This window comes from Peribacillus sp. NPDC097264 (assembly GCF_050277925.1).
GTDB lineage: Bacteria > Bacillota > Bacilli > Bacillales > DSM-1321 > Peribacillus.
This window is the reverse complement of record NZ_JBNNSR010000001.1, coordinates 115,344-346,029: the sequence shown is the minus strand read 5'-3', so window position 1 is coordinate 346,029 and position 230,686 is coordinate 115,344. Positions and strand designations below refer to the sequence as shown.

The following is a 230,686-nucleotide window of genomic DNA, read 5'->3' as shown; positions in this document are numbered from 1 at the left end:
TAACTTGTTGGTATGATATACTCAATTTTGTTCAAAATATTAGGTTATTGTAAAAAATATATGAATATTATATAAGATTATTTCAAGATAACATTATACAATTGGATATTGGCTTATGAAAAAAGCAACCCTTTTAATATATTCCCAGCATATGAGTCTCTTACGAATTTTATCAAAACTTATAAGTTTAGAGACTATTTTTAATATTTTTATACTCATACTACGTGAACATTTAAATTTTTTTCACAAACAACAGAACCTTGTGAGTTAAAAACTCATTATATTTTTTGATTGAGAGGTGCAACATGAAGGTTTTAGAATTATTATGGCTTCCAAAGGAACAGTCAGAGTGTTCTTTGTTTGATATCAAGTACCAAGGTGAAATATTAAACATCATATTGAAAACAGACGAAATAGTAAAAGAAGGAACAAATTTTTTCACATTAATTGAGAGATCATCTCAACAAATTTTGAAATTTCCAGTAAATGAGTACGGAGAAACTAATATTTTAAGTATAGATATTTCTATAGATAATTATATTAACTACCTTACAATGGGAATCTGGGATGCATATCTACAAAATGAAAAAGAAGGAAGAGTAAGTAAATTTCGAGTCAAAAATAAACTTACAGAATCCATTGAATTACCCCCTTTTTATTTAACAAACTCAAATATTTCGTTAGTTCCTTACTCTACCATCAAGGGGAATTTATCTTTTAAATGTGAGGAAAGTAAAGCTATCCTTAAGATAGAAAACATTGTCCTTGAAGAAAACGGAAGTTTAATGTTAAATGGATATTTTTTAGTCCCCTCTTGGAGTGTAGAGAAGTCTGAAGATGTACGGAAGCAGCTTATTCTTCGTTCAGGGAATAATGAAATTAATATGGATATTTATAATGTGGTGCGTCAGGATGTTTCAACATTTTTCGGACGAACAGACAATAAGTATGATTGGACGGGGTTCGATATCCATCTTGACTTCTCCAAAAATTCTTATGAGTTATTAGATGAAAAATCAACAGAACTCCATATTAAAATGACCTTTAAAAATCAAGAGATGATTCTACCGATTTTGATTTCACCGGCCATAGATTTCAATAAAACAGCCGTTTTTCAGTCTTCTGACGGGATTAAGAATATTTATATTAATATAGATGAAAATTCTCAAAGAATTGCTTTATTAGTGACTAAAGAAAACTTACAGGCTGAAGTTGACGCAATATATTCTGAAAATGGAGAAATCATCTTGTTAGGCAGTGTCATTTCACGTGATAAGGCAAAGAGATTTTCCTATAATAACACCAATATTGTTGTGAAGGAGCGTCAGTCTGATAAAGAATACCATTTCGCTGTTGAAATCTATCAATCTTGTTTTACTCATACATTCAAAGTAAAAGAACTTTTAGAAAAGGGTATTTTCACAGCCGGAGTTTGGGACTTATACCTTTTGATAGAAGGCCAAATGTATCGTTTAGTGACCCGTTTGGACGGCATTATGAATAAACAAAAGTTAGTGTCAATACCACAACAGATGTTTTCTAATAAAGAAGGAAAAATATTAGATATAAAGCCCTATTATACCCTCCATGAAGAAGTTTCTATATTTTCTAGAGACCCTATTGCCGTAAAGTCCATTGAAAAAGTTGCAATAGAAAAAGGGGTTCTTTCTATAGTTGGAAAGCTAAATATTCAACCACCTAATCTCTACTTCCCTACAGTTACTACAGGTAGACTTATGATTAAAGGTAAATTTGGTAAAGTATATAATTTACCCACTACATGGCAAACGGAAAAGACGGGAAAAACTAATCTTGAGTTCCAATTTAGGGCAACCGTAGATTTAGTTAACCAAGGACATAAAGAATTAAGCGATTCCTTGCTCAAGGATATAAACTTTGACTTAATTCAGTGTGAAATATTTCACGAATTAGGTATTATCCCATTTACCATGAATATTGACCCAACTAAGGTAATCGTAACCTTAGAGGATCATTTAAGACAATCTAGTAAGTATAAAGAACTTCTGACTAAATGGGGACTTCGCTTTTATAAGGCTTGTAATAAATTTCTTCCTATTAAAAAGAAGAATGTCGTCTTCCAAAGTTTTCATGGGAAAAGCTATTCTTGTAGTCCGAAAGCCATCTACGAAGAAATGCTTGAGCAAAAACGTAATATAAAACCTATATGGGTCTTAAATAATCTTAAACAAGAAGTGCCTGGAAATCCAATTCTAGTACGACCTCATTCCCTCAAATATTATTATTATATGGCTACTTCTAAATATTTCGTAAATAATGGAAACTTCCCTGACTTTTATGAAAAAAGAGAAGAGACAGTACATCTACAGACTTGGCATGGTACACCATTGAAAAAGCTCGGATTTGATATCGACCCTAACTCTCCATCATATGCAGAAAACACATCCCCTCAGATATGTAGACGAAATGCAAGGTGGGATTATCTAATAGGACCAAATGAGTACACTTCTACCATATTAAAGAGAGCGTTCAAATTTGAAAAGCAGATGTTAGATGTTGGATACCCTCGTAATGATATTTTCTATAAGCCAAACCTTGAAGGGAAAGAAGAGCAAATTAAAGAGATGCTTAATATTCCAAAAAGCAAAAAGGTTATTCTGTATGCTCCCACATGGAGAGACTATGATTTTCATAACGGAAATCAACATAAGCCATATGAATTTAAATTCAACCTAAATAATTTCAAAGAACAGTTTGGAGAAGAATATGTATTACTGCTTCGTTTACATTACCGGGATGCCACACGTATTAAAATTGAAGAATTTGAAGACATTATCTACAATGTTTCAAGTTATGATGATATTCAAGAATTGTACTTAATTTCTGACTTGTTAATTACAGATTATTCATCTGTCATGTTCGATTTTGTAAACTTAAACAGACCAATCATTTTCTTCACCTATGATTTATCACGTTACGGTTCTCAGGTCCGTGGTTTCTATATGGACTTTCAGACAGAAGCTCCAGGACCGATTGTCCTTAATGAACAGCAGCTATTTCATGCAATTAAAAATGTTAACAAATTAGAGACATTATATAATCAGAGATACAAAAGTTTCAGAGATAAATTCTGCCATTTAGAAGACGGAAAAGCCTCTAAAAGAACGGTAGAAGCTTTATTTAAAAATGAATAGAATTGGAGAGATCGATGTGAAAATTCGATTCTTAATGTTTGATATTTATGGAATGGGTGGCACAGTACGGACTGTTCTAAATGTGACGAACTATTTAGCTCAATCTGGTTATGATGTAGAAATCATTAGTGTCTTTCGATTTCGTAAAGTACCCTTTTTTGAAATTGATCCCAGAATCAAAATTATTGTCCTTCACGATATAGCAAGTAGAAGAAAAGATGATACAAGTTTGAAAACAAAAACAGCTAATAAGTTAGGTGAAATGAAAAGCAGACTTATTCATTCTGATGACGAGGGGTATCATTTCTTTTCGTTACTGACAGATATAAAGTTGTATAACTTTATAAAAACGATTAATTCAGGGATTTTAGTCACCACAAGACCAAGCTTCAACATCTTTGCTAGTAAATATGCGAATAAAGATGTTCGTATTATTGGACAAGAGCATTTAAATTTCTCCATCTATCCTGAAAAAATGAAGAAATCTATTTTGAAACATTATGGTAATCTAGATTATTTGGCCACATTAACAGATGAGGATACCATGGATTACACACAACTTCTAAAAGGTAGAAAGGTGAAAGTAAAGAAAATCACCAACTCTATTCCAAATTTGCAAGGTGTGATATCTCCTTTGAATTCCAAGACTATCATTGCAGCTGGTCGTTTAGTGCCACAAAAAGGATTCGATTTATTAATTGAGGCATTCAAAATAGTAAATCAAAAATATCCAGATTGGAAGCTGAAAATTTTTGGAGATGGCCGTGAGAAAAACAATCTTTTAGATCTAATTACAAAGTATAAACTTTATAATCATGTAATATTAATGGGATCAACCCAGCATATTGATATAGAACTGTCTAAAGCTTCTATTTATGCATTAAGCTCTAGGTTTGAAGGGTTTGGAATGGTCATAGTAGAGGCTATGCAATGTGGTGTGCCAGTAGTGAGCTTTGATTGTCCGAAGGGACCGAGTGAAATCATAACTCAAAATGAAGATGGGATTCTTGTAGAAGATGGAAATGTTGAGAAATTTGCAGAGTCCTTAATGGAGCTAATGGATAACGCAGAGAAAAGGAAATATTTTGCGAAAAATGCTATTGAGAATGTTAAGCGATATGAAATAGAAAATATTGGCAAAATATGGGAAGAGACAATCAACGAAAATCCATACCAAAAGAATAATCAACCAGTAAATTCGTTAGTTTAAACAAAGTATTCTTAAGGAGGATAATATGAGTGTGTTAATAACTAATTTGGGATACAGCAATGGGGTATTATCCCTGTATGGTAAAGCAGGAGCTACATTAGAAGATAACTATTTCCTTTGTATTAGAAGAAGAGAAATAGAACATGGATTAGAATATCCAGAAGAATATACATTTCCGCTCATGATTAACGGTAGTGAATTTAATTTTCATAAAGATATGAATGATTTACTACAAGGAATTTCCCTAGATAACGGAATGATTTGGGACTTTTTTTTGTTGGCTGGGGATAGTTATTTCAAGCTGGAAGCAAATACTTCATTAACTTTAGACAGAAGTGACTATGTAAGCTTAGATAATAAGCTGTTTAAAGTAAAACCATACATTACTGGGGAAAACGGCATATCAATATATATATTAAAAAATGAAATAACAGCAACTATTGGTCATGCCACTTTTGATGAGGGTGTCTTTAATTTATCAGTTCAGTTGAGCAATTCAGCCATTTCGAATTATAAGGATTGGAACTGCTATTCCATTCTATTAAAGATTAAAAAAAGAGAGCAAGAACGGCTTTTCGAGTATTACGAATCTATGGTGTTTGAATCTCTTTCAGAAGTAAGCACATTAAATTTCTCTCTAAATATTAATGATATATTTGAGAACTATAACTTGAATAAGAATATTATATGGGACCTATTTATCGAAGTGAGAAGTAAAGATGGGTTAATAGTTGAGTCTCCTTTGATATGCTCAAGCGGAAATAAAGGACTTTTTAATTTCAATTATTTTAAGTTTGCACATAATGATTTATATAGAGTTAAGCCATATGTTACTGGTAAGAATTCCATTTCCCTATTTATAAGAAAAAACGAATTAAAAGTAAACCTTTCACAGCTCAAATTTGAAAATAATAGTCTACAGCTTACCGGGACAATTTATTCTCATGAATATGATATCTGGAATTTTAATGAATTCGAATCGTATATAGTTTTCAAAAAGCGGTATACGGTTGGGAAAGAAAATATATATTATATAGAAAAAGCAATTGAAATCCCATTATTAAACGGTCTTTTTCAAGCAGAATTATCAATGTCAGAGCTTCTAAACGAAGAAGTGATTCGTCATGGAGATGTATGGGATATGTTTGTACGTTTAACTACGTTGGATGGTAGAATCACGGATGTAATTGTAAATCCTTCTGAAAAACTAAAAAAAGAGAAATATTCGTACGAAATCATGAGTACGAATCCATCCTTTAAGTTTAAACCTTATGTAAACGGACAAGGTCATTTCTCATTCTATTTCATAGACTCTAATAAACATCAACATGATGCAGTGAAAGTTGCGGTATTAGGCTCATGTTTTAGTCGAAATCCTTTCAATTCGACAAGTTATTTTAATCCAGGTTATAAGAAGAATTACAGTTGCGTGTTGACACAATTCCATTCATCTATTGTTAGCATGGTTTCTTCCCCTAGGGAAATAGATATTGATAAGATGAATGATGTAACAGCTTACAACAAGTACTTTATTCAAAATGACTTTGAGAAGAACTTCTTTGATCAGGTAAGCGAAATGAATCCGGATTACTTGATCATCGATTTATATGCGGATGCTGCACGAGACCTAATTAAAATAAATGATGACACATACGTTAGTGCAAGTCTTGCTTTAAGACAAAGCAAGTACTTTAAGGAATTCATGAATTATGAAGTCGTTACACATGACAATAATGAAGCCTACTTTGACTTATGGAAGGAAGCCATGCTTCAATTTGCGAAAAGGATTAAGGAGTACCTTCCTGAAGATCGAATCATCCTTAACGTTGGAGGCTTCACTTCCAAATATGTTGATGCAGATGGATTCATCAAGAAGTACCCACGGGAGAATATCATACAAAGAAACAATTATTTCTGGGATAAGCTTAATTCTTGGTTCTTACAATGTATTCCGGGCTGTAAGGTAATTAGCTTAAAAGATACAAAGTATATAGGACAACATGATCATCCATTCGGGAATACGTTCTCCCACTATCAGTCAGGTTATTACAAAGAGTTCATGAATAGATTGAATAAGCTTGTAATGAAAGATCTACAAATTGAGAGACACCAACAAGGAAAGGAACTGTTGGTGTAATATAGCTATCGTCTTTGTTGAGTGAGCCCCTTCAATGGGTTAAAAGAGCAATAATTTGTTCAGCCTGAGTCATAGAATCATAAGGACTCAGGCTATTTGATTTTTCTGGATACGGGGTAAACGTTCTATAGTTCGTCATGAAAAATATTCTAACGTTCTAACTTGAATAAAATTATTGATAATATTAATCAGTCAAACCAGCTAATAGTATTCAATATTTTTCACCGTTTACAATATAAGAGAAATCCCAGAAGGGGGCTTTCTAATTCGCATTTTCCCTCCATCTTTAAACCTTGCTATGTAATATAAATCATTTCCCTCGACCCGTACGGATAAAAATGGATTCACACGTGACTTTAAAATTTATGAATGTGAGGATTGTACGGATTGACCATTAAAATTGCAATGTACAAAGGCGGCAGGAAATCTCCTAGTGCATGTTAATCCAGTTTATGAAGAACTAAAAGCGAAAATAAAAGTGAACCTTTGGTCTGAATTGAATGAACAAATTTAGGCTTGACGAAAAATCGAGGTAGAGAGTGTTTTTGGTCATATCAAGGGCAATAGGTCCTTCCCTTTTCGCTTCGTGGCTTAGCGAAAGTCCAAACGGAGTTTGGCATCGTAGCCATGGCACATAATTTACTGAAGATAGCTGGCTTGCGTCAGCTACTTTCAGTAAATTATTATAAAAATAAAAAAACAGGTAAAGAAAAACGAATCTTTTTTCTTCACCTGTTTTTATTTTAAGGTTATAAGAGAGCCCCTTTTATGGAATCGATCATAAAGGTTCAACAGTTATGAATTAAGAATACTTAGGGGTTTTTAGGTTGCCGTTTTTTGGGCTTGAACTCCTTTAACCTCCAAGGATTTCAAGGGTAATAGCTAGTTATCTCCTTTACCGGTATGTGGCAGAGTTAATTCAAAAGGAATTAAAGTGAATTCTTCTTCCGTTTCAGGAATTAGATAGACACCTTTAATTTGTCCATATTTCTTCATGTCTAAAGCGAGAAGGGAGGGTACTAAGAAGAAAAGAACTACCACTACATACTTTGGATTAGGAGGATGCCTATAGAATGTCGATTATTAGCCGTTACTATCCTATAGAATCCAAATAAAGAATGATTGAAGGCCTTAATGATTTAATCAAACGTTTGATTAAATTAGGGGAAGTCTTACCTGAGCTTGTTGTTTGGAAAATGAGGGAGCGGCTCCCTCATTTCCTTATATGCCAAGATGCATCTTCAAACGATATTGTGCTTCGGTTTTTGTTTCATCGGATACAATGTTATACCAAAGTCCATCAACTCGTTGGTTCTCTCCTGCAAGTGTAAATTGTTCAATATTATTGAGGGAAGACTTGTAGTTTTTCTGAATGCTTAACATTTCATTGAATGTTAAATTAGTTTCTACATTTTTCCCGATGGCTTTAAGGATATCATCATAGTTGGTCAAAGTGGACAAGCTTGCGCCTTCTTTAATGACCGCTTGTATCACTTGTCGCTGTCTCATTTGTCGACCGAAATCACCGCGAGGATCTTCTTTTCTAATGCGGGAATATATCAAAGCTTCTTTACCATCTAAATCAATTGTTCCTTTTGCAAAGCTGTAATTTTTATAGTTGAGATTCATATCATTATTGACTGTGATGCCGCCAACAGCGTTAACAATGTCCTGGAAGCCTTTCATATTCATTTTTACGTAATAATCTATTGGTATATCTAAATAGGCTTCGACCGTATTGATAGACATGGTAACCCCACCGTATGCATAAGCATGGTTCATTTTTTCCGTCGTGCCTCTCCCGATAATTTCTGTACGCGTATCCCGGGGGATGCTTAACAATTGAACCGATTCTTTTTTAGGGTTTACTGTCATGACAATCATCGTGTCTGAACGCCCACTATCATTCTTCCTTTCATCTACTCCTAGTATCAGTAATGAAAAGGGATCCTTGTTTTTAAACGTTATATCTTCGACGCGTTTATCTGTTTTATGCTCGGTACCCTGCATAGTATTTATGGTTCCTAATAGGGACTGATATATAGATGTTGCATAAGCTCCTCCACCAATGAAAAGAATAAGAAGGATGACTCCCACTACTTTTAATGATTTATGTTTTCTCTTCTTCTTTTTACGTTCTGATCTCATTTGCGTTCCTCCTCGAGCCATTCCACTTAAATGGAAAAGTGTGAAAAAATACCTAGATGGTATGTCTAATATACCTTTTTTTTACTAAAAAAAGAATAGTTTCTTTTTGTACATGCAGTACATATTTACCTTTTCAAATAGAAAAAGCGAGGGAATCTACATGACAAAGATTCCTTCGCTCACTGGGATTGGTGGATATTCTTATTTAGCGTCTGAGCCGTCTTTTGGCACTTCAGGATCTGGGGCCGGAACTTCCGGGTCTTCAAGTGGCGTAGGCTGTTCAGGTACTGTCGGGACATCTGGTTCTAGCAGATGAAGCTGATCTTCAATTGCTCTTAGCCGATTTTTGAACATCGTCTCTAGTTTTTTGTAGGAGTGGGTAGACTTTAATTTTTTATATTTCGTAATATTTTTTTTCACTTCATCGTATTGTCTATTATCGACTTGTTCTTCCATATCCAATAATAATTCATATCTTGCTATATCATAGTCTGTATTTTTCTTGTTGGTTCTAGAAGGAGTGACATATTTGAGTGTGGCCAATTTTTGAACACTCTTACTGAACATTATTTTGATTTTATTTTCGGTAGTGATGGTCTGTTTGACCAATTTATCATAGGTAGTAAATGTTGCACTATTTAGTTTTCCTGCTGTTAGGTAATCCTTTAATTTCTTATTTGTTTTAATAAGGTCGTCTCCAGCTTGAATAGCTTTCATAAAGGCCAGAGAGTTATCACGATATGATTTGGTCGTTTTTAAGGCTGCATTTGGCTTTGTACGATATTTAGCGGGAAGCTTGGCGATTGCCTTTTCTTGTTTTTTAATTTCTTTATTCGTCTTGTTATATAGGGACAGATGTGCCCTGGACACTTTTAATTTACTTTCGCTTGTAATGTCGGTAGAGTAATAGTTTTTCAGTCTAGCGGCTGTCTTATTGTATGTTTTGATTTGCGTGGTCACTTTATCGCTAGCTGCATTGTTGCGAGTATCGTAAAGCTTGAATCCTTCTTGTGCTGTATAAAGACCAATGCTTGCATTTTGACTCCATATTTTGGCGTAATTCCTAAGAGGGACATGTGTTTCCCCAACAGCAGGAGATACCTCGATGGTGAAGGCTGGTTTCTTTTCTAAAGTAGAGAACCAGTCACTGAAGCCACCACCGAATGATTTTGATTTAACCAGGCTATAGCCGGTGATTTTACTCAGTTTGCTTGCATAATGGGCGTCTTGTGTATAGCGACTTCCCGTTTGCTGATACTTCCAGAAGATGATTTGTCCACTCGAATGGTAGGAAATCGCGATTTCTGAATCGATTTTATCAATAAAGGAAAGGATGGCTTTCGTTTCGGATGCGGCCGCCACCTTTGGTCCATTGTAATTTTTATAGTAGGGCACCTTAGGACCGCCAAGGTTTTTCCAGTTCGGACTATATTGGCGGTTTAAATCGACGCCTTTTCCGTTGGCTTTCCAGCGTTTGAAGTTATTGCTGCCACCATTCATTTTAAGGATTCTTGCATGATCCTTGGCTGGAAAGCTTTTCAGGCCGGATTGCTGTAAGGTCACTCCATCCGGGTTGACCATTGGCACGAACCAAATCGTTGTATCATTCAGGATCTTTTTGACATTATAGCCGTTGATGCCGGTGTTGCTTTTATAGGCTGCTGCATATTTATCTATCATATTCATAGTAAGGTTGGTTGTAATCCACTCACGGGCATGGTGGGACCCATTGATGAAGACCGTGGATTCTCCTTTTCCAAGAGAGACTGCATAAATGTTCCGGCCATACTCGGATTTCCCGATGATTTCTTGTTTGATGAGACCAGGATACACCTTTTCTAGTTTCTTAATATCTTTTTGCATGTTGGCATAAGAGTAGGTTTTGTTAGGGTTAACAATAGATGATTGTGCGTAAGTAGTTTCGGAAAATGCGAAAGTCCCAAATAGTAAGAGGAGATACAGTAGAAATATATGAAATTTGTTCATGATACGCCACCTTTATGGTTAATATTACCTATAGTATCATAAAAATATGCAAAAAATCATAAAAATACCAGACTATTTAAATTATAGTCTGGCAAAAAGGGGCTATAAACTTCTGTAGCCTATAAGTTTGCTTTTGTAATAGGAGTTTGAAACATTGTTAATTTCTATTCCATTGCTTGAAGAAGCATGGATGAATTGTCCATTTCCTAAATAGATACCCATGTGACTGACGATGGATTTACTTGATCCAGTTGCAAAGAAAACGAGGTCGCCTGCTTTTGGCGAAGACACTTTTTTGCCCATATCATAATAGGTGGAAGATGAAAGTCTGGATATTTCATAGCCTGCTTTTTTAAATGTGTAGTAAATGAATCCACTGCAGTCAAATCCAGAAGGGGATGCTCCTGCCCAGGAATAAGGGGTGCCGATTAACTTTTTTGCTTCAGAAATGAGTGTATTCACTTTGTTATTTGAGTATGTCACTTTTTCAGGAGTTCCCACTGTAGAAGCTGGAGTTACCGATTTAACCAGGGATAATTTCTGACCGATTCTAATGATGTCGGAGGTTAAGGAATTGTATGATTTAAGTTCAGCTACTGATATGTTTGACTGTTTAGCGATTTTTGATAGAGTGTCGCCCTTTACAACGATATATGTATTCGAAGTGAGATTGACTTTAGGTGTTGAGATATTCGCTGGCTTGGCACTGCTGGGTAAATCAATGGTGGTGGTCGTTTTAGAGCTAGAAACAATCAGCTTATTACCGGCATATATCAAGTCGGATTTCAGGTTATTTAGTTTTTTTAATTCAGCAAGTGTAAGATTATGCTTGTTGGCGATTTTTGATAGAGTGTCGCCCTTTACAATGATGTATGTATTCGAAGTGAGATTGACTTTAGGTGTTGAGATATTCGCTGGCTTGGCACTGCTCGGTAAATCAATGGTGGTGGTTGTTTTAGAGCTAGAAACAATCAGTTTATTACCGGCATATATCATATCAGATTTCAGGTTGTTTAGGTTTTTTAACTCAGCGAGTGTAAGATTATGTTTGTTAGCGATTTTTGTTAACGTATCCCCAGGAACGATGGTATAAGTGGAGTTTTTTGTTTTTTCTACAGACACTGACGATGTTGTAGCTTTTGTTTTAGTTGTTGTTGTTTGAGATTTAGACGTAATAATCTTTTGATTAATCTTTAACATATCTGATTGTAAGTTATTAAGTAGTTTTAACTCTTTTACGGTCGTCTTGTGTTTTTGGGCGATTTTGCTTAAGGTATCACCGCTTTTTACTGTATATGAGTTGGCAAGGGCCGGAGAAACAAAAGTCGAAGATAGGACGGCTAATGTCGAAATTGCAACGATACTCTTTTTCACGTATTTCCACCTCTACATATCTTTTTCCCTATTCTAACAAACTAAATGGAATAAAATATATTACATTTATATTACATGGATAAAATGGTATAAAATAACTGTTTTATTGTGTTGTAAAATAGTTGTGATCTCTGTCTTTTTCTCCTATATTGTGAGTGTTTTTTCAACAAGGGAGTTGTGTCTCACTCACTTTCCTTTTCTTTTGTCGACAACTTTAAAAGGGGTGCTTGTTAATATGCGGGTGTTTCCAGCTGTGTCGGATAACTTTCCTTTAAACTGATAGGTTCCTTCTTTTGTATAGACATTATTGGATATCTTTCCATCCCAGGTAATTGTATGACTTCCTTTTTGATAATGCCGCAACGCCTCTAGTTTTTTTATAGTGTCACCTTTTGAATTGATAATGGAAATAGTAGAAGCAACCGATTCATTCTTGGTGATGGTTGTGGTGATTGTAGAAGCCCCAGTCACTTTTAAAACTGTGCTTGAATTTTTCATGGTTGCTTTAGGGGCTTTAGTATCCACGACTACCTTAAGTATCTTCTTTTTTCCTTTATGTTTATCCGTATCAAGTAGTGAAGCTTGGAGCGAATAAATCCCATCCTTCGCCTGCTTATTGCTATTAGTTTTTCCATCCCAGAAAAGTGTGTTCTTCCCACCTTTGAAAGTCTTGGATTTTGATAGGGTATCTATTTTCAAACCGGTGCTATCCACTAGAGTTGATGTTAATACAGCAACCTTGTTCAGATGAAAAGGAACTTCCAATTGATCGCCTCCAAGTGGGGAATAACTAATTGATTTCTGATTGAAAGTAAGCTCAGGTGTTACATCTTCTTTTACCATGACATACGTGCTTTTGGAAACACTATGTTTCTTGTTGGAAATCTTCACAGTGACTTTCACTTTCCCGGAAGGAGCATAGGAGCCATTATCCAATTTCCCGTCCCACTTCGTTGAAAAGGCCTGCCCGTCCGACTTTTTATTCGTCACAAGTTTCCGGATGGGTTTATTGTTGGCATCATGAATGAAAATGGATATACTCGTTCCCTTTTTTGCCTTGAACGAAAGGGAAAGGGAAAGGGAATTCGTTCCGTCTTCGATCAGTGTTTGGCTGGATGTCGTCAGCTTTGATAACGGTGCCGGAGTATGGGTCAATGCGTTATAGGCATCGACACGGCCATATCCATAGAAATCATCTCGGCCCATTACTCCAAGGTCCTTACTGGATGTTTGTAAGATATCCATCACTTCTGTTGGAGTGAGAAATGGGTTCTTTGATAAAACCAATGCAGAAACGCCACTGACTACTGGAGCAGCCATGGATGTCCCGCTCATGACATCATAGGAATTCCAAGGAACAGTGGAGTAGATATCCAGACCAGGTGCAGCTAAATCGATAGATGTACCATAGTTGGAGAAATCAGCTTTCTTATCTTGTTTTGTTGTGGCGCTGACGCCTAATACATGATCTAAAGCAGCCGGATACTGTTCGGTCTTTGTGTCCTCGTTGCCGGCTGCAGCCACGATGAGAATCCCTTTCTTCCACGCGCTCTGTATGGAGTCATCCAATACCTCTGTATAATCTTCCATTGTCAGGCTCAGATTGATGATATCGGCCCCTGATTTAACCGCGTAATCGATTCCATCGATAATCGTGAAAATATCCGCCTCATTTTCACTGAATACGTTGACCGGAATAATCTTGACGTTGGGAGCGATTCCAGCGATTCCCTTTCCATTTAGGGAAGCACCGATAATGCCGGCAACATGGGTACCGTGGTCATTCGAAGGGAGCGTTTTGTGGCTCCCGGTAACAGCATTGAATGGATAGATGATGTGGTCTTTCAGTTCAGGATGAGTGGCTTGGATGCCAGCATCAATGACGGCCACTTTAATGTCTGGCGATCCTTTGGTGAGGTCCCACGCTGTATCCATATTTATTTTCTTTGCGTACCATTGTTTGGAGTTACCCGAATCTGTAGGAATATAGCTCGTCCTCACTTTATAGTTGGGCTCTACCACCTCTACCTCATCCCACTTTTTAAGAGAGCTGATAGCCTCTTGCCTATCCATTCCTTCATGGAGGGAAATGAGGGTGAAGTTTCCATCTTGGACGGTTTGGAGTTCTTTTGCTTGAATGCTCTGTAATATGGATTCTTTTACGTTATAGGTAGTCTCCTTATCGAACTTAATGATTAGTTGTTCAGTTTGATAGATTGTCGTGGAATGTTTATCATTCGGCTTCGCATTCATTTCGGAGCCATAGGCATGTGACCAGTCCGTCGAAAAGAATAGAAGGATAAAGAGCATGGGAATGCATTTTTTCATTAACATATTCCTCCTGAGTTGTTCTAGAAGATTCATATCTAAATAGTATCATGGATTGAAGGGTAACCTAGTATTTTCCTTTTAAGAAGTATGTCGAATCACCTCTAAAAATGTCTGTGAGTGATTTAACCTAGGTCGTTAGTACCTTATTTTATGCTAAAATTACTCATTTTTATTAACAATTTATGTATATATGCGATATTATTAACAGTATATCGATAAAATTGGACTAGGGGTGAGTTAATTATCAAAACGAAGTGGTTAATGGTTGGCGTAGTTACCTTAGGATTGGTGTTATTTTCAAGTGGAGGACTTCCAGTGACGACTGCTGAGGCCAGCAGTGGTAAATGGAGCGTAATGTATTATCCGAAACTTGACTTCAAAGGAACCGCCGTCAAAAAGACGGTAAGTGATATCAATTTTGCCTGGGGCACTAAATCCCCGGCAGCAAAGATTCCGGTCAATATATTTTCCGCTAAGTTGACGAAAACGCTTACGGTCAAAGAGGGCGCGAAATACCGTATCTCCGGAAAAGCGAATGATGGTGTCAGAGTCTATGTAAATGGTAAGAAAAAAGTAGACTATTGGAAAGAGGGGTCTCATTCATTTAAGAAGGACCTTATGTTGGCAAAAGGAAATCATAAGGTGGAAGTGCAATATTATGATCAAAAGGGCAGTGCCTACTTGAATTCCGACGTTGAAAAGGTACCGGAGACCATTCCAACAGACAAATGGACAGGCTTGTTTTTTCCAAGTTCTAACTTCACGGGAACACCAGTAAGTACCACGGCTAGTAATCTGAAATTTTCTTGGGGTTCAAAAGTACCCGTCGGTAAAATAGCAAAAGGTACATACTCGGCCATCTATCAAAAGAAAGTGGTCGTGAAAAAAAATACGAAATACGTATTGATGGGGAAAGCGAATGATGGCATCCGCATTTATGTGGATGGAGTAAGGAAAGTGAACGAATGGAAGGACGGCACGCGCAACTTCGAAAAGAACCTTACGTTGAAAAAAGGGACTCATACGATAAAAGTAGAATACTATAATAAGAGTGGCAGTGCGCAATTACAAGTCGATCTTAAGGAATTGGAAAAGGTTACACCGTTAGAAAGATGGGCAGTGACCTTATATGGTAACCAGGACTTGACGGGGAACAAGGTCTATCAAAGTGCCGCTACATTGGATTATGATTGGGGCACGAAAAAGCCAGCCACTGGAATCCCGACGAATCATTTTTCAGCGATATTCGAGAAACGGACAAAGCTGACGAGCACGGGTACGTATATCTTATCAGGCGGTGCTAATGACGGGATACGGGTATATGTAGATGGAACGAAAAAAGTAGATCAATGGAAAAATGGAACACATCCTTTTAACATAGAGATGAAATTGGATGCAGGCATTCATGTCATCAAAGTGGAGTACTATGACAATACGGGGTTTGCTAAAGTTAAGGTTGATTTAAAAGAGGAAACGAATATAACCAGGGCAGCTGAGACGGGGTATAATGTGACCTTTGCTTCGGCCTTGTCGAAGCAAATGTCGACTAACCCGCAAACGGATAAAAAATATGAAGCATTCATTCCTGCAAGCAGTGTGAAACTTGCCTCGACGAAGACGAGCGGGACAACGAAGGAAAAGGTAAACATCATTACAATCGACTCCAGGAAATTAGGTTCGTTATCGAAGAACGCGAAGGTGACGATCCAAGACAATAAAACGATCGATAAGAAGAAATATTATAAGATAGCAACGGGATGGGTTAGTGCTTCCCAAGCTGATACGAAGTATTATATGGATCCGAGTAATTTTACGAAATCAGATACGTCTTATTATCAATTTGCTAAACTATCAATGTTTTCTGCACTGAATGAAAGTGAAATCAATCAAAAAATCCTCCAAGATAAGGGGATCATGAAAAATCAAGCAAGTTCATTTTTAGAGGCCGGATTCAAGTATGGCGTGAACGAAATCTATCTCATCTCCCATGCTAACCTTGAAACGGGAAGAGGGTCCTCAAGGCTGGCTACGGGAATTAAAGTGAAAACGAAAAAGGATAGCAAAGGCAACATCGTTTATGCAGCCAATAAGGAAAAAGAGATTGTTGTATTGGCGGATGATGCGAAGGATTATGAAGCCAGGGTCTACAATATGTACGGAATTGGCGCCTATGATAGCTGTGCTTTGGAGTGCGGTGCAAGAAGGGCATTCAATGAAGGCTGGACAACACCAAGCAAGGCCATTGTGGAAGGAGCGCAATTCGCGGCGGAAAACTATATTTATGCTGGTCAGGATACGCTTTATAAAATGAGATGGAATCCAGATCAGTTAGTGGAGAAAGGCTATGCCACCCATCAATATGCCAGTGATATTGGCTGGGCGGTTAAGCAAACGGATAATTACGCAAAGCTATATTCTCTACTCAATAGTTATACGGTCTTATATGATGTTCCAAGTTATAAATAAACGAAAAAGGTACCCGGGCGGTACCTTTTTTTCGTTTATTGAACATTGGATGAGGCGATATACCAAGTCGTTTTCGAACCTGATACTTGGACCTTGTACCAATTGAACAAGTTGGCGGCATTGTTGTCCTCTATGGAGCTTTCTACAATCTTGAATGTCGTTCCCTTTTTAAATGTTTGCTTTTTGGAACTGGTTGTCGAAGGCTCATTTCTAAATAGCGTATCCTTCTTTAACGTGAATGAAGCTCCTTTTTTATAGAGCTGAGCGGATTGTATTTGTTTAGGTGTTTGATAAGACAGCTTATTTTGGAAATTCAGGATGTTGTCGTTCACCTTGATATCTACATCATCTTTGGTGAAGACATAAGGATTTACAAAGGCTTGTTGATTAATTAAATGATAGACCTTCGCCTGATAGGGAGCATTTGCAGCCGGGTGGTTCCGTTCGGATAGACCGTTATAGGCCATGATGGCAAAGTACCAGTTTTCAAGAATGTCTGTTTTATAGTGATTGACCTTAGGCAAAACAGGCCTCTTCGCATTAGCATAGTCCCATTTTTTTAATAGAATCTCCACGCCGGCCTGAATATTATACTCCGTATCATACTTTACTTTATCCCAGTCATAGCTTTTATCTTCTTTGGATTGGGGCGTGATTTGCATGATTCCATACCCATTATCCGAACTTGTGAATACGTCGCCGGCATTCGTGAATTGGTGCCACTTTCCATTCTCCGTTTTGGCAATGGCTTTAACAACCTCAGGTGGAATGTTCTTTTCGATTGCCTTCTTCGTTAGTAAGGTTTTTAATTCTTTCGTGCTTAGAAACATGTCGGACATGATGGTCGTTAGTTTTTGCTCCAACAAGTTTCTTTCAGAAGGAAGGGCTTTTATCTTTTTCATAATGGAATCACGAATTTGCGGGACCTTTGCATCTGACTTTCCCCGAGAGATAAGGCCATCTACCTTATCATAGTCAGATTGAAGGGCCATCCATTCGCCAAGTTGATCTTTCTTAGAGAATTCCTTCTTGGCAAGGTCCTTCTGAATGGCGCTAAATTCCTTCTTCAGCTGTGCTTTTTGTTTTGCATTGGAAATCGTATCGATATGCAGAATCACCTTTTTATAATTTGGGAGGATCTTTGCGCTAGTAGCATTCATATGTTTCTTGGTATCGTTAATGGCCTGTTTCACGGTCGAAACCGTTTGTAGCGTACTTTTATGCTGTTCGACAGGCTTGATATACAGTGACTTCATTTTTTCTTTTGTCTTGGTTCCTTTTACCTGAGTGACCTTACTGGATTGCTTATCGAAGGTGGCTACAAGGGAAAGGTATGCTGTATGAGCGGATTGAGAGTAGGGGCCGGTTTTCAAAGCCTTTTCTAGGTTCACCCTTTTTTTGTCTATTTCTTTTCCGGCTTTAACTGCAGTGATATATACCTTTCCAATGTCTACTTTTGTCTTCACTTTCTTTAGACGGTTGTTATACTTGGTTTTCGCCTTGCCATTGGATAGCTTATTGACTTCCTTTTGAGCGATTGCATACTTGCTGTTTGCCGATTTATATTCTTTTTCGGGTAGGTTTTTCCCGGTCGCTTTACCAGGGAGATAACTCAGCGTATATAAAGTGGACGCTGCCTTTTCCGCATTCGTAACAGCGGTCTCCGTTTTGGAAACGGCATGCGTTGAACTTGGCTGTAGAATGGCAACGAAGAGAAAAAGGGTACAGAGGGTAAGAAAAAGTTTTTTAGCTTGCATCAAGAAATGGAACCTCCTAGTAAAATAGTCTGTGTTACTAGTATTCTACCAGAAAATATATGAATTTACATAAAAAACCACCACGTATTTAATGGAGTGGTTTAAAGAGTCTATTTTCCAGAGGAAAAAAGGAAGTCGACCAGTTTTTTGCTCGAATTCCCGGTTGAATATTGATTCCATTTTTGCTTGAAGGGTTCGACTTTTTCTAACTGGTAATCAGCTGTACGAATTTTCTCGAGAAGTTCTTCTGTTGTTTCGACGATGGGTCCTGGCATCGAGGACTCATAATCTTCCCAGAATCCACGCTCTTCTTCGTATTCTTGCAAGTCATAGGCAAAGAAGATCATGGGCTTTTGTAAAAGGGAAAACTCAAACGGAATCGATGAGTAGTCCGTTATGAGAAGGTCGGTGCTTACGAGAAGCTCGTTCACGTGAAAATCGCCGGTAACGGGATACACGAATCCAGGAAACTGATGCATGACATTATGTTCAGCTGTTACAGCTGGATGAAGCTTGAGCAATAACGCGTAATTTTCACTTTGTAACTCTTTGTAAAGCAAAGCTAAATCGAGTGCAATCTTTCCCGAGACTAAGTCGGCATTTCGAAAAGTTGGAGCATACAAGATGATTTTCTTATTCTCAAGTTCGGGATATTTAGTTAACAGTGCCCGTCTTGCGTCCTGCTTTGCACCTTCATTAAAAAAGAAGTCGGTACGCGGAATTCCTGTTCTGATTATATGGGAATCCGGTAACTGAAAACTTTCCTGATAAATCCCGGCCATTTTATCTGAGCCGGTCGTGACATAATCGAATTGTTGATAGACGCTTAAAAAACGTTTTCTGGCCCTAGCTGAACGATCTACAATCGAAGGGTCCTTGGCGCCGAATTTCTTGACGGCACCGGCCGCATGCCAGACTTGTACAAGGCTTACAGGCTTTTTGAAGGTTACTGTCGAGAGAAAACCAAAATAGTTATCCATAATGATCCATTTGGATGTAGCCAGATGATAAATGGACCGGATTAAGGCAATAATATTCTTGGTCTCAAACGGAAGGACGATGGTTGTCCCATCGTCCTTTACTTGTATATGGCTGCCTGCCTTCGTTAGAATAACTTTTCGGGAAGAAATGTTTTGCTTGTCCATTTCATCTTTAATGTACTGGCAGTTATCTCCGAATGTAGTGACGAAAGTTGTTTTATTTCTTAATGGAAATAGCTTGAAAAGTGAGAATAGAACTTTGAAACCTAATAAATAAATCTCTATCGCAATTTCCCTAGCCATTTGTAACTTTTAAAAGGTCATCTTTGATTTGGGAAGTAGATATTCCGATAGTTCTTGGCAAGTATACGACTTCACAAACTTCAGCTAATTCATCGAATTTGCCTTTCCAATCATCGCCCATGACAAAAACATCTACACCTTCACGAATGATATCTTCTCTCTTTTGTTCCCAAGTATTTTCCGGAATGACTTCATCTACGTATCGTATGGATTCAAGAATCATTTTCCTGTTTTCAAAGCTATGGTAAGATTTTTTATCTTTTAATGCGTTAAATTCATCCGTGGAAATAGCAACGATTAAATAATCTCCTAAATCTTTAGCGCGTTTAAGTAGATTAATATGTCCCCAATGAAGTAAATCAAAGGTTCCGTAAGTTATAACTTTTTTCATGATTTTCTCCTCCTGTACTTGTGAATTTATATATTTAGCAGAAATCTGAATGGTCAAATAGTAAGGAATCAATAGTAAAGCACTATTCTTAAACTTTTTAGATAGTAAGCAGTACACCTAATTATACCTTATTAAATTTACAATTGAACCACAAAATTTTTACAATCTTGTTGAAGATATAACATATCTAATCAACTTGGATATAATTTTACATTTTTTCCTGACGTAATTCAAAAATTTCTATTTCTAAGTTATGATGGTATTACTTGAAAAGTGGATTTTAAGTATTTCTTAAGTGGAAGAATTATGGGGACTGCTTCGTTGAACTTCGTGTTTTTATAATAGTCGCAATATTCTTTATATTAGTTTGGGAGGAGAAAAGATTACGGATGCAGAATAGTTTACTAAAAAATAGAAAGATAATTAGTGTGCGCTTAGATAAAGATGCTTATTGCATTGAAGTGGTCATTAAGCAGACGTACTTGGAAGGTGTGGAAGATTTCTTTTTTGTTATAACGAATAGATATAATGAAGATAATAGTATGTACTTGGATTTTGTGAAAAAGGATCAACTAAATGACTTTGATTTGTTTGAAATAATGGTGCCATTCAGTTCAGATATAGAGAAGCTCGTTGAAGGCGAAATATGGGACCTTCATATTTTAAGGATATTGGATAATAACGAGGTTAAGTCTAGAATTAAAAGCAAAGGGCACGAGTTAAATCTGTATTCCATTGTACAAGAAGACCTAGAAAAAATGGTTTATCCTTATACTACTAAAAAGGGGAATTTTTCTTTTTGTGCGAGTGATTATAAACTATTTTCTATGTTCGATGAATTACATGTAAAAAAGGATGGAACTATTCAATTTTCTGGTTATTTTAATTATCCACCATTATTTCAAATAAACGGTTATGAGTTTGGTCAGATGACGCTGCTCGTTAAGGATAATTTAACGGAAAATGAAAGGATGGTTCCTTTAAAAAGCGTAAATCGCGCTGAACAGGGCAAAAAGTATATCGGAAGTAAATTACCCGAAAATATAGGTTTTCAAGGTGAAGTTAATCTCCTGGAGGAATTAGAGTTAGAACAAGTTAAGCACTTTTCGTTTTACATGGTGCTTGATTATAAAATCAATGGTGTTCAGAAACAGCTGTTGAGTTTAAGAATGAAATGCAATTCGGTTCAAGGTCTTCCTGTTAGATATATTTTAAAGGTGAAGGACAAAAAGGTACAGCTGCGAATTAAATCGACAAAAGTCTCAGAGTACTTATCTCTTTCCGTTTCCCGTTATAACCTCAAAGCTGAGGTTGTTCAAGGGATTAAAAAGAGATGGGTGAAAATTCGTAGAAGCAAGCGGCTTATAAGCTGGTACAAAGCTGCTTTCACAGTTATCGGGATGTTGGTGCCAACCAATAAGAAGCTGGTGGTATTCGAGAGTTACCACGGAAAGCAATATAGTGATAGTCCAAGGGCTATTTACGAATATATGAAGGAACATTGTCTGGATTATAAGCTGATTTGGAGTGTGAACCGTGCTTCTATGAACTATTTTGCTCAAAAAGACGTCGAGTATGTTAGACGATTTTCAATACGTTGGCTTCTAATTATGACGAGGGCGAAATATTGGGTGAATAACGTTCGGTTTCCGATATGGCTTCCAAAGCCGAAGCACACGATTTACGTGCAAACATGGCACGGTACGCCACTTAAACGCCTAGCTATGGACATGGACGCAGTACATATGCCTGGAACAAATACCAGTAAATATAAAGTGAACTTCTTAAAAGAGGCAGGTAAATGGGATTACTTAGTGTCACCAAATGCCTATTCAACGGAAATTTTCCAACGGGCGTTTCAATTTAATAAGGACGTGATTGAATCAGGTTATCCGCGTAATGACTTCCTGAAGAACTCTAATAACGAAGAAACAATAAATGATCTTAAAAGGAAATTCAATCTGCCACTTGATAAAAAAATTATTTTGTATGCCCCTACGTGGAGAGATAATCAGTTTTACAGGAAAGGGAAATACAGATTCAATCTAGAGTTGGATTTAATGCGAATGCGTGAAGAGCTGGGCGACTCCTATATTACTATTATGCGTATGCATTATTTAGTGAGCCAAAATATGGACCTTACTGAATTTGAAGGCTTTGCGTATGACTTTTCCCACTTAGAAGATATTCGAGAATTGTATGTAATATCGGATATCCTTATAACTGATTATTCATCTGTATTCTTTGATTATGCAAACCTAAGAAGACCGATAATCTTCTTTACATATGATCTTGAAGATTACCGTGATAACTTAAGGGGATTTTATTTTGATTTTGAAGAAAAGGCACCGGGCCTTCTGACAAAAACGACAGAAGAGCTTATTGCCGGTGTGAAAGATATTCAAAGTAGGCAATTTAAGGTAAGTGAACGATTTGAAGAATTTTATGAGAAGTTTTGTTATCTTGAATGTGGACAATCAACTAAACGTGTCGTAGAGGCATTTGTGCAAACGGAGAAAGTGACCATGGATGTGGAACGTGAATGACCCCGCTGTTTTGACAGCGGGTCTTTTTAATTTGAAAACAATGTCCTTTCGGTGGATTATTACATAGTACGTGTTTTGGTGATACTTTCTGATTTCTACTTTAGTATGTACAAATTTTATTGAGTAATTACTTTAAATGTCTGTCTTAGTGATTTACATTATATAATGTACTCTTCTGCATAGAGTTAATTACTTAGAAGGCAAACGACATATCTTAAATGAGGATCCGCCTGGCTAATTGGACCTTATTATCATCAACATTGAGAAAAATATGAAAAAAGTTTATGATTTTAAAGTATATATTTTAAAATAGTTCTTTTTAAATAATAAATTATAGGTGGTTCGCCATGATAAACAAGCTTTTTAGAATAGGGAAAGCAAGAAAATCTCCTAAAATTAAATTAAAACAAAGTCTGACCATTACCCAAGATAAAGATTTTGTATTGATCAAAGGGAAGTTCTCTAAAGAATATTATTGTGCAAAAGAACTTTGGCTTTTTTCTAGAGAAGATGAAGAAAAAAAAGTAAAAATAGCTGAAACTGTTATTTCATCTGACTTTAACTTTGAATTGAACCTGAAACATTTAATCCAAAGTTTACAAGAGGATGAACCAGCTGTTTATGACTGTTATATAAAGGTCACCGTTCCTGTTGAACTGATTGGAGAAAAGACATTATTCAAAGTGCAGCATGGGGCCGACTGTGTAGAAGTTGATGGGCATTTAAATATTGAATATCTTATTCGACTTGGCCGTTTCCAGGAGACGAACATTGGTCAATTAGATTTTTATAACAATAAAGATAGACAATGTATATTCTCTATAACTAAAAAAGGGAATTTGTCTCTTTATATGAATGTCACACCTAATACTTCGATAAAATCTCAAATTGAAAAAATAATCAATAAACCAAAAATGATGCTTATCGATGGTCAAATCTTCACTAGACATTCAAAAATTTTATCTGGAGAAGGTGTAATCAAAGGACGACAAAGCGATCAAGAGTATAAGGCAGATATTTCTTTTATATATAACCAAGAAATGAATATAAAGAAGTTTGGTCTGAATCGCTATATATATAATATTAAATTAGATCTGGAACAAATAGTAAGTGAATCCTTAGAAGATGATGTATATGATATTTATATGAGGCTGCAGTTACATGATCAGGAAGAACCGAAGCTGGTCCGTATTGGGAGACCAACGACTCGAGCTAAATTATTTACTAAACAGACCAACGTTAGTAGAAATCGTACCGTTGCGATTATCAATCCGTACTATACGTTTAAAGCTTCCAATCTGTCTTTAGAAGTGTTTAACTTCCCGAAAGATACGTATGAATATCTAAGAAGGAAAATGGGATGGAGAAGATTCCTGAATGTATTTAAACAGAAGAAAGATGTCTGGCTGATTGGTGAAAGAATTTATAAAGCACAGGATACAGGATATCATTTCTTTAAATATATGAGAGAGAATCATCCGGATAAAGAAGTTTATTATGTGATTGAAGAAGGCTCTGTTGAAGCTAAGAACGTAGAGCCACTTGGAAATGTACTCTACTTCAAATCCAAGGAACATATTAAAAAGACATTGGAATCGACACGTGTTATTTCTTCACATCATCCAGATTATTTATACCCTCTAAGAACGTCTACCTTTAAAAAGCGGGTTAAGTCGATTAAAGTCTTTCTTCAACATGGTGTAATGGGCACAAAAAATATGGTGGCTAATTACGGGAAGAACTCAACATCTGGTTTCAAAACGGATATTTTTCTAGTGAGTTCAGATTTTGAAAAGAATATGATTGTTACAGATTTTGGCTACAATGAAAAAGAAGTGTTTGCTACGGGTTTATCTAGGTTTGATTCCCTTTTTAATAATGATGTATCAGTAAAACGACAACTGTTGATTATTCCAACTTGGAGAGATTGGATTACATCCGATGAAATCTTTTTGGAAAGCGAGTATTTTGAGCGTTATCAGGAATTAGTAAATCATCCGTTTTTACATGCTCTTTCTAAGAATTTCGGCTTTGAAATCATATTTTGCTTGCACCCCAATATGCAGAAATTCACTTCTTATTTTAAAGATGCCCCAGTAAGGGTGATTAGTCAGGGAGAAGTGGACGTTCAAAGGTTAATTAAGGAAAGCTCGATTATGATAACGGATTATTCTAGTGTGGCCTTCGACTTTAGCTTCCTTCATAAGCCAGTGATTTACTATCAATTTGATAGAGATCGTTTCATAGGGAGAAGACCATCGCATTTGGATTTAGATAACGATCTTCCGGGTGAAATCAGTAATGAATTGGATGAACTGCTTGCTATACTTGATAAGTATGTCAAAAATGATTTTACAATGGAGAATAAGTACATTGACAGAGCCAACCGCTTTATTAAATATCGTGATGTTCATGCTAGTGAGAGAATCTTTGAAGTCATTCAAAATGTAGGCAAAGATGAAAAGACGGCAGTGAAAATTTACAATCATCCGGTTAGCAAGCTCTTAATGAATCGTTTTAGAAAGAGTAAATATTACTTCCCTGTTATGAAGAAAGTATATAAAATCATGTCTAAAACCATTCCAGTTGATCAAAATCTTATTCTTTTTGAAAGTGGAATCGGGAAGCAATATTCCGATAGTCCTAAGTACATTTTTGAAGAACTAGTGAAAAGGGATAATAACTATAAAAAGGTTTGGGTTTACAACAGTAATTTACCTCTGAAGGATAAGAATACTATACGGATAAAACGTTTAAGTCCGGAATATTATTATTACTTAGCGAAAGCAGGCTATTGGGTAAATAATCAAAACTTCCCTACGTATTTAAGTAAAAGGAAAGAAACTACTTATATACAGACATGGCACGGTACACCTTTGAAAAAAATGCAATTCGACATTGAAAATATTCAAGGTAGAGATGATGGATATTTAAATCGAGTGCACAGTGCAACAAAGACATGGGATTACTTAGTGTCACCAAGCTCGTATGCCTCTAATGCCTTCAGGAGTGCATTCCGTTATGAAGGAGAAATATTAGAAACTGGCTACCCGAGGAATGATCTGTTTTATAGAGAAGACGTTTCAACGATTGCTAATGTTGTAACAGATAGATTGAAGTTACCGAAAGGGAAAAAGGTTATCCTGTATGCTCCTACTTTCCGGGATAATCAAACCTCAAAAAATAATAAATTTACATTTGATTTAAATTTAGATTTAGAGAAAATGAAAGAAGCACTTGGGGATGAATATGTTCTATTACTAAGAATGCACGTAGTGATTAGTAACAAGCTCAAAATTCCAGAAGGGTATGAAGATTTTGTTATAAATGTGTCCAAGTATTCAGATATACAGGAACTTTACCTAATTAGTGATATATTGATAACTGACTATTCATCAGTCATGTTTGACTTTGCTAATACGGCTCGTCCAATTTTGTATTACACCTATGATCTGGAAGATTACAGAGATAATATCCGTGGATTCTATATTGACTTTGAAGGTGAAGCACCAGGGCCATTCCTTAAAACGACTGAGGATATTATTGAATCCATTACCAATATTGATGAAATCAATAGGCAATATGAAACAAGATATAGTTTATTTAGAGAAAAGTATTGTGGAATAGAAGATGGACAGGCAGCGAAAAGAATCGTTGATAAATTCTTTGATAATTGATTCCTTAAAAGGGTATATAGTACAATAGCTGTTTTATTGAAATATGTACTTTAGACTTAAAAGGAGTGTATCGAATGAATTTTTTGGTGCGTCAAAAAGCGAGGGAACTTCTAAAGAGCGGTAATTTTCTTATAAAAAATAATCCTTCAAGCTTAAGAAATAAATTTTTAGGAAAAGTTAGAAAAGTTACTGTAGTTACTGCTGCTTATAATGCCGAAAAATTCATAAGAAAAACGATTGATTCAGTAGTAAATCAATCCATAGGTATAGATCAGATCGAATATATCATTATTGATGATTGTTCGACAGATGGGACTAATAAAATCATTCAAGAGTATACAGCTAAGTATAAAAATATCTGTTCAGTTACCCTACAAGAAAATAATGGGTCACCTGGGACCCCCAGAAATATTGGAATAGAATTGGGGACATCCAAATATATAACTTTTTTAGACGCGGATGACTGGCTTGCTCATGATGGATTGGAAACCCTCTATAACATCCTCGAAGAAACAGGCGATGATTATGTAGTGGGGAAAACGGTAAAAGTCGAATCTAAGTCAGAGAGTGTTATAGGTGAGTTTGCTTCCATTAAAGAAAGAAGAAGTATTACCCCAATGGATGTTCCACACTTTTTTTATCATATGGGTCCAACGGCTAGAATGATGAAACTGCCTATGGTTAAAGAAAATGAAATTGGTTTTCCTAATTTGAAATTTGGTGAAGATAAATGGTTTTTTACGGATGTTTTCTTTAAAGTGAGAGCAGTATCAACTACTAAAAAACCTATTTATTATGTCAATAGAACTTCTGAGAACCCATCGTCCTTAACACGTGCTACGAATGTGTTAGATAAAAGAAAAGCGGATCTAGAGGTAATAAGATATATTCAATCCAAGGATATTGCCAATGAATTGAAAAAGGCGGCTCTTAACCGGATTTATGAGTACGATATTGTAAAAACGTTCGATAGTCAAACTTTTGTGAAATCTAAGCATAAAAATGATTTTATAGAAATATTAAGGGAAGCTGTCGAAACAACGAAAGCTCTGTCATATGACTTTAAGAATGAATTTAAAGAACCTATTTATAAATGTGCCATTGATTTATTTATGGAGGATCGTATTGATGATTTCGTAAAGTTATTTGAATGGTTAAAACGAGATCCCAATAAAAAATATCATATTATAGATGGTTTACCTTATTATGAACTTCCATTTCTGAAAGATGATTATCGCTACGTAAGGATACCGATGCTAGCTCGTGCAATAGATTCCTTTGTTATGGATAATGTCTATCATCAGAGTTTTGAGATCTATGGTGATGATCTAGATAACATAGACTCTGTATTGATACGTGATAGAAAAAGAATTGACAATGAAATCAATTGTGAAGTCCAAATAGAAGATAATAGAGGTCATTTCACTGTTTCTTTAGATAAAATTGATCGAATGGAAAAGTCATTATTTGCAGTATTCATTCGCTATAATGATTATCAATTGGTGAATATTAAAAGGATCCTGAAAAATAAGATGATCTATAATAATAAAAATGTGGAGTTTTATACAACAGTGGCAAATAATTTAGGACTAGCAATAAAGTCTTTGGAGTAGCTGTTACGTGTACACGGAAATAAGCTCTCCCTGATATGGGCGAGCTTATTTTTAGTTTTGAATATTTTAAAGAAGTAGGTTCTATTCTCTGGGTTAAAGCATTCAATCACCACCACTACTACTACTCAATAAACAGGGAGAAAATATATGTCAATTGAAAAACCGAAAACGCCGAATAAACCTTCCTTGCTATCCATATTGAAAAAAAGTTTGAAAGCCATCTTTTTTAGAGCATATAAAATGGCATTCAGCATGGCAGGGAAAGTGTTGCCCGTCAATCACAAGCTTGTTGTTTTTGAAAGCTTTTTAGGAAAACAATACAGTTGTAATCCACGTGCGATATATGAATACTTGCAGAGTAACCATCCTGAATATAAAATGTATTGGAGTGTCGACAAAAGGTATACGGCGCTGTTTGAAGAGGCGGGCATTCCACACCTCAAACGATTTTCGGTAGGGTGGTTGCTTAAGATGACGCGTGCCCATTATTGGGTGACGAATAGCAGGATGCCGCTATGGATTCCCAAGCCAAAGCATACCGTATATTTACAAACCTGGCATGGTACACCATTGAAGAAACTTGCGTCAGACATGAAGGAAGTCCATATGCCTGGGACGACGACGGAGAGTTATAAAGAGAATTTCCATGCTGAATCAAGCAAATGGGATTATCTGATTTCTCCGAATGCCTATTCCAGCGAGATTTTTGCGCGCGCTTTTAATGTCGACCCCTCTAAAATTCTAGAAACCGGTTATCCACGCAATGATTTACTGTATAATGGGAATAATCGTGTTACAATCGACTCATTGAAACAGAAGATCGGGATACCGGTCGAGAAAAAGGTCATTTTATATGCCCCTACTTGGAGAGACGATGAGTTCTATAGTAAAGGAAAATATAAGTTTGAAATAAAGCTGGATTTGGATCAAATGAGACAGGAATTAGGGGAGGAGTATGTCATTTTACTCCGTCTTCATTATTTAATTTCCGAGAACTTGGATTTGTCGGCTTACCAAGGCTTTGCCTACGATGCATCGAGTTATGAGGATATTAGCCATTTGTATCTCATTTCAGATTTATTAATAACGGATTATTCATCGGTTTTCTTTGATTACGCAAATTTACAGCGACCGATGTTGTTCTATGTATATGATATTGAAAAATACAGGGACAAGCTTCGCGGGTTTTATTTCGATTTTGAAGGGACCGCACCAGGTCCGTTAGTAAGGTCGTCGGATGCTGTCATTGAAAGCATCAAGGCGATGAAATTGGAGAAGCCCGTAGAGTTGGATCAGTTCCATGAGAAGTTTTGTGCACTCGAGGATGGTCAGGCTTCACGCCGTATCGTAGAAAAAGTGTTTTTAGGAAGGTCTGTGTAATATATGAGTTCAGCTTTGACCGTTTTAAAAGAACAAATCAATAATTTTTATTTGGTTAGACGCTTGTCAGCCTATGAAATGAAAAGCGCCAACAGCAATAACTACCTGGGGATCCTCTGGGAAATCATCAATCCGATGATTCAGATTGCGATTTATTGGTTCGTGTTCGGATTCGGGATCTTCAATCGTAAAGATGTAGATGGCCATCCATTCTTACCATGGCTGATGGCGGGGATTGTCGTCTGGTTCTTCGTGAACCCAGCCACGACCCAGGCGTCCAAATCGATCTATTCGAGATTGAATATGGTGTCCAAGATGAACTTTCCCATGAGTGTCATTCCTTCTTATGTCATTTTTGCGAAGTTGTATCAGCACTTTATGTTACTAGCAGTCATCATCATCCTTTTAGTTTTCACGGGATATGTCCCGACGTTTTACATCGTTCAACTGCCATATTACATCGTTGCAACGGTAGCGTTGCTGTTTTCGTTCGGATTGATCACGTCGACGTTATCGACTGTCATCCGTGACGTACACAATATGATCCAGTCATTGATGAAAATCTTGTTTTATTTAACACCCATCCTTTGGATACTAAATGCGACCCAGCATCCGACGATCGTCAGTATTATGAAGCTAAATCCCCTATACTATATAGTGGAAGGGTATCGCGCTTCGTTGTTGGGGGAATCATGGTACTTCATCGGTCATTGGGAATACACACTTTATTTCTGGGCAGTCGTACTCGTCTTCTTTTTGATAGGTTCCTCGCTGCATGTTAGATTTAGAGATCGCTTTGTTGACTTTAAGTAAACTGGAAGTGAGATATTGGAAAAATCGGTAATTGTCAAAAACGTAACGAAGAAATATAAATTATATAATAAAAACTCGGAAAAGCTTCTCGACCTCCTTTTGCCCAAAAGCTATGGGGAAGAGTATTATGCGCTGAGAAACGTTAGCTTTGAAGCGGAAAAAGGTGACGTCATCGGATTTGTCGGGGTCAATGGCTCAGGGAAATCCACGTTATCGAATATCATTGCCGGAATCGTGCCGGCAACGGATGGAAACGTCGTGACCAATGGTAAGACGGCGTTGATTGCCGTTTCATCCGGTCTTAATAATCAATTGACCGGGAGAGAAAACATCGAATTGAAAATGCTGATGCTCGGATTCGATAAAAAGCAAATCCGAGAGCTGGAGCCTGAAATCATCGAGTTTTCGGAACTGGGCAAATTCATCAATCAACCGGTAAAATCCTATTCAAGTGGGATGAAGTCACGACTTGGATTCTCCATTTCGGTGCATATCGACCCGGATATCCTGATCATTGACGAGGCTTTATCGGTCGGCGATAAAAACTTCGCTGAAAAGTGCTTGGAAAAGATGAATGAATTCAAGGAAAAAGGCAAAACGATGTTCTTCGTCAGCCATTCAATCGGTCAGATGAAGAAGTTCTGTTCGAAGGCATTGTGGCTCGAATATGGGGAAGTTAAAGCATATGGCACGATGAAAGAAGTCATGCCACAATATGAAACGTTCTTGAAGGAATATAAAGCGATGTCCAAAAAGGAACAAAAAAAATATCGCGAAGAGCAAATGGAAAAACGCAGTAAAGCAACAGTATAAAAAACAGGCAGACTCAAAACTTGGGTCTGCCTGTTTTTGTGTCGAGCACTTCTTGATAGACGTCCATAAAATGCTTGGCGGCTGCCAGATGAGAGTATTCCAGCTCGATTTTTTCTCTGGCTTTTATGGCGAGCCTCTCGCCTTGGGAGGAATCGTTAAGCAGCATTGTAATGGCTTGAGCGAGTTCCACGGGATTCTTTTCCTCCACTAGCAGTCCGTCTTCCCCATCTGTAATGATTTCTTTAAGTCCGCCGATCCTGCTGGCAATGACGGGTGACCCGGAGCCCATCGCTTCTAAGGCTGAAATGGAGGTGGCTTCTTCCACTCCGTGTGAATGGACACTCGGGATAAGGACGATATCAGAAGCGCCATACACGTTATTCATTTTCTCATAGGGAACAGAACCGAGGAAGAGCACGGACTCTTGTAGACAAAGCTTTGTTGCCGTTTCTTCAAGCTTGCTTTGTTGCTCCCCTGTCCCGGCATAGACTAACACCGTATCAGGATTCTTTTTCAGCACTTCTGGAAGAGCAAGAAGGGGGTAGATGACACCGTTTTTTTCCGTCATCCGCCTTGGGACGAGAAGCATCCTTTTATGTGAAGGAATTAGGAATCGTTTTTGCGTTTCTTCCCGGTTGGTGGTTTTGGGTTTGAAAGCAGTGACATCAATGAAGTTTTTGATTGTGGTGGCCTCGACATGTGCAGCATGGCCGATGTATTCCTTGATGCGCCGGTCGACCGTCACGACTTTTGCCGCTGAACGATAAGCTTTTCTTTCATACTCTTGAAGCAGTAAGTCCTCCTCGCTGTTCTCGAAAATGGCGCCCCTGCTAATTGCCTCAAATGAATAATATCCATGCACCGTTTGGATCGTCGGGATTCCGGCTTCAATGGAAGCAAGGGTCGCAAAGATATCCTGGGCATGGATGATGTCGTACCTTTTCGTGGATTTCTTAATGGTTGCAGTCAATAATTTCATCCGTTGCCGGTCGTTAAACAGCTGTCCGCTTCCTTTTTTCATTGAATTCAATAGAAAGCCAGGGGCTTTTGCAAGAAGCGTTTTCCTGAATGGCGGCAAGTGCGAGAAGGATAAAACATCCACCGTATGTCCCATCGATTCTAAGCCGCTTTTCAACGTCGTGATGTGACTGGACAAGCCTCCCTCATGGGGATAGGAAAATATCGTTGTCATCAAAATGTTCATACGATGATCCTTTCTTTTGAATGGTGAGTATCCAAATTCTTTAATTTCTTGAACGGATGTTTCTTAAAATCTGCAGGCTGCTGCTTTTAAAAAGGAAGGATAGAAGGAGATAACCTCCGAATACGAGAGCGGTGATCATACTCAATTCAAGGGAAATCGGAAACTCTATACTATATGGATGAAGCCATGAAGCGATTCCATAGAGGATGCTACCCATGACCAAAAGCTTGCCCATCTCTTGAAGAATGTCAGTGAATAAGGATGCATCCGCTTTTGTCGTGTTCACGTGTAGCAAGCTGAACAGGAAGATACATTGGAGGAGCATCGAAAGGCCTGTTGCAAGGGCGATTCCTCCGACACCGAGAAAACGCGATAGCACCCAGCTGAGCAGGATATTCAGTAAAACGGCACTCAAGCAGGAATACATCGCCATTTTCGTTTTTTTCAAGGCGTAAAAGGCATTCATCAAATAATCCCTCGCTGCAAAAAAGGGAAGGGCTGCCGCATAAAAGAAGAAAGCGGCATAGGTGGTGTCTGTTGCGGACGCATCAAAGGCACCACGTTGAAAGGCAAGTGCGATCAAGCTTTTCCCACTGACCAACATGACGATCATAAAGGGGACTGATAAAAAGGCAAGTGCCTTCAGCCCTTTTAAGGTAAGAGTGAGAAAAGCACGATAACTTTCAAGGGCACGACCGACGATGGAAGGATACAGTACGGTAATGATGGGTGTAAGGACAATGCTCAGTGGCAGCCAAAGCAGCCGGTTTGCATAGTTAAGGGCCGACACGCTTCCTGACTCAAGTGAGGTCGCGATGATCCGGTCGACGACACTATTCAGCTGGAGTGCCAATGCCGCGATGATGATCGGGTAAAACATCGACAATGCCTCAATGATTTCCCGTTTATGTGATTTAAAAGAAAACACCAAGTGAAAATGGTCCTTTTTTAATGCCGGGAATTGAATCAAGAATTGACTGGCGGCCCCGATTAAAAATCCCCAGGCCAATCCTTTCACACCAAAGGGTGCTGCAAATAAGACCGTGGCTACAATGATCACCATATTGTGGGCCGTTGACGTGAAGGCGGGAAGCAGGAAACGTTGATTGGCTTGCAGGATTCCTGTTGCCATGTAGGCAAGTGTGAAAAACAGTAAACTTGGCAGCATGATCCTAGTCAATACTTCCGTTAATTCGAGTGCAGAACCCGTGAACCCTGGGGCTACCATCCAGACGAGCGGCTTTGTGAAGAGAAGGCAGAGGAGGGTCAGGATGATGGCAACCATCACGAAAAAGGAGCCCAAAACACTGATGAATTCATCGGCTTTTCTTGGGTTTCTCTCTTTTTTCTCCAAATAGATAGGGATGACACCCGCTTGAAGGCCACTGCCGAGTGCGGTAAATAGCATGGTCGGAATAAGGCTTGCGACAAAGAAGATGTCGGCCGTCGATGATGCACCGAAGTACGCAGCGATGATGGATTCCCGCCCAAAGCCCAGGACTTTTCCAATGGCACCGATGATGGTGACGATTCCTACCGATTTAACAACATGTGAAAGTGCAGGCATAGGTTCAACCCTTTGAAAAGATGTCCTTTTGTAAACAAAAGCCTAAACAACTATAAAAGAAGAGCGTAAATGTCTTATCTTCAAGGATATTGTAAAAAAGTCCGGCTATAAGCGCTGCCAGCAATAGGCAGATGGTGAAAGTGGCCGCCGACCGGTTGCTGCTGTGAAGTAGTGTGCGATAGGTTAAAAAAACAAATCCGAAAACGGCCGCCAAGCCGAGCAGGCCGGTCTGGACCAAAACCTGGATGTATTGATTATCTGTATACATGTTTTCGCCAATTCCGTATTCCTGATAAATCGGCGATGAAAAGGAAAGGGTGGCGGAATCTCCGAAAGTCGCAAGCCCTGTACCGATTATAGGATGGTCCCTGAAAATTTCCAATCCTTTGATCACCACATATAACCGACCCCACTCTGTACTCTGGCTTAAGCTCTCATCAGAATAAATCTCTGAAAACCGCTTGGAGAGGGCCTGATCACCTTCGGGAGCTAGGCTCCCTATCATCATCGTGTCGACAGGAACGGAGGCGGACAGATCATCATTGCTTGATGTGAATGAAATGGGAAAGTAAATGAGAAGCAGGCCACAAAGGAATGAACCCAATCCATATAGAAAAAGCGGTTTGTTTTTTGTCAGGATGATGTACAGGAGAGAGGCCATCCCGAATGCAATCATCGTACCCCTGGAATAGGTGAATAATAAGGTCCCGAATATCAGGGCGGACGAAAGAAAAATCCAGACTTTATGTTTTTTGGCAGCTTGGAAGAGAAAGAAACTAAAAAAGAACTGAATCCCTAAAAATAAGGCAAATACATTGGGATTGGCTGCTGCTCCATAAATTCTCATGTTGTTTATCGGAGGGAGATCCCATGCGCCCCAACTGTCAGGAATGAGAATCGTGCGCGAGAAACCTTTCTCGATTAAACCGTGAATGCAAAGTGCGACCGCAAATAGGAGCATCCCCTTTAAAAAGAGTAAGATATCCTTTCTTTCTAGATGTAGTTCACCGATAATGTAGAGGAGCAAGAAGGTCACGAGCAATGCCCGTAGTTCAAATAAAATCGGAATGAGATCCACACCGGTCATGAATGCGGCGATCACACCGACTAAGCAGAACAACAAAAATGGAACTGTAAAATGATACTTTGCGGTGGACCACTCTTTATTCTTCACTTTTTCAATCAGCACAGAAAGAAATAAAATGAGGATGATGAGGTCCCCGGTATAGGTTAATCCGTTATTTAGTTCCATGAATAAGGGTCGGGCAGGGAAGTACATGAATAGAATGAATAGCAGATGTTTTTTATGGATGAATGCAAAAACGACCAGCGTTGCGGTTGCGGCGTAGCCGACAATCGGATTAGGCATGGCTAATGGGAAGAGTAGGCACGCGATCAGAATGGGCAGTGAATATTTTTCAAGAAGCTTCAATGACGATAAACCACCTTTGCATGAAGGTTCCGTTATAAGATGTGTATGAGAAAAACCTTGAATAATTCCTGACCCTCTAAATATATAGTACATATGAAAGGCTGAAAAAATATGAGCGAGAAGTTTGTGGAAATCTTAACGATTCCCTTTATAGATACGAATATGGATGAATTTATAAATCAGATGCTGTATCCAAGAATGAGAAATCAAGAAAAAACGTTTGTCGTAACGGCAAATCCCGAAATTGTGGAGTATGCAAATGAACATCAGGATTATAAGGACATCATTACGAACGCGGATTACATTACCCCGGATGGCATAGGTATCATTATGGCGTCCAAATGGCTGGATCAGCCACTACAGGAGCGAATTACAGGGTTCGACCTGATGAATGAACTTTTCTCCATTGCCAATGAACAAGCACTTAAGGTGTATTTATTGGGGGCGGAGGAATCCGTGATTGAAAAAGCGGCCGCCAAAGTCCAACAGCAGTATCCTGGACTAAACCTGGTCGGCCATCATCACGGTTATATTGATATTGAGGATGAAACTTTGGCGAAATCGATAGCGGATCTTGAACCGGACATCGTTTTGACGGCCTTAGGCTTTCCACGGCAGGAAAAGTGGACATCGCTCCACTATCCCTTGTTTAAGAAAGGGCTTTTCATTGGAGTCGGCGGAAGCTTCGATGTTCTCGCAGGGAAGGTGAACCGGGCTCCCGTTGTGTGGCAAAAAATGCGTCTTGAATGGATGTACCGGCTGATTCAGGAGCCTTCCCGATGGAAGCGGATGCTGGTGTTGCCACAATTCGTATGGAAGGTCAGGCGGATAAGGAGAAAGGTACAGCGTTCCTAAACAATAAGGAGTGGACTGGATGAAAATCTTGCACCTAAACGCTGGAAATGAAACCGGCGGTGGTATGTTTCATATTCTGTCCTTGCTGAATCAACTAAATAAAGAAGAGTGCCTGCTTGGCGTGTTTGAAGAAGGGGAATTGTATCGTCAGGCAGTGGCCTCTGGCATTCAAACCGAAATTTTCAGGCAGCGATCCAAATTTGATCTGACCATATTGAAACCTTTACGGAACTTTATCCGTCTACATCATATAGACATCATTCATACACATGGACCACGGGCTAATATTTACGGGGTGCTTTTAAAGCGGTTAGTAAAATGTCCGTGGGTCCTTACTGTACACAGCTCCCCTGCTTATGATTTTTTAGGGATGGGGCTAAAAGGGAAGCTCTATACAAGCTTGCATCTATTGTCATTAAAGCAAGCGGATCATCTATTGGCGATTTCCAATGAATTTAAAGATGAATTGACTGGTCAGGGAATATCACCCACCAGAATCACGAAAATCATGAATGGCATAAATTTTGAACAGAAGATAGACGAACCTTATCAAAGGGCGGAATTCGGTTTGGAAGCGGATGATTTCGTCATGATCATGACAGCCAGGCTTGAACCGGTGAAAGGGCATGAATTCGCCTTGGAAGCAGTAGCTGACATGGTTTCTGATTTTCCTCATATAAGGCTCTTGATTGTTGGAGATGGCAGAAGAAGGCGTGCATTAGAACAGGTGGTTTTGGATAAGGGATTATCTGACCATGTGTTCTTTTTAGGGTACCGTGATGATATGGAAAGGCTCTATCCTTTGGCAGATCTGACCTTGCTGACTTCGATAAGCGAGAGTTTTCCGCTTGTTTTATTGGAAGGCGCGAGGGCTGGATTGCCAGCCCTTACGAGTGATGTCGGAGGAGTGAAGGAACTCATACCCGATAGAGAACATGGTTGGATTACCCAGGTGGGCAATGTCCAGGAAATCACGGAAAGCATCCGCGAGGCCATCCTCCTGAAAAAAGACGGAAAGTTGACAAAGATAGGAATTAACTTACAAAAATTTGCAAAAAACAACTTTCCTATAGAGATTTTAGCTGAAAACATATATAATATTTATTTGAGGATGAATAAAAATTAAGTAATGACATATATAGTTTGTTTTATAGATTATTAGGGTATTAGATTTTAAGTTGAATAGAGGTGGTTCTTGATGTTAATAGGGGCCTTATTTGTAGCATTCTTTTTATCTCTTCTTTTGACTCCATTTGTCGGGAAACTCGCCTTTAAACTTGGAGCAACCGATAAACCGAATGAGCGGAAAGTTCACGTAAAAATTATGCCACGCATGGGTGGTTTGGCGATATTCTTGAGTTTTTTAATTACTGTACTGGTTTTCACGGATGATTTTTTAGGGCAGTTGCCACTGTTGGTCGGCGCCCTTGTCATCATTTTGATTGGTATTGCGGATGATATATATGAATTAAGGGCTGCGCCTAAGTTTTTAGGCCAGATTTTAGCTGCTCTCATCATCGTGTTATGGGGCGGGCTTGAAGTGGAATTTATTAATCTTCCATTTTTCACGGATAAGCTTGAGTTTGGGATCTTCAGTATTCCCATCACGATTTTATGGATTGTCGGCATCATCAATGCCATCAATTTGATTGATGGCCTAGACGGACTTGCAGGTGGGGTCTCGACGATCGCTTTGGTGACCATCGCGACGATGGCCCTTATCAAAGGAGATTTATTTGTTGCGACGATTGCCTTGATTGTCATTGGTAGCACACTTGGGTTCTTGAAATACAATTTTCACCCAGCTAAGATTTTCATGGGGGATACAGGTGCCCTGTTCCTGGGGTACATCATCGCGGTACTTTCCTTGCTTGGATTCAAAAACGTCACGATGATTTCCTTGATTGTCCCGATCATCATCTTGGGTGTTCCCATTTCGGATACATTCTTTGCGATCATTCGCCGGCTTGTCAATAAGCAACCGATTTCGGCAGCTGACAAATCGCATCTACATCATTGCTTATTGAACTTAGGTTTCACTCATAAGCAGACGGTTATACTCATTTATGCATTAGCAGCATGCTTTGGACTCGCTGCGATCATCTTCTCCTTTGCGACATTATGGGGAGCGTTGATACTTGTAGCCGGTATCCTCGTGCTCATTGAGATATTGGTCGAGAAAATCGGGCTGGTCGGTTCCAATTACCAGCCACTGTTGAAAATGCTTAATGCACGTAATATGAAAAAATAAACGAAAGGCTGTTCCTGATTTTTCAGGACAGCCTTTTCTTTATTTTACGCTTTTTACAAGCTTGTGATTTATGGAGTTTAAAGGGCAGATGGGGGAGGAATCTCTAGCTCAGTCAAATGAAAAAGGGACTCGAGGTCGAGTCCCTTTTTCATTATTCAATCTGTGATTCTGCGGCATCTGCTTGACTGCTAGTCTTTGTCGGTCCCAGGTTCATGTGGGATTTTAAAAGCAGCTTAATGTTTTCAACGGAGGTTTCATTTAATTGATAATAGTACGTTCCGTTAATGTTCGAATCGGTACCCTCAAGCTTGACCGTTTCGAGGTTAAGGCCATTATCCGTCGTCACATATTTGATGAAGCCTCTAATTTGTGAAAATTGAAGGTTCGTTGTCATGTTGTCGCCTACAGCCTCCATTACATCGGTATACTTTGATATGGCGCCAACCGTAGTTGCTTTGGAGATGATGGCTTTCAAGACTTCCTGTTGACGTTCACCACGTTGGATATCACTGTCCTGCTTACGTGTCCGGGCAAAGGCCAATGCTTCTTCACCATCGACTGTCTGTAATCCTTCTTTTAAATGAATGGCGTTCTTTTTGTCATGAGAATCCATTTCATGCATTTCATAAGGCACATCGACTTCGATGCCATCTAAAGAATCGACAACATCAATGAAGGCGTTAAAGTTCATTCTGACATAATAATCAACCGGGATATCAAACAACTCTTCCACTGTGTCCATCGTAGCTTTTGGCCCACCTGCTGCATGTGCCGCATTGATTTTCGTGGTCACGCCTTTTTCTGGGACGTACACATATGAATCACGTGGGATGCTCAAAAGTTTAATAGATTTTTGATCTTTATTGAATGTAGCCAAAATCAGGGCATCCGATCGTGAATTTCCTTGGTAGTCCCGTTCATCACTATCGTCGATTCCAATAAATAGGATAGAAAAGTTGTCTTCGAGCGGGTCTATTGCTTCATCCCGCTTCGCTGAAGCTTCAACAGGGTCGTAGGAACCATCGAAAACGTTCTGTGCTTTCGCATATAAACTAGCGGCATACGTTGTGGCGCCTAATACGAGAACCAACAGGGGGACTAGAACTAGCCAAAGTCTTTTACGTCTTTTTCTCTTTGTTTTTTTAATTTTATAAACACGTCTAGTAGTAGACATCTTTTCTTCTCCTTTTAAATAGCAGATTTAACCCGCTATTCTTCGAATCCTTCAATATATATCGTCAAGTATTACAGTTAATTTTACATGGATATCATGAATTCGTAAAATAAATATTTCTTTTTCAAGTGAAAAATAGTAAAAAAAGGAAATGACACGTCCTACAGGAGTTCCTCTTCCAGATATAGAATCTCGCCTTCTGCTATACTTCCCTGGCCATTCGTCAGCTCAGTCATCCAATTTACATACGCCTGCTTCTGTCCTTCCTCCACATAAACAAGGAGAATGACTTGATCAAGATATTGGATATCTTTCATTTGATAAATAGAGGAGCGTAGTGCATTTTCCACTTTTCCGAGCCACGTATACTCGATGCTTGTGGACATCACACGCATTAGTTTCCGAACGACCACACCTGTTGTATTGATTCCTTCTGAAGTGGCTTTGCTATAAGCGCGGATGAGGCCGCCTGCACCGAGCTTGATGCCTCCGAAATAACGGGTAACCACAACAGCCGTATCTTTGAGGTCTTTCTTCTTAAGGACTTCAAGGATGGGTACACCTGCTGTTCCGCTTGGTTCGCCGTCATCAAGGGCTTTTTGGATTTGATTTTGTTCGCCAATCATATAAGCTGAACAATTATGAGTTGCATCTTTGTGTCTTTTCTTTACTTCCTGAATAAAGGCCTGTGCTGCTTCTTCTGTTTCGACTCGGGCGACATGGGAAATGAACCGGGATTTTTCAATGACGATTTCGTGTTCCCCTCGTCCTTTTACCGTTAAATAATGAGGGAGCATGACTTTTCCACCTTCGTTCTTTCTATATAATCGATTAATTATAAATCTTAGCTTGAATTGTGGCAACGAAGTTTGACGTAAATTAAACATGTGTAAAGAAACTTTAATATAAGAAAAATTTGTACGTGTTATAATTAATTTTATTGACTGTAAATCTTTCGTAGTTGTATTTTTATGCTTAAAAGAATATCTTTATGGCTAAATCAATGCGTTTTGGACTATATTCCTGACTCTTCCTGATAGAGTTCATGCATATAAGGAATTATGCCATTTTAGTAATTTTCTGTTTCGTATAATAATTAAGGGTGTAGAATATTCAATTTTGTTTGATTAGGATAAGTTGTATGGGATAATGAGATTTCTTATCTATACAAGTGGGCCGTTCATCCTCAATTCTGTATCAGCCCAGTGAGCTCGAAGTATGCTAAATATGTATATTTTGTGTAAATCCATTATTGAAAGTAACGTATTTTTCTTCTTTTTTTGGTACAATATGTTCATGAAGGTTTCTTCTTAAATGTTACCTGCTGTAATATAAACATTCATGAATTAGGAAAAAGAATATTTTTCCGTATACATAGTCTAAATGACAACAACATGGTTAAAGTGTGTTGATTTAAGTGGAGGGATCTTGATGTCCATACACAAGGTTGATGCTAAAGCATTGGACAAGATCTTAGAAACAATGGTAAGCACGGTTAGTGAAAGCAGGAATGAAGTCTTTGATATTGAAGAGCAATGCCGCAAAGATTTCGAATCACTGACAAAAGAGCTTGAAGATGTGAAAGTAAGAGTTGCGATAATGATAAATGACAGCGATTCACTGGATTCTAAAGCAAGATTTGCTCGAAAGAGGCTTTCTGAAGTCAGTATGCACTTCAACCATTTTTCTGAGGAACAGGTGCGCGATGCGTATGAAAGGGCTCATAAGTTGCAAGTCGATTTACAAATGAACAGGCAGCTTGAAAAAGAGCTTCGTAATAGACGGGATGAACTTGAACTCAGAATAAAAGGATTGCAACACACGATTGATAAAGCCGCACATCTTGTCTCGCAAATCTCTGTTGTACAGAATTATTTAACCCAGGACTTGAAATTTGTAGGGGAAGCCCTTCAAGAAGCTAAGCGTAAGCAAGACTTCGGCTTGAAGATCATCGAAGCCCAGGAGCAGGAGCGGAAAAAACTTTCACGGGAAATTCATGACGGTCCGGCACAAATGCTCGCCAACGTCATGATGCGTTCGGATTTAATTGAACGTGTCCAACGGGAGAGAGGTCCTGATGAAGCACTTGTGGAAATCCGGAGCTTAAAAGTCATGGTGCGTAATGCATTATATGAGGTGCGCAGAATCATTTATGATCTTCGTCCTATGGCGCTTGATGATTTAGGACTAGTTCCTACCCTCAGAAAATATCTACAAACAACCGAAGACTATAATATCAATAGCGGCGTGCGTCTGAATTTTGTCAATATGGGCCAAGTCATAAGGCTTCCCTCCGATATGGAAGTCGCTTTGTTCCGTCTGGTTCAAGAGGCCGTGCAGAATTCATTAAAACATGCTCAGCCCAAACATATTAGTGTCAAACTATCCATTTCCAAAGAGCTAGTGACCGTCGTCATTAAAGATGATGGAAAAGGGTTCGATGCGGCCATCCAAAAAGAGGGTTCTTTCGGCTTAGTCGGAATGAGGGAAAGAGTCGAGCTCCTCGAAGGAAGCATGACGATAGACTCGCAGCCGGGGGCAGGAACGTTGGTATTGATCCAAGTCCCTTATCAATTAAAATAAACATCCAAATGCAGAGGCATTTAAATAGAAATTAGGAGGAAGAAGCCGTTGAAGACAAGTATCATCATTATCGATGACCATCAGCTTTTCCGCGAAGGCGTTAAGCGTATTTTAGATTTTGAATCATCCTTTGACGTTGTCGCCGAGGGCGATGACGGAAGCGAGGCTATGGACCTCGTAGAAGAGCACAAGCCAGACGTTGTTATCATGGATATCAACATGCCGAATATGAACGGGGTAGAAGCAACGAAGATGCTTGTACAACGTTATCCTGATACAAAGGTCATCATTTTATCGATTCATGATGATGAAAACTATGTACAGCATGCATTGAAAACAGGAGCACAAGGATATCTGTTAAAAGAAATGGACGCAGATGCATTGATTGATGCGGTTCGTGTTGTCGCTGAAGGCGGTTCATACCTTCATCCGAAAGTGACGCACAATCTGGTCAAGGAATATCGCCGTTTGGCCGCTGAAGAAGGCGCCGATCGCGATTCCCTATACGCTGTGGAAATCAGAAGACCTCTTCACCTGTTGACTCGACGCGAGTGTGAAGTCCTTCAACTTCTGGCTGACGGAAAAAGTAACCGTGCCATCGGTGAAACGCTTTATATCAGTGAGAAAACCGTCAAGAACCACGTAAGTAACATTCTTCAGAAAATGAATGTAAATGACCGTACGCAGGCTGTTGTCATGGCTATCAAAAACGGCTGGGTCGAAGTGAAATAAATAAATTCATGATTTTGTCCGGTTCTTCCGTTACGCAACGCGTAGGGAGGGCCGGCTTTTTTGTTTGACTTATCAGGATAATCATAGGAGAAAGGAAAGCTATTTAATGCAAATAAAGGCTTTTTCCTATAGAATGTTGAATAAGTACAGAGAGTAAATATGGTTAAGGATGGTACTATACTATGAAAACGGCAGTCGTAACAGACAGCACTGCATATATACCTAAGGAAATGCGTGAACGATTACATATACATATGATGCCGCTTAATGTGATTTTCTCGAATGAGGCATACCGGGAAGAAGTGGATATTACCGCAGATGAATTTTATGAAGAAGTTAAAAAGCAAGAAAAGTTGCCGACCACTTCACAGCCTCCGATTGGTTTGTTTGTCGAGAAGTTTGAAGAACTGAAGCAGAATTACGATGATGTCATTTCGATTCATCTATCGAGTGGGATAAGCGGGACGTACCAAGGGGCCATTGCAGCCGGTGACATGGTTGAAGGGATTCGGGTCCATGCCTTTGACTCCGAAATCAGCTGCATGGTCCAAGGGCTTTATGTTCTTGAAGCAGCACAGATGGCCCTTGATGACAAATCTGCAGACGAAATCATGGCGAGGCTCCGGGAAATGAAGCAGTCCGTCCGGGCCTATTTCATGGCAGATGATTTATCCCATCTGCAACGTGGCGGACGACTTAGTAGTGCTCAAGCGTTGATCGGAAGTCTACTTCAAGTGAAGCCTCTTCTTCACTTTGTCGACAAGGTCATCGTACCGTTTGAAAAAATCCGTACGAGAAAGAAAGCGATGAAACGGATTGCGGATTTACTTGGGGAAGACGCGGCAAGCGGGCTACCGTATAGAGCGGTCATCATCCATGCCAAGCGGGAAGAGGAAGCGACGGAATGGAAAACGGAACTTGAAGCGCGGTTCCCGAATGTGGAGTTCAGCCTTGGCTATTTCGGCCCTGTCATCGGGACGCATCTGGGCGAAGGTGCAATGGGAATGGGCTGGTATAAAATCTAAAGGATGAACGTCTTTCCAGAGGAGAGGCGTTTTTTTTTGCGAATAAAAAAGGATTCATTTATAGAATGCGAGAATTCTAATCAAGAGCCATCAGTTTACAAGAAAGAAGGTAGGAATGTGAATACTCTCCCCTTTTCAAAAGAACTTCAGAAACACCTCGCTGGACGGCTGCTGTTGGCAGCGGAAATTCCCTTCCCCAAAGAAATCCTGACTGAACATATTACAAAAGGCCATGTTTCAGAACTAAATGGCGTACGGCGCGAGAATGGGCGCTTCACATGCATCCGCTGTGGGAACAAGGATCCTTCCTTGTTTTATACGTTTCCATGTAAAGTGTGCCATCAAGATTGTACGTACTGCCGGTCCTGCATCATGATGGGGCGGGTCAGTGAATGTAGCAAATTATACAGCTGGAGTGATCCTCCACTCGCGTTCCCTATTCCGGATCAGGTCATGGGCTGGGAGGGAACACTTTCGGCAGGGCAGCAAACGGCCTCGGACTGTGTCGTTCAAGCCATCCAAAAGAACGGGGAATTCCTCGTATGGGCCGTGTGCGGTGCCGGGAAGACAGAAGTCCTGTTTGCAGGAATCGAGGTAGGCTTGCTAGCTGGGAAGCGGATTTGTATCGCGACACCCCGTACCGATGTCGTACTAGAACTAGCTCCCCGGTTAAAAAGGGCTTTCCCGACAATCGAAGTATCCGCCCTCTATGGGGGGAGCGAAGATCGACATAAACCATCGCCCCTTACCGTTTCCACTACCCATCAGCTTTTTCGCTTTTCCGAAGCATTCGATGTCATCATCATTGATGAAGTCGATGCATTTCCGTACTCCATGGATAAATCGCTGCATTTTGCGGTTCAGAAATCCAAGAAACCATCCTCTACCACCATCTACTTAACGGCGACACCCTCCAAACCAATGCAACTAGCTTACCAAAACGGAAAACTGCAAGCGGTGACGATTCCAGCACGTTATCACCGGCAGCCCATACCTGTACCTGAAATGAAGTGGGCTGGCAATTGGCAAAAGCAATTTCTCCAAAAAAAGATTCCTTCTGTGATCAAGAAGTGGGTAAGCGACCGCCTACAGAAAAAGACGCCTCTATTATTATTTTTTCCGAGCATACAAGTGATGGAGCAGGTGCTTCCTCTGTTTCAAGAGCTGGACCCGAAAGTGGAAGCCGTTCATTCAAAGCATCCGGAGCGAAAGGAAAGGGTGCAGGCTCTGAGAAATGGTGAGGTGCCAGGGTTGTTGACGACGACCATCTTGGAGCGTGGCGTCACGATCGAACGTCTGGAGGTGGCGGTGATTGGTGCCGAACACGAGGTGTTTTCCGAGAGTGCCCTCGTCCAGATTGCCGGACGTGTGGGCAGAAGCTTTGTTTATCCAAGGGGCACCGTCACGTTTTTTCATTATGGAAAAAGCCGGGCGATGCTAGAGAGCATTCACCATATTGAAAGGATGAACCTGGAGGCTAGGAAAAGGGGGCTGCTGGATGCGTAGATGTTTGTTTTGTGATGAAGAGATGAAGGACGTCCTGACATGGAGGAGTTTATTGCTGAAAGTTGAAGTGAAAGTCTGCGAGGAATGTGAATCAAGGCTTGAGGTGATAAGTGGCGAGACCTGTTCGATGTGCTCTAGGGAGCTAGATGAGAAGTTTCGGGTGGGGGACCGATGTTTAGATTGTGTGAGATGGGAAAAAGATGAAAAGTGGAAAGGGCATTTAACGCAGAATATCTCGCTATTTCATTATAATGAACACCTGAAAGATATCATTGCGAAGTATAAGTACCGAGGAGATTACGCATTGGCTGAAGCCTTCGTCCCCTTTTTAAGAGAAAGAATGAAGGAACTGAAATTTGATATTGTGACGGTGATTCCGCTTAGCGGGGAGCGGTTGAAGGAGCGCGGGTTCAATCAGGCACAAGCCTTAACAGATCTATTGGGTCTTGAAACAATGGAGCTCCTTACACGCCTTCATACCGAAAAGCAATCGAAAAAGTCACGTGAGGAGCGGATATCATTGCCGCAGGTCTTTCGAGTTATCGAGCTGGACGCGATACAGAACAAATCGATTGTAATCGTGGATGACATTTACACGACGGGATCTACGCTAAGGCACGCAGCCAAAGCCTTGAAACTTGCTGGTGCGGGAGACATTTCCTCGATCACGCTAGCTAGGTAAAAGTGAGTATTTTTACAAACATCCTAAAGTATCGCTTTTTCCATTCGATATATACAGTATAAGAATATAGTCAAGGGGGACACCCGAAATGGATTTATTCAACTGTCCAAACTGTAACTCGTTATTTGTTAAAACGAAATTCCGCGATGTTTGCGATGCTTGCTATAAAGAAGAAGAAGCACAATTTGATAAGGTGTATGATTACATCCGGAAGAAAAGCAATCGTACGGCCTCCATGGTACAGGTGGTGGATGCGACAGGTATCGAGGAAGAACTAATCATTAAGTTTGTGAAAACGGGAAAGCTGAGAATTGCTCAATTTCCGAACCTGGGCATTCCCTGTGAAAAGTGCGGGACAGTCATCCGGAGCGGGAGATTATGTGATTCATGTAGCCAGTCCATTCGTTCGGGTCTAGAAACGTATGAAAATGAAGAAAAGCGTCGCCTTGAGATTGAAGAACGCGATAAAAAGAATACATACTTTACGAAAGATCTATAAAGTGTAAATCTTAGCTTCTTGGCTGGAATTTTGTTAGAATATTCTGTATTGAGAACAGAATTCGACAAAGGATGTCGAAGGAAAGATTCCTGGAAATCATCAAATAAATCTATTCCTTGTCGATAATACTAGTATGGATAATAAACACAGCCGTGAGTCTTTCTCATCGCCTGTTAAAGGAATCGTAAATATGTGGATGTTGATAAGAATAGATAAAAAAAATCGACCGAAGGAGAGGATCTGGAATATGAAAATCAATAACGTCGGTGTAACGGGTGTGAATCCCTATAATACTCAAATTAATAAAGTGGGGAATGTCAAAGAGTCCAAGGTCAACCCCTCAGACAAAGTGGAAATATCTTCAGCCGCAAAAGAGATGCAGCAATTATCACCCATTCCAGCTGCTAGACAGGCGAAGGTGGATGAACTGAAAATCCAAGTGGAAAACGGAACTTATAAGATAAATGCAGAGGCAACAGCCAAGGGATTAATCGATTTCTACCGAAAATGACCCTTAATCAAACGTTTGATTAAAATGGACGGAACCGCATTCCGTCCATCATCTATGAGCAGAGGAGGCAGCGAACATGTCTGCACGACAGATCATCGACTCGCTTGAAAAATTGGTTGCCCTTCATAAAAGCTTCAACCAATTATCGCAAAGAAAAACAAACATCTTGAAAGCCGGCGACACGGAGGCTATCTCCGCCCTGCTGATTGATGAACAAAAGCATATTAAAGCGATCAGCCAAACGGATCAAGAAAGAGAAGCAGCTGTGGAAAGATTTCTTACGAAAAATGGTGCAGCGAATCAGGAGGCTTCCATTTCCACTGTAACGAAATTCACAGATCCACTTGAAACGGTTGCGCTTGAACATTTAAAAACGGAACTGATTGAAGAGGTAGCTCAGTTGAAAGAGCAAAACAGTTTAAATCAACAGTTAATCTATCAATCTCTTCAATTCATAAATGTCTCCCTGAATATGCTACGGCCGCAAAATCAGAATATGAATTATGGCAAAACGGCCAAGAAGGCTACGAAAAGTGGTTTAGGCATGTTTGATTCGAAAGCGTAAGATAGAGAAAATAGATGGAGGTTTGAACTTATGATTTCAAGCTTTATGGGGCTCGAAACAGCAAAGCGTGGATTATCCACCTCGCAAGGTGCCTTGTATACGACAGGAAATAACGTGTCCAATGCTAACACGGTAGGCTATTCAAGGCAGCGGGTCAACTTGGAGCAAACATCCGGTTTCCCTACCGTCGGGATGAACAGCCCCCGTGTAGCGGGTCAAATCGGAACGGGTGTAGCGGCAGAAACGGTGCAACGAATCCGCGACAGCTTTTTGGATGCGCAATACAGAACGCAAAGTAATAAAATCGGTTATTACGGTTCCATGAGCGAATCGCTAACGAAAATGGAAGGCATCATGAACGAACCAACCGACAGCGGCTTGGCTGCCACGATGGAGAAGTTCTGGAACTCGTTACAAGGATTAACGGCCAATACGGAGAACTCCGGAGCCCGTGAAGTCGTGGCCTCCACAGGCGTGATGGTTGCTGATACATTGAATTACTACTACAACTCATTAACAAGCGTGAAAACGGACATTGGCAACCAAATCAATGTCAAAGCGAACGAAATCAACACGATCATCGACAGCATCGATCAACTGAACCAGCAAATCAGTAAAGTCGAGCCGCATGGCTATATTCCGAATGACCTTTACGATAAACGAGACGTGCTCGTGGACAACCTATCACAGCTTGTCAGCATCAATGTAAAAAGCGTCAAACCAAGCGCCTACGGCATAGCAAGCGACGTTGCGACAGGACTATACAACATCGAGTTAATGAATAAAGACGGCTCCTCTTATGTACCGCCCATCAATCTAGTCAGTGTGAACAAGACGGGGATGCTCGGGACGGCGAAAGTTGAAGTGAGTTTTGATGATACGTCAGGTGCGGTAAACGGAGTGAAGTTCGGTTCGAAAACGATCACGGACTTCAATTTTTCTGGAGAACTGGCTGGGTTGATTGAAAGCTTCGGATATAAAAAGAGTGACGGCACGACGGGGGGCTCTTATCCTGATATGTTGCAAAAGCTCGATAACATGACAAAGGCCTTTGTGAATGAATTTAATGCGATCCATCAAGAAGGATTTGCTTTAGGTGCTGGTGCAAAATCAGGGCTCAACTTTTTTGAAATCAATGCTAGTGGAAGTGCTGCTCAAAGCATCAAGGTAAACAGTGCCATTTTGGCTGATTCTTCTAAAATAGCAGCTGGAAAAACGAGTGGAGCTTCTGGGGATAACGAGAATGCTAAGATTTTGGCTGATTTGAAAAAGAAAGCGTTTAGTGATTACACTACTTCACCGGACAGCTCTTTAACAGGAACATTTGACACCTATTATTCTGGTATTATCGGAAATCTGGGTGTTGATTCACAAAGTGCTCAAAAGAACCTTTCTAACTCGGCGGTACTTGCTGCTTCAGTGGACCAAAATAGAGCATCCGTTAGTTCCGTATCCTTGGATGAAGAAATGACTGATATGATTAAATTCCAGCAGGCCTATAATGCATCAGCAAGAATGGTGACGATGGTCGACGAGATGCTCGATAAAATCATTAACGGAATGGGAACTGTAGGCCGATAATAGGAGTGAATATAGATGCGTGTAACGCAATCGATGCTAACCAATAATATGTTAACCAACCTTAGCAGTAGCTATGAAAAGTTAGGCAAACTGCAGGAACAAGTCTCATCACAAAAGAAATTCACGAAGCCTTCCGATGATCCGGTCGCAGCGATGATGGGGATGGGGTACCGGACCAACCTCAATCAAATCCAGCAGTATAAGAGTAATATCTCCGAAGCGGAAAATTGGATTGATAGTACGGACGATGCGATTACTGAAGCCGTTTCAGCTTTACAAAGGATTCGGGAGATAACGGTACAAGGTAGTAATGGGACGTATGAAGAAAATCAGAAGAGTAATATTTCAGAAGAAATCAAGCAATTAAAGGAACATCTCGTCAGTATCGGTGATACACAGATTGGCGGGAAGTATATTTTTAATGGGCAAAATACGAATGTGAAACCTTCATCTGTGACTGATCCTACTACTGGGAAAATCACATACGGTTCGGAACCTATTAACCTTGAAGTGTTTTCTGGAATTTCGATTCAAATCAATACAGATGGATCCAAGGTTTTTGGAGATGCTCTTGCCAAGGATGGTAGTATTCAAAAAACGATTGATGCTCTCGAAAATAACGGTGATGTTGGTGCGATGTTGGCAGAACTTGATAAAACGATCGACAGCTTTCTATCTACACAGGCCCAAGTGGGTGCGAGACAGAATCGAGTTGAGTTGATGACGGACCGCTTAAGCCAGCAAGAGGTTTTCGCAACCGAGATCCTTTCGAAAAACGAGGATGTCGACATTGAAAAAGCCATCATGAATTTAACGACACAAGAAAGTGTTCACAGTGCTTCATTAAGTATCGGTGCGAAAATCATGCAACCGAGTTTACTAGATTTTCTTCGCTAAGCTATTCGTAACCGGATAGCTTTTTTCTATAAAGAGAGGTGTGATGAAGATGCAAATGCCACAAATTCGCATGCAGTCTACAGCGATGCAAATTGGATTGAATATTGAACAACCGGTACAGCAACTGGAACAGAAGGCAGCGGATTTATCTATTGAACAGCCAAAAGCTATTTTAGAGATTCAGACAACTCCTGGGAAGCTAACGATTGATCAATCAAAGGCTAGAGAAGACATGGATTTAAAAAGCCTCTCCAAGCGAGTGGAGGAATTTGCCCAGCAGGGTTATCAAGATTGGCTGGCTGGTATGGCAAGAAGATCACAACAGGGGACGGAATTGAGGCATATTGAAAATGGAGGTAATGCGATAGCTTCTCAGGCGAAACAGAACGGAAAAGGTCCGGAGAAGCAATTCAATCTTGGTTGGATTCCTTCGAATTTCAGTGTGAAGCTAGAATTTCAACCGTCTCAAGTTGATATTGAAGTAACTCCGCAAAAACCAAACATTGATGTTCAAATTAATAGACCGACCCATGAATATACGCCAGGTAATACGGAAGTAGAAGTTCTACAAAAAAATTCGCTGGATATAAATTTTGTTAACTTATTTCCAGATGAGATAGGTGAGTGAAGATATTTATGATTAGATCAACAAAATTTCATGGAGAAATAGAAATAGGGCAGGAAGATATTTATACGTTTGAAAGCGGGATACCGGGATTTTTAGAAGAAAAGAAGTTTTGTTTATTACCGTTGGAAGAAACACCTTTTTTCGTTCTGCAATCAATTGAAACACAAGAACTTGCTTTCATTGTTACGAATCCTTTTGATACTTTTCGTGATTATGAAGTAAAGCTGACTGATGAAGTACTTTCTACTTTAGAAATAGAAACAGAAAAAGAGGTCATAACGCTTGTTATTTTAACAATTCACGATCCTTTCAATCAAACAACCGCCAATCTTCAAGCTCCTATCATTTTAAATACTCATAAAAAGACTGGAAAGCAGTTTATCATGAATGGGAGCGGCTATATGAATAAGCATTTGCTAATCTACCCTCTAGAAGTAGGACAGGGGGAATACTAATGCTTGTATTAACGAGGAAGCCAAATGAATCGATCGTAATAGGAAATGATATTGAAATTACAGTGCTAGCAATAGAAGGAGAACAGATCAAACTGGGTATCAATGCACCAAAAAATGTGGATATACATCGTAAGGAAGTCTATCTATCTATTCAGGAAGAGAATAATGAAGCGACTAAAACAGAAACCAATATTCTGGAAACAATAAATGAATATTTTAAGAAAAAACCTTGAAAACCCCTTAATATGTTTCTAAGCCTGTCGATATTATATATACAACGATAGATAGTGAAATATGCGGCCGACTTATTCACTGCTTATCGTAAAAAACCACATGGACGTGGGAACTTAAAACTCAAGGAGGAAACAAAAATGATTATCAATCATAATATCGCAGCTCTTAACACACATCGTCAGTTAACAAGTGCTTCAAACGCACAATCTAAATCAATGGAGAAATTAGCTTCAGGTCTTCGCATTAACAAAGCTGGAGACGATGCAGCTGGTCTAGCAATCTCTGAAAAAATGCGTGGACAAATCCGTGGATTGGATCAAGCATCTAAAAACTCACAAGATGGTATTTCTATGATTCAAACGGCTGAAGGTGCGTTAAATGAAACTCACGATATATTACAACGTATGAGAGAGCTATCAGTACAATCTTCGAATGATACAAATACTGCTGAAGATCGTAGTAATATACAAGATGAAATTAACCAACTTGGAGAAGAAATTCAAAGAATTGGTGAGCAAACTGAGTTTAATACAAAGAAATTACTAAATGGTGATATGGGAGCTGGGCAAGCTACAGCTACTCAGAAAGTGTCTAATGCTATGGAAGGCACAATGACAGAAGATACTACATTAGATGCGGTAAAAGATGCGAATGGAAATAACGTTGGACTAGCTAATGGAGATGTAATTACTGCTTCTTGGTCAGTTGGTGGTACACAATATTCTCAAACTTTAACAATTGGTTCAACAGTAGGTACTAATTCAGCAGCTGATTTGACTTTAAAAGATATCGCTGATGAAATTGCTAAAGATGGTACAGTTGATTCTGCTGCTTTTACTGACAACACATTAGATATTACAGCAAAATCTGCGGGTTCTGCTGGACAGATTAATGGACTAACTATTGAAGTTAAGAGTTCAGCAGGCGTTCGTAAAGAAGCAGCTTCTAATGCTTTATCCAACTTCTCAACTACTACAGAGGCTAAGGATGTCCGTGCAGATGGAAGTGCTGATTTCCAAATTGGGTCTAATCAAGGGCAAACATTGAACCTTTCTTTTGAAGACATGAGAGCTGATACATTGGGAGTAAGGAATTTACAAGTAGGTACAAAAGCCCAAGCAGGAACAGCAGTTAGTGTTTTAGACGAAGCGATTCAAAAAGTATCTAAAGAACGTTCTAAACTTGGGGCAACTCAAAACCGTTTAGAGCACACAATCAATAACTTAAACACATCATCTGAAAACTTAACTGCTGCGGAATCTCGTATCCGTGACGTAGATATGGCGAAAGAAATGATGACCCAAACTAAGAACTCTATTCTTTCTCAAGCAGCACAAGCAATGTTGGCTCAAGCTAACCAACAACCACAAGGCGTTCTTCAATTACTTCGTTAATCTTCGCCCCACGGCTTAGATTAGCTAAAAAAAGAGACTCTAGGGATTTTCCTAGGGTCTCTTTTTATGCACTCTCAATCTCTAAGACGGGCTGTCTATAAGGTGTTTTATTCTTCATAATACTAAATACTATGTTTACTAATCTTCTTTCTACATAAACCATAGCTTGTTTCTTCTTGCGTCCCTCTTTGATTTTACTTTGATAGTATTCATACATGATGGGGTTCATATTTTTTCTTATTTGTGTTAAGGCAAGGGAGTAGAAGGCTTTGTTAAGTTCTCTGTTACCTAATTTATTTGAGTAATTTCTTTGGCTCTCCCCCGAACTGTGTTCAAGTGGAGCTATTCCAGCCAATTTAGCTAGTTTATTTGCCTTAGGAAACCTAGTGACATCTCCAATGTTGGCTATGAAGGTAGCTGCCAGTACTGTATCAATTCCATTTATAGTCTTAAGCGGATATCCTGTTACTTCGATTAAATAATCAAGGGTTTTATCAAGACTAACAATCTGACTTTCTAGATGTTCGAGGGAATTTATGAAAGATATAACACTTTCATTTTGTTCCTTCTGATAATCTGTCTTATTCCAGCCGTTACTATCAACAGCTTCTAATATCTCTTTTGCCTTCTTTTTAGGTACTGATTTATTAAATTTTTTCAGGACTTCCATCAATTCCCCCTCAGTAACCTCTTCAAGTAAGTTTGGTGAAGGATATTTCTTGAAGAAACCTTTTGCCGTTTTACTCTCCAAATCCTTAAAAAATTCTTTATGCATGGGGTAATGATGAACAAGGATATTTTGAAGTGACATTTTAATATTAGCTGTCATTTGAACATAATTGTTTCTAGTATTAAGTATTTGTTTTATGGCAAGATATACATCTTGAGGATCGGCAAAAGGGAGATGTTTAAATTCAAAGATAAGAGTTTTAGCAACTGCAAGAGCATCAAGCTCATCAGATTTATTGTGATTAGTTCCAATACTTCTTTGTTTCTTTGTATAAGAAGAATTGCCTTCCTTTACTATGAAACCTGAGTCAAGTAGGTATCTGGCAAGGCTTCTACCATAAAAATTAACATCTTCTAAACCAAATACAATTTCTTTCCCGTCTGACTTCTTCTTCACTTGTTTAACGAATGCAGGGAAAGCAGAGAATGCATTCTTTAGGTTAAATGTCTTAATTTTATCTCCAAACAGTCAGTTAATACTGCGACATGATTGTTTTTATGTAGGTCTACTCCTACAAATACGCTTTTAGTTCTGTCTAACTGGTTCATTCAAATGATTCTTCCTAAGTAATTTCTATTTATTTAGGTTAATAAGAGAATGTGACAGCGTCAGTTATAGCGTTAGCCCGCCAATAAAGGAGATTCGCAATGTTACGTTAGTCTAACAATCTCTTATCTACCAAACTGAAACTTGGATTACAAAATGGCTTTATGCTGACCACGTAAGTTCGTTACATCTCCATATTGATAGCTACCTTTGTAAGAGTTTGATTCACCTAGGGAATACTACTACGAGCAGGAAGTGTTTAGAGAAAAGGAATTAATCGAGAAGCCTATGGAAGCGGCTATCGAAGCGGCGTTCGAAATGGATGAGGAGGAAATTAATCATGTTGTTAGGAGCATTCCAATCCTGATTCAGTGTGAAAATTAGATTTCCTGTGTATTAACACTGTAAAGTTCTATTGTGAAACCGATATAAAAATAAAGATATCTTATTGGGGGGCAATAGAGATGTTGGAGAGCTTATCTACTAATATTCTTTCCTCGCAACTTAGAACAGCAATCTCAGAAGGAATCAGTACGTATTATCAGAGAGAAATCAATACAGTAGCATATTCAGAACAAAGTGTAGAGTCAGATGACAAGCCAACGAAAGAAAAGGTTCAGGAGGTAACTGAAAGTTTAAATACCTTTCTAAATCCAACACATACAGCGGTACGCTTTGAATATCATGAAAAACTGAATGAGTATTATGTTAAGGTCGTTGATGACATAACGAATGAAACAATTAGAGAAATTCCTCCAAAAAAGCTTCTAGACTTTTATGCGGCAATGACAGAGTTTGTCGGGATAATGGTGGATGAAAAAATATAAGTAGGTGATGAATATGGTACGTGTCAGTGGATTAGCGAGCGGAATGGATATTGATGAAATAGTGAAAAGTATGATGCAGGCAGAACGAGTGCCTTTGGATAAATTAACGCAGAAGAAGCAATATTCTGAGTGGCAACGAGATGATTATCGGTCGGTAAATACCGCCTTATCTGAGTTAGATACGCTGATTAAGGATGGAATAGGGAAACAATCTTCGTTTATTAAAAAGACAGTGACAGTTTCGAATCCTAATGCAATTAGCATTAAAAACATAAACTCAACTACAGATTTTGCCGGAACGATAGAGGTGAAAAATTTAGCCGTTGCGGCTACTATGAAAAATCACACTTCACTTTCCCTAAATTCTACAGATAAACTTATAGCTGAAGGAACAGCCGAAAAAGAAATTTATATCCAGGCAATTGATAAAAATGGGGAACTAGGCGAGAGAAAAAAGCTGACCATTACTGCTGAGGATACTCTAGATAGCCTAATATCTAAAATAAATTCTAACACTGATGTTACTGCTTTCTATGATAAGCAATCCGGTCAAATGTCATTCACGGCAAAGAATACTGGAGAAATTGCGGATAAAGCTGAAATCATATTCACTGGAGACTTTTTCACTGAAACTTTAATGATGGATGCAGATAATAAAATTGCTAAGGACAATGAAAGAGGGACTAGTGGCATAAATGCGACCCTTACCTATAACGGGCTAGAAATCAAAAGAAGTTCAAATGTTATTAATCTTAATGGCGCTGAATTTACGTTAAAAGAAAAGACTGAAGGACCGGTCACATTCTCTTCCAAAGCTGATGTGGACACCATTTTAGATACGGTAACTCAGTTTGTGAACAAATACAACGACATCATTAAAAAAATTCAAGATAAAACTACTGAAACGAAATACCGTGATTACGCTCCTCTTACAACGGAACAAAAGAAGGAATTGTCCGAAGATGAAGTGAAGCTTTGGGAAGAAAAAGCGAAGAGCGGAACGCTAAAAAATGACTCAACATTAAAAAGCTTGCTTACAACCATGAGGTCCTCTCTTTATACTTCAGTCAGTGGTATTACAGGGAATAACACGCTTAGTAAGTTAGGGATTACTACCACAAGTAATTACTTAGAAGGTGGTAAACTAACCATTGATGAGGATAAACTGCGTGCAGCCATTTCAGAGGATCCGAATGCGATTTATAAATTATTCATGTCTGAAGGTAAAGATACGGAGAAAAGTTCACAAGGTCTGGCACGTCGTTTGCGTGCGGATATCCAATCATCCATGAAGGTGATTACAGAAAAAGCCGGTAAGGCTGGCTATGTTAATAATAATTTCACCATCGGAAAAGCGGTCAATGGACTAGATACAAGAATTTCAGCATTCGAGGCAAAGTTAGTAAAACTTGAAACCCGTTACTATAATCAATTCACAGCCATGGAGAAAGCGATATCGAAAGCGAATAGTCAGAGCTCTAGTTTGTCGCAATATTTTAGCTAAGTAAGAAAGGAAGAATAAAAAGAAATGGCCATAAACAACCCATACCAATCTTATCAACAAAATTCAGTGAACACAGCGTCCCCGGGAGAGCTTACACTCATGCTTTATAACGGATGCCTGAAGTTCATTCTACTTGGTAAAAAAGCCATTGAAGCGGGTAAAATCGAAGAAAAGAATACGAATATCTTAAAGGCACAAAACATCGTTCATGAACTGATGGTGACCTTGAATATGGATGTTGCCGTATCGAAAGACTTGATGAGCCTCTATGATTATATGAATCGTCGCTTGATTGAAGCTAATTTAAAGAATGATATCGCGGCTTTAGAAGAAGTGGAGGGTCTTGTTACTGAATTCCGTAACACATGGAAGGAAGCCATTCAATTGAACCGCCAAAAACAATTCGTCCAAAGTGGTCAAGTTTGATGGTGCTTCAAAGCTTCCATGATATCAGCACTGAATTACTAACTGTCTTGCAAGACCAGAAGATTGCCGATCGCGATGAAAGAATTGATAGAATTATGCAGTTGCTTGATCAGCGTGAAGAGCTTCTTTCGCAAATCCAGCCGCCTTTTTCCGATGAAGAGATACAACTTGGACGTCAATCCATGATTTTGAATCAGCATCTAGATCAATTGTTGTTACTTCAAAAGCAAGAGATTCAGCGGGATATAAAGGAACTGAATCAGAAGAAGAAAACTTCGAATAAATACACCAATCCTTATGAGAATCTTTCCACGGATGGCATGTTTTACGATAAAAAGAAATAAACTCTTACCCTAACCGTTTGAATTTCAAACGGTTTTTGTGTAATTTTTTTCTAAAATTTCTGTAAATTACGATGGCTAATTTTTTCTTTATTGGGTAGGGTTTGGTATAATAGAGCTAAGGTAGACATCAACCTTTTTCAAACCTTCCGACAATTGTTTCATAATTTCGACATATTTCATGATGTGTTTCTAAAGGAAACCGGAGGGGTATTGTAGAATCTAACTGTATAGTCTTAATTTAAGGAGGACTCACTTTATGAATTACAACGTACGCGGTGAAAACATTGAGGTAACTCCAGCAATTCGAGAATACGTCGAAAAGAAAATTGGCAAGTTAGAAAGATATTTTAACAATACGCCAGATGCAAATGTGCTAGTGAATTTGAAAGTGAACAATAATACGTCCAAGGTCGAAGTGACGATTCCGATGCAGAATTTGGTTCTTCGCGCTGAAGAAGAAAATGCGGACATGTATGCCGCAATTGATTTGATCAATGACAAGCTAGAACGCCAAATTCGTAAACATAAAACGAAGGTCAACCGAAAATTCCGCAACAACTTATCCAATACACCCGAAGCATTCGCTTTTACTACGGAAGTCGATGAAGTGGCGGATGAATTCGAAGATGACAGCGATATTGAAGTGGTCCGTAACAAGCGCTTCGATTTGAAGCCGATGGACAGTGAAGAAGCGATTCTGCAAATGAATATGCTTGGTCACAGTTTCTTCGTTTATACGAATGCGGATACGAATACAACCAACGTCGTGTATCGCCGGAAAGATGGACGATACGGATTAATAGAACCAAGTTAAGTTAATCATGAAATGCATGGAAGCACCGTCCAGACTCTGGGCGGTGCTTTTTAGGCATTCTCCTTTTCTATTTATTTAACATTGAAATAGGTATAAAGTAATGGTTCTGTTTTCTGAAATTGGAATTGCATTAAAGATTTCATGAGGTATATTCCTTTCATAACAAGTGTTCTTAATTAAAGCAGAATGAACTTCAATTTCTTCAAAACGAACAAAATGTGTTCTCTTAACAGAAAAATAGCTGTTTATACCCATTCCTATATTACCTTAATTTGGCATATAATCGACTTAATCGTTCTTTAAAACGAACAAGTGGTTAATAAGGTGCAGAGGGGATGGGATGTTGTTTCGGAAAAATTGCCATACATGCAATAGGGCTTCGTTTAGTAGTTCGGAAATGGGGAATTGGTTTTGTCCTACCTGCGGCGAGGATTTGACCGTGCAAAAGGCCTTTGATGCACTGTCGGTGGAGCGAATTAATATGTCTCATCGCCTGAATGAAAAGAACAAGGTTTTTTATTATCTGAAAAAGCGAACGTGATTTTCGTTTCATGTAAATCTATCCTTGATTTTCTCCCTATTGTTGTAATTTGTCGATAAATATTTCCTCATATTGGTTAATTGGCGACATAAACTAGCAACATATGTAGGGTGTATTCCCTATAATAAGATTGTAAACTATGTATTTAGTAATATTTACCGTGAAAAAGGCAAACTTATCGAAAGGTGAGGGCGCAAAGGCACAGGTCTAAGGCTGTAAGTGGCTATGATGGCTGGTCTGCCTGAAATACAAGGTAGTATTTTAGGAGGTTGATAATATGATTACGACGGAAATGGATCAAGAGTGGATGACGTTGATCAAAGAGGCAAAAAGCTTAGGATTAACGAAAGAAGAGATCCGCGATTTTCTAGCGCGGGAGTCATCGAAGGGGAATCACAAAAAATGAGAAAGACGTGGAAAGCATCCCTATAAACAGTAAGGAGCATGGCTGTTTATAGGGATGCTTTCGTTTGCGTAAATAGATTGATAGAGTGCTATACTTCCTATCTACTTTTCTATTCGTTATTCTTTTTCCATTTGTTAAACTCAATAAATTCTCGGAATTGTTGTTTTGAAACACCTGAATGCATGGCATCTTCAACGATTTTTATCCAGTCGTTATCCAGGATTTCCTTATTGGGAGCATCGTAAAGAAGGGCATCAACAGGAACATGAAGCACTGCAGAGATTTTTTCCAAAAATTGAATGGAAGGATTCGTTTGTAAGTTCCGTTCGAGCGAACTTAAGTAGGACTTGGCTACCCCGGCTTTCTCGGCTAGTTCAGTCATCGACATTTTCTTTTCTTCCCGCAGCTTTTTAACACGCTCACCGATCATCATTACCACCTCGAACTAGTTCTATTTATCCCACAGAATAAGCTTTGCTAACCCACTTACAGTGTCTTCTACTATCCAGGTTTACAAGCGAATGGCGTCAACTATCTATTAAACCCATTTATAGTAGTTGAGATATATAGCCTTTTTTAAAGACCATCTGTGCAAACGTGGGCCTACCCATATGTATTTTAAATCTTCCCTCTATTTTAACAGTTTTTGTCCTGTTTTATCCATTGTTTTTCTCAAGAAGTGATATCTGGCCCATAGTCCTGAAAGTGACATGAAGTTGTACCTCATGAATAGAAGTGGTAAAATTAAGACTAGATTATTATCGGCAGAAGGTGTGTTCCTTCTTACTTATATGAATGAACGATATTGAATGATCATTTTCCCAATAGAGGAGCGTTAATGAATGCTTAATATATTAAATAAAGTTTTTGATCCGAATAAGCGAGAACTTAAGCGGTTAGAAAAAGTGGCTGATCAGGTCGAAGCGCTGGCGGATGAGATGGCTTCGTTATCGGACGAGCAGCTGACTGCCAAAACGGAAGAATTCAAGAAACGTTATCAAAACGGGGAAACTGTGGATGATTTGCTCGTTGAGGCATTTGCTGTCGTACGTGAAGGAGCAAAGCGGGCGCTTGGCATGTATCCTTTCCGTGTTCAGATCATGGGTGGGGCGTCCCTTCATGATGGGAATATTTCCGAAATGAAAACAGGTGAAGGGAAAACGTTGACTTCAACCATGCCCGTTTATTTAAATGCGATTACTGGAAAAGGCGTGCATGTCGTGACCGTCAATGAATACCTCGCACAACGTGATGCGACTGATATGGGTGTGTTATACAATTTCCTCGGACTGTCTGTCGGGTTGAATCTGAACAGTCATTCTAAAGAAGAAAAACAAGAAGCATACAATGCGGATATCACGTATAGCACGAATAATGAGTTAGGTTTCGATTACTTGCGTGACAATATGGTGCTATATAAAGAACAAATGGTACAACGGCCATTGCATTATGCGGTCATCGATGAAGTCGATTCCATCTTGATCGATGAAGCGAGGACGCCATTGATCATTTCCGGTGCGGCGCAAAAATCAGCCCAGCTTTATATCCAGGCGAATGCGTTTGTACGTACCCTGAAAAAAGATACGGATTACACGTATGATGAGAAAACCAAAGGCGTGCAATTGACTGAAGAAGGTATGAACAGGGCTGAAAGAGCGTTCAATATTGATAATTTATTCGATATCACTCATGTGACATTGAACCATCATATCAATCAGGCATTGAAAGCACATGTTGCCATGCATTTGGATGTGGATTATGTGGTCCAAGACGGCGAGATTGTCATCGTTGACCAATTTACGGGCCGTTTAATGAAAGGTCGCCGTTATAGTGAAGGACTTCATCAGGCCATTGAAGCAAAAGAGGGACTAGAAATTCAAAATGAAAGCATGACCCTTGCGACGATTACTTTCCAGAACTATTTCAGGATGTATGAAAAACTTTCCGGTATGACGGGTACGGCCAAGACGGAAGAAGAAGAATTCCGTAATATCTATAATATGAATGTTATTGCGATTCCAACGAACCGGGATATCGTCCGGGATGACCGTCCAGATCTCATTTATGCGTCAATGGACGGAAAATTCAAAGCGGTCGTGGAAGATATTGCAGAGCGTCATGTAAAAGGACAGCCCGTGCTGGTTGGTACGGTCGCCATTGAGACTTCGGAGATCATTTCCAATTACTTGACGAAAAAAGGCATTCCTCATAACGTGTTGAATGCGAAGAACCATGAGCGTGAAGCGGAAATCATCTTGAATGCAGGGAATAAGGGAGCGGTTACGATCGCCACAAACATGGCTGGCCGTGGTACGGATATCAAGCTAGGCGAAGGTGTCAAAGACGTGGGCGGGCTTGCCGTCATCGGGACGGAACGTCATGAAAGTCGCCGGATTGATAACCAGTTGCGTGGTCGTTCTGGTCGTCAGGGAGATCCAGGGGTCACTCAGTTCTATCTATCCATGGAAGATGAATTGATGCGTCGCTTTGGTTCGGATAATATGAAGAGTATGATGGCGCGCCTTGGCATGGATGATTCCCAACCCATTCAAAGCAAAATGGTGTCAAGAGCCGTTGAATCCGCTCAGAAACGGGTTGAAGGAAATAACTTCGATTCTCGTAAACAATTGCTGCAGTATGATGATGTTCTTCGTCAGCAACGTGAAATCATATACAAACAGCGTTTCGATGTAATGGAAAGCGAAAACTTGCGTGAAATCGTTGAAACGATGATCACGGCGTCCATTCAACGTAATGTTGCAGCTTTTGCGCCGATGGGCGATGAAGAAGGCTGGAACTTGCAAGGACTTGTCGATTACTTGAACGGCAATCTATTCCAAGAGGGTGAGATTACAATCGCCGATTTGGATGGGAAAGATGAATCGGAACTGGTTGAATTCATTCTAGGAAAAGTAAAAGAAAGTTATGATCAAAAAGAAGCCGAGCTTTCAGAAGAGCAAATGCGCGAGTTTGAAAAAGTTATCGTGCTTCGGGCAGTGGACAGCAAGTGGATGGATCATATCGACGCGATGGAACAATTGCGTCAAGGGATTCACCTACGTGCATATGGTCAAATCGATCCGCTTCGTGAATACCAATCAGAAGGCTTCGCGATGTTTGAAAGCATGATTGCTTCGATGGAAGATGAGGTCACTAAGTACATTATGAAAGCTGAAATCCGCAATAACTTGGAGCGGAAGGAAGTCATAAAAGGACAAGCGGTCAATCCGAAAGAAGACGAAGGCGGCAAAGTGAAGAAGGCGCCGGCTCGTAAATCGGAAGATGTCGGGCGAAATGCTTTATGTCCATGTGGCAGCGGAAAAAAATATAAGAATTGTCATGGCAACTTAGCCTGAAAATAGGTGTATAATGGAGAAGAGACGGATAAGTTAAATGAACTTACCGCCTCTTTTCATGTTTCGTTTAGTAAAGCGGACGGGATGCATATCGTTTTGATGAGGTATATTTGCATGAAGCAAATCCCGATACGGGATTTTTTTAACATACTAATGAGGTGAATAGAAATGGAAATGGCAGAAATCAGAAACGAATTAGAAAGAACAGCGCAACGATTAACGGACTTTAGGGGGTCTCTTTGACTTAGATGAAAAAGAGGCACGCATTGCACAACTAGAAAATGAGATGACGCATCCTGACTTTTGGAATGATCAACAAAAGGCTCAAGGTGTCATCAATGAAACAAACGCATTGAAAGAACAAGTCGACCAATTGGCCGAGTTGAATGATTCATATGAAAATCTAGATTTGACGTATGAACTGGTCAAAGAAGAGAATGATGAAGATCTTATGACGGAGTTAGTGGAAGAAATCACGATTCTTTCCCAAAAGATGAATGACTTTGAACTACAGCTTCTACTAAGTGAAGAGTATGATTCGAAAAATGCCATTCTGGAACTGCATCCTGGTGCAGGCGGAACAGAGTCCCAAGATTGGGGTTCCATGTTGCTACGCATGTACACTAGATGGGGCGAAAAAAGAGGATTCAAGGTGGAAACCCTTGATTACCTTCCAGGTGATGAAGCGGGAATCAAGAGTGTAACGCTCCTATTCAAAGGCCATAACGCTTATGGCTATTTGAAAGCGGAAAAAGGCGTGCACCGTCTTGTCCGGATTTCTCCTTTCGATTCATCAGGCCGCCGTCATACTTCGTTCGTATCATGCGAAGTCATGCCGGAATTCGATGAAACGATTCATATAGATATCCGTACGGAAGATTTGAAAATCGATACGTACCGGGCAAGTGGCGCCGGCGGTCAGCATATTAACACGACTGACTCAGCTGTCCGAATTACCCATTTACCAACGAATACGGTCGTAACGTGTCAAAATGAGAGATCGCAAATCAAAAACAAGGCCCAAGCGATGAATATGCTGAAAGCCAAATTATATCAACTTGAGATCGAACAGCAACAAGCCGATTTGGATGAAATCCGCGGTGAACAGAAGGAAATTGGCTGGGGAAGCCAAATCCGCTCTTACGTCTTCCACCCTTATTCCATGGTAAAGGATCACCGTACAAGTGCGGAGACCGGAAACCTTGGAGCAGTGATGGATGGGGATATCGATATGTTCATCGATGCTTATTTACGTTCTAAATTATAAGAGGTATGAATCGAACCGGATCTTATTCGGTTCGATTTTTTTGTACAACATTTCAATTCATTAGTCCTTTACCACGTCATCTGGCTGTTATTTACAGGAAATGAACAGGGATGCTATACTACTTTCGGTTAAGACTAATTAAATAAGAAGGATTATGAGGAGACAACCAGAATGAGAAAGAGATATCGGGAGCCAAAGCACCCTTTGATACAAATTTTGATGGAATATGGTCTAGTGTTGATAGGGTCAGGCATCATCGCGATTGGGTTCAATGTATTTCTACTACCTAACCAGGTCGCTTCAGGCGGTGTCAGCGGAATCAGCACGATTCTATATACCACGCTAGGTTGGGAACCAGCGTATGTTCAGTGGGCATTTAATATTCCTTTATTCATTGCCGGACTTATTGTACTTGGAAGGAATTTTGGAGCAAAAACGTTCATCGGTACGTTATTTTTACCGTTTGTCGTCTTCCTGACAAAGGATTGGGAACCATGGACAAACGATGCATTACTCGGGTCACTTTGTGGCGGTATCCTGGTCGGATTAGGATTGGGCATAGTCTTTCGCGGGAAGGCTTCCACCGGGGGAACGGATTTAGCGGCCCAAATCATTCATAAGTATACCAATTTGTCATTGGGGACCTGTGTGGCAATCATTGACGGCCTCATCGTGTTGAGCGCGGCCATTGTTTTTGATATTGAAAAAGGGCTGTATGCCTTGATCAGCTTATATGTCACAAGTAAGACCATCGACCTTATCCAAGTTGGATTCAACCGTTCCAAGATGGCATTAATTATCACGAATAATGAACCCGAAGTTAGGGATGCTATTATACATGAACTAGACCGCGGTGTTACACGGATTTCCGGGCATGGCGGCTATACGGACGATTCCCGTCCGATTTTAATGTGTGTCATCGATCAATCTGAATTCACCAAATTGAAACAATTGGTCAAAGTCGTTGACCCTAAAGCATTCGTGATCGTCATGGATGCCTCAGAGGTACTTGGAGAGGGTTTTAAACTCGATTGAGATTGGTATAATGTTTCTGTACTGGTAGACTTAAGAAGAAGGGGGCTTGTCCAATGAAAAAGAAATGGTTAGCTTTACTATTAGGTACATCTCTTGCGCTTACTGCTTGCGGGGGGAATGACGATAATAACGCAGATAAAGAACCGGCAACGGATACTAATGAAACGACCACTGCTGGTGCTGGTGATGCAGCCAAGATTTATGAAAATAAATGTTCAAGTTGTCATGCCGTGAATCTTGAAGGCGGCGTAGGCCCGAATTTGACGGAAGTCGGTTCGCGTTTGTCGAAAGATGATATCGAGCAAGTCATCTTGAAAGGCCAAGGTGGAATGCCAAAAGGTGTCATCGTTGGTGATGACGCATCAAAAGTTGCCGAATGGCTTTCCGAACATAAGTAACATTTCTACCGAAACGTCCTCCTTTAGGCTGGGCGTTTCATCCATCCTCTTCATAAAATCCCCTATTATTTCCATTCTGCTTTTCGTATACTAGATAGATAGTCTTAGCCCACTCTTTGAAATGAAACTGTAATATTTTTATGCTTAATTTGACAAACTTTGATGTTATAATGTTCCTGTGCTTAAAACGAAATGATTCCTGTCGTTATTTAAAAAATGCTGTCGAAAAAAACGCTTTTAATAGATAAGTTAACAAGCAAATTAGGTGGTTTTAGAATGATAGAGATGATAGATGTCAAAAAGACCTATTCTAATGGCGTCATAGCCATTAATGGGTTAAATGTAAAAATACAACCAGGCGAGTTTGTTTATGTAGTGGGTCCAAGTGGTGCCGGCAAATCGACCTTCATTAAAATGATGTATCGGGAAGAAAAGCCGACAAGTGGGAATATCTTGGTTAATGGTGTCAGCCTACCAAAAATCCGCAATTCGAAAGTTCCTCTATTTCGCCGTAATATCGGGATGGTCTTCCAGGATTTTAAACTCCTTCAAACTTTCACAGTCTACGAAAATGTTGCCTTTGCAATGGAAGTCATCGAAAAAGAACCTGAAGTCATTAAAAAGAGAGTCATGGAAGTTCTCGATTTAGTAGGGATCAAGCATAAAGCTAGAATGCGTCCTGCAGAGTTATCAGGTGGAGAACAACAAAGGGTTGCGATTGCCCGTTCGATCGTCAATGACCCCAAGGTGGTTATTGCCGATGAACCTACAGGGAATCTGGATCCTGAAACATCATGGGAAATCATGAGCATATTTGAAGAAATAAACAAGCGCGGAACGACACTTATCATGGCTACGCACAATAAAGATATTGTTAATAACTTTAAACGTCGTGTAATTGCCATTGAAGGTGGAAAAATCGTTCGCGATGAACATAGAGGTGAATACGGATATGAAATTTAGAACACTCGTCCGTCACTTCCGTGAAAGCTTTAAAAACATTGGACGTAATGGTTGGATGACGTTTGCATCAGTAAGTGCAGTAACAGTCACCCTAACATTGGTTGGCGTTTTTTTAGTGATTATGATGAATTTGAATCATATCGCGGGTAATGTCGAAAACGATGTCGAAATTCGTGCGCATATTGATAATGCAGCGAGTAAAGAGGATATACAAGCAATCAGCAAGCAGATAACGAGTATAGGTGGAATTGATAGTGTTGTCTTCTCCCCTAAGGATGAAGAGCTCACCAATTTAATTGATGATTTAGGCGATAATGGAGATGCCTTTAAGCCATTTGAACAAGACAACCCTTTACGGGATGTTTATATCATTAAAACGAAAACACCTCAAGATGTGATCAAGGTAGCTAAAGAAATCGAAAGCATCAATTATATTCAAAGCGTTAAGTATGGACAAGGTTATGTTGAAAACCTATTCAGTTTTGTCGAAATTGCTAGAAATATCGGGATTGTACTTATCGTAGGATTGCTTTTCACAGCGATGTTCCTCATCTCGAATACGATTAAAATAACAATTGTGGCTAGGAAAAAAGAAATCGAGATCATGAGATTGGTAGGGGCAACAAACAACTTCATTCGTTGGCCATTCTTCTTAGAGGGACTCTGGTTAGGAATCCTTGGTTCTGTCGTGCCTATCGCCCTGATTTCAGTACTCTACTACAATCTGTTCAATTATATATCACCACAGATTACGTTTAAATTCGTAGACTTTTTACCAGCAAGCCCATTCATTTACCAAGTATCGGCGATTCTTATCATCATGGGCGCCGTGATTGGAATATGGGGAAGCTTGATGTCCGTTAGAAAATTCTTAAAAGCATAAGCGAACAAACTTACAATTCTTTTACACTCGAAATAGAAGAAGCAATTCATTCAAAATAGAGAGACGTTGCATAGCACGAGTTGTAACGAGATTGAAAGGGGAAATGGAACATTGAAGAAGAATATGATCGCGGTGAACGCGACAATCATGATTGGCTTGGGGAGCATTTTTGCTGCTCCTTCAGCTTTTGCTGAATCCATTTCAGACTTAGAGCAAAAGAAGGCATCTATACAGGAAAAACGTTCGGGTGTTGAAGCGGACATTTCCACTACCTCAGAAAAAATCAATAACCTCCAGAATAAACAACTGACGGCTGAGGAGCAAATCGCTGCCATTGATGCGAAAATTGCAGAATCAGCAAAGAAAATTGATGCGAAAAATGCTGAAATCACTCAAACAAAAGAAGAAATTGAAGTATTGAAAGCAGAAATTATAGTGTTGCAAGAACGTATCGCTAAGCGTAACGACGTTCTGAAGGAACGTGCCCTTTCCTTCCAGGAGTCCGGTGGAGATTTGAATTATGTGGAAGTATTGTTCGGATCATCTAGTTTTAGCGATTTAATTGACCGTGTAGGAGCTGTTGCAGCCATTGCAGAAGCCGATCGCGAGATTTTGAAACAACATGAGCTGGATAAAAAAGAGCTTGAAGAAAAACAAAAGGCCGTAGAAACGAAGCTTGCTAGTTTAGAAGTGGCTAAAGCTCAACTTTTACAAATCCAAAATCAACAAAAACAGCAGAAAGAACAAAAAGCTGCGTTAGTTAAGAAATTAAAGAAACAAACGAAAAAAGAAGAAGAAAATAAAATGGGCTTAGAGGAAGAAAAGGCGAACCTTGCTGCTCAAGAAACAGCCATCAAGTCAGCCATCGACTTAGAGAAGAATCGTCTAGCTGAATTAGAAGCAGCTCGTAAAAAAGCAGCAGCTGAAGCGAAAAAACGTGCAGAACAAGAAGCAGCAGCACAAGCAGCGCAAGCAGCTCAAGCGAAAAAACAAGCTCCTTCCCATTCTAACTCTAGTTCTAATAGCAGTTCATCCTCTTCATCATCACAAGCTCCGGCTAGTGTAAGTTCTGCACCGGCTGTATCGTCAGGAACATTTACAAGACCAAGTGCAGGTTATGTATCTTCGACAATGGGCGAGCGTTGGAACAAACAGCATGCCGGCATTGATATTGCTGCAAGCGGAACCGTGCCTGTTGTAGCGGCAGCAGACGGAGTCGTTAGCCGATCATATTTCTCCTCTTCATATGGTAATGTTGTTTTTGTTTCTCATAGAATTAATGGACAAACGTGGACAACGGTTTATGCACATTTAAGTTCAAGACAAGCTAGTGATGGTGCAGTCGTTGCCAAAGGTCAACAAATTGGGATCATGGGGAATACCGGACATTCCTATGGACAGCATTTACACTTTGAGCTTCACAAAGGGGAATGGAATTACAGCAAGTCCAATGCAGTCAATCCATTAAGCTACATACCTAACTAATACCCAATATATGAATCATAAAACAGACCAGGATCACATCCTGGTCTGTTTTTTTGCTCTGTTCAAAAGCATATTTACCTGAAACTACTCATATAGTGAAAAACATATCGAGGTAGAAAAGGGGATAAATATGGTCAAAAAATGGGTAATTCCTCTGGCAATCATGATGTCATTAGTTATTGGGGCAGCGGGGGGCATGTATTGGACAAGCACCCAGGATAAACACGAGATGAAACAGGAAAGCCAAGAGGGCATAAAAGATCAGGAGTGGGCAAAAGTGGAACAAGCTTATGGGTTGATCGTGAGCCAGTATGTTGAACAGGTAGACGGCTCAAAGCTCATCGAAGGTGCCATTCAAGGCATGCTGACAACATTGAAGGATCCATACTCGGTATATATGGACAAGGAGACAGCAAAGCAGTTCAATGAGACCTTGGATTCCTCATTTGAGGGGATTGGTACGGAAATCGGGATGGAGGACGGTAAGGTCATCATTGTCTCTCCCTACAAGGACTCCCCGGCTGAAAAGGCAGGATTAAAGCCGAAGGACCAAATCCTAAAGGTGAATGGGGAAAGTGTCGAAGGGTTGGACCTCTATGAAACTCGGTTGAAGATCCGTGGGAAAAAGGGTTCTCCAGTCAAAATGGAAATAAAACGTGCCGGTGTATCCAATCCGATCGAATTCAATATGGTTCGTGCTGAAATTCCATTGGACACGGTTTTTTCTTCGACCAAGGAAGTAGCGGGTGAGGAAATCGGGTATGTGGAGCTGACCACATTCTCGGAAAATACCGCATTGGATTTTAAAAAGCAGTTGAAGGAACTTGAGAAGAAGGGAATCGAAGGGCTGGTGATCGATGTCCGGGGGAACCCGGGCGGTCTCCTTTCAAGTGTGGAAACGATTTTAGGCGAGTTTATTACGAAAGATAAACCATATTTGAAAATAGCTGAAAGAACGGGTGAGACGCAATCCTTTTTCACCGAGCTGAAGAAAAAGAAGGACTACCCCATTGCCGTCCTGACGGATAAAGGCAGTGCCTCGGCCTCGGAGATCCTTGCCGGTGCCATGGAGGAGGCCGGGGGATACCCGCTGATTGGCGAGAAGACGTTCGGTAAAGGGACGGTTCAACAGGCAGTCCCAATGGGAGATGGTAGCAATATCAAGCTTACGCTGTACAAGTGGCTGACACCATCTGGTAACTGGATTCACAAAAAGGGAATCGAACCGACGATTGAAGTCAAGCAACCGGTGTACTTCAACGCCCATCAGTTAACCATCGAAAAGGTATTGAAGCGGGACATGACAGACGACCAAATTCAGTATGCGCAAACGATCCTAAAAGGGATTGGCTTTGAAACAGGGCGTGAGGATGGTTATTACGATTGGAATACGGAGATTGCGGTCAAGGCTTTTCAGAAGCAGTATGGGATGAAAGCGACTGGTAATTTGGATGCAAAGACCGCTGCAAAGCTAGAAACCGTCATCTTGGAAAAAATTCAGGATGAAGATAATGATATTCAGCTACGGACGGCTTTGAATTATTTGGCGAAATAGAAGAAGGAGGCAACGCCCATCGGGGTGTTGCCTTTTTACTTGGCAGGAAAGGGGAAAGATTCATTTCATCTAGTAGAGCGGATACAGTTTTTTCTACATCTTAATAGGCAGGAAGCTGACATATTTGATAGAATAGGAAGTAACTGACTAGAACGATTGATACATACTTTTAATCACTTATAGGGATGGTGGAGAGAAATTGACAACGGATTGGCTTATTGATTGCTTAATAGGATTGGGAAAACTCTTCCTTCATCCATTGCTTTACGTTTCCATTGCTTATTGTTTATTCATTGGCTTTCTTCGGGTTAAACGGGAGCGCCGTGATTTCAATACGAAGATTTATAGGAAAACCATGGAGCTTCGGGCTTTGCTTCTACAGGGAATTGTCACTGGGGTAATTCTGTCACTCCTCGCGCTGGTGTCTGGCCTTGTCATACCGATGGCGGCGGTGGTCATCATGGCGGCAGTCTCGGTCCTAGCCGTCTTGACCATGAAAAGGAGACTGGTATCACCTGTTTATACGTTGGGTGTCACGTTCTTTATCCTTTTCTTTCTAAATGGTAAGGATTTGCTACTTCCTATTTTCACGGATGCATTTGACCAACTGAATCAATCGGTTTATCCGACACTTGTGATATTGATTGGGCTTTTGTTGATTTCGGAAGGTTTTCTTATCGTTAAGAAAGGCAGTAAAAAGGCATCACCACAGTTAGAGGTTTCAAAGCGCGGGCAGCCGATTGGCGTTTATGTTTCGCAACGTATTTGGCTGATTCCGATGTTCGTACTGATTCCTGGAGGAGAACTGCCCGTTCCTTTTGACTGGTATCCCGTATTCTCCATTGGTGAAGTGTTCGTTTCTCCAATCGTTCTGCCATTTTTGATTGGATTTAGGCAGAAGGTTCATGGATCGCTTCCGGAACAGGCAATAAAGGCCCAAGGTAAGCAGGTAGGGACACTTGGCATATTGATTACAGTCTTGGCGGTCGTCAGCTACTGGTATCCACTATTGGCAATCATAACAGCTGTTTTAGCGATCCTTGGTCGGGAATTCATCCATTATGCGCAAAAGAATTTGGACGAAAAGCAACCGTTTTACTTTTCGAAAAGCAAGCTTGGTGTCCAGATTCTAGGCGTTATCCCTGAATCACCAGCTGACAAGATGGGATTAGTCAAGGGTGAAATCATCTCAAAGATCAATGGTGTTGTCGTCAGGGAAGAAGAAGAGTTGTACCGGGCGCTGCAAAAGAATCGGGCCTATTGTAAGCTCGAGGTCATCGGCATCAATCAGCAAATGCGCTTTGTGCAACGGGCCTTATTTGAAGGGGAGCATTACGAATTGGGCATCCTTTTTGTGGATGATCAATTGAAAGAGAGTGGCCAAGCAGGGTAGAAACGGCCGGATCTTTCTGAATAGTAACTGAAACCACTTAGATGATAGATCTAGGTGGTTTCTTATATGGGTAGACGAAATGAAAAGTGAAGGTGCGAATAGGGATATGACGATGAAGATGAAGAGTATGAAGCGTATTTTGATAGTATTATCATGCTTGTTCTTATATGGATGTCAACCAGGTGGGAAAGACGGGAGAAAGGAAAGTTCTGCCCCCGTTGTCCTTATAGGGGAGTGGCATGGGGAAGAAATGAGTTTAGATGGAAATCGTTATACAGGATTTTACGCGTTTGACATCGAGAAAAATGGGAGATTTTCTTTGTATGATGCTGAAGCGGGGAACCCGGGCATCCAAGGAGAGATTACTCAATATGATGGGGAATCTCTGAAAATGAAGACAGGGGATGAAGCAGATTTTGATGTACCTGCAGAATGGGCAGGATTAAAGCATTCCGATACTCTTTTGTATGAAATAAAAGGGGAAAAATTATATATGAGTTACAAAGATAAACAGGATAAGCATACGCTTGTTTTTTCTAAATCCAGTTATTGAACGATTTTTCACAGGAGACCCCCAAAAGGCAGGTTGCTCTGCTCTTTGGGGGCTTTTTAATGAAATATTTTACGCTTCTTTTGCGGCTTCGATATCAATGGAAATGGTGATTTGATCTCCAATCAGTACCCCGCCTGTTTCCAAGGCAGCATTATAGGTTAAACCGTAGTCGCTGCGTTTTACCTTGCCTTTGCCACTGAATCCTGCTTTTTCCGTACCCCATGGATCTTTTCCTTGCCCTTCGAATGTCATAACGAATGTTTCTTCTTTTGTCACTCCATGAAGCGTGACATCACCGGTTACGGCATACTCTTCGTCATCCGTTTTTTTGATGTCTGTAGCTTTAAATATCAGTTCCGGGTTCTTTTCAACGTCAAAGAAGTCAGCAGAACGCAGGTGGTTATCACGGTCTGTATTACGAGTGTCAATGCTGGACAAATCGACGGTGAAATCAATTTCCGCTGTTGTTAGGTCGGTTGGGTCTGCAGAAATGTTGGCGTCGAATTTATTGAAACTTCCTTTTACTTTTGCAATCATCATGTGTTTTACAGAAAACTCTATGGCGCTGTGTGTAGGGTCGACTATCCATTTTGTTTTAGCCATTTTGTATATTCCTCCACTTCATATATCTTTAATTTGAGATAATTTAACATATTGTAATTATATGAGCTGGTGGTTCCAGAGTCAAACGTTTTTTCCTTTATTTAGAAAATACAAAAACCTGTGCCGCATGTGTGCGGACACAGGTTTAAGAAAGAAACCCTTAGTTGGAACGTTCTTTTTCTTCGTGAATCGGGGCTTTACTTGGCCAGAAAGCATAGCGACCAAGCAGAGCGGTAATCGCTGGCACTAGGAATGGGCGAACGATGAATGTATCCATCAGTACACCAAGTGCGGTAATGAGTCCGAATTGGACAAGCACTTGAATCGGCAACGTAGCCAGCACAGAGAATGTAGCTGCCAAGATGATACCGGCTGAAGTGATGACACCACTTGTTTCGGTTACACCTTCTCTTATGGCTTGCTTGATTGGCATCGTCTTCTTCTTGCGCCATATGCTCGATACCATAAAGATGTTGTAGTCTTCCCCTAGGGCGACAAGGAATACGAATGAATACAACGGAATCGTGCCTTCAATTGCATCCACACCCATGAAGTGGTGAAGGATGATCCAGCCTAAGCCCATAGCGGCAAAGAAGGAAAGGATAACCGTTCCCATTAAATAAGCCATGGCTGTTACGGAACGAAGGTAGGCTAACAGTAGCAATGAAATCAAGACGATGATGATTGGGAAAACCAAGAATTCATCTGCCTTGACCGTTTCGCGTTTATCGTGTTGCTCGGCTGTCTGGCCGCCAATCCATACTTTTTCATCAACGGATGAGATCTTCGCTTCTTTCAGTTCTTTTTCTACGGAACTGCGTATATCTGAAATGGCGTCGATGGCTTTCGTATCGTATGGGTTGATATTGAATTTGACTTCATAGGATTGTAAATCCTTATTGGTCTCACTCCTTACAGGTTTTGAGACACTTCCAATCAGGCTCATATCCTTCAGGGAATCCGTTAAATCGATATCCTTACCATCCGTATCGACGACGACTGTTGCCGGTGCAAGTTCACCAGGAGAGTAGGCATCGGAAATGACGGTATATCCTTCACGAGAGTTGATGTCTTCTGGGAATGAAGAGAGGATATCATAGGAATATTTTATTTGTGATGAATAGCCAGCTAAAAGGCCGAAAAGAATCAGACAAGTAAGGATGACGGTCCATGGCTTTGTTGTAACGATATTCCCAATCCATTTTCCAATGCGTCCGCCTTCTTTGTGTATCTTGACGGGTTTGCCCTTTTTCTTCGCGCGTGCTTCTTCCATTTCGGGTGTACGTGGAACGATCGGGAAGAAAGAGGCCCGGCCGAAAACAGAAAGTAGTGCAGGAACGAGAGTTAAGGCAGCAATCATCATGATTAATATGGATAAGCTGAATGGTACGGCGAAACGATGATAAGCACCATATTGAGCCACGAGCAATGTTAATAGGGAGACGACAATCGTCAGACCGCTCATCGCAATGGCGCCTGAAGAATCTTTAAAGGCAGCCATCATGGCTTCTCGTTTGCTTTCGTGTCTTCTCAATTCACTACGGTAGTGGGATATCAAGAATAAACAATAATCGGTTCCCGCCCCGAAAAGCAATACGGTCATAATCGAAATGGCCTGCGCATCGACCGTGATCCAGCCGTGGTCTGCCATGAATCCCAGGATAGGACTTGTGACAAGGTAAGCGAAACCGACTCCGATTAATGGAATGATCGCTAAAAGTGGTGAACGATAAATAAGTAATAAGACGACAAGAACGAGTATAACCGTCGCCAGTAGTAATTGAATATCGGCACCGGCAAATAATCCAGTCGCATCGACGGAAATCCCGACAGGACCCGTTACACGAAGGGACAGATCTTCAGAGTCGATTTTAACCTTTGAAGGGTCCGTACCGACGCGTTCGGTCACTAACTTATTGATGCGTTCAATATTTTTTTCTAAAACGGCTGTCCCGGCACTTTCCTCAAAGAAGAGGGGCTGTACGAAAGTCGTACCATCTTCAGAAACAGAGCCCTTTAGTGCGGGCAGTGGAGCATTATGAAGAGGAGGTAAGAAGGATTGCTGTTTTAAGGGACTTTCTGTAAGCTCTTTGGAAAGGTTTTGAATCTCAGCTAAATCTGCATCAGTCAGTCCACCCTCCCGATGCCATGTAAGCAAGGCAGGTATCCCTGAGGAATTAGGGAATTCTTTTTTTATCAGTTCATCCGCTACGACAGAATCTGAGTCTGCGGGTAAATCAGTAGGAACATTTTCCGTTTTATCGTTCACTGCCGGCAAAGTGAAGGTTAACAGCACTGTCGCAATAATCCAGATGGCGATGACAACCCAACGGCTGATTGTTCCGGTCATCATTTTGCTTAATTTTCCTAATATGTTCAATGAAGGCACCTCACTTTTAAAATTTTTATCATAATCCACTCTTAATTATAAAGGGGAAACATTCCTGATTGCAAAACTGGGTATGCGGTTTCTTGAATTTCTAAAAAAAGCTTTGGAAGGTAAATCCCTCCAAAGCTTTTTTGATTCATTAAAATAAATTGAAGTATTTCTTCAACCCATTAAAGATACCAGTGACGGCCGTGTCTTGATAGGCGCTCGTGGCAATGAGCTTTTCTTCTTCCAAATTGGAGATGAACCCTAATTCTAGTAATATCGCAGCTTGCTTGTTATCCCGGATGACCTGGAAGTTCCCCGTTTTGGCACCGCGGTCCCTCAATTTTGTTTCTTTAATGATTTCAGCTTGTACGGTTTGTGCGAGCTCTTTTTCATTGACATTCGATGCTAGATAAAATGTTTCAATGCCGTTGGCTGAGCTGGGACCAGCATTATAGTGAATGCTGATAAAGACATCGGGTTTGTTCGCTTGGCTGATTTCCACTCGCTTACTTAAAGAGGGATACGTATCGCCTGTTCGTGTCATGACGACTTTTGCACCGGCCTCCTCCAATTTGGCTTTCAGCTTTTTAGCCGTGGAAAGAGTTAAATCCTTTTCCCGATTATTTTTCCCGGATGCCCCAGGGTCAGACCCGCCATGCCCCGGATCAAGGACGATCACTTTGCCTTTAAATCCATCACTCGGTTTGGTCTTCGATAGATACGTGAGGGAGGCCCATCCTACCAAATCGGATTGTGTTTCGACCTTGCCCCAATCTCCTTGTGTTTCCGTCACTATGACACTATCACTTCTATCGACGGCCCCTAGTATTTTATTCGTTGCCGAAGGTCCATTGCGAATGTTCAACGAGTCGGAAATGACATAGTATTTGGTTGGCTTGGTTTTGACAGGTTCTTCTTTTGTAGGTGCTTCTACTTTAGGTGGTGTGGTTGTTACTGGTTTTGTTTCTTTCGGCTTGGTTTTTGCTAGATAGGTAAGGGAAGCCCAACCTGTTTTCCCGGAAGCCGTTTTGATTCTTCCCCATTTGTCTTTCTCTTCATAAAGCGTGACAGCCTCCCCTTTTTTTAGAGTGGTGACTTTGTCTGCTTTTGAGTTACCCGATTTCCTTACGTATAGCTCGGCAGCTGTTACATAGTAAGTCGTTTCCTTAACGGCTGAAGGAGATGCAGTAGGTTTTTTCTTAGATAGATAGGTTAAGGAAGCCCATCCGGTCACGCCGGAAGCCGTCTTCACGTTTGCCCAGTTACCCGATTTTTTAATATAGGTAACGGCAGCGCCCTTATTGATCGTCGCCAGCTTCTTTGACGTGGTATTGGCAGACTTACGGACATACAATGAACTGGCTGTAACATAGTACTTGGTTGTGCTGACAGCTGCCGGTTTAGCGGTGGCTGTAGGCTTGGAACTAGTTATGTATGTTTTAGAAACCCAACCGGTTTTCTTTTTGGAAGATGCATAGATTTGTAGCCAATTGCCTTTGGTCGATTTAATTTCTACGGCGGTTCCTTTAGGTAAGGTTGCGAGAGACTTGCTGCTTGTATTATTTGATTTTCTTAATACTAACGAGGAAGCTGTCACATAACCTAACTCGTCCAAATACGTGGTGGAAACCCAACCAGTTATTTTTCCATACTTGATTTTCGACCATCCGGATTTTTGTGAAGAGATCGTCACTTCTTTTCCTTTTTTTATTAAGCCCAGAGATTTTGCGGTGGTCTTAGGTTGTTCTCTTATATGGAGGGAACTAGCTGTAACTTTGGCCGTTTTGGAAGCGGCCTGAACTTGATCGGTGGCGTGTGGATACGAGAAAATCGTCAAAAAAACCAAGGTTGCTGCAAATAGGGTGATTATTCTTCTTTTCATTAAAGCTCGCTCCTTTAAATTATGCTGAAATAATCGAATGGCTATGGTTCATCCAGAGGTTGGGTAAGAATAACCCTTGGTAAGTGAATATAAGTGCACATATACTGCGGAGATGCCTTCATTGGAGTAATCTCCATGATTTTTATCGGTATCATTGGCGATAGTGTGAAGGAGATTCATTAATAATAGTACAATATACTCACGTCAATTAGTAGGTGTTTTTTGGAACTTTTTGTAGGTAATTAGAACGTAATTTACATTAATTGAAGAATTTTGAATTAATATGAGTGAAGTTTGAGGAATTGGGGATGTTAGTTGGGGTGATGGATGATATTTACAAAGGAGGAAATTTAGTGTCTGATAAATCCAAAGAGACGAATAATGAATCGGAAGAAACCCTGACCAACCGACAAGGGCACCCCATAACGAATAATCAAAGCATCCGGACTGTTGGAAACAGGGGACCAAGTACATTAGAGAACTACGACTTCCTGGAAAAAATGAGTCACTTCGATAGAGAGCGGATTCCGGAGCGGGTGGTACATGCACGAGGTGCAGGTGCACATGGATATTTTGTTCCGACAGGCAAGGCGGGAGACGAGCCGGTTTCTAAATATACGAGAGCAAAGGTCTTTCAAGAAGCGGGTAAAAAAACACAGGTCTTCGTCAGGTTTTCTTCGGTCATTCATGGGGGAACCTCCCCTGAAACATTACGTGACCCTCGTGGATTTGCCGTTAAGTTTTATACGGAAGATGGAAACTGGGATTTAGTAGGGAACAACCTCAAAATATTCTTTATCCGCGACGCCATGAAATTTCCTGATTTGATCCATGCCTTCAAACCCGACCCTGTTACAAACATTCAGGATGGCAGAAGGATTTTCGATTTCTGCTCAAGTTCTCCGGAAACCTTCCATATGATCACCTTCTTATTTTCGCCTTGGGGCATTCCGGCTAGCTACCGCATGATGCAAGGTTCCGGGGTCAATACGTATAAGTGGGTGAATCAAGAGGGGGAAGCAGTCCTGGTCAAGTACCATTGGGAACCAAAGCAAGGGATCAAAAACTTGACGCAGAAAGAAGCGAATGAGATTCAGTCGACGAATTTCAATCATGCTACACAGGATTTATATGAAGCAATCGAAAATGGGGATTATCCAGAATGGGATTTAAATGTACAGATCATGAGTGATGATGCCCATCCTGAACTGGATTTCGATCCATTGGATGATACGAAGATTTGGCCAAAGGACCAATTCCCATGGCTGCATGTCGGCACGATGGTTTTGAATAAGAACCCGGAAGATTATTTCACCGAAGTCGAGCAGGTTGCTTTTGGAACGGGAGTCCTTGTAGATGGATTGGATTTCTCGGATGATAAGATGCTCCAAGGCCGCACATTCTCGTATTCGGATACACAACGTCATCGCGTAGGGGCAAATTATCTGCAACTGCCGATCAATGCACCGAAAAAACGGACGGCGACCAATCAAACGGGCGGCCAAATGCAGTATGAAGTGGGTAGAGGAAACCAAAGTCCTCATATCAACTACGAACCATCGACTGTAGGAGGATTGAAAGAGGCTGAGCAAACGGGTAAAGAGTATACCCCATTTGTGGAGGGCAAACTGGTCCGTGAAACGATAGACCGCCAAAGCAACACCAAACAAGCAGGTGAAACGTATCGTGAATTCGAGGATTGGGAAAGGGACGAATTGATCTCCAATCTAGTGGATGCACTCGCGCCTGCCGATCCACGCATTCAAGAGAAGATGATTGCACTTGCTGAAGAGGCCGATAAAGATTATGGCCGCCGTTTGAAAGAAGGATTAGCGGCAGCTTCCCAACATACTGAGTCTTCCAAACCAATGGGTGGTACGGACAATCCAGGGGAAGCGGTCGAAAAAGGTCATGACGCCGATCCATATTAATAGGATGTAAAAAGTGAACTCCCTTCCTTGAAGGGGGTTTCCCTTTTGTATACCGCTTGTTCGTTTTGCAGGAAATAGATTGGCAAAAAAACAAGGAATCATTTAAACTGTAACTACTCTATTTTTCTCTTACAAAGGAGATGAAAAAATGATTAAATTTCTTTCAGCCCTTCTATTACCCGGTCTTCTAGTCATGCTATTTTCAAGGGTCACCTATAACTATATTGTAGGTCTTATACTAACGGTTGCATTGATCGCCGCTTCCGCATATAAAGGTTATACACATACGAACTTATTAATAATCATTGATGCACTATCACTGACGGTGGGTTTCTGGTTATCAAAAAGAATGATGAAACGAACAGCCAAGAGCGCCTAATTTATAGAGGTGCTTTTTTTGTCTCGATTTCTATGAAAAGGACTCTTTGACCTGCTAGGTTATAAAACGCGAAACAGAATGTTTGTTCGCTTTTCGGTGGTTTGTTTTGAGGATATTGTGGTAGAATGTGTATATATAGTTCTTTAAACGGAATAAATAGAAGGAATAAATCATATCCCTTTTTTCATATAAAACTAATTCAGTAGGAGGCCATGCTTGGTGAAGGAAACGTTTGAGTTAGTCTCAAAATATTCTCCACAGGGAGATCAGCCAGCGGCGATAGAAAAGCTTGTTGCTGGCATAAAAGAAGGAAAGAGTATGCAGACGCTGCTTGGTGCGACAGGGACAGGGAAAACATTCACTGTCTCCAATGTCATCCAACAAATCAATAAGCCTACCCTTGTCATTGCCCATAACAAAACGTTGGCAGGGCAGCTTTACAGTGAGTTCAAAGAGTTTTTCCCCAATAATGCGGTTGAGTACTTTGTCAGCTATTACGATTACTATCAGCCAGAAGCCTATGTGCCTTCCACTGATACTTTCATAGAGAAAGATGCCAGTATCAATGATGAAATCGATAAACTCCGCCACTCGGCGACATCCTCTTTGTTCGAACGGGAAGATGTCATCATCATCGCCAGTGTATCTTGTATTTATGGGTTAGGTTCCCCGGAAGAATACAGGGAGATGGTGGTATCGCTGCGTACTGGTATGGAGATAGACAGAAATGCACTGCTGCATAAACTTGTAGATATTCAATATGAGAGAAATGATATTGCCTTTCAACGTGGAACGTTCAGGGTCCGCGGAGACGTAGTTGAAATCTTCCCGGCCTCAAAAGATGAACACTGCGTTCGGGTCGAGTTTTTCGGGGACGAGATTGACCGGATTCGGGAAGTCGATGCCCTGACTGGCGAGATCACTGGTGAACGGGAACATATCGCCATCTTTCCGGCATCCCATTTCGTCACACGTGAAGAGAAACTGAATGTGGCGATTCAAAATATTGAAACGGAACTTGAAGAACGATTGGCAGAACTTCGTGAAGATGAAAAGCTTCTTGAAGCACAGCGATTGGAGCAACGGACCCGTTACGATTTGGAAATGATGAGGGAGATGGGTTTCTGTTCGGGTATCGAGAACTATTCCCGTCATTTAACCCTACGCCCCGCAGGAGCTACACCTTACACCTTGATTGACTATTTTCCGGAAGACTTCCTATTGATTGTCGACGAGTCACATGTAACCCTTTCACAGATCCGCGGCATGTTCAATGGCGATCAGGCTCGGAAGCAGGTATTGGTGGACCATGGATTCCGCCTACCCTCTGCGAAAGATAACCGCCCACTCAGATTCGAGGAGTTTGAAAAGAAAGTCCATCAATCCATATTCGTTTCGGCAACTCCAGGACCATATGAATTGGAACATACGCCGGAAATGGTCGAGCAAATTATCCGACCTACTGGATTGCTTGATCCTACCATTGAAGTGCGACCGATTGAAGGGCAGATTGATGACCTGATAGGTGAAATTCAGGAACGGGCTAAACGGGATGAACGGGTATTAATTACGACATTGACGAAAAAGATGTCCGAAGATTTAACAGATTACCTGAAGGATATAGGAATCAAGGTTCAGTACCTTCATTCTGAGATAAAAACGTTGGAAAGAATTGAAATCATCCGGGAATTGAGGATGGGGAAATATGATGTCCTTGTCGGGATCAATCTTTTGCGGGAAGGACTGGATATCCCCGAAGTGTCCTTGGTGACCATTCTTGATGCTGATAAAGAAGGGTTCCTCCGCTCGGAACGTTCACTCATCCAAACGATGGGCCGTGCCGCCAGGAATGCAAACGGGCACGTCATCATGTATGCCGACCGGATAACGAATTCGATGGAACTGGCCATCAGTGAAACGACGCGCCGACGGGAAATCCAGGAAAAATTCAACAAAAAGCATGGAATCACACCACAGACCATCCAAAAGGATATCAGGGATTCCATCCGGGCTACACAAGTTGCTGAAGATGGGGAAGCGTATCAGGAAGATCCGGCTATCAAACTGTCTAAGCTTCCGAAAAAAGAGCGCGAAAAAGTGGTGGCAAGCATGGAAAAAGAAATGAAAGAAGCGGCAAAGGCACTGGATTTCGAACGGGCTGCCGAACTGCGTGATTTAATATTAGAGTTAAAAGCGGAAGGGTGACGAAACATGGCAATGGATAAAATTGTGATTAAGGGTGCAAGGACCAACAACCTCAAGAATATCGACGTCACGATACCGAGGGATAAGCTTGTAGTGCTAACAGGATTATCCGGTTCCGGGAAGTCGTCCTTGGCTTTTGATACGATATATGCGGAAGGACAAAGACGTTATGTCGAATCACTCTCGGCTTATGCCCGCCAATTCTTAGGGCAGGTGGATAAACCAGACGTGGATATGATTGAAGGGTTATCTCCTGCGATATCGATCGATCAGAAAACGACGAGCAAGAACCCTCGTTCCACTGTGGGAACCGTAACGGAAATTTATGATTATTTAAGATTGCTATATGCGAGGGTCGGCCGGCCGACTTGTCCGATCCATCATATCGAAATCAGTTCCCAGACGATTGAACAAATGGTTGACCGTATACTTGACTATCCGGAACGGACAAAGCTTCAAGTATTGGCACCACTCGTTTCAGGAAGAAAGGGAACACATGTGAAAGTGCTGGAAGAAGTGAAGAAACAAGGGTATGTCCGTGTGCGGATTGATGGGGAGATGTATGACCTCAGTGATGATATCACCCTTGAAAAGAATAAAAAGCATTCAATAGAAGTCATCATTGACCGGATCGTCATCAAAGAAGGAATCAGGGCAAGACTTGCAGATTCCTTGGAAAGCGCTTTGAAGCTTGGGGATGGCAAGGTCATTATAGATGTGATGGGCGAAGAGGAATTACTCTTCAGTGAGGATCATGCTTGCCCAATCTGTGGTTTTTCTGTTGGGGAGTTAGAGCCGAGGATGTTTTCTTTCAATAGTCCATTCGGGGCCTGTCCGGATTGTGATGGTTTGGGTGCAAGGCTTGAAGTGGACCGTGATCTGGTCATCCCGAATAAAGAGTTAAGTCTTCGCCAGCATGCCATAGCGCCATGGGAGCCGACGAGTTCTCAATATTACCCGCAGCTCCTTGAAGCTGTAGCGACTCATTATGACATCGATATGGATATCCCGGTCAAAGACCTTCCGGAAGAGAAACTGGAGAAAATCTTACTGGGATCTGGTAAGGATAAGATCTATTTCAGCTATAAAAATGATTTTGGAAGAGTGCAGGAAGGCCATATTCCGTTTGAAGGGGTTTTACGAAATATCGAACGGCGCTTTAAGGATACGAACTCCGACTATATACGGGAGCAAATGCAGAAGTACATGTCGGAGAATCCGTGTCCCACATGTAAGGGGCATCGATTGAAAAAAGAAAGCCTCGCTGTCCTCATTCAAGGTGTCCATATAAGCGAAACAACGGCTTTATCGGTTTCAGACTCCTTGCAGTTTTTCGATAACCTCGAGTTGACCGAAAAAGAAGCCGCGATTGCGAAGTTGATCTTACGGGAAATCCGCGAACGCCTTGGTTTCCTTGATAACGTCGGGTTGGATTATTTGACGTTAAGCCGGGCAGCAGGAACATTATCGGGTGGGGAAGCTCAGCGTATCCGGTTGGCTACCCAGATAGGTTCACGTCTGACGGGGGTGCTGTATATTTTAGATGAACCTTCCATCGGTCTGCATCAGCGTGATAATGACCGATTGATTGACACGCTAAAAAACATGCGTGAAATCGGCAATACGCTCATCGTGGTCGAGCATGATGAAGATACGATGCTTGCGGCAGATTATCTGATTGATGTGGGCCCGGGAGCAGGTGAACATGGTGGAGAAATCGTAGCTGCCGGCACCCCGGAAGAAGTCATGAATCATCCCCAATCATTAACGGGCCAATACCTTTCCGGAAAGAAGTTCATCCCTCTTCCGTTAGAACGCCGAAAAAACGACGGACGGTTCATTGAAATCAAAGGGGCTAAGCAAAATAACCTGAAAAACGTCAATGTTAAATTCCCACTTGGGGTGTTTACATCGGTCACTGGGGTTTCCGGTTCTGGTAAAAGTACGTTAGTGAATGAAATCCTTCATAAGTCTCTAGCGCAAAAACTGAACCGTGCCAAGGCTAGACCTGGGGAATACCGTGAAATTAAAGGGATTGAACATTTAGATAAAGTGATTGATATTGATCAATCGCCAATTGGCAGGACACCTCGTTCTAACCCGGCCACCTATACAGGCGTGTTCGATGATATTCGTGACGTTTTTGCATCAACGAATGAAGCGAAGATCCGTGGGTATAAAAAAGGACGTTTCAGCTTTAATGTGAAGGGCGGCCGTTGTGAAGCCTGCCGTGGTGACGGAATTATTAGGATCGAAATGCATTTCCTTCCTGATGTCTATGTTCCATGTGAAGTCTGCCATGGAAAAAGGTATAACCGTGAAACACTGGAAGTGAAATATAAAGGGAAAAACATTTCTGATATCCTTGATATGACCGTCGAGGAGGCTGTCAACTTCTTCGAAAATATCCCGAAAATCAAACGGAAAATACAAACGCTATTTGATGTGGGGCTAGGGTATATCAAGCTTGGGCAACCGGCAACCACACTGTCAGGCGGTGAAGCCCAGCGGGTGAAGCTCGCTTCCGAATTGCATCGCCGCTCAACTGGCCGTTCATTTTATATCTTGGATGAACCGACTACCGGTCTTCACGTCCATGATATCGCCAGGTTGCTTGAAGTCTTACAGCGACTTGTGGACAATGGGGATACCGTTCTCGTTATCGAGCATAATCTTGATGTCATCAAGGCATCGGACCACATCATTGATTTGGGTCCTGAAGGCGGAGATAAAGGCGGGACCATCGTAACCAACGGAACACCAGAGGATATTTGTGAAGTGCCTGAATCTTATACAGGGAAATATTTAAAGCCTGTGTTGACCCGTGATAAAATCCGGATGGAAAAATGGATCGAAGAAAAGGAACAAGAGCATGAACATGTTTAAGAGCAAGCCAATTTCGGCTTGCTTTTTGTAGAAATATGGCAGGTTTCTTTTAATTAATCAGTTGATTAAAATCGATTGAACTCCATTATTTCCGGGGAAATGTGTTCTTTCCCCTTTCAGAAATTGTCGCCACTCTTTGTCGATAAATGGAATTGGGATAATTATGAAACTTTTCACCTGTCTGGGCGTATGTATGTGTAAGGTACTCTAAGAAAGTGGGGATGTCTATGCAAGCGGAAAAACAGAGAATATTAGAGATGGTACAAGAAGGAAAGCTGACAGCTGTAGAAGCATTGAATCTGTTGGAGGAATTAGAAAAAGCTAGTTTGGAGAGTGATGCAAAAGAGCAGAAGTTGCAAAATGAGCTATCCACCGTTGTTGTCAATCAGAAAAGTGATGACAGTGCCCAGGATACCTTCAAGAAGAATGTCCAATCCTCTAAGGAAAAAATCTTAGGCTTCGTTGAAAGTGCATATAAAAAGATTAAAGAAACGGATTTGGATTTTAACTTTGGGAAATCCGTCGAGGTCAGTCATATTTTTCAACATGATTATGAGTACCTGGATGAAATCGATATCGATATCGCAAATGGGAAAGTGAAAATCGCAACATGGGACCAGCAGGATGTACGAGTGGAATGTCTTGCTAAAGTGTATCGGGTGGAAGATATAGAAAAGGCGAGGGAGACCTTCCTAGAGGAAGTTCACTTCGCAATCGACGCTGGGAAAATGAAGTTCAAGGTCCGTGAAAAGACGATGAAGGTCGATACGGTGTTGTATATTCCGAGCAAGGCCTATGAAGACATTCAGGTTAGGCTGTTTAACGGTGCAATCACTACAGAATCCCTTACGGCAGAGAAACTTAAGGCCAAAACGGCAAATGGTGTCATCCATATCCAACAAGGGAAAGGTGAAACGTGCGAACTTGAAACGGGTAACGGAACCATCACCATTTCAGATACGAATTATGATGAGCTCGAGGCAGAAACATTAAATGGGGCAATTAATGCCGATGGGCACTTCAAGAAAATGGATGTTCAGTCCTTTAACGGGGAAATCGTCTGCAAGAATCAAGCGCAGGATTGTGAAGCAATCCATGCCAAATCGATTACTGGGAAGGTCCAGCTGATTTTGCCTCCAGGAAAGGCGATTGAAGGAGAGTTGAAGTCTAACTTAGGAAGTTTTAACGTAAGCTTAGAGGGAATGACCATCGTCGAAGAAAAAAGTGATGTGGTTCAAAAAGTGTTTAAGTTTAAAACGACTAGTTTTGATGATTCGGTCCTCCATGTATTCGCCGACACGAAAACGGCAGCCATCACGGTTTCTTAAAAGTAAAAAAAAGCGTAAGCCCGCCAGTTAGACTGACGGGCTTTGTTTATGTTTGCTTGGTAATGAAGGCATCATAACCATCTTTGGCCAACTTTTTGACAAGGGTTTCAGCTTTTTTCTTATCCGTGAAGGCTCCGATTTGGACTTTATACAGAATGGTGGAGGAGCTCTCGTTTTTAAGCTTATAATGGGCAAGGACGCTTTTGGCGATGGACTCCCCGCATGTTTTCCGAAAGGCTTCCGTTCTTAAAAGGGCGGCCTCCTGTTGATTGGTCATGAATCCACATTCGATTAAAAGGGCAGGGCATTTTGTTTCACGAAGAACCTGGAAGTTTGCCGTCTTCACTCCTCTGCTTTTTAATTGTGTGGCTTTTACCAAATCATGTTGGACCTTTTCGGCGAGGGAGAGCGATTCCTTCGGTTTAGAGGTATGAACATAAGTTTCAATCCCGTTTGCCTCATGCCATTTCCCTGATCCAGCGGCATTCGCATGGATGGAGAGGTATAGGTCAGCTCCGAGGGCATGGGATTTCCGGGTTCGTTCACCAAGAGGGACGTCCCTTTCATCTTCGTGGGCGTAATGAACCGTGATGCCTTTTGATTTTTCTAGATAGTGTTTGATGAAGGCAGCCGTCTCGCGATTGAACTCATATTCCTTCATGCCATCGGGAGATCGCTTGCCGGGGGTCGTATAACCATGGCCGGCATCAAGTACGATTTTCATGGGTTATCCCTTCCTTTCGAAATCCTGTATTCTTCATTATAATCAAATGGGAAAGGGGTAAAGTAGCTTCCAGATAGGAAAAAAGAATAAATTGATCATGCGTGGTTTGGTTATTTACAGAATAATGCTAAAATGAAAAAGTATCGCTAAAAATAAACATCGCTCCAAAAAAGGAGGAAAGATATATGGCAAAAGTCCGTACAAAGGATGTAGTCGAAGCATTTGATCTTGAACTTATCAGTGGTGAAGAAGGCATCAACCGTCCAATCGTTACAAGTGACCTTTCTCGACCTGGATTGGAAATAGCCGGTTTCTTCGACTATTATCCTGCAGATCGCGTACAACTCCTGGGAATGACGGAGATGTCGTTCTTCAACCGTCTGAATGAGGCCGATCGAATTCAAAGGATGGAAGAACTATGTAGAGACTATACACCGGGAATCATCATCACTCGTGGTCAGGAAGTGCCTATCGAGTTGATTGAAGCATCGGAACGCGAGTCCGTTCCTGTCATGCGGTCCTCCATGAAGACAACGAGGTTATTCAGCCGTCTGACGAACTTTCTCGAAAGTAAATTAGCCCCCACTACAGCGATTCATGGTGTGTTAGTGGATATCTATGGATTGGGTGTACTGATTACCGGAAAAAGCGGGGTCGGTAAGAGTGAGACGGCGCTCGAACTGGTTAAACGTGGACATCGTCTTGTAGCCGATGATTGCGTCGAAATCCGCCAGGAAGATCAGGACATGCTTGTCGGGAATGCTCCGGATTTAATTGAGCACCTTCTTGAAATCCGGGGACTGGGCATCATCAATGTCATGACGTTATTTGGGGCCGGAGCTGTTCGGAGCCACAAGAAAATTTCCATCGTCATCAATCTGGAACTTTGGGAAAAGAATAAGCAATATGACCGGGTCGGTCTGGATGAAGAGACAATGAAAATCATTGATACAGAGATTACGAAAATCACCGTTCCGGTTCGTCCAGGACGAAATTTAGCTGTCATCATTGAAGTGGCCGCCATGAATTACCGGTTAAAACGCATGGGTGTTAATGCCGCGGAACAATTTTCGGATCGTTTAAATAATGCTATTGCCGATTCGGACAACGATGAATTTTAAGTAAAGTTATCAGAAAAGAGGGGACAAAATGGAGCAAGGAATTCAACCACTAAATCCGATTGCGATTGAACTTGGTTCCATCCAGATACACTGGTATGGACTGATTATCGGGTTTGGGGTACTACTGGGCCTTATCATTGCCTTAAGGGAATCAGAACGCCGAGGTCTGGACAAGGAACTATTTACGGATATGATCCTTTTTGCAGTGCCCATTGCGATTATATGTGCACGCATTTATTATGTTATCTTCCAATGGGATTATTATTCACAAAACCCCGGGGACATCATTAAAATATGGAATGGCGGAATTGCCATCCATGGGGCATTAATCGGTTCGGTCCTAACCGCCATCATCTTCGCAAAGGTAAAGAACGTATCATTTTGGAAGTTGGCGGATATCGCTGCTCCGAGTTTGTTGCTAGGTCAGGCCATTGGCCGTTGGGGCAATTTCATGAACCAAGAAGCGCACGGTGGGGAAGTAACCAGGGCCTTCTTGGAAAACTTACATCTTCCAGAGTTCATTATTAATCAAATGTACATAAATGGAACGTATTATCACCCGACCTTTTTATACGAATCGGTCTGGAACATAGTCGGCGTGGTCATCCTCCTATTATTGCGTAAAGTGAACTTGCGTAGGGGAGAGTTATTTTTAACATACGTTCTATGGTATTCAGTTGGTCGCTTTTTCATTGAAGGGCTGCGGACCGATAGTTTGATGCTAACGGATTCACTTCGGATTGCCCAAGTGATTTCCATTGTCTTGATCATTATTGCTGTTGCTTTCGTTCTTTATAGAAGGTTCCGTGGTCATGCGGATAAACGATATTTAGATGCATAGAGAATATGTGTAAAGGGAGAGGGCATAGTGATAGTAGATTCCGTTAAGAGGGGAATTCTTTCTGGTTTAAATACTACTTGGACATTGGGGAAAATCATTTTTCCGGTTACATTGATTGTGACGGTGCTTCAGTATACACCTGTATTACCATGGATGATTGACTTAATTGCGCCACTGATGAATTTAATCGGTCTCCCTGGTGATGCGGCCATCCCGCTTGTACTAGGGAACTTCTTGAATTTATATGCGGCAATTGCAGGAATCTTGACGCTCGATCTCACGGTAAAGGAAGTCTTCATCATTGCCGTGATGTTATCCTTTTCACACAATTTATTTATCGAATCGGGGGTAGCCATGAAAACGGGCGTCAAGCTGTGGGTCATTTTGCTGGTCCGGTTTGGTCTCGCCCTAGTGTCCGCCGTCATCATCAATCTCGTTTGGCAGGGTGGAACGGAAATGGCCCAAGGTTTTGCGGTTCCGGAGACAGTCGAGATTACCGGGACGGGTGCGATTCTATTACATGGGGTCATTCAGGCTCTATACGGAATTGGACAGCTGGCGCTCATCGTGATGCCCCTTATGGTCGTTGTTCAGATTATGAAAGACTTAAAATGGCTGGAGGCCTTCTCCAAGGCACTTGCTCCTTTTATGAAAGTCCTGGGGATGAAGCCAAATACATCAATGCCATTTGTGGCAGGGCTGACGCTTGGCCTTGCTTATGGAGCGGGTGTGATGATTCAGGCTGCCAAGGAAGACAATGTCTCGAAGAAGGATATGACCCTCGCGTTCATCTTTTTAGTAGCCTGCCATGCCGTTATAGAAGATACATTGATTTTTATACCACTGGGGATTCCCGTTTTGCCTTTATTACTAATCAGGCTGGTCACCGCCATTGTCCTGACGATGGTAGTCGCTTATATATGGAATCGATACAGCAGTGTACAGAGGAAGGATGCCGCATATGAACAGTAAAATAACTACACTATTATTTGACCTGGATGGAACGTTGATCAATACGAATGAATTAATCATCGCCTCCTTTACGGAAACGTTGAACCATTATTATCCCGGACAATTCAAGCGGGAGGACATCATCCCATTCATAGGCCCGACATTGGTCGATACGTTTACTTCGATAGACCCGGAACGCGCGGATGAAATGATCGCCCGCTATCGCGAACATAATTGGAAAAACCATGATATGCTGGTAACCCAATTTGATGGGGTTTTCGAGACGGTCCAAACGTTGAAGCAAAGTGGCTATAAGCTAGCTGTCGTGACGACGAAAAAAAGGGATATTGTCGAAAGAGGCTTACGCTTAAGCAAACTTGATCAATTCTTTGATGTCGTAGTCACTTTGGATGAAGTGAAACACGCAAAACCAGATCCGGAGCCGCTGTTAAAAGCATTAAAGCAGCTTGACTCCATCCCAGAAGAAGCGGTGATGATTGGCGACAGCCATCATGATATTCTTGGTGGAAAAAACACCGGAACGAGAACGGCCGGTGTTGCGTGGTCCATAAAGGGCCGGGAGTTCCTGGAAAGCTTTCATCCAGATTTTATGCTGGAGAACATGTCTGATTTATTGGATATAGTAGAGGCTGAGAAGTTTGAAGAGGTTAAGGGATGAGACGGACGACCCGCTTTCCAGTAAAAGGGGCCAATTCACTTTGGCATGTGTATAAAACCGTCCCGTTCTGGAAAGTCGTGAAGAATTTTATTGTGATTCAACTAGCAAGATATACACCGTTTTTAGGCATGAAAAATTGGTTGTACCGAACTTTTCTGCGAATGGAAGTGGGAAAGCATACCTCGTTCGCCTTGATGGTCATGCCGGATGTCATGTTTCCTGAAAAGATTTCAGTGGGGCGGAATACAGTCATCGGCTATAATACGACGATTCTTGCTCATGAATATTTGATCGACGAGTACCGGTTGGGAGAGGTGGTCATTGGGGACGAAGTACTGATTGGAGCCAATTCCACCATTCTTCCGGGACTGACAATCGGAAATGGGGCAATTGTTTCAGCTGGGACGCTTGTTCATAAGGATGTTCCAGAGGGAGCTTTCGTTGGTGGGAATCCGATGCAGCTGATTTATACCAAAGAAGAAATGCTGAAGCGTGAACAGCAAACTTCTTTATAAGAAAAAGGACTTGCTCAATGAGTAAGTCCTTTTAGCTGGGACAAATCCTTTTTTAGCTGATCCATAACCTCTGCCAATGATGTATTCTCTTCACTAGACGTGATTTCATATGTGTTTCTTACGATTTGAAAGAACTTTTCCTGCGCCCTTTTATCGGTCACGCGCCCGTCCTCCTACTCTCTTATAATGGAGAGAGGGCTGCAAAAAGGATGCAGCCCTCTCTTTTAATTGTCCACTTCCGATTTCAGTAAATCAGCAATCAATACATATCGCTCTGGTGCACTACCAATATATGAAAAAGGATAGCAGGTTGTTACCGTTAGCGTGGCTTTGGGCTTGGGTACGATCACGGTCCGGTCATCGGCATCAACAATACGGACCTTTCTTACCTTATACGTGAACGTGCCTGCTTCTGTCTTTGTGATCAGCAAGTCCCCCTTACCAACCTCACCTAGCTTCCGGAATACAGTGTCCCGATGGCCAGATAAAACGGAATTATCCTTTTCCCCAGGCAGGACAGAACCTGCATAATGGCCGACTCCCTTTTCAAGCTCATCCTCATCTGTTCCATGATAAATCGGTAAGGTTGCTTCGAGCTTGGGGATATACAGTTCACCCACCAGGTCGCCCATTTCTGGCCTTTTTTCATATAGTTGATCAGGAACAGGGTCCTTTTTTTCTTGGTGTAGGGTCGCCGTCGACTCCACACTATCCGGCTTGTTCCATTTATAGAGGGCATAGCCTTTTAACAGCGTATAGGCATTCGTCGTCGTAAAATAAAACCCTACAATTATGAGGCAGGAAGCTACAAGGAGCAGCCACTTTTTCTTTTGCTTGGGATTCATCTTATTTTACGAGTGTCGCTTTTCTGATCAGCCTGTAGGCAAGGGCAATCATCACTAAGCCGATTAACGCACCAAAAAGATAGTTACCGGAAGTTTTGGGCATCAAAGCACCTTTTTCCGTTTTATGTGTAGGCTTTTCTTGTTTTACATCAGCCACTTTGGTTATGACCTTCGTTGTTTGCTTAAGGTCATTTCCTGTTTCTTTCACTAAATTGGAACCAATCATTTCCCCAGTCAATTTAAAGTCAAGCAAGAGGTTGCCACTTAAGTCATAGATGGAGACTAGCAAGCTAGCATTCGTTAAATCCTCTAGCTGGAATAATGATTCAAGAGAAAGAGTGGAGGTAACGCCTTCATGAGTTAAGGAAAACTTGAATTGAATCTGCAACAAGTTTTGCAATTCATCATAAATTGAAAGCATTTCAGCCACTTGTTCAGCGGAAAGTTCATCGATTGTATCGAAGTATTCCAATTGTTCCATCTTATCGGCAATCGCCATTAAGCGTGATTCGAAGGAAGGGTCCTCGACGATGGGCAACAAATGGTTCATCAGGCGGTCGAGTTCTTCTTCTGTGAGATCGACTTCGGTAAATAGACCATCCATCAAATCAAGAAGATCCTCGTCGGCATAATCCATGTCCGATTCTAACTCCATATCAATGATATCTTGAATATCGTAAATGAAGTGGAACGAATCGAGAATGGTTTCCCCTTTTTCCATTTCGCCATATTCCACTAATAAGCTCGTAACCTCTTCTTCGGTCATTTCATATTCATCCAGGAGCTCCTGTAAAGATTCTGGAGTAACGATGGGACCACAAGTATCGCGTAGCTCTTCCAATGAATCGAAATCTTTCAAAGTTAAATCATAGTAGTCCAAGTACTCTTTTAACTCGTCTTCCGTCATTCTTATTTCAGCAAGATAGGCATTCAGCTCATCTTGATTGATTTTCATTGCGGCAAACCCCTTATCCCCGCCAAACCCGAACGTAAAAATGATGACACTTGCAACAATAAACGACAAAAATCTCTTCAAAATCATTTCCCCCTAAGAAGTTAAAATACACCTAAACCACTAAAAATTATAAATCGTCCATACCAAAAGATATACAACAATAATGAAAACCGAACAAAGATAGTAGAAAAGGACCGGGAAATAGGGTCTGACCCCTCCTGTTTTTTTCCAAAACCACGCCGCTGTAGGTGTCGGGTGCTTATAAGGAGTTTGGGAAATAGGGTCTGACCCCCCTTTTTTCATTGACGGGAGGTGGGGGCAGGAGTACACTAGTAATAACTTCATCTTGTTACCATATTAGCGAACTAAAGCAATTTGATAGATAATTGCGATTATTTATAGGATTATGTTAGTTTTTTTGATAGTATTTTACATGTGACCCATAGTGGGGTTTTAAGATTGGCATATAGGAAAGATATAAGTATACACATATTTAATTTATCAAGGCCCTGCATTTTAAAAGAGGAGGGTCGAATGGAAATACATACAGTACCCATTATTCCAAAAGGATGTGCAGTCGTGACTAAGCCATTTATGTTTGAGAAACCGTTAGGGATGAGAGATACATTACCGATGCTATACGAAACCAAAGTATCGGTTCGAAATAAGATGAGTGATGAGATCAAGAAGTGGGGGTATCAATTTATTGAAACACCTGCTTTGGAATATTACGAAACGATCGGGGAAGCTTCTGCCATTTTGGATCAGCAATTATTTAAACTGCTTGATGCCCAGGGACATACGCTTGTGCTTCGACCGGATATGACGGCTCCAATCGCCCGGGTGGCGGCATCGAAACTGCTTAAACAACAAATCCCACTTCGTCTAGCTTATTCAGCGAATGTGTATCGCGCCCAGCAACGTGAAGGCGGGAGACCGGCTGAGTTCGAGCAAATCGGGATTGAATGTATTGGAAACAAATCAATAAGTGCAGATGCGGAAATGATCGCTTTACTCACGGATGTCCTGAAGGCTGCCGGGCTCGAGGATTTCAAAATATCCATCGGGCATATCGGATTTTTACAGGAATTCTTCTTGAGCATATTAGGGACGGAAGAAAGAGCTTCGGTTTTAAGAAAGTTGTTATATGAGAAGAACTATGTTGGTTTTCGTGAACATGTAAAATCGCTTCCGCTTTCTTCTATTGATAAACAAAGGCTCATCGAATTCATTTCCTTAAGAGGAAGTGAGGGCACTTTGTCAAAAGCAATGGCGCTGCTTGAGAATGGAAAAGGACAGGATTCACTCGATGAACTGAGGGAACTGGCTGTACAGCTGAAGGAATTCGGTGTCGATCAGTATGTGAACCTTGATTTAACGCTAGTCAGTCATATGAGTTATTACACCGGAACGCTGTTCGAAGTGTATGCAGGTCAAGTTGGGTCGCCAATCGGGAATGGTGGACGTTATGACAACTTACTTGAAAAATTCGGATGGGATGCCTCTGCCACTGGTTTTGCAATTCGTGTCGACCGCCTTGCCGAAGCACTAGGTGAACCTAGTCAGCTAATTGCGCCGGAATGCATTTTGTTCAGTCCGGAGCGCCGAGCGGAAGCCCTTGCTTTTGCGAAATCGAAACGACTGGAAGGCAAGAGAATCACGATTCAAGATATTACGGTTGTACAAAATGTCGATGCGTTTACAAGAACTTTTTCTGATGTGCATATGTTTGTAGGGAATGGGGGGAATGGACAAGATGAGTAATAGCTTTTTAACAATCGCGATGCCTAAAGGCAGAATTTTTGAAGAAGCGGCGGAGCTATTAAGGAAGGCCGGCTTTCGTCTACCTCCTGAGTTTGATGATTCCCGTAAGTTAATCATCGAAGTGGAAGAGGAAAATCTTCGGTTCATTTTAGCGAAGCCGATGGATGTCGTAACCTATGTGGAGCATGGAGTTGCTGACATGGGGATTGCGGGCAAGGATGTAATGTTAGAGGAAGAACGCGATGTTTATGAATTACTGGATTTGAAAATCAGTGCTTGCTACTTAGCAGTGGCCGGTCTACCAGGAACGAAAATCAGCTCGTTTGCCCCTAAAATTGCGAGTAAATACCCGAATGTGGCCTCGAGTTATTTTCGCCAACAAGGTGAGCAGGTCGAAATCATCAAATTGAATGGTTCGATTGAGTTAGCTCCATTAATTGGCTTGGCAGAGAGAATCGTGGATATCGTCTCAACAGGTCAAACATTGAAGGAAAATGGTTTGGTCGAATATGCGAAAATTGCCAATGTGACTTCAAGGTTGGTGGCGAATCCTGTCAGTTACCGAATTAAAGAAGCGAGAATTACAGAAATTGTCGATCGTTTAGCGGAAATCATAGAACAATAATACGTACGTTTATGAGGTGGAAACATGAAAATTGCACGGTTTGCAGAAGGGATTTCCTTGAAGCGTTCAGTTGATGCTGGTACTGCCGATCAACGAAAAGCGGTACAGGATATCATTTATGCTGTGAGAAAAAATGGGGATGAAGCATTACATAATTTTACGGAACGTTTCGACGGCGTTCGTCTTGATGAGTTTCTAGTTACCGAACAGGAAATCGAACAGGCAACAGCGGATTTAACTGAGGAGCAGGTAGCGATCATTCAGGAAGCGGCCGATAATATCAGAATGTTTCACGAGAAACAAATTAGGAACTCCTGGATCACAACCGATGAGAATGGAACGATGCTGGGCCAGAAAATGACGCCCCTTGATGCGGTTGGGGTTTATGTTCCCGGTGGAACGGCAGCCTATCCATCATCCGTTCTGATGAATGTGATGCCTGCCAAAGCTGCGGGTGTGAAGCGAATCGTCATGGTATCTCCACCTGGGAAAGACGGGAAATTGACACCGGCCGTTTTAGCCGCTGCGAAAATTGCCGGTGTGACGGAGATTTACAAGGTCGGTGGGGCTCAAGCGATTGCGGCACTTGCTTATGGAACAGAAACGATTGTGCATGTCGATAAAATCGTCGGTCCCGGAAATATATATGTAGCATTGGCGAAACGGGAAGTATTCGGGGACGTGGCAATCGACATGATTGCAGGCCCTAGTGAAATTGCCGTCCTTGCAGATGATACGGCTGTTGCTTCGGAAGTGGCCGCGGATCTGTTATCACAGGCAGAACATGATGCTCGTGCCTGTAGTGTCCTTGTGACGACTTCAATGGTCCTTGCAACGGAAGTGGCTAAAGAAGTGGAGAAGCAGGTTGCATTACTTCCACGGCGGGAAATTGCAGAAGCTGCGATTAAGGATTACGGGCGGATTGTTGTCTGTGAGAATATGGACGAGGCCATTGGTGCCGTAAATGAGCTGGCACCAGAGCATTTGGAAATTGTGACTCGTGATGCTCTTGAAGTGATGGCGAAAATCCGCCACGCCGGGGCCATCTTTATCGGCCGTTTCAGTTCGGAACCGGTGGGGGATTATTTCGCAGGACCGAATCATGTCTTACCTACGAACGGGACGGCCCGTTTCTCTAGTCCATTAAATGTTGACGATTTCCAAAAGAAATCGAGCATCATCATGTACAGTGAAACGGCATTCCGACAAAACGCGGCGAAAATTGCAGCATTTGCCCGAATGGAAGGACTCGAAGCCCACGCACGCGCCATCGAATCCCGTGGTGTGCAGGAACTTGGGAAATAGGGTCTGACCCCTAAATAAATCATTGAAAGTATTGATATATAAGTCTTGTCAAAGAGTTTACGAACTTGGGAAATGGGGTCTGACCCCCGATTTGAGGAGGATTAGTTATGGAGCGTTTTGCTAGTGTGGAGCGGAAGACGAATGAGACGGATATTAGTTTGAGGTTTGGTGTCGATGGGGAAGGGAATTCGTCGATTGAGACGGGTGTTCCGTTTATGACGCATATGCTTGATTTGTTCACGAAGCATGGGAAGTTCGATCTTACTGTGGATGCGAAGGGGGATACGGAGGTTGATGATCATCATACAACTGAAGATATCGGCATTTGCTTAGGGCAGACGTTATTGGAAGCCCTTGGGGACAAGCGTGGCATCAAACGTTATGGAAATGCCTTCGTACCGATGGACGAGGCTCTTGCTCAAGTGGTCATCGATTTAAGTAATCGGCCGCATCTTGAGTTCCGTGCAGAGTTCCCTTCGCAAAAGGTAGGGACATTCGATACGGAATTGGTGCATGAATTTCTTTGGAAGTTTGCGCTTGAAGCACGAATGAACCTACATGTCGTCGTTCATTATGGCCATAACACGCATCATATGATCGAGGCAATCTTTAAAGCGCTTGGGCGTGCATTGGATGAAGCTACGTCCATCGATCCGCGAGAAAAAGGGATTCCATCGACGAAAGGAATGTTGTAAATGATCGGGATCGTCGATTACGGAATGGGGAATTTATTTTCCGTCAGTAAGGGGCTCGAACGTTTGGAAGCTGATTCATTCATTTCCGACGACCCAGCCGAGCTGGCCAAAGCGACAGGCATCATCCTACCAGGCGTCGGTTCATTCAGAGATGCGATGAGTCTTTTGGAAAAACAGAAGCTTGATGAGTTCCTGAAACAATACGTCGCCGATGGTGGATTTTTACTTGGGATTTGCCTTGGCATGCAACTTCTATTTGATGAAAGTGAAGAGAATGGACCAGCAAAAGGACTTTCTCTAATTCCAGGGAAAGTCGTTCGTTTTACCGGTGTTGATGCTAACGAACAAACATATAAAGTACCACATATGGGCTGGAACCACCTTGAATTTAAACAATCTTCGCCATTAATCGATGGTCTTGTAGAAGAGCATGTGTACTTCGTCCATTCCTATTATGCGGATACCGATGAATCTTATATGATCGCTTCAGCAACCTATGATGTGGAGGTACCGGCGATCGTGGGGAAAGGTAATGTGTTCGGCATGCAGTTTCATCCGGAGAAAAGCGGGCAGATGGGCATGTCTCTCTTGAAAAATTATTTGTCGTTAGTGGAAGGGAAGAAAAAAGCATGAGCAACTTTACGATTTACCCGGCGATTGATATGCGGGGCGGCAAATGCGTCCGCTTAATCCAGGGAGACTATAATCAGGAAACGGTCTATGGAGATTCTCCCTTTGATATGGCCAAAAGCTTTGCGGACCAAGGAGCAGAGTGGATACACATGGTTGATTTGGATGGGGCCAAAGAAGGCGTGCGCATCAATGACTCATACGTGATTAAAGCGGCAAAAGAGTTGGGGGCGCGTGTCCAAATCGGCGGCGGGATTCGGACGGAGGAGGATATTGCCCATTATCTCGATAACGGTGTAGAGCGTGTCATTCTTGGCAGCACAGCCGTTTCCAATCCTGAATTCACAAAAGAAATGATTAGAAAATACGGGAAACACATCGCGATTGGAATAGATGCGAAGGATGGTAAAGTGGCCACGCATGGTTGGCTACAAACCTCTGAAACACTGGCCATCGATCTTGGGAAAATTCTTGCTGATGCCGGTGCGGAAACGTTTATCGTGACAGATATCGCGACGGACGGGATGCTTTCGGGTCCTAATGTGAAGGGGATTGTCGCGATGGCGGAAGCAACCGGTAAGAATGTGATCGCATCAGGAGGCATCAGTTCGCTTGCTGACCTTATCAAACTCCAAGAATATGAAGCCCAAGGTGTTGCAGGGGCGATTATCGGCAAGGCCATTTATACGAACCGCTTCACGGTAAAAGAAGCGCTGGAAAAGGTGCGTGGTTAAATGCTGACAAAACGGATTATCCCCTGTTTGGATGTAAAGGATGGACGCGTCGTTAAGGGGATTCAGTTTGTTTCCTTAAGAGATGCGGGGGACCCTGTCGAACTTGCGGCCTTTTACGATCAAGAAGGAGCCGATGAACTGGTCTTCCTTGATATTTCTGCTTCGCATGAAGGACGGGAAACCATTGTCGACGTCGTTCAAAGTGTGGCAGGTAGCCTTGCCATCCCCTTTACGGTTGGCGGTGGCATTAACTCGCTAGCGGACATGAAGAAGATTCTACGAGCAGGCGCTGATAAAGTGTCTCTAAATACAGCTGCCGTCCTACGACCTGACTTAATCAATGAAGGTTCCGATTACTTTGGAGCGCAATGCATCGTCATTGCCATTGATGCACGATATGATGAAGCACTTGGTTCTTGGCGTGTGTATACCCATGGGGGCCGAAAACCGACAGAATGGGAAGTCATAGAGTGGGCAAAGGAAGCGGTCAGCCGTGGTGCCGGTGAAATCTTATTAACCAGCATGGATTGTGATGGCGAGAAGCAAGGGTTTAACATTGCATTAACGAAAGCGGTATCTGAAGCTGTTTCCGTTCCGGTCATTGCCTCGGGTGGTGCCGGGAATGCGGAGCATTTCCAGACTGCATTTGAAGAAGGAAAAGCGGACGCGGCATTGGCGGCTTCAATTTTCCATTATAAAGAAACATCAGTTAAAGAAGTCAAAACGTTTCTCAAACAACAAGGAGTGGTTGTACGATGAATTTCGATACTATTAAATATGATGAAAAAGGCCTTATTCCAGCGATTATCCAGGATGCTGGTACAGGAGAAGTGCTTACACTTGCTTACATGAACAAAGAATCCTTGAATCTTTCCATCGCAAAAGGGGAGACGGTATTCTTTAGCCGTTCTCGCAATGAGTTATGGCATAAAGGGGAAACGAGCGGAAATACACAAAAAATAGTCGAAATGAAATATGACTGCGACCAGGATGCATTAGTCGTGAAGGTTGTACCTGCAGGGCCCGCATGCCATACTGGTGCAACTAGTTGCTTCGGCACAACGATTTATAAAGATGAAGAAGTGCAAAAATCTGGACCAACGAACGTGAATTTCCTAACGGAATTGGAAGGGTTGATTGCAGAGCGAAAAGCAGAAATGCCTGAAGGATCTTATACGACCTACTTATTCGAAAAAGGCGTTGATAAAATCCTGAAAAAAGTGGGGGAAGAATCCGCTGAAGTCATCATAGCTGCCAAAAACCGTGATGCCGAAGAACTTTCGATGGAAAGTGCCGATCTCCTTTATCACTTATTCGTCCTGCTACAAGAACAGGAATTACCTTTCCAGGCCGTTCTTGATGTATTAAAAGCTAGGCATTCCGTAAAAGACGAGCCAAAATCAAAGGCCTAAGCAGGTCTATTGCCCTCCTTCTTCGGAGGGTGTTTTTTTTTACAAAGGCCACCCGTCAAATCGAGAAAAAGGAAGTCAAATATCAATTTCCAGTTTCTTGAATCGTTCGGCAAAAATCCTTCCATATGGTATAATACTATAGTTAATCAACTTGTAGATGGAGGATTACATGAGTAAAGACTCTAATTATGGCCAACAGGCAAAAATTCTAACCTTTCACCCAACTGGTGAGTATTACTTCACCAAGGGTTTAAAAGCATATCATAGACATGAATTACCAAAGTCAAAAAAATACCTGGAACGTGCCTTGGAACTTGAACCCGCTGAACCGATGATTGCATGCCAATTGGCAATTACTTGTTCGGAAATCGGAGAATACAATTATTCCAATAACCTTCTAGAAAATATCTTGGATGTAATGGATCCCTTTATGTCGGAATGCCATTACTTCCTAGCCAATAATTATGCCCATTTAGGCATGTTCAAGGAAGCATACCGCCATGCGAGTGCTTACCTGGATAAAGAGGAAGACGGGGAATTCAGTGACGACGCTGAGGATCTTCTTGAACTTATCACCTTTGAGTCAGATGGTTCGGAGGAAAATCCCTTCAAGCATGATGGCCTGATTGCCAAACAGGAGAAAGCGCGTGAATATTTGGAAGCGGGCGACTTCCCTAGAGCGATTGAAGTGTTAAAAGAAACGATTGCCGAATATAAGGATTACTGGTCCGCTTACAATAACCTTGCGTTAGCCTACTTTTACCTTGGGCAGGAAGATGAGGCGTTCGCCACATTGGATGAGGTCCTGGAAAAAAGCCCAGGAAACCTGCATGCGCTATGTAATTTAGTCGTCTTTTATCATTATCAGCAGGAAGATGAGAAGGTGGATGAACTTGTTTCGATGCTCGAAAAGATCCGGCCGATGCTATCGGAACATCGCTTCAAGCTTGGTGCCACTTTTGCATTAATCGGAAACTATGCATCTGCATATAAATGGTTAAATGTGCTACAAAAGCAAGGTTTTGAAGGCGACGGAACGTTCTACTATTGGCTGACGATATCAGCTCATCATTTAGGACATGAACAGGCTGCCAGAAAAGCATGGAAAAAGGTCATTGAGATGAATCCAGAAAAAGAAGGCATGGAGCCTTGGGGGGATATGAACGCTACCTCTGATGGGTTTGAAAATCACCTTCCTTCTATTATAAAACGGCTTGATAGTGAATTTATCGAAGAAAGATTGTTTGCTATTTTCCTATTAAAGCACTCCGTTCATAAACCGAAGCTTTTGAAAAACCAGGTTTTCGGCATGAAGCAGAATTTCACCGAATGGGAAAAGGATTATGCTGACATGGTGCAGGAACCTAATAAAGACCGCCAACTGACAGCGATTGGTTTTGCCGATCGGACGGCAGAATTGTTATATCAGCATTTTCACCCCATCCAATTAAATGAAGCAGGCCTTTATTTAATGTGGTTTTCTGTCTTCGTCGAGGCTACCCATGCGAATCAGAAGCTGAACAATCCAGCAGGTTGGGCGTCAGCTGTCGAATATGTATGGAATAAGCTGAAAAACGAAAAGATGAGTAAACAGGTCATCGCGGATAAATATTTCATATCGGTGTCCACTTTGTCGAAGTATGTAAAGCTTGTTCAAAACCTGTTAGGTTGAGCAAATATTTGGACGAAAAATTATTTGTTATATAGGATAATAGGTAGGGAACACTAACCGTAGTGAAAGTTCCATTTGTAATGGAATATGAAGGAGTGAGAATTATGTCTGAAAAAATTTATGACGTTGTGATTATCGGAGCGGGCCCTGCTGGGATGACTGCTGCTGTATATACATCACGTGCGAACCTTTCAACATTGATGCTAGAACGCGGAGTGCCAGGAGGCCAGATGGCCAATACGGAAGAAGTCGAAAACTACCCAGGATTCGACACCATTCTTGGGCCTGAGCTATCCACAAAAATGTTTGACCATGCTAAAAAATTCGGTGCGGAATACGCTTATGGAGATGTTAAGGAAATCATTGATGGGGAAGAGTACAAAACCATCAAAGCAGGCTCCAAGGAATTCAAAGCACGTTCTATCATCGTTTCTTCAGGTGCGGAGTATAAGAAAATCGGCGTCCCGGGTGAAAAAGAGTTGGGTGGCCGCGGTGTTTCTTATTGTGCTGTCTGTGATGGGGCTTTCTTTAAAGAGAAAGAACTGTTCGTCATCGGTGGAGGAGACTCTGCTGTTGAAGAGGGCGTCTACTTGACTCGCTTCGCTTCTAAGGTGACGATCGTTCATAGACGTGACGAACTTCGTGCACAGAAAATCCTTCAAGATCGTGCGTTCGCTAATGAAAAAATCGACTTCATCTGGAATCATACATTGAAGCAAATCAATGAAGAGAGCGGAAAAGTCGGTAGTGTCACACTTGTTTCAACGGCTAACGGAGAAGAAAAAGAGCTAAAGGCAGACGGAGTATTCATCTATATCGGCATGCTTCCTTTAACCAAGCCTTTTGAAAATCTGGGCATCTTGAATGCTACAGGCTATATCGAGACGAACGATGTAATGGAAACACGGGTTCCAGGCATCTTTGCAGCTGGAGACGTTCGTGAAAAAACATTGCGCCAAATCGTAACGGCTACTGGGGACGGTAGTATCGCTGCACAATCGGTTCAGCACTATGTGGAAGAATTAAAAGAAAAGTTGCAAATTAAAGCGTAACCGCTTATACAAAAATTTACACTTCGTCATTGTGTTTTAACGAGGCTGTAACATCCATGCAATAAAGATTGGGTATAGTAAGGGTAGTATTGACCCCCTTTATTATATAACGTGTTGGGCACAGAGGAATCTGTGTCTTTTTTTGTATGGGGGACGAGGGTTATGGGTACAAAGTGATTGTGTGGTCATGAATAATCAACCAAACCAGGAAGTTTCCTTTATTGTTAGCTTATTTCAAAAATAGTATAATGATAAGATATACTACACATAGTTTAATCATAAGGTAAGATGTAAAATACAGCTTGTTTGTACTATAAGCATTTGTAAATCGCCAGATGGATGTCTAGCGGTGATTTAAGAATTGAACGGATACTCTAAGGAAGTCAGAGGAGAAGTTTCTATAGTCGAGCATAGGCCAATTTGAGGTGAAGAACGTGCAACGTGTCACAAACTGTGTATTAGTTAAGGACAATAAGATCCTTTTATTAAAGAAACCAAGACGTGGATGGTGGGTAGCCCCAGGCGGCAAGATGGAGCCTGGTGAATCAATCCGGGATGCCTGTATTAGGGAATACCGTGAAGAGACGGGCGTTTACTTGAAAAACCCCACCATTAAAGGAATCTTCACTTTTATTATGAAGGATGGAGACAAAGTATTATCCGAATGGATGATGTTTACTTTCTTTGCTACTGATTCCGATGGCATCAATGTGGATGTGTGTGAAGAAGGCGAGCTATTTTGGCACCCTATTGAAGATGTTAAAAAACTGGACATGGCCGAAGGGGATTATCATATTCTAGATTATATGGTTCAGGGAAGCGGAGTAATCTACGGTACCTTTACCTATACACCCGAGTTTAAGTTACTTTCCTATCGACTTGATCCAGGTTAATGATTATTTATAAAAGCAATTACTACTCCAGGGGGCGAAAAGAATGAGTGATGGGCAGATGAATGATACGCAGTTGGTCGTCATAACAGGAATGTCAGGAGCAGGAAAGACGGTGGCTATTCAAAGTTTTGAAGACCTCGGTTTTTTTTGCGTCGATAATTTGCCGCCCGCTTTATTGCCAAAGTTTTTGGAGTTGATGAAAGACTCTGGAAATAAGATGAATAAAGTAGCCCTTGTCATGGATTTACGGGGGAGGGAATTTTTCGATTCCTTGTTCCTTGCCTTGGATCAATTGACGGAAACATCATGGGTCTCCCCTAGGATCCTCTTTCTTGAGGCGGATGATGAAGCTTTGGTCCGTCGATATAAAGAAACGAGAAGGACTCATCCATTAGCTCCGATGGACCGGCCGTTAGAGGGCATTAAATTGGAACGGGACCTTTTGGATGAATTAAAAGGTCGGGCGCAGTTAATTTTCAATACGTCCCAGCTGAAGCCACGCGAATTAAGGGAAAAGATTGCGTCTGAGTTTTCAAAGGATAAACAGGTTGGATTTTCTGTTAATGTCATGTCTTTCGGTTTCAAACATGGCTTGCCAATTGATGCGGACCTTGTGTTTGACGTGCGTTTTCTGCCTAACCCATACTATATCGATCAAATGAGACCAAAGACTGGCCTTGATAAGGAAGTGTCCAGTTACGTTTTAAAATGGGGCGAGACTCAAAAGTTTCTAGAAAAGCTGACGGATTTGCTTGCGTTCATGCTTCCGTATTATAAACGTGAAGGAAAAGCCCAGCTTGTTATTGCGATTGGATGTACAGGTGGTCAGCACCGTTCTGTAGCTTTGACCGAATACATTTCTAATTTTTTTCAAAAGAGCTATACGGTTCATGTGTCCCATCGTGATATCGAAAAGAGTAAGGGGAAAGTAGATGCCAGATAAAGAGAAACAGCCTAGAGTAGTGATCATTGGAGGGGGAACGGGCCTTCCAGTCCTACTTAGGGGGTTGAAGAAATACCCAGTAGATATAACGGCAATCGTGACGGTTGCTGACGATGGTGGAAGCTCCGGTCGTATCCGCGAAGATATGCACATCCCTGCTCCAGGTGATATCCGTAATGTCTTGGCGGCACTCTCGGATGTAGAGCCACTTGTCGAGCAGATGTTTCAACACCGTTTTCAAAGTAAAAATGAATTGTCCGGTCATTCATTAGGGAATCTAATCCTTGCTGCCATGACTTCATTGACGGGGGACTTTGTCCATGCAATCCAGGAAATGAGTAAGTTCCTGAATGTCCGTGGCAAAGTCCTTCCTGCTGCTAACCAAAGTGTGGTCCTTCATGCTGAAATGGAAGATGGAACGATTGTAACGGGAGAGTCGAAAATCCCCTTATCAGGCAAGAAGATAAAAAGAGTATTTCTATCTCCTCAACACATAAAGCCGCTCAGTGAAACGATTCAGGCAATCAAGCAGGCCGACCTGATTGTGATTGGTCCAGGTAGTTTATACACGAGCATCCTTCCTAATTTACTTGTTCCAGGTATCGGAGAAGAAATCGCCCGCTCCAAAGCTAAGAAAGTGTACATCTGCAATCTAATGACCCAAGCAGGGGAGACACTGGATTATAGCGCGAGCGACCATATAAAAGCGATATATGATCACATGGGAAATGCCTACATAGATCGCATTCTTGTCAATGCTGAAGAAATACCATCCGAAATTCAGCAACGGTATCATGCGGAGTATGCAAAACCGGTTGTGTATGATGTCGAGAGTTTAAAAAGAATGGGCCTTGAAATCATACAGGGGCACATTTTCAGCTTTGAGGGGGACGTCATTCGCCATGACACCAAAAAGGTGGCGGATTTACTATATAATATGCTGATACATGAAAGTCATATAGCTCCTTAAATATAGGTGGAGACTGTCTTTTGACTAAAAAATAGATGACCTATGTTCAATTGGGGGTGAAATGAATGTCTTTTGCTTCGGAAACAAAAAAAGAACTGACTACGTTGGAAAGTAAGGATTGTTGCGTGAAAGCCGAGTTGTGTGCGCTCATCCGGATGAACGGATCCCTTTCCTTTTCGAATCGTAAGCTTGTCGTGGATATACAAACGGAAAATGCGGCGATTGCCAGAAGGATCTATACACTTTTGAAAAAGAGTTATGAGGTCCAGGTCGAATTGCTCGTTCGTAAGAAGATGAAACTCAAAAAGAATAACGTGTATATTGTCAGGATGTCAGCGGGAGGACAGCGGATCTTGACTGATTTAGAAATATTAGGAGAAGGATTTGAAATTCTCCATGACATATCCGATAATATAGTTGGGAAGAAATGCTGTAAGCGTTCGTATATAAGAGGTGCTTTCCTTGCTGGAGGTTCGGTCAATAATCCAGAAACGTCATCTTATCACCTGGAAATTTTCTCTCTTTATAAAGAACATAATGATGCCTTATGTGAATTAATGAATAAGTTTGATTTAAAGGCAAAGACGCTTGAACGAAAAAAGGGATATATCATTTATTTAAAAGAAGCCGAGAAAATTGCCGAGTTCTTAAGCATTGTTGGAGCGCACTCAGCGTTATTAAGATTTGAAGATGTACGAATTGTCCGGGATATGCGTAATTCCGTCAATAGGCTCGTAAATTGTGAAACTGCTAATTTGAATAAGACGATTGGGGCTTCACTGCGGCAAGTTGAAAATATCCATTATATCGAAGACACGGTGGGACTAAGCATTTTGCCGGATAAGTTACGGGAAATCGCGGAGCTACGGATCGCCTTTCAGGATATTACCCTAAAGGAACTGGGTGAAATGGTTTCTGGTGGGTCGATCAGCAAATCCGGCATTAATCACAGACTGCGAAAAATTGATGAAATAGCTGATAGACTCCGTGGGGGAGAAGCTTTTTCTGCGAAAAAATAATAAGGTGTAAATGGAGAGATCAAGATGGTGGAAAAACAAATAGAAGTAAAACTGAAGACAGGTTTACAAGCCCGCCCGGCGGCTCTTTTCGTTCAAGAGGCTAACCGCTTTCATTCAGATGTTTTCCTTGAAAAAGAAGGAAAAAAGGTGAATGCAAAAAGCATCATGGGTTTAATGAGCCTTGCCATTAGTTCTGGTGTATCCATCAAGCTTATTGTAGACGGTCGCGACGAACAAGATGCGATGGAAGCGTTGGTAGAATTCGTACAGCAAGAAGGATAAGAAAAATGGGATGCTTACACGGCATCCCTTTTTTTATAGAAAAAACGGACTCGAATAGAGTCCGTTCAGTTTCGTATTAAGATTCTTTCTTTTCATCAAGGTGGCTACGAGTGATGACTTTGTCAATCAAGCCATATTCAAGAGCTCTCTCAGAAGTCATGAAGTTATCACGTTCTGTATCTCTTTGAAGAACTTCAAGAGGTTGACCAGTACGGTCGGCTAAGATTTGGTTCAATTTATCTTTCAAGTGAAGGATACGGCGGGCAGCAATCTCGATTTCCGTTGCTTGTCCTTGTGCGCCTCCAAGTGGTTGGTGAATCATGACTTCACTGTTAGGAAGGGCAAAACGTTTTCCTTTTTCTCCAGCAGCCAATAGGAATGCACCCATTGAAGCCGCCATACCGATACATACAGTAGAGACATTAGGCTTGATATATTGCATCGTATCATAGATAGCCATACCGGAAGTGATGCTTCCACCTGGGCTGTTGATGTATAATGTGATATCTTTTTCAGGATTTTCAGCTTCTAAGAATAGTAATTGAGCGACAATTGAATTGGATACATTGTCGTCGATAGCACTTCCAAGCATGATGATCCGGTCCTTTAATAAACGGGAATAAATATCGTAGGCACGCTCCCCACGACTTGTTTGTTCGATTACTGTAGGAATTAAATTCATGTTCATTTCCTCCTTCGATTAAGAGAATCATTTAAATTCTTTATGTATGTATGATACACTTTTTGGTCAATTAAGGTCAAACAAAACAAACCCGATATTTGATTATTCGTTCGACAATTTCCTATGAATGCTCCTTTCAAATTATATTTAATTTGAATTATGCCGTTCAGGGATGAATTTCCACTTTATCCATACTACCCATATATTAAGGTTTTAAACCTGAATGCCTCTTGCAAACAAACGGTTTATATCATATAATTAAGTCTGTTGTTAACAAACTTCCCATTCTGCCCTCGTAGTGCAACGGATAGAACGCAAGCCTCCGAAGCTTGAAATGCAGGTTCGATTCCTGCCGAGGGCATTACTAAATCTTCTGCTTATGTATTAAGCAGGGGATTTTTTTATGGAAAAAAGACTCGATTCTTGTTTGAAATCCTCGATTTTTTATCTGTTCCAAGGAAACTTTGTCATTTCCAGGAAAGTAGTCGTGATGGGCTTTGCCTCAGCATATGCTATATAAAATACGACTATACCATTCCAGAAAAAAGTAAGCGTTTCCAAATTTTTGTGTAGAATTATCTCCTAATCATGTAAAATGGAATGGGGGAGGGATGAATCGATGAGTATGAACATGAAGGCAGGTCTTTTTCAACAGCAAACATTAAAAATGGCTATGACCCAGGAATTAATGCAATCTATTACATTGTTGCAGTATTCCACACAAGAGCTTACATCCTTTTTAGAAAACAAAGTGGAAGAAAATCCTCTAATATCCCTGGAACAACCAGTTTCCGCTTTATTTCAACCTACCTATGATCGTAAAAAAGGAAAACAACATATAAAAAACACGTATGACTCGAACTATTGGATTGAACAATTGAGTGAGGAAACATTTTCACTTGAACAGCAAGTCATGTCACAATTAAATCACCAAAAGCTAACCGGTGAACACCAAAAGGCTATATTGTTCTTGATCCGTAACCTTGATGAAAATGGTTATTTGCGGATTCATTTGGATGATATATGTGAACCCGGTATGTCTTCTGCCGTTTTGGAAGAAAGCTTAGGAATGTTACAAGAGCTTGAGCCACATGGTCTAGGGGCAAGGAACCTGCAGGAGTGCCTCCTTCTTCAGGCAAAAGCAGAAGGGGTGAATCCACTGGCGGAGTCCATCCTTGAAAACTATTTCCTCGAGTTCGTGGAAAAGCGCTGGAAAGACTTGAGTAAGAAGATTTGTGTCTCTTTGAAGGAAATACAACAAGTGCTTGATTATGTCCAGACATTGAACCCAAGGCCCGGGTCACTCTTTTTTCAGGAAAAGCCTTCCTATATCGTACCGGATGTAGTCGTGGAAGCCATCGATGGTATCCTGCTAGTCGGAAATTCAGATGGGAATTCGCCGAATCTACATATAGATAAAGGGTATCTGAACCAAATGAAGAGTTACAAAGATCAAGGTGTACAGCGTTTCATTCAGGACAAGTGGCAGGAGTTTCAATGGATTTCAAAAGGAATCCAACAGCGTAAGGAAACCATACTAAAGGTCATGCAAACGATCGTCGAAAAGCAGCCTGCCTGCTTTCTTCATGGGCTGAATTATTTAAAGCCAATGACGATGAAGGAGATCGCGGACGAAATCGGTATTCATGAGTCCACCGTAAGTCGGGCTGTCAAAGGGAAATATGTTCAAACACCTTTTGGTACATTAGAAATGAGGATATTTTTCACTACGTCCTTGCAGTCGGTCGGCCATGTGGAAGATATGTCAGGCATGCAGGCGAAAAAGTATCTGCAGGCAGCCATTCAAAACGAAAATAAGCAAAAGCCGCTTTCCGATCAAGATTTGGTGACTTGGTTAAAAGAAGAGAAGGGAATCATCCTGGCACGGCGAACCGTAGCGAAGTACCGGGAGCAACTGGGCATTCCCTCTTCGTCTAAACGAAAAAGATATGATTGAAAAGGATGAGTAACGGTGGAAAAGAAGACATTCATTTTGTATAGCAGGGAACAATGCCCGCTATGTGTAAAGGCAAAACGGGTCCTGGATGAATTAAAACGGGAATCCGACCTGCATTATGCAGAAATCGATATTCATTCTGATGATGCGCTACTGGAAAAGTACGGGTTAATGATTCCAGTCATTGAGAAGGATGGAAGAATCATTCAGTACGGAAATGTTGATATATCAACGATTCGCAGCTTTTTGGAAAAATAAACTATCAAATGATTTGAAGAAACATTCCGTTCCTGCTAGAATAAAGTATGTAGCAGGAATATTTTTTTATTTTAAGTGGGACAAAAAATGACTATGTGGGACATAATATGTCCATAAAGATTTATTAGGAGTTTTAACATGCATACATTACTCGAAGTACAAAGAAAATTATTGCCCGATTTCCTTTCGGTTATGCAAAAAAGGTATGATATCCTGCGTTATATCAAAATGTTGCAACCAGTGGGAAGGCGAAGTCTGGCTGTGAGCCTTAATTTGACGGAGCGGACCCTTCGAAGTGAAATTGATTTTCTAAAAGGTCAGAACCTCATAAATATATTTAGTTCTGGCATGTTGCTTTCTGAAGAAGGGATTGAAATCCTGGAAAAATTGGAAGGAATAATGCGAGAAGTAATGGGTATAGACATTATGGAGAGGCAATTGCAGGAAATGCTACAGGTTGACGAGGTCATTATCGTCTCAGGAAACTGTGATGAATCGCCTTGGGTAAAAAAAGATTTGGGTAAAGCCTGTGCAAACCGTATGAAGCGGGAATGGAGCATGAAAAACACCATAGCGGTTACTGGCGGGTCGACAATGGCCGAAGTAGCCAATTCTTTATCACCAGATGAAGCATCGATGCAATTGACATTTGTTCCAGCCCGAGGGGGTCTTGGTGAAGCAACGCAGAACCAAGCAAACACGATTGTAGAAAAAATGGCACATAAAGCTCGCGCATCATACCGGGTATTGTATGTACCCGATCAACTGAGCGATGAGTCGTATGCTTCCTTCATGAAGGAGCCTGCGATGAAAGAGGTCATTACTAAAATTAAATCTGCAGATATGATTATCCATGGTATCGGTGATGCTTTAGCGATGGCTAAGCGAAGAAATACAACACCTGATATGTTAAAAAAGCTACATGATGGAAATGCTGTAGGTGAAGCGTTTGGTTATTATTACGATGAAGATGGAACTGTTGTCCACAAAGTCTTGACCGTCGGCATTCAATTAGAGGATCTTAGCCCAGAAAAGCGAGTGATAACTGTCGCTGGTGGAAAGACTAAAGCGAAGGCAATCCGTTCCTATATGAAAGGCGCTCCTTCATCCACGGTTTTGATTACGGATGAGGCGGCAGCAATGGAGTTAATTCAGGGATATCATACCCTTTAATAAAATATTTTCGAACTTAAGAGGAGGAATTTTTCATGACAGTAAAAGTTGGTATTAATGGTTTTGGACGTATTGGACGTAACGTATTCCGCGCAGCATTAAAAAATCCAGAGGTGGACATCGTCGCTATTAACGACTTAACGGATGCTAATATGTTGGCACACCTTCTACAATATGACTCCATTCATGGTTCTCTACAAGAGAAAGTAACAGTGGACGGGGATTACCTGGTAGTTGATGGACATAAAGTCAAAGTATTGGCTGAACGTGATCCAGCACAATTAGGTTGGGGCGAACTTGGCGTAGAAGTTGTTGTTGAATCAACAGGACGTTTTACAAAACGTGCCGATGCAGCTAAACATTTAGAAGCTGGTGCGAAGAAAGTCATCATCTCTGCTCCTGCCTCTGATGAAGATATTACAATTGTCATGGGTGTTAATGAAGAAAAATATGACGCAGCAAACCATCACGTTATTTCAAATGCATCTTGTACGACAAACTGCTTAGCTCCTTTTGCTAAAGTCCTTCAAGAACAATTTGGTATTAAACGTGGAATGATGACAACTGTTCACTCATATACAAATGACCAACAAATTCTAGATTTACCTCATAAAGATTATCGCCGTGCACGTGCAGCTGCTGAAAATATCATTCCGACAACAACAGGTGCAGCTAAAGCTGTAGCGCTTGTCCTTCCTGAGTTAAAAGGAAAATTAAATGGTATGGCAATGCGTGTACCTACACCAAACGTGTCTGTAGTGGACTTAGTGGCTGAACTTGAAAAAGACGTGACAGCTGAAGAAGTAAATGCAGCGTTCAAAAAAGCGTCTGAAGGCGAACTTAAAGGCATTCTTGAATACAGTGAACTTCCACTAGTATCTGGTGACTATAACGGAAACCCATCTTCTTCTACAATTGATGCGCTTTCTACAATGGTCATGGAAGGTAACATGGTAAAAGTATTATCTTGGTATGATAATGAAACAGGATACTCTAACCGTGTTGTAGACTTAATTGGATATCTTGCTAAAAAAGGTCTGTAATTCGCTTAAATTATAAATAGTAAAAAACCTCACGAAGGTGAGGTTTTTTTTATAACAGCATAAAAAACGCTTGTTTTTGGATAATTATCCGTTTACAGATTATAATGGAAAAGAGAAAAAGGGAGTTGGAAAGTCGTTGACTCCCTTTTTACTAATAGAGTGGAAAATATAGTAACCATATCTAAGGAGGTTCTTGGATTATGAATAAAAAGTCGATTAAAGATATTGAATTAAAAGGAAAACGCGTATTTTGTCGAGTGGACTTCAACGTTCCGATGCAGGATGGTAAGATTTCCGATGATACGAGAATCAAGGCTGCATTACCGACTATCACGTACTTAATCGAACAAGGGGCAAAAGTTATATTAGCCAGTCACCTTGGTCGTCCTAAGGGACAAGTTGTAGAAGAATTACGCTTAGCTCCTGTTGCAGAAAGATTGAGCCAGCTGATCGGCAAAGACGTACAGAGAGCTGATGAAGCATATGGAGAGGCTGTACAATCAATCATCGAAGGGTTAAAGGATGGCGAGCTTCTATTGCTGGAAAACGTACGCTTTTATCCTGGGGAAGAGAAGAATGATCCAGAATTGGCGAAGGAATTTGCTAAACTTGCGGATGTCTATGTCAATGATGCTTTCGGGGCAGCTCACCGTGCCCATGCGTCAACAGAAGGAATTGCCCACCATCTTCCAGCCGTTGCCGGATTGTTGATGGAAAAGGAACTTTCCGTTTTAGGAAAAGCATTATCCGAACCTGATCGTCCATTTACCGCAATCATCGGTGGAGCTAAAGTGAAAGATAAAATCGGCGTCATCGAAAATCTTTTAGAAAAAGTGGATCACTTGATAATTGGCGGTGGATTGGGTTACACCTTTATTAAAGCCCAAGGCCATGAAGTTGGCACGTCGTTATTGGAAGAAGATAAAATCGAACTGGCCAAGTCATTCATTGAAAGTGCGAAGGAAAAAGGCGTCAAAATGCACTTGCCGATCGATGCGGTCGTTACAGCGGAATTTTCTCCTGATGCGGAAACGGAAATTGTCGATATCGATTCAATCCCAAGTGATAAAATGAGTCTTGATATTGGACCTAAAACAAGTGAACTTTTTGCAGATGTCATTAAAGGATCTAAGTTGGTCATTTGGAACGGACCGATGGGAGTCTTTGAATTTGATAAATTTGCGAATGGTACGAGAGCGGTTGCTGAAGCCTTAGCGGATGCAAAAGATACATACAGCATCGTGGGCGGCGGCGATTCAGCGGCAGCAGCGGAGAAGTTCGGTCTTGCCGAGAAGATGTCCCATATTTCAACGGGTGGCGGTGCCTCTCTTGAGTTCATGGAAGGTAAGGAATTACCAGGCGTCGTGGCTTTGAACGATAAGTAAGAATGACAATCCGAGAAAATAACAACTCTAGAAGGGATGGAGAACGAATGAGAAAACCGATTATTGCAGGTAACTGGAAAATGAATAAAACATTATCAGAAGCGACCGGGTTTTTAGAAGAAGTCAATACACTAATTCCAAAAGCGGATAAGATTGATTCGGTAGTCTGTGCTCCGGCATTATTTTTGAATCAACTTGTTCAATCAGCACAAGGAACTGATGTGAAGATTGGTGCACAAAATATGCACTATGAAGAAAATGGCGCATTCACTGGAGAAATCAGCCCGATTTCCCTTGCTGATATCGGCGTTTCCTATGTCATCCTTGGTCATTCTGAACGCCGTGAAATGTTTAATGAAACGGATGAAGCCGTGAATAAGAAAGTGCATGCCGCTTTTAAACATAACCTGACACCTATCGTTTGCTGTGGGGAAACACTTGAGCAAAGGGAAGCTGGGGAAACCAATGATTTCGTTGGAGGGCAGATTGAAAAAGGCCTTGCCGGTCTAACTGAAGATCAATTGAAACAAACGGTCATCGCCTATGAACCAATTTGGGCCATCGGAACTGGCAAGTCATCATCTGCTGAGGATGCCAATGAAGTGTGTGCCCATATCCGTTCAGTTGTGGCTGACAAGTTTTCTAAAGAAGCGGCAGAAGCGGTCCGCATTCAATATGGTGGTAGTGTGAAACCTGAAAACATCAAGGAATATATGGCTCAACCAGATATCGATGGTGCTTTGGTTGGTGGCGCAAGCTTGAAACCCGATTCATTTTTACAATTGTTGGAGGCTGGTCAATATGAGTAAATCGCCTGTCGCTCTTATCATCTTAGACGGCTTTGGATGCCGGAAAGAAGAAGAGGGAAATGCAGTTTATCATGCAAAAAAGCCTAATTTCGATCGATTTTGGGAACAATATCCTCACTCGCATTTAACTGCAAGTGGGGAAGCGGTTGGTCTACCTGCGGGTCAAATGGGGAATTCTGAAGTAGGACACTTGAATATCGGGGCAGGGCGGATCGTCTATCAAAGCTTGACGCGTGTCAATCTTGCCATTCGTGAAGGCGAATTCGCGGAAAACCCAACATTACTTGATGCCATGACCCATGCCAAGGAAAAGGGTACGGCCCTTCACTTGTTCGGTTTACTTTCAGATGGTGGCGTACACAGTCATATTGAGCATTTATATGCCCTTCTGAAGCTGGCAGCAAAAGAAGGCGTCAAAGATGTATTTGTTCATGCATTTTTGGATGGCCGAGATGTCGGACCGAAAACGGCAAAAGGGTATATTAAAGATGCCGAAGCCAAAATGAAGGAAATTGGTGTAGGACAATTCGCTACCATTTCCGGACGTTATTACTCGATGGACCGAGATAAACGATGGGAGCGCGTGGAGAAATCATACCGTTCCATGGTATACGGAGATGGACCAGCATACGGTTCGGCAATGGAGTGTGTGGATGATTCGTATGAACATGGTATTTTCGATGAGTTCGTGATTCCTTCTGTCATTACCGCTGAAGATGGTAAGCCTGTAGCGACAATACAGGACGAAGACGCCGTTATTTTCTATAACTTCCGTCCAGACCGTGCCATTCAAATATCCAATACGTTCACGAACAAGGACTTCCGTTCATTCGATCGTGGTCCGGGACATCCTGAGCACCTTCATTTTGTCTGTTTGACACATTTCTCGGAAACTGTTGACGGATATGTTGCTTTTAAGCCGACAAATCTTGATAATACAATAGGAGAAGTACTTTCTCAAAACAATCTTACACAGCTTCGTATCGCAGAAACGGAAAAATATCCACACGTGACATTTTTCATGAGCGGTGGCCGTGAAGAGAAGTTTCCTGGCGAAGAGAGAATCCTAATTAATTCTCCAAAGGTTGCTACATACGATCTTCAACCTGAAATGAGTGCCTATGAAGTGACGGATGCTTTGCTGGAGCAAATTGAGGCGGACCGCTTTGATGCGATTCTCTTGAATTTTGCCAATCCGGATATGGTTGGTCACTCAGGGATGCTAGAGCCTACTATTAAAGCGATTGAAACCGTCGATGAATGCCTTGGTAAGATTGTCGACCTAATCGTTGCAAAGGGCGGTACAGCCATCATCACGGCCGATCACGGAAATGCCGATGAAGTCGTGACGCTTGAAGGGAACCCAATGACAGCACATACAACAAACCCTGTACCTGTCATTGTCACAAAAAATCAGGTAACATTAAGAACAGGTGGAATTCTAGGTGATTTGGCTCCAACGATGCTTGATTTGCTTGGAGTTGAAAAACCTGTCGAAATGACGGGTAAATCCCTATTATCTAAATAAAACAGCAATAAAAAAGGAGAGATTTAAATGCCGTATATCGAACATGTATATGCACGCGAAGTACTAGATTCACGTGGTAATCCAACAGTAGAAGTAGAAATTCAAACAGAGTCAGGATACTTTGGCCGTGCGATCGTGCCATCTGGTGCATCAACAGGAGAACACGAAGCGGTTGAACTTCGTGACGGAGATAAATCTCGTTACCTTGGCAAAGGGGTACAAAAAGCAGTTGATAACGTAAATAATATCATTGCTGAAGCAGTCATCGGCTTGGATGTAACCAATCAAGCTGGTCTTGATTTAACGATGATTGAATTAGATGGAACAGAAAACAAAGGGAACCTGGGCGCTAATGCGATTCTTGGTGTTTCCATGGCCGCTGCCCATGCTGCAGCAGAATTCTCAGGACTACCATTGTATCGCTACCTTGGAGGATTCAATGCTAAACAACTTCCGACTCCAATGATGAACATCATTAACGGTGGATCACATGCGGACAACAATGTGGACTTCCAAGAATTCATGATTCTTCCTGTCGGTGCTCCTAGCTTTAAAGAAGCCGTCCGTATGGGTGCAGAAGTATTCCATGCATTGAAATCGGTTCTTTCATCTAAAGGCTTAAATACAGCTGTTGGTGATGAAGGTGGATTTGCGCCAAACCTTGGTTCAAACCGTGAAGCCCTTCAAGTTATCATCGAAGCAATCGATAAAGCTGGTTACAAAGCTGGCGAAGACATCTATCTTGGTATGGACGTTGCTTCTTCTGAGTTCTATAACAAAGAAACAGGCAAATACGACCTTGCTGGCGAAGGACGCAATGGCGTGACTTCTGAAGAAATGGTCGCTTTCTATGAAGAGCTAGTGAATGAGTTCCCAATCCTTTCTATCGAAGATGGCTTGGACGAAAATGACTGGGAGGGTCACAAGCTTCTAACGGAACGCCTTGGAACAAAGGTTCAATTGGTTGGTGACGATTTATTCGTTACGAACACGAAAAAATTGGCTGAAGGTATCGAAAAAGGTATCGGCAACTCCATCTTAATCAAAGTAAACCAAATCGGTACATTGACTGAAACGTTCGATGCCATCGAAATGGCTAAACGCGCTGGTTATACAGCAGTCGTTTCTCACCGTTCAGGTGAAACAGAGGATGCAACGATCGCTGACATCGCTGTTGCGACAAATGCAGGGCAAATCAAAACAGGTTCCATGTCCCGTACGGATCGTATTGCTAAGTACAACCAACTTCTTCGCATCGAAGACCAACTTGGTGACTTGGCTGTCTATGGTGGCTTGAAATCTTTCTATAACTTGAAGAAATAATGAAAAAAGGCGCCGCTTCTGACGAGAAGCGGTGCCTTATTTTTTTTGCTGTCACATAATCTACATGCCTTTCCCCTTTTTCAGGGTTTTCCTTATCGTGTATGGTTCCTTTTTTGACCCATTTAGAAGGAAATACAAGCAAATAGTATGAGAAAAAAGGAAAGTAAACCATATGCGGCCCCTTCAAATCCTCTGATGTGAACGAAACCAATATAAAATAGAATAAGTGCCGAAATGATGCCTAAGCCTCCTGGTAACATCTTGAGTAGACGGGGATAGTCTTTTTTACTGAACCACCACGCAAGCGATACTATGAGTATGCCAGGTATAAGGGCAACCCCTAAAGGTCCAACAATCATCATCAAACCCACTCCTCATATATTTTATAATGATTTTAGCATAAATTTCCAATATACTACAATTTAGAAAGGATAAATACGACGGGTGCGATTAGAAAGGACTGAGTGACGATGAAAAAGCTAACTAGGAAGCTTTTCTTTAGTGGGGCTTCAATGTTGTTATCCGGAATGCTTGTAGGATGTGCTGGCAAAGAATCCGCAGTTGATTCTTCAGGAAAAGATGAAATGACAGATTCAGAAGAGGTATCCGGCATAGATGAGAGTGAAGCTACAGATGAGCTAGGGGGGGCAGATGACGAAGCGGCGAATGACATCGCTCCCTCACCGGAAAGTGATGGGAAACAAACAGGTGATAAGAAAGGGAAAGAAACACTATCCATGTACTCTACTGAACAGATTGAGTATGCTAGAATTTGGTTGCAGCTTGGCGCGAATCAGGATATTGATGAATTGAATGTGAGGCATTTTCCGGCAGGCACCCCGCTCAATCCTAATGATGACACCAGTGCTGCCTATCCAAAAGATGTTGTTCAGTTAGCAGGTTCTCGCTTGGTGGATGGATCCGTTACGTATTCTAGCAATGGGGACGGTACGATTCATATATATAATGTCCCTTTACGGTGGGACGGCAGGTATCCCGCTGGTGAGAAGTTCTATACCGACCTGATTACCCATGCAAAGCACTTGTACGTCGATCCGGGTGAGGATGAAGAAATCATAGAGTTAATCCAATTGTTACAGGTTCATTAATATCCCCCTGTATTGTTCAAGGGAGAGCAGTGAATTACCATTGAAACTAGAGGCACTTTCTTTTGTTCCATAAACGTCTAAAGCTAGAGATACCAGCAAGTAATGGGTTTAATCAAACGTTTGATTAAACTCAAAAAAAGGGGCGTCCACCCTCGGACCCCCTCATTATTGTTATTTCTTAGTACTGGCTTCTACCGGTACAGCGTTATAATATTCTTCCAATGTGCTGTTGGCCTCAAATATCTCTGTAGCGACATCGACACCGACGTAGCGGATGTGCCATGGTTCATACTTGTAGCCCGTGATATCCTCTTTCCCCTCAGGATACCGGATGATGAATCCATACTCGTGGGCGTTCTTTGCAAGCCATGCAGATTCTTCTGAGTCACCAAAGCAGTCTTGGGCAGCACAGGCCCCGTCATGTGTTGTGACGTCAATGGATAACCCTGTCTCATGTTCGCTTGTTCCAGGCAGGGCACTATATGTTTTAGCCTTTTCTTCGCCGTCCTGTGCGACGTAGTTACTAAAGATGGCGATCTGAGTTTGGTGTGAACGGTAAGCGGAAACGCCGGCTAGATGCATATTGTCTTTTTCAGCCGCTTGGAACATTTTCTCTAGCGCTTTACCGGCTTCTTTTCTCATCATCCGTTTCTCGATTTTATCTTCGAAGATGAAATCGACTTTAGGGTAGATCAGGTCAGCCGGTTTGTAACTTTCGGGAAGGCTGTATTGTTTATTGACCAGGACTGGTATACTTTCAGGCTCGGCTAATGTCTGAAGGCCTTCCTGGGCAGGTTTTGCCGTTGTATCGACGGCAACTTGATGTTTGACTTGCCCTGCAGAATCATCCTTCTGCGTTTCTTCTGAGGCATTCTGGGATGATTGTTCTTCGTTTTGTTCTATCTTCTCATCCGATGAAAAATCGAACGAACATCCAGCTAGTAAGATGAAGGAAGAAAGAGCGGTTGCGGTGAATATAGGTTTTAACATACGAAAAGCTCCTTGGTATAAATAAGATTTCCAAAAAAATAAGGTTCTAAGAATATTATCGGGATAAATAGTCCCTTGTTAACTCCCGCTGGTATTTATCTAGAAACAAGCCAATCCAGATGATCATCAATAAGAAAGGAAAATCATTACGGATGGCGGCTTCGACCACGGGGGTTGTCCAAAAGTGGGAAAGGAACCCGGAAGCACTGTTCATCGTAACTGTTTCAAAGCTGACAAGCGCATGTAAGGCGAGCCAGAGAATGGTAAGCGTATTCGTACCAAACCCTATGACGGCGGCTATGATACTCAATAAAAAGGCCGCTAATCCTAGTAATAAGACGCTGATGCCCGATTGGAAAAAGTCGATGCTGCTATCTGAAAGTCCATTATAAATAATAGCAGTAAAATAAATGGTTGTCGTGATATATGCAGCAAATAATAAATATCGGTTTCCATGATACTTGGCTAGCAGCAGTAGAAGTGGTGAGAGAATGATTAACAGGACACTTATTAAATTACTGCCGTTTGCCCAAAGGGAGTAACCGGCTACCGCGGAGAATAGGATGGTCAGTATATCAAGAATCCGGAGTATGGGCTTAAACATAGGAACACCTCTTTCTTCTCTTTTAAGTGAATTATCTCAAATTTTGATTCAAAAAGAAAACAATGACTATGAAGTCTAGGAATTCTTTCCATTATTCCATAACAATGATTGTGGATACCTTATGGGTGTGGTAAAGTTAAGGTAATTGTTTATTGGTTCTTCAGGAGGTGTAATTGCATGCATGCATTACTCATAACGCTTTTGGTGATTGTCAGTATCGCGCTTATCGTGACGGTATTGCTTCAATCAGGAAAAAGTGCAGGTTTATCAGGTGCGATTGCTGGCGGTGCTGAGCAGTTATTCGGAAAGCAAAAAGCACGCGGCTTAGACCTTGTTCTTCATCGGGCAACTATCGTATTAGCTGTTTTATTCTTTGCTTTAACTTTACTTGTTGCGTACTTTGATGTGTAATGGATCAAAAAATGAGTCTAGCTAAATAGCTAGGCTTTTTTCTTTGCACAATAGTTGCAGGAATAGCTATAGTTAATTTAGAAATTATAAAAACAAGTGATGATGACAGTTACAGTTAAAGGAGCCTATTACATATGAAAATGAAGCTGCAAAAGCCCTTTACCTTTGAAGGTGGAAAAAGGGCGGTCTTACTTTTACATGGATTTACGGGTAATTCCGCCGATGTACGAATGCTTGGACGATATCTCGAAAAGAGAGGATATACCTGCCATGCGCCGCACTATAAAGGACATGGTGTCCCACCTGAAGAATTGGTGGAAACGGGTCCTTCTGACTGGTGGAAAGATGTGATGATGGCCTATGATTTTCTAAAAGAAAAAGGCCATACGGAAATTGCTGTTGCCGGACTGTCATTAGGAGGCGTATTTTCTCTCAAATTAGGTTACACTGTACCTATAAAGGGTATCGTATCAATGTGTGCGCCTATGTATATCAAAAGTGAAGAAGCGATGTATAAAGGAGTATTGGACTACGCTAGAGAATTTAAAAAGTACGAGGGAAAAGAGCAAGATCAAATCGAAGAGGAAATGGGCCGCTTTGCTGATAAACCCATGCGTACATTAAAAGCTCTTCAAGAATTGATAACGGATGTACGTGAGCACGTAGATCATATCTACGCACCGACTTTTGTCGTCCAGGGTCGACATGATGATGTTATCAATTCAAAAAGTGCCGATATTATTTATGAAGCTGTCGAGTCGCCCGTTAAGCAATTCAAATGGTATGAAGAATCCGGCCATGTCATCACCCTTGATAAAGAGCGTGAACAGCTGCATGAAGATGTATTAGAATTTTTAGAAAGCCTGGATTGGTCCGAATAATAAATTAATCATACCCTGAATAGGAGGGTTTTTATGGAAGATAATATTCAAGAACATATAAATAAGCTTCTGACATACATGAAAGATGAAGCATATAAGCCACTTACGGTACAAGAATTGGAAGAGGCCCTTAAAATCGAAGACTCGGCGGACTTCAAGAATTTCGTGAAGGCGCTAGTTAAGATGGAAGAAAAGGGGTTGGTTGTCAGGACGAGAAGCAATCGTTATGGCCTGCCTCAAAAAATGAATCTATTCCGTGGTAAATTAACCGGACATGCAAAGGGATTTGCCTTTGTGACGCCGGAAGATAACCCGGGAATGGATGATATTTTCATCCCGCCGAATGAAACAGGAACAGCGATGCATGGAGATATTGTCATGGTCCGGGTTTCATCGGAAACATCTGGTTCAAGACAGGAAGGTACAGTCATCAGGATCCTTGAACGTGGGATCAAACAAGTGGTCGGTACATATTCTGAAAGCAAAAGTTTCGGATTTGTCATCCCAGATGATAAGAAAATCGCCAATGATATTTTCATCCCCCAGCATGCTTCCCATGGAGCGGTGGAAGGGCATAAAGTTGTCGTTAAGCTTACCTCTTATCCGGAAGGACGCGTCAGCGCAGAGGGAGAAGTCATTGAAATCCTCGGTCATAAAAATGATCCAGGTGTAGACATTCTATCCGTCATCCATAAATATGGCCTTCCGATGGAATTCCCTGAAGATGTGATGGAGCAAGCTAATGCTGTTTCAGATACCATCAAAGAATCCGAAATTGGAAACCGCCGGGATTTACGCAATGAAGTATTGGTTACGATAGATGGAGCGGACGCGAAGGACTTGGATGATGCTGTTGGGGTTACTAAACTCGAAAACGGCAACTATAAGCTTGGCGTACATATTGCCGATGTCAGCCATTATGTGACAGAAGGTTCACCGATTGATAAGGAAGCACTTGAAAGAGGGACGAGCGTGTATTTGGTTGACCGGGTCATTCCTATGATCCCGCATCGTCTATCGAATGGGATTTGTTCATTGAATCCGCAGGTCGATCGCTTCACGTTATCGTGTGAAATGGAAATCACACCGGATGGGGAAGTCGTTTCTCATGATATTTTCGATAGTGTCATTAAAACGACGGAACGGATGACATATGGCAATGTGAACAAGATTCTTGTCGATAAAGACGAAGAACAAATGGAACGCTATGAATCCCTTGTTCCAATGTTTCAGAATATGGAGCAATTGGCTGCCATCCTTCGTAAGAAACGGATGAATCGCGGGGCAATCGACTTTGATTTCAATGAGGCCAGAGTAATTGTTGATGAAGAAGGCCACCCAACGGATGTAGTTTTACGTGAAAGATCAGTCGCAGAGAAGCTGATTGAAGAATTCATGCTTGCTGCTAATGAAACTGTTGCAGAACACTTCAACCGTCTTGATGTGCCATTCATTTACCGTATTCATGAAGATCCGAAACCGGAAAAGTTACAACGTTTCTTTGAATTCATCACGAACTTCGGATATATCGTCCGTGGATCTGCCAATGATGTACATCCAAAGGCTTTGCAGGACATCATCGAAGCCGTTGCTGGTAAGCCTGAAGAAACGGTCATCTCGACCGTCATGCTCCGTTCCATGCAACAAGCAAAATATGATCCGGAAAGCCTGGGTCACTTTGGTCTATCGGCCGAGTTTTACACTCATTTCACATCACCGATCCGCCGTTACCCAGATTTAATCGTCCACCGCTTAATTCGGACGTATTTGATCGAAGGGAAACTCGATGAAGCGACTAAAGAGAAGTGGAATGCCATTTTACCGGATATCGCGGACCATACATCGAAACGCGAACGTCGCTCCGTTGACGCGGAACGGGAAACGGATGATTTAAAGAAAGCAGAATATATGCTTGATAAAATCGGAGAAGAATATACAGGGATCATCGGCTCCGTTACGAATTTCGGAATGTTTGTCGAGTTGCCGAATACCATCGAAGGGCTTGTCCATGTCAGCTTCATGACAGACGATTACTACCGCTTTGATGAGCGTCAGCTTGCAATGATCGGGGAACGGACAGGAAAAGTGTTCCGGATTGGCGACGAAATCGACATTCGGGTATCCAACGTCAATAAAGAAGAACGGGCGATTGATTTTGAAATCATCGGCATGAAAGTAAGCCGTCCGCGTCCTTCAGGCGAGAAGAAAATCTTCAAGGCCAATTCAGGTCCAGGCGGCCGAAAGCGCAAAGGCGGAGATTCAAGAGGATCGGAACGCAAAGGCGGCCGTAGTGGTGACACCCGAAACGGTGGAGCTTCTTCTGACAAAAAGCCGAAAAAGAAGAAAAAGTTCTTTGAAAATGCGCCGGCAGCGAAGCGTAAAAGAAAACCTAAAAAGAGATAAAACGGAAGAGAGGATGATCCAGTCATCCTCTCTCCGATTGGATAAAAGGGGAGAGTTAGATGCCAAAAGGCTCAGGAAAGCAATTAGCGCAAAATAAAAAAGCGTACCATGATTTTTTTATCGAACAAACATTTGAAGCGGGTATCGTATTAAAAGGGACCGAAATCAAGGCCATCCGTGCAGCACGGCTGAATTTGAAGGATGCCTTTGCCAAGATAGAAAACGGCGAAATCTACCTTTACAATATGCATATCAGCCCTTATGAGCAGGGGAACCAGTTTAACCATGATCCTTTGCGGACAAGGAAGCTTCTTTTACACAAGAAGGAAATCAATAAACTGATCGGTGAGACGAAGGAAACGGGTTACACCATCGTCCCATTGAAAATGTATTTGAAAAATGGCTTCGCCAAGGTTTTAATCGGGTTGGGTAAAGGGAAGAAACAATATGACAAGCGTGATGACCTGAAGAAGAAAGAAGCAAAACGTGATATCGAACGTGCTTTCCGCGATCGTCAAAAGATGTAGGGTTACCAAGACCTTACAATTGATTTTTTGATTCAATCTGTTATAATTAAACCTGTACCGATGACAACTGAATATCAGCCAACTTGCTGACTATTCTTTTCTCGTACGCTCCATTCTTATCATGGGGACGTTACGGATTCGACAGGGATAGTTCGAGCTTAAGTTGCGAGTCGAGGGGATCGGCCTCGTTAAAACGTCAACGCCTATAACTGGCAAACAAAACAACAACCTAGCTTTCGCTGCGTAACAACAGACGTTAAGCTGTTCCTCCCTCCATGGCCCACGTGGTAGGGTAAGGGACTCACTCTAAGTGGGATACGCCGGAATCCACCGTCTGAGGATGAAGGAAGAGACCAATCAGACTAGCTGCTCTGCCGCCTGTCGATAGGCTAATGAGTTCGCGAAACGCGAATATATCGACTACACTCGTAGAAGCTTAAGTGCCGTTATGTCTGGACGTGGGTTCGACTCCCACCGTCTCCACCAATACATATATTGGTGGTTTTTTGTGTTTTGGGACATAATGTCCAACAAGAATAATAAAATAAATTCCCTCTTTTTATTCTCCTAATACTCCTATAGAGCCAAATGCGTCAACTACTAAAGAATAAGCACCTTACTAATGAATATCCTCTCCCAATAGAACTATCATAATAATTTTGATTCCTAACAATTAAAATAATTCCTTTATATCATAGGAAAAATCCATTTTTCTAACGAGATATACGCTTCATTTCTTATGGTTACCAGATAGTGGATTTTATAATTTAAAATATCTGCCGATAACTATTTAGAGAAAACTCTTATCCGTTCAACGTACAAGAGAGTGGTCAATATTACTAGATATAAGGGAGAGTTAGAAATGGATAACTCGATAGACAAATCGGAAAGTAAGAATGAGCCAAGGAATAAGAGGCGGAAGCTAAGAAAAATGCAATTCAAGCTTACCTTAGGCGCAAAAATAAATTTCATTGTATTAGGAATCATATTGCTTTTTTCCGTAATCGTAGGTGCTGTGGTAGTGCAACAAGTATCAAAAGGAGTCAAAACAGTATCAGTCGAGAAAGCAAAAGGAGATTTAGCTTCAGCTTACAGATTCATAGATACGAAGTATCCTGGAGATTGGAAAATAGACGGAGGAAAATTATATAAGGGTACTGTGGCAATGAACGGGAATTTCGACCTCGTTGATACTATTGGAAAAGATACTGGTGACACAGTTACATTATTCCAAGAAGACACCCGAGTTGCTACGAATGTGCTGAATAATGGAGAACGGGCTATTGGAACGAAAATTTCAGAAGAAGTGAAAGATGTCGTTTTAATACAAGGTAAAAATTATAGAGGTGAAGCTAAAGTGGTTGGTAGTATATTACAGACTGCTTATATGCCACTATTAGATGGAAATGGACAAGCAATCGGAGTATTGTATGTAGGAGTATCACAAGAAATTGTTGACTCAACACTGTCATCCTTCTTCAAGATCTTCATCATAGTCTTAACCGGAATCATTGTATTATCTGGAATACTTACAATCTGGTTTACACAGAGACTTAAGAAAAGATTAACGAATGTTTCACATGTATTAGAATTAGCAGGCAAGGGAGATTTCAGATCTGTGTTAAAAGACAATGGAACAGATGAAATCAGTGTATTATCAAATCATTTTAATCTCATGAGTAATAATCTTAAAATCATGATTCAAAAAGTTTTGCGGACTTCCGAGCTAGTTGCCTCCTCATCAGAACAACTAACAGCTGGTACGGAACAAACAAGTAAGGCTACTGAACAGATTACGGAGTCAATACAAGAAGTAGCTAGTGGAGCAGAAAGTCAAACGATTTCAATAGAAGAGACTGGCGAGGCGATGGAAGAAGTTTCACAGGGTATTCAGACCATGGCCAATAATTCTGCCGAAATTGCCCTTGCAGGCTCTCATGCCTCTGAAAAGGCTTATGATGGTGAAGGGTTTGTTAATAAAACTGTGAATCAAATGAAAGCTATTCATACTTCTGTTCATGAAAGCGGCGAGGTAATTAAATTGCTAGGCAAGAGGTCTAAAGAAATCGGTGACATCACAAAGGCAATTACAGAGATTGCGAATCAAACGAATTTACTTGCATTAAACGCAGCAATTGAAGCGGCAAGAGCGGGTGAACAAGGTAAGGGGTTTGCAGTAGTGGCAGACGAAGTGCGTAAGTTAGCGGAACAATCACAGAAATCAGCTATCCAAATTTCGGAATTAATTATTGAAATTCAAGGAGATATGGAACGGTCTAATTTTTCTATTAATCAAGTAAAAACAGATGTAAATGAAGGACTTGAAATTGTTAGACAGACTGAAGAAAGCTTTAGTGATATTCGTCTCGCATTGGATAAATCGGGTAAACTTGTCCAACAAATGGCATTCATATCTGAAATCATTTCTGCAGGCGCCCATGAGGTTTCCTTAACAGTTGCTGATATCACGAACATTTCAAAAGAAACATCTATGCATTCTCAAAATGTTGCTTCAGCGACAGAGGAACAATTAGCCTTTATGCAAGAAATCACTTCATCAGCCAATGCACTTACCACTATGGCAGGCAACCTTCAAGAACTAGTGGATCAATTCAAAGTGTAAATATAAAAAAAAGCATCAAGTTATAATGAACTTACCTGCACCCCAATTGTATCTAACAAATGGGGTGCAGTTTTTCTGAGGATAAATCTTACAAAAAAATAAAAGTGTTAAAACGTCAATTGAGTGCGCAAACAGGGGACATACGCTTTTGATCTTTCCTTCACCGAGAGAATATTAAATGACTTTTGATGTTAAAAAAAATATAGAGTGGCCGATAAAATATATACAGGCAAAAGGAAATGGAACATTATACTCATTTCAGGACGGATTTATATTTCATCTACTTAAAAGGTGGGGTTCATCATGACTAAGAAGTACGATATTAACATCAATTCAAGCAAAAAGGTAATAGAGATGTTTGTAGGTGGTTCATTTACACCAGCCGACGCACAGGCATTCACGAACGATTATCACAAAATGGTAGGGTCAATCGACGCATCTGTTTACACATTGGAAATTGATTGTACGACAATGAATGTCGTTACATCGCAAATGATTCCTGAATTAGAAGGTTCTTATAAACTATATAAACAGTCCGGATTCAAAAAAATCATCTTCAAAATTAAAGATAGTACAATCTTGAAAATGCAATTGGCACGTTTAGCGCGAAATACGGGTCTTTCACAAGTAGAAGTAGTGAAAATATAAAAGATGCTCGTCCTAAAAAAATCTTTGCTTTTAAAAGAGATAAGAAACTTCACAGGTTCTAAATGTCATAAAATATAAAGGGGAAACACAACACGATATGTCTTACATCAGAATTAAGAACGTCGCAATCTATCACCCGGAAAAATCCGTAAGTAATGATTTTTACCTAAAACATTTCCAAGAGAAAAAAGGAAAAAACATTCAAAACTTTTTAAATGTTATGGGAAGAAAAGAACGGTATTTGATTGATAATGATGAAGAAAATGGTTTAACGATGGGAATTGAAGCAGCTAGACGGGTGCTTCAAAAAGCTAACTTGTCAGGAAAAGATATGGATATGATTGTATTTAGCACCCAGATTCCTGAAACCACTTATCCAACTAATGCAGTGCTTGTCCATCAAGCCATAGAGGCAAATAATCATACGATTGTTCTAGATTCCAATGCAAACTGTGCTGGTATGTTAGTGGCAGTAGATCAAGCCAGTCGATATATGTTATCCAATCCTTATGTTAAAAAAGCATTAATCGTGGGTTCAGATTACAATTCATTATTGAGTAGCCCGGATGATGAAATTACATATGCTAATTATGGAGATGCGGCTGCGGCAGTGATTCTAGAAAAAACAGAAGAAAATACTGGTTTTATTGATTCCATTTATTATACGGATCCGATGCATCAAGAATTCATTAACTATCCGGTAAACGGATTGTCAAAGACACTAAAAGGCACGGGCAACGGAAGATATATAAAATGGCTTCCTTTTGATGCTTCAGATTCTCTACCGCCTACATATAATATGATCAATCAGATTCTAGAAAGAAATAACTTGAAGGTAAGCGATATTAAATCCTATTGTTTCTCTCAATTCGCTTTAGGGAACATCCTTAAGATTCAAGAAAATCTGAAAATCGAGGATAAGCAAATTACCTACGTGGGAGATCGCTTTGGATACACAGGTACAAGTAGTCCTTTCATTGCGTTTCATGAAGCAATAGAAACGGACCAGATTCAACGCGGTGACTATGTCTTGTTCTGGACTGTTGGTGCAGGATTTGAATTGATTGCTATATTATTTAAGTATTGAACCACGCGCATTTTCATTATGAAGAAGTCTTGTAAACATATATTTTAAATCATATATCGGTTGAAAACCAATGCTTAAATTGTCGTAGACAGTTTAGGCATTTTTTTATTTAAGAAGGAAATCATGATCTTGCAGGGAATAAGGACTAAAGCATAGAATCGAAGGCGGGCACATTTTAAAAATCGGGGGAATATAAATGGAAATGGACGTGATCGTTGTCGGAGCTGGTCTTGCAGGGTTAGTGGCCACGGCGGAGCTAGCTGATGCCGGGAAGCGGGTTCTACTTTTGGATCAAGAACCTGAAGCATCTATGGGTGGGCAGGCATGGTGGTCCTTTGGTGGTTTATTCCTTGTGGATTCACCTGAGCAGCGTAGGCTTGGAATCAGGGACTCTAAGGAACTTGCTTGGCAGGACTGGCTGGGGACCGCTGGTTTTGATAGGGAAGAGGACGAAGATTATTGGGGCAAGAAATGGGCGGAGGCGTATGTCGAGTTCGCTGCCGGGGAAAAAAGGGAATGGCTATCCTCCCAAGGTATACGCTTTTTTCCGGTAGTCGGCTGGGCTGAGCGTGGTGGCTATCTGGCTGAAGGCCATGGCAATTCGGTTCCGCGGTTTCATATCGTATGGGGGACAGGGCCTGGCATCGTTAAACCGTTTGAAGAGAGAGTTCGCAGGGCAATGGAAAAGGGGCTTGTCGACTACCGCCCCCGCCATCGGGTCAATGAATTGATGACGGAAAATGACGCGGTAATCGGGGTGGGAGGATCGATACTCGTTCCAAGCTCGGCAGGCCGAGGTGAGGCGAGTTCCCGGGAAGTGGTCGGGGATTTTACCTTTCATTCGAAGGCTGTCCTTGTCACAAGCGGTGGAATTGGTGCCAATCATGATTTGATTAGAACAAACTGGCCAGCTCGACTTGGGAAAGCGCCGAAGACGATGATTTCCGGTGTACCGGAGCATGTGGACGGAAGGATGCTGGCCATCACGGAAAAAGCGGGTGGGAGGATCGTCAACCGCGACCGGATGTGGCACTATACGGAAGGAATCAAAAACTGGGACCCGGTTTGGGATAAGCATGGGATTCGCATTCTCCCAGGTCCGTCGTCGCTTTGGCTGGATGCAAAAGGGCGACGATTTCCAGCCCCGAATTTTCCTGGGTTCGATACGTTGGGGACGCTTGAGGCGATCCAGAAGACCGGATATGATTATTCCTGGTTCATCTTGACGCAGAAAATCATTGAAAAGGAGTTTGCATTGTCAGGTTCTGAACAAAACCCCGATTTGACGGGGAAGAGCATTCGAAAGGTTCTATCCCGTGTACTGCCCGGTGCTCCAGCTCCCGTACAAGCTTTTATGGATAAGGGTGAGGACTTTGTCATTGCAGGTACAGTATCGGAACTGGTCGATGGCATGAACAAGATTACTGGGGAGAATTTACTGAGTGCTGAAGAGATTGAAAGGCAAATTTTAGCGAGGGACCGGGAGATGGACAACACATTCACGAAAGACCTGCAAATCACGGCCATGCGGGGGGCGCGAAATTATATCGGTGACCGATTTGTGAGAGTGGCTTCTCCCCATAAAATCCTGGACCCCAAAAAGGGCCCGCTGATTGCTGTACGGTTACATATAGTCAGTAGAAAGACGCTGGGAGGATTGCAGACGGATTTATCTGGTCGAGTCCTTAACGCAATAGGAAAGCCAGTGACTGGGCTTTATGCAGCAGGCGAGGTATCCGGATTCGGAGGTGGCGGTGTCCACGGTTATCGCTCCATGGAAGGGACATTTCTGGGTGGGTGCCTATTCTCGGGGCGACAGGCTGGACGTGCGATTGCAGATAATATAGATTGATGGACTTGCCTGGGCGCTGGTCCTTTTTTTGTCGAAAAATCGATATAATATGCAATTGCGAAGATAAAATCCTGTTTGTGAAGATAAATATTCGGAAAGTGAAGATAAAGTCCTTAATTTGGTTGATATAACATTTCACAATTAGAATCCAAAGTTTGAAGATAAAACGTCAAAGGACGGACTGTAATATCAGCAAGTCTTTAATGAAATTTATCTGATATTGTCGAAAAATCGATATATCAGATAAATGGGAAGATAAAAGAGCATTTTCCGAAGATAAAATCCCGTTTGTGAAGATAAATATTCGAAAAGCGAAGATAAAACTCATTCGGAGGATATAAATCGAGAGTTTAAAGGAATATCACGTTCTGCCATAGAATTTATGGAGAGAATAACAAGATTGGAGTGATCAAATGATTATAAAGGAACGTAAAATCCCGCTTTCTATCCTGAAATTACAGGCTTTGTTGCGCAGGCTTCCACCAGCCCATCCGAAAATCCCCTTTATTATGAGTGAACTTAGTAAAAAGGAAGCTGGCTATAGGGGAGAGTGCGCTATCGATTTTCCTTTGAGTTTTCTTGAAACGAAGGAGTATTTCATATTCCATGATATCAGGTTACAGGATCAAACTCGTTTTTTCCAAATTGATACGTTATTACTATCCAGAAAATTCATCCTCATCATCGAAGTGAAGAATATAGCAGGTTCCCTCTATTTCGATTCCACTTTTAATCAGCTCATACGGACGAAAGACGGAAAAGAGATGGGGTTTCCAGATCCCCTGATTCAAATTGAGCGTCATGAATCACAATTGAAGAGTTGGTTTTTGCAACATGGGCTGACAGAACCCCCAATTTACTCTCTGGTCGTAATTAGTAATCCTCAAACAATTATCCGCGCGAATCCTGAAAACCGAAATCTTCATTACAAAGTCATCCATCGTGATACCCTACCTTTTAAAATCCACCAAATCGAAAAATCCATCAACCAACCAAGTCTCAGTGATAAAGAATTGAAAAAAATCATCAAAATCATCAATAAGCATCATACTGAAGCGGATGCTTCCGTTCTCGAACGGTTCAATCTTTCCATGGAGGACCTTATAAAAGGAGTCATCTGTGAGAAGTGTTTGATGTCTCCATTATTGAAGCAGCGTAGGGAATGGAGATGCTCCAGGTGTGAGCACGAGAGTAAAGATGGACATATTCGAGCATTAAAAGATTATTATTTCCTACTTGGTCCCACGATAACGAATCGACAATTAAGGGAGTTTTTACGTGTTTCATCTTCTGCTAGTGCGACAAGGATTTTGCGTTCCATGGACCTTGTCAGTGAAGGGGTGAATAAGGGGAAAGTGTATAGGTTGCCTTTCGAATATGAAAAAGAGGCTGACTCCAATTGAGCCAGCCTCTACCTATTAGGATTGATTAACTAAGTCTTCCGCTAATGATGCGAAAGTTTCACCAATGTAGGATTCTTCATCAAAAACGTTGGCGTCGTTGTTTTCTTTACGGTTCGAGAATGGGATGGTCGCGATCACTTCTGTTCCAAGACGTTTCGCAAGCATTTCTCCGCCGCCTTTTCCGAACAGGTAGTTCTTCGATCCATCTTGTTCTTCAAAGTAAGCCATGTTTTCGATTATACCGACGATTTCGTGTTTCGTATGCTTGGCCATTGCACCTGCTCTTGACGCAACAAAAGAGGCGACATTATGTGGTGTAGTTACGATGATTTCTTTACCTTGTGGAATCATGGCAGCAACATCGATCGCTACGTCACCTGTACCTGGAGGTAAGTCAAGCAACATGTAATCTAATTCTCCCCAATGCGTGTTCACAAGGAAGTTTTTGATCCACTTGTTCAGCATTGGTCCGCGCCACATAACAGGGTTATCATCGGCTGCAAAGAAGCCCATCGACATGACCTTTACACCGTGGCTTTCCACAGGAATGACAGTTTGGTCGATCATCGTCGGTTTTTGGGTGATGCCCATCATGGCCGGAACACTGAAACCGTAAATGTCAGCATCCAGAATACCGACACGTTTGCCCAATCGTGCTAGTGCTACTGCAAGATTGATTGTCACGGTAGATTTGCCGACGCCGCCTTTACCACTTGTGATGGCAATGAACTTCACACCTGAATCAGGAGCAAGCATTTTTGGCATACCAGTCTCGGTTGTCGCGTTGCCTTTTAATACTTTCGTCAATGTTTCCCGTTCTTCTTTGGTCATTGAACCAAATTTCAAGGACACACTTAATGCACCGATTTTTCTTAAAGAGCTTTCGATATCTTCTTGAATCTTAGCTTTTAGTGGACATCCTTGAATGGTAAGGACAACTTCTAATGAAACATGTCCCTCCATGATATTGATGTTTCGAACCATATTCAGTTCAACGATACTTCTATTCAACTCCGGATCTTGAACGTGTTTTAAGGCATCTATGACGTTTTCTTTTGTTATCATTTCATCCGTCCTTTATAGTTATAATTTTAAAAAAGACTCAAAAGAGGCTGATGCCTCTTTTAAGCCTTCATACTATTTATTGTTTACATTCGACTTGGGGATAGTCTGTTTAAATTTTTGTTACTATTTTAGTTCTTTACCCATTCCTTTTAGGAAATGGATGCCGAAACCAATTGCACGATTAATGTCGGGGTCGTTCAATACTTTTACTAAATTCATGACACCGATTTTTTTATCGGTCTCAATGAATTTGCTACCTTCATCGATGCCTGCAAGTGCGCTGCTAAGGAGCTTTGTCACTTGGTCAGTATCAGCCTTCATCAAGGCTCCAGTTGCACCCATAAGCGTGTTGATTAAGTTGGTTACGGGTTCTCTGGTTACTTGTCCAAGAGCGACTTTTGCTATTTGTTCTTTTCCTCTAAGCATCGAAGTGGCGGCATCAAGCACGCCGCAGTCGTTCAGCTCACCGAGGATGTTAAACACACTGTTTAACATCTCTTCATTATCGGTGACGAGCATTTTTAGTTCTTCGATTTTCTGTAACTTGATTTCTTCCTCTGTTATAGGATTATGGATTTCCGTGATAGGAGCTGCCATGATCTTCACCCTCCTTATTATTTATCTGTTAAGTGTACATAACCTGGGCGTGCCCACTTACGTTGAACCTCAACACCATTTTGAGGGTGACGTTTTTTATTACGTGGGTTAGATCCCGGCAATGGAATTTCTCCGCTTTCTTTAAGCACTTCCATACGTACCTTCGTTTGTTTATAAGCAGGTGTACTTGTACGTTGATCATATATAGGACCAGTCAGGAAGTTGATGGCTGAATCCTTGTCGACTGAGTTCATCGGTAGGAATAGTTCATTTTTCTTCACTCGGTCTGTAATCAGCACTCTCAATTTGACGGCACCATATGGTGATACCAATCGAACTAATCCGCCATCACTCACTTGACGTTCCTTGGCTAACTCCGGAGAAACTTCAACGAAAATGTCAGGAACCTTAGATTGAATTCCGTTAGATTTATTCGTCATATTTCCTTCATGGAAATGTTCAAGCATACGTCCATTATTGATATGAAGATCGAATTCTTCAGGGAATTTATGTGGTTCTACCCAATCAGCTATGGCAAAGCGAGCTTTTTTATCAGGGAAGTTGAAGCCATCCGTATAAAGAAGCGGTGTGCTTGATCCATCATGACTTCCCCATAGGAAGCTGTTCCAGCCTTCAAGTACTTCGTAATTGGCTTGGCTGAAAATAGGTGACAGGCTTGCCATTTCATCATAGATGTCACTAGGATGAGTGTAATTCCAATTTGCACCTAAGCGGTTAGCGATTTCTTGGGTGATTTCCCAGTCCGCTCTAGAATCTCCCAAAGTAGGAAGTGCTTTATATAGACGTTGGACACGGCGCTCTGTATTCGTGAATGTTCCATCCTTTTCAAGAGAAGGAGCTCCCGGTAATACTACGTCTGCATATTGGGCTGTTCTAGAAAGGAAGATATCTTGAACAACAAAGAAGTCTAGGCTTGATAATACTTTATCCACATGGTTTGCATCAGAATCAACAAGTGCCATATCTTCACCGACAAGGTACATCGCTTTCATGTCGCCTTTTTCAATGGCTTCCAGCATTTCAATATTGTGCATACCTGGTTTGTTGTCAATTTTGACACCATATGCTTCTTCGAATTTAGCACGGGCAGCATCATCCGTAACACGTTGGTATCCTGGTAGGAAGTTCGGTAGAGTTCCCATATCACAAGCACCTTGAACGTTATTATGGCCACGAAGCGGATAAGCTCCAGCCCCTGGACGACGGTAGTTACCTGTAGCCAATAGAAGGTTAGAGATGGCAGCCGACGTATCGGAAGCACCAGTGTTTTGTGTAACACCCATTCCCCAAAGAATACAAGTACCATCTGCATCGCGAATCGCTTCTGCAATTTGGATCAATGTTTCTTTTGAAATTCCTGTGTTTAACTCTGCATAATCAAGGGTATATTTTTCTAGTATCTCTTTATAATCGTCAAAGAAGTGAACATTTTCATCGATGAATTCTTGATCATGCCAGCCTTGGTCGATCATATATTTAGTAACGGCCATCAACCAAACTTGGTCAGTACCTTGTTTTGGACTGATATGGATGTCAGAACGCTCAGCCATTTCGTTTTTACGTACATCGGCAACAATCAGTTTTTGTCCGTGTAGCTTATGTGCACGTTTTACGCGTGTGGCTAGAACAGGATGTCCTTCGGCTGGATTTGCACCGACGATGATGACAAGTCCTGCTGCAGCGATATCTTTAATCGTACCAGCATCTCCACCCATACCGACTGTGCGGAATAATCCGTCTGTCGCAGGAGATTGACAATAACGAGAACAGTTGTCGACGTTATTTGTTTCGAACATTTGACGTGCTAATTTCTGAATCACATAGTTTTCTTCATTCGTGATTTTAGATGAAGAAATGAATCCTACGGAATTGCCACCGTATTGTTGTTTGATTGAACCAAGTCTTGATGCAACCAAGTCAAGGGCTTCATCCCAGCTTGATTCAACGAATCTACCATTTTTACGGATCAATGGTTTAGTGATACGTTTTTCAGAGTTTACGAAATCCCAACCAAATTTCCCTTTAACGCAAGTGGAAATCGCATTAACTGGTCCTTCATGCGTAGGTTGAACTTTAAGGATTTTGCGCCCTTTTGTCCAAACTTCGAATGAACAGCCGACACCACAGAACGTACAAACCGTTTTCGTTTTCTTCGTACGTGTATCACGCATAGCTGCTTCTATATCAGAAACAGGGAAAATTACGCTGAAATCAGGCTCGACATCTTTAACTAGGTCGATCATTGGTTCCATAATATCTTCTTTCATGGCTGTCATGAAGCCAGCCTCTCCAAGCATGGATTTCTCCATTAACGCATTACATGGACAGATAGTTACACATTGTCCGCAACCCACACATGATGAATTATTGATTTCAGTTCCTTCATCCCAAATAACACGTGGACGTTCTGCTTCCCAATCGATGGATAGCGTTTCATTAACCTGTAGATTTTGACAAACCTCTACGCATTGTCCGCAAGCGATACATTGGTTCGCATCATAGCGGTAGAATGGATGGGACATGTCCACAGCCAAATCCGGTGTAGTTTTAGGCGTAAAGTCTTGGTGCGGGATTTCCATTAATTCTACAGTGTTGTGCAGTTTACAGTTGCCGTTATTATTGTCACAAACTGTGCAATATAATAGGTGATTCTCAAGAAGACGATCCATTGCTTCATTTTGTGCTGCTTTTGCACTTGTTGAATCCAATGAGATATCCATGCTGCTATTGACTTTTGTCGAGCATGATCTAACAAGTTTCCCATTCACTTCCACGATACACGTATCGCATGTTTGAATCGGGTCTACTTCAGGAACATAACAAACCTGTGGATGGGCTATCTTATTTTCATTGATAACTTCCAAGATTGTCGATCCAGTTTTTGCTTTATAATCCAAGCCATTGATTTTAATAGTAATTGAATCGCTCATAATTTTTCCCCCTCTTATTACCAAAAAACACGAAAAAAACCACCATGATTACACCTCTGTCTCTGAACAGTGATGTAAGTCATGGTGGAAAAGTTTAAAAGCAAATCTTGCCAATATACCAATCCAAACCATTATATAAATGATGGATAAAAGATAGAAACATAACAAATCTTATTATGTGACCAACTTTCACAAAGGTATTATACCTTTAATTATAAAAAGAAACAATCAGTATGAGAAAAGTAGTTATTTTCAATAAACTTTTTTTTTTAATCTTATTGCTTTATGATAAGGAAATACTAGATGAAATATCATATGTTAGGAGCGAAATCAAGATGTCAAAAGTAATCCATGAATTCAATGATATGATTCGAAAGCTCCGAAAAGAACTATTCGGAAAAGGGCCAGAGCGTATTCATACGGTTTTTGTAGATAATATGGCTGTTTCCACGCTATATGGGAATTTGACTCCGACGGAAATATTCATTTCGAGTACGGAAGAGGGCAAAGACATGGTTCATTCAGCTAGGACAAAAATGATTCAGGATCTTTATTCGGTTGCTCCTCCAGAGGGAATGGAAGAGTTGGTCGGTGCGAACCTGGTTCATTTGTTTTCTGATATTAAAGTGAAGGAAAATATAGCCATCTCTGTGTTTGTATTTGACCAGGACATAGCAGGAAAACTAAAATCGAACTGATATCATTTTACTGTTTTATATAAGGGGCATGAAGTTCGTGTAGATAATGAGGAGTGAAGGCATGAAGGAGATAGAGAAAAAACGGGAGATCATCCGCATTAGCAAAGGGGAAGTCCAGCAGACGGAAGACACGGTTGTGACGGAATTTCCCGTTACAGTGAAGATAAATGGGCAAGAGTTCGTGACGATGGTATGTACACCGGAATACATTGAAGATATGGTCATCGGTTATTTAGCCTCGGAAGGGATTACCCGTAAATATGAAGAAATCAAAGAAATTTGGTTTCAGGAAAAAGAAGGATATGTCCACGTCAAAACGGATAAGCTGAATCCTTATTACCAAGAGTTTCAGAATAAACGTTATATTACTTCATGCTGTGGAGGAAGTAGACAAGGTTTCGTCTTCGTAAACGATGCTCTGACCGCCAAGAAGATGGAGAATATGACGGTAAGGCTAACACCGGAAGATTGCTTCCGCTTAATGAAGGACCTGCAACAGTCCGCGGTGACGTTCCAACAAACCGGTGGTGTCCATAATGCGGCATTGTGTGATGTGAATGGGCTTGTATTAAGCCGAATGGATATCGGGCGCCATAATGCATTGGATAAGATCTATGGGTATTGCTTGAAGAATGGTATATCTTTAGAAGGAAAAGCGATTGTATTCAGTGGGCGCATTTCATCGGAGATACTGTTGAAAGTGGCGAAGATCGGATGCGAGTTGATCCTTTCTAAATCCGCACCAACTGAATTGGCGTTGGAGCTAGCGGAAGGGTTGGGAATCACTACCGTCGGATTTATCCGTAATGATTCGATGAATATTTATACTTGTCCTGACCGGATTCAACTAAATGAATAGAAGTTATTAGACCCGAGTGGATTGCTGATCCACTCGGGTTTTATTTTGACGTCTTTTAGCTGCAAATGAAAAATCAGTTGATAATAAAATGAAACTTGAAAGTTGTCATACCTGTTTGTAATGAATAACTAAGGGGTATATCAATTATCGTTAATACAACAAAATATGCATGATTAATGCGAGAGTTTCTTTTAAAAGATATACACATTATAAGTAGGGACGATTTTTAAAAGTGGTGATATCGCTTTAAAATATCTCTGCTTTTTTACCTTTTTAGAGGCAACCGTACAAAATATTAGAAGATAGGAGGATTCTATGTCATTTTTAATCACTTTGCTCGGCTTATTAGTTTCCACAATAGTCGCTACAATCTTAAATGCTAAATGGCCTCGTATTCCGCTCCCTATATATCAGATAGCCATGGGGGCAGTCATTTCATTTTTACCGCTCCACTTATCATTAGACTTTCATTCTGAATTATTTATGATTTGTATTATTGCTCCCCTCCTATTTACAGAAGGAAAAAACACATCTCGGAAAGAAATGCTTGAGTTGCGTAAGCCGATTCTGTTATTGGCATTTGGGTTAGTATTCGTGACTGTTTTTGCAGGTGGCTTTTTTATCCACTGGTTAATTCCAGATATGCCTTTGGCTGTGGCTTTTGCCTTAGCAGCGACCATTACCCCAACGGATGCAGTAGCGGTACAATCCATTACAAAAGGCTTGAAATTGCCCGGAAACATGATGCCCATCCTTGAAGGAGAATCGCTTTTCAATGATGCAGCCGGAATCGTTGCTTTTAAAGTGGCTTTGGCAGCTGCATTGACGGGCGTCTTTTCTATAAAAGATGCTTCGCTTAATTTTTTATTTGTGTCTTTAGGTGGGATTATTATAGGTCTCCTTCTGGGCTATTTAATCGTTAAATTGCGATTGTTCCTACGGGTTCATGGACTAGAGGAAATTCCTATGTCCATTGTTATTGAGCTGATTACGCCATTTGTGATTTATATGGTTGCTGAAGAGTTCCATGTTTCTGGAATCTTAGCAGTGGTTACCGCAGGAGTCATACATGGCATTGAGCGGGATCGCCTTCAGAGTTCCACAACCAAGTTGCAAATTATATCTACGAATACATGGTCTGTATTAGGTTATCTTTTGAATGGTCTTGTATTTACTTTATTAGGATTCATGATACCGAGTGTTTATCAGGAAATTGAGTCCAACTTAAATAGGGGAACTCTTTTTGGAATTAGCGTCTTGATTGTACTTTTATTATTGGTGATCCGTTTTATTTGGGTATACATTCTTCATGATACTTTCACGAAAAACAGAGTGAATCCATTGGAACAATTTATTATGTCCAGGGTTCATCCTGAAGATAATAACGTTGTGGATGATAAGAATGTGTCAAAATCGCGATATGCCCTTTTGGCATCAGTTTGTGGCATACATGGTACCATAACTTTAGCTACCGCTTTATCCATACCAACTTTAATGCCGGATGACACGGCGTTCCCGATGCGTAATACAGTCTTATTTATCGCGGCCTGTGTAATTTTGCTAAGCGTCTTTTTGGCTACATTTCTTTTACCGATATTAATAAGGAAACCGACTGAATCTGAGGATGAGCGTCTTACTACTGAAGAAGCTTATAAAATTGTGTTAAATAAGACAATCCAACTGCTGAGTAAAGAGGCAACCATGGATAATCAGAAAGCGATTCATCAAGTAATGGAAGATTTAAATGAACAATTGATAGATTTGGAACGTGGAATAACGAAAAGGCCGGATAATAAGACCATACAGGATTTGATGAAGCTAGGGACCAGCAAGGAAATGGAAGTCGTTTTTGGGTTAGTTCAAAAAGGGGCTATCTCCGAAACAACTTTTGAGCTTTATAAGGTGTATGTTTCAAGAACGTTAAACTATATGCAAAAATCACCTCTGAAAAGAGCGTGGATTAATTGGAAGACCCTCTTTATCAAAAACAAGATCAATGTCAAATGGGATAAAAAGTGGGAAAACAAATTAGAGAACTCTATTAATAAAAATGCGGACCTGATCCGGGAGTTCCGTAAAGCACAAAAAGAGGCACAAAAAGAAGCGATGATGGTAATCAAACAACAAACTACTCCAGAAAACCGTCATGAAGTCATGCTGGTCATTCAAAGATATAATCATTATTTGAATCCATTCGGAACACTAAGTGAAAAAGAAGTAAATCGTTTCGAAGAGATGGTCAGTCGTTTTCAATTGAATGCGATGCAGATCGAACGTGATATCATTCAGCAAATGGTTGAAGAGGATCAAATATCCACTAAAACAGCAACGGAGCTTAGACAAAACTTGGTTTATGATGAAATGCTCATGATCCAAAGTCAGTAAATTGATGATTCCCAGTATGTGTTTCGGCCGTTCGAGGTGAATCTGCTTTTTTCTGGAATATCAGGTAGGTTCTTGTCATTTCCACCATTTCATGCGTAAAACAAGAAAAAAAGGAAATAATAGGGTGGTTAAATGCGACTGTAAGACGGGTATATGACAGATGTCATATGAGTTCATTGACGTTTATGACTACAGTAGGTTGAAGAATGTAACTATAATTGAAATATAGAAAAGAAAACATTCATCACTACTATATAGAAGTTGATTCATGCCATTGAATAGACGTTATTGAAACACTCCATATTTTTTACATTTTAAGGAGGAAACTATGAGTAAACACGATCAAAAGCAGTTAAGAAAAGAAGTTGCGCCTTTTGAAAAGTCGAATACGAAATCAAGCGTGAAGCAGATCATCAATACATTTCCACCATTTTTTCTACTCTGGTTCTTGGCTTACCAGAGTTTGAGCATTTCCTATTGGCTGACACTGGCATTCGCCATTCTTTCTTCAGGGTTCGTCATCAGGATTTTCATCATTTTCCATGATTGCTGTCATTCCTCTTTTTTCAAAAGCAAGAAAGCGAATAATATCCTAGGTACGATTAGTGGGATTGTCACTTTATTTCCTTATGAACAATGGAAGCACAGTCACTCGATTCACCATGCAACAAGTAGTAATCTGAACAAACGTGGCACAGGCGACATTTGGGTCATGACGGTTGATGAGTATGTTGCGGCTTCATTCTGGGGACGTCTTGCTTACCGTTTATACCGGAATCCGATTGTCATGTTTGGATTAGGACCTTTTTATCTATTCCTCGTGACCAATCGTTTGAATGTTAAGGGAGCAAGAAAAAAAGAACGGATGAATACGTATCTTACAAACGCGGCTATCGTGTTGATATACGGCCTATTATGTTTGGCAATCGGTTGGCAGGCATTCCTTATGATTCAATTACCGATCCTTTTTGTATCGGGTTCACTGGGCATCTGGTTGTTCTATGTTCAACATCAGTTCGAAGATTCTTATTTTGAAGAAGAATCTGATTGGGATTATGTGAAGGCAGCTATAGATGGAAGCTCTTATTATAAGCTTCCAAAGGTTTTACAATGGGTAACGGGTAACATCGGTTTCCATCATGTGCATCATTTAAGCCCTAGAGTGCCGAACTATAATCTGGAGAAAGTCCATGATTCGACGCTGCCCTTACAACAGGCTACGACGATCACGCTCGGCTCAAGTTTGAAATCTCTCCGTTTCCGCTTATATGATGGAGAAAATAAAACGTTTGTAAGCTTTAAAGAAATTAAGGAACGTTTGAATGCAACGAAAACTAAAGTTGAAATGACTTCTAAACGACCAAGTTTACAAGAAAAATAAATATCCCGTCAAAAAACCATTCAGTTTCGATTGAATGGTTTTTTGACAAAACTTCGTAGTATATACTAGAAGGAAAAGGAACAGAGGGACGCTATGCAAAGTTGGTATCATATTTTTCCGAAGAATACTGGATTAAGCCCGTATGTCTGGATCATTTTCTGTATTCTTCCTTTTTACTTCATTTTTAGATCATCCTCGATGTCCGAAATCATCTTCGGTATAATTATGATCATTTTATTTTTCATCTCCTACGGATTTTCGTTCGCCTCCAAGGGATGGGCCGTATATGTTTGGACAGGGATACAAATTGCCATTTCCATATCGATGACCATCTTTTTCGGTTTTATTTACTTTTCTCTTTTTCTAGCGTTCTTCGTAGGCAATGTTCAAAATAAGGTAGGCTTTTTTGTCTTATATTCGGTTCAACTATTGGCTACCATCGTGTCCGTCAATATTGGGTTCATCATGAAAGACCCCATATTCTTTTCACAGTTTCCCTTTATGCTCATTTGTATAGTGGGTGTGATTCTACTCCCGTTCAATACGTATAATCGAAATAAGCGGGATAAGCTAGAAGAACAGCTCGAAGATGCCCATAAGCAAATTTCGGAACTCGGGAAGATGGAGGAACGTCAGCGTATCGCGCGTGATTTGCATGATACATTGGGGCAGAAGCTTTCACTGATCGGATTGAAAAGTGACCTTGCTGGAAAGTTGATTGATTTGAATCCTGAGTCGGCTAAGAAAGAGATCAAGGATATACGTCAAACGGCGAGGACAGCGTTAAAAGAAGTGAGGGAAATGGTGTCGGAAATGCGTGGGGCTAAGCTTAGCGACGAAGTCATTCGGGTCAAGCAGATTTTGAAAGCTGCCCAAATAGGCTTTGAGTTGGATGGTTCTACGGATTTACGAGCAACACCCTTATTTGTCGAAACGGTTTTGAGCATGTGCATAAAAGAAGCCGTGACCAATATCGTTAAGCATAGTAAGGCCACGCTATGTAAAATTTCCATTGAAGAATTGAAGACGGGCGTAATGATTAAAGTCGAAGATAATGGGGTGGGTCTTACTCAAACTTCGGATTTCTATAAAGGAAATGGACTTCAAGGTATGAAAGAAAGGCTGGAGTTTGTGAATGGAAGCCTGGACATAGAATCAAACAACGGGACCATCGTTTATATAAAGGTTCCGAATGCAATTAAAAATGAATAGGTGGGATTAATTTGATTCGAATCGTGATCGCTGAAGACCAGCGGATGTTACTCGGAGCGCTTGGGTCCATCCTCGACTTGGAAGAGGATATGGAGGTTGTCGGAAAGGCCAGCGATGGAGAAGAAGCCATGAATCTCATAAATCGATTGCAACCAGATATCTGTGTCACGGATATAGAGATGCCAGTGAAAACCGGACTGGATGTTGCGGAAGAGATTAAGAATAAAGGAATCCAATGTAAGGTCATCATTTTGACGACATTTGCCCGTCCCGGTTATTTTGAAAGAGCCAGAAAAGCTGAAGTGGGCGGCTATTTACTTAAAGATAGTCCAAGTGAAGAACTGGCCAATTCCATCCGTGTCATCATGGATGGAAGGCGCATCTACGCCCCAGAGCTTGTGGATATGGCCTTTGAAGAAGAGAACCCATTGACTGAACGAGAAACGCAAGTGCTTGGGCTGATAGCGGACGGAAAGAATACAAAGGAAATTGCCAACCAGCTTTTTCTTACCAATGGGACGGTCCGGAACTATATTTCGGTCATTCTCGATAAACTCGATGTCAGTAATCGTGTGGAAGCGATTGTTCGGTTCAAGGAAAAAGGCTGGTCTAAAGATTAAATAGGATGGGCCATATGGCTTATCCTATTTCTTATGAAATCAGCAACCACTACATAAAACAAATGGTTATGGTATATTGGTTTTTATTACATTAGATGAGTAAAGGGGGACGATTGGTATGGAAAAGGCAATATTTGCTGGTGGTTGTTTTTGGTGCATGGTTACACCATTCGATGAACTGCCAGGCATAGAAGGCATCATCTCTGGTTATTCAGGTGGACAGGTTGAAAACCCTACCTATGAGGAGTTGAAAACGGGGACGACGGGGCATTATGAAGTTGTTGAAATTACGTTCGACCCTCAAGTTTTTGCTTATGAGAGATTGCTTGAATTATATTGGCAGCAAATTGACCCAACCGATGATGGAGGACAATTCCATGACAGAGGAAGCCAATATCGGACGGCCATTTTCTATCATAATGAGACACAGCACCAATTAGCTCTTGAATCCAAAGAGCGACTAAGTGCAAGCGGAAAATTCAAGAAACCGATCGTTACGGAAATCCTTCCGGCCCAAACTTTTTATCCTGCTGAGGAATATCATCAGGATTATCACAAGAAAAACGAAAAACATTATAAAGAGGACCGTGAGAAATCTGGCCGTGACGAATTTATCAGTCAGAATTGGACGGGTAAATAATTCATCTCGATTCCCAAACCTCTTGTTTCAATATGAAAGCAGCCCTCTTCTAGAAAGATGGCTGTTTTCTTTTTAATCTTTTCAATGGGAATCGTCCATTTCTCATGATATTTTCATATTTCTTCAGTACACTAAGATTTAGGCGGTGTTGAATGATGGATAAACGAATTTTGATCATAGAAGATGAAGAGAAAATCGCAAGGGTGCTGACGTTGGAGCTCAACCATGAAGGGTATCAAACCGAATCGGCTTTTACCGGAAAAACAGGACTCGAGAGGGCGGAAGCGCAAGACTGGGATTTGATTTTACTGGATGTGATGCTCCCTGAGTTAAATGGGATCGAAGTATTAAGACGATTCAGGAAAAAGAATGTTCATACGCCGGTCATCCTTCTGACGGCAAGGGATGCGGTACCGGATAAGGTGAATGGGCTTGATCATGGAGCGAATGATTATGTAACCAAGCCTTTTGAAATAGAGGAATTGCTGGCCAGGATCCGTGCGTGCTTTAGGAGCCAAACTGGCGGCGGCATTAAAGATGTAAAAGAGGATAGTCTAACGATTCACGATTTACAATTGGAACTGGGCACAAGAGATATCCTACGTGCCGGTAAGCGGATTGAGCTGACTTCCCGTGAATTTGATTTGCTGGTCTATCTTTTGCAAAATAAAAATCAGGTTCTGTCACGAGATCAGATCATCTCCCATGTATGGGGATATGATTTTTCTGGAGATACGAATGTGGTGGATGTGTATATCCGGTATTTGCGTAAAAAAATCGACTATCCTTATGATGTGCCTCTCATTCATACTTATCGCGGTGTGGGGTATAGCCTGAAGGAGCCGCTATGAAGATCCGGACAAAAATCCAATGGTACTCGAGTTTGTTTTTGACCATCATGCTGGTCTTGTTAAGTGTCTTCGTCCTCGTTGCTTTTCTTTGGATTTCTATCGAGCGGGAACAGGATATACTCGAAAATCAGGCAAAGCTACTAGAAGAAAACGTAAAGGTGGGAGCTCTCTTTTCCGGAGATTCAAAGGCGATTGAGCCCTATACGCCGGACGATGGGATGGTGCGGATTTTCAATTCGAACGGTTCCTTGGTAAATCGCTTTGTTGATGAAGATGGACTTGAGGAGCTAGCGGTGAAATCATTTGACGATAAGGGGTATAACTTCGCAAAAGTGGATGGTGAATACGTATTGACTTACCGATCGCCCTATCCGGAGGAAGGCGCTCCGTCGGGGATGATAGAGGTCACCCAAATACAGGATGCCCTCCTTGAACAGTTATCCATGCTGGCGCTTGTGCTCGTTGGTTCATCCTTATTTGTCATTCTCTTATCGGTTATCGCCGGGAAGTGGTTGGCAAACCTTATCCTAAAACCGATTTCCATCATGAGCCGGACCATGTTGGATATTGAGGAAAGCGGAGAATTCAAAGAGATCCCATTGCCGGAGAAATCAAAGGATGAACTTCAGGTAATGGGGGTTGCGTTTAACAGGATGATTGGAAGACTTGAACGGAACTTTAATCAGCAACAGCAATTTCTTTCGGATGCCTCGCATGAACTGAAAACGCCGATAACCGTGATAGAAAGCTACGCTTCCTTATTAAAACGTTGGGGCATGAAGGATGAGGCGATTCTAGAAGAGGGAGTTGAGGCGATTCATCATGAAGCGCTCAGGATGAAGCAGCTGACGGGACATCTACTGAAGGCAGCTTCTCAAACGGAAACGTCTTCCGATATGAAGGAAGAGATCGAACTGATTTCATTTTGTGAGCAAATTGCCCAAACGTTCAGACGGACTACGGAACGGGAAGTGACTGTCAGTTCAGAGCTTTCTTCCATCCATACGGAGACGGTTTCAAGTAAGCTCGAACAGATTCTTATAATCTTATTGGACAATGCGATGAAATATAGTGATTCAGCGATTCACATTTTCATTCATATGAAGGACGGAAGACTGTGGATAGAGGTACAGGATCAGGGTGTAGGCATTTCTGAAGAGCATCTGCCGCACGTGTTCGAGCGTTTTTACCGGGTAGATTCCTCACGGGCAAGGAAAACGGGGGGGAATGGCCTCGGTCTATCGATTGCTCGCTCCCTGGTTGAGTCTCTTGGTGGAAGATTGGAGATTCAAAGTGAAAAGGGAACGGGTACAACCGTCACGATTAGTCTTTCTCATCAAATTCTAATCTAGCATTCATGTTGGCCTCATAGAGAATGGTTATTCTTAAGGTACAACTTAAAGGAGGAATTCATTCATGAAAAAGACATGGAGCAAAATAAAAGAAAATATCAACAAAAGGAAAAAAGCGATCATAACGATATCAGGGGCAGCGGTTTTACTATTCGGTGGTGTTGCAGGAACGGCAGTGTATGCGGTCAACCAGGGAACGTTATCTGAAAAGGATGCTATCAACATGATATCTGGAGAACTTGGTGGCGAGGTTGTCCAAGTCGAAAAAGAGTGGGACGAATATCCGATCACGTATGACATGACCGTTAAAACGGAAGAAGGTTATCAGGACGTGGAAGTCGATGCGAAAGAGGGGACGGTCCTATCTCAAGAGATGGACGATGATCAGGATGAGGACGCATTGATCCAGGAAGCTTTGAAAACGGCAAAAGTCAGCATGGAAGAAGCTGAAAAGATCGCCCTGAAACAGGTGGAGGGTCAAATAACGGATCTAGAAGCGGATATGGAAAATGGCATCCTTGTTTATGAATTGGAAATCAAGCAAGACCAGAAGGAATACGATCTAGAAGTTGATGCGAATACAGGCAAAGTGTTAAAAGTGGATTTGGACGATTAAAAGACCGGGCTGCCTTTCAACAAGAAGAAGCACCTATTAGCTTAATGACTGAGATAGGTTCACCCCCGTTTAAGATAAACGGGGGTGTTTTCATGTCTCGTTCATGTCTTGGAAGTATTTCCGATTATAGAGCACGGCAGGGTGATTAGGCACGAATTCAGATGCTAACTCATTATGCTTGTTAGCTTCATCGTACTTTCCAAGACGGTCATAGCACAAGCAGAGCTGGATATGAGGCAGCCATGTATAGCAACTTCGGTCAATGAAGGGGCTTTTATTTTCTGGAATGGCAACTTGTGTCGCCAAATTGTACCAGAATATGGCGCGTTCATAATCATTTTGCTGCAGATAAATAGAGCCGAGCCGGCAGCAGTTTTCTCCTCTTGGGGTATCGTATTCAAACGATTTTAAGCAACTTTGGATGGCTGGAAGCCAATCTTTGGTCTGGAGAAGGCAATCGGAAATCTTTCCACATGCTTGAATATTATCCTCGCTCCAGCCCTTGCCCTCATCGAGGAACTTTTGATACCATTCAATGGCTCTTTCGTAGTGGCCGTGGTCCTTGCACTCATTTGCAAAATAATATTTGTCACGTGGTGTGAAAGGATGGCCTGCTTCGAGTGCTTTTTCATAGATCTTCCAATTCCGGTCGCTATGGACTTTTTCCTTTTTATGAACAATCGCAATATCCGATTGAAAAATATTCCCCTTCACATCGAGGTATTCATGAACGAATCCAATCCACCGGAAGTTCTTTTCTCGTTTTACGAGCCGGTTTCGACGCGAGCTGAAGCTAGGATTGCCATGCTCATCAAATGAGAGATGATAGAACATCATGACGGAGTCAACATAACTAGGAAGCGTTTCTTTGAGCGTTAATAACTTTTGCTTATTTTCCATTGTTAAAATGTCATCTGCGTCGAGCCATAGAATATAGTCCTTTGTCGCTTTCGAAAAAGCAAAATTCCTCGCTGCGGCAAAATCATCAATCCATTCAAAATCATACACATGATCTGTGAAAGTGGTAGCGATTTGTTTCGTCTGGTCTGCAGACCCTGTATCGATGATGATTATTTCATCTGCCACTTCACCTACGGAAGTAAGACAGGCAGCAAGCGTGTCTTCTTCATTCTTTACTATCATGCAAAGGCTAATCGAGATAGCCATTTTTTCACCTCCGCTACCAGCATATTAATGACTACTCATATGGGTGTTGCGCGGTAAGGTAAAAGGGCATGGGTTTCCCCATTTTTAACCTTTGAAAGGTATCCAATGAAAGAGTCATCCCCAATCTATCCACAAAACGTACAGGGTGGGCTAATATTAGATGGGGATGTGCACAATTTTTATCCTATAAATTCTTGAAATGTGATACAAATATTGAAAATTGTGGATAAGTCCCTTGTTTTGAAAAATATCCGTCGTTATTTGATGTGGATAACCAAGGAATGTGGATAACTTAACCGGTATCCAGGATTGTTTTCCACAATTCATCCACATCCTAACACCATCCCTTAATTGAATGGTGGATAACCAGTCTTTAATTCATTCATGAACTTATTTTTGTAGTGACTTAATGTTAATAAGGGATAAATATAACGATAACTGTGATAATGAATATACAAAAAGTTGGCCATTGCCTGGCCTGCTGGATACTCATTAGTCCAGCACTCTTTTGACCCTTCGCGAATGAGATAGGTTATTCCCTTCTTGATTTCAGGTGTTGGCTCTTCTGAAGTGGATATCAGGGCGTCCACTGCCCAGGCCGTATGGGTCAGAGTACTGGTACCGAGTGGAACATATTTTTCTTTTATATCGCTATAGCAAGATTCCCCCCAACCGCCATCTTTATTTTGGATTTTCTTTAACCAGCCCACAGATTGCTTGATGGCTGGGTGGTCTGAAGAATGTCCGGCTGCTTTTAATCCTGTCAAAGCAGACCAAGTCCCATAAAGGTAGCAAATTCCCCAGCGTCCATACCATGATCCATCCGGTTCTTGATTATCCAAGAGCCAATTGACGGCTTTTTTGCTGACTTTTTCAGGTTTCTTCATATTTGTATAGTTACCTAAGAATTCGAGTGCCCTCCCTGTTAGATCGGGGGTGGAGGGGTCCGTTAACAGGTATTTCGATCCTTCGAAAGGAACAAGGTGGAGCCATTGATGATCATTATTCCGTTCGAATGAAGGGAATCCCCCATCATCATTTTGCATGGAAATCATGAACGCGACTCCGCGTTGCCAGCTGTCCTGATTCGTTGGATTGTGCTTTAATTCATATGCCAATGCGCGCAAGGAGGCACTCGTATCATCGACATCGGGGTTCATGGTATTCAAATCGGAAAATCCCCAACCGCCAGGAACAGCTTTTGGGTTATGGATCCGCCAATCGCCAAAGATATGATGCTGACGGCTAAGCAAATATTGATTAGCAGTCTTCACCATTTGGTCTTTTGAAGGCACGCCAGCTTCCTGTAAAGCATAGCTAATCAATGAGGTATTCCATACATGAGGCGTAGTGAACTGGATATGGGTATGGCCATCGATTGAACAGGCCATGCCCTTCAAGCCTTCAACAGCTTTCAGGATGACGGGGTCATCTTTTGAATAGCCGACTGATAGCAAGGCAAAAATCATGAAGAAGGTGGAACCAAAATAATTATAGAGCGTTCCATCAGGCTCAAGGCGGTCAATCATAAAGCGCTTTGTTGTTTCAAGGGCTAGCGAATGAAGGTAATCGGGAAATCCAATCAAGGACTTAACGGCATTCTGTACGGTAGAGAAGAAGGACCGGTACTCATCAGTTCGATATTCTTCCCATACGTGTTCCTTTGATCGTTCCTCCCGGGTGTGATATAAATCTTTTAGATTAGGAGTGATGGGAGATTTGATCTGGAATTTTTTATGACCTAGAAGAAGTAGCGGAATCATGTTGACCCGTCCGAATACGGAGAGGTCATACATATTAACGGGAGAGACGGGCGGCAATAATATAACTTCTAGAGGCAACGGGAAGATGAGGGGCCATTTGTATTGGCCGGTGACGGTCAGCATCATTTTAGTTAACATTTTGGCCTTTTTGATTCCGCCATGGGCAAGGATGAATTGCTTCGCCTTTTTGATATGGGAATCTTGTTTTTTCCGGAGGCCACTATAGAGAAGCCCATAGTAAGCCTCGATGGTAACGGATAGGTTTCCGTCTTTTTCATCATGGAAGAGTTTCCACGAACCATTTTCCGTCTGTCTGCTTTCAATCCTGTTCACCAATGCCTCTATAAGCGGTTCGTCCTCTATTTGCAGTATTTTCAGTAAGATAATCATATAGGCATCCGCCGTAATCCCGGTGTCAAACGGATAATTCCACGATCCATCCGAAGACTGATCTTGCTTTAACCGGTTAACAAGGCGGTTGATTTCCGTATATACATGCTCGCTCAAAGACTTTCCCCCTTTCTAGTCATCCTTTTAAATATATTCACCCACCCCTGTTCCATTCCAAAAGAAACGAAAACACGCCTGAGCACTATTGCTCAGGCGTGTTTTCGTTTCGGATTCTCAGTCTATTTTACCGGTAAGGGTGGTTGTTTCATGTAACGGTAAATCGGAAGTTCATCGCCTTTGGCCGCAGGGATGAAATTGAAGGTCACGTAACTGTCGATGCCTTCGGGCTCAAGGGTTAGGGCAATGAAGTTGGCATCAGGCTGGGACATATTGAATACATAGCTACCTTTTGGGAAGCTTTGTTTCTTCGTATGGACGGAGGTCGTCACTTCTTTCGTTGCATGTCCATTTTCCAGTTCGTCGGAAACTTTCAAATCTGTTACTTTGTAGCTTTCAACCGGTATAGTGATGGACTTTTTAAGTGTATTCACTTGAACACCCAATCGCTCCAGTTTTTTTGCTACCTCTTTGTACTCGGCAGGGAGGATATAAGCCGTTGGACGATTTCTGACCAGTGTAGGGTAAGCGTCGGTCGAATCAAACCAATCGATGGACGTATCCACCTTTTTGGCTTTTTCCAGATCGATGACCGTTAGTTTTTGGTTCTTGATTCGTTTATTTTCACTTTTTATGACAACCTTATCATTGTCATTTGCTTTTGCGCCTTTTTTGACGACTTCACTTTCTGATTGGCGAACCACTTTTTTCACTTTGGTTGCCTGATCAGCCGTTGCTTTTATGAAGGCAGCCTGTGCTGTAGCTTGTGCATGCACACGTCGCGTGAAATCCGTCCGACCAATATTGATTCCGCGAGTTTCTATTAAATAAGACATCGTATTCTTCAAGCCTAAAGCGTTACGTCCAATCCGTGCCTCCGTGCTTCCTTCGGTGGCCGTCAGCACCCCATCTTCAGAGGTAGCGAGAGTATAGTAGTCCTTATAGGATAGCTTTTCTTTTTCCAATGTCTTAAAAACCTTCGGCAAAAGCAATTCATCGGATGCTTTTCGCAGCTGCTGCGGGATATTTAGATTCTTTGCTGAAGAGATGAGCAAATCATATGAAGCGATTGAGCCATTCTTGCCGACTTTTTTAAGCGGGGCAGGGTTGACCGTGTACTCATGTACGTCAAGAATGACCTCTGGTTCGTATGCATTTATTGCCCGGTGGATTGTCTGGACTTCAGGATGCTCCACTTTTAAATAGTCCCGATTGGCATCCAAGTTAGTGGCCGTCGTTCGTTTAAAGTAATAGGACCCATCCGGATTCACGCGTGGGACGATGGCGATATTCACTTTATCGAGGACATTGCCAAGCTTCCCTTCTGCTAACCATTGGGCAATGACTAAGGTGGATTCCCCGGCTGCGGGTTCATTGCCATGAATTTGTCCCTGAATCCAGATCAATGGTTTCTTTGAATTCTTTTGCAGTTTTTTTGAGTCCTTACTGAAAAGAAGCATGGGAATATCGCGACCTTCTGTGGATTGACCAATGGTCTTCATTTGAATATGCTTATTTTTATGGGTGAGACCTTCGATGAATGTGTTCATTTCTTCTTGACTTGTAAAAGCAAGTCGATCTTGTTGAAAGGCAGGCGTCTTGAATGAAGTGTCAGGTACAGGGAAGAGGTAGGAGAGATTATCAGGTTGAATATAACTTGGCCCACTCCCATAATAAGGAGTGAATTCTTCTGCTTGAGCGACGTTGCTATGGCTCGGCAATCCAGTGGCAAGGCTAAGAGAGATGACAGAAACTAAGGTAGGTGCAATTTTTTTCACAGATAGTCCTCCTGGGAAAAGTCATTTACCATAAATTAACATAATGTGGACAAGAAAAGTAGTCAAAGCTAACAATATGGTAAAAATGATTAATAGAACCTAAGTGTTTATGCCCATATATTATTTTAATGTGTTTTGTAACTGGTTTAAAAGGTCGTCTGGGTCGGCCCCAATAACCAATTCTCCATTAACCTTGGCGTAAGGCGATTTCTTGCAAAGCGCACATTCACTTAAACATTCATATTCTTTGAACTGTATCCGGGGATTCTTTAAGAATTTTCCATAGACCTCCGAAGTTTGTTCATTGAGGAAACGATCAAGATTATTTTGGCAAAATTCTATTTTGACATGTTCTTTTTTTGTGAAAAGTTTAGTTAGAAAGGTTTTCATCATATCGCTACTTTCGTTGAAGAGTAAATAGATGTTATTACCATTTTATCATGTAGGAAGGGGGGTGCATAGGTAGAGCTGGACGAACGGTCTTAAAGAATGAAGGAATTCTCTGTGAAGTGTAATCTATACAATTTTATTATACCCAAGTAATTAGATTTATTAAGTTGACACATAGCGGAGACATGGTAGAATGAAAAGGTAACAATGATAATGAATCTCATTATCATATTTATGTAGCAAACATCATTCTATTGTTCATTTTAAATAAACGAATTTTCATTCAAGCTTTAATACATAGTTTCAAATCAATCATATATCACTGTATATTTACTGAGATAGGAAGAGTAGGAAACGTAGATGAAGATTAGATATTTAGTTCTTATGTTAATCGTTTTATCCTTTACTTCTCTATTTATAGGTGTTAAGGATATTACGCCCTTGGATTTACTGGACTTAAGTGATGATAAAGTCCAAATTATGTTGCAAAGCCGTTTTCCTAGAATGGTAACCATTATTATAGCTGGTGTCGTCATGAGCATCAGTGGTCTTATCATGCAGCAATTGAGCAGAAACAAATTTGTATCACCTACAACTGCCGGTACGATGGATTCAGCAAGACTAGGTCTTCTTCTTGCTCTGATCATCTTCCCATCGGCAGCCCTTATCGAGAAAATGGCATTTGCCTTCATCTTCGCCTTGGCTGGTACTTTTCTATTCATGAAAATATTGGACCAAGTAAAATATAAGGATACTATTTTCATACCATTAGTCGGATTGATGTTTGGTAATATCGTTGGATCCATTTCAACTTTCTTTGCCTATAAGTATGATTTAATCCAAAGCCTCAACACATGGATGAATGGGGACTTCTCGATGATCATGTCGGGTAGGTATGAACTGATATATGCTAGTATCCCGTTAGTCATCGTCGCATATATCTTTGCCAATAAATTCACGGTGGCAGGGATGGGGGAAGAGTTTGCCATCAATCTGGGCCTCAATTACAAATTTGTCGTCAATCTTGGATTGGTTATCGTGGCGCTTGCCTCCACACTCGTTTTATTAACGGTAGGAACAATCCCTTTCATCGGATTGATCGTACCTAATATTGTTTCCCTTTACCTTGGTGATAACTTGAAGAAGAGTCTTTCTCATACAGCATTGCTAGGGGCTGTTTTCCTATTAATCTGCGATATTTTGGGCCGGATCATCATTTATCCATTCGAGATTCCGATTGGCCTTGTGGTGGGAGTAATAGGAAGCGCCATATTTATCTATTTGATAATGAGGAGAAAGGCATATGAATAATAAGAGTAAGATCATAATATTGGCGGTTCTTGCCGCCGTTTTAACAGCCTTTTACATCTTTTGGGACCTTGGCCCGAATTGGGATTATTCCCTTCCGAGGCGGGTCTGGAAAATTATCGCCATCATCGTAGTGGGGTGTGCGATAGCCTTTGCTACAGTGATATTCCAGACGGTCACCAATAACAAAATACTGACACCAAGCATCTTGGGATTAGATTCCATGTATATGCTCATCCAAACAGCGGTCATTTTCTTGCTTGGCTCGACGCATATCTTGATCACGAATAAAAACCTTAACTTCCTGGTAACGTTGGCCATCATGCTCATCTTTGCCAGTTTGCTTTTCAAATTCATGTTCAAGCAGAACCGGAACATTTATTTCCTACTGCTGATTGGAATCATCTTTGGAACATTATTCGGTAGTATGTCATCCTTCATGCAGGTGTTGATTGACCCGAATGAGTTCCAAATCATACAGAATAAAATGTTCGCGAGTTTCAATAATGTCAATACAGATCTTTTAATCTTGGCCATTGTGCTCATGATCGCGGCTATCGCTTACTTCTTTAGATTCATGAAATATTTAGATGTCATGTCCCTTGGTAGGGATCAGGCCGTCAACTTGGGTGTGGATTATGATTACGTCACCAAACGAGTATTGATCGTTGTCACGATACTCATCTCGATTTCAACGGCCCTGATCGGTCCCATCACCTTCCTCGGTTTGCTGGTTGCCAATGTCGCGTATCAATTCATCAATTCCTATCAGCATAAAATCATCCTTCCGGGTGCGATGCTGATCAGTGTCATCGCCTTGGTCGGCGGTCAGTTCATTGTTGAGAGGATCTTTACCTTCTCGACTACATTAAGTGTCATTATCAACTTTATCGGCGGTGTATATTTCATCTATCTTCTATTAAAGGAGAATAAATCATGGTAGAAGTTAAAAAATTATTCAAACGGTACAATAATAAAACGGTCGTTGAGGATGTCTCTTTGAAAATCCAAAAAGGAAAGATCACTTCTTTCATTGGACCCAATGGTGCAGGAAAAAGTACGGTCCTCTCCATGATAAGCCGGCTCATTGCCAAAGATTCAGGGGACGTCCTGATTGATGGAAAAGATATGAACAGTTTCAAAAGCAATGAGCTTGCGAAAAAGATTGCCATTTTAAAGCAGGCCAACCACATTAACATTCGTTTAACCATTCGTGAACTCGTCGCTTTTGGCCGTTTTCCTTATTCACAAGGGAAACTGACGAAAGAGGATTGGATATATGTTGATGAAGCGATTGAATATATGGAACTTGCCGATATGCAGGACAAGTTTCTAGACCAACTTAGTGGTGGACAGCAACAGCGGGCATTCATTGCCATGGTCATTGCCCAAAACACTGAATATGTGCTTCTTGACGAACCATTGAACAACTTGGACATGAAGCATTCCGTTCAAATCATGAAGGTTTTAAGAAGACTGACCGATGAATTGGGAAAAACGGTCATCATCGTCATCCATGATATTAATTTTGCTTCTTGTTACTCCGATTACATCGTTGCACTGAAGGATGGAAAGGTTGTTCATAATGGACCGACCGAACAGGTCATCAATTCCAATGTCTTAAAAGAAATATATGATATGGACATTGAAATCCAAAACATCAATGATAATAAGATTTGTGTGTACTTTACTTGAGTTAATCCGTTCATATTGGTTTAAAATCACCCAGGATTCAGCTTTTGGCAAACTTCAATCTCACTACTTTTCAAGCCGTTTCAGTTGGCAGGCGCCCAAGATATGGCTGGCTGAAAGGGTTTATAGAAGATATGGTTACAGAAGGCTACTTGTTTCTAAGGTGATTTCAAATATAAAATAACTTTCGAGGTGACTAAATAATGATGAAAAAATTATCTTTATTGCTTTTATTGGCAATGTTGGCTGTCGTAGCTGCAGCATGTGGATCGAACGATGAAAAAGAAGAATCAAGTACAAAAAAAGATACAACATCAAGTGAAACAGCCAAAAGTGAAGAAATCACCGTTAAACACCAATTAGGTGAAACAAAAGTTAAAACGAACCCTGAAAAAGTTGTCGTATTCGATATGGGTGCCCTTGATACTCTTGATAAATTAGACGTAGAGGTAGCTGGTGTTCCTCAAGATGGCCTTCCTAAATACCTTTCTGACTACAAGGAAAACACTGAAAATGTAGGTGGCTTGAAAGAACCTGACTTCGAAAAGATCAACGAAATGGCTCCTGACCTAATTCTGATCTCAGGTCGTCAATCAGAAGCATATGAAGAATTAAGTGAAATCGCCCCAACTGTATTCGTTGGTGTGGATACTACAAAATATATGGAATCATTTGAAGAAAACGTTACACTTCTAGGTAAAATCTTTGGTAAAGAAGACCAAGCAGCTAAAGAACTTGCAAGCGTTGAAGAAAATATTGACGCTTTGAAGGAAAAAGTTCCTGCTGATAAAAAAGGTTTAATCGTTCTTGCTAACGGTGGAAAAGTAAGTGCATACGGTCTTAACTCAAGATTCGGTATCATCCATGATGTATTCGGCGTTCCTGCTGTAGACGATAAATTAGAAGTATCAACACACGGTCAAAGCATTTCTTTCGAATACATTGCTGAAAAAAATCCGGACTACCTTTTCGTTATCGATAGAGATGCTGTAGTAGGTGATGGTACTGCTGCGAAAGAAACTGTGGAAAATGACATTGTGAAGAACACAAACGCTTATAAAGATGGCCACATCGTTTATCTTGACCCTAACTACTGGTACTTATCAGGTGGCGGATTAGAATCCGTTAATGAAATGGTTAATGAGATCTCTGAAGGCCTTAAGTAATTCATGAATCCCGAAATGCCTGTTCCCACTTTATGTGAGAACAGGCATTTTTTTATTGGCTGACACAATCGCAGAGGTGGAAACATACCTTTAAGAGATCAACGAAACAGAGTGCGTAAAATTATTTTTCTTCCTATTATAATGCTCCTCACGGAGTGCTCATGAAAACGAGTAAGATGGTGTGTATCTTACAATAAATCGAAATGAAAAAAATCTCATGCAGGTTACAAAATTATTTTTTTATGGAGAATGAATCATTTTCGAGGACAATCCGTATATATTAAGGAATGTCTTAAGGGAAATTGAAGAACCAGGAAAGAAGGAGAATGGTGTCGATAGAAGAAGATATCTTGTGGATGACATTAGCCCGCTCATAATCGTATGAGCCATCTCAAACCGTTACGAAGTGGGGGGAGGAGAATGGGTTTAGAATTTCATCGGGTGAAAACTGCAGTCGATTTAATGATGTCGAATGATCGGACAAGAAAAAAAGGAATTATAGTAAAGGGACGGCAAAATAATATGATGTGTTTTCCAAGACCTTCCGAAATTCCATTTACATATTTTGTAAAGTTGTGGTCTTTTCGTAAGGAGTCGTTTATAATGGTAAAGGCTTAGGAATTTGAAAACGGGATGGAAATATCATTCGTCATTGCCAGGAAACATGGGTTATATTTATTGGAATGTAACAGGAGCTTCCTATATATTTAAAGGTATAGGTATTCGAACTTTTTTAGATGGGGAATAATGACAGACGAGAAAAAACACGTGACATTTGAAAGTTTTGTGCATTCTTGACTATAGAAGCAAAAGAGTGCTATCATAAGGTTTGCGAATTTCCGTCTTCTGTAAGAAAGTAAAAGTTTACTATATACCACTAGTTTAATAGAGGTGAAAGCATGAAAAATTTCTTGAAAAAAGGCCAGCATTTATTTGTAAATAACATACTAGGCTTTTTTGTTGTTGCTATAGTCTTGTTTTGGATAAAGACCTACATTGGTTATCGAGTGGAATTCAATTTAGGCCTAGAGAATGGATTACAACAATTCTTACTTTTCATTAACCCAATTAGCTCGGCTATCTTGATTTTCGGCTTGGCATTATTGGTGAGGGGTAAAAAGTCGTTCAAATGGGTGATCAGGTTAAACCTATTGATGTCCTTATGGTTATTCTTTAATATCGTGTATTACCGTTCCTTTACGGATTTCATTACACTACCAACCTTGACGCAAGTGCAAAATGCCGGAGATTTGGGACCGAGTGTTTTAGCATTATTTAAATCTTATGACGTATTTTATTTCCTAGATACGGTTCTTTTAATGGTTCTATATAAATTCAAAGACGTTAAATTGGAAAACGTTAAAGTTAAACGTCGTACAATAGCATTGGTTTACCTTACTGGACTTGTGATTTTCGCTATCAATTTGGGACTGGCTGAAAAAGACCGCCCACAATTATTATCAAGAACATTTGATCGGAACTACATTGTTAAGTATCTTGGCATGTTCAACTATACTGTATACGATGCCGTTCAAAACACTAAAACGTATGCTCAGCGTGCAACGGCCAACAGCACGGATATTGCAGAAGTCGTCAACTACACAAAAGCGACAAGTGCAGAGCCGAATCCGGAATACTTCGGTAAAGCAAAAGGCAAGAACGTTATTTACTTGCATTTGGAATCAATGCAGAATTTCTTGATCGACTATAAGTTGAATGGAGAAGAGGTTACTCCTTTCCTAAATTCACTTGCACATAACGAGTCGGACTTCATGTACTTTGATAATTTCTTCCATCAGGTTGGTCAAGGAAAGACAGCGGATGCTGAATTCATGCTTGAGAATTCATTGTTCGGTTTACCACAGGGAGCAGCATTCACTACTCAATCGCAAAATACGTATCAAGCAGCACCGGCTATCCTAGGACAAAATGGATACACTTCCGCCGTGTTCCATGGTAACTATAAATCCTTCTGGAACCGGGATAAGATGTATAAGTCACTTGGATTCGATAATTTCTTTGATGCCGCACATTACAATATGGACAACAAAGATGAAGTGTTGAGTTATGGATTAATGGATAAGCCTTTCTTTAAAGAATCGATCCCTATGTTAGAAACGCTTCAACAGCCTTTCTATACAAAGTTCATAACTGTATCCCATCATTTCCCTTATGCCATGGACCAAGAGAAAACAACCATCGAAAAACATACAACAGGGGATGCATCAGTTGATAGTTATTTCCAAACAGCTCGTTATGCTGACGAAGCCCTTAAAGAATTCTTCGATTATCTGAAGGAATCAGGTTTGTATGATAACTCTGTCATCATCATGTATGGCGATCATTACGGTATCTCGGAAAACCATACAGATGCCATGTCAAAAGTGCTTGATAAAGAAGTGGGCACGTTTGAAAATGCACAGCTACAACGTGTACCATTATTAATTCACGTTCCAGGTGTTGAAGGTGGGGAAATGCACCAATACGGAGGTCAAATCGATCTTCTTCCAACCATGCTTCATTTACTCGGAATAGAATCCAATGATTATGTACAATTCGGTTCAGATCTATTGTCAAAAGATCATAATGAAATTGTACCTTTCCGGAATGGAGACTTCGTATCGCCAGAAGTTACTTCTATCAAAGGAAAATACTATGATTCGAAAACTGGGGAATTGGTCGAGGAAAATGAAGACATCCTCAACTCTAAATCGAGAGTGGAGACCATGCTCAATTTATCCGACAAAGTCGTGAATGGTGACTTGCTTCGTTTCTATTCACCGAAGGGCTTTGAACCAATCGATCCAGCAGATTACGATTATACGTACAAAGAAGATGAATCAAACCAGGTTGATCCTGATAAGAAATAATAATGAAAGAAAGCAGGGTGGGAAGCAAATGCTTCCCACCCTGCTTTTTTTTGTAGGTACGTTAAGACTTTGAAGTCATCATGGCAATGTACTTTTTGATTTCTTCGGGATTTCCGGCGTATTTTTCGGCACGCTGTTCATCTTTAAGTAGTTTATCTTTTGCCTTTTTTAAAATTTCCTCACCTTTTGACTGAGGGACGACGACTACTCCATCCATGTCCCCAATAACCAAGTCCCCTGGGTTTACGGTGACTCCACCACAGGAAATGGGCAAATTGGTCTCTCCCACTCCATATTTTCCACTTGAGGCAACGGTGGTGCCTTTGCTGAATACAGGGAAATCAAGTTCCTTAATAGCACCGAGATCACGTATCACTCCATCAACCACGAGTGCCCCAATTTGCATCGTCTTCATCATGCCAATGACGAAGTCACCAGCAATGGCCCGGTATGTATCTCCTTTACTGTCGACCACCAATATATCCCCTGGACGTGCCTCGCCGATTGCTTTTAACACGGCTGAGTTATCACCAACGGGTAATTGAACCGTATATGCCCGGCCGGCAAACCTATACCCTTCCTTTAAGGGCTTAATGCCTGAATCTACGTTGTTCATGCCCTCCATTGCATCTGAAATGGCCGTGGTAGGAATCTCTTTGAATTGTTGAATTAAATGATCCATATTCTTCATCCTCCTCATTTTAAAAAGACACCTTCATTATACATGTTATTTTAATTTTCTGATAACTAAATCCGGCTAGGTCCCAGAGGATTTCGCTAGTCGACCTGCTCACATTATTCCATTAGTAAAGCCCATCCTTATACAAGGATGGGCTTTATATATCAGTTGGAGACGAGTGATAATTGACCGTCTTCCATCTTATACACTTTATCGCAATATTGTAGCATGCGTTCATCATGGGTTACCATGATGGCTGCTTTCTTCCGTGACTTAACTTCTTTGGCGATAAGTTGGACGACTTCATGTCCTCGTTTGGAATCAAGGCTTGCAGTTGGTTCATCTGCAAGTATGATATTGGGTTGGTTCATGAAGGCTCTGGCGATGGCTGTCCGCTGGCGTTCTCCACCTGATAACTCGTTTGGAAACTTACTCATTTTACTTCCTAGACCTAAGTCAGTGAGTAGACTTTTAGCAAATGCTTTATCTTGCTTTGTGATCTTGCCTGCCATTTTTTTCACGACAAGCAATTGGTCAAGTACCGTTAAATACGGTATGAGGTTCGATGTTTGTAAGATAAAACCGATATCGTTCAAACGGACATTGGCCAGTTCTTTCGCATTGAGGCCACCTAGATCCTTACCATTCAGGCTGACTGCACCTGCAGAAGCTTGAAGGAGGGCTCCTGCTATGGAAAGGAAGGTACTTTTACCAGAACCGGATGGGCCAATGACGGCCACAAATTCCCCTTGTTCGACGGATAAAGAAACATCTTGAAGGGCCGCTATCTTATGGCCACCCTCTTCGTAAAATTTCGATACATGTTCAAGTTGTAATCCAGTCATTATTCTGCCCTCCCAATAGCTTGCAATGGATCGATTTTCGTGATTTTACGAACTGAAATCCATGAACTTACAACGGATATGATAAGTAAAATTATGCTGTAGATAATCACTAACTTCGTATCCAGTTCAAATGGCATGCCTGCTGGTAAGATAAGTGCCGTACCATATGTTAAGAGGATACCTACGATTATACTGATAAGTGATAATAGGAACACTTGGGAAACAATCGCTTTACCAAGGAACCCATTGCTTGCTCCAATCGCTTTCATGATGCCAAATTGGTTGGATTTTTGTAGCGTTAGTACATAGAAGAATACACCTAGGACGAAAGCTGAAATCGCAAGAAGGAAGACAAGCATCATAACGATTGTCCCATTTTCTTCCACGTAACCTGGCATACCTTGAACCGCTTGGGATTTAGTAACGATATCATAACCCTTGAATTCTTTATTTATGGAATCAACGTCAATATCTTTGCCTTGAAGCATAATGGCGTTAACAGGTTCATTGACTCCATTATCGGAACCAGGAGCCGCATAGTGAATGCTCCGCCACTTATCAAGTGTTGTAAAGACGGATGTCACATGGTTGTATGTTTGATTTTCTGTAAATCCAACAATCGTAACTTTCTCTGTCGTTCCTTCCAATTCCAAGGTATCGCCAAGCTTAAAGCCTTCTTCCTTGAATGAATCATTTACGACAACATCTTTGGGACGATCTTTAGATAGAGCATGTCCTTCGATGATTTCAGGCTCCAGGAAGCTACCGGGTTCTATCGCAAGCAAGGCGATATCCGTTTTTTCCTCCGTTGCGTCAGTATCCCCTTTTAAAACAGTTGCCATTGAATGTCCCATGGGAGATACAGCTTTGACTTCCGGGAATTCCTTCAGTTCATCTGCAAGATCTCCACTAAACATGGACCGTGTCATCGAGTTTCGGGATCCTTCTTCAAAGACTACATAATCGGCATCCATATTCTTGAAGGATGCGGCACTTAATGTAGAAAGTCCATTGCCAAGTCCTGAAAGGATGAAGACTAGCCAAGATATGAGCACTAGGATGATACCTATCATCATGAATCGGAATTTTCCGTGCTTGAGTTCCTTTAGTGCAAGATACATCGTAACACCTCTTTAGTTTTATAGTGATTAGTCAGTTATGACTATTACTCCTAAAGTATAGTACCGTCTGTATTAATAGTCAAATAGAAATTCCATGCAAACAAAAAACCCCACCGAGTAGGAAGTGCAGGCTACTTGGCAAGGGTTTAGACTATCATGTACTTTTCAGTTCTTTCAGCTGATCCTTAAGGGTGAGTACGGTGTTCTTGATGAATTCCGTTTCTGCTTCAAGCATGGCAATCTTATGAGCTACGGCAAAATCGACGCCATGTCCTGAACCGTGTACGGGAGTCTTTTTTAACACGGTAATCAGTTTCGCATTCTCTGTGAGCTTGTTTTCAAGAGCTGGAATGACATTTTCCAAGGGGAGGTGATCAATGAACATCAGGCCGATATCCCCGCTGAACTTTACACTTTCCGCAGAGGAGAGGTTTTGAATGAGCAGCTCGTAGAAATATTGTTTTCCCTTTTCATTAATGGAATACACTTTACGAGGTGGTCTGTTGCCTTCTTGCTCAGTGTGTACCTCAATGTAGCCTTGTTTACTTAATTTATCTAATGTTGCATAAGCGGTTGGCTTCTTCATATCTGTAATGGTACTTAAGTTTCTTTCTATGAATTCATTAATTTGGTAGCCATGTTGACTCTGGGCCATAAGTAATCCAAGTAAAATAAGTGATCGAGTATCCATAATGGGGCCCCTTTCCGATGGTATCTACTCTTATAGTAGCATGTTTTACATCAAATCTATAGCATGAGTTGGTCGATAAATGGATGAAGCGAGGCCCATAGTCTTTTCTGAAAAGAGACCAATAGACGAAGCGGGTCTACCGGGGATTGCATCATTCGGTGTTTCTGCCTCGCTTTGTTAATCCCAGGCTTATGAGAAATTACATGTGTACTGTTTTCTAGCGGGTATAATGGGTATAGTAGTGGAAAGAAGAGAAGAAGAAGGAGGAGGAAACGATACGTGATCATTGTATATATTAGTCTGGCCCTCTTTATTGGTTCGATTATTTATTTAGCATTTTTTGCTTTTAAGACATTTAAGGATTCTAAACCAACCATTGATAATGTAAATGAAACTGTTGCGCGCATGCAGGCGAAAACAGATCAGATTAAGTCGGAGACGGATCATCTTGCGGAGACACAGCAGGAAATCACAGAGGATGTTCAATATAAAAAAGAAGCGGTTCAGTATACGGTGGATGCCGCGAAGGAAACACCCCAACCATTTAAGAATATCTGGCATACCATTAAAGGCGATAAAGGGACAATGACAAGCAGAAGAAATGGGTAAGAAACGTTTGACCCCCATTAAATCGAAATGATATAGTACAGGTAATTGAAATGTTTCTAGGGTTCCGCGGTGCAAGGCCGGACTGGTCCGAGAGAGACGCGCAGGGAAAACTCTGCGTACACGGAGGGATAAAAGCCCGGGAGGTTATGTTTGTGACCTCCCGGGCTTATTCTGTATTGGAGGAAAATAAGATGGCTTGGATTCAACTCGTTATTGCTGGGTTATTTGAAGTGGTTTGGGCTACAAGTTTGAAATATACGGAAGGATTCACGAAATTATTTCCTTCGGTCATCACGATTGTAGGCATGATTATCAGTTTTTACTTTCTGTCCTCAGCAATAAAGACGCTACCGATGGGAACGGCGTATGCGATATGGACGGGAATTGGAGCAGTCGGCGCCGTATTGGTGGGCATCATTGCGTTTAACGAACCGAGGGATGCCATGCGCCTGGTCTTCGTTGGTTGTATTGTCGTGGGGATTCTCGGGTTGAAAATCACTTCTTCTGAATAACTCCTTCCCTCCTTGCAAATAGTAAGGGAAACCATATGTGAGGAGGGAAAAGATGAAAAAATACAAAGCGATAGTGACAAGCGTAATGGTGGCTTTATTCATTACAGGATGTTCCGCGAATGAAAATGAAGGAGCAAACGAAAACCTCGGGCTGAATCGGACCAATCAGGATAGAGATTTGAGTCAAACTGGTTATAATCCTACGACGGTGAACGATAGAACGGATACTAAAACTAACAATAATAATAATAACAACGACAACAACAACAACAACAACACTGGTCAAGGTAACAATCAGATGAGGGTAACTGAGAATATTGCTGACCGGGTCGAGGAATTGAAGCAAGTAAAAAGAGCAAGAGTTATCGTGATCGATAATGATGCATATGTGGGTGCCGTACTCAGAAAAGGGGAAGACTCCATTACCACGGAAGTGAAAAACAAAATTGAAGGTGCTGTAAGAAACAGTGATACTTCCATCCATGATGTTCATGTATCGACCAACCCCGATTTTGTAAAGAGGATGGATCAATACGTGAAAGATGTTAAAAGTGGAAAACCGGTTGAAGGGTTTACAGATGAGTTTCAGAATCTTGTACACAGGGTTTTCCCTAGTTAAACTAGCATATATCCATTCATGATCATCAAGGCTTGTCCGATTGATTTTCAGCTGAAGAGCTTGAAGATAAAGCGGGTGAGCCTTTTTTTAGGTGAAGAAAATATGTTATTGGTAATATTCTGAAGTTTCACTCTTTATAATAGAAAGATTATTGTATAATTATGTAAAGGTTAAGGAGGGAGTGGTAGGTATGGAAAAGACGTGGTGGAAAGAGTCGGTTGTTTATCAAGTGTACCCTCGTAGTTTTATGGATAGCAATGGAGATGGAATAGGTGACTTGAGAGGAATCTTACTCAAGCTTGATTACTTACAGGAGCTTGGTGTGGATGTAATCTGGCTTTCTCCCGTATACAAATCACCGAATGATGATAACGGGTATGATATTAGTGATTATCAGTCAATCATGACGGAATTCGGGACGATGGATGATTTTAATCGGCTTTTAAGTGCGGTCCATGAACGGGGAATGAAAATCATGATGGATCTCGTAGTGAATCATACGTCAGATGAACACCCATGGTTCCTGGCTTCCCGTTCCTCCGTGGATGACCCGAAGCGAGATTACTATATTTGGAGACCTGGTAAGGATGGAAAGGAACCGAATAATTGGGAGTCTGTCTTCAAAGGTTCGGCATGGAAATATGATGAGGGAACGGATGAATATTATCTACACTTATTTAGCCAAAAACAGCCCGATTTGAATTGGGAGAACCCTCAACTTCGTGAGGAAATCTATAGCATGATGAAGTGGTGGCTGGATAAAGGGGTTGATGGATTCCGGATGGATGTCATTAACTTTCTATCGAAGGACCAGCGATACATGGATGGAAACATTTTGGATGGAAAACAGCACGGCGATGGAAGTCCCTATTTCCTGAATGGACCCAGAATCCATGAGTTCTTGCAGGAAGTCAATCAACGCGTCCTTTCTGATTATGATGTGATGACAGTTGGAGAAATGCCCGGTGTTTCACCAGATGACGCGGTACTCTACACAGGGGAGGATCGTGGGGAATTACATATGGTCTTCCAATTTGAACATATGGATATAGGGGGAGGACCGGAAGGAAAATGGAATAATGAAAAATGGGATCTGAGCGATTTAAAAGGGATTCTCTCAAAATGGCAATATGGGTTGGAAGAGGTAGGTTGGAACAGTTTGTACTGGAATAACCATGACCAGCCAAGAGTTGTATCAAGATTCGGAGATGATGGGGAGTATCGGGTGGAAAGTGCGAAGATGCTTGCTGCTTGTCTTCATATGTTAAAGGGGACACCCTATATCTACCAGGGGGAAGAGCTGGGAATGACCAATATCGCTTTTGAAAGCATAGAAGAGTATCGTGATATAGAAACGATGAATTCCTATGAAGAATTAGTGAATACGTATGGATGGTCAAAAGAAAAGATGATGGCTGCCATTCATGCACGTAGTCGAGATAATGCGCGAACACCCATGCAGTGGAATGATGGACGGAATGCGGGATTCACGACAGGAACTCCATGGATCGGCGTGAATGCCAACTACCCGGAAATCAATGCAGAGAAGGCCTATAATGATCATCAATCCATTTTTCATTTTTATAAAAAGCTCATTCAATTACGTAAACAACATGACATTATCGTATATGGTCGTTTTGATTTACTTTGTCCGGATGATGAACAGATTTTTGCCTATACGAGGACGCTAGGTGAGGAAAAGGTGCTTGTGCTATGCAACTTTAAGGGACAAGAAGCGACTTTGACGATACCGACGGCGTTACATTCATTAAAGGCTACCCTGTTGATCGGCAATTATGAGCAGGAGGAAAGCGACACGGTCTCCAGTGAACCGTTGCGTCCATATGAATGCCGTGTCTACCTTTTGAAATAAGTAAGGACCTGAACTTCTCTGTTGAAGAGAGATTCAGGTCCTTTTTTTTATTTCACTTTTAGATCACATTCCTCAAGGGGAATGATTTTGGATTTATGTTTAATTTTATATCCGAGCCAGAGAACGAAGAACAAAAGAAGACCAATGTAGGAAACAAACATGGAGTTCCAATCAATTCCGTCCGTGCTGAAAGCTTGATAGCCTTGTCCAAGGATGATGAAGAGGCAAAGGACAAGCGCAAAAACCGGACCGAACGGAAAGGTTCTTGAACGGTATGGGAGGTCATTTAAATCCAGACCTTGAGCGATATAAGCTTTTCGGAATCGATAGTGGGCAAGGGCAATCCCGACCCATGTGACGAAACCAGCCATACCGGAAGCGTTCAGTAACCAAATATACACGACTCCATCCCCGAAGAAGGAAGCCAAGAAAGCAAGACATCCGACTAAAGAAGTCACGATAAGGGCATTTACAGGTACGCCTCTTTTATCAAGCTTGCCAAGGAACTTCGGTGCTTTTCCGTCACGTGCTAAATCCCATAGCATACGGGTTGATGCATACATGCCAGAGTTACCAGCTGAAAGTACGGATGTTAAAATGACTGCGTTCATGACAGCAGCGGCAAAGGCAAGGCCTGCGCGTTCAAAAACCAGCGTAAATGGACTGACGGCAACATCTTCACTTAGTAAACGTGCATCCGTGAAAGGAATGATCATTCCTATGACAAAGATTGCTAGGATATAGAATAAGATAATGCGCCAAAAAACGGATTTTATCGCCCTAGGGATGTTTTTCTCAGGATCTTCACTTTCTCCAGCGGTTACTCCAAGCAATTCCGTTCCTTGGAAGGAGAAGCCAGCTGCCATGAAGACTCCTAGAATGGTAAAGAAGCCTCCATTAAATGGCCCATCACCCATGGTGAAATTAGAAAAACCAATTGGATCATTTCCGCCCATGATACCAAAAATGATTAAAAAACCAGTAATTAAGAAGATAATGACGGTCACGATTTTAATCATTGCAAACCAATATTCGGCTTCGCCAAAGCCCTTAACGGACATATAGTTAATTAAGAACATGATGAGTAATGCAACGGCACTCCAAATGAATGATGGAGTATCCGGGAACCAAAATTTCATGATCAGGACAACGGCCGCCAATTCAGCTGCTATCGTGATGGCCCAGTTATACCAATAATTCCACCCAATCGCAAAACCGAAAGAGGGATCGACGAATTTGGATGCATAAACGCGGAACGAACCGGCAACTGGCATATAAGCAGCCATCTCGGCAAGGCTTGTCATTAAATAAAAAACCATGGCGCCAATTACCGCATAAGCAACTAATGCACCACCGGGGCCAGCCGTATGAATGGCACCACCACTCGCTAAAAATAGCCCGGTGCCGATTGTTCCACCTAGAGATATCATCATAAGGTGCCTAGCTTTCAGACTCCTTTTCAGTTCAGTAGGATTTGAATTTTGTTGTTGATTTTTCAATTGATGTTACACTCCTTTTTATGGGAAGGGGACGGAATATAAAAAAAACAGCAGTCGAAAAAGATCGACGGCTGTATATAGATACCCGTTTAATCCTTCCGAAGATAGCTCCCCACGTTTTATGAAAACGTGACAGTGATGTTCCTTTTCGAAAACATCGCCAGCCTAGAAATACAAGGAATATTTCTACACTTCGGCAACTTATCCTTTCAAACGGAGTCGTCAACTTTCCTGAATCTCGTCCGTGTTACTTTTATAAGTCGCAGCCTCTAACTCATCGGTAAATGAGGAAGTATTCAATTCGTACTGTTAATAACGCGAATTTTAAATGGTGACATACAGTTTGTGAGTCACTGAATGAAATTTGCTATATTAAAATTATAAAATATTCCTCTAGAGAGCGCAATGTTTATTTTTCAAGTATCTTTTTCCCTAATTAGACATGAATCAAACCATTTCGCGCTCAACTGGATAATATAGGTGAATAATAAAATCAAATAATTCTGATTATTAGACACTTTTTCGCGTTATAAGGCTGAAACCTAGCTTTACATGTTTGATCGTGGCAGGATCCTCAAAAAGGTCAACAGCCATTCTCCCAATCGAATCCAAGGGTAGGGATATAGTCGAGATATCCAGCATTTCGCTAATACTATCGTTATTGAAACCAAGGATGGCGACGTCTTCAGGTATCTTAACTCCCGCTTTTTGAGCGGAAATGATGAAGCCGGCTGCCGTATCATCGTTCGTTATAATGATGGCCTCCGGCTTATCCTGCATGGCGACCCATTCTTGAAAGGCTCTTTCTCCGTCTTTGATATAGTAACTGCCTTCAAACAGCCATTCCTCTTTACTGATAAAATGATGTTTTTTCATGCTATCTTGAAACGCTTTTATCCGAAGTGAACTATTCCTGCTCTTTTTTCGCCCAAGACTGTAGCCTATTTTCTTATATCCCTTGTTTACCAAGTAGTCGAGGGCTGAGGAAAAGGCGGCATAATGGTCGATGCTGATCGAAGAAAATTCAGACTGAGTTGTATCTTCACATAAGATAATCGGACCGTAGACATGATACTCCAAGAGCACTTTCATTTCTGAGATTCTAGAACAGACGATGATACCATCGAGTTGCTTCATTTGTAACATTTTCAGTGCTTGGATTTCTTTCTCTCTTTCATATTGTGTTTGGAAGATGACAATATGGTACCCAAGGACATTTGCTTGTTTATTAATTCCCTGGATGATTGCTCCGTAATAGGGGTGGTTGGTGTATGGAATGATGACGCCAATCAGATGAGTCTTGCCTTTCGAAAGATGTACGGCATTGATATTTCTCGTATAGTTCAATTGCTCGATGGCCTTTAGTACACTCTTTCTCTTTTCCTCACTTACATAAGGATGGTTATTCATCACGCGAGATACGGTCGTAATCGATACACCTGCATATTCAGCGATTTTTTTTATGTTCGTCATTAGATCACCATTTTTCGTTTTTTACAGTCTACCCTATGAAACCCATTTCAGAGCAAGAGAACGAAAGCATAACGGGAAAATTCCTTCATGAAGGGACTTGTTCTGGTATGGGTTTCATCCTTTAAGATTAATAAAAGTCTTGAAGGAGGGATGAAGATGTTAACGACTTTGCTTTGTTTGATCATGCTTTGTGGGATTGAGTTGGGGTTAGCTTACCTAGCAGTAAAATTACAAAAATGATTTAAAGCTTTGCTTCATAATAAAAAACGGAAATCGCCCATGACCCGAGATGAAGAAGTAAGAGAATACCTAGAACAGGGGCAACAGAGAGTTTTACGCCAAAAAATAATAAGAAGAAAAAGATATAGATCCCAAAAAGGGTGAAAAACCAGCTGGTTGCCCGTGCTTTAGTTCGGATGAGGTCAAATCGTTCATCCAATCCCCGTCGCTTGGCAGCGGCACGGCGACCTCCCCTTAATCCAGCCAGCCCTCCGATGATGCCAAGGGTACTTCCTAAAAAAGCCCACCAGTTAAAATCCATTACATTTCCTCCTCCTCAAATAGAAATATATCCTCAATGGTCAAATCGAACACTTTTGCCAGTTTGTAAGCAAGCTTGATGGATGGATCGAATCTTCCGGATTCTATAGAAATAATCGTCTGCCGGGATACGCCCGTTAGTTCGGATAGCTTTTCTTGTGTAAGTTGATGAGACTTGCGCAAATCCCGTAATTTGTTTTTCAACCCCTCCGGCTCCTTTCTTTAATGTAAAGCTCACTATACGTAAAGTATACTTTACAAAAGTTGTTTTGTATATATTTTCCTGCATTAAATTTCTTCAGTCCAACATTTAAAAATTTGCACTTTTTACGAATAATTGTGTATAGTATAAAATAAGTTGTATAGAGGAAACATTCTAGCGCGTAGGACAAAATATAACGGATTTTTTTTGGCCTAAATATTGCCCTTGGTAAACTTTTTTATATAGGGCTATAAATTGGAGGGGGATACATGAAGTTTTTGAAATGGGTTGGAAGCTTGCTTATGGCAGTGGTCATGATATCAGGATGTAGCAATGAACCATCGAATCACGTTCAAGGAAAGCTGAATGTAGTAGCTACGACGGGGATGATTGGGGACTTAGTCGAGAATATCGGCGGTGAACATGTGAAGGTCACAAGTTTAATGGGGCCGGGAGTCGACCCCCACCTATATAAGGCAACGCAGGGGGACGTGAAAACACTTGATTCAGCTGACATGATTTTTTATAACGGTGTGCACCTTGAAGGGAAAATGACGGATATCTTTGAAATGATGAGTAAGGAGAAACCGACGATTGCGGTGACGAAAGACTTTACGGGGGATCAGCTTCATAAGGTCAGTGAAACGGAACATGACCCGCATGTCTGGTTTGATGTAAAGCTTTGGATGGTGGCAGCGGAAGCCGTGAAGGAAGAGCTGATTGCAAATGACCCGGACCATGAAGCTAGTTATCTAGAAAATTATGAAGCCTATGTTATCCAGTTGAAGGAACTTGATGAATATGTCCATGAGGAGATAAATAAGATTCCGGAGAATCAGCGGGTCCTCGTCACGGCACATGATGCTTTTGGGTATTACGGCAAATCATATGGATTGGAAGTGAGAGGGCTTCAGGGGATGAATACTCTATCGGAATATGGTTCGAAGGATGTAACGGATATGCGTGAATATCTTGTGGAAAATGAAATCAAAGCCATTTTCGTGGAATCAAGCGTACCGAAAAAGGCTATCGAAGCGGTCATTCAGGGAGCTGAAAAGCAAGGCCATAGCGTGGAAATAGGCGGCGAGCTGTTCTCGGATGCAATGGGGGAAAAAGGCACGGAAGAAGGAACCTATATCGGAATGGTCCGGCATAATACCGATACGATCGTGAAGGCATTAAAATAGGAGGAAATGGGATGAATTATGCGTTGAAAGTCGAGAATCTGACGATAGCTTATCATAAAAAGCCGGTGGTTGAAGATGTAACATTCGAGGTTCCGGAAGGGAATCTGATTGGTATCATCGGTCCGAATGGGGCGGGGAAATCCACCCTGATCAAAGGGATTCTTGAATTGGTTCCAAGACTAGCCGGAAAAGTCACGATCCATGGTGCTTCTTATAAGTCCATGAGGAAAAGTATCGGTTATGTACCACAGCGAGAATCGGTAGATTGGGATTTCCCGACAAATGCACTCGATGTCGTGATGATGGGCCGGTATGGGCACCTAGGCTGGTTGAAGCGTCCCGGGAAGGCTGAACGAATGAAGGCGATGGAATGCCTGGGGAAAGTAGGGATGGTTGAGTATGCAGACCGTCAGATTAGTCAGCTTTCCGGCGGACAGCAGCAACGGATCTTCCTGGCACGGGCATTGGCGCAGGAAGCGGACATCTATTTCATGGATGAACCATTTGTGGGTGTTGATGCCGCAACGGAAAAGGCTATCATCCAGCTTTTGATGGAGTTGAAAGAAAAAGGGAAGACCGTTCTGGTTGTGCATCACGACTTGTCGACTGTGAAGGAATATTTCGACTGGACGATGTTGCTGAATAAAAAGGTGATGAAAATTGGCCCGACAGAAGAGGTCTTCATTCCTGAGTTTTTGCAGGAGACATATGGGGGACGGTTAGCGATCATATCGGATTCAGAGTCAGGTCTGCTATTAAAATGAGGTGTACACGATGAACGTACTGGATATACTGGCGGACCCCAATACAAGATGGATATTGCTAGGCACCATGTTCCTCGGCCTTAGCAGTGGTGTCATTGGAAGTTTTGCTTACTTGAGAAAACAATCCTTACTGGGTGACACGCTCGCTCATGCGGCATTGCCTGGGATTTGCGTCGCTTTCATACTAACAGGTGTGAAATCGACCTCCTTCTTCCTCATCGGAGCGGCCATTGCAGGTTTAGTGGCGGTTTTCCTGATTAGCATACTGACGAGATACAGTAAAATCAAACAGGATGCGGCACTAGGCATCATATTGACATCATTCTTTGGATTGGGAATCGTATTGCTCACCCAAATCCAGCAGAGTGAATATGGAAACCAAAGTGGACTGGACACTTTTCTGTTCGGGCAAACGGCATCGATGGTGATGTCGGATGTGTATATGATGATGGCCGTTTCCTTTATACTCATTTTCACTTGTACGTTATTTTTCAAGGAATTTAAGCTATTGTCCTTCGATTCTGGATTTGCCAAAGGGATGGGTTTACCGGTCGTATTCCTCGACTATTTCATCATGATGCTGATAGTGGCGGCTGTCGTCATCGGCATTCAGGCGGTAGGGGTCGTATTGATGGCATCCTTGCTGATTACGCCCGCCGTTTCTGCCAGGTACTGGACGGAGCGCCTGCATATCATGGTCATCCTCTCTGGAATTTTCGGGTTGCTGAGCGGGGTGTCCGGAACAGTCATCAGCACGTCGGTCAATAACCTGCCAACAGGCCCCTTGATTGTTTTATCGGCCACGGTCTGGTTTTTCCTCTCCATGCTTTTTGCCCCTAAACGTGGAGTCATCTCCAAGACGTGGAGAAGGATTTCGGCAAAAAAGATTTATGTACATGAACAGGAAAAAAGGAAAGGAAGCCATTCAGCATGAACGATTTTTGGATTATCTTAGTCGGGGCGCTTGTAGCGAGTTCCTGCAGTGTACTGGGGTGTTTTTTAATAGTAAGGAAGATGACCTTGATTGGCGATGCCATCAGTCACTCGGTTTTACCCGGCATCGTATTGGCGTTTTTAATAACGGGGTCACGTGATTCGATTCCCATGCTGATTGGGGCTGCAGCACTCGGTTTACTTACTGTATTCTTGATCCAGCTATTCCAAACATCCGGGGTTCAATCCGACGCAGCGATAGGCATCGTGTTCACTTCCCTATTCGCAGTAGGGATTGTATTGGTCAGTTTGTATACACAGCAAATCGATTTTGATCTGGATCATGTCCTGTATGGCGAAATTGCATATACCCCATGGAATATGATGTCAATCGGTGGGGTTGAGGCAGGGCCAAGGGCCGTTTGGATTGTAGGAAGTTGTTTCATGATCAATCTTCTCTTACTTTTCCTATTCTTCAAGCAATTTAAGCTGGTTTCCTTCGATCCCGCACTTGCTGCAGCGATGGGCATACCGGTTATATTTTTTCACTATTTACTGATGGGTCTCGTTTCGATGACAACTGTGGCGTCGTTTGATAGTGTCGGTTCGATTTTGGTGGTGGGGATGCTCATTATACCTGCTGCAACGGCCTATTTGCTTTCGGACCGATTAAGTTGGATGATTGTCGTCAGCATCGGGGTCGGGATCTTGAGCTCGGTCATTGGGTATTATTCAGCAACTTTTCTTGATGCTTCCATCTCAGGGTGCATGGTTGGTTCAGCCGCTTTCTTATTCGGCTTGGCTTTCCTTTTTTCACCGATCAACGGGGTGGCCACTAGGTTTATAAAACGAAGAAGGGCAAGGGAAACCCATTTATAGTACATTCCACTTAGAGGCTGCATGATTTTCACTTCATGTGGCCTTTTTGCCATCAAACTATCCTTAGATATAGTTGTGATTTTCTTTGTTTAAAGTATAATGAGTAAGTGTAATTTAAAGAAGCAGGAACCTTTTTAAGGGAGAGTTCATTATGGAAGAACAAAATAAATTTTCATCGCGAATAGATTTTTCTTTGGTCACGATATTATTGTTGTTATGTATTGGTAGTTGTTTGGCCATATACAGTGCGCAGACTACTGGACAATATGAAGAAAACTTCTTAATAAAACAAATATTTTGGTATGCGGTAGGAGTCGGGATTGTTCTCGGAATCATTACGCTGGATTCAGATCAGTTGAAGAAGATATCTTGGTATGCATATGGGTTCGGATTATTGCTATTGTTATTATTGCTTGTCATGCCGGATTCCATCGCGCCCGTCCGTAATGGTGCGAAAAGTTGGTTCATCATTAAACCACTTGGATCGATACAGCCCTCGGAATTCATGAAGGTTTTTCTCATTTTGGCCTTGGCGAATGTCATTTCGAATCATCATCTTAAGAATACGTTGAAAACGATTCAAACCGATCTCTGGCTCCTTGTTAAAATTGGTCTTGTTACGGGAGCTCCGTTGCTGTTAATCATGCAACAGCCGGATTTAGGTACATCGCTTGTTTTAATGTCAATCATGATCGGAATGATCTTCATTTCTGGGATTTCATGGAAGATCCTGCTTCCAATCGTGACAGCCGGTATCGTTGCCATTTCCACCGTCATGTATTTCGTACTCTGGCATCCGGAATTGCTTGAGAAAATAGGTGTGAAAACGTATCAGTTCGGCCGTATTTATTCATGGCTGGATCCTTATAACTATGCAAGTTCGGAAGGGTATCATTTGACGAAATCCTTGCTAGCCATAGGGTCGGGGCAGACCACGGGCAAGGGCATAGGGTCAAGGGAAGTATATTTACCGGAAAGTCATTCGGATTTCATCTTTAGTATCATCGGGGAAGAATTCGGCTTCATCGGTTCCAGTATCATTATCTCCTTGTTCTTCTTATTGGTGTACCATATTACAAAAACCGGCATGGAAACGCGAAATAATTTCTATACATATATTTGCGTGGGCATCATCAGCATGTTAACGTTTCACGTGTTCCAAAATATCGGAATGACGGTCGGCGTATTACCGATCACCGGGATTCCGCTTCCGTTCATCAGCTATGGGGGAAGCTCGCTCATGGGGAATATGATGGCCATGGGCTTGATATTCAGCATAAGGTATCACTATAAAAAGTACATGTTTTCGACGGATATATAAAAAACGCCGGCCATTCACCATGGTCGGCGTTTTTTTATAGTTATTGAAGCTTTGAACCAGAGGGAAATTGATCTTTATAGCCAGAGAACTGTTGGTAGGACTGGCCTAAACTATCAGCTTGTGCCTTTTCCAAGCCATACCATCCTTTTTCGAACATCAGGTTATAAAGCTCCCGTTGCATTTCCTGGGTTTCTTTTGAGACCGAGAAAATATCTTGAAATAAAGCTTGGTTACTCATCTCATGGAGGGCAACTGAATAAGAGTTACAGAAATACTTCTCTGTTGCCAACATGTCATTTGTAAAATCACGGTCATTCATTTCTGGCGTCTTGGCAATGGTTGATTCGGGATTTTGAACCTTGTTTTGATTAGGCATCAAGAAACCTCCTTTACTGGAATTGTTGTTGGTTTTGCTGTTGGCTTGGATTTAAGTGGGACAAGATGGTGTCGTAATGACGTTGATGCATCTGTCCACAGCGGGTTAAAGCATCTATGATTTGAGGATCTTTACATTGTTTCGCGTAAAAGTGTGCCTTTTTAATCGCAATCAAGTTCCAGGAAAGCATATCGGTAAGGTACATGCTATCTTTTACGGATACCATTTCGGGTGGCTGTTTCATGAAGCCGGTCGTTTGTTGCTGGTTGTTCATCGAGTTTTGTTGTTCCATCATCTTACCTCCTTCATTGTGGTCTGAACGAGATTAATTTCCCCTGTTTTTCATTTTATATTCGAGAAGGGCAAGACACTGAATATACATGAAGGATATAAGGGCCTACCCTGACGTCTATTTTGCCAAACGGATTTGGAGGGAACGCAGATGGAACTAATGAGGACTTTCTTTCTCTACCTATCGAAGAATAAACCATTAATTAAGGCTGCGCGGAGATATGGATTGCGTTTTGGGGCAGCCCGCTTTGTTGCCGGAGAAACTTTGGATGAAGCGACTAAGGTCATTGCGGAACTAAATCGAAAAGGGTTATCTGTGACGATAGATTACCTAGGTGAATTCATAGATCATGAGCAGGAAGCAGAAGAGATGGCAAACCAGTGCATCGATGCGATTCGAGCCATTGCCGAGCATGGTCTCGATTCCCAGTTATCCTTGAAGCTGACGTCCATGGGTTTGGATATCTCGGAGCATGTTGTCATGAAGAATATGAAAAGGATATTAGAAGAAGCGAAAGCCGCTCGGGTATTCGTTACGCTGGACATGGAAGATTTTCCGCGCTGTCAGCCAACATTAGAAGTGTTCAAAAAACTAAAAGCTGAATATAATGATCTTGGAACGGTTATACAAGCATATCTTTATCGAACGGAGAAAGATCTTGACGAGTTGAATCCATTCCAACCGAATCTCCGACTGGTTAAGGGAGCTTATAAAGAGCCAAGGGAAGTAGCCTTTCCAGAAAAAGAGAAGGTGGATGCAAACTTCAAGAAAATCATTAAAAAGCATTTGCTGAATGGGAATTATACGGCTGTCGCGACCCATGATGATAAAATCATTGATTATACGAAAAACCTCGCCAAGGAACATGGCATCCGCACGGATCAGTTCGAATTTCAAATGTTATTCGGCATCCGTAATGAAAAGCAATTGGAATTAGCAAAAGAGGGGTATAAGGTTAGGGTGTATGTTCCATATGGAACGGATTGGTACGGATACTTCATGCGCCGCCTAGCGGAGAGGCCAGCCAATGTTGCATTCGTCTTAAAGGGGATATGGAAAAGGTAGCAGAAGTAAGAGCCGGCCCGGATAAGGGACGGCTACCCTACTTTGGGATCTATTTTTTATATTGATTGTTCTGGCTGTTCACCTTATTCTTTCCGTTGTTACGTTCACCGCCAGGACCGGCGTTCCCTTTCACGCTTGCGGCACTTACGGCTCCTTTGGAAGGATTATCTTTATGCTTCATGAGTATACGTCACCTCCTGTTCGTTATTTTCTTCTAAAGAGTGAAAACTAACCAGGGGTTTTACGATAAAAATATTTAATTTTTCCTGTTTAATCATTGCAGAATTTCCAATTTTATTCTATATTAGTAATAAGAATAAATATTCAAAAATTTTTTGAGACAAAAATGAATGAGCATTCATTCAATACATTGTGTAAGGGGGATATGAACTTGGTTCGACAAATACGAAAGGCTGCTGTTCTAGGGTCAGGAGTTATGGGATCAGGGATTGCTGCACACCTTGCTAACATCGGCATTCCGACTTTATTATTGGATATTGTACCTCGTGAACTTACGGAGGACGAGAAGAAAAAAGGTCTTACTTTAGAAAATAAACAAGTACGTAACCGCATAAGTCAGACTGCGATTACTAAACTTCTAAAACAAAAACCAGCTCCGTTATCGGCAAAAGGCAATCTGGCCTTGATTGAAGCGGGGAACCTGGAAGATGATATAAGCCGTTTAAATGAAGTGGATTGGGTAATTGAAGTGGTCGTGGAGAGACTTGATGTGAAGCAGAGTGTATTTGCTCAGGTTGATAAATACCGTAAACCGGGCAGCATCATTTCTTCCAATACATCAGGTATATCAATTGAGGCGATGGCCGAGGGACGTTCCGAAGATTTCCAAAAGCATTTCTTGGGAACCCACTTTTTCAATCCGCCACGCTATTTGAAACTTTTAGAAGTCATTCCTACGAAAGCCACTGCTCCTGAAGTGCTTGAATATATGAAGGAATTTGGTGAAGACGTTCTTGGTAAAGGCGTGGTCGAAGCCAAAGATACACCGAATTTCATCGCCAACCGCATCGGTACGTATGGGCTGCTTGTTACCCTTCGTGAAATGCAAAAAGGCGGCTACAGCGTGGGTGAAGTGGATTCTGTAACAGGTCCATTGATTGGCAGGGCGACGAGCGCAACATTCCGTACGCTTGATGTAGTGGGTCTTGATACTTTTGCACATGTTGCGAAGAACGTATTTGACCAGGTTGAAGGAGAGGAAAGGGAAGTTTTCCGCATTCCTGACTTCATGAATAAAATGCTTGAAAACGGTTGGCTTGGAAGCAAATCCGGACAAGGATTTTTCCTGAAAAAAGGCAAGGAAATCCTTGAACTGAATCCTGAGACACTTGAATACGAACCACGGAAAAAACTGAAAACGCCTTCTATGGAAATGGCCAAACAGGCAAAAGGTCTTTCTAATAAAATGAAAGCGCTTGTTTATAGTGATGACCGTGCTGGCCACCTGCTTTGGAATGTGTTGAATCCAGCCCTTGTGTATTCCGCACAACTGCTAGGGGACATTGCTGACGATATTGTGGCAATTGACCAGGCAATGAAATGGGGCTTCGGTTGGTCTACTGGACCTTTCGAAACATGGGATGCAATTGGTGTCGAAAAATCAGTGGCTCGCCTAGAACAAGAAGGTGTCACTGTTCCTCAATGGGTGAAGGAAATGCTGGATAAAGGCATCACTTCATTCTATAAAGAAGAAAATGGTGTAGTTTCCTACTACCACAATGGTGAATACAAGGAACTTCTTGAGAATCCAAAGGTGATCAACCTGAAAGCGATCAAGAAGCAAAAAGGCGTAATCAAGAAAAACAGTGGGGCAAGTTTGATTGATATTGGCGACGGAGTCTTACTTCTGGAGTTCACGTCACCGAACAATGCCATTGGTCTTGATATCATGCAGATGATCAATGCAGCCGTTGACGAGGCCGAAGCAAATTATAAAGGCCTGGTCATTGGAAACCAAGGCAAAAACTTCTGTGTAGGCGCCAATATCGCCATGATGTTGATGGAAGCCCAGGATGACAATATATTCGAATTGGATATGGTAATCAGCCAATTCCAAAAAGCAATGTTGAAAATTAAATATAGTGCGGTCCCTGTCGTCGTAGCGCCATTCAATATGACGTTAGGCGGAGGTGCAGAAGTTTCCCTTCCTGCCGCGCGCATTCAGGCGACTACCGAAACGTATATGGGCCTAGTGGAAGCTGGCGTTGGCTTGATACCTGGTGGCGGCGGAACAAAAGAGCTTTATGTGAAAACATTGAAGAGCATGCCAAAAGGCGTCGACTTTGATTTGCAGAAGGTAGCGAATCGGGTATTTGAAACGGTTGCCATGGCGAAGGTTTCTACTTCTGCGGAAGAGGCGCGCGAAAATAATTTCCTTGGTGCTTCCGATCGAATCAGTGTGAATTCCGACCATCAGTTATATGATGCGAAGCAGTCAGTCATTTCAATGTATGACCAAGGTTACACAGCACCAACCCGCACGAAAATCCCTGTGGTTGGTGAGACAGGTTATGCAGCACTTCTTTTAGGTGCAGAATCGATGCGTCTTTCAGGCTTCCTATCCGAGCATGACCTTGTCATCGCTAAAGAGCTTGCGTATGTCCTGGCTGGTGGGAAACTTCCATTCGGTACAGAAGTAGATGAACAGTATATCCTGGACCTAGAAAAACAAGCTTTCTTAAAATTGATTTCAACACCGAAATCACAACAAAGGATGCAACACATGCTTGTTAAGGGAAAACCACTTCGTAACTAATTGATCGTCCAAAGATAGAGTCAAGTAATCAAAGTTCAATAGGTTGATAGCTTAAAAATGAAGTAAGGGGGATCCTCATGAAAGAAGCAGTAATAGTAGCTGGAGCAAGGACTCCGGTAGGAAGAGCAAAAAAAGGTTCTCTTGCTAACGTTCGTCCAGATGATTTAGGGGCTCTTGTGGTGAAGGAAACGTTAAAGCGTGCTGGAAATTATGAAGGCAATATCGATGATTTGATCATCGGCTGTGCGATGCCAGAGGCAGAGCAAGGCCTGAATATGGCAAGGAATATCGGGGCATTGGCGGGCTTGCCATACACGGTGCCGGCCATTACCATCAATCGTTACTGTTCGAGTGGTTTGCAAAGCATTGCATATGGAGCGGAAAGAATCATGCTCGGCCAAAGCGATACGGTCATCGCGGGTGGTGCAGAATCTATGAGTCTAGTGCCAATGATGGGCCATGTTACCCGTCCGAATGCAAATCTTGCTGAAACGGCGCCTGAGTATTACATGGGCATGGGCCACACAGCAGAAGCTGTAGCGAATAAATATGGGATTTCCCGTGAAGACCAAGATGCGTTTGCTGTACGTAGCCATCAAAGAGCGGCGAAGGCCATTGCAGAAGGAAAATTTTCTGATGAGATCGTTCCGGTAGACGTAACGCTCCGTTCTGTAGGCCCGGATTTGAAATTACAGGAAAAGAAATTTCAATTCACTCAAGATGAAGGTGTCCGTGAGGGAACGACGGTCGAAGTCCTTAAAAAGCTAAGACCGGCCTTTTCCGTAACTGGATCCGTTACCGCAGGAAATTCATCGCAAACAAGTGATGGAGCTGCTGCCGTCATGGTCATGGAGGGAGAGAAAGCTTCCTCTTTAGGCATGAAGCCAATCGGTAAGTTCCGTTCCTTTGCTGTAGCGGGAGTTCCGCCAGAAATCATGGGGATCGGCCCAATCGCTGCGATTCCTAAAGCATTAAAACTTGCAGGGCTTGAGCTATCTGATATCGGTTTGTTCGAATTGAATGAGGCGTTCGCTTCTCAATCCATTCAAATCATCCGGGAGCTTGGTTTGAACGAAGAGATTGTCAACGTCAATGGAGGGGCGATTGCCCTTGGTCATCCACTTGGTTGTTCGGGTGCCAAATTGACCCTAAGCCTGCTTCATGAAATGAAACGCAGGAACCAACAATTCGGAGTCGTCACAATGTGTATCGGCGGCGGCATGGGTGCTGCCGGAGTATTCGAATTATTAGCATAGAACCTTTTGCCCGGATGCAGGTGCGTCATGTATCCGGGCCTTCAATGAAACTTACCATAATGAAACTTACCATATAGGAGGAATTTTCATGTCCAATCAAACAACAGATAACTTGATTAAAGGTGGAGCATTTTTAGTCGAAGATATTACGTATGATCAAGTGTTTACACCAGAGGATTATTCTGATGAGCACAAAATGATTGCCAAAACTTCTGAAGATTTCGTAATGAATGAGGTCCTTCCACAAGTTGAACATCTTGAAAACCATGAATTTGACCGTTCTGTAAAATTGCTGAAGCATGCTGGGGAAATTGGCTTACTAGGTGCTGACGTACCAGAAGAGTATAGCGGTCTTGGCCTTGATAAAATCAGCTCCGCTTTAATTACGGAAAAAATGGCACTAGCTGGCGGATTCGGAATTACGCACGGTGCACACGTAGGGATCGGTTCATTACCTATCGTATTATTCGGTAATGAAGAGCAAAAACAAAAGTACCTTCCACTACTTGCAACAGGTGAAAAAATTGCGGCATACGCTTTAACTGAACCGAGCTCGGGATCTGATGCACTGGGTGCGAAAACGACGGCGAAATTAAATGCAGAAGGCACTCATTATATTTTAAATGGAGAAAAACAATGGATCACGAATGCAGGATTTGCAGATGTATTCTGTGTTTACGCTAAGATCGATGGCGAACAGTTTTCCGCTTTCATCGTAGAACGTGAATATCCTGGTGTCTCTACAGGTGCCGAAGAAAAGAAAATGGGCATTAAGAGTTCTTCTACACGTACTTTGATCCTTGAAGATGTAGCCGTTCCGGTTGAGAACCTTCTAGGTGTCGCTGGTAAAGGTCATGTCATTGCCTTCAATATCTTGAACATTGGACGTTATAAATTGGGAGTCGGTGCAGTAGGTGGTTCAAAACGCGCCCTTGAACTGACAGCTGCTTATACAAATCAGCGTCAACAATTCAAAACGAAAATTTCCGACTTTAACTTAACGAAAGAAAAATTAGCGACGATGGCTTCTAAGATTTATGCGGCAGAAAGCTCTGTATACCGTACGGTCGGCCTTTATGACCAAAGACAAAGCAAACTGACTGATGAGCAAGTAAAAGATGGCAAGTCCATGGCAGCAGCCGTTGCTGAATATGCAATCGAGTGTTCATTGAATAAATTCTTCGCTTCGGAAGTGTTGGATTATGTAACGGATGAAGGGGTACAGCTTCATGGCGGTTACGGCTTCATGCAAGAATATGAAATCGAGAAAGCGTACCGTGACTCTCGTATTAACCGTATCTTTGAAGGAACAAATGAAATTAACCGTTTGCTCGTTCCAGGCACATTCCTGAAAAAAGCCCTTAAAGGTGAACTTCCACTTCTTCAAAAAGCTCAAGGCCTACAAGAAGAGTTAATGATGATGATGCCGGAAGAACCAGGCGACGAGCCATTGGCACAAGAAAAAATGCTAGTTAGAAATGCTAAGAAAATTGGCATTCTGGCTGCAGGTCTTGCTGCACAAAAATTCGGTAAAAAACTTGATCAAGAACAAGAAATCCTTTCAAATATTGCGGATATCGTATCTCTTGCCTATGCTGCTGAATCCGTGGTCTTACGTACGGAAAAAGCAATCGCGACTACGGGTCTAGAAAAGAACCAACAAAAAGTGCTTTACACTGAAATCTTCGTTCAAGAAGCTTTCAATGAAATCGAACAACATGCGAAAGAAACGTTGATTGCTGTTGAAACTGGCGATACACTTCGCATCATGCTTTCTTCACTACGCAAGTTGACTAGACATAACCCAATCAATGTCATTGCGAAAAAACGCGAAGCTTCCGTCAAAGTAATCGAAAATGAAAAATACGCACTTTAAGCATTAAAGTCCACAATAAAGGGAATGCCCGTCTTGGGTATTTCCTTTATTTTTTTGTGGGATTTTCATAGAGATGCAAAGAGAGTCTTTCGTTGTATTGCCCCAAAAAAACGGGTATTCTAAGGGTAGGTGGTGAAACGATGGGCTTAACTTTATACTGGTACCCAAAATGCGGCACATGCCGTAATGCAAAGAAGTGGCTGGACCGTCATGAATTGCAATATGAAGCGATTCATCTCGTGGAAAATCCCCCTTCTCGGGCAGAAATTGAACAGTTATATAAAAATAGTGGATTAGAGTTGAAGAAGTTTTTCAATACGAGCGGGCAAAAATACCGCGAGCTTGGTTTAAAAGACAAACTGAAAGAAGCTTCAGAGAACGAGATGCTCGATATATTGGCTACGGATGGCATGCTTTTGAAAAGGCCGATTGTTACGGACGGTTCAAAGGTGACAGTAGGTTTCAAAGAAGAACAATTCGATGAGACCTGGAGCTAAGACTTTACAAAACATTTGGATAATTCCTTATCATGACAAAGAATCTACCTTATAATGTAATAGATAAAATATAAGCTGTAATATGGAGGGAATTAATATGTCAACGCCAAAAGAACTTCGTTATACAAAAGAACATGAATGGGTCAAAACGGAAGAGGGTACAGTACGAATAGGGATTACTGAATTCGCTCAGTCGGAACTTGGGGACATCGTTTTTGTTGAACTTCCAGAGATTGGATCTGAACTGAAAGCGAACGAGCCCTTTGGCAGTGTAGAATCCGTTAAAACGGTATCTGAACTTTATGCTCCGATTAGCGGCAAGGTCGTTGAAATCAATGAAGAGTTAAATGACAATCCTGAATTCGTTAATGAATCTCCGTTTGAAAAAGCATGGATGATCGTCCTTGAACCATCAGACAGCAGTGAAGTTGAAAAACTGATGAGTGCAAACGAATATGATAGCCTGATAAACGGGTAAGTAAGGTGAGGGGGGAGGCTTTAATTAAGCCTGCTCTTTTTCAATTTGAGTGGAGACGGGGTGATGAGATGGAATGGGATGTACCCGATAAAGTGATTATGGTTGAAGGCCTTTCAGACAAGCGCAAAGTGGCATCCGTTCTGGACGAAGAAGTGGAAATCAGATGTACCAATGGCACCATTTCTTTAACGAAGTTGGATGAAATGGTGGATGAATTGATAGGCAGGGACGTTTACATCCTTTTTGACGCAGATGAGTCAGGGGAAAAGCTAAGGAAACAATTTCGTCGGGAACTGCCGGAAGCAAGGCATTTGTACATAGATAGGATGTACAAGGAAGTCGAGGATACCCCAGAACATCACATCGCTTCCGTGCTACTAACTGCAAATATGAAAGTGAAAACTAAATTTACAAGTAAAAGGATGGAAGAGTAACTGATGGAGGAATGGAAAGAAGAAGACTTTAAGCAAGCTGTTGATCAAGGGAACACTTTTAGCTTATATCTATACACACCTTTGTGTGGAACCTGCCAGGTGGCTTCAAGAATGCTTTCCATAACACTAGAGCTGTTCCCGGAAATGAAGGCTGGAAAAATGAACATGAATTATGTCCAGACATTGGCTGAACGATATGAAATTGAGAGCGTACCTTGTCTTTTGCTTTTTGAAAAAGGAAAGATGACAAAAAAAATATATGCCTTTCAGTCTGTTCCTTATTTGTATGGATTGCTGAAAGAGATAAGCTAAAAGCCGATCCTACATGGATTGGTTTTTTTGTTAAAGTCATGGGGGGGAAATAGCATTCGTATTAATGATTGAATATTCTAATAACTAATTGACTACCTGCTACTAAAGTGCTATATTTTGTATGAAGTACATACGTTATAGACGCATCATACACGAGGATGGAATGTCTGCCATTTACAAAACGCGCTTATCCAGGCGACATCGTTCAATAGGGAAATTTCTATGGACGGTGGCGGGAAGTTCCGACTTCTTCATATTATAAGGTTCCTTGCATATAACAAGAGAAGAGGCAATATCGCTTTAATCCCTACTAAAACAATGGAAGAAGGGGAGAATATAATGACAGAAAAAAATTACCGCTTTGAGACGTTGAGTGTGCATGGCGGTTTAAAAGTCGACGAAACGGGTGCCCGCGCCGTGCCCATTTATCAAAGTAATGCTTATTTGTTCAAAGATACAGATCATGCAGCGAATCTGTTTGGATTAAAAGAGAATGGCTATATCTATACGAGGCTTCACAATCCCACTGTCAGTGTCTTTGAAGAAAGAATGGCCCTGTTAGAAGGGGGAATCGGTGGATTGGCAGTTGCAAGCGGCATGGCCGCTATATCCCTTTCCATCCTTAATATCGCTGGTATGGGGGATGAAATCGTTTCTGCTTCAACACTGTACGGCGGGACCTATAATTTATTTGAAAATACACTCCCTAAATACGGAATCAAAGTGAAATTCGTCTCACCTGATGATCCGGAAAATTTCAAACGGGCAATCACTCCACGAACGAAGGCCATATTTGCCGAAACAATCGGCAACCCAAGCTTAAGGGTTCTTGATATCGAAAAAGTGGCGGAAATAGCCCACGAAGCAGGGATACCTCTTATCATCGATAACACTTTCGCAACGCCGTATCTGTGCCGACCAATAGACTTTGGGGCGGATATTGTCATCCATTCAGCTACAAAGTGGCTATTGGGTAACGGTACGACATTAGGGGGAGTCATCATCGACGGTGGTAAATTCGATTGGAATTCGCCTAATTATCCAGGCTTTACGGAACCTGACCCTAGTTATCATGGACTTGTCTATTCCGAAGCGGTAGGGCCTGCTGCCTTTATCACGAAAGCGCGTGTGCAATTGCTTCGGGATTTGGGACCGACGTTAAGTGCTCAAAGTGCATTCCAGTTCACGCTTGGCCTGGAAACGCTCCATGTCAGGATGAAGGAACACCTGTTGAATACGAGGACAGTCATTCAATACTTGGAGAACCATCCGGCAGTCTCATGGGTTTCTTATCCGGGTAACGATGATCATCCCGATAAAGCCCTTGTGGATAAATATTTGCCTAAGGGAGCCGGATCTGTGGTGACGTTTGGAATTAAGGGTGGACGTGAAGCAGGTTCCACACTCATCAATTCGGTAGAGTTATGGTCGCATGTCGCCAATGTCGGGGATGCTAAAAGCCTAATCATCCACCCAGCAAGTACAACTCACCAGCAATTGAATGATGCAGGACTGGTCAAGGCCGGTGTCAGCGCCGACCAGGTTCGCCTTTCAATCGGTATTGAAAATGTAGACGATTTACTTGAAGATCTAGAGCAAGCGATTGAAAAAGCGACGAATATCGTGTCAGTGAATTCTCAAAGAGTTTAATGGAGAAACAGGTACACCCTAGGATTTTACATTGCACTCCTTTTTTATCTGTGTTAAAATTTCAGACATAGTAAAGTGAATGTTAAGACAAAAAAGAATAGTCCATATATAGCTCTTATCAAGAGAGGTGGAGGGATGTGCCCGTTGAAACCCGGCAACCGACAAGGATTTTCCTTGGAAAGGTGCCAATTCACACAAAGCGTAGAGGCTTTGGGAGATGAGAGGAAGGCCTGCTTTTCCCTGCCTTTCTGCTCATGCAGAAGGGCTTTTTCTATTTTCTTTGAATCATAGAGGATAGATTCATCAGGAGGCCATAAAAATAAATCGACTAAATTCATAGGCTTAATTGGATAAAGAGGTGAGCATACATGATTACATTGTCAAACGTCAGTAAACTTTTTCGAACAGGAAAAGGAAATAGCGAAACGATTCATGCCGTGAATAGTGTGAATTTAGAAATAAATAAAGGCGAGATTTTCGGAGTCATCGGATACAGTGGGGCTGGCAAGAGTACGCTCATACGTATGCTGAATGGGTTGGAACGGCCTACTGAGGGCTCCGTGAACGTTGCGGGAAATGAAGTTTCAACAATTAAAGGGTCTAAGCTTCGTAAAGCCCGTCAAGAGATTAGCATGATTTTTCAGCATTTTAATCTCTTGTGGTCAAGGACCGTTCAAGAAAATATATCCTTTCCTCTGGAAATTGCGGGCATCTCCAAGCAAGAACGCATCAAGCGCGTCAATGAACTCATTAAGTTAGTTGGATTGGAAGGAAGAGAAAAAGCGTATCCATCGCAGCTAAGTGGTGGACAGAAGCAAAGGGTGGGAATAGCGAGGGCTCTTGCCAATAACCCGAAAGTGCTTTTGTGTGATGAGGCCACGTCCGCTCTAGATCCCCAGACAACCGATTCCATCCTGGAATTGCTTGTGGATATAAATCAACGCCTTGGTTTAACCATTGTCTTGATTACACATGAGATGCATGTCATTCGGAAGATTTGCAATCGAGTGGCTGTGATGGAAAGTGGACGGGTAGTCGAACAGGGAGCTGTCCTGGAAGTATTCAGAAACCCTAAAGAACAGATGACTAAGCGTTTTGTTCAGCAGGTGACAGAACCAGAAGAGACAAAAGAAACGATGGAGCATTTGTTTGAACGGTATCCAGCAGGAAAAGTGATTCAACTGACATTCGTGGGGGATCATGCAGAAAGCCCGTTGATCACAAAATTGGTACGTAATTTTGAGTTGGATGTGAACATTGTCCAGGGGAAAATATCACAAACGAGAAGCGGCTCATATGGAACATTGTTCATCCACCTTGATGGCAGTGAAGATGAAATGCTCCGCGCAATCGAATTCATAAAAGCACAGCAGGTAGGCGTGGAGGTGATTACTCATGCTTGAAGAATTATTGCCGAATGTAGATTGGGAAGACATCATAGAAGCGACGAAAGAAACGCTGTATATGACAAGTATTTCAGTTGTAGCGACCTTTTTTATAGGGATACTATTGGGGTTGCTTCTGTTTTTAACAGGCAAGGGGAATATGTGGGAGAATCGGGGCGTTAACGGTGTGTTAAGTGCTTTCGTTAATATTTTCCGTTCGATTCCATTCCTTATCTTGATTGTATTATTAATTCCGTTCACCAAATTACTTGTCGGTAGCATGATTGGTGAGAATGCGGCATTACCAGCACTCATTATCGGTGCAGCACCATTTTATGCGCGGATGGTCGAAATCGGCCTTCGTGAGATTGATAAAGGCGTGATTGAAGCGGCTAAATCAATGGGAGCCAAAACCAGCACCATCATTTATAAGGTCCTCCTTCCAGAATCGATGCCGGCCCTTATATCAGGCATCACGGTAACATCGATTGCATTGGTTGGATACACGGCAATGGCAGGTGTCATCGGGGCTGGTGGATTGGGTAACTTAGCCTATCTGGACGGTTATCAACGGAATCACAACGACGTTACCCTGGTAGCGACGATTGTCATATTAATTATTGTCTTCATCATACAGATTATCGGTGATGTGATTACTTCTAAATTGGATAAAAGATAAGGGGAGATGAAAAGGATGAAAAAGTTTTTAGGGATTGCATTCGTTCTAGTTTTATCAATTGCATTGGCGGCTTGCGGAACGGATAAAGAGAAAGATACAGGTAGTGGCGATGATACGAAGAAGTTAGTGGTGGGTGCATCGAATGTACCACATGCAGAGATTCTTGAAAAAGCGATTCCTCTTCTTAAAGAAAAAGGCATTGAATTGGAAGTGGAAACATTCCAAGACTATATCTTGCCAAACAAGGCTTTGAACAATAAAGAACTGGACGCGAACTACTTCCAGCACATTCCTTATTTAGAATCTCAAATTAAGGAAAATGGATATGATTTTGTTAATGCAGGCGGCATCCATATTGAACCAATTGCTTTGTATTCACAAAAATATAAAAGCATTGATAAGCTTCCAGAAGGAGCAACAATCATTTTAAGCAGCTCTGTTGCAGACCATGGACGTGCCTTATCACTTTTAGAAAAGAATGGCCTGATTACTCTTAAAGAAGGCATTGATAAAACGACAGCTACAGTAAAAGATATTGTCGAGAATAAGAAGAACATTAAATTCGATGCAGATTATGAAGCGGCATTACTTCCGAAGATCTATGAAAGCGGCGAAGGAGATGCGGTCCTAATCAACTCTAACTATGCAATCGACGCTGGCTTGAATCCACTTAAAGATTCCATTGCAATAGAAGATTCTGAATCACCATATGTGAACGTGATCGCTGTTAATAAAGGTGACGAAGACAAAGAAGAAATCAAGACGCTTGTGGAAGTATTACATTCCAAAGAAATTCAAGATTTCATTCTTGAGGAATATGAGGGTGCAGTCGTACCTGCAAAGGAATAAAGCAACGAAAGACGACCTGGATTTCCAGGTCGTTTTTAAGTTGGGGTTTAAAGTTGAAAGCAAAGGGTATAGAATAGACGAAGAAACAAAATGATTCACAAATTTGAAAGGATGGTTCACTATCAATACTTTAGATTTAAACGTAACGAGCGAAATGGAAAAAGCTATGCAGTTATCACATGGGGTTGGGTACAGTGAATACAGCAGAAATTTAGACCTTCGTATCGAGGTTGAAAAAGTAAGAGATAGGGAACATGAGCAATGCAATAAAATGGTTCTGGAATTACAACGTAAAATCCACGGATAAGCATATATTAGAGTCTTTCAAAAATCGGTCTGTAGAGGTAAAATGAAAAGTGATCTGTTGTACGTACCGGATCCTGCTCATTACTCCTGCAGATCGATTTTTTTCATGATAAGGGCCAACCGTCTTCCCCTTGAACTTTTCGGGAATATCTTATTATGAATGGAATCCCGAATAATTAGCTAACATTAACGAAAACTAAAATAAGGGCATATTTGCAGTGAAAAGCCTTTATACGGTCGTTTTATAACAATAGGGCAGGTTTCCACTCCCTAGCGAGTAAAAACCTCCATCTATATTAGTTGATTCTAAATTGGATTTGTTATAAAATTGTAATGAGAATAAAGTGAGAATGATTTTTTGAAAACTATAGACAAGAAAGTGATTTTCACTTTCTGTAATAAAATAGGAATTAAGTTCACGGAGGTATTATTATGTCAGGTTCAACATTAACGGTAAAAGATCTTCATGTATCAATAGAAGGCAAAGAAATTTTAAAAGGGGTTAACCTGGAAGTAAAAGGCGGAGAAATCCATGCAATCATGGGGCCGAACGGAACAGGTAAATCCACTTTATCTTCAGCAATCATGGGTCACCCTAAATATGAAGTAACAAGCGGAAGCATCAGTTTTGATGGTGAAGACGTATTGGAAATGGAAGTTGACGAACGTGCTCGTGTTGGTCTTTTCCTTGCTATGCAATATCCAAGTGAAATCAGTGGTGTTACAAATGCAGACTTCTTGCGTTCGGCTGTCAATGCACGCCGTGAAGAAGGCGACGAAGTTTCACTTATGAAATTCATCCGTCAAATGGATAAAAACATGGAATTCCTTGAAATGGATGAAGATATGGCTCAACGTTATTTGAATGAAGGATTCTCTGGCGGAGAGAAAAAACGTAATGAAATCCTTCAATTAATGATGATTCAACCAAAAATCGCCATTTTGGATGAAATTGACTCAGGTCTTGATATCGATGCACTTAAAGTCGTTTCTAAAGGAATCAATGAAATGCGTGGAGAAGACTTCGGTTGCTTGATCATCACTCACTACCAACGTCTACTAAACTACATCACACCTGATTTCGTACACGTTATGATGCAAGGTCGCGTCGTTAAATCAGGCGGTCCTGAATTAGCTGCACGACTAGAAGCAGAAGGTTATGACTGGATTAAACAAGAATTGGGCATTGAAGACGAAACTGTTGGCGAAGAAGCGTAAGTAGGAGGATTTGCAATGACTACAGAAATGAAATTATCGCTTGAAAAAGAGGACATAAGCTCTTATTCAACAAAAAATAATGAGCCATCTTGGCTATCAGACCTTCGAATCAAAGCTTTTTCAGATTTAGAAGAGCTTCCGATGCCTAGACCGGATAAAACGAAGATAGATAAATGGAATTTCACTTCATTCAAAACCCATACGGTTGAAAGTGAAGCATTTGCTTCTTTAGAAGAACTTCCAAAAGAGATTAAATCGATCATTGAAGAAAATGAAAATCTATACATTCAACGCAATAATACGCCGGCACATATTAATTTGTCAGCAGCTATAAAAGAACAAGGCGTTATCTTCACGGATATTTTCACAGCGGCTCGAGATCATGCTGAGTTAGTACAGAAGTATTTCATGAAAGATGGCGTGAAAGTGAATGAACACCGTTTAACGGCTCTACATGCTGCATTGCTTAACGGGGGAGCATTCCTATATGTTCCGAAAAATGTAGAAATCAAAGAACCAATCCAAGCAGTATTCTTGGTGGATAATCCTGAAACTACACTGTTCAATCACGTATTGATCGTAGCGGAAGATAATAGTTCTGTAACATACGTGGAGAACTACTTCTCGGCCGTTGAGTCTAATGAAGGCATCGCTAATATCGTAACGGAAGTGTTTGCGAATGCAAATGCGAAAGTGGAATATGGTGCTGTTGACACTCTATCCAAAGGATTCACAACATATGTGAACCGTCGTGGGGTAGTTGCACGCGATGCTCGTCTTGAGTGGGCACTTGGATTGATGAACGATGGTAATACGATTTCAGATAATACAACCAATCTAATAGGTGATGGCTCTTACGGAGATACAAAATCCGTAGTGGTTGGACGCGGGGAACAAAAACAAAACTTCACGACAGCCGTTGTTCATTTCGGAAAACGCTCTGAAGGCTTCATCCTTAAGCATGGTGTTATGAAAGACAGTGCATCAACCATCTTTAATGGTATTGGTAAAATAGAGTATGGTGCAACAAAGGCCAATGCGGAACAGGAATCACGTGTATTGATGTTAAGTGAAAAGGCACGTGGAGACGCTAACCCAATCCTGTTAATCGATGAGGATGATGTTACGGCAGGACATGCTGCGTCTGTCGGCCGTGTTGATCCCCTTCAACTTTATTACTTGATGAGTCGTGGTATCGCGAAAAAAGAAGCAGAAAGACTTGTCATTCACGGATTCTTGGCCCCTGTTGTAAATCAACTTCCAATCGAAGGAGTTAGAAAACAACTAGTCGAGGTCATTGAAAGGAAAGTACAGTAATGAACCCATACGAAATTCGTAAGCTTTTTCCGATATTAGATCAAGAAGTCAATGGTCAGCCATTAGTTTATTTAGACAGCGCTGCAACATCTCAAAAACCGGCTGCTGTCATTGAAACGATTGAAAATTATTACCGCGGTTTCAACTCTAATGTTCACCGTGGTGTGCATACACTTGGAACAAAAGCTACGGATGCGTATGAAGGTGCACGTGAAAAAGTTCGTAAATTCATCAATGCATCCTCTACTGAAGAAATCATATTCACTAGAGGAACGACTACATCCTTAAATACCGTAGCGAAGAGTTACGGTGGTGCAAATATTAAAGAAGGTGACGAAATTGTCATCTCCTATATGGAACATCATAGTAATATCATTCCATGGCAGCAGCTCGCTAAAGAAAAGGGTGCTGTACTGAAATATATTCCGCTACAAGAGGATGGAACGATTTCGCTTGATGATGTGCGGGCTACCATTACGGATGCCACGAAAATCGTGTCTGTCATGCAGGTTTCCAATGTGCTTGGTGTGATTAATCCTGTTAAGGAAATCGCAAAGATCGCGCATGAACATCATGCAATCATGGTGGTGGACGGAGCGCAAAGTACACCGCATATGAAAGTGGATGTCCGTGATTTAGATTGTGATTTCTTTGCTCTTTCAGGCCATAAAATGGTCGGTCCGACTGGAATCGGCGTATTATATGGTAAAAAGGAACTTCTCGAAAAAATGGAGCCGATTGAATTTGGTGGAGAGATGATCGACTTCGTAGGTTTGTATGAATCTACTTGGAAAGAACTCCCTTGGAAATTCGAAGCCGGAACTCCAATCATCGCAGGTGCCATCGGTCTTGGTGCTGCCATTGATTTCTTGGAAGAAATCGGCATGGATCAAATCGAACAGCATGAACACAAACTTGCTGCCTATGCGATCGATAAGTTGTCTGAAGTGGAAGGCCTTACGATTTATGGCACAAAAGATCCGAAAAAACGTGCCGGTGTAGTAACCTTTAATATAGATGACGTCCATCCACATGACGTCGCTACCGTCCTAGATGCAGATGGAATCGCTGTCCGTGCCGGTCATCATTGCGCTCAGCCTTTAATGAAATGGCTGGACGTATCATCGACAGCAAGAGCAAGTTTCTATCTATATAACACGGAAGAAGAGATCGATAAGCTAGTGTCCGGGCTTGTCAAAACGAAGGAGTATTTCAGTAATGTCTTTTGATAACTTAGATACACTTTACCGTCAGGTCATCATGGATCACTATAAGAAACCCCGTAACAAGGGTATGCTTGAAGATGGAAGTTTGACCATCGATATGAATAATCCCACATGCGGCGATCGTATTCGTTTAACGATGAAAATCGAAAACAATAAGGTCAGTGATGTTAAATTCGATGGCGATGGCTGTTCGATTTCAATGAGCTCGGCTTCCATGATGACTCAAGCCATCAAAGGAAAAGATATAGATACGGCTTTAGCGATGTCCAAGACTTTTTCAGAAATGATACAAGGAAAAGAGTATGATGATGAAATCGACCTTGGTGACATTGAAGCACTTCAAGGGGTCTCTAAGTTCCCTGCACGAATCAAGTGCGCGACTCTAGCCTGGAAGGCCATGGAAAAAGGTTTAAAGGAATAATTAAATTTAAATGAGCTGTTGTAGATTCAGCCATTTGAAATGGAGGAATACAAGCTATGGCTAAAAAGATGCCTGAAATTGGCGATTATAAATATGGCTTTGCGGATAAAGATATTTCCATCTTCCGTTCAAAGCGCGGCCTGACAAAAGAAATCGTGGAAGAAATTTCACGCATGAAAAGTGAACCACAATGGATGCTAGATTTCCGTTTGAAATCATTGGAGCATTTTTACAATATGCCGATGCCTCAGTGGGGCGGAGACCTAAAAAGCTTGAACTTCGACGAAATCACTTACTATGTGAAACCATCTGAGAAGTCCGAGAAATCATGGGATGAAGTGCCTGATGAAATCAAGCAAACGTTTGATAAATTAGGAATTCCTGAAGCGGAGCAAAAATATTTAGCAGGGGTTTCTGCTCAATATGAATCCGAAGTGGTTTACCACAACATGAAGGTAGAATTAGAAGACATGGGTATCGTATTTAAAGATACGGATTCCGCTCTTCGTGAAAATGAAGATATCTTCCGCGAGCATTTCGGTAAAACGATTCCGCCAACGGATAATAAATTCGCTGCCTTGAATTCAGCTGTATGGTCCGGTGGATCATTCATCTATGTACCAAAAGGCGTGAAAGTGGATACACCGCTTCAAGCATACTTCCGTATTAACTCAGAAAACATGGGTCAATTCGAACGTACGCTGATCATCGTCGATGAAGGAGCATCCGTTCATTATGTTGAAGGTTGTACAGCACCAGTTTATACAACCAATTCCCTTCATAGTGCGGTCGTGGAAATTGTCATCAAAAAAGACGCATATTGCCGTTATACGACAATTCAAAACTGGGCTAACAATGTGTTTAACTTGGTTACGAAACGTGCGGTTTGTGATGCGAATGCAACGATGGAATGGATTGATGGAAACATCGGTTCTAAATTGACGATGAAATACCCAGCCGTCATCTTAAAAGGTGAAGGCGCTCGTGGTATGACATTATCCATTGCCATTGCTGGTAAGGGTCAACATCAAGATGCAGGAGCGAAAATGATTCACCTTGCTCCTAACACTTCTTCAACAATCGTATCAAAATCGATTTCTAAACAAGGCGGGAAAGTAACTTACCGTGGTATGGTCCATTTCGGACGTAAAGCCGAGGGAGCCCGCTCAAATATCGAATGTGATACATTAATCATGGATAATCAGTCAACATCTGATACAATCCCATACAATGAAATTTTAAATGACAATATTTCTCTTGAGCATGAAGCGAAGGTTTCCAAAGTATCAGAAGAGCAATTGTTCTACTTGATGAGCCGTGGAATCTCTGAGCAAGAAGCAACAGAAATGATCGTCATGGGCTTCATTGAGCCATTCACAAAAGAGCTTCCGATGGAATATGCGGTAGAAATGAACCGCTTAATCAAGTTCGAAATGGAAGGTTCTATTGGTTAATCATCTATATATGTTTTAAACAAACGTTGTAGATGGAATAAAGTGAAGGAAACCGGGTGTGCACATGCCATTTCGGTTTTCCTTTGCCGGAAGAAGGCGAACTTAGTTCGTCTTCTTCTATTTTTTTCTGTTGATCATCTTAAAGGGTTTAGACGATTGAAGGGAAAGTACCAATCAAGCAGGTACTTTTTTTGTCTTTAAAAGAAAGTACATATAGGTAGAGGTGGATATTGTGGATTGGCTGATTCAGAATAAAGAATGGGTTTTCGTAGGAATCGGTGTTAGCCTTGTTTTAGGGCTGACTGGGATATTCCTGAAAAAGGGGGAACCGAACTCCCAGCCGGTTTCCGGAAATCGTTCTAAGAGTCATGGAAGGGATCATAGTGGTGCGATTAGGCATCATGATGAATAAACTGAACCGTTTTGGCTGAATGGTTCTAAAATATTAAGTCTGAAAAAGGTCCTTATCCAAGGGCCTTTTTCATTTACTCATTATCTGCACGAAATGATAGGTTAAAAGGGAAGAATTCTTGCTGGATGTATGTGTAACAACCGGTAGATTTTGATATGATAAAGGAATAGGAAACCAGTCGTATGAGAAGCAGGAAGAGTGAATCGAGTGACAGTGCTTATACGTTTTGAAGTCAGTAGTGAAAGGGTAAAAAAAGTATAGTATAAGTGGTTTAGGAGGGGTGAAGAGTGATATACATTGGCTTAACAGGTTGGGGGGACCATGATTCATTATCATTCGATAAAGTTCCCACTCGTGACAAGCTGAAGGTATATGGAGCGCATTTTCCAACGGTTGAGGTGGATGCATCTTTTTATGCCATTCAGCCGAGGCGGAATATAGAAAAGTGGATAGCCGAGACACCAGATTCCTTTCAATTTGTTGTAAAAGCCTATCAGGGAATGACTGGTCACCAAAGAGGTGAGATTCCTTTTGAAAGTAAAAAAGAGATGTTCACTGCATTCCGGGAATCTCTTGAAGCTTTTCAAAAGTCGGGTAAACTCGCGATGGTCCTTTTTCAGTTTCCGCCATGGTTTGATTGCAAACGGGAGAATGTTCAGTATCTCCGATGGTGTAGGGCGGAGATGGGGGATATTCCTGTGGCCATTGAGTTCAGGAACCAAAGTTGGTACCGACCGAATAGGGTCCAGCAGACACTCGAGTTCATCGAGCAAGAAGGGTGGATTCACACGGTATGTGACGAACCAAAGGCAGGAGAAGGTTCCATCCCCCTTGTCCTCAAGGCTACGCATCCAGATAAAACGTTAGTACGCTTTCATGGACGCAATATCCACGGTTGGCAGAAACCAGCTTCTGGAGCAAACTGGCGGGAAGTGCGCTATTTATATCGCTATAACCAACAGGAATTAACCGACTGGGTGGGAAAACTTCGCCTATTAGAAAAGCAGAGTAAGGATGTATATGTATTGTTCAACAATAACTCTGGTGGGGACGCGGCGGATAATGCCAAACAATTTATCGATTTGCTAGGCCTTACATATGAAGGATTGGCTCCTAAGCAACTTGGTTTGTTTTAATTTGGACTATATAATGAATAAAGACTGGGTGGGCAAACTAGAAGAAGAGCTTTAGCTCACAAATCGATAAAGGCGGATTTCTTCATGATATGGGTATTATTAATTAGTGTGGGTTTATTGGCGGGTACAATCGGGGCCCTTGTAGGATTAGGGGGCGGAATCATCATAGTGCCTTCGCTCTTATTTCTAGGTAGCTCCACAGAGGTGATGGGCGCCTTGACGCCACAAGTAGCGGTTGGTGTTTCAACAGTCATCATGATTTTCACTGGATTGGCTTCCACTTTATCTTATATGAAGCATAAAGTAGTGGATTATAAGGCCGGTCTCATTTTCTTTGCTGGAAGCGCCCCAGGGGGGATCATCGGAGCTTATGTGAACAAAGTTCTCAATGTGGATGCATTTTCGCTGTACTTCGGCCTTTTTATGATAGTGATGGCCATCGTCTTATTGGTGAAAGATAGATTGCGACCGATCACCTTCAAACCGGGGACCGGAAAAATCACCAAGACTTATATAAACAAAAATGGACAGGCATCCACTTATGGATATCAGCCCTTGGTGGCCATATCCATCTCATTTGTCGTGGGGATCAGTTCCGGGTTATTTGGCATTGGCGGAGGATCGCTCATGGTCCCGGTCATGATGCTGGTATTTTTCTTCCCGCCCCATGTGGCTGTGGCGACATCGATGTTCATGGTATTTTTATCTTCCATTACGAATTCCATCACGCATATCTCTCTGGGGAATGTTCATTGGCCATATGTGATTGCCTTGATTCCAGGGGCTTGGCTTGGTGCGAAACTTGGAGCTTTTGTGAATACACGCCTGAACAGCTCAGCACTTGAGAACATGCTGAAATTGGTTCTGATCATTATTGGGCTACGTCTTATTTACCAAGGTATAACAGGATAACGAGGGGGAAAAATGATGTCAGAAATCATACATCTATATCACACCAATGATTTTCACAGTCATTTTGAAAATTGGCCTCGTATTGATAAGTTTCTTAAAGAAAGAAGACAACTTCATCAAGAAACGGGAGAGGAAGCGGTCATACTAGATATAGGAGACCATGTCGACCGCTGGCACCCATTCTCAGAAGGTACGATGGGTAAGGGGAATATTGACCTTCTGAACGAAGCGGGTTATCAATATGTAACAATCGGCAATAACGAAGGCATTACATTGCCTCATGAAGCGTTGGATACTTTGTATAATAAAGCTCATTTCAAGGTATTGGCAGCGAATATCTATTACCTGAACGATACTAGGCCCCAATGGGCGCTTCCTTACTGGATACATACCACGAAAAAAGGTACAAAGCTTGGCATGATCGGGCTGACCGCCTTTTTCCAAAAGTTTTATCGTGCATTGGATTGGCATATTGCCGATCCATTTGCGGAATTACAAAAACAGATAGAAAAGATCAAGGAAATGGCAGATGTAGTGATCGTTCTTTCTCATCTGGGCATACATGATGACGAAAGAATGGCAGAAGACTTTCCGGAAATAGATATCATTCTTGGTGCTCACACCCATCATATTCTTCATCAAGGAAAACTCGTCAACCAAGCATTACTTTGTGGTGCGGGAAAATATGGGTTTTATATTGGTCAAGTGGAATTGACTCTTAATGACAAAAAAGAAGTAATCAAGAAGACGGCCATGCTCTACGATACCAACGACCTTCCCGAATTGGAGGGCGAGCGGAGCTGGATTGAAGAGATGAACCAAGTCGGGAGGGATGCTCTCAAACAAGTTGTCCTATCCTTACCTGAACCTTTGGAGAATGATTGGTTTAAAGTGTCGCCGCTTACGAAGATTCTAGGTGAAGCGTTACGAGAGTGGAGCGAAGCGGACTGTTCCTTTGTGAATGCTGGGCTGTTATTGGAAGGCTTGCCACAAGGTCCCGTCTCCAAAGGGGATATTCACCAGATCTGTCCCCATCCGATCAATCCGTGCATCGTTGAAGTGAATGGCCGGGAATTGAAGGAAATCCTCATGCTTTCCCGAAATGAGGAGTGGCCCCATATCCAGGTGAAGGGCTTCGGATTCCGAGGAAAGATCATGGGAGTCATGCACTATGATCAAATAGAATTTAAACGGACGAAAAACGGAATCGTTAAAGAAATCAGCGTGAAAGGTACAAAGATTCAACCGGATCAAACCTATAAACTGGCCCTACCAGATATGTTTACGTTCGGGCACTTCTTCCCAAGCATCCAGCGCTCCAAACAAAAGGAGTACTTAATGCCGGAATTTTTACGTGATATCCTTTTATGGAAGTTGAAAAAAATGTATCCCGACAACTAGGTATATATCACGGTTTCCCCCTCTTTTTCATAATATATGAGAAAGAGGGGGCGAAACCAATTGATTAACATGATGCCAATAATGATCGATAGCAAAACATTCTTAGCCATCTCCGTCCAACTGCCCAAAACCAATCTGCTTGCCGTAGCATCCGAAAAGGGATATATCATGTGCGGAGCATTAGACGTCGGTCTTTTGAATGAAACGTTAAAGGACCGGAAAATCCTTGCAGGAAGGGCTATAGGCGTTAAAACGATAGAAGAGTTACTGGATGCACCTCTCGAAACCGTTACGTGGGAGGCGGAAGAAAAGGGCATTTACCGGGGAATGATTGGAAGGAAGGCATTAATGAAAATGATTTAACCATAAAGGCTTTCCTTTAAATAGAGGGGGCCTTATTTTTAATTGAAAAAAATAAATAGGTTTCAGGTTGAATTTCCACAAATATAGCCGATATTTCCTATAAGGAACTATTTAAAATTTTGAATCTGAAACGGAGTATTAGTATGAGGCTATCCATTACAGCGTCGCTTAATCCGGGAGAGCGGCTCGGTATGAACATCTATAATGAGCAGGGCACCATCCTTTTGAGCGAGGGGCTAACATTGACACAAAAAATGATCAATCGATTGGTTGCCCTTAATATTCCCTTTGTTTATATTCAAGATTCTAGAACGGATGACATCATGCCAAAGCCACCGATTTCTGGGGAACTAAGGCGAGAGGCCCTTCAAACGATAGAAGCCACTTTTCTGGAAATCAAAAATGGCGTCAAGGTGAATAGTGCATTTACCATCGAGAAGGCCGCGTTGAAATTCACCCATCTCGTACGAAGTATCATGGAAGAGTTGAAAAACAGCAACGAATTGCTGACTTTACTGGCTGACGTCTATACATATGATGATTATATTTTTACTCATTCCTTTAATGTGACGCTATACACACTTGCTTTAGGTATGGAATTGAAGCTAGAAAAAAAACAGTTAGAAATTCTTGGGCTGGGCGCCATTCTACACGATGTCGGCAAGATGCTTGTACCAGTGGATATCTTGAGAAAGCCGGGTAAGCTAACCGAGGAAGAGTTTGAGCAAATTCAAAAGCATCCCGAGTATGGATTTCATTTAATTAAAAACGTATATACGGTTTCACTCATCGTCGCGAATTGCGCCTATCAACACCATGAAAGGCTGGATGGGTCTGGATATCCCCGTGGGGTCAGGGGGGACGAAATTCATTATTACGGTAAAATCATTGCGGTCGCCGATGTATTCGATGCGGTTACATCTAATCGCGTTTACCGCAAGGCGATGCTTCCCCATGAGGGCTTGGAAATCTTATATGCAGGTGCAGGGAAAAAGTTCGACAAACAGATAATCGAGGCTTTTCGCCGGGCGGTGGCCATTTATCCTAACGGATTAACTGTGGAACTGAATGATGGGAGAAAAGGAATCGTCTCTTCCCAAAACGAGGGAATAGGGGATCGACCCGTTGTACGTATCCTTGAGGAACCTAACCATAAAGTAGTGCATCCATATGAGGTGGATTTACGGACAGACCTCCATTTGCTGATAAAGGAGTGCCTGAATATACAAGAAAACAGCTTAACCTTATAAAGGGCAAGCTGTTTTTTACTTCTTATCTTCCTTCTCGTCCTTCATGATGGCAGGAGCGACCGTGCCGCTTCCGTTGCTATAATAACTTGGGACATCCCCCTGCATCAAAATGCTGCCAACCTTCACTTCCTGGCTGACTTTGGTTTCTTTTGTGAATGAGGGGATGACAATCTGGATATTGACATTGAAATCGACGGCCATTTCGTAATACACATTATTGATGCCGGCGTTTGTGAGTTTGGTTTTTAAATCCGACTGGACATTCCCGATGACGGACATTTTCACGGGAATCTTGGGTCCATAATTGGAAAGAAGGCTATTTCCGGTTACCACCCCTAAGGGGACATAATACACCACCGTTTTATATTGTTCATCATTAAGTTTGGCTGGTTCCTTTTTGTTGAAGGGATTTCCCTTTTTAATTCCGAGATTATTTTGAATGTCCTTTGTGATGTTGGAACGTAATTCATTATAGATCCCAGGGTTAAAGCTGTAGGAGGGGTTGGCATCGTCATTTTTGTTGGTGACGATGATCTTTTCCATATCGACTTTAGAGATATTGTCATCAACAGCTTCGTGAATGGTCTCGGTTGCAATCCGCTTGATTTCATTTTCTGCCACTTTCATGATGACCGGTTCAATTTCCTTATCAACGTAACGAAGCGTCAGGATGCTTGATAGGATAAAAAGGATGAATGAATAAAGAAAAACCTTTCTGGTAGGAAGAGGTCCTTTTTTGCGGAACTTTTTTGGGCGGAATCTTTTTCGAAACACACTTTAGCCCCCTTTACTAATACTTATGCATAAAGTTCGGGGGTTTATGTTCGTTATATAACAAAAAGCAGCGAAGGAACCCAACGCCGCTCATCTTGTTTTTTTTGCTAAATCCTTTCGTTCCCACATTTTCAAATAAGGATAGGGATCAAAACTCCACTCGGTGATTCCATTATCTTTATACATCCCATAATGGAGATGAGGCGGGAATTTTCCGGATGTCCCGGGCGGTCCGTAACCCGTACTGCCCACACCGCCGATGACCTGACCAGGCTCGACGATTTGTCCCACCTTCAAACCTTCAGAAAAACCGCTTAAATGGGCGAAGTAATGGTACGTATTGTTTAGGTCACGTATGCCAATCCGCCACCCTCCATATTTATTCCACCCCTTCATTTCAATGATCCCATAACACGTAGAACGGACGGGAAGGCTATAGTCCGCGAATATATCCGTTCCTTCATGAATCCTTCGGCCTCCCCATCCTCGAGCACTCCCCCATGTATTTAAATACGTATAATGAGTCCGTACGGGTACAGGGAAGGCTTTTTCCTGTAAATCTAGCCTGCCATACTTTTTATAGATATGGGCGTGGCCAATGATGATGCTGACTGTCTTGTCCCTTTTATAATAATCAAATAGTCCAATCCGGATATTATCTTCATCTGTGCCGTAATACAGGAGATGCTTGGCAAAGGCATATAAACGGTCGGTGTCGTTTTCCAGTTCCGCTTTTCCGTCCCCGTTGCCATCCTGCCCCAATCCATCGAAGAAAGAGATGGAAAGCGGGTTTGAGTCGGTGAGGTTAGGATTGAGGGCCCCTCTCCACCTCGAAGGCTCCATGTGGATCCCTATCAGGCCCTTGGCCGGTTCCAAATCGTTCCGGGAAAGTCGCAGGCTATGTTCGTATTGGTCGGCTCCTGCAAGGTAATACCAAGGAATCTGCAAGGTGGCCTCCATGTTTTTATATAGTTCCATCCTCCCTTGATAGGGATCCGGGGTTTCGGCTGCCGATACTGATGGAATATGGGTATTCAAACAAAACAAACAGGCGATGAAGAAAAGTAATCCCTTTTTCAAAGAGGCAGCTCCTTTCGTAGACAATTCGTATTCATCCTTTCGTGTAGCTGGACATCGAGCTAAATGCTTTTCTTTCTGCTACTTCTATAGTTTTACTGATTTAGCTTTAAACATGAAAAATAAATAATGGTAAACCTCCTATAACTTGTATATTTGCGTTATTATTGTTAAAGTAGGGTGTCATAATTTCTCAGAATGGAGTGACTTTCTTGTCTACTACTAATAAAGAAATTCTTCGTAAACCAGACTGGCTGAAAATTAAATTAAATACAAATGAAAATTATATGGGTCTGAAAAATATGATGAGGGAAAAAAATCTTCATACCGTTTGTGAAGAGGCAAAATGTCCGAATATACATGAATGCTGGGCGGTTAGACGGACAGCCACATTCATGATTTTAGGTGAAATTTGCACGAGGGCTTGCCGGTTTTGTGCAGTCCAGACAGGCCTTCCCAATGAATTGGATTGGGCCGAACCTGAACGTGTAGCGGATTCCGTCGTGTTAATGAATCTAAAGCATGTGGTGATTACGGCCGTGGCCCGTGATGATTTAAAGGATGGGGGCGCCGCTGTTTTTGCTGAAACAGTCCGGGCGATCCGGCGTAAGAATCCGTTTACATCCATTGAAGTCCTACCTTCTGACATGGGTGGCGAATACGACAATATTAAGATGTTGATGGATGCTAAGCCTGATATCCTGAACCATAATATCGAGACGGTAAGAAGCCTTTCCGATAAAGTACGGGCTAAAGCGAAATATGAGCGATCATTGGAGCTATTAAAAAGGGCAAAAGAATTACAGCCGGAAATACCGACAAAATCCAGTTTAATGGTAGGGCTAGGGGAGACGCGTGAAGAAATCCTTGAAACCATGGATGACCTTAGAGCACATCATGTGGATATCATGACGATCGGCCAATATTTACAACCGACGAAAAAGCATTTAAGGGTGTTGAAATACTATACACCGGAAGAGTTTGCGGAATTAAAGGAAAGGGCATTGGAAAAGGGGTTCAGCCATTGTGAATCCGGTCCGCTCGTCCGTTCTTCCTACCATGCAGATGAACAGGTGAATGCTGCGGCCAAGCATAAACATAGTAAAGGTGAAGAGTTACTGAAATAAAAAGGAAAGGACCGATTCTTATTCGGTCCTTTCTTAGGTTCATGCTAGTTAATCCATGGTCTTTTGACGAATGTTATCATGACGATCTCTTTTGTCATTCATCATTTCGCCATTTTCATTTTCTACATTACTCATCTTGTAGCCTTGAGGGGACTTGAGCATATTTTTGATGGTTTGTTCAATTGTATAATCCATTCCTTGACTGCCAGAACCCAGTGTGGCGAAATTCTCGATATCCTGTGCGTGTGTTTGGTCGTCACTTACATATACATGATAGTAACGGGGTACGACGCCCATGGCAGTACGTTTCACCTGGTCAGCCGTTTCAGTCCGGTTTTTTGAATCCGTATCATAAACGACTAGTACTTCCTCATCCGTGACGAGTGTAGCGACGTCATTGACATTTGGTAGCTGAACGCTTAGTGTTGAAATCATATCAGCTAGCTGTTCGCGATCGATGGAGGCCGTTTTATTGTCGATGTTTCTTCCATCAACGGTCGTTTTATTCGTACGGGTAAAGCCGAAATCGTCACGATTGGTGTCTTGATTACGATTATCCTCGTCATAATACTTCGACGGGTTATTTACATTTTGTGGGTCACCTGCACCCCTGTCATTATTCATCAAACCGTTGCTTTGATCTTGATTGCCCGAGCAGCCCGTTAGAGCAATAATTGAGCTTAAACCTACCGTTAGGATCATTTTTTTCAACGGAAACACCCCCTTGTCTAATAGGGTGAACATATTTCTTGATTTTTCGCTTAGTAATTAATGGGGAATCAGTTATAATTTAAAGAAGGAATGCATTTTAAAGAGGTGAAACGTATGATCAACATCAATAACCTGACGTATGAAATCATTGAAGACGAAAGAGAAGGCTATAATGAAGAAGCATTTAAAGCAAGATACAGTGAGATATTAACGAAGTATGATTATATTGTCGGGGATTGGGGTTACGGTCAATTGAGACTCCGCGGTTTTTTCGACGACACTAATCAGAAAGCCACCTTTGACACGAAAATTAGCACGCTCAGTGAATATCTATATGAATACTGTAATTTTGGTTGCCCGTATTTCGTCGTAAAGAAAATTAAAAAGTAAAAAGAGCCAGAATGGATTCTGGCCTTTTTCATTTCTCTCGATCATGAGTTTCCGTACCCTTTATATGGAGGTTGAATATGTTTTTCCGGGTCATCATGGGTTGGATGAGCACCGGGATACTTCCGCTGTAGGTTTTCATGAAGCGATTTATTTTCATAATTGAATGCACTCTGATAACGTTGTCCTTCTAGCCACGGCGTGGTTTTATTCTCAACGGGAGCATCCTGATTAATGGGCGATCCGAACGGTCCCTCTGGAAACTCTTCTGGAATTAGAAAGTCCTGTTGTTTTTGCACGGTTGAAAAATCGTGGTATGTTTCCTCTTTTTTATCCAAGGCAATCCCTCCTCATGTACTCCATACATTCAGTAGGTTACCCTCTTTTAAGAAAAAACGGCGCACTTAGATGATTTCCATTAAAAAGTGGGTAAGTTCCTCCGCTTCCGCTTCTGTCAGTGAAAATGCATGTTCAAGATAGCCTTCCTCTTCCAAATCATCCGGCCCGATAATGGCAAAACGATTGCTCTGCATATTCAGCACAAGTTTTTTTCCATAAAAACGGTCGGTCATCGTAATGGCAAAATCATATCTGGATTCCTCTCCCATAAAACTAATGAACCTGGTTTTCGTATCAACTAAATCATTGTATAAATAAAAACGATCTTCCACAGTATCACACCTTTCCCCTTTGCCTGCAATTGGTAGTACCATCATCATAACAAAACGGCTGCCATAGGGAAACAGACATTTTTGTCGCCTGCCAAGTTGCCGTTTCTTCAAGAAATGAGTATTTAGTATGAAGTTTCTGATAAAACGACAAAATTTTTCTGTTTTAAGCTAAAAAAATCCCTATTTATGTTAGAATATAGGAAAAATAACCCGGAATAGAGGAAGATTCTATGACATCGTTAAAGGGTAAAGGGTATATATTACTAGGAAAGTGGTTCAAGGTATTTTCCTCATCAGCCAAACTTCGGTTCTACCCGCCACAGTTCGCCCTAAGAAAGCCAGTGGTTCGGGCGGTGGAAGCGGCTATTTCCCATGATTATGAAGTGGCAGTCATAGTTTTTAACGTAAAAGAATTACTCGAACTTAAAGAAAAGGGCCAGCACGAAGAACTTCCCCAGTTCATTACCAGTTTGAAACAGGCATTTAAAAAGGTTGTAATAGATCAAGTACGGGAAGAAAACCTATTGACGATACATGACTATTATTCAGACGGCATTACTCTCCTAATGAACATAAAAGGGTCGTCGGAATCATTGATCTATATGGATGAATTAATCCGTTCCATTTCCAGGGAAGTGAAAGAAAGGTTGCTTAGTGTTAACCCTGAACAACCGGTCACTTTAAACACAGGATACATGTTCGTGGAGCATAAGCATTATTCGATTGAGGGAGCCCTTGATAAAGCGCATAGGCAAGCGGTCACCATGGCAGAAGCTGAATCACCGATGAATGAAATGCGGGAATCGATTAATCAAATTATCGAGAATGGGAATATTAACTTACTGGCACAACCCATTTTTGATGTGGCGACCAATCAAATCAAGGCATATGAAGTGCTGACCCGTGGCCCGCGTGGTACGGAGCTCGAGAACCCATTGGCGCTTTTCGCAGTGGCTAGGCAGACGGGGCGGTTATATGATTTGGAGAAAATCGTTTTGGAAAAGTCCTTCAGACAGATTTCCGAGAATGAGTCCCCCCAGAATGTGTTTATCAATTTCACCCCGGTAACGCTCAGTGATCCCCGGTTCGTAAATGAAGTAAAGGATATGCTCAAGAAATACAAAGGTGTGCATGCTAATCAGATCGTCATGGAAATTACCGAAAGAGACCCGATTCTAAATATAGAAGAATTCATTGAAAGCATTAGAGGGTTACGTGAATTGGGGTTCCGTCTAGCGGTGGATGATACGGGAGTAGGATACTCAAGTCTCTACGCGATCATAGAAATCATGCCGGAGATCATAAAAATCGATCGATCGGTCATCGAGAATATCGATCATAATACCGTGAAAGAATCGATGTTAAAAGGACTTTTACTGATTGCCAAGGAGACAGGATCCGTTGTCGTGGCAGAAGGAATTGAGAGTATAGGAGAAGCTATGGTATTATCAAGGAATAGGGTTGATTTGGCGCAGGGGTATTACTACGCTAGACCTTCAACTGTAGATAAAATTTCTATATCATCTTAAGAATCAGAAAGGATCTGGGAGTATGTACTTTGTAGACCGACAAAAAATCGGACGGATTTTAGAGTATCTGGAAAAACAATTGGAGCTTTTTGAAGGACAGGAAAGCTGGAACGGGAAACTTATGGAACATAGTGTCGAGAGGATCATTCAAACCTCCATTGATTCCGTTTTGGATGCGGGGAATGCCATGATCGATGGTTTCATTATGCGTGACCCAGGTAGCTATGAAGATATTGTCGATATCCTGCTAGACGAAAAGGTCATTACCGAACCGATTTCCTTACAATTTAAAAAGGCATTGCCATTAAGAAAGATGCTCGTTCAGGACTTCATTGAAGTGGATCATACAGTGCTCCTAACCGTTTTCAAGGAAAACATTGAAGCATTCAAGCAATTCCCTGAGTTAATAAGGAACTATTTATTAAACGAATTGGGCCCAGTTTCAGCATTCAAAAACTAATTTGGTTAAATAGGGGGAATGTGCATGAAGGCGTATAAAGGATATTTAATTGACTTAGATGGCACAATGTACCGTGGCACCGAGCAAATAGCGGAAGCGGCCGGTTTTATAAATGAGTTAAGAAAAAGGGACATCCCTTATTTATTCGTGACCAATAATTCATCCAGGACACCTGAGCAAGTGGCCCAAAAGCTGCGCAGTATCGGAATTGCGACTGACGATGCCCAGGTATTCACGACAAGCATGGCGACGGCAAACTACATTGCTGAACAAAAGGAAAATGCGTCCGTCTATGTCGTGGGTGAAGAAGGCATTATCGAGGCGTTGAGAGAAAAGGGTATGAAACTTGTTGATGAACATCCTGATTTCCTGGTCATGGGCATTGATCGTGGCGTGAATTATGAAAAGTTATCTAAAGCATGCCTTGCTGTCAGAAATGGAGCCGTTTTCATTTCGACGAATGGCGACATCGCCATTCCTACCGAACAGGGTCTTTTACCAGGGAACGGGGCGTTGACTTCTGTCGTTTCCGTTTCTACGCAAGTTCAGCCGATTTTCATCGGTAAACCGGAATCTGTCATCGTTGAGCAGGCCCTTAGGGTATTAGGCGTGCCTAAAGAACAGACAATCATGGTCGGCGATAATTACGATACGGATATTTTGGCAGGGCTTAATGCAGGGATTGATACCTTACTTGTACATACGGGCGTCACGACAAAGGAACGGTTAAAGGAATACGAAAAACAACCGACTTATGTGGTGGATACCCTCGATTTATGGCAGTTTGAGTAAAAAAGGATCCAGGTTTGCAGATGCAGACCTGGATCTTTTTTGTTTTAACCTACGTGCTCCCCGCTTTCCATTATGGCGTCATTCCACGTTTTCGACCCGGTGTGCGAGCCGGCTGGATGCAGCAGCGGCTATGGCACCGACGATATCATCCAAGAAGGTATGGACCTTGCCGGTGCTTTTATCGTTTAAATATTTTAGGATACCCGGTTTTTGCTTGTCGATAAATCCATAATTGGTGAAGCCAATCGACCCGTATACATTGACTATGGATAAAGCCAATATTTCATCCACGCCATATAGTCCTTCATCGATCTCAATGATGCTTTGAAGGGGTTCTTCAAGCAGTTTTTTTTCGGCTAACATATCCAGTTGGATGCCGGTAAGGATCGCATTCTGCACTTCGCGTTTCGAAATGACCCGTTCAACATTGTGGAGGCAGTCTGCCATTTGCAAGTCTTCATGGTAGCTTGATTGTAGATACATGACCAGCTCTGCGATATCCTCCACTTTCACTCCTCGTTCACCAAGCCATTTTCGAGCTGTTTGTTCAGACATTGATTGTTTTATATTAGTCATTTCATCATCCAATCTCCATAGTTATAGGATAAATTTTTCATGCGTGAATTTTCGGTATCGATAGTTATTCAGAAAAGAGCGTATTCCTCATATATATAAGTATATGATGCCCAATTTGTTTGTATCCATTTGATAAGGGAGGAAAACGCTATGATAGAAGAAATCATTTTTAATAATTACGGAATCGAGGTGGAGCGGGAGGAAGCCAATAGCCGGTTTCCTAGCTTTCGTTCCGGGCCTTGCATTTACAGCATCGTTCCATTAGAAGACAGGGAACAAGAGGAATTGGCAGAGCGCCATAGAATGGCTGAGCACATGATTGCCCTAGGAGATCGTCATGTTTCAGCGTTCGTCCTTGCCAATCACGGCAGTTTTGTTTCGGAAGCGGAGGACCAATTATTTATCCTCCTTGCCAATGAGGACTTGGAAGGGCCGAAAAATTTCAATCCGGGACGTCACATAGCAAGGTTCCACCAACGTGGAAGAGCCATAACGGAGACGATTCGATCCTGTTCACGGATTGGCCAATGGAAAGAACTTTGGGAGCAAAGAATCGATCAGCTGGAGAACATTTGGAGGGACAAATTAAAAGCCCATCCGGATAACCCATTCGAAAAAATGTTTGTAGAAACCTTTCCCTATTATATGGTACTAGGTGAGAATGCGATTCAATATTTAGTCGACACGGAAATCGATGATACACCACAACCTATAGACAGCGGTACGGTGTGTTATGAGCGGTTTTTAAATGATACCTGGAAGAACAATAAGTGGATGAAGAATCCGTTTGATTGGGTATTTGACCATGGGACACGGGATGCCGCGGAATGGGTGAGGGAGCATTATTTTCAAAATGTGCATACGCATCAACGGGGCATCAACACCTTTTTTCGTGAATATCAAGGCATTGAACCATTCTCCAGTTTCTCGGCACGCTTACTGTATTCAAGAATGCTGTTTCCCATTCATTACTTTGAGGCAGTTGAAGAGTATTTCTCAAAAGTATCAGAAGCAAGATCGAATGAATTGGAAGATAAGCTGTCCTCCATCACGAATACATCGGAGAAGTATGAGACGTTTCTCAAGCAGTTTTACGATTTGGCCGAAATTCCAGTTAACCATTTTAACCTTCCGAAGATTGATTGGATTTAAAAAAAACTGGAAGAAATATGATACCACCTCATTTACTATGTTATGATAATAATATGATTTTTTAGAATAGTTCGATAAGTGGTTTCGAAACTTGTTCAAGTGGAGAAAGGATGCATGCAATGAAACGTACAATGCTGGCTTTATTGATTGTCCTATTCGTTTTTCCAGCTGCGGTTTCTGCCAAGACAACAATCAAAACCAGCTGTGATGCGACGCAGTTCAAAATTGTACTTAAAACGACAACGGATTTGAAAGAGTCGGCATCGACGGACAGTAAAACAGTAGAGACATATCGGAAAAATAAAGAGTTATCGGTCATTGGGAAGACGGGTAATTGGTATAAGGTTTGCCATTCCAACCATACTGGTTTTATTGCCATGAAAAATGCCAGGGAAGTATTTAGCTCAGGCGAGAAGACCATCCTCAAGAAATTGGATAAGCGGAAAGATATCAGCCAACTCGTAGCCGCCACAGGCAAAACCATGGGTGGGATGAAGGTGACAATCCGAACCTATGAGAAGAAGAAGGGTGAATGGCGGCGAGCCTTAGGCGATATGAAGGGCGTTACCGGGAAGAATGGATTCACGAAGAATAAGAAAGAGGGCGACGGGAAAGCACCTGTCGGGATGTATTCTTTCGGAACGGCCTTTGGAAGCACATCCAAGCCAGATAAAGTGAAGATGGATTACCGGAAAACAACCAAGTATGATTATTGGATCGATGATCCGGCGTCCAACGACTATAACAAGTGGGTCACGTATAAAGGAAAGAATCCGTATGAGAAATGGAAATCTTTCGAAAGGATGAACCATGAACTTTATAAATATGGAGCCGTCATCAATTATAATAGGAATCCGATCATCAAGGGAAAGGGCAGTGCAATCTTCCTTCATATATGGAGAGGGGAAAACAAGCCAACAGCGGGTTGTACAGCTACTTCCGAGAAGAATGTCCTTAGCTTGCTGAAGTGGATGGATCCCGAGAAGAATCCGCACATAATCATGGGGACGTATGATTCGTTGAACTCTGTGAAATAAATACGAGGTTCGCCCTTAAACGTCGGTTTTTCCTGTCATACCTAGCAAGGACTTCGAAAAAGAATTGAAAACTGTATATTCTAACTATTGATAATTGAACGAATAAAACATATAATGTCTACTATACAAATACAAATGTTTTCTTGGGGAAAACAGATACTTTAAGGGGGAACCAAAATGAAAGCCATCTCGATCGGATTATTGGGGCTGGGCACTGTCGGGTCCGGAGTCGTACAAATCATTGAGAGACATCAAGACAAGCTCATGCACCAAGTAGGTTGCTCAATCACCATTAAGAAGATACTGGTCAAAGATACGTCAAAGGAACGACTCGTATCGGTGGATAACAGTATGCTAACTTCCAATCCGGAGGATATTCTTTCAAACCCTGAAATCGATTTAGTTATTGAAGTGATGGGCGGAATTGAAGAAACGCGTGAATACTTAATCAAAGCCTTGAAAAATAAAAAAAATATCGTAACGGCCAATAAGGACCTGATGGCCCTGTATGGTCCGGAACTTTTGGAGTTAGCCACGGAAAACCAATGTGATTTATTCTATGAAGCAAGCGTGGCCGGGGGCATCCCGATATTGCGCGGTTTAGTTGATGGGTTATCCTCGGACCGGATCACAAAAATGATGGGGATCGTTAATGGAACGACAAATTTCATCCTAACGAAGATGAGCAAAGAAGGAAGGGCTTATGAAGACGTGCTGAAAGAAGCTCAGGAACTGGGTTTTGCCGAGTCCGATCCGACCGCGGATGTAGGTGGACTGGATGCCGCACGGAAAATGGCCATCCTATCGACTCTCGGTTTTTCCATGAATATCGGCTTGCATGATGTCGAAGTGCAGGGGATCACAGAAATAACCGAAGAGGATCTGAGATACAGCCAAAAGCTTGGCTATACCATGAAGCTGATTGGCGTAGCGACTAGAACGGGGGATAGGGTCGAAGTTAGCGTGCAGCCGACTTTGCTTCCGGAGGAACATCCACTAGCTTCTGTAAACAATGAGTATAATGCAGTGTACGTTTATGGTGAAGCAGTGGGGGAAACGATGTTTTACGGCCCTGGGGCAGGTAGCCTGCCAACAGCAACGGCTGTCGTTTCGGATATGGTAACGGTCATCAAGAATATGAGATTGGGCGTGAACGGGAGAAGTGCCGTTTCTCCTCAATACCCGAAACAATTAAAAGATCATACGGAGATTCTGGCTAAGTTCTTCATTCGACTCCATGTACAGGATGAAGTGGGTGTCCTAGCTAGGATCACGAATTTATTCGCGGAGCATGGGGTCGGTTTCGATAAGATCCTACAATTGCCGCTGGATGAAAAAGAGTCCTCGGAAATTGTATTGGTTACCCATAAAGCCCCAATGGCGGCTTTCGATCAAATTAAATACGAATTGAATGATTACAATATGGTAAAAGAAGTGAAAAGCACATACCGTGTAGAAGGAGAGGACAACAAATGAGTTGGCAAGGACTAATTAGCGAATATAGAGAATTTTTACCTGTAAATGAAGATACACCGGCATTATCCCTTTTAGAAGGAAATACACCTTTGATTAAATTGGACCGTTTATCAGAAGAGTGGGGAATTGAGCTCCATGTAAAATACGAAGGAGCCAATCCAACGGGATCATTTAAGGACCGTGGAATGGTCATGGCCGTTGCCAAAGCGATCGAGGCTGGAAGTGATACGATCATCTGTGCATCCACGGGGAATACATCAGCTGCGGCTGCTGCTTATGCGGCGCGTGCCAATATCCGTTGCATTGTTGTCATTCCAGAAGGAAAGATTGCCATGGGTAAATTGGCTCAAGCGGTTATGTATGGAGCAGAGATCATTTCGATTGAAGGCAATTTCGACCAAGCTTTAAAGATCGTCCGGTCCCTTAGCGAACATTCACCTATCACTCTAGTAAACTCAGTTAACCCATATCGGATTGAAGGTCAGAAGACGGCTGCGTTCGAAATTTGTGATGCGCTTGGATCTGCGCCTGATATTTTGGCATTGCCAGTCGGGAATGCGGGGAATATCACCGCGTACTGGAAAGGGTTTAAGGAGTACAATGAAGGAAAACAGACAGGGCTACCTGAAATGAGAGGGTTCGAAGCCGAAGGGGCAGCAGCGATTGTCCGTGATGCGGTCATTGAAAACCCTGAAACGATCGCAACCGCGATACGAATTGGTAATCCTGCCAGCTGGAAGTTTGCTGTGGAAGCGGCAAGTGAATCAAATGGTAAAATTGATGAGGTAACGGATGAGGAAATCCTTGAAGCCTATCACTTCCTGGCTAAAAAGGAAGGCGTATTTGCTGAACCGGCATCATGTGCTTCCATTGCCGGCGTGTATAAACAATTAAAAAGCGGCGAAATCAAAAAAGGAAGCAAAGTTGTGGCTGTCCTTACTGGAAATGGATTGAAGGATCCGAACGTGGCTGTCGATACAAGCACGATTCATCCGACATTACTACCAATGGATGAAAAAATCATTTTAGAACATTTACAAGGTGTGAACCAGGCATGAGTGCGGAATCGGAGATGTTTTTGATCCGTGTGCCAGCAAGTACGGCTAATCTTGGGCCCGGGTTCGATTCAATCGGTCTTGCCCTTGGATTGTACTTGGAGATACACGGATCCCTATCGAATCATTGGGAAGTCATTCCGCTTTCTGAGGAAATGTCCGTTTTCCCGAAAGATGACACGAATTACATCATTCAAATCGCAAAGAAAACGGCGGCATATTATGGGAAAGACCTGTCACCGTGCCGGATTTCCGTTTCTAGTGAAATCCCGCTTGCCAGGGGACTTGGAAGCAGTGCTTCAGCCATCGTAGCCGGGATTGAATTAGCGAATCTAGTCGCTAAACTGAACTTATCCGCTGAGGAAAAAAACAGACATGCCTCTACTTTTGAGGGACACCCGGACAATGCAGGGGCCTCTGTTCATGGTGGGTTGGTCGTCGGTATGCATACGGATGAAAAAACGGATGTTCTTTCATTTCCGATAGAAGGGGTAAACGTCATTGCCGTGATCCCTAACTTTGAATTGCTTACGGAGGATTCAAGGAATGTCCTTCCCGAAACACTTCCGTATAAAGAAGCAATAAGCGGAAGTGCGGCAGCTAATGTGCTACTTGCGGGAATCTTGACGAATAACTGGGATCTTGTCGGTCAAATGATGCAGAAAGATCGGTTTCATCAACCCTATCGCGCTGGCTTAGTGCCGCATTTAGCGGAAATCGAAGAAATTGTACGTCGGGAAGGCGGCTATGGTGCCGCTCTAAGTGGAGCAGGTCCGACCGTCCTCAGCCTAGTGTCTGGCGAAAAAACAGCACAACTGCTAAGAAGTTTGAAGGAAGCATTTCCTGACTTTCAGGTGAAAGAGCTGAGGGTCGACAATGATGGAAGCCAGACGGCGATCCTATCAGAGGAAGAGAAGAAGGAATGGAGCTTTAATAAATCATAGATGTTCATTGCAACAGTAAAAAAGCTGATTCCCTTTAAGCCGTATCAATCAAGGATTGATAGGACTGATAAAGCGGAGTCAGCTTTATTTCTATAGCAGACTAAATATATTTAGTCTGTATGTGTTGTATCTAATATGGTTGAATGCTCAACCCGTTATTAAAGGCTAATTAGAAAACTTGCTCAACTTCCACTACCCCGGGAACTTCTTCAAGAAGTGCGCGCTCAATCCCAGCTTTTAGAGTAATGGTCGAACTTGGGCAGCTTCCGCATGCTCCTAGTAATCGTAATTTTACAATTCCATCTTCTACGTCAACTAGTTCACAGTCACCGCCATCACGAAGTAGAAACGGACGAAGTTTATCTAGAACATCTTGAACTTGTGTTTCCATTTGTTGGTCAGACATTGCAATCGACTCCTTTCCTAATCATATTATAATGCGAACATAGTAAAAAATCCAACTGTAACTTTGCGGAAATTAAATCTATTCTTTTCGAATCTGTCATTAATAGGGATAAGATTCCAAAAATCACAGAGAAAATACATGGTGGAGGTAACAGATGATAAAGAAAAAAATTGAAATAGAGGTATATGGGGCGACGCAAATATGTGCGAGTTGTGTTAATCTTCCCTCTTCGAAAGATACATATGAATGGCTTCAAGCCGCATTGACACGAAAGTTTCCAGAGCAACCATTTTCCATTACTTATATTGATATGTTGAATCCGCCTGATGTTGATAGGCAAAAAAACATGGCGGCGAAGATGGTCGAAGAAGATTTATTTTATCCACTTGTCCTCATTGAAGATGAGATTGTGGCCGAAGGGAACGTTCACCTGAAAAAAGTTGTGGAATTAATGGAGAACTACGGATATAAAGGGAAATGAAAAAACTGACCCAGGAGGAAGCTTTATAGCAGCTTTTTGAGTCAGTTCAAGAATAGGTTCATGAAATTTTAGATTAACCGTTATGGTATTTATACATCCAAAGTATCCCGGATTTCATTAGGCGTGCCACTCTTCCTGTGATAGGACGGTTAGCGACAAGTCCAAAACCTTGTTTCTTCCCAAGAGAACCTAATGTCCCTTTTAATTTTACGGGAGGGAAACTTTCAGGAAGTGGTTCATTGGCCCATTTTTTCAAGAGAACTTGAACAATCTGTTCGGCTTGAGATTCCGCTAATTGAGCACTCGGTGCATGTGGCAAACTAGCGCAGTCGCCGACTACAAAAATGCTGTCATTGGTAGGAAGGAAATGCTGTGGTGTAAGAACGGCTCTTCCTTGACGGTCTTTTTCGATATCCATGTCACGAATGATCTTGCTTGGTTGTATGCCGGCTGTCCAGACAATAACATCACTATGAACCGCTTCATCCCCATTATAAAGCAGGTTAGGTTCAACTTTAGTGATATTAGAATGATGAACGATTTCGATGGTATGTTTATCAAACCATGATTCGACAAACGTACTTAGTCTTTCTGGGAAAGCAGATAGAATATGTGGTCCACGGTCGAAAAGCTTTACGTTCAAATCAGAACGACTTTCAATTAATTCACTGGCTAACTCGACACCGCTAAGGCCTCCGCCAACGATTGATACGGTTGCACCAGCGCCCAAATTATTCAAAGCTGAATAAGTGCGACGTGATTTATCGATGGTTTGGATGCTATATGTGTGTGTATCAGCACCAGGAATATTGTGATATTTATCTTCACATCCAAGGCCGATAACTAAATCGTCGTAAGCAACGGGCTCTTGGTTCTCGATAATGACTTGTTTGTTCTCCATATCAATGGAAAGTACTTCTCCGTATACGTTCTTTAAGCGAGGGTGTTCTGGAAATGCAACACGGATGTGCTGATCAGGAATAGTACCTGCTGCTAGTGCATAATATTCGGTTTTTAAGCAGTGATAAGGATTGCGGTCGATTAGTGTGATGCTCACGTTTTCAGGAAGCTGATTAGGCAGCAATCTTTGTAACATGCGCATACCACCATACCCACCACCAAGTATGACTAAATTCTTCATATGTTTTTTCCCCTTTGTTTGATCTCTAGAAATAATGTTAAGTATTTCACTTGTGAAAATAAATTATCCTACTATAGGATTCCCCATTTGTATCCTATGGAATTATGTGAATAAATATATGCCTAATTTGTAGAATAATAAAAATATTATATGATTTCTTGTTTACATACCCCGACAAAAGTATAACGAATATAACTGTAAATCACAACCGATATCTTAAAAACGGCGTATTTTTGTGCGTATTTATTGACTGTTAATGTGAAAAGGTTTAGGATAAACTGTTAATGACAGCGAGGTGAAACGATGTATCCAATCATTGAGTTCTGTGTAAGCAATCTGGCCAGTGGGGCACAGGAAGCTTTCGAAAGATTAGAGAAGGATCCTAATTTAGATATTATTGAATATGGTTGCCTAGGATATTGTGGGAAATGTTCCAGTTCTTTGTATGCCCTTGTTAATGGCGAAGTAGTTTCTGGGGATACAACGGATGAACTTGTGAAAAATATATATAAATTTATTGATGAATATCAAATGTTTTAATCGACATAAATAAAAAGGAGGCAGCCGAATAACATGTTGGGCCGCCTCCTTTTTGGTGGAGGATACATTTCCTCAGGCATTTGCCGCGATACCACCCATTTCCGATTCTTCCTTGATTTCATGCCACCGGTCTCTGGCCATTTGGATAATGGACGATTCCCTGGCGTGTTTTTGCCTTTCAAGTACCATGGAAAGAAATTTAATGGCTGCCTGTGTATTTCCGATTCTTTTGGATATATCGCCGGCAAGGTATAAAATCCTGACTTCCGATACTTGCGTGCCGCTGAAGTCCCCTGATGAATAAGATGCTTCATATTCCTGAAGAGCAAGTCGTAGGAACCTATTTTCCTGCTCCTGTTTATTTTGAAATCTATACAGCCAGGCAATCCGTAAATGAATACCGGCCAGGATGATATGTTTCTCCTTTTTCAAGGAACCGCAATAACTGGCCAGTTTATAGGTTTTGATTGCATCTTCAACGGAACGTACATCACTGAAATGATGGGGATTCCATTTAGAACAGATTTTCTCTTCGATGACTTCTTTTGTGGTAGGTGGGAAATATCGTGAGAAATCTTCAGAATAGGAAAAACCGCAGTGTCGACAAACGTGAATATAATAGTAAAGGACGTTAGCGTCCGGGTTTTCATATATAGGACAAAAATCAGTGTCATAACGGGATACTTTAATAAAGCGTGAACGTATTTTCTTAGTGGTTGATGTTTGTTTACAATGAAGACATTCTATACTTTTATCATATAGAGGCTGTAATTCTTCGATAGAGATTACCTCCTTCATAAAATCTTATAAGACTAATTACACAGGTAATTATACCCATAAATCACGATTTAATCTAGTTTTTTCATGAAATGTGGGGGGATAATGATCTGGAACATTTAATTTTTTTCAAGCTGGAAAATTGAGCAGGGGAATTTCTTTGGTATATACTATAAGTAAAGAAAGATTCTATCTCACATCTTTAGGAGAGGGAGCGGTTTATAATGAGTGAAGTTGTTCAGATTACGGAAGCAGCTGCTTTTCAGATAAAAGAAATGATGAAGCAAAACGAAGAAGAGGGATCGTTTTTAAGAGTGGCTGTAAAAGGCGGAGGCTGCAGTGGATTATCCTATGGCATGGGGTTGGAACAGGAACCTGGCGAGAAGGATGAGAAGTTGGAACAATTTGGGATCCATATCCTTGTGGACAAAGAGGATGCCAGCATATTGAATGGAACGGTCATCGATTATAAACAAACGATGATGGGTGGAGGATTTACGATTGAAAATCCTAATGCCATCGCGTCATGCGGTTGTGGATCTTCCTTCAGGACGGCTACCGAAAAAGGTACGCCGGAGAACTGTTAATGGTTGGTTGACGGTCAGTGATCGTTAGCGTTTAGTTAATTCGATATCAACGTTTATATCTGGCGCTTCTTGACGTATGTAACGATACGTTGGGAGGCGTCTTTTTATGTCAGGATAAAAGACTTATCCAATAAACACGTAGAAGCGAGCATTCTAAAATGATAATGAAATGCTTATGTGGATTCGTCGTCTTTTGTCGATTAAAGCATAAAGTCCCTTGCTATGTTAGTATTACGTGTGTGCACGAACCGTATATATGGAAGGTTAGCAGGACACAAATAAAGTAATAAGGTTTACTTCACAAAAATAAGGTATGATATATTTATTGAATAGATTCTCTTTAAAGACAGGAAAAGTAGGTGAACATAGTGGGAAAATATCAATTGGATTACAAAGGCCAGGCAGCTGTGACAAGATATCAGGAAAAGCAGACGACTGCCAAATTTGATAAAAAGCAGCATATTGAAAATCTGCGTGCGGAGTATTTGAAAAAAAAGCAAAAACAAACAGATAAATAATATGAATGAAACCCTAGGAAGACTAAAATCTCCCTAGGGTTTTCTTATGGAAAAAGGGAGACACATTTGAAGTGTCCCCCTTTTTTTCATCATTCTTATAGGGTTTTCAAGGCTTCCTTGATCGGTTGGTCACCACTATGAATTTCGAACGTTTTATTGAAGGTGTTTTTTTCGGAGATGACTTGGGCCAATACTTTAGCGACATCCGCTCGTGGTATGGAAGTATCGACATGGTCGACTTTTGCATCTGCCTTAATTTTCCCAACCGCTTGGTCATTGGTCAATGCGACGGGACGGACGATGGTATAAGTGAGACCGCTCTCCTTTAAATGTTCATCCGCATCATGCTTGGCTTCGAGATAGTGTTGCATTCCTTCGGGGCCTTGTTGGGGCTGATCGGAACCGACGGAGCTTAACATGACAAAGCGCCCGACGCCTTTTTTCTTAGCGGCATCAATCAGTTTGATTGCTCCGTTCTTATCCACAGCCGTGGTCTTATCAGGTCCTGTCTTCGGACCTGAACCAGCAGCAAATACGATGGCGTCCATGTTATCCACCGCTTTATCCACACTTTCCTCTAAATCAGCGAGGATGGGCTGTCCGCCAAGGTCTTTTATCCCTTGTGCTTGTTCTTCTTTCCGGATCATTCCATATACCGTATCTTGTTGGGTTTTTGATAGTTCTTCGATGATTTTCTTACCAGTCGTTCCATTCGCGCCTGCTATTAAGATATTCATGAATGTAAACTCCTTTCTTTATCTTCTCTTACATTCATTACCCTTTATTGAAGAGTCCGAAAACATCTAGAACACATTGTGGATAACTGCTTTCCCGGAAGTTATCCACAAGTTAATAAAACAAATAAAAAAACCAGCTCAATTCAGAGCCGGTTAAAAGTGAAATGAGCGATAGGATGCTAAAACATGGAAGAGCTGTGCATGGGCTGCACTTTTGCTTTTGGGTCAATGTATTGCTTCGCATGATTGACGGCAGTAGGGGCTTCGCCAAAGCCGCTGGCAATTAATTTGACTTTGCCATCGTAGGTTGCGATGTCACCAGCCGCGTAGATTCCGGGGATGTTCGTTTCCATTCTGGAGTTGACTAAGATGTTGTTTTTCTGAATATCGAGCCCCCATTCTTTGATGGGACCAAGAGAGGAGATAAAGCCGTAGTTGACGATGACTGCATCAACATCCAATGTTTCGGTTTCTTCTCCATTCGTATCCTTAAGGACGACTGTTTGAATTCGATCTTCCGTACCAATTAAATCTGCAGGTATGTAAGGGGTTTTAATTTCTACTTTAGAATTTTTTAGATTTTCGACACTATGTTCGTGAGCGCGGAATTTATCCCTTCTATGGACAATGCTCACCTTTTCAGCGATAGGCTCTAACATGAGTGCCCAGTCCACTGCGGAATCGCCGCCTCCGAAGACCACCACTTTTTTCCCTGCAAAACGGTTAAGGTCATCAATGAAATAATGAAGGTTCGTACCCTCATATTGTTTAGCATTCTCGATTTCGATGCGTCGAGGTTGGAAAGCCCCGTTTCCGGCAGTGATTATAATTGTTTTGGAATAATGTACTTCTTTATCCGTGGTTAACATGAAGACGCCATCGGCCTGTTTCTCCACTTCTTGAACGGATTGTTCCAAGACGACGGTTTGTTCGAATTTCGCCATTTGCTCTTTCAAATTATTGACTAATTCCTGAGCCAGCACTTTAGGAAAACCTGCGATATCATAGATGTATTTTTCAGGATAAAGAGCGGATAATTGTCCACCCAATTGTGGGAGGCTTTCAATGATTTTGACTGATGCCTGTCTCATACCACCATAGAATGCGGTAAATAAGCCTACAGGTCCACCACCAATGATGGTAATATCATATACTTTTTCATTTACTTCCAACGCTATCCCTCCGATATACTAGGTTTGTTGAAATTCTTTCTTCATTTTAACATAGTTGAAGTTAAAGAAGATGGATAAATTTTTTGAAAAATGAGAAAGTTCGTGCGAGCAATCAGGCATACTAATCATCGAAATGAAAAGTTACGGCATCAAGTAGACGGATTTTCCATTAATCAAGGGGAAATCGGTTTCCTTGAAAAATGAGAGGGAATGGAATAATATTCAATTATATGGAATTTGTTGGTTCGTTCGTGAACTTTAATTAGTGAAAGGCATCACATATGAATAGGATTGCCTTCTTTAATGGAAATTAAGGATATCGCATAGAAATTGAGATGGAAAGCGGGATAAAGAAAAATACTGTAAAGGTGGAAGATTACTTGAAAAAACCAACTATCGTTATTTTGGGAGCAGGTTATGGCGGTTTGATGACCGTAACTCGATTACAAAAAGCATTGGGACAAAATGAAGCGGAAATCATCTTAGTGAATAAAAATGATTATCATTATGAAACAACCTGGTTGCATGAGGCGTCTGCCGGAACCCTTCATCATGATCGTGTGCGCTATCCCATCAAGAATGTCATCAACAAAAGTAAAGTGAGGTTCGTTCAAGACTCCGTTTTAGAAATCAAGACCGAACAGAAAAAAGTCATTCTAGAAAATGGCGAAGTTTCGTATGACATCTTAGTGGTCGGGCTTGGCCCAGAATCAGAAACATTCGGCATTCCAGGATTAAAGGAATATGCCTTCTCCATTTCCAATTTAAACTCGGCCCGGAAAATACGGGATCATATCCAATTGCAATTTGCCACATATAGCTCGGAAATGGAAAAAGACGAAAATCGCTTGACCATCGTAGTCGGTGGAGCTGGGTTTACGGGCATTGAATTCCTTGGGGAGTTAGCCAATCGTGTTCCTGTGCTGTGTAAGGAATATGATATTGACCCTCAGAAAGTCCGCATGTACTGTGTAGAAGCTGCACCGGCGGTACTTCCTGGTTTCGATCCCGAATTAGTGGATTATGCCGTTGCATATCTTCAAAAAAAAGGAGTGGAATTCAAGATTGGCACGCCTATCAAGGGAGCTACCCCTGAAGGAATCATCGTGGCAATTGGTGAAGAGGAAACCGAGGAGATCAAGGCAGGGACCGTTGTTTGGGCAGCTGGAGTCCGTGGGAATTCCGTCATTGAAGCTTCGGGATTCGATGCAATGCGTGGTCGCATAAAAGTGAACCTCGATATGCGGGCACCAGGTCATGATGATATCTTCATCGTGGGTGACTGTTCATTGATCATCAATGAAGAAATAAACCGGCCATATCCCCCTACCGCACAGATTGCCATGCAGCAAGGAGAAGTCATTGCGAAGAACATTACCAAGTTGGTCCGCAACCAAACCGACCTAGATACCTTTACGTTCGAAAACAAAGGGACGGTATGTTCACTTGGTGAGCATGATGCAATCGGGGTTGTTTTTGGTAAGAAAGTGACGGGGAAAACGGCCTCGTTCATGAAGAAAATGGTGGATAATAGAGCGTTATTATTGATAGGCGGCCCTTATTTGGTTGCGAAAAAGGGTAAATTCAACATCCTGTAATTTCATAATAAAGGTATGAGCCATTCAAGAAATTTCCGGGATGGCTTTTTTCTATTGTGTATGACTGAAAAAAAAGGTTTATAATACAAATATTGAGAGAAATGAGGAGTGAAATGATTGGAACGCTGCAAAAATGTCTGGTTGGCTGTATCGGGTCTCGTGATTTCCGATAAAGGCGAATGGCTTGTCGTTAATAAACGGTATGGAGGATTGGAAGGTCAATGGTCCCTCCCTGCTGGCTTCGTTCGAAATGATGAAACGGTGGATGAGGCAGTCATTAGAGAAGTGCTGGAGGAGACGGGGATTCATACGGAAATTGAAGGGATGGTAGGCGTCAGGAGTGGAGTCATCAAAGGGGAAATAAGTGATAATATGTTGGTGTTTTTACTTAAGCCGCTTAGTTTTGATGTATCGGCTCAAATGGACGAGCTATATGAAGCTAAGTTCTATGATCCGGAAGCCCTCATTGCGGAAGGCAAGCAGTCTGTGTTATTGAATCATCTTTTATCCTTTAAAAAGGAAAGAATGCAGACGATGCTCGACGGAGTCAATCCAGGGAATCATTTCGGATATACCTCTTATAAATTATTTATGTAAGACAATGATGCATCACAAGGGATTAATTGGTATTATGTCGTTGACGAACCAATTATGTATTCTGTAAACTAAAAGTGGTTCTTTTAAGGAGGTCTAGAAGATTATGCCATTACCGGTATTGGTCATCTCAATACTTTTATTCTTTGTATTGTTTTTCGGGATAGGCTTTTTACTTAACATGCTTTTTCGATCATCATGGATCATGGTCGTCCTTTTTCCTATCGTTTTCCTTGTCATAGTGAATAAAGCCAAGTTGATTGAATATTTCAGACAACCCAGTGACACGTTTTCCGAACTTGGGACGAGCCTAGCATCCTTGCATGCGGCGGATCTGATGATTTTATCAAGTGGATTAATTGGTGCAATAGGGGCTGGAATCACGATTAAGATATTGAGGAATAAGGGATACCAAATGTTTTAAATAGGTGGGGCTTCCATTTAGTGGTGGTCCTTTTTTTTGTTTTTCTAGTGATATGTAGTCATTTTTGGGTCTATATGAATACTTTTCCTCATGTTAGGGAACAAATATCCTTGTGAGAGGAGTGGAATGACATACATATGAAAATCATACGGACATTATTTTTGCGGGTTGCCATCATCCTATTGTTTTTCTTGGCTATTGAATCAACCGTTCATCATGTTTTTGGAGCCGAGCCCGAAGTCCATCCTTTGGAAGAAACGATTAGGAAAAATACGGTATTCGAGCTGGAATACAAAGCCTTTCATCGTGGGCACCATAAAGCGACCTTTATAGCATCGTCCACGAAAAAAAGTGGGGGACCGCCAACGATAGAAGAGGCTATAGAGCTTTCGAAGTATCCAAAACATAAGGTGTTGGCAACGGGATATACAGCAGGCTATGAATCCACCGGTAAATATCCGGATAGCCCGTCTTATGGCATTACCTATTCTGGGGTGAAGGTGAAGCGGGATATGTTTTCGACCATTGCTGCTGATCTATCCGTGTTTCCGCTAGGTACCATCCTTTGGATCCCTGATTATGGTTTTGGGGTGGTAGCCGATAAGGGTGGGGCGATTAAAGGGAACCACCTTGACCTGTATTACGACACGGTGCAAGATGTATATGAGAAGTGGGGAAAGAAAACCCTGGAGGTCTATCTTGTACAAAAAGGAAACGGGCGTTTTTCAGAGGAACAGTTATATGAGTTGAATGAAATGAAAGTGAGGCAGGTCTTCAAACATACGATCGCCGAAAAAGCGGTCCATACAAGCATGTCTTCCTTTGTGTTTTAAATACATGAATGCTCGCAAAAAAGCCGACTCAATGTAGAGCCGGCTTTTTTGCCGTTCAATCTGTAGGGATGTGGAGGTAGGCTTCGGGATGAAGCGTCCTAGCCAGTTTGGATAGTCCATCCAGCAATCTGGGGGACGGCCGGCAGAATAAGGGTTCTTCCATGATATGAATCGCATGGTTTTGGACGGCTTTCATTTCCGACCAGCGCTTCCGTTTCTTGATTAATTCAGGGTTGACCTTATGTAACGGGACGCCGACCCATGCTAAACAAATGTGGTCCGGGTCCTTTTCTAGGACTTCTTCCGATGGCACTTGAATGCTTGCCATGTCTACTTCTTCAAAGAGGTTATACCCTCCAGCCAGACGGCTGATTTCCGTTAACCAATTGACCCCGCCAGGTGAGAAAAGGGGATTGGGCCACCATTCCCAGTAGAGGGAAGGGGGATGGTCGATGCTGTCCGCTACCATCTTATATTGCCGGATGGTGGAACGGAATTTGTCCGCCTGCAACGCGGCCTTTTCCTGTACCTGAACGGCTTCCCCAAGGGTCAGTAAATCCTGGGCGATATCTTCAAGCGATTGCGGATTAAAGATGATATAAGGAATCTTTCGTTTTTTGAGTGCCTCGATGTTTTTTTCCATACCAGGTACGCTGAGGGAAGCAAGAACCAAATCAGGTTTTAATGATTCCACGAGATCGATGTTAATGGACAGATCTGGACCGACTTTAGGCAGATGCTGTATGGAGTCGGGCCAATCCGAATAGTCATCGATGGCAATCAACTGGTCTTCGATTCCGAGATATGTACAGAGTTCGGTATTACTTGGGCAAAGAGAGATTAATTTCATTTATAAGTCACCTACCCTTGAAAGATTAAAAAGTGAAGAACAAGTGCGATGAATACTCCAGTCAATGCTCCGAAAAAGACTTCAATCGGTTTATGGCCCAATAATTCCTTCAATTGCTGCTGCTTCTGCTTCTCCTCTTTCTTCTGCCAATTCTTCGCTTGTTCGACAAATAAATTGAAATCTGTGACAAGCTGATTCAGGACGGCAGCCTGTTCCCCTGCCTGCCTCCTAACACCCGTTGCATCAAACATCGTGATGATGGCAAAAAGTGTCGCAACGGCAAAGATGGGTGAGTCCATGCCCGTTTCAATCCCCACTGCTACGGTAAGTGCAGTCACGGCGGCTGAATGTGAACTTGGCATACCGCCCGTTGAGTTGATCAACGACCAATCCCATTTACGAAAGGCGATGAAATGAATCGGGACTTTAATGAATTGGGCAAAGAAAATGGCGATTAAAGCGGCAATTAAAGGGAAGTTTAAAAAAAATTCCAAAAGTTTCAGCCTTCTTTCCATTTATAAAGTAACGGTGAGACGGGAAAATATTCATCCTTACTAATACTTTCCATCATATCCTATCGATTCCCTGCTTATTGGAAATAAATATGATCTTTCTTATACTCTTTCTCTAAAGGGCGGCTTTCTAAACTACTTCCTTACTAGGCAGGTGAAATAGAGCTAAGATTTAGAAAGAAGAGGCGATTCTTTAGAAGGTCTAGGTAGGTCGATAAAGAATATGAATAGTAATCATATGTTTTATAAGGAGGAGATAGTATTGTCTATTTCAAAAGACCCGGTTAGTTACATGGTTCGTCCTGGAAAACTGGAAGACTCCGAGGCGATTTTAGACATCCAGAAATCCGTTGTGTCAGAAGGTGAATTCCTAATCGCGTTATCCACAGAGTTCAATAAAACATCTTCCCAACAAAGCGAATGGGTTCAGAGCATATTGGATCATGAAAGAGAAACATTACTGGTAGCTGAAAGTGAGGGAGAAGTCGTTGGTTGGATAGTATTCGAAATGGCCAAAAATAGAATGCGATTGTCCCATACAGGCACCTTTGGCATGATGATAAGAAAGGGTTATAGAGAAATGAGGATTGGAAGTATGCTACTACAGGCATTATTGGATTGGGCAGAGAGCAATCCCTTCATCGAAAAAGTGAGTTTAGGCGTTTTCGCATCAAATCACGGTGCTATTACTTTGTACAAGAAAATGGGGTTCATTGAAGAAGGTCGTAAGGTTAAAGAATTTAAAATGAGTGAAAATGAATATGTCGATGATATCCTGATGTACAAATTGGTTAAGTGAAATCGAATGGATCATCTTGTTTAAATGAATGAAGCGGGCATTTCAAATCCACTTTGTGCATTGAATTCGGAAATTTCGGGGAATTTGGTTATAATAGGAGTATTCGAATGGAGGCGTATCAGAATGTTTACAGTGAAACATACATTAAACTTAGATGTTACGGAAGAATGCCTGTTAATGGGTGTGTTTGATCGGCCGATTAAATTCACGGGGATTGGGCAGGAAGCGGATGAGAAATTATCGGGACATCTTACACAATTGGTGAAGGATGGTGATATCTCTTCCAAGAAGAAGTCCATCACTAAAATACATACTTTAGGAAAACTAGGCGTAAAGAGGCTGATTTTTGTCGGTCTAGGGAAAGAAAAAGAACTATCTTTCGAGACTTTAAGGGAAGCTTTAGGGAAGGCCCGCAAAGTGGTGGCTGAATCAAGGCTTACGACAATCAGCATCGCTTTGGACACCTTCACGACTGAACAGTTGGACGCACTGGATGCGGCGCATGCATTCTCCGAGGCATTTGAGCTGGCAGGCTATAAATTTGCCGGGTATAAACAGAAATCGAACCAGATAGAAAAAAGTTTGGAAGCCATCACGGTTTATAGTGAGTGCCAAACGGATGAAGTGGGAGCGGCCCTACATGTCGGCCGTGTGTTTGGGAAAGCGACGAATTCAGCGAGGACGCTAGTTAATACACCTGGGAACTTACTGACTTCCACGGATTTAGCGAACTATTCCATGGAATTGGGGGACCGGTATGGATTCGAGGTTGAAATCCTCGAGAAGGAAGACATGCTCAAGCTTGGAATGGGTGCTCTTCTAGCGGTCAATCAAGGATCGGTCGAACCACCGAAAATGATCACCCTCAAATATCAGGGAAAAGAAGAATGGACGGATGTAATCGGGTTGGTCGGAAAAGGAATTACCTTCGATACAGGAGGTTACTCATTAAAAACGAAGGCTGGAATCGTTGGAATGAAAACGGATATGGGCGGTGCAGCGGCCGTCTTGGGTGCGATGGAAATCATCGGGGAATTGGGCCCGGATCAAAATGTCGTTGCCGTCATTCCTTCTACCGATAACATGATCAGTGGAAATGCATTTAAACCGGATGATGTGATTACCGCCATGAGTGGTAAAACCATCGAGGTGCTGAATACGGATGCCGAGGGACGGCTTGTATTGGCGGATGCCGTGACATATGCGAAACACCATGGTGCGGAATACCTTGTCGATGTTGCCACCTTAACGGGTGGTGTTATAACGGCCTTGGGCAATGATATGACAGGTGCCATGACCAATAACGTGGAATTCTATGAACAAGTTCAAAAGGCCTCTGAGGAAGCCGGTGAGCCAATGTGGCGCCTGCCGATTACCGAAAAGGATAAAGAGCGTGTGCGTAATAGTAAGATTGCGGATTTGAATAATTCGCCGGGAGGAGCCGGGCATGCCATCATGGGTGGTGCCTTTGTCGGTGAATTTGCCGAATCGACCCCATGGGTCCATCTCGATATTGCGGGAACATCCACGACAGCGAGCGCAAATGAACTGGGTACGGCCGGGGCGACTGGAGTCATGACCCGTACCCTTGCCCTTCTTGTGGAAACATTCAATCCGGGCAAGAACTAGGATCGATGCCGAAGCCGGAAAGAGGCTTCGGTTTTTTCATATGTTGCTCCACTTCAAACTGATGATGACATGGCAATTTATCTCTCCTTTTTTCGGATAAAAATCAAAACGGATGCCATCGGGATTGTACTTGATATCTGGTTCGTTTTTAATACCTGTCTTTTTGATCATGTCGGTGACGGCAGCCGTTTTCGATTCTTGGGCGGCGGACATGAGCCGTGTCGAAAATGGTTTGGACGAGGCAATCATATCCACTACTTTTTTTGCATCATCCATTAACGATTGCGAAGATTTAGCCGATTGAATCAAGAGGTCGGGGTTTCCGGCGGAGAAAGGGCGAAGCAGCGGATCTACCTGATTGCGATAAGGCATTCCCCAATCACGGTTTCTCTGGAAAAAATCTTGGTCGAAAAAAAAATAAGGGATATCAGCCAAAGGTTTGCCTCCCTTTCCTATGTCTTTCCATAGACAGGTTTATTATATAGGTTAAAATATGAGTGGATGTAGAAGATTATGATAGTGTTTTAGAAAGCCGTTTTTCTTACTTGGAAAATAGAAAGAAGTGTACACTATTATTTGTAAAAATCCTCACTTGGTAGTATACTTAAAATACTTGCTTACCTTAAGTAAGTAGCAAGACCGTACTATATAAAACTAAAAAATAGGTGATTTTACTATGAAAATAACAAAGCAAATAAAAGACCTTTTAATAGATAAAATGAACATCCTGAAAACACCGGGTAAAGATGATCTATGCCTGGTCGGTCCCGTGAATCTCCCTGTTAAGCAAGGTGACTTTTCGGCTGTCTTCCAATGGTACACCTGGCTTCAGCTTGATGGCGAGGATAATGTTGAAGAAGCAGTGCTCGAATCGCTTTCGACTGCCAACTTGGCTTTTGGCCAGCAATCTTCGGTATTGGTGTATGGTGATTTCGAGAAAGCGGAGGATGCACTCGTCCGTATGCACAGTATCTGCCATACGGGGGATATATTCGGCAGTCAACGTTGTGATTGCGGATACCAGCTTCACCAATCGATGAGGATGATTGCCGACGCCGGAACCGGCGCCATTTTTTACCTTGCGGATCATGAGGGAAGAGGTATTGGCTTATTTACAAAATCATTGGCTTACTTGCTTCAGCAAGAAGGATTTGACACCGTTGAAGCGAACCATGCTTTGGGATTCGAAGATGATACAAGATCTTATGAAGGAGCGATCACGGTGTTGAAAGCTCTGCGTCATAAACCCGTAACGCTGATTACGAATAATCCTAAAAAGCTGGCAGCGCTTAAGGAGCATGGCTTGACGGCGAAGAATCATATCCCGCTTTGGGGTGGTTTGACTGAAACGAATAGTTTCTATCTGGATACAAAAATCAAGAAATCCGGGCATATCCCACTAGAGGATCCCACTGTAATTGTGTGAAGGGGAGCTGTGATGATGAATAATGATCAATATTACATGAAACTGGCTTTGGACCTAGCGGGCAGTGCTAAAGGGAAGACGAACCCGAACCCCATCGTCGGGGCTGTTATTGTGAAAGACGGCGTGATTGCCGGAACAGGGATTCACCGCAAAGCCGGTGAACCGCATGCCGAGGTCCATGCATTCAAAATGGCGGGAGAGTATGCCAAAGGTGGAACTTTATATGTGACGCTTGAACCTTGTTCCCATTATGGGAAAACACCACCATGTGCGAACTTGGTGAAGGAATCGGGAATTAAACGGGTCGTAGTGGCCATGGAAGATCCCAACCCGGAAGTTGCAGGGAGAGGAATCGCGCTTCTTAAAGAGGCAGGCATTGAAGTGGAAGTGGGCATTTTGGAAAAAGAAGCACGAAGGCTGAATGAACGCTTTATCCATAATATGACGACAGGGCGGCCTTTTGTCCTGTCCAAATTTGCGATGACGCTCGATGGGAAGCTGGCGACCCACACTGGACATTCGAAATGGATTACAGGGGAAGAATCCCGTCACTCGGTCCACTTGCTACGTAATGAGGTCGATGCAATTTTAGTCGGCATCGGAACGGTCCTGGCCGATAATCCATCCTTGACGACCCGGCTTCCTGAAGGCGGGGGAAAAAATCCGGTCCGCATCATTTTGGATAGTGAACTCCGCGTACCTCTAGATTCCCATGTCTTACAGGTAGAAGAAGCGAGAACGGTCATTGTCACGCATGAAAATGCCTCGTTGGAAAAAATCGCCTCCCTAAGCGAAAGAGGAGTCGAATTCATCATGGTCCCCAAAACAGAAGCAGGGTTGGATTTGGAGATCCTGATGGCCGAACTATATAAAAAGGGGATAACGGATGTCTTGCTTGAAGGCGGAAGCGAGGTAAATGCTTCATTCTTAAGGGCAGGACTCATCGATAAATATCTAATCTATGTAGCTCCTAAACTATTGGGTGGAAGAAACTCACTTACTCCTTTTTCAGGGGACGATGTAGATCAAATGGATGAAGCCTTGGATGTTTCCATCTCTCATGTTGATACGTTTGGAGAAGACATCCGCATAACGGCTTATCCAAAATAAAATAGACAACAGGTGAGAAGCATGATGGGTAAAACGGATGTTTGCATTGTCGGTTCAGGACCTGGAGGGGCGCTTTTAGCCTATTTATTGGCCAAACAGAACATTTCGGTCATCCTCCTTGAGCGAAATCAGGCAGTCGCACAGGAATTTCGAGGGGAATTCTTAAACGATGAAGGGGAGAGCATCCTTAAAAAGCTTGGCTTATTTGCGAAAGTGGAGAATCTGGGCCTGCTTAGAATGGAACAGATTGAATATTGGCAGGAGGGGCGACTGGTAAAAGAGATTTATCCGGACGCCCATCAAGATAATCTGGGCATTCATGTTCCGCAGAAGCATCTGTTGAAGGTGATCTTGGATGAAGCTGAAAAGTTAGATTCCTTCCACTTGATGCTGAACACGAGGGTGACAGATCTCGTCCAGGACAAAGAGGGGCGGTTCTGTGGAGTGAAAGCCGTTAAGGATGGGAGTGAATTCACCATTCAAAGCCGATTGATTGTCGGGGCGGATGGAAGGTTTTCAACGGTCCGGAAAAAAGCGAAAATCCCGGTTGAGGTCAAGAACCACGGCTATGATTTACTCTGGGCTAAAATACCGGCCCCTTACGGATGGAAGCCATCGATCAAGAATGCATTGGTCAATGGTTCCCAGTTGGCACTCTTCACTCAGGCGGGTGGTTTCATCCAAATCGGATGGAATATAGAACATGGTTCGTACCCTCAGCTTCGGAAACAGCCTTTTGAACCTTTTATTGAAAAGTTGATCATGAATTTCCCAGAGTTACGGAGTGTGGTCCGTAAAAATATCCAATCCTGGCAGGACTTCATTTTATTGGACGTTCATAGTTGCTCATGTGAAACGTGGACCAAAGATGGTGTTCTGCTAGTGGGGGACGCGGCCCATACCATGACCCCCACTGGTGCTTTCGGACTCAATTGTGCCCTTGGTGACGCTGAACTAGTGGCCCAACAAATTTATGAACACATCCTTCTGGGAGATAGCGGATTAACGGGGCTCA

The 230,686-nt window shown here is 41.7% G+C and carries 213 protein-coding genes, 1 tRNA gene, 1 other RNA gene, 1 pseudogene and 4 riboswitches (1 of these 220 running past the window's edge); of the genes and pseudogenes, 159 read left to right on the top strand and 57 right to left on the bottom strand.

Annotated elements, in window-relative coordinates:
• The first annotated feature begins 305 nt into the window (after positions 1-305).
• The 3 genes from ACQKL0_RS01660 to ACQKL0_RS01650 are packed head-to-tail and all read left to right on the top strand — an operon-like array spanning position 306 to position 6,520.
• Entirely contained in the window at positions 306-3,173 is a 2,868-nt protein-coding gene (locus ACQKL0_RS01660) for a CDP-glycerol glycerophosphotransferase family protein (protein WP_427685879.1), read from the top strand.
• Positions 3,174-3,189: 16 nt separating this feature from the next.
• Positions 3,190-4,383, top strand: coding sequence for a glycosyltransferase family 4 protein (locus ACQKL0_RS01655; protein ID WP_427685877.1), 1,194 nt, complete (start codon positions 3,190-3,192; stop codon positions 4,381-4,383).
• Between the two features lie 25 nt (positions 4,384-4,408).
• Positions 4,409-6,520: a DUF6270 domain-containing protein gene (locus ACQKL0_RS01650; protein WP_427685875.1), complete on the top strand. Its 2,112-nt coding sequence runs from the start codon at positions 4,409-4,411 to the stop codon at positions 6,518-6,520.
• Positions 6,521-7,741: 1,221 nt separating this feature from the next.
• Here the strand turns inward: ACQKL0_RS01650 and ACQKL0_RS01645 are convergent.
• The 4 genes from ACQKL0_RS01645 to ACQKL0_RS01630 form a co-directional block, all read right to left on the bottom strand.
• The gene (locus ACQKL0_RS01645; protein WP_427685873.1) at positions 7,742-8,668 is read right to left on the bottom strand and encodes an LCP family protein; all 927 of its coding nucleotides are present in this window, start codon (positions 8,666-8,668) and stop codon (positions 7,742-7,744) included.
• Positions 8,669-8,869: 201 nt separating this feature from the next.
• Positions 8,870-10,654 (bottom strand): M14 family zinc carboxypeptidase, encoded by a 1,785-nt coding sequence (locus ACQKL0_RS01640; RefSeq protein WP_427685871.1) that lies wholly within the window; start codon positions 10,652-10,654, stop codon positions 8,870-8,872.
• 102 nt (positions 10,655-10,756) lie between these two features.
• Positions 10,757-12,028, bottom strand: coding sequence for a LysM peptidoglycan-binding domain-containing protein (locus tag ACQKL0_RS01635; RefSeq protein ID WP_427685869.1), 1,272 nt, complete (start codon positions 12,026-12,028; stop codon positions 10,757-10,759).
• Positions 12,029-12,214: 186 nt separating this feature from the next.
• Positions 12,215-14,356, bottom strand: a complete 2,142-nt coding sequence (locus ACQKL0_RS01630) for a S8 family serine peptidase (RefSeq protein ID WP_427685867.1) — start codon at positions 14,354-14,356, stop codon at positions 12,215-12,217.
• 318 nt (positions 14,357-14,674) lie between these two features.
• On the opposite strand from ACQKL0_RS01630, the gene ACQKL0_RS01625 reads away from it, so the two are divergent.
• On the top strand, positions 14,675-16,825 hold the full coding sequence (locus ACQKL0_RS01625; protein WP_427685866.1) for a PA14 domain-containing protein: 2,151 nt from the start codon (positions 14,675-14,677) through the stop codon (positions 16,823-16,825).
• A 35-nt stretch (positions 16,826-16,860) separates the two neighbouring features.
• On the opposite strand, the gene ACQKL0_RS01620 is transcribed toward ACQKL0_RS01625, so the two are convergent.
• The 3 genes from ACQKL0_RS01620 to tagD all read right to left on the bottom strand — a co-directional run bounded on the left by ACQKL0_RS01620 (position 16,861) and on the right by tagD (position 20,256).
• Entirely contained in the window at positions 16,861-18,582 is a 1,722-nt protein-coding gene (locus ACQKL0_RS01620; RefSeq protein ID WP_427686044.1) for a transglycosylase SLT domain-containing protein, read from the bottom strand.
• A gap of 110 nt (positions 18,583-18,692) precedes the next feature.
• On the bottom strand, positions 18,693-19,865 hold the full coding sequence (locus tag ACQKL0_RS01615; RefSeq protein ID WP_427685864.1) for a CDP-glycerol glycerophosphotransferase family protein: 1,173 nt from the start codon (positions 19,863-19,865) through the stop codon (positions 18,693-18,695).
• Positions 19,858-20,256: a glycerol-3-phosphate cytidylyltransferase gene (tagD, locus tag ACQKL0_RS01610; protein ID WP_402954698.1), complete on the bottom strand. Its 399-nt coding sequence runs from the start codon at positions 20,254-20,256 to the stop codon at positions 19,858-19,860. Before tagD ends, ACQKL0_RS01615 begins: the two co-directional genes overlap by 8 nt.
• A gap of 389 nt (positions 20,257-20,645) precedes the next feature.
• Between tagD and ACQKL0_RS01605 the strand changes: the two genes are divergently transcribed.
• The 6 genes and pseudogenes from ACQKL0_RS01605 to tagH all read left to right on the top strand — a co-directional run bounded on the left by ACQKL0_RS01605 (position 20,646) and on the right by tagH (position 31,098).
• Positions 20,646-22,802: a CDP-glycerol glycerophosphotransferase family protein gene (locus ACQKL0_RS01605; protein WP_402954695.1), complete on the top strand. Its 2,157-nt coding sequence runs from the start codon at positions 20,646-20,648 to the stop codon at positions 22,800-22,802.
• 347 nt (positions 22,803-23,149) lie between these two features.
• A complete protein-coding gene (locus tag ACQKL0_RS01600; protein ID WP_427685861.1) occupies positions 23,150-26,479 on the top strand; it encodes a CDP-glycerol glycerophosphotransferase family protein in 3,330 nt (1,109 codons plus the stop codon).
• A 74-nt stretch (positions 26,480-26,553) separates the two neighbouring features.
• On the top strand, positions 26,554-28,092 hold the full coding sequence (locus ACQKL0_RS01595) for a glycosyltransferase family 2 protein (RefSeq protein ID WP_427685860.1): 1,539 nt from the start codon (positions 26,554-26,556) through the stop codon (positions 28,090-28,092).
• Positions 28,093-28,269: 177 nt separating this feature from the next.
• Positions 28,270-29,472: pseudogene (locus ACQKL0_RS01590) on the top strand (CDP-glycerol glycerophosphotransferase family protein); the annotation flags it as partial.
• Positions 29,473-29,475: 3 nt separating this feature from the next.
• Entirely contained in the window at positions 29,476-30,285 is an 810-nt protein-coding gene (locus ACQKL0_RS01585) for an ABC transporter permease (protein ID WP_427591471.1), read from the top strand.
• A 15-nt stretch (positions 30,286-30,300) separates the two neighbouring features.
• On the top strand, positions 30,301-31,098 hold the full coding sequence (gene tagH / locus ACQKL0_RS01580; protein WP_402870547.1) for a teichoic acids export ABC transporter ATP-binding subunit TagH: 798 nt from the start codon (positions 30,301-30,303) through the stop codon (positions 31,096-31,098).
• A gap of 13 nt (positions 31,099-31,111) precedes the next feature.
• Here the strand turns inward: tagH and ACQKL0_RS01575 are convergent, their stop codons facing one another.
• The 3 genes from ACQKL0_RS01575 to ACQKL0_RS01565 form a co-directional block, all read right to left on the bottom strand.
• Positions 31,112-32,254, bottom strand: a complete 1,143-nt coding sequence (locus tag ACQKL0_RS01575; RefSeq protein ID WP_427685858.1) for a glycosyltransferase family 4 protein — start codon at positions 32,252-32,254, stop codon at positions 31,112-31,114.
• A gap of 88 nt (positions 32,255-32,342) precedes the next feature.
• Positions 32,343-33,869, bottom strand: a complete 1,527-nt coding sequence (gene murJ, locus ACQKL0_RS01570) for a murein biosynthesis integral membrane protein MurJ (protein WP_427685856.1) — start codon at positions 33,867-33,869, stop codon at positions 32,343-32,345.
• Between the two features lie 4 nt (positions 33,870-33,873).
• Positions 33,874-35,301: an O-antigen ligase family protein gene (locus tag ACQKL0_RS01565; protein WP_427685854.1), complete on the bottom strand. Its 1,428-nt coding sequence runs from the start codon at positions 35,299-35,301 to the stop codon at positions 33,874-33,876.
• 111 nt (positions 35,302-35,412) lie between these two features.
• Here ACQKL0_RS01565 and ACQKL0_RS01560 point away from each other — a divergent pair, with 111 nt between their 5' ends.
• The 3 genes from ACQKL0_RS01560 (at position 35,413) to ACQKL0_RS01550 (ending at position 38,407) form a co-directional block, all read left to right on the top strand.
• Positions 35,413-36,156 carry a WecB/TagA/CpsF family glycosyltransferase gene (locus ACQKL0_RS01560; RefSeq protein ID WP_427685852.1) on the top strand — a complete coding sequence of 248 codons (744 nt, stop codon included), beginning with the start codon at positions 35,413-35,415 and terminating at the stop codon, positions 36,154-36,156.
• A gap of 19 nt (positions 36,157-36,175) precedes the next feature.
• Positions 36,176-37,282 carry a glycosyltransferase family 4 protein gene (locus ACQKL0_RS01555; protein ID WP_427685850.1) on the top strand — a complete coding sequence of 369 codons (1,107 nt, stop codon included), beginning with the start codon at positions 36,176-36,178 and terminating at the stop codon, positions 37,280-37,282.
• Between the two features lie 72 nt (positions 37,283-37,354).
• Positions 37,355-38,407 (top strand): glycosyltransferase family 4 protein, encoded by a 1,053-nt coding sequence (locus ACQKL0_RS01550; protein WP_402992091.1) that lies wholly within the window; start codon positions 37,355-37,357, stop codon positions 38,405-38,407.
• Between the two features lie 151 nt (positions 38,408-38,558).
• Here ACQKL0_RS01550 and ACQKL0_RS01545 read toward each other — a convergent pair whose 3' ends face one another.
• Positions 38,559-39,581 carry an LCP family protein gene (locus ACQKL0_RS01545; protein ID WP_402954662.1) on the bottom strand — a complete coding sequence of 341 codons (1,023 nt, stop codon included), beginning with the start codon at positions 39,579-39,581 and terminating at the stop codon, positions 38,559-38,561.
• A 161-nt stretch (positions 39,582-39,742) separates the two neighbouring features.
• Positions 39,743-40,378: a YigZ family protein gene (locus ACQKL0_RS01540; protein ID WP_402954659.1), complete on the bottom strand. Its 636-nt coding sequence runs from the start codon at positions 40,376-40,378 to the stop codon at positions 39,743-39,745.
• A gap of 634 nt (positions 40,379-41,012) precedes the next feature.
• On the opposite strand from ACQKL0_RS01540, the gene ACQKL0_RS01535 reads away from it, so the two are divergent.
• From ACQKL0_RS01535 to ACQKL0_RS01470, 14 genes are all read left to right on the top strand, one after another.
• The gene (locus ACQKL0_RS01535; RefSeq protein ID WP_402954656.1) at positions 41,013-42,164 is read left to right on the top strand and encodes a sensor histidine kinase; all 1,152 of its coding nucleotides are present in this window, start codon (positions 41,013-41,015) and stop codon (positions 42,162-42,164) included.
• A 48-nt stretch (positions 42,165-42,212) separates the two neighbouring features.
• Positions 42,213-42,896, top strand: a complete 684-nt coding sequence (locus ACQKL0_RS01530; protein ID WP_402870571.1) for a response regulator — start codon at positions 42,213-42,215, stop codon at positions 42,894-42,896.
• A gap of 182 nt (positions 42,897-43,078) precedes the next feature.
• Entirely contained in the window at positions 43,079-43,921 is an 843-nt protein-coding gene (locus ACQKL0_RS01525) for a DegV family protein (protein WP_402870574.1), read from the top strand.
• Between the two features lie 117 nt (positions 43,922-44,038).
• Positions 44,039-45,427, top strand: a complete 1,389-nt coding sequence (locus ACQKL0_RS01520; RefSeq protein WP_427685847.1) for a DEAD/DEAH box helicase — start codon at positions 44,039-44,041, stop codon at positions 45,425-45,427.
• Positions 45,420-46,109, top strand: a complete 690-nt coding sequence (locus ACQKL0_RS01515; RefSeq protein WP_427685845.1) for a phosphoribosyltransferase family protein — start codon at positions 45,420-45,422, stop codon at positions 46,107-46,109. Before ACQKL0_RS01520 ends, ACQKL0_RS01515 begins: the two co-directional genes overlap by 8 nt.
• Positions 46,110-46,197: 88 nt before the next feature.
• Positions 46,198-46,608 (top strand): TIGR03826 family flagellar region protein, encoded by a 411-nt coding sequence (locus tag ACQKL0_RS01510; protein ID WP_427650329.1) that lies wholly within the window; start codon positions 46,198-46,200, stop codon positions 46,606-46,608.
• A 247-nt stretch (positions 46,609-46,855) separates the two neighbouring features.
• The gene (gene flgM, locus ACQKL0_RS01505) at positions 46,856-47,119 is read left to right on the top strand and encodes a flagellar biosynthesis anti-sigma factor FlgM (protein ID WP_427650331.1); all 264 of its coding nucleotides are present in this window, start codon (positions 46,856-46,858) and stop codon (positions 47,117-47,119) included.
• Between the two features lie 76 nt (positions 47,120-47,195).
• The gene (locus tag ACQKL0_RS01500; protein WP_427650333.1) at positions 47,196-47,684 is read left to right on the top strand and encodes a flagellar protein FlgN; all 489 of its coding nucleotides are present in this window, start codon (positions 47,196-47,198) and stop codon (positions 47,682-47,684) included.
• A 30-nt stretch (positions 47,685-47,714) separates the two neighbouring features.
• Positions 47,715-49,265 carry a flagellar hook-associated protein FlgK gene (flgK, locus tag ACQKL0_RS01495; protein WP_427685843.1) on the top strand — a complete coding sequence of 517 codons (1,551 nt, stop codon included), beginning with the start codon at positions 47,715-47,717 and terminating at the stop codon, positions 49,263-49,265.
• A gap of 15 nt (positions 49,266-49,280) precedes the next feature.
• Positions 49,281-50,162: a flagellar hook-associated protein FlgL gene (flgL, locus tag ACQKL0_RS01490; protein ID WP_427685841.1), complete on the top strand. Its 882-nt coding sequence runs from the start codon at positions 49,281-49,283 to the stop codon at positions 50,160-50,162.
• A 55-nt stretch (positions 50,163-50,217) separates the two neighbouring features.
• Positions 50,218-50,790: a DUF6470 family protein gene (locus ACQKL0_RS01485; protein WP_427685839.1), complete on the top strand. Its 573-nt coding sequence runs from the start codon at positions 50,218-50,220 to the stop codon at positions 50,788-50,790.
• Positions 50,791-50,798: 8 nt separating this feature from the next.
• Positions 50,799-51,245 carry a flagellar assembly protein FliW gene (gene fliW, locus ACQKL0_RS01480; RefSeq protein ID WP_427686042.1) on the top strand — a complete coding sequence of 149 codons (447 nt, stop codon included), beginning with the start codon at positions 50,799-50,801 and terminating at the stop codon, positions 51,243-51,245.
• Complete coding sequence (csrA, locus tag ACQKL0_RS01475; RefSeq protein ID WP_427685837.1) at positions 51,245-51,478, top strand: carbon storage regulator CsrA; 234 nt, start codon at positions 51,245-51,247, stop codon at positions 51,476-51,478. Before fliW ends, csrA begins: the two co-directional genes overlap by 1 nt.
• A 138-nt stretch (positions 51,479-51,616) precedes the next feature.
• Entirely contained in the window at positions 51,617-52,873 is a 1,257-nt protein-coding gene (locus ACQKL0_RS01470) for a flagellin (protein ID WP_427685836.1), read from the top strand.
• 64 nt (positions 52,874-52,937) lie between these two features.
• On the opposite strand, the gene ACQKL0_RS01465 is transcribed toward ACQKL0_RS01470, so the two are convergent.
• Complete coding sequence (locus ACQKL0_RS01465; RefSeq protein WP_427686041.1) at positions 52,938-54,056, bottom strand: IS110 family transposase; 1,119 nt, start codon at positions 54,054-54,056, stop codon at positions 52,938-52,940.
• A 348-nt stretch (positions 54,057-54,404) separates the two neighbouring features.
• Between ACQKL0_RS01465 and ACQKL0_RS01460 the strand changes: the two genes are divergently transcribed.
• The 7 genes from ACQKL0_RS01460 to ACQKL0_RS01430 all read left to right on the top strand — a co-directional run bounded on the left by ACQKL0_RS01460 (position 54,405) and on the right by ACQKL0_RS01430 (position 59,011).
• Positions 54,405-54,533, top strand: a complete 129-nt coding sequence (locus ACQKL0_RS01460; RefSeq protein WP_427685834.1) for a hypothetical protein — start codon at positions 54,405-54,407, stop codon at positions 54,531-54,533.
• A gap of 80 nt (positions 54,534-54,613) precedes the next feature.
• On the top strand, positions 54,614-54,976 hold the full coding sequence (flaG, locus tag ACQKL0_RS01455) for a flagellar protein FlaG (RefSeq protein ID WP_427685832.1): 363 nt from the start codon (positions 54,614-54,616) through the stop codon (positions 54,974-54,976).
• Between the two features lie 13 nt (positions 54,977-54,989).
• Entirely contained in the window at positions 54,990-56,480 is a 1,491-nt protein-coding gene (locus tag ACQKL0_RS01450) for a flagellar hook-associated protein 2 (protein ID WP_427685830.1), read from the top strand.
• A 24-nt stretch (positions 56,481-56,504) separates the two neighbouring features.
• On the top strand, positions 56,505-56,906 hold the full coding sequence (gene fliS, locus ACQKL0_RS01445; protein WP_402954611.1) for a flagellar export chaperone FliS: 402 nt from the start codon (positions 56,505-56,507) through the stop codon (positions 56,904-56,906).
• Positions 56,903-57,250: a flagellar protein FliT gene (locus ACQKL0_RS01440; RefSeq protein WP_427685829.1), complete on the top strand. Its 348-nt coding sequence runs from the start codon at positions 56,903-56,905 to the stop codon at positions 57,248-57,250. Before fliS ends, ACQKL0_RS01440 begins: the two co-directional genes overlap by 4 nt.
• 256 nt (positions 57,251-57,506) lie before the next feature.
• On the top strand, positions 57,507-58,064 hold the full coding sequence (hpf, locus tag ACQKL0_RS01435) for a ribosome hibernation-promoting factor, HPF/YfiA family (RefSeq protein ID WP_427685827.1): 558 nt from the start codon (positions 57,507-57,509) through the stop codon (positions 58,062-58,064).
• A gap of 699 nt (positions 58,065-58,763) precedes the next feature.
• Positions 58,764-58,850: riboswitch (cyclic di-GMP riboswitch) on the top strand.
• Between the two features lie 32 nt (positions 58,851-58,882).
• Positions 58,883-59,011 carry an anti-repressor SinI family protein gene (locus ACQKL0_RS01430; RefSeq protein ID WP_427685825.1) on the top strand — a complete coding sequence of 43 codons (129 nt, stop codon included), beginning with the start codon at positions 58,883-58,885 and terminating at the stop codon, positions 59,009-59,011.
• Between the two features lie 109 nt (positions 59,012-59,120).
• Here the strand turns inward: ACQKL0_RS01430 and ACQKL0_RS01425 are convergent, their stop codons facing one another.
• The gene (locus ACQKL0_RS01425; RefSeq protein ID WP_402954602.1) at positions 59,121-59,441 is read right to left on the bottom strand and encodes a helix-turn-helix domain-containing protein; all 321 of its coding nucleotides are present in this window, start codon (positions 59,439-59,441) and stop codon (positions 59,121-59,123) included.
• A 412-nt stretch (positions 59,442-59,853) separates the two neighbouring features.
• Between ACQKL0_RS01425 and secA the strand changes: the two genes are divergently transcribed.
• The 10 genes from secA (at position 59,854) to ACQKL0_RS01375 (ending at position 71,899) form a co-directional block, all read left to right on the top strand.
• Positions 59,854-62,367 (top strand): preprotein translocase subunit SecA, encoded by a 2,514-nt coding sequence (gene secA / locus ACQKL0_RS01420; RefSeq protein ID WP_402954599.1) that lies wholly within the window; start codon positions 59,854-59,856, stop codon positions 62,365-62,367.
• A 168-nt stretch (positions 62,368-62,535) separates the two neighbouring features.
• Positions 62,536-63,634 (top strand): peptide chain release factor 2 gene (gene prfB / locus ACQKL0_RS01415; RefSeq protein ID WP_402870630.1). Its coding sequence is split into 2 segments (ribosomal slippage): positions 62,536-62,607 and positions 62,609-63,634, totalling 1,098 coding nucleotides; the frame shifts between segments, so codons are not numbered across the junction.
• Positions 63,635-63,805: 171 nt separating this feature from the next.
• Positions 63,806-64,669, top strand: coding sequence for a YitT family protein (locus ACQKL0_RS01410; protein ID WP_402954594.1), 864 nt, complete (start codon positions 63,806-63,808; stop codon positions 64,667-64,669).
• 53 nt (positions 64,670-64,722) lie between these two features.
• Positions 64,723-65,067: a cytochrome c551 gene (gene cccB, locus ACQKL0_RS01405; RefSeq protein ID WP_407407417.1), complete on the top strand. Its 345-nt coding sequence runs from the start codon at positions 64,723-64,725 to the stop codon at positions 65,065-65,067.
• A 276-nt stretch (positions 65,068-65,343) separates the two neighbouring features.
• Positions 65,344-66,030 carry a cell division ATP-binding protein FtsE gene (gene ftsE / locus ACQKL0_RS01400; protein ID WP_402870638.1) on the top strand — a complete coding sequence of 229 codons (687 nt, stop codon included), beginning with the start codon at positions 65,344-65,346 and terminating at the stop codon, positions 66,028-66,030.
• A complete protein-coding gene (gene ftsX / locus ACQKL0_RS01395) occupies positions 66,020-66,913 on the top strand; it encodes a permease-like cell division protein FtsX (protein ID WP_402870641.1) in 894 nt (297 codons plus the stop codon). Before ftsE ends, ftsX begins: the two co-directional genes overlap by 11 nt.
• A gap of 111 nt (positions 66,914-67,024) precedes the next feature.
• Positions 67,025-68,398 carry a murein hydrolase activator EnvC family protein gene (locus ACQKL0_RS01390; protein WP_427685822.1) on the top strand — a complete coding sequence of 458 codons (1,374 nt, stop codon included), beginning with the start codon at positions 67,025-67,027 and terminating at the stop codon, positions 68,396-68,398.
• Between the two features lie 130 nt (positions 68,399-68,528).
• Positions 68,529-69,953 carry a S41 family peptidase gene (locus ACQKL0_RS01385; protein ID WP_427685820.1) on the top strand — a complete coding sequence of 475 codons (1,425 nt, stop codon included), beginning with the start codon at positions 68,529-68,531 and terminating at the stop codon, positions 69,951-69,953.
• 199 nt (positions 69,954-70,152) lie between these two features.
• Positions 70,153-71,346, top strand: coding sequence for a PDZ domain-containing protein (locus tag ACQKL0_RS01380; protein WP_427685818.1), 1,194 nt, complete (start codon positions 70,153-70,155; stop codon positions 71,344-71,346).
• Between the two features lie 79 nt (positions 71,347-71,425).
• Positions 71,426-71,899: a hypothetical protein gene (locus ACQKL0_RS01375; protein ID WP_427685816.1), complete on the top strand. Its 474-nt coding sequence runs from the start codon at positions 71,426-71,428 to the stop codon at positions 71,897-71,899.
• A 69-nt stretch (positions 71,900-71,968) separates the two neighbouring features.
• Here the strand turns inward: ACQKL0_RS01375 and ACQKL0_RS01370 are convergent, their stop codons facing one another.
• The 3 genes from ACQKL0_RS01370 to ACQKL0_RS01360 form a co-directional block, all read right to left on the bottom strand.
• Positions 71,969-72,502 (bottom strand): YceI family protein, encoded by a 534-nt coding sequence (locus ACQKL0_RS01370; protein WP_427685814.1) that lies wholly within the window; start codon positions 72,500-72,502, stop codon positions 71,969-71,971.
• A gap of 160 nt (positions 72,503-72,662) precedes the next feature.
• Positions 72,663-74,855, bottom strand: a complete 2,193-nt coding sequence (locus ACQKL0_RS01365; RefSeq protein ID WP_427686039.1) for an MMPL family transporter — start codon at positions 74,853-74,855, stop codon at positions 72,663-72,665.
• Positions 74,856-75,030: 175 nt separating this feature from the next.
• Positions 75,031-76,761, bottom strand: coding sequence for an SH3 domain-containing protein (locus ACQKL0_RS01360; protein ID WP_427685812.1), 1,731 nt, complete (start codon positions 76,759-76,761; stop codon positions 75,031-75,033).
• Between the two features lie 323 nt (positions 76,762-77,084).
• Here ACQKL0_RS01360 and ACQKL0_RS01355 point away from each other — a divergent pair, with 323 nt between their 5' ends.
• From ACQKL0_RS01355 to ACQKL0_RS01335, 5 genes are all read left to right on the top strand, one after another.
• Positions 77,085-78,692 carry a catalase gene (locus ACQKL0_RS01355; RefSeq protein WP_427686037.1) on the top strand — a complete coding sequence of 536 codons (1,608 nt, stop codon included), beginning with the start codon at positions 77,085-77,087 and terminating at the stop codon, positions 78,690-78,692.
• Positions 78,693-78,840: 148 nt separating this feature from the next.
• Positions 78,841-79,071, top strand: a complete 231-nt coding sequence (locus ACQKL0_RS01350) for a DUF2198 family protein (RefSeq protein ID WP_402870665.1) — start codon at positions 78,841-78,843, stop codon at positions 79,069-79,071.
• Positions 79,072-79,290: 219 nt separating this feature from the next.
• Positions 79,291-81,276 carry an excinuclease ABC subunit UvrB gene (gene uvrB / locus ACQKL0_RS01345; RefSeq protein WP_402870668.1) on the top strand — a complete coding sequence of 662 codons (1,986 nt, stop codon included), beginning with the start codon at positions 79,291-79,293 and terminating at the stop codon, positions 81,274-81,276.
• Between the two features lie 6 nt (positions 81,277-81,282).
• On the top strand, positions 81,283-84,162 hold the full coding sequence (gene uvrA, locus ACQKL0_RS01340; RefSeq protein WP_427685811.1) for an excinuclease ABC subunit UvrA: 2,880 nt from the start codon (positions 81,283-81,285) through the stop codon (positions 84,160-84,162).
• A gap of 227 nt (positions 84,163-84,389) precedes the next feature.
• On the top strand, positions 84,390-85,490 hold the full coding sequence (locus ACQKL0_RS01335) for a DUF4097 family beta strand repeat-containing protein (RefSeq protein WP_427685809.1): 1,101 nt from the start codon (positions 84,390-84,392) through the stop codon (positions 85,488-85,490).
• 46 nt (positions 85,491-85,536) lie between these two features.
• On the opposite strand, the gene ACQKL0_RS01330 is transcribed toward ACQKL0_RS01335, so the two are convergent.
• The gene (locus ACQKL0_RS01330; RefSeq protein WP_427685808.1) at positions 85,537-86,214 is read right to left on the bottom strand and encodes an N-acetylmuramoyl-L-alanine amidase; all 678 of its coding nucleotides are present in this window, start codon (positions 86,212-86,214) and stop codon (positions 85,537-85,539) included.
• A gap of 185 nt (positions 86,215-86,399) precedes the next feature.
• Here ACQKL0_RS01330 and hprK point away from each other — a divergent pair, with 185 nt between their 5' ends.
• Genes hprK through ACQKL0_RS01305 form a run of 5 tightly spaced genes read left to right on the top strand, consistent with a single transcriptional unit; the run spans position 86,400 to position 90,321 of the window.
• Positions 86,400-87,335 (top strand): HPr(Ser) kinase/phosphatase, encoded by a 936-nt coding sequence (hprK, locus tag ACQKL0_RS01325; protein ID WP_402870680.1) that lies wholly within the window; start codon positions 86,400-86,402, stop codon positions 87,333-87,335.
• A 28-nt stretch (positions 87,336-87,363) separates the two neighbouring features.
• On the top strand, positions 87,364-88,176 hold the full coding sequence (gene lgt, locus ACQKL0_RS01320; protein WP_427685806.1) for a prolipoprotein diacylglyceryl transferase: 813 nt from the start codon (positions 87,364-87,366) through the stop codon (positions 88,174-88,176).
• Between the two features lie 27 nt (positions 88,177-88,203).
• Positions 88,204-89,148 (top strand): nucleoside recognition domain-containing protein, encoded by a 945-nt coding sequence (locus ACQKL0_RS01315; protein ID WP_427685804.1) that lies wholly within the window; start codon positions 88,204-88,206, stop codon positions 89,146-89,148.
• The gene (ppaX, locus tag ACQKL0_RS01310) at positions 89,138-89,806 is read left to right on the top strand and encodes a pyrophosphatase PpaX (RefSeq protein WP_402991289.1); all 669 of its coding nucleotides are present in this window, start codon (positions 89,138-89,140) and stop codon (positions 89,804-89,806) included. Before ACQKL0_RS01315 ends, ppaX begins: the two co-directional genes overlap by 11 nt.
• The gene (locus ACQKL0_RS01305) at positions 89,803-90,321 is read left to right on the top strand and encodes an acyltransferase (protein ID WP_402954544.1); all 519 of its coding nucleotides are present in this window, start codon (positions 89,803-89,805) and stop codon (positions 90,319-90,321) included. Before ppaX ends, ACQKL0_RS01305 begins: the two co-directional genes overlap by 4 nt.
• 14 nt (positions 90,322-90,335) lie before the next feature.
• Here ACQKL0_RS01305 and ACQKL0_RS01300 read toward each other — a convergent pair whose 3' ends face one another.
• From ACQKL0_RS01300 to ACQKL0_RS01290, 3 genes are all read right to left on the bottom strand, one after another.
• On the bottom strand, positions 90,336-90,482 hold the full coding sequence (locus tag ACQKL0_RS01300) for a hypothetical protein (RefSeq protein WP_427685803.1): 147 nt from the start codon (positions 90,480-90,482) through the stop codon (positions 90,336-90,338).
• A 63-nt stretch (positions 90,483-90,545) separates the two neighbouring features.
• On the bottom strand, positions 90,546-91,166 hold the full coding sequence (locus ACQKL0_RS01295) for a class D sortase (RefSeq protein WP_402870697.1): 621 nt from the start codon (positions 91,164-91,166) through the stop codon (positions 90,546-90,548).
• A 1-nt stretch (position 91,167) separates the two neighbouring features.
• Positions 91,168-92,202 carry a processed acidic surface protein gene (locus ACQKL0_RS01290; protein ID WP_427591427.1) on the bottom strand — a complete coding sequence of 345 codons (1,035 nt, stop codon included), beginning with the start codon at positions 92,200-92,202 and terminating at the stop codon, positions 91,168-91,170.
• 453 nt (positions 92,203-92,655) lie between these two features.
• Between ACQKL0_RS01290 and ACQKL0_RS01285 the strand changes: the two genes are divergently transcribed.
• The 15 genes from ACQKL0_RS01285 (at position 92,656) to ACQKL0_RS01215 (ending at position 106,117) form a co-directional block, all read left to right on the top strand.
• Entirely contained in the window at positions 92,656-93,885 is a 1,230-nt protein-coding gene (locus tag ACQKL0_RS01285) for an ATP phosphoribosyltransferase regulatory subunit (protein ID WP_427685801.1), read from the top strand.
• Complete coding sequence (gene hisG / locus ACQKL0_RS01280; protein WP_427591425.1) at positions 93,878-94,510, top strand: ATP phosphoribosyltransferase; 633 nt, start codon at positions 93,878-93,880, stop codon at positions 94,508-94,510. The genes ACQKL0_RS01285 and hisG overlap by 8 nt, the downstream gene beginning before the upstream one ends.
• 24 nt (positions 94,511-94,534) lie before the next feature.
• Positions 94,535-95,815: a histidinol dehydrogenase gene (hisD, locus tag ACQKL0_RS01275; RefSeq protein WP_427685799.1), complete on the top strand. Its 1,281-nt coding sequence runs from the start codon at positions 94,535-94,537 to the stop codon at positions 95,813-95,815.
• Between the two features lie 107 nt (positions 95,816-95,922).
• Complete coding sequence (gene hisB, locus ACQKL0_RS01270; protein ID WP_402870712.1) at positions 95,923-96,510, top strand: imidazoleglycerol-phosphate dehydratase HisB; 588 nt, start codon at positions 95,923-95,925, stop codon at positions 96,508-96,510.
• On the top strand, positions 96,511-97,143 hold the full coding sequence (hisH, locus tag ACQKL0_RS01265) for an imidazole glycerol phosphate synthase subunit HisH (protein WP_427685797.1): 633 nt from the start codon (positions 96,511-96,513) through the stop codon (positions 97,141-97,143).
• Positions 97,140-97,874, top strand: coding sequence for a 1-(5-phosphoribosyl)-5-[(5-phosphoribosylamino)methylideneamino]imidazole-4-carboxamide isomerase (gene hisA, locus ACQKL0_RS01260; protein WP_402870718.1), 735 nt, complete (start codon positions 97,140-97,142; stop codon positions 97,872-97,874). The genes hisH and hisA overlap by 4 nt, the downstream gene beginning before the upstream one ends.
• Positions 97,875-98,633: an imidazole glycerol phosphate synthase subunit HisF gene (hisF, locus tag ACQKL0_RS01255; RefSeq protein WP_402870721.1), complete on the top strand. Its 759-nt coding sequence runs from the start codon at positions 97,875-97,877 to the stop codon at positions 98,631-98,633.
• Positions 98,630-99,286 carry a bifunctional phosphoribosyl-AMP cyclohydrolase/phosphoribosyl-ATP diphosphatase HisIE gene (gene hisIE / locus ACQKL0_RS01250; protein WP_427685795.1) on the top strand — a complete coding sequence of 219 codons (657 nt, stop codon included), beginning with the start codon at positions 98,630-98,632 and terminating at the stop codon, positions 99,284-99,286. Before hisF ends, hisIE begins: the two co-directional genes overlap by 4 nt.
• A 169-nt stretch (positions 99,287-99,455) precedes the next feature.
• Positions 99,456-100,958 carry a tetratricopeptide repeat protein gene (locus ACQKL0_RS01245; protein WP_402954514.1) on the top strand — a complete coding sequence of 501 codons (1,503 nt, stop codon included), beginning with the start codon at positions 99,456-99,458 and terminating at the stop codon, positions 100,956-100,958.
• Positions 100,959-101,059: 101 nt separating this feature from the next.
• Positions 101,060-102,010 carry a thioredoxin-disulfide reductase gene (gene trxB / locus ACQKL0_RS01240; RefSeq protein WP_403079749.1) on the top strand — a complete coding sequence of 317 codons (951 nt, stop codon included), beginning with the start codon at positions 101,060-101,062 and terminating at the stop codon, positions 102,008-102,010.
• A gap of 434 nt (positions 102,011-102,444) precedes the next feature.
• Positions 102,445-102,903, top strand: coding sequence for an 8-oxo-dGTP diphosphatase (locus ACQKL0_RS01235; RefSeq protein WP_402871330.1), 459 nt, complete (start codon positions 102,445-102,447; stop codon positions 102,901-102,903).
• 43 nt (positions 102,904-102,946) lie between these two features.
• The gene (gene rapZ, locus ACQKL0_RS01230) at positions 102,947-103,846 is read left to right on the top strand and encodes an RNase adapter RapZ (RefSeq protein WP_402954511.1); all 900 of its coding nucleotides are present in this window, start codon (positions 102,947-102,949) and stop codon (positions 103,844-103,846) included.
• Positions 103,836-104,816: a gluconeogenesis factor YvcK family protein gene (locus ACQKL0_RS01225; protein WP_402954508.1), complete on the top strand. Its 981-nt coding sequence runs from the start codon at positions 103,836-103,838 to the stop codon at positions 104,814-104,816. The genes rapZ and ACQKL0_RS01225 overlap by 11 nt, the downstream gene beginning before the upstream one ends.
• A 65-nt stretch (positions 104,817-104,881) precedes the next feature.
• The gene (gene whiA, locus ACQKL0_RS01220) at positions 104,882-105,835 is read left to right on the top strand and encodes a DNA-binding protein WhiA (protein WP_402870734.1); all 954 of its coding nucleotides are present in this window, start codon (positions 104,882-104,884) and stop codon (positions 105,833-105,835) included.
• A gap of 24 nt (positions 105,836-105,859) precedes the next feature.
• The gene (locus ACQKL0_RS01215; protein ID WP_402870738.1) at positions 105,860-106,117 is read left to right on the top strand and encodes an HPr family phosphocarrier protein; all 258 of its coding nucleotides are present in this window, start codon (positions 105,860-105,862) and stop codon (positions 106,115-106,117) included.
• Between the two features lie 76 nt (positions 106,118-106,193).
• On the opposite strand, the gene clpP is transcribed toward ACQKL0_RS01215, so the two are convergent.
• Positions 106,194-106,799 (bottom strand): ATP-dependent Clp endopeptidase proteolytic subunit ClpP, encoded by a 606-nt coding sequence (gene clpP / locus ACQKL0_RS01210; RefSeq protein ID WP_402870740.1) that lies wholly within the window; start codon positions 106,797-106,799, stop codon positions 106,194-106,196.
• A 289-nt stretch (positions 106,800-107,088) separates the two neighbouring features.
• Between clpP and ACQKL0_RS01205 the strand changes: the two genes are divergently transcribed.
• The 9 genes from ACQKL0_RS01205 (at position 107,089) to eno (ending at position 116,275) form a co-directional block, all read left to right on the top strand.
• Positions 107,089-107,160: transfer RNA gene (locus ACQKL0_RS01205), tRNA-Arg, on the top strand.
• Positions 107,161-107,418: 258 nt separating this feature from the next.
• The gene (gene rpoN, locus ACQKL0_RS01200; protein ID WP_427685793.1) at positions 107,419-108,756 is read left to right on the top strand and encodes an RNA polymerase factor sigma-54; all 1,338 of its coding nucleotides are present in this window, start codon (positions 107,419-107,421) and stop codon (positions 108,754-108,756) included.
• 15 nt (positions 108,757-108,771) lie between these two features.
• Entirely contained in the window at positions 108,772-109,014 is a 243-nt protein-coding gene (locus ACQKL0_RS01195; protein WP_427685791.1) for a glutaredoxin family protein, read from the top strand.
• Between the two features lie 138 nt (positions 109,015-109,152).
• Positions 109,153-110,187 (top strand): sugar-binding transcriptional regulator, encoded by a 1,035-nt coding sequence (locus ACQKL0_RS01190; RefSeq protein ID WP_402870748.1) that lies wholly within the window; start codon positions 109,153-109,155, stop codon positions 110,185-110,187.
• Between the two features lie 35 nt (positions 110,188-110,222).
• Positions 110,223-111,230, top strand: coding sequence for a type I glyceraldehyde-3-phosphate dehydrogenase (gene gap, locus ACQKL0_RS01185; RefSeq protein ID WP_402870751.1), 1,008 nt, complete (start codon positions 110,223-110,225; stop codon positions 111,228-111,230).
• A gap of 200 nt (positions 111,231-111,430) precedes the next feature.
• Complete coding sequence (locus ACQKL0_RS01180; RefSeq protein WP_402954496.1) at positions 111,431-112,615, top strand: phosphoglycerate kinase; 1,185 nt, start codon at positions 111,431-111,433, stop codon at positions 112,613-112,615.
• 47 nt (positions 112,616-112,662) lie between these two features.
• Positions 112,663-113,424: a triose-phosphate isomerase gene (gene tpiA, locus ACQKL0_RS01175; protein ID WP_402954493.1), complete on the top strand. Its 762-nt coding sequence runs from the start codon at positions 112,663-112,665 to the stop codon at positions 113,422-113,424.
• On the top strand, positions 113,417-114,952 hold the full coding sequence (gene gpmI / locus ACQKL0_RS01170) for a 2,3-bisphosphoglycerate-independent phosphoglycerate mutase (protein ID WP_402954490.1): 1,536 nt from the start codon (positions 113,417-113,419) through the stop codon (positions 114,950-114,952). The genes tpiA and gpmI overlap by 8 nt, the downstream gene beginning before the upstream one ends.
• 27 nt (positions 114,953-114,979) lie before the next feature.
• Positions 114,980-116,275 (top strand): phosphopyruvate hydratase, encoded by a 1,296-nt coding sequence (gene eno, locus ACQKL0_RS01165; RefSeq protein WP_427685789.1) that lies wholly within the window; start codon positions 114,980-114,982, stop codon positions 116,273-116,275.
• Between the two features lie 122 nt (positions 116,276-116,397).
• Here eno and ACQKL0_RS01160 read toward each other — a convergent pair whose 3' ends face one another.
• Positions 116,398-116,637, bottom strand: coding sequence for a YesK family protein (locus tag ACQKL0_RS01160; RefSeq protein ID WP_427685787.1), 240 nt, complete (start codon positions 116,635-116,637; stop codon positions 116,398-116,400).
• A gap of 108 nt (positions 116,638-116,745) precedes the next feature.
• On the opposite strand from ACQKL0_RS01160, the gene ACQKL0_RS01155 reads away from it, so the two are divergent.
• Positions 116,746-117,384 (top strand): hypothetical protein, encoded by a 639-nt coding sequence (locus ACQKL0_RS01155; protein WP_427685785.1) that lies wholly within the window; start codon positions 116,746-116,748, stop codon positions 117,382-117,384.
• Between the two features lie 171 nt (positions 117,385-117,555).
• On the opposite strand, the gene ACQKL0_RS01150 is transcribed toward ACQKL0_RS01155, so the two are convergent.
• Both ACQKL0_RS01150 and ACQKL0_RS01145 read right to left on the bottom strand, forming a co-directional pair.
• Positions 117,556-118,374, bottom strand: a complete 819-nt coding sequence (locus ACQKL0_RS01150; RefSeq protein ID WP_427685784.1) for a M15 family metallopeptidase — start codon at positions 118,372-118,374, stop codon at positions 117,556-117,558.
• A gap of 55 nt (positions 118,375-118,429) precedes the next feature.
• On the bottom strand, positions 118,430-118,978 hold the full coding sequence (locus tag ACQKL0_RS01145) for a hypothetical protein (protein WP_402870769.1): 549 nt from the start codon (positions 118,976-118,978) through the stop codon (positions 118,430-118,432).
• A 177-nt stretch (positions 118,979-119,155) separates the two neighbouring features.
• Between ACQKL0_RS01145 and secG the strand changes: the two genes are divergently transcribed.
• The 10 genes from secG (at position 119,156) to ACQKL0_RS01095 (ending at position 130,813) form a co-directional block, all read left to right on the top strand.
• The gene (gene secG / locus ACQKL0_RS01140) at positions 119,156-119,389 is read left to right on the top strand and encodes a preprotein translocase subunit SecG (protein ID WP_402870772.1); all 234 of its coding nucleotides are present in this window, start codon (positions 119,156-119,158) and stop codon (positions 119,387-119,389) included.
• 134 nt (positions 119,390-119,523) lie between these two features.
• Positions 119,524-120,270, top strand: coding sequence for an alpha/beta hydrolase (locus ACQKL0_RS01135; RefSeq protein WP_427685782.1), 747 nt, complete (start codon positions 119,524-119,526; stop codon positions 120,268-120,270).
• 33 nt (positions 120,271-120,303) lie between these two features.
• Positions 120,304-122,673 (top strand): ribonuclease R, encoded by a 2,370-nt coding sequence (rnr, locus tag ACQKL0_RS01130; protein ID WP_402991324.1) that lies wholly within the window; start codon positions 120,304-120,306, stop codon positions 122,671-122,673.
• A 59-nt stretch (positions 122,674-122,732) separates the two neighbouring features.
• Positions 122,733-123,200: an SsrA-binding protein SmpB gene (smpB, locus tag ACQKL0_RS01125; RefSeq protein WP_402870780.1), complete on the top strand. Its 468-nt coding sequence runs from the start codon at positions 122,733-122,735 to the stop codon at positions 123,198-123,200.
• A gap of 123 nt (positions 123,201-123,323) precedes the next feature.
• Positions 123,324-123,686: a transfer-messenger RNA gene (gene ssrA / locus ACQKL0_RS01120) on the top strand.
• Between the two features lie 376 nt (positions 123,687-124,062).
• Positions 124,063-125,823 (top strand): methyl-accepting chemotaxis protein, encoded by a 1,761-nt coding sequence (locus tag ACQKL0_RS01115; protein WP_427685780.1) that lies wholly within the window; start codon positions 124,063-124,065, stop codon positions 125,821-125,823.
• A 303-nt stretch (positions 125,824-126,126) separates the two neighbouring features.
• Complete coding sequence (locus tag ACQKL0_RS01110; protein ID WP_427650392.1) at positions 126,127-126,471, top strand: hypothetical protein; 345 nt, start codon at positions 126,127-126,129, stop codon at positions 126,469-126,471.
• A gap of 97 nt (positions 126,472-126,568) precedes the next feature.
• Positions 126,569-127,558 carry a ketoacyl-ACP synthase III gene (locus ACQKL0_RS01105; RefSeq protein WP_427685778.1) on the top strand — a complete coding sequence of 330 codons (990 nt, stop codon included), beginning with the start codon at positions 126,569-126,571 and terminating at the stop codon, positions 127,556-127,558.
• A 196-nt stretch (positions 127,559-127,754) separates the two neighbouring features.
• Positions 127,755-129,410 (top strand): FAD-binding dehydrogenase, encoded by a 1,656-nt coding sequence (locus tag ACQKL0_RS01100; protein WP_427685776.1) that lies wholly within the window; start codon positions 127,755-127,757, stop codon positions 129,408-129,410.
• Between the two features lie 413 nt (positions 129,411-129,823).
• Positions 129,824-130,813, top strand: a complete 990-nt coding sequence (locus tag ACQKL0_RS01095; protein ID WP_427685774.1) for a nuclease-related domain-containing protein — start codon at positions 129,824-129,826, stop codon at positions 130,811-130,813.
• 15 nt (positions 130,814-130,828) lie between these two features.
• Here ACQKL0_RS01095 and ACQKL0_RS01090 read toward each other — a convergent pair whose 3' ends face one another.
• The 3 genes from ACQKL0_RS01090 to fdhF all read right to left on the bottom strand — a co-directional run bounded on the left by ACQKL0_RS01090 (position 130,829) and on the right by fdhF (position 135,426).
• A complete protein-coding gene (locus ACQKL0_RS01090) occupies positions 130,829-131,878 on the bottom strand; it encodes an Mrp/NBP35 family ATP-binding protein (RefSeq protein ID WP_427685772.1) in 1,050 nt (349 codons plus the stop codon).
• Between the two features lie 123 nt (positions 131,879-132,001).
• Positions 132,002-132,475: a DUF1641 domain-containing protein gene (locus ACQKL0_RS01085; RefSeq protein WP_427685770.1), complete on the bottom strand. Its 474-nt coding sequence runs from the start codon at positions 132,473-132,475 to the stop codon at positions 132,002-132,004.
• Between the two features lie 17 nt (positions 132,476-132,492).
• Positions 132,493-135,426 carry a formate dehydrogenase subunit alpha gene (gene fdhF, locus ACQKL0_RS01080; protein WP_427685768.1) on the bottom strand — a complete coding sequence of 978 codons (2,934 nt, stop codon included), beginning with the start codon at positions 135,424-135,426 and terminating at the stop codon, positions 132,493-132,495.
• A 335-nt stretch (positions 135,427-135,761) separates the two neighbouring features.
• Here fdhF and ACQKL0_RS01075 point away from each other — a divergent pair, with 335 nt between their 5' ends.
• The 10 genes from ACQKL0_RS01075 (at position 135,762) to ACQKL0_RS01030 (ending at position 146,040) form a co-directional block, all read left to right on the top strand.
• On the top strand, positions 135,762-136,124 hold the full coding sequence (locus ACQKL0_RS01075) for a DUF2294 domain-containing protein (RefSeq protein WP_402870818.1): 363 nt from the start codon (positions 135,762-135,764) through the stop codon (positions 136,122-136,124).
• Between the two features lie 61 nt (positions 136,125-136,185).
• Positions 136,186-136,983 (top strand): formate dehydrogenase accessory sulfurtransferase FdhD, encoded by a 798-nt coding sequence (gene fdhD / locus ACQKL0_RS01070; protein ID WP_427685766.1) that lies wholly within the window; start codon positions 136,186-136,188, stop codon positions 136,981-136,983.
• A gap of 315 nt (positions 136,984-137,298) precedes the next feature.
• On the top strand, positions 137,299-139,368 hold the full coding sequence (locus tag ACQKL0_RS01065; protein WP_402954456.1) for a Na+/H+ antiporter: 2,070 nt from the start codon (positions 137,299-137,301) through the stop codon (positions 139,366-139,368).
• A 328-nt stretch (positions 139,369-139,696) separates the two neighbouring features.
• Entirely contained in the window at positions 139,697-140,749 is a 1,053-nt protein-coding gene (locus ACQKL0_RS01060; protein WP_402870829.1) for a fatty acid desaturase, read from the top strand.
• A 93-nt stretch (positions 140,750-140,842) separates the two neighbouring features.
• Positions 140,843-141,961 (top strand): sensor histidine kinase, encoded by a 1,119-nt coding sequence (locus ACQKL0_RS01055; protein ID WP_402954453.1) that lies wholly within the window; start codon positions 140,843-140,845, stop codon positions 141,959-141,961.
• Positions 141,962-141,972: 11 nt separating this feature from the next.
• Complete coding sequence (locus tag ACQKL0_RS01050; protein WP_402870835.1) at positions 141,973-142,581, top strand: response regulator; 609 nt, start codon at positions 141,973-141,975, stop codon at positions 142,579-142,581.
• Between the two features lie 118 nt (positions 142,582-142,699).
• Positions 142,700-143,221: a peptide-methionine (S)-S-oxide reductase MsrA gene (gene msrA, locus ACQKL0_RS01045; RefSeq protein WP_402870838.1), complete on the top strand. Its 522-nt coding sequence runs from the start codon at positions 142,700-142,702 to the stop codon at positions 143,219-143,221.
• A 155-nt stretch (positions 143,222-143,376) separates the two neighbouring features.
• Positions 143,377-144,072, top strand: a complete 696-nt coding sequence (locus ACQKL0_RS01040; protein ID WP_402954447.1) for a response regulator transcription factor — start codon at positions 143,377-143,379, stop codon at positions 144,070-144,072.
• Positions 144,069-145,424, top strand: a complete 1,356-nt coding sequence (locus ACQKL0_RS01035; RefSeq protein ID WP_427685763.1) for a sensor histidine kinase — start codon at positions 144,069-144,071, stop codon at positions 145,422-145,424. Before ACQKL0_RS01040 ends, ACQKL0_RS01035 begins: the two co-directional genes overlap by 4 nt.
• Before the next feature lie 64 nt (positions 145,425-145,488).
• Positions 145,489-146,040, top strand: a complete 552-nt coding sequence (locus ACQKL0_RS01030) for a PepSY domain-containing protein (protein ID WP_427685761.1) — start codon at positions 145,489-145,491, stop codon at positions 146,038-146,040.
• 90 nt (positions 146,041-146,130) lie between these two features.
• Here ACQKL0_RS01030 and ACQKL0_RS01025 read toward each other — a convergent pair whose 3' ends face one another.
• The 4 genes from ACQKL0_RS01025 to ACQKL0_RS01010 all read right to left on the bottom strand — a co-directional run bounded on the left by ACQKL0_RS01025 (position 146,131) and on the right by ACQKL0_RS01010 (position 151,645).
• Positions 146,131-147,207 (bottom strand): tetratricopeptide repeat-containing glycosyltransferase family 2 protein, encoded by a 1,077-nt coding sequence (locus tag ACQKL0_RS01025; RefSeq protein WP_427685759.1) that lies wholly within the window; start codon positions 147,205-147,207, stop codon positions 146,131-146,133.
• Between the two features lie 347 nt (positions 147,208-147,554).
• Positions 147,555-149,477 carry a squalene--hopene cyclase gene (gene shc / locus ACQKL0_RS01020; protein ID WP_427685757.1) on the bottom strand — a complete coding sequence of 641 codons (1,923 nt, stop codon included), beginning with the start codon at positions 149,475-149,477 and terminating at the stop codon, positions 147,555-147,557.
• Positions 149,478-149,599: 122 nt separating this feature from the next.
• Positions 149,600-151,255: a M14 family metallopeptidase gene (locus ACQKL0_RS01015; protein ID WP_427685755.1), complete on the bottom strand. Its 1,656-nt coding sequence runs from the start codon at positions 151,253-151,255 to the stop codon at positions 149,600-149,602.
• 120 nt (positions 151,256-151,375) lie between these two features.
• Positions 151,376-151,645 (bottom strand): DUF1450 domain-containing protein, encoded by a 270-nt coding sequence (locus ACQKL0_RS01010; RefSeq protein WP_427685753.1) that lies wholly within the window; start codon positions 151,643-151,645, stop codon positions 151,376-151,378.
• 360 nt (positions 151,646-152,005) lie between these two features.
• Here ACQKL0_RS01010 and ACQKL0_RS01005 point away from each other — a divergent pair, with 360 nt between their 5' ends.
• The 5 genes from ACQKL0_RS01005 (at position 152,006) to ACQKL0_RS00985 (ending at position 158,681) form a co-directional block, all read left to right on the top strand.
• Entirely contained in the window at positions 152,006-152,956 is a 951-nt protein-coding gene (locus ACQKL0_RS01005) for an ABC transporter permease (RefSeq protein WP_427685751.1), read from the top strand.
• Positions 152,949-153,896, top strand: a complete 948-nt coding sequence (locus tag ACQKL0_RS01000) for an iron chelate uptake ABC transporter family permease subunit (RefSeq protein ID WP_402870861.1) — start codon at positions 152,949-152,951, stop codon at positions 153,894-153,896. Before ACQKL0_RS01005 ends, ACQKL0_RS01000 begins: the two co-directional genes overlap by 8 nt.
• Positions 153,890-154,648, top strand: coding sequence for an ABC transporter ATP-binding protein (locus tag ACQKL0_RS00995; RefSeq protein WP_427685749.1), 759 nt, complete (start codon positions 153,890-153,892; stop codon positions 154,646-154,648). Before ACQKL0_RS01000 ends, ACQKL0_RS00995 begins: the two co-directional genes overlap by 7 nt.
• 203 nt (positions 154,649-154,851) lie before the next feature.
• Positions 154,852-155,811 (top strand): siderophore ABC transporter substrate-binding protein, encoded by a 960-nt coding sequence (locus ACQKL0_RS00990; protein ID WP_427686035.1) that lies wholly within the window; start codon positions 154,852-154,854, stop codon positions 155,809-155,811.
• A gap of 899 nt (positions 155,812-156,710) precedes the next feature.
• Complete coding sequence (locus ACQKL0_RS00985) at positions 156,711-158,681, top strand: LTA synthase family protein (protein WP_407406285.1); 1,971 nt, start codon at positions 156,711-156,713, stop codon at positions 158,679-158,681.
• Positions 158,682-158,742: 61 nt separating this feature from the next.
• On the opposite strand, the gene ACQKL0_RS00980 is transcribed toward ACQKL0_RS00985, so the two are convergent.
• The 4 genes from ACQKL0_RS00980 to ACQKL0_RS00965 all read right to left on the bottom strand — a co-directional run bounded on the left by ACQKL0_RS00980 (position 158,743) and on the right by ACQKL0_RS00965 (position 162,017).
• Positions 158,743-159,363 (bottom strand): RraA family protein, encoded by a 621-nt coding sequence (locus ACQKL0_RS00980; protein ID WP_402870869.1) that lies wholly within the window; start codon positions 159,361-159,363, stop codon positions 158,743-158,745.
• A gap of 161 nt (positions 159,364-159,524) precedes the next feature.
• Complete coding sequence (locus ACQKL0_RS00975) at positions 159,525-160,205, bottom strand: ABC transporter ATP-binding protein (RefSeq protein WP_402870872.1); 681 nt, start codon at positions 160,203-160,205, stop codon at positions 159,525-159,527.
• Complete coding sequence (locus ACQKL0_RS00970; protein WP_402870875.1) at positions 160,205-161,326, bottom strand: ABC transporter permease; 1,122 nt, start codon at positions 161,324-161,326, stop codon at positions 160,205-160,207. The genes ACQKL0_RS00975 and ACQKL0_RS00970 overlap by 1 nt, the downstream gene beginning before the upstream one ends.
• A 154-nt stretch (positions 161,327-161,480) precedes the next feature.
• A complete protein-coding gene (locus ACQKL0_RS00965; RefSeq protein WP_402870878.1) occupies positions 161,481-162,017 on the bottom strand; it encodes a PadR family transcriptional regulator in 537 nt (178 codons plus the stop codon).
• A gap of 279 nt (positions 162,018-162,296) precedes the next feature.
• On the opposite strand from ACQKL0_RS00965, the gene ACQKL0_RS00960 reads away from it, so the two are divergent.
• From ACQKL0_RS00960 to ACQKL0_RS00945, 4 genes are all read left to right on the top strand, one after another.
• Positions 162,297-162,626, top strand: a complete 330-nt coding sequence (locus ACQKL0_RS00960; protein WP_403123874.1) for a DUF948 domain-containing protein — start codon at positions 162,297-162,299, stop codon at positions 162,624-162,626.
• A gap of 45 nt (positions 162,627-162,671) precedes the next feature.
• A riboswitch (guanidine-I (ykkC/yxkD leader) is annotated at positions 162,672-162,771 on the top strand.
• 46 nt (positions 162,772-162,817) lie between these two features.
• On the top strand, positions 162,818-163,138 hold the full coding sequence (gene sugE / locus ACQKL0_RS00955) for a quaternary ammonium compound efflux SMR transporter SugE (RefSeq protein ID WP_407407593.1): 321 nt from the start codon (positions 162,818-162,820) through the stop codon (positions 163,136-163,138).
• Positions 163,139-163,190: 52 nt separating this feature from the next.
• On the top strand, positions 163,191-163,757 hold the full coding sequence (locus ACQKL0_RS00950) for a YhcN/YlaJ family sporulation lipoprotein (RefSeq protein ID WP_427685745.1): 567 nt from the start codon (positions 163,191-163,193) through the stop codon (positions 163,755-163,757).
• Positions 163,758-163,947: 190 nt separating this feature from the next.
• On the top strand, positions 163,948-165,630 hold the full coding sequence (locus ACQKL0_RS00945) for a glycoside hydrolase family 13 protein (protein ID WP_427591405.1): 1,683 nt from the start codon (positions 163,948-163,950) through the stop codon (positions 165,628-165,630).
• Between the two features lie 47 nt (positions 165,631-165,677).
• On the opposite strand, the gene ACQKL0_RS00940 is transcribed toward ACQKL0_RS00945, so the two are convergent.
• The 4 genes from ACQKL0_RS00940 to ACQKL0_RS00925 form a co-directional block, all read right to left on the bottom strand.
• The gene (locus tag ACQKL0_RS00940; RefSeq protein ID WP_402870890.1) at positions 165,678-167,129 is read right to left on the bottom strand and encodes an amino acid permease; all 1,452 of its coding nucleotides are present in this window, start codon (positions 167,127-167,129) and stop codon (positions 165,678-165,680) included.
• Between the two features lie 97 nt (positions 167,130-167,226).
• Positions 167,227-167,409: riboswitch (Lysine riboswitch) on the bottom strand.
• A gap of 230 nt (positions 167,410-167,639) precedes the next feature.
• Positions 167,640-168,602, bottom strand: coding sequence for a LacI family DNA-binding transcriptional regulator (locus ACQKL0_RS00935; protein WP_427685743.1), 963 nt, complete (start codon positions 168,600-168,602; stop codon positions 167,640-167,642).
• A 241-nt stretch (positions 168,603-168,843) separates the two neighbouring features.
• On the bottom strand, positions 168,844-169,143 hold the full coding sequence (locus tag ACQKL0_RS00930) for a hypothetical protein (protein WP_402870897.1): 300 nt from the start codon (positions 169,141-169,143) through the stop codon (positions 168,844-168,846).
• The gene (locus ACQKL0_RS00925) at positions 169,143-169,346 is read right to left on the bottom strand and encodes a helix-turn-helix transcriptional regulator (protein ID WP_402870900.1); all 204 of its coding nucleotides are present in this window, start codon (positions 169,344-169,346) and stop codon (positions 169,143-169,145) included. The genes ACQKL0_RS00930 and ACQKL0_RS00925 overlap by 1 nt, the downstream gene beginning before the upstream one ends.
• A gap of 267 nt (positions 169,347-169,613) precedes the next feature.
• Between ACQKL0_RS00925 and ACQKL0_RS00920 the strand changes: the two genes are divergently transcribed.
• The 5 genes from ACQKL0_RS00920 to rodA all read left to right on the top strand — a co-directional run bounded on the left by ACQKL0_RS00920 (position 169,614) and on the right by rodA (position 174,428).
• Positions 169,614-170,531 (top strand): metal ABC transporter solute-binding protein, Zn/Mn family, encoded by a 918-nt coding sequence (locus ACQKL0_RS00920; protein ID WP_402870902.1) that lies wholly within the window; start codon positions 169,614-169,616, stop codon positions 170,529-170,531.
• Positions 170,532-170,542: 11 nt separating this feature from the next.
• Positions 170,543-171,295 (top strand): metal ABC transporter ATP-binding protein, encoded by a 753-nt coding sequence (locus tag ACQKL0_RS00915; RefSeq protein WP_427685741.1) that lies wholly within the window; start codon positions 170,543-170,545, stop codon positions 171,293-171,295.
• A gap of 10 nt (positions 171,296-171,305) precedes the next feature.
• The gene (locus tag ACQKL0_RS00910; RefSeq protein ID WP_427685739.1) at positions 171,306-172,229 is read left to right on the top strand and encodes a metal ABC transporter permease; all 924 of its coding nucleotides are present in this window, start codon (positions 171,306-171,308) and stop codon (positions 172,227-172,229) included.
• The gene (locus ACQKL0_RS00905) at positions 172,226-173,107 is read left to right on the top strand and encodes a metal ABC transporter permease (RefSeq protein ID WP_427685737.1); all 882 of its coding nucleotides are present in this window, start codon (positions 172,226-172,228) and stop codon (positions 173,105-173,107) included. Before ACQKL0_RS00910 ends, ACQKL0_RS00905 begins: the two co-directional genes overlap by 4 nt.
• Before the next feature lie 151 nt (positions 173,108-173,258).
• A complete protein-coding gene (rodA, locus tag ACQKL0_RS00900) occupies positions 173,259-174,428 on the top strand; it encodes a rod shape-determining protein RodA (protein ID WP_427685735.1) in 1,170 nt (389 codons plus the stop codon).
• Positions 174,429-174,468: 40 nt separating this feature from the next.
• Here rodA and ACQKL0_RS00895 read toward each other — a convergent pair whose 3' ends face one another.
• Both ACQKL0_RS00895 and ACQKL0_RS00890 read right to left on the bottom strand, forming a co-directional pair.
• Entirely contained in the window at positions 174,469-174,804 is a 336-nt protein-coding gene (locus ACQKL0_RS00895) for a spore coat protein (RefSeq protein WP_427685733.1), read from the bottom strand.
• Between the two features lie 13 nt (positions 174,805-174,817).
• Positions 174,818-175,096 carry a hypothetical protein gene (locus tag ACQKL0_RS00890; protein WP_427685731.1) on the bottom strand — a complete coding sequence of 93 codons (279 nt, stop codon included), beginning with the start codon at positions 175,094-175,096 and terminating at the stop codon, positions 174,818-174,820.
• 150 nt (positions 175,097-175,246) lie between these two features.
• Here ACQKL0_RS00890 and ACQKL0_RS00885 point away from each other — a divergent pair, with 150 nt between their 5' ends.
• On the top strand, positions 175,247-176,161 hold the full coding sequence (locus tag ACQKL0_RS00885; RefSeq protein WP_427685729.1) for a proline dehydrogenase family protein: 915 nt from the start codon (positions 175,247-175,249) through the stop codon (positions 176,159-176,161).
• A gap of 49 nt (positions 176,162-176,210) precedes the next feature.
• Here ACQKL0_RS00885 and ACQKL0_RS00880 read toward each other — a convergent pair whose 3' ends face one another.
• The gene (locus ACQKL0_RS00880) at positions 176,211-176,342 is read right to left on the bottom strand and encodes a YuzL family protein (RefSeq protein WP_427685727.1); all 132 of its coding nucleotides are present in this window, start codon (positions 176,340-176,342) and stop codon (positions 176,211-176,213) included.
• A gap of 210 nt (positions 176,343-176,552) precedes the next feature.
• Between ACQKL0_RS00880 and ACQKL0_RS00875 the strand changes: the two genes are divergently transcribed.
• The 22 genes from ACQKL0_RS00875 to ACQKL0_RS00770 all read left to right on the top strand — a co-directional run bounded on the left by ACQKL0_RS00875 (position 176,553) and on the right by ACQKL0_RS00770 (position 199,769).
• Positions 176,553-178,937, top strand: coding sequence for a 3-hydroxyacyl-CoA dehydrogenase NAD-binding domain-containing protein (locus tag ACQKL0_RS00875; protein ID WP_427685725.1), 2,385 nt, complete (start codon positions 176,553-176,555; stop codon positions 178,935-178,937).
• 77 nt (positions 178,938-179,014) lie between these two features.
• Entirely contained in the window at positions 179,015-180,193 is a 1,179-nt protein-coding gene (locus ACQKL0_RS00870; protein WP_427685723.1) for an acetyl-CoA C-acetyltransferase, read from the top strand.
• 88 nt (positions 180,194-180,281) lie between these two features.
• Positions 180,282-182,069: an acyl-CoA dehydrogenase family protein gene (locus ACQKL0_RS00865; RefSeq protein ID WP_427685722.1), complete on the top strand. Its 1,788-nt coding sequence runs from the start codon at positions 180,282-180,284 to the stop codon at positions 182,067-182,069.
• A gap of 140 nt (positions 182,070-182,209) precedes the next feature.
• Positions 182,210-182,566, top strand: a complete 357-nt coding sequence (locus ACQKL0_RS00860; protein ID WP_427685720.1) for an arsenate reductase family protein — start codon at positions 182,210-182,212, stop codon at positions 182,564-182,566.
• A 97-nt stretch (positions 182,567-182,663) separates the two neighbouring features.
• Positions 182,664-183,044 carry a glycine cleavage system protein GcvH gene (gcvH, locus tag ACQKL0_RS00855; RefSeq protein WP_427685718.1) on the top strand — a complete coding sequence of 127 codons (381 nt, stop codon included), beginning with the start codon at positions 182,664-182,666 and terminating at the stop codon, positions 183,042-183,044.
• Positions 183,045-183,112: 68 nt separating this feature from the next.
• Complete coding sequence (locus ACQKL0_RS00850) at positions 183,113-183,478, top strand: toprim domain-containing protein (protein ID WP_402990022.1); 366 nt, start codon at positions 183,113-183,115, stop codon at positions 183,476-183,478.
• Between the two features lie 3 nt (positions 183,479-183,481).
• Positions 183,482-183,790, top strand: coding sequence for a thioredoxin family protein (locus ACQKL0_RS00845; RefSeq protein ID WP_402870937.1), 309 nt, complete (start codon positions 183,482-183,484; stop codon positions 183,788-183,790).
• Between the two features lie 339 nt (positions 183,791-184,129).
• Entirely contained in the window at positions 184,130-185,440 is a 1,311-nt protein-coding gene (locus tag ACQKL0_RS00840; RefSeq protein WP_427685715.1) for an O-acetylhomoserine aminocarboxypropyltransferase/cysteine synthase family protein, read from the top strand.
• A 112-nt stretch (positions 185,441-185,552) separates the two neighbouring features.
• Positions 185,553-185,664, top strand: a riboswitch (SAM riboswitch).
• Between the two features lie 144 nt (positions 185,665-185,808).
• Positions 185,809-186,843 carry a methionine ABC transporter ATP-binding protein gene (locus tag ACQKL0_RS00835; protein WP_402870943.1) on the top strand — a complete coding sequence of 345 codons (1,035 nt, stop codon included), beginning with the start codon at positions 185,809-185,811 and terminating at the stop codon, positions 186,841-186,843.
• Positions 186,836-187,504: a methionine ABC transporter permease gene (locus ACQKL0_RS00830; RefSeq protein WP_402870946.1), complete on the top strand. Its 669-nt coding sequence runs from the start codon at positions 186,836-186,838 to the stop codon at positions 187,502-187,504. Before ACQKL0_RS00835 ends, ACQKL0_RS00830 begins: the two co-directional genes overlap by 8 nt.
• A 15-nt stretch (positions 187,505-187,519) precedes the next feature.
• On the top strand, positions 187,520-188,353 hold the full coding sequence (locus tag ACQKL0_RS00825; RefSeq protein ID WP_427685713.1) for a MetQ/NlpA family ABC transporter substrate-binding protein: 834 nt from the start codon (positions 187,520-187,522) through the stop codon (positions 188,351-188,353).
• Between the two features lie 738 nt (positions 188,354-189,091).
• Positions 189,092-189,877, top strand: coding sequence for a Fe-S cluster assembly ATPase SufC (gene sufC, locus ACQKL0_RS00820; RefSeq protein ID WP_402870953.1), 786 nt, complete (start codon positions 189,092-189,094; stop codon positions 189,875-189,877).
• A gap of 15 nt (positions 189,878-189,892) precedes the next feature.
• On the top strand, positions 189,893-191,194 hold the full coding sequence (gene sufD / locus ACQKL0_RS00815) for a Fe-S cluster assembly protein SufD (RefSeq protein ID WP_402870955.1): 1,302 nt from the start codon (positions 189,893-189,895) through the stop codon (positions 191,192-191,194).
• Positions 191,194-192,423: a cysteine desulfurase gene (locus tag ACQKL0_RS00810; RefSeq protein ID WP_402954373.1), complete on the top strand. Its 1,230-nt coding sequence runs from the start codon at positions 191,194-191,196 to the stop codon at positions 192,421-192,423. Before sufD ends, ACQKL0_RS00810 begins: the two co-directional genes overlap by 1 nt.
• The gene (gene sufU, locus ACQKL0_RS00805) at positions 192,413-192,841 is read left to right on the top strand and encodes a Fe-S cluster assembly sulfur transfer protein SufU (RefSeq protein ID WP_427685711.1); all 429 of its coding nucleotides are present in this window, start codon (positions 192,413-192,415) and stop codon (positions 192,839-192,841) included. The genes ACQKL0_RS00810 and sufU overlap by 11 nt, the downstream gene beginning before the upstream one ends.
• A gap of 56 nt (positions 192,842-192,897) precedes the next feature.
• On the top strand, positions 192,898-194,295 hold the full coding sequence (gene sufB / locus ACQKL0_RS00800; RefSeq protein ID WP_402870963.1) for a Fe-S cluster assembly protein SufB: 1,398 nt from the start codon (positions 192,898-192,900) through the stop codon (positions 194,293-194,295).
• Positions 194,296-194,527: 232 nt separating this feature from the next.
• Positions 194,528-194,707 (top strand): hypothetical protein, encoded by a 180-nt coding sequence (locus ACQKL0_RS00795; protein WP_427685709.1) that lies wholly within the window; start codon positions 194,528-194,530, stop codon positions 194,705-194,707.
• Positions 194,708-194,994: 287 nt separating this feature from the next.
• The gene (locus ACQKL0_RS00790; RefSeq protein WP_427685708.1) at positions 194,995-195,843 is read left to right on the top strand and encodes a DUF72 domain-containing protein; all 849 of its coding nucleotides are present in this window, start codon (positions 194,995-194,997) and stop codon (positions 195,841-195,843) included.
• Between the two features lie 84 nt (positions 195,844-195,927).
• On the top strand, positions 195,928-196,755 hold the full coding sequence (locus ACQKL0_RS00785; protein ID WP_402954364.1) for a sulfite exporter TauE/SafE family protein: 828 nt from the start codon (positions 195,928-195,930) through the stop codon (positions 196,753-196,755).
• A gap of 15 nt (positions 196,756-196,770) precedes the next feature.
• Positions 196,771-198,156 carry a bifunctional metallophosphatase/5'-nucleotidase gene (locus tag ACQKL0_RS00780; RefSeq protein WP_427685706.1) on the top strand — a complete coding sequence of 462 codons (1,386 nt, stop codon included), beginning with the start codon at positions 196,771-196,773 and terminating at the stop codon, positions 198,154-198,156.
• A gap of 60 nt (positions 198,157-198,216) precedes the next feature.
• On the top strand, positions 198,217-198,519 hold the full coding sequence (locus ACQKL0_RS00775) for a YunC family protein (protein WP_402870974.1): 303 nt from the start codon (positions 198,217-198,219) through the stop codon (positions 198,517-198,519).
• Between the two features lie 143 nt (positions 198,520-198,662).
• Positions 198,663-199,769 carry an HD-GYP domain-containing protein gene (locus ACQKL0_RS00770; RefSeq protein ID WP_427685704.1) on the top strand — a complete coding sequence of 369 codons (1,107 nt, stop codon included), beginning with the start codon at positions 198,663-198,665 and terminating at the stop codon, positions 199,767-199,769.
• Positions 199,770-199,784: 15 nt separating this feature from the next.
• Here ACQKL0_RS00770 and yunB read toward each other — a convergent pair whose 3' ends face one another.
• Both yunB and ACQKL0_RS00760 read right to left on the bottom strand, forming a co-directional pair.
• Positions 199,785-200,543 (bottom strand): sporulation protein YunB, encoded by a 759-nt coding sequence (yunB, locus tag ACQKL0_RS00765; protein WP_402954355.1) that lies wholly within the window; start codon positions 200,541-200,543, stop codon positions 199,785-199,787.
• Positions 200,544-200,633: 90 nt separating this feature from the next.
• Complete coding sequence (locus ACQKL0_RS00760) at positions 200,634-201,599, bottom strand: M23 family metallopeptidase (protein ID WP_402955114.1); 966 nt, start codon at positions 201,597-201,599, stop codon at positions 200,634-200,636.
• Positions 201,600-201,832: 233 nt separating this feature from the next.
• Here ACQKL0_RS00760 and lipA point away from each other — a divergent pair, with 233 nt between their 5' ends.
• Positions 201,833-202,747, top strand: a complete 915-nt coding sequence (gene lipA / locus ACQKL0_RS00755) for a lipoyl synthase (RefSeq protein WP_402870983.1) — start codon at positions 201,833-201,835, stop codon at positions 202,745-202,747.
• A 48-nt stretch (positions 202,748-202,795) separates the two neighbouring features.
• Here lipA and ACQKL0_RS00750 read toward each other — a convergent pair whose 3' ends face one another.
• A complete protein-coding gene (locus tag ACQKL0_RS00750) occupies positions 202,796-203,449 on the bottom strand; it encodes a YhcN/YlaJ family sporulation lipoprotein (protein ID WP_402871337.1) in 654 nt (217 codons plus the stop codon).
• Between the two features lie 123 nt (positions 203,450-203,572).
• Here ACQKL0_RS00750 and ACQKL0_RS00745 point away from each other — a divergent pair, with 123 nt between their 5' ends.
• On the top strand, positions 203,573-203,848 hold the full coding sequence (locus tag ACQKL0_RS00745) for a YutD family protein (protein WP_230159383.1): 276 nt from the start codon (positions 203,573-203,575) through the stop codon (positions 203,846-203,848).
• Between the two features lie 41 nt (positions 203,849-203,889).
• Here ACQKL0_RS00745 and ACQKL0_RS00740 read toward each other — a convergent pair whose 3' ends face one another.
• Together ACQKL0_RS00740 and ACQKL0_RS00735 are read right to left on the bottom strand one after the other, a co-directional pair.
• The gene (locus ACQKL0_RS00740; RefSeq protein ID WP_402870984.1) at positions 203,890-204,183 is read right to left on the bottom strand and encodes a cytosolic protein; all 294 of its coding nucleotides are present in this window, start codon (positions 204,181-204,183) and stop codon (positions 203,890-203,892) included.
• Positions 204,184-204,249: 66 nt separating this feature from the next.
• The gene (locus ACQKL0_RS00735; RefSeq protein WP_402871339.1) at positions 204,250-204,516 is read right to left on the bottom strand and encodes a DUF3055 domain-containing protein; all 267 of its coding nucleotides are present in this window, start codon (positions 204,514-204,516) and stop codon (positions 204,250-204,252) included.
• A 230-nt stretch (positions 204,517-204,746) separates the two neighbouring features.
• Between ACQKL0_RS00735 and ACQKL0_RS00730 the strand changes: the two genes are divergently transcribed.
• Genes ACQKL0_RS00730 through ACQKL0_RS00720 form a run of 3 tightly spaced genes read left to right on the top strand, consistent with a single transcriptional unit; the run spans position 204,747 to position 207,297 of the window.
• On the top strand, positions 204,747-206,045 hold the full coding sequence (locus ACQKL0_RS00730) for an EAL domain-containing protein (protein WP_427685702.1): 1,299 nt from the start codon (positions 204,747-204,749) through the stop codon (positions 206,043-206,045).
• Between the two features lie 22 nt (positions 206,046-206,067).
• Positions 206,068-206,505: a DUF86 domain-containing protein gene (locus tag ACQKL0_RS00725; protein ID WP_402870987.1), complete on the top strand. Its 438-nt coding sequence runs from the start codon at positions 206,068-206,070 to the stop codon at positions 206,503-206,505.
• 24 nt (positions 206,506-206,529) lie between these two features.
• Positions 206,530-207,297, top strand: a complete 768-nt coding sequence (locus ACQKL0_RS00720) for a TIGR01457 family HAD-type hydrolase (RefSeq protein WP_427685700.1) — start codon at positions 206,530-206,532, stop codon at positions 207,295-207,297.
• Between the two features lie 78 nt (positions 207,298-207,375).
• On the opposite strand, the gene ACQKL0_RS00715 is transcribed toward ACQKL0_RS00720, so the two are convergent.
• Positions 207,376-207,873: a phosphatidylglycerophosphatase A family protein gene (locus tag ACQKL0_RS00715; RefSeq protein WP_402870991.1), complete on the bottom strand. Its 498-nt coding sequence runs from the start codon at positions 207,871-207,873 to the stop codon at positions 207,376-207,378.
• A 150-nt stretch (positions 207,874-208,023) separates the two neighbouring features.
• Here ACQKL0_RS00715 and yutH point away from each other — a divergent pair, with 150 nt between their 5' ends.
• The 5 genes from yutH to thrB all read left to right on the top strand — a co-directional run bounded on the left by yutH (position 208,024) and on the right by thrB (position 213,537).
• On the top strand, positions 208,024-209,025 hold the full coding sequence (yutH, locus tag ACQKL0_RS00710) for a spore coat putative kinase YutH (RefSeq protein WP_427685698.1): 1,002 nt from the start codon (positions 208,024-208,026) through the stop codon (positions 209,023-209,025).
• Positions 209,026-209,144: 119 nt separating this feature from the next.
• Positions 209,145-210,062 (top strand): SH3 domain-containing protein, encoded by a 918-nt coding sequence (locus ACQKL0_RS00705; RefSeq protein WP_403125180.1) that lies wholly within the window; start codon positions 209,145-209,147, stop codon positions 210,060-210,062.
• 177 nt (positions 210,063-210,239) lie between these two features.
• The gene (locus tag ACQKL0_RS00700; RefSeq protein ID WP_402871000.1) at positions 210,240-211,538 is read left to right on the top strand and encodes a homoserine dehydrogenase; all 1,299 of its coding nucleotides are present in this window, start codon (positions 210,240-210,242) and stop codon (positions 211,536-211,538) included.
• On the top strand, positions 211,535-212,596 hold the full coding sequence (gene thrC / locus ACQKL0_RS00695) for a threonine synthase (RefSeq protein WP_402871001.1): 1,062 nt from the start codon (positions 211,535-211,537) through the stop codon (positions 212,594-212,596). Before ACQKL0_RS00700 ends, thrC begins: the two co-directional genes overlap by 4 nt.
• Entirely contained in the window at positions 212,593-213,537 is a 945-nt protein-coding gene (gene thrB / locus ACQKL0_RS00690; protein WP_402871003.1) for a homoserine kinase, read from the top strand. The genes thrC and thrB overlap by 4 nt, the downstream gene beginning before the upstream one ends.
• Positions 213,538-213,706: 169 nt before the next feature.
• On the opposite strand, the gene ACQKL0_RS00685 is transcribed toward thrB, so the two are convergent.
• Positions 213,707-213,943, bottom strand: a complete 237-nt coding sequence (locus tag ACQKL0_RS00685) for a NifU family protein (protein WP_402871006.1) — start codon at positions 213,941-213,943, stop codon at positions 213,707-213,709.
• A gap of 154 nt (positions 213,944-214,097) precedes the next feature.
• On the opposite strand from ACQKL0_RS00685, the gene ACQKL0_RS00680 reads away from it, so the two are divergent.
• A complete protein-coding gene (locus ACQKL0_RS00680) occupies positions 214,098-214,424 on the top strand; it encodes a YuzD family protein (RefSeq protein WP_402871009.1) in 327 nt (108 codons plus the stop codon).
• Between the two features lie 73 nt (positions 214,425-214,497).
• On the opposite strand, the gene ACQKL0_RS00675 is transcribed toward ACQKL0_RS00680, so the two are convergent.
• A complete protein-coding gene (locus ACQKL0_RS00675) occupies positions 214,498-215,565 on the bottom strand; it encodes an NAD(P)/FAD-dependent oxidoreductase (protein ID WP_402871012.1) in 1,068 nt (355 codons plus the stop codon).
• Between the two features lie 303 nt (positions 215,566-215,868).
• Here ACQKL0_RS00675 and ACQKL0_RS00670 point away from each other — a divergent pair, with 303 nt between their 5' ends.
• The gene (locus ACQKL0_RS00670) at positions 215,869-216,105 is read left to right on the top strand and encodes a YuzB family protein (protein ID WP_402871015.1); all 237 of its coding nucleotides are present in this window, start codon (positions 215,869-215,871) and stop codon (positions 216,103-216,105) included.
• 72 nt (positions 216,106-216,177) lie between these two features.
• Here ACQKL0_RS00670 and ACQKL0_RS00665 read toward each other — a convergent pair whose 3' ends face one another.
• Positions 216,178-216,903, bottom strand: coding sequence for a DUF2225 domain-containing protein (locus ACQKL0_RS00665; RefSeq protein ID WP_427685695.1), 726 nt, complete (start codon positions 216,901-216,903; stop codon positions 216,178-216,180).
• Positions 216,904-217,106: 203 nt separating this feature from the next.
• Between ACQKL0_RS00665 and ACQKL0_RS00660 the strand changes: the two genes are divergently transcribed.
• Together ACQKL0_RS00660 and ACQKL0_RS00655 are read left to right on the top strand one after the other, a co-directional pair.
• Positions 217,107-217,469 (top strand): HesB/IscA family protein, encoded by a 363-nt coding sequence (locus ACQKL0_RS00660; protein ID WP_402871018.1) that lies wholly within the window; start codon positions 217,107-217,109, stop codon positions 217,467-217,469.
• A 368-nt stretch (positions 217,470-217,837) separates the two neighbouring features.
• Positions 217,838-217,987: a hypothetical protein gene (locus ACQKL0_RS00655; protein WP_402871020.1), complete on the top strand. Its 150-nt coding sequence runs from the start codon at positions 217,838-217,840 to the stop codon at positions 217,985-217,987.
• A gap of 95 nt (positions 217,988-218,082) precedes the next feature.
• On the opposite strand, the gene ACQKL0_RS00650 is transcribed toward ACQKL0_RS00655, so the two are convergent.
• Complete coding sequence (locus ACQKL0_RS00650) at positions 218,083-218,724, bottom strand: SDR family oxidoreductase (protein ID WP_427685693.1); 642 nt, start codon at positions 218,722-218,724, stop codon at positions 218,083-218,085.
• A 179-nt stretch (positions 218,725-218,903) separates the two neighbouring features.
• Entirely contained in the window at positions 218,904-219,896 is a 993-nt protein-coding gene (locus ACQKL0_RS00645; protein WP_402871026.1) for an NAD(P)/FAD-dependent oxidoreductase, read from the bottom strand.
• A 380-nt stretch (positions 219,897-220,276) separates the two neighbouring features.
• Here ACQKL0_RS00645 and ACQKL0_RS00640 point away from each other — a divergent pair, with 380 nt between their 5' ends.
• The 4 genes from ACQKL0_RS00640 (at position 220,277) to ACQKL0_RS00625 (ending at position 223,345) form a co-directional block, all read left to right on the top strand.
• Complete coding sequence (locus ACQKL0_RS00640) at positions 220,277-221,494, top strand: NAD(P)/FAD-dependent oxidoreductase (protein WP_427685691.1); 1,218 nt, start codon at positions 220,277-220,279, stop codon at positions 221,492-221,494.
• A 117-nt stretch (positions 221,495-221,611) separates the two neighbouring features.
• Positions 221,612-222,091: an NUDIX domain-containing protein gene (locus ACQKL0_RS00635; protein ID WP_402871032.1), complete on the top strand. Its 480-nt coding sequence runs from the start codon at positions 221,612-221,614 to the stop codon at positions 222,089-222,091.
• 103 nt (positions 222,092-222,194) lie between these two features.
• Complete coding sequence (locus ACQKL0_RS00630; RefSeq protein ID WP_402871034.1) at positions 222,195-222,512, top strand: YuiB family protein; 318 nt, start codon at positions 222,195-222,197, stop codon at positions 222,510-222,512.
• 137 nt (positions 222,513-222,649) lie between these two features.
• Complete coding sequence (locus ACQKL0_RS00625; protein ID WP_402871035.1) at positions 222,650-223,345, top strand: 3D domain-containing protein; 696 nt, start codon at positions 222,650-222,652, stop codon at positions 223,343-223,345.
• Positions 223,346-223,400: 55 nt separating this feature from the next.
• On the opposite strand, the gene ACQKL0_RS00620 is transcribed toward ACQKL0_RS00625, so the two are convergent.
• Together ACQKL0_RS00620 and ACQKL0_RS00615 are read right to left on the bottom strand one after the other, a co-directional pair.
• Positions 223,401-224,195, bottom strand: coding sequence for a cobalamin-binding protein (locus ACQKL0_RS00620; RefSeq protein WP_402871038.1), 795 nt, complete (start codon positions 224,193-224,195; stop codon positions 223,401-223,403).
• A gap of 11 nt (positions 224,196-224,206) precedes the next feature.
• Positions 224,207-224,689, bottom strand: a complete 483-nt coding sequence (locus ACQKL0_RS00615) for a divergent PAP2 family protein (protein WP_402871041.1) — start codon at positions 224,687-224,689, stop codon at positions 224,207-224,209.
• A gap of 280 nt (positions 224,690-224,969) precedes the next feature.
• On the opposite strand from ACQKL0_RS00615, the gene ACQKL0_RS00610 reads away from it, so the two are divergent.
• Positions 224,970-225,506, top strand: coding sequence for an N-acetyltransferase family protein (locus ACQKL0_RS00610; protein WP_427685689.1), 537 nt, complete (start codon positions 224,970-224,972; stop codon positions 225,504-225,506).
• A gap of 123 nt (positions 225,507-225,629) precedes the next feature.
• Positions 225,630-227,135, top strand: a complete 1,506-nt coding sequence (locus ACQKL0_RS00605) for a leucyl aminopeptidase (protein ID WP_427591393.1) — start codon at positions 225,630-225,632, stop codon at positions 227,133-227,135.
• A gap of 36 nt (positions 227,136-227,171) precedes the next feature.
• Here ACQKL0_RS00605 and ACQKL0_RS00600 read toward each other — a convergent pair whose 3' ends face one another.
• Positions 227,172-227,570: a hypothetical protein gene (locus tag ACQKL0_RS00600; protein WP_402871049.1), complete on the bottom strand. Its 399-nt coding sequence runs from the start codon at positions 227,568-227,570 to the stop codon at positions 227,172-227,174.
• 241 nt (positions 227,571-227,811) lie between these two features.
• On the opposite strand from ACQKL0_RS00600, the gene ACQKL0_RS00595 reads away from it, so the two are divergent.
• The 3 genes in view from ACQKL0_RS00595 to ACQKL0_RS00585 are tightly spaced (at most 21 nt apart) and all read left to right on the top strand, a layout consistent with a single transcriptional unit that may run on beyond the window.
• Positions 227,812-228,561: a GTP cyclohydrolase II gene (locus ACQKL0_RS00595; protein ID WP_402954312.1), complete on the top strand. Its 750-nt coding sequence runs from the start codon at positions 227,812-227,814 to the stop codon at positions 228,559-228,561.
• Between the two features lie 15 nt (positions 228,562-228,576).
• Positions 228,577-229,671: a bifunctional diaminohydroxyphosphoribosylaminopyrimidine deaminase/5-amino-6-(5-phosphoribosylamino)uracil reductase RibD gene (ribD, locus tag ACQKL0_RS00590; RefSeq protein WP_402989990.1), complete on the top strand. Its 1,095-nt coding sequence runs from the start codon at positions 228,577-228,579 to the stop codon at positions 229,669-229,671.
• A gap of 21 nt (positions 229,672-229,692) precedes the next feature.
• Positions 229,693-230,686: the 5' portion of an FAD-dependent monooxygenase gene (locus tag ACQKL0_RS00585; RefSeq protein ID WP_427685687.1), read on the top strand. 101 nt of this gene lie beyond the right edge of the window; 994 of the gene's 1,095 nt are visible here — the first part of the coding sequence; it begins with the start codon at positions 229,693-229,695; the stop codon falls past the right edge of the window.

Excerpts from the sequence above, each read along its gene's own strand:
- ACQKL0_RS01660 (WP_427685879.1), top strand. The coding sequence starts at position 306 with ATGAAGGTTTTAGAATTATTATGGCTTCCAAAGGAACAGTCAGAGTGT.
- ACQKL0_RS01650 (WP_427685875.1), top strand. The coding sequence starts at position 4,409 with ATGAGTGTGTTAATAACTAATTTGGGATACAGCAATGGGGTATTATCC.
- ACQKL0_RS01645 (WP_427685873.1), bottom strand. The coding sequence starts at position 8,668 with ATGAGATCAGAACGTAAAAAGAAGAAGAGAAAACATAAATCATTAAAA.
- ACQKL0_RS01640 (WP_427685871.1), bottom strand. The coding sequence starts at position 10,654 with ATGAACAAATTTCATATATTTCTACTGTATCTCCTCTTACTATTTGGG.
- ACQKL0_RS01630 (WP_427685867.1), bottom strand. The coding sequence starts at position 14,356 with ATGAAAAAATGCATTCCCATGCTCTTTATCCTTCTATTCTTTTCGACG.
- ACQKL0_RS01620 (WP_427686044.1), bottom strand. The coding sequence starts at position 18,582 with ATGCAAGCTAAAAAACTTTTTCTTACCCTCTGTACCCTTTTTCTCTTC.
- ACQKL0_RS01615 (WP_427685864.1), bottom strand. The coding sequence starts at position 19,865 with ATGGCTAGGGAAATTGCGATAGAGATTTATTTATTAGGTTTCAAAGTT.
- tagD (WP_402954698.1), bottom strand. The coding sequence starts at position 20,256 with ATGAAAAAAGTTATAACTTACGGAACCTTTGATTTACTTCATTGGGGA.
- ACQKL0_RS01605 (WP_402954695.1), top strand. The coding sequence starts at position 20,646 with ATGCAGAATAGTTTACTAAAAAATAGAAAGATAATTAGTGTGCGCTTA.
- ACQKL0_RS01600 (WP_427685861.1), top strand. The coding sequence starts at position 23,150 with ATGATAAACAAGCTTTTTAGAATAGGGAAAGCAAGAAAATCTCCTAAA.
- ACQKL0_RS01595 (WP_427685860.1), top strand. The coding sequence starts at position 26,554 with ATGAATTTTTTGGTGCGTCAAAAAGCGAGGGAACTTCTAAAGAGCGGT.
- ACQKL0_RS01585 (WP_427591471.1), top strand. The coding sequence starts at position 29,476 with ATGAGTTCAGCTTTGACCGTTTTAAAAGAACAAATCAATAATTTTTAT.
- murJ (WP_427685856.1), bottom strand. The coding sequence starts at position 33,869 with ATGCCTGCACTTTCACATGTTGTTAAATCGGTAGGAATCGTCACCATC.
- ACQKL0_RS01560 (WP_427685852.1), top strand. The coding sequence starts at position 35,413 with ATGAGCGAGAAGTTTGTGGAAATCTTAACGATTCCCTTTATAGATACG.
- ACQKL0_RS01555 (WP_427685850.1), top strand. The coding sequence starts at position 36,176 with ATGAAAATCTTGCACCTAAACGCTGGAAATGAAACCGGCGGTGGTATG.
- ACQKL0_RS01550 (WP_402992091.1), top strand. The coding sequence starts at position 37,355 with ATGTTAATAGGGGCCTTATTTGTAGCATTCTTTTTATCTCTTCTTTTG.
- ACQKL0_RS01545 (WP_402954662.1), bottom strand. The coding sequence starts at position 39,581 with ATGTCTACTACTAGACGTGTTTATAAAATTAAAAAAACAAAGAGAAAA.
- ACQKL0_RS01540 (WP_402954659.1), bottom strand. The coding sequence starts at position 40,378 with ATGCTCCCTCATTATTTAACGGTAAAAGGACGAGGGGAACACGAAATC.
- ACQKL0_RS01535 (WP_402954656.1), top strand. The coding sequence starts at position 41,013 with ATGTCCATACACAAGGTTGATGCTAAAGCATTGGACAAGATCTTAGAA.
- ACQKL0_RS01525 (WP_402870574.1), top strand. The coding sequence starts at position 43,079 with ATGAAAACGGCAGTCGTAACAGACAGCACTGCATATATACCTAAGGAA.
- ACQKL0_RS01515 (WP_427685845.1), top strand. The coding sequence starts at position 45,420 with ATGCGTAGATGTTTGTTTTGTGATGAAGAGATGAAGGACGTCCTGACA.
- ACQKL0_RS01510 (WP_427650329.1), top strand. The coding sequence starts at position 46,198 with ATGGATTTATTCAACTGTCCAAACTGTAACTCGTTATTTGTTAAAACG.
- flgM (WP_427650331.1), top strand. The coding sequence starts at position 46,856 with ATGAAAATCAATAACGTCGGTGTAACGGGTGTGAATCCCTATAATACT.
- ACQKL0_RS01500 (WP_427650333.1), top strand. The coding sequence starts at position 47,196 with ATGTCTGCACGACAGATCATCGACTCGCTTGAAAAATTGGTTGCCCTT.
- flgK (WP_427685843.1), top strand. The coding sequence starts at position 47,715 with ATGATTTCAAGCTTTATGGGGCTCGAAACAGCAAAGCGTGGATTATCC.
- flgL (WP_427685841.1), top strand. The coding sequence starts at position 49,281 with ATGCGTGTAACGCAATCGATGCTAACCAATAATATGTTAACCAACCTT.
- ACQKL0_RS01485 (WP_427685839.1), top strand. The coding sequence starts at position 50,218 with ATGCCACAAATTCGCATGCAGTCTACAGCGATGCAAATTGGATTGAAT.
- fliW (WP_427686042.1), top strand. The coding sequence starts at position 50,799 with ATGATTAGATCAACAAAATTTCATGGAGAAATAGAAATAGGGCAGGAA.
- csrA (WP_427685837.1), top strand. The coding sequence starts at position 51,245 with ATGCTTGTATTAACGAGGAAGCCAAATGAATCGATCGTAATAGGAAAT.
- ACQKL0_RS01470 (WP_427685836.1), top strand. The coding sequence starts at position 51,617 with ATGATTATCAATCATAATATCGCAGCTCTTAACACACATCGTCAGTTA.
- flaG (WP_427685832.1), top strand. The coding sequence starts at position 54,614 with ATGTTGGAGAGCTTATCTACTAATATTCTTTCCTCGCAACTTAGAACA.
- ACQKL0_RS01450 (WP_427685830.1), top strand. The coding sequence starts at position 54,990 with ATGGTACGTGTCAGTGGATTAGCGAGCGGAATGGATATTGATGAAATA.
- fliS (WP_402954611.1), top strand. The coding sequence starts at position 56,505 with ATGGCCATAAACAACCCATACCAATCTTATCAACAAAATTCAGTGAAC.
- hpf (WP_427685827.1), top strand. The coding sequence starts at position 57,507 with ATGAATTACAACGTACGCGGTGAAAACATTGAGGTAACTCCAGCAATT.
- ACQKL0_RS01430 (WP_427685825.1), top strand. The coding sequence starts at position 58,883 with ATGATTACGACGGAAATGGATCAAGAGTGGATGACGTTGATCAAAGAG.
- ACQKL0_RS01425 (WP_402954602.1), bottom strand. The coding sequence starts at position 59,441 with ATGATCGGTGAGCGTGTTAAAAAGCTGCGGGAAGAAAAGAAAATGTCG.
- secA (WP_402954599.1), top strand. The coding sequence starts at position 59,854 with ATGCTTAATATATTAAATAAAGTTTTTGATCCGAATAAGCGAGAACTT.
- ACQKL0_RS01410 (WP_402954594.1), top strand. The coding sequence starts at position 63,806 with ATGAGAAAGAGATATCGGGAGCCAAAGCACCCTTTGATACAAATTTTG.
- cccB (WP_407407417.1), top strand. The coding sequence starts at position 64,723 with ATGAAAAAGAAATGGTTAGCTTTACTATTAGGTACATCTCTTGCGCTT.
- ftsE (WP_402870638.1), top strand. The coding sequence starts at position 65,344 with ATGATAGAGATGATAGATGTCAAAAAGACCTATTCTAATGGCGTCATA.
- ftsX (WP_402870641.1), top strand. The coding sequence starts at position 66,020 with ATGAAATTTAGAACACTCGTCCGTCACTTCCGTGAAAGCTTTAAAAAC.
- ACQKL0_RS01385 (WP_427685820.1), top strand. The coding sequence starts at position 68,529 with ATGGTCAAAAAATGGGTAATTCCTCTGGCAATCATGATGTCATTAGTT.
- ACQKL0_RS01375 (WP_427685816.1), top strand. The coding sequence starts at position 71,426 with ATGAAAAGTGAAGGTGCGAATAGGGATATGACGATGAAGATGAAGAGT.
- ACQKL0_RS01370 (WP_427685814.1), bottom strand. The coding sequence starts at position 72,502 with ATGGCTAAAACAAAATGGATAGTCGACCCTACACACAGCGCCATAGAG.
- ACQKL0_RS01365 (WP_427686039.1), bottom strand. The coding sequence starts at position 74,855 with ATGATGACCGGAACAATCAGCCGTTGGGTTGTCATCGCCATCTGGATT.
- ACQKL0_RS01360 (WP_427685812.1), bottom strand. The coding sequence starts at position 76,761 with ATGAAAAGAAGAATAATCACCCTATTTGCAGCAACCTTGGTTTTTTTG.
- ACQKL0_RS01355 (WP_427686037.1), top strand. The coding sequence starts at position 77,085 with ATGGATGATATTTACAAAGGAGGAAATTTAGTGTCTGATAAATCCAAA.
- ACQKL0_RS01350 (WP_402870665.1), top strand. The coding sequence starts at position 78,841 with ATGATTAAATTTCTTTCAGCCCTTCTATTACCCGGTCTTCTAGTCATG.
- uvrA (WP_427685811.1), top strand. The coding sequence starts at position 81,283 with ATGGCAATGGATAAAATTGTGATTAAGGGTGCAAGGACCAACAACCTC.
- ACQKL0_RS01335 (WP_427685809.1), top strand. The coding sequence starts at position 84,390 with ATGCAAGCGGAAAAACAGAGAATATTAGAGATGGTACAAGAAGGAAAG.
- ACQKL0_RS01330 (WP_427685808.1), bottom strand. The coding sequence starts at position 86,214 with ATGAAAATCGTACTTGATGCCGGCCATGGTTATACGACCCCCGGCAAG.
- hprK (WP_402870680.1), top strand. The coding sequence starts at position 86,400 with ATGGCAAAAGTCCGTACAAAGGATGTAGTCGAAGCATTTGATCTTGAA.
- lgt (WP_427685806.1), top strand. The coding sequence starts at position 87,364 with ATGGAGCAAGGAATTCAACCACTAAATCCGATTGCGATTGAACTTGGT.
- ppaX (WP_402991289.1), top strand. The coding sequence starts at position 89,138 with ATGAACAGTAAAATAACTACACTATTATTTGACCTGGATGGAACGTTG.
- ACQKL0_RS01305 (WP_402954544.1), top strand. The coding sequence starts at position 89,803 with ATGAGACGGACGACCCGCTTTCCAGTAAAAGGGGCCAATTCACTTTGG.
- ACQKL0_RS01295 (WP_402870697.1), bottom strand. The coding sequence starts at position 91,166 with ATGAATCCCAAGCAAAAGAAAAAGTGGCTGCTCCTTGTAGCTTCCTGC.
- ACQKL0_RS01285 (WP_427685801.1), top strand. The coding sequence starts at position 92,656 with ATGGAAATACATACAGTACCCATTATTCCAAAAGGATGTGCAGTCGTG.
- hisG (WP_427591425.1), top strand. The coding sequence starts at position 93,878 with ATGAGTAATAGCTTTTTAACAATCGCGATGCCTAAAGGCAGAATTTTT.
- hisD (WP_427685799.1), top strand. The coding sequence starts at position 94,535 with ATGAAAATTGCACGGTTTGCAGAAGGGATTTCCTTGAAGCGTTCAGTT.
- hisB (WP_402870712.1), top strand. The coding sequence starts at position 95,923 with ATGGAGCGTTTTGCTAGTGTGGAGCGGAAGACGAATGAGACGGATATT.
- hisH (WP_427685797.1), top strand. The coding sequence starts at position 96,511 with ATGATCGGGATCGTCGATTACGGAATGGGGAATTTATTTTCCGTCAGT.
- hisA (WP_402870718.1), top strand. The coding sequence starts at position 97,140 with ATGAGCAACTTTACGATTTACCCGGCGATTGATATGCGGGGCGGCAAA.
- hisF (WP_402870721.1), top strand. The coding sequence starts at position 97,875 with ATGCTGACAAAACGGATTATCCCCTGTTTGGATGTAAAGGATGGACGC.
- hisIE (WP_427685795.1), top strand. The coding sequence starts at position 98,630 with ATGAATTTCGATACTATTAAATATGATGAAAAAGGCCTTATTCCAGCG.
- ACQKL0_RS01245 (WP_402954514.1), top strand. The coding sequence starts at position 99,456 with ATGAGTAAAGACTCTAATTATGGCCAACAGGCAAAAATTCTAACCTTT.
- rapZ (WP_402954511.1), top strand. The coding sequence starts at position 102,947 with ATGAGTGATGGGCAGATGAATGATACGCAGTTGGTCGTCATAACAGGA.
- ACQKL0_RS01225 (WP_402954508.1), top strand. The coding sequence starts at position 103,836 with ATGCCAGATAAAGAGAAACAGCCTAGAGTAGTGATCATTGGAGGGGGA.
- whiA (WP_402870734.1), top strand. The coding sequence starts at position 104,882 with ATGTCTTTTGCTTCGGAAACAAAAAAAGAACTGACTACGTTGGAAAGT.
- ACQKL0_RS01215 (WP_402870738.1), top strand. The coding sequence starts at position 105,860 with ATGGTGGAAAAACAAATAGAAGTAAAACTGAAGACAGGTTTACAAGCC.
- clpP (WP_402870740.1), bottom strand. The coding sequence starts at position 106,799 with ATGAATTTAATTCCTACAGTAATCGAACAAACAAGTCGTGGGGAGCGT.
- rpoN (WP_427685793.1), top strand. The coding sequence starts at position 107,419 with ATGAGTATGAACATGAAGGCAGGTCTTTTTCAACAGCAAACATTAAAA.
- ACQKL0_RS01190 (WP_402870748.1), top strand. The coding sequence starts at position 109,153 with ATGCATACATTACTCGAAGTACAAAGAAAATTATTGCCCGATTTCCTT.
- gap (WP_402870751.1), top strand. The coding sequence starts at position 110,223 with ATGACAGTAAAAGTTGGTATTAATGGTTTTGGACGTATTGGACGTAAC.
- ACQKL0_RS01180 (WP_402954496.1), top strand. The coding sequence starts at position 111,431 with ATGAATAAAAAGTCGATTAAAGATATTGAATTAAAAGGAAAACGCGTA.
- tpiA (WP_402954493.1), top strand. The coding sequence starts at position 112,663 with ATGAGAAAACCGATTATTGCAGGTAACTGGAAAATGAATAAAACATTA.
- gpmI (WP_402954490.1), top strand. The coding sequence starts at position 113,417 with ATGAGTAAATCGCCTGTCGCTCTTATCATCTTAGACGGCTTTGGATGC.
- eno (WP_427685789.1), top strand. The coding sequence starts at position 114,980 with ATGCCGTATATCGAACATGTATATGCACGCGAAGTACTAGATTCACGT.
- ACQKL0_RS01160 (WP_427685787.1), bottom strand. The coding sequence starts at position 116,637 with ATGATGATTGTTGGACCTTTAGGGGTTGCCCTTATACCTGGCATACTC.
- ACQKL0_RS01155 (WP_427685785.1), top strand. The coding sequence starts at position 116,746 with ATGAAAAAGCTAACTAGGAAGCTTTTCTTTAGTGGGGCTTCAATGTTG.
- ACQKL0_RS01150 (WP_427685784.1), bottom strand. The coding sequence starts at position 118,374 with ATGTTAAAACCTATATTCACCGCAACCGCTCTTTCTTCCTTCATCTTA.
- ACQKL0_RS01145 (WP_402870769.1), bottom strand. The coding sequence starts at position 118,978 with ATGTTTAAGCCCATACTCCGGATTCTTGATATACTGACCATCCTATTC.
- secG (WP_402870772.1), top strand. The coding sequence starts at position 119,156 with ATGCATGCATTACTCATAACGCTTTTGGTGATTGTCAGTATCGCGCTT.
- ACQKL0_RS01135 (WP_427685782.1), top strand. The coding sequence starts at position 119,524 with ATGAAAATGAAGCTGCAAAAGCCCTTTACCTTTGAAGGTGGAAAAAGG.
- rnr (WP_402991324.1), top strand. The coding sequence starts at position 120,304 with ATGGAAGATAATATTCAAGAACATATAAATAAGCTTCTGACATACATG.
- smpB (WP_402870780.1), top strand. The coding sequence starts at position 122,733 with ATGCCAAAAGGCTCAGGAAAGCAATTAGCGCAAAATAAAAAAGCGTAC.
- ACQKL0_RS01115 (WP_427685780.1), top strand. The coding sequence starts at position 124,063 with ATGGATAACTCGATAGACAAATCGGAAAGTAAGAATGAGCCAAGGAAT.
- ACQKL0_RS01110 (WP_427650392.1), top strand. The coding sequence starts at position 126,127 with ATGACTAAGAAGTACGATATTAACATCAATTCAAGCAAAAAGGTAATA.
- ACQKL0_RS01105 (WP_427685778.1), top strand. The coding sequence starts at position 126,569 with ATGTCTTACATCAGAATTAAGAACGTCGCAATCTATCACCCGGAAAAA.
- ACQKL0_RS01100 (WP_427685776.1), top strand. The coding sequence starts at position 127,755 with ATGGAAATGGACGTGATCGTTGTCGGAGCTGGTCTTGCAGGGTTAGTG.
- ACQKL0_RS01095 (WP_427685774.1), top strand. The coding sequence starts at position 129,824 with ATGATTATAAAGGAACGTAAAATCCCGCTTTCTATCCTGAAATTACAG.
- ACQKL0_RS01090 (WP_427685772.1), bottom strand. The coding sequence starts at position 131,878 with ATGATAACAAAAGAAAACGTCATAGATGCCTTAAAACACGTTCAAGAT.
- ACQKL0_RS01085 (WP_427685770.1), bottom strand. The coding sequence starts at position 132,475 with ATGGCAGCTCCTATCACGGAAATCCATAATCCTATAACAGAGGAAGAA.
- fdhF (WP_427685768.1), bottom strand. The coding sequence starts at position 135,426 with ATGAGCGATTCAATTACTATTAAAATCAATGGCTTGGATTATAAAGCA.
- ACQKL0_RS01075 (WP_402870818.1), top strand. The coding sequence starts at position 135,762 with ATGTCAAAAGTAATCCATGAATTCAATGATATGATTCGAAAGCTCCGA.
- fdhD (WP_427685766.1), top strand. The coding sequence starts at position 136,186 with ATGAAGGAGATAGAGAAAAAACGGGAGATCATCCGCATTAGCAAAGGG.
- ACQKL0_RS01065 (WP_402954456.1), top strand. The coding sequence starts at position 137,299 with ATGTCATTTTTAATCACTTTGCTCGGCTTATTAGTTTCCACAATAGTC.
- ACQKL0_RS01060 (WP_402870829.1), top strand. The coding sequence starts at position 139,697 with ATGAGTAAACACGATCAAAAGCAGTTAAGAAAAGAAGTTGCGCCTTTT.
- ACQKL0_RS01055 (WP_402954453.1), top strand. The coding sequence starts at position 140,843 with ATGCAAAGTTGGTATCATATTTTTCCGAAGAATACTGGATTAAGCCCG.
- msrA (WP_402870838.1), top strand. The coding sequence starts at position 142,700 with ATGGAAAAGGCAATATTTGCTGGTGGTTGTTTTTGGTGCATGGTTACA.
- ACQKL0_RS01040 (WP_402954447.1), top strand. The coding sequence starts at position 143,377 with ATGGATAAACGAATTTTGATCATAGAAGATGAAGAGAAAATCGCAAGG.
- ACQKL0_RS01035 (WP_427685763.1), top strand. The coding sequence starts at position 144,069 with ATGAAGATCCGGACAAAAATCCAATGGTACTCGAGTTTGTTTTTGACC.
- ACQKL0_RS01030 (WP_427685761.1), top strand. The coding sequence starts at position 145,489 with ATGAAAAAGACATGGAGCAAAATAAAAGAAAATATCAACAAAAGGAAA.
- ACQKL0_RS01025 (WP_427685759.1), bottom strand. The coding sequence starts at position 147,207 with ATGGCTATCTCGATTAGCCTTTGCATGATAGTAAAGAATGAAGAAGAC.
- ACQKL0_RS01010 (WP_427685753.1), bottom strand. The coding sequence starts at position 151,645 with ATGAAAACCTTTCTAACTAAACTTTTCACAAAAAAAGAACATGTCAAA.
- ACQKL0_RS01005 (WP_427685751.1), top strand. The coding sequence starts at position 152,006 with ATGAAGATTAGATATTTAGTTCTTATGTTAATCGTTTTATCCTTTACT.
- ACQKL0_RS01000 (WP_402870861.1), top strand. The coding sequence starts at position 152,949 with ATGAATAATAAGAGTAAGATCATAATATTGGCGGTTCTTGCCGCCGTT.
- ACQKL0_RS00995 (WP_427685749.1), top strand. The coding sequence starts at position 153,890 with ATGGTAGAAGTTAAAAAATTATTCAAACGGTACAATAATAAAACGGTC.
- ACQKL0_RS00990 (WP_427686035.1), top strand. The coding sequence starts at position 154,852 with ATGAAAAAATTATCTTTATTGCTTTTATTGGCAATGTTGGCTGTCGTA.
- ACQKL0_RS00985 (WP_407406285.1), top strand. The coding sequence starts at position 156,711 with ATGAAAAATTTCTTGAAAAAAGGCCAGCATTTATTTGTAAATAACATA.
- ACQKL0_RS00980 (WP_402870869.1), bottom strand. The coding sequence starts at position 159,363 with ATGGATCATTTAATTCAACAATTCAAAGAGATTCCTACCACGGCCATT.
- ACQKL0_RS00975 (WP_402870872.1), bottom strand. The coding sequence starts at position 160,205 with ATGACTGGATTACAACTTGAACATGTATCGAAATTTTACGAAGAGGGT.
- ACQKL0_RS00970 (WP_402870875.1), bottom strand. The coding sequence starts at position 161,326 with ATGTATCTTGCACTAAAGGAACTCAAGCACGGAAAATTCCGATTCATG.
- ACQKL0_RS00965 (WP_402870878.1), bottom strand. The coding sequence starts at position 162,017 with ATGGATACTCGATCACTTATTTTACTTGGATTACTTATGGCCCAGAGT.
- sugE (WP_407407593.1), top strand. The coding sequence starts at position 162,818 with ATGGCTTGGATTCAACTCGTTATTGCTGGGTTATTTGAAGTGGTTTGG.
- ACQKL0_RS00950 (WP_427685745.1), top strand. The coding sequence starts at position 163,191 with ATGAAAAAATACAAAGCGATAGTGACAAGCGTAATGGTGGCTTTATTC.
- ACQKL0_RS00945 (WP_427591405.1), top strand. The coding sequence starts at position 163,948 with ATGGAAAAGACGTGGTGGAAAGAGTCGGTTGTTTATCAAGTGTACCCT.
- ACQKL0_RS00935 (WP_427685743.1), bottom strand. The coding sequence starts at position 168,602 with ATGACGAACATAAAAAAAATCGCTGAATATGCAGGTGTATCGATTACG.
- ACQKL0_RS00930 (WP_402870897.1), bottom strand. The coding sequence starts at position 169,143 with ATGGATTTTAACTGGTGGGCTTTTTTAGGAAGTACCCTTGGCATCATC.
- ACQKL0_RS00920 (WP_402870902.1), top strand. The coding sequence starts at position 169,614 with ATGAAGTTTTTGAAATGGGTTGGAAGCTTGCTTATGGCAGTGGTCATG.
- ACQKL0_RS00915 (WP_427685741.1), top strand. The coding sequence starts at position 170,543 with ATGAATTATGCGTTGAAAGTCGAGAATCTGACGATAGCTTATCATAAA.
- ACQKL0_RS00910 (WP_427685739.1), top strand. The coding sequence starts at position 171,306 with ATGAACGTACTGGATATACTGGCGGACCCCAATACAAGATGGATATTG.
- ACQKL0_RS00905 (WP_427685737.1), top strand. The coding sequence starts at position 172,226 with ATGAACGATTTTTGGATTATCTTAGTCGGGGCGCTTGTAGCGAGTTCC.
- rodA (WP_427685735.1), top strand. The coding sequence starts at position 173,259 with ATGGAAGAACAAAATAAATTTTCATCGCGAATAGATTTTTCTTTGGTC.
- ACQKL0_RS00895 (WP_427685733.1), bottom strand. The coding sequence starts at position 174,804 with ATGCCTAATCAAAACAAGGTTCAAAATCCCGAATCAACCATTGCCAAG.
- ACQKL0_RS00890 (WP_427685731.1), bottom strand. The coding sequence starts at position 175,096 with ATGGAACAACAAAACTCGATGAACAACCAGCAACAAACGACCGGCTTC.
- ACQKL0_RS00885 (WP_427685729.1), top strand. The coding sequence starts at position 175,247 with ATGGAACTAATGAGGACTTTCTTTCTCTACCTATCGAAGAATAAACCA.
- ACQKL0_RS00880 (WP_427685727.1), bottom strand. The coding sequence starts at position 176,342 with ATGAAGCATAAAGATAATCCTTCCAAAGGAGCCGTAAGTGCCGCAAGC.
- ACQKL0_RS00870 (WP_427685723.1), top strand. The coding sequence starts at position 179,015 with ATGAAAGAAGCAGTAATAGTAGCTGGAGCAAGGACTCCGGTAGGAAGA.
- ACQKL0_RS00865 (WP_427685722.1), top strand. The coding sequence starts at position 180,282 with ATGTCCAATCAAACAACAGATAACTTGATTAAAGGTGGAGCATTTTTA.
- ACQKL0_RS00860 (WP_427685720.1), top strand. The coding sequence starts at position 182,210 with ATGGGCTTAACTTTATACTGGTACCCAAAATGCGGCACATGCCGTAAT.
- gcvH (WP_427685718.1), top strand. The coding sequence starts at position 182,664 with ATGTCAACGCCAAAAGAACTTCGTTATACAAAAGAACATGAATGGGTC.
- ACQKL0_RS00850 (WP_402990022.1), top strand. The coding sequence starts at position 183,113 with ATGGAATGGGATGTACCCGATAAAGTGATTATGGTTGAAGGCCTTTCA.
- ACQKL0_RS00845 (WP_402870937.1), top strand. The coding sequence starts at position 183,482 with ATGGAGGAATGGAAAGAAGAAGACTTTAAGCAAGCTGTTGATCAAGGG.
- ACQKL0_RS00840 (WP_427685715.1), top strand. The coding sequence starts at position 184,130 with ATGACAGAAAAAAATTACCGCTTTGAGACGTTGAGTGTGCATGGCGGT.
- ACQKL0_RS00835 (WP_402870943.1), top strand. The coding sequence starts at position 185,809 with ATGATTACATTGTCAAACGTCAGTAAACTTTTTCGAACAGGAAAAGGA.
- ACQKL0_RS00830 (WP_402870946.1), top strand. The coding sequence starts at position 186,836 with ATGCTTGAAGAATTATTGCCGAATGTAGATTGGGAAGACATCATAGAA.
- ACQKL0_RS00825 (WP_427685713.1), top strand. The coding sequence starts at position 187,520 with ATGAAAAAGTTTTTAGGGATTGCATTCGTTCTAGTTTTATCAATTGCA.
- sufC (WP_402870953.1), top strand. The coding sequence starts at position 189,092 with ATGTCAGGTTCAACATTAACGGTAAAAGATCTTCATGTATCAATAGAA.
- sufD (WP_402870955.1), top strand. The coding sequence starts at position 189,893 with ATGACTACAGAAATGAAATTATCGCTTGAAAAAGAGGACATAAGCTCT.
- ACQKL0_RS00810 (WP_402954373.1), top strand. The coding sequence starts at position 191,194 with ATGAACCCATACGAAATTCGTAAGCTTTTTCCGATATTAGATCAAGAA.
- sufU (WP_427685711.1), top strand. The coding sequence starts at position 192,413 with ATGTCTTTTGATAACTTAGATACACTTTACCGTCAGGTCATCATGGAT.
- sufB (WP_402870963.1), top strand. The coding sequence starts at position 192,898 with ATGGCTAAAAAGATGCCTGAAATTGGCGATTATAAATATGGCTTTGCG.
- ACQKL0_RS00785 (WP_402954364.1), top strand. The coding sequence starts at position 195,928 with ATGATATGGGTATTATTAATTAGTGTGGGTTTATTGGCGGGTACAATC.
- ACQKL0_RS00780 (WP_427685706.1), top strand. The coding sequence starts at position 196,771 with ATGTCAGAAATCATACATCTATATCACACCAATGATTTTCACAGTCAT.
- ACQKL0_RS00770 (WP_427685704.1), top strand. The coding sequence starts at position 198,663 with ATGAGGCTATCCATTACAGCGTCGCTTAATCCGGGAGAGCGGCTCGGT.
- ACQKL0_RS00750 (WP_402871337.1), bottom strand. The coding sequence starts at position 203,449 with ATGATCCTAACGGTAGGTTTAAGCTCAATTATTGCTCTAACGGGCTGC.
- ACQKL0_RS00745 (WP_230159383.1), top strand. The coding sequence starts at position 203,573 with ATGATCAACATCAATAACCTGACGTATGAAATCATTGAAGACGAAAGA.
- ACQKL0_RS00730 (WP_427685702.1), top strand. The coding sequence starts at position 204,747 with ATGACATCGTTAAAGGGTAAAGGGTATATATTACTAGGAAAGTGGTTC.
- ACQKL0_RS00725 (WP_402870987.1), top strand. The coding sequence starts at position 206,068 with ATGTACTTTGTAGACCGACAAAAAATCGGACGGATTTTAGAGTATCTG.
- ACQKL0_RS00720 (WP_427685700.1), top strand. The coding sequence starts at position 206,530 with ATGAAGGCGTATAAAGGATATTTAATTGACTTAGATGGCACAATGTAC.
- ACQKL0_RS00715 (WP_402870991.1), bottom strand. The coding sequence starts at position 207,873 with ATGACTAATATAAAACAATCAATGTCTGAACAAACAGCTCGAAAATGG.
- yutH (WP_427685698.1), top strand. The coding sequence starts at position 208,024 with ATGATAGAAGAAATCATTTTTAATAATTACGGAATCGAGGTGGAGCGG.
- ACQKL0_RS00705 (WP_403125180.1), top strand. The coding sequence starts at position 209,145 with ATGAAACGTACAATGCTGGCTTTATTGATTGTCCTATTCGTTTTTCCA.
- ACQKL0_RS00700 (WP_402871000.1), top strand. The coding sequence starts at position 210,240 with ATGAAAGCCATCTCGATCGGATTATTGGGGCTGGGCACTGTCGGGTCC.
- thrC (WP_402871001.1), top strand. The coding sequence starts at position 211,535 with ATGAGTTGGCAAGGACTAATTAGCGAATATAGAGAATTTTTACCTGTA.
- thrB (WP_402871003.1), top strand. The coding sequence starts at position 212,593 with ATGAGTGCGGAATCGGAGATGTTTTTGATCCGTGTGCCAGCAAGTACG.
- ACQKL0_RS00685 (WP_402871006.1), bottom strand. The coding sequence starts at position 213,943 with ATGTCTGACCAACAAATGGAAACACAAGTTCAAGATGTTCTAGATAAA.
- ACQKL0_RS00680 (WP_402871009.1), top strand. The coding sequence starts at position 214,098 with ATGATAAAGAAAAAAATTGAAATAGAGGTATATGGGGCGACGCAAATA.
- ACQKL0_RS00675 (WP_402871012.1), bottom strand. The coding sequence starts at position 215,565 with ATGAAGAATTTAGTCATACTTGGTGGTGGGTATGGTGGTATGCGCATG.
- ACQKL0_RS00670 (WP_402871015.1), top strand. The coding sequence starts at position 215,869 with ATGTATCCAATCATTGAGTTCTGTGTAAGCAATCTGGCCAGTGGGGCA.
- ACQKL0_RS00665 (WP_427685695.1), bottom strand. The coding sequence starts at position 216,903 with ATGAAGGAGGTAATCTCTATCGAAGAATTACAGCCTCTATATGATAAA.
- ACQKL0_RS00660 (WP_402871018.1), top strand. The coding sequence starts at position 217,107 with ATGAGTGAAGTTGTTCAGATTACGGAAGCAGCTGCTTTTCAGATAAAA.
- ACQKL0_RS00650 (WP_427685693.1), bottom strand. The coding sequence starts at position 218,724 with ATGAATATCTTAATAGCAGGCGCGAATGGAACGACTGGTAAGAAAATC.
- ACQKL0_RS00630 (WP_402871034.1), top strand. The coding sequence starts at position 222,195 with ATGCCATTACCGGTATTGGTCATCTCAATACTTTTATTCTTTGTATTG.
- ACQKL0_RS00625 (WP_402871035.1), top strand. The coding sequence starts at position 222,650 with ATGAAAATCATACGGACATTATTTTTGCGGGTTGCCATCATCCTATTG.
- ACQKL0_RS00620 (WP_402871038.1), bottom strand. The coding sequence starts at position 224,195 with ATGAAATTAATCTCTCTTTGCCCAAGTAATACCGAACTCTGTACATAT.
- ACQKL0_RS00605 (WP_427591393.1), top strand. The coding sequence starts at position 225,630 with ATGTTTACAGTGAAACATACATTAAACTTAGATGTTACGGAAGAATGC.
- ACQKL0_RS00595 (WP_402954312.1), top strand. The coding sequence starts at position 227,812 with ATGAAAATAACAAAGCAAATAAAAGACCTTTTAATAGATAAAATGAAC.
- ribD (WP_402989990.1), top strand. The coding sequence starts at position 228,577 with ATGAATAATGATCAATATTACATGAAACTGGCTTTGGACCTAGCGGGC.